The sequence below is a fragment of the Denitrobaculum tricleocarpae genome (assembly GCF_007004665.1).
In the GTDB taxonomy this organism is placed as follows: domain Bacteria; phylum Pseudomonadota; class Alphaproteobacteria; order Kiloniellales; family Kiloniellaceae; genus Denitrobaculum; species Denitrobaculum tricleocarpae.
In genome coordinates this window covers 115344-341568 of the sequence record NZ_ML660053.1, presented here as the reverse complement: position 1 = coordinate 341568, position 226225 = coordinate 115344, and the positions used below count along the sequence as shown (strand labels likewise).

Here is a 226225-nt window from a genome sequence, read left to right as displayed (position 1 = left end):
CAGGGCGCAAGGCAAGGTCTGCGGTTCCATGGGCTCGCCCTTTACCGCCGGGCTCATCGGAACGGCAGCGGAAAAGCTGACGACAGATACAGCAGTCGGCACCCGAGTTTTGCAATGGCAAGGCACACCCAGCGACGACGCGCTCGCGCTGCGCTTTGCGGCAGGGCTGCACTGGCTTGCACTCTGTGGTCTGGATGAAGACCTCGCCGACCTTTACGGCGGCGATGCTGTCGTGGGACAGGCCCCCGCGTCCTGGGATCGGATCGAACAGGCCATGGAACATCACGGACCGGCCCTCATGCGCTTCATCCAGGGCCCGCCGCAGACAAATGAAGTCGGCCGCTCGGGCGTGCTCTTCGCCGGTTTCATGGCCATCGCGGGCCGGACGGGTCAGCCCTTATCACTCCGCGAGATCGGCTCCAGCGCAGGCTTGAATCTCAACTGGCATCGCTACGGCTATGCTCCCTCCGGCATCGACACCAAATGGGGCAACCTTGACGGTCCTGTCCTCTTACGGCCCGATTGGAAAGGGCCCGCGCCAGCTGTCGTCGAGGTCGAGATCGCCGACGCAATAGGCTGCGACTTGAACCCGGCGAACCTGGACGCCATCGGGTCTGAAGTGCCGACTTCGAACGAAGCCAATCGCCTTCTGGCCTACATCTGGCCCGACCAGAAAGAGCGGCTTCAAAGGATGCGAGGCGCCCTGAGCATCGCGGGCGAACATCCGCCGAAGGTCGAACGTGCGAGCGCAGCCAAGTGGCTGCGGCGGATTGTGCCCGAACAAACGACCGGAACAACGCAGGTCCTGTTTCATTCCATCGTCTGGCAATACCTGCCGGAGGAAGAACGCGCCGGGATCAAAGCGGTGATCGACCAGGCTGCCTCCGTCGCGACAAAAGAAAAGCCCTTCGCATGGCTGCGCATGGAGCCCTCGGTTTCGGGCAAGTGCGCCGAACTCAGGCTCTCCCTATCGCCGGATGCGCCAAAACGACATGCGGAACGGCATCTTGCAGATGTCTGCTATCATGGCAAATGGATCCGCTGGTTAGGTTGAGAACTCATATTCTTTGACGGCCTTGACGATAAAATTATGTTTTCTGGCAAGGAGTTAAGAGTGGAGCGATGCCATAGCATCGTGCTTAGCCAGAATTGGACCGATGACACGACGCTGTCCAGAACGTGGTTCCCAGAACTCATAATCTTATCGCCCGGATGGGTCGTATTTTGCCGGGTTTTTAGGTGCGTTGACGCCTCTTACCGGGCCTTCAGGCCCGCTCTCGAGACCTCTCCTGCCTAAAACCCGGCAAAACACGATCAAGACCATCAAAGAATATGAGTCCTCAACCTAGGCGTGGACTGATGCATCAGCGCTTTGCCTCGAGCGTATCGGGATAGATAAACCCGGACACCTTGTAAGCGCGCTTCCCGTATTTTTGTCCCGGCGTGTACCAGACCCGGACCGAAGACCAGTCATTGTTGGGCGAGACATCGACCACGGGCGTGTAGCGATGGATGCGGCCTCGGTTCAACCAGTTGGCCTGATGCACCAGGACCTCACGATCGTTCAGCACCTCGGCAACCACGGCCAGGTGACCATAGCGCAGGCGCTTGGTCTTGCTGAGCACCAGAACCGCACCGACCTCCGGCGTGTGACCGCGCGCGTATCGGCCCTTCGCGCTGCGCCACCAGGTCCAGGCGTCACCGCGGATTCCGATGGACGAGACCTCTCGAGCATAAGGAACGCATTGTAGCGAGCGCTTTCCGGTGTGGATCGCCGGCTTCATACGCGGCTTCGGAATAGCGAAAGATGCGTTCACGATCCTTGGCCGTAAGGCTTCCGGCTTGCGCGCAGGCACATCGCTCTCGGGCGAGAACACCGAAAAATACGGACGTTCAACAGCTTCCGGGTCCTGACCGGCCGTCGAAAGCCAATCGGCATCGTCCATCGGCGCCGCCGAAAACTCTCCTAAAGTGTTTTCCGTCGTTTGTTTCGGCGCGGGCTCACGCCCCGCGCAGGCGGCTAAGGTGAGTCCAAAAAAAGTGATGAGAGCAAACCGCACGGCGTTCATCGCGCACCACCGCACGAAACGCGTTTCGGCCAAGACCGAATAGCCATATTAGTCAAATTCCCCGAACCTCCCGCGTGATACCAAAGCAAGCGCATTCAGCCTGCACGCGGGTCTCAACTTCCCGACCTTAGGCCTCGCAATGCCGAATTCACGAGTATTGAACAGCAACGAAGCCCAAAGGCAAAGACTAGCACCGCAGAGAATCGCGATAAAGCGTGAATATCCATCATTTGTCACAGGAATTACATAGCGTAGATCCCGAATCTCGCCCCATTTCTGTTTGACATTAAAGAACGGCCGCCACTTGAGCGCCGAGATACTGATGCCGAACCAAAGATGGAGAAACCGAATGTACCGTATTCCTTTGCTTGCCGTAGCCCTCCTGCTCTCGGCGTGCGGCAGCACCGACAAAGACCGCGGCCTCAGCGGTGCCGCGATCGGTGCCGGCGCGGGCGCGGTCGTCGGTGCCGTCACGGGCCTGACCGTGGTTCAGGGTGTGGTACTCGGCGCGGGTGCGGGCGGCCTGACCGGCATTCTGACCGACGAAGATGACATCGACCTCGGCAAGCCGCTTTGGGAGTAAGTTGGCGGGACGCGGTATTCCCGGCTACTTATCCTGCTTCTGCTCGACGAAGAGATCCCGGGCGATCTGTCCGATAAGCTTGGAATACTTCTCATCGTCCCGGTTTTTCAACTTCTCGACCCATCCAGAAACGGTGGCGTATCGCGCGTCGTTGCCGCAGAAGCTGGCGGTGACATCGAGGCGGGCATCGTCGCCGCGCGGTGAGCCGCCCTGCGTTTTTCCACCGCATTGGGCCTGACCGCTCAGGCTTTTTCCGCCATTGAATGTCATCAGGACGTAGAGGCTCGGCTGGGGCGCTTGGGCCGGATCGGTCGTGACGGTGATCCGGCGGCGTTGAATGGCACCGGCGATAAGACCGGCGACCTCGTTCTCGAACGCCGCCCGGTCCATATCGAATGCCGCCCCCTGTATCTTCAGGAGCAAAGGCCCCTCCTTGGTGGCTTCGATCAGAAAGTCGAGCGTTCCCGCCGGATGGAGATAACTGCGGTTTGTCGCGGGTTCATCGCAAGCCGACAAAAGAAAAATCAGTGAAAGCGCGGTGCCGCGAAGACAAGTCTTAATCATTACAATCCCTCGAGCAGAATCAGCGCCCTGCTTATACTGCAGTCTTGCTCAAGCGAACACAGTTGTTCAACATGCTGGATAGCATTTGACGCCGGATAGTGACCAAAGACGTACCCAACATGCCGAACAACATTGTTTCCACCCTGATAAAACTAGTCGTCGCATCCCTGATCGTCGGTTTCGTGATGTCGTACCTGAATCTCACGCCGCGGCAGGCGTTCGAATCCATGGGGTCTGCGGCAGTCGAGGTCTTTGAGATGGGCTCCTCGGTGTTCGAATGGGGTTTCACCTACATCCTGCTGGGCGCCGCTGTCGTCATTCCGATCTGGCTGATCGCCATGGGCTGGAAGATGTTGCGGAACAAGTAGCCTTTGCTCCCTGGCGCTCTCTGCGGCATTCTTTGCGCAGGTGTCAGCGGGCCAGATCAGCGCTCCAATCAACCAACACTGCTTGAGGAAATTCCCTTATGATCTTCGATCATCGCACCTATTGTGTTCGCCCCGGCACCCTGCCGAAGCAAATGGCGCTGTACAAAGAGCACGGCTACGCCGCCCAATGCCGCAACCTCGGCAAGCCTGTTCTTTACGCGACAACGGACGTCGGCGACGTGAACAGCTACGTGCACGTCTGGGCTTACAGAGACGCCGCAGACCGCGCGGAAAAACGTGCCGCCATGCAAGCGGATCCTGATTGGCAGAGCTATCTGAAGAAAAGCGCAGAAGCCGGATATCTGGTCAGCCAGGAGAACAAAATTCTCGTCGCCGCCGAGTTTCCTGACTGAGTCTGCGGAGGGGCTATTCAGTCAATTCGTCGGAGCTGATTGCGGTACTCGGGAATTTTCGTGACATAGGATTCCGCCGACATCCGCAACCGCTTTATGTGATCTTCCGACAATTCCCGAGCCACTTTGGCGGGTGCGCCGAAGACCAGGGAATTGTCCGGGATCTCCTTCCCCTCGCCAATGAAGCTGTTCGCACCGACCAGGCAATTTCGCCCGATCTTCGCGCCATTCAGGATGATGGCGCCGATCCCTACCAGCGTCCCGTCGCCGATACTGCAGCCGTGGAGCGTCACACTGTGGCCGATCGTGACACCGTTGCCGATGTGACAGGGGAAGCCAGGATCGACGTGAACCACCGAGTTTTCCTGAATGTTGCTGCCTTCCCCCAAGGTGATGCTGTCGTTATCGCCCCGCATGACCACGCCCCACCAAACGGAGCTCTCGCGCGCCATAGTCACATCGCCAATGACGACCGCCGTAGGCGCGACATAGCTCGTCTCTTCGTCAGCGAATTGGGGCGCCTTATCACCGATCGCGTAGAGCATCCATCTTCTCCGGTTACCAGTCTCGCGCCTGCGTCGGCCTGCTCAAGGCATTGGCACTTCGCCCATCTGCTTGGGCACATGATAGCCGCGCTGGAAAGCCGGCCGCACCGCCAACTCCGTGTACCAGCGCGCCAGATTCGGGAAGTCTTTAAGGTCAATCTGCTGCCATTCGAAGCGCGAGATCCACGGCCAGGTGGCAATATCCGCGATAGAGAGTTCATCGCCTGCAAGATAGGGTGATTCGCCCAGTTGCTTATCCAGAACGCCGTACAGGCGCTTGGCTTCGTTGCTGTAGCGTTCCTCGGCGTAGGGTGCCTTGCCGGGATTGAACTTCACGAAGTGATGGACCTGTCCCAGCATCGGCCCGACACCGCCCATCTGCAGCATCAGCCATTCCATCATGCGCCAATATCCGGCTTCATCACCGGGAACCAGTTTTCCGCCAGCCTTTTTGGAGAGATAGAGCATGATTGCTCCGGACTCCATCAGAGAAGTCCCCGTCTCCGTGTCGACAATCGCCGGAATTTTGTTGTTTGGGCTGATTTTCAGAAAGTCGGGTGCGAATTGATCGTCGTTCGTGATGTTGATTGGAATCGCCTGGTACGGCATTTCCAGCTCTTCAAGCATAATTGAGACCTTGCGGCCATTGGGTGTCGTCCAGGTGTAGAGATCAATCACGGAGCGTTGTCCTTTCGCGGATGAGACCGGGGTGTAACGAGAGATCAAAGGAAATGATCGCCGATCACGATCACAGTTTAGACCCACAGCAGTGGTTTGCAGCAAGTCATTTTAAGCCTCGCTATCAGACTTGCACCATCGGACTTCAAGCCACGGACGTAACTACTTTCGCGCAAGCTGCTCCAATTCCTCGATAAAACCGTGGTCGACGGCGATCCCCTCCTTCCTGGCCTTCTCCCGCATGCTCAGACGCCGCATGCCGGGCAAACGCGTGCCCGGTTGTGCCACGATGGCATTCAGCAGCACCTCGAGACGTTCGGCAAAGGCGCCGCCGGAGAGACGGTTCGGGTCGATGGCGATGAGGCTCTGCCCCACCCCTGGCGGTGGTCCGTCCGCCGTAAAGAAAGACGAGGCCTCGAACCCGAAATTCGCACCGGTCACGGCGGCGGCCAGCACTTCAACCATCAGGACCAGCGCCGCCCCCTTGGCATCACCAATCGGGATCATGGTCCCTTCCAGGGCGGCCTTGGCGTCGGTCGTGGGCTGACCGTCCTTGTCCAGCGCCCAGTCTTCGGGAATGGGCGTGCCGTTCTTGGCGGCAACCATGACCTTACCGCGCGCAACCTTGCTCAAGCTCAGGTCGATCAGCAGAGGTTCGGCCGCACGCCGTGGTGCGGCAAAGGCGATGGGGTTGGTTCCGAATACGCCATCCCGGCCGCCCCAGGGCGCAATGGCCTTTGGGCTGTTGCCCAGGATCAGACCGATCAGCCCCCGTCGGGCGAGGCGTTCGGCATGATACCCAGACTGCCCGAAATGGTGCGAGTGAAAGACGCCCGCCATGGCAATCCCGCATTCCGGCGCCATCCCTGCCAGCTTTTCAATCGCGAGATCCATCGCGGGAAATGCAAAACCCGCCTTCGCATCGATACGAATTGCCGCCGTGCCGGCAGGTTCGGCCAGCGGAACCGCATGGCCCTGAACCTTCCCGGATGCCGCCTGGGCCGAATAGGCTGCCAAGCGGGAGAGACCGTGCCCCTTTTGCCCGTCGACCTCGGCCGCGACCAGGGCGGCGGCGACACTGGCGGCATTCCCCGCAGAGGTGTCGTGGGCCATCAGAACCCGGCAAGCGAGATCCCGGAGATCCCCCGCCGAAAAGAAACCTGTCTCAGTCATCGCCGTTTCTCCAAGACTTTCCGCACGTTATCTGCGGTAACGGCGCTGACCCGCACATTGCCCTCCTCGGTTACGCCGGCAATGTGAGGGGTAAGAAAGAGGTTGGGCACGCCTGCAAATTGACTGCCGGCTTGCGCTGTCAAAGGCTCAACCGCAAAGACGTCGAGCGCCGCTCCACCCAGCGCCCCCATCCTCAAAGCCTCTGCCAGAGCAGGCTCATCGATCACGCCGCCCCGGGCCGTGTTAATCACGACCGCCCCTTTCTTCAATCCGGCAATCGCCTCCGCATCGAGTAGATTTCGCGTCTCATCGTTCAGCGGAACATGCAGGCTGATGACGTCACTGGACGCCAGGAGGTCGTTGAGCTCGCATTTTTGACAATCCCACCAGACCGGATGATCGGGCGGCAGGAAAGGATCGAATGCTGCGGTCCGCATGCCCATGGCACGGGCACGGACTGCGACGTTGCGCGCAATCCCGCCATAACCGATCAGCCCCATCTGCTTGCCCGCGGCCTCCCGCCCGATGGAGGCCTGACGAGGCCACTCGCCTGCAATCACCGCATCGCGCGTCTGAAAAGCGCCGCGCAGCAGAACCATGGTCATCGCAATCACATACTCCGCAACAGAGTCGTCGTTCGCACCACTGGCCGGGCAAACCTCGATGTTGCGGGCTCCACAGGCCTCCAGATCGATGTTATCGAGCCCCACACCCAAACGCCCGACCACCTCCAGGCTGTTTGCCGCCTCAAGCAGACCACCGCGCACCTGTGTCCGGTTCCGGACGATCAGCGCGCGCGCAGCGGCAACAAGCCTGATCAACTCCTCCGGCCGGTCGGCCAAATCAGGATCGTAGTGAACGTCGAAGTCCCTGTTCAGGTCGTCGACGGCAGCCTGGTCCATGAATTCGGAAACAACGATATCGGGCATGATTGCATGACCTGTCGTGACTGGGTTTGATTGCAGCCGAACCTTGGTCCGGATTTCTATGGAACTGGACGCACTCGCGATTGGTTGGGCTTGGACAAAAGCAAGCAGATCGAAAACCGACAACGGGATAGCCGACCGGCCCGCCCTGAGAGTTCCTTCTCAATCGCATGCGCCTTAGCTGCATGCTTATCCGGGCGGCACGGCTCTCACTGCCGCCCGGATTTCGTCGCTCCTTTACCTAGGCACTCCGATAGAGCTTGGTCATGACGAACTCGCGGTGGCCGAGCGCTTCCGCTGCCGTCAAACGGCCGTTGCAGGTTCGGATGGTCATATCGAGCAAGGCGTCACCGGCCTCATCCAGGTTCATCTCCCGGCGCAGAATGCCGGACACGTCCACATCGACATGCTCGCCCATAGTCCGCACGGTCCGCGGGTTTGCGGTCAGCTTGATGACAGGTTCGATCGGGTTTCCGATGATGTTGCCCTGTCCCGTAGGGAAGAGATGGACCACGAAGCCGGCGGCCGCCTGCAGGGTGACGCATTCGGCAGCGGCGGACGAGGTATCCATGAAATAGAGACCCGGTCCACTGGATGGCTGCTCGGCCGGCTGCAAGACATCGACGAAGTTCGTCTTCTTGCCGATCTTCTCGAAGTTGCCGAACGCCTTCTCCTCGATGGTGGTCAAACCGCCCTCGATGTTGCCCTTGGTCGGCTGGCTGTCGGAAAGGTCGCTGGTCTTGTGAGGCTCGATCACATCGTCCATGTAAGCCTGCCAGGTGGCCAGGAACTTCTTGCCGATTTCGGGCGTCACGCCACGCTTGGCACACTCCAACTCCGCGCCGGTCAACTCGGAGGTCTCACCGAAACAGGTGGTCGCGCCCTGGACGTCGACCTTATCGATGAAGTTGCCGACCGTCGGGTTCGAGGCCAGGCCGGAGGTTGTGTCGGACTCTCCGCACTTGGTGGAAACCCAGAGCTCGCCCAGGCCGCATTCCTCACGGGTCTTTTCACTGGCCCACTGAACGAATTCCTTCGCTTTGCGCGAAGCGGCGGCAATGGTGTTGATGTCGCCGTTCTGTTCAATCGCAAAACCCTCCACCGGCTTTCCGGTGGCTGCGATGCCGTCGACAATCCGCTTGGTCCAGACCGGCTCGATACCGATCACGACCACGGCGGCGACGTTGGGGTTGCTGCCGGTGCCGATCAGGGTGCGGAAATGCAGCTCCAGATCCTCGCCGAACTGCAGACGGCCGTAATGATGCGGCAGGGCCATGCAGCCCTGGATATTGTTCGCCACGGCCTCGCAGGCCGCATTGGAGAGATCGTCAAGCGGCAGGATGATGACGTGGTTCCGGACACCGACACGGTTGTTCTCGCGGCGATATCCCCAAAAACTTGAATGCGCCATGCCTACCACCTCTTGGTTTTGACGTTGTGAACGTGGACATGATGTCCCTTGCCGATATCGGCCACCGCCTTGCCGATGTCATGGCTGTACTTGATGATGGTATCGCCGTTCGTGATATCGCCCAGGGCAACCTTGTGCCCCAGCGGAATCGGGTCGAGCGCTTTGATCGAGAGCGTCTCGTCGGTCTCCATCAGCCAACCGGTCAATTCCTGACCGGCTTCGATGCCTTCGACCACGATAACACCAACGGTGTCTTTCGTCTCATGGACGAGAAAGTCGGGTGCTGCCACTTATATCCTCCCATACAGAAATCCGCCCACCGAACATGACTTCACCTGGGGCGGCGTGAAATTTATTCGACGTTATGCCCGCCCGGCTTCTTGGGTCAAGATATTCTTTTAACTCTTATATAAGAGTTGCATGATTTTTCTGAATCGGGATTATAGTGCGGTCAAGACAAAGAGCTGCAAACGCGGTATGTCGGGCACCGGGTTGAATACAGGCGATAACACCTCCGGCAAAGGTGGCAAATACCTTGAATGAAATGAAAACCATTCGCGGCAGTGCGCCGCTTTATAGTCAAGTCAAAGAGCTGATCATCCAGCAGATCTATCAGGGCGCCTGGAGTCCGGGAGATCTATTGCCCAGCGAAACCCGCCTTGGGCAGGACTATGGCGTCAGTCAGGGCACCGTTCGAAAGGCGCTCGACGCCTTGGCGGCAGAAAACCTGGTCATCCGGCACCAGGGCAAAGGCACCTTCGTGGCCGCGCACACACCGGATCGGGCGTTGTTCCACTTTTTTCATATCATCAGCAAAAGCGGTGTCCGCCAGATGCCGTCCAGTCAGGAGAAGGGCATCACGCGCCGTCGGGCGTTACGTGAAGAAAGTCAGAAACTGGGCCTGCAGTCCGCAGCCCGCGTGATTCAGATCGACCGGGTACGTAGTCTTGAAGGAGAACCGGTCATCGCGGAGAGCATCGTGGTTCCGGCCAAGGTCTTCCCCGACCTGGACAAACTGCCCCTGGAAGACCTGCCGAACAATCTCTATCAGCTCTACGAGGAACGCTACTGCGTTACGATCAGCCGAGCGGTCGAACACCTGCGAGCGATCGGGGCATCACCTCAGGACGCTGCGTGGCTCGGCGTCAAAAAGGGCTCACCCCTGCAGTTGATCGAGCGGGTGGCCCACAATCTCAAAGGTGTGCCGGTCGAATTGCGTGTCAGCCGGTGCAATACGGAGAACCACTATTACGAAAGCATTATCGTCTAGGCCTGATCGACAAGCGGTTCGCGTGGGGATCCGTCAGTGTTCAGAGACGACGACTACCTCCACAAAGCGCTTGTCGAACGCGATGCAGTCGGCCAGTTCTGTGACCTCTTCATAGCTTCTCGGATAGGCCCAGGCTGCATTCTCAGCCGTTTTGTCGCCAACCTCTATTGACCAGTAGGACGCATAGCCTTTGAAGGGACAGTGTGTTTCCCGGGACGTCTCGCTGAGGAGTTCGGTCCGGACGTCGCCACGCGGAATGTAGGCGACCGGGTCGTAGCCTGCTTCGTGCAGCATTATCGCATTCCGGGTGTCGGCAATTGTCACACCCTGAAAGTTGACCTGAATGCGCCTGTCATCCCGTTCGAGATGAACGGTATGTTCGGGATACTTTTCGTATCCGGGCCCCGGCCCCATTACCATCACGCCATGCATAAGCACCTCCAGTTGTTCGAATCGCACCCTATTCACGTAGTCGCGACGGAGGAACAAACAAGAGCGGGTTGTTACATTGATCTATAGAGTTATCCCCGCGCGGGCAGGCAAGCTGTGCGGAAAAAATTCAAAAAATCAAACGGTTCAGCTCTTTTTAATGCAACGCTAACGTAAGAGGAGTAGCAAATATCCTCACACAGGCCCACGGCACCACATCGCCCCTTGCGAGAAACCGCGGCGTGTTTGTCCAGCCGCGCCCGAGCATTATGCTTGTTTAGCTGGGGCGCGGCGTATACCAACTATTCCCGGTCGACAGGCTCCAGTTCCGTCGAATGAGGTTCGACGTCAAAAACCCCCAGCTCCCGAGTGGACAGGCAAGAATGGCGCAACAAGGCAAGGCAAAGAACAACGGCAAAGCGGATCGCACACCGCCCGGGCTGCGGCGTCTTTACATCCTTGAAGTCCTGACACAGGCCGGGTTTCCCATGACGCCCACCGACATCAACGAAAGCCTGGGGTTGCCAAAACCGACTTTGCACCGGCTCTGCAACGAGCTGTATCTGGACGGCTATCTGACCAAGGACATCGATGGCCGGCGCTACCTGCCGGGCAATCGCCTGCGCAGTATCGCTGCGGGCGTCTTGAGTTTTGCGCCGCTGGCCCAACTCCGTCACACGATCTTAAAGCAGGTCTCCGAGCAGGTCGGCGAAACCTGCAACATCACCCTGCCTGACAGCAACGGCATGATCTATCTGGACCGGGTTGAGACCCATTGGCCGATCCGGATCGAACTCCCCGTCGGCGGGCATGTGCCTTTTTACTGCACGGCGAGCGGCAAGCTTTACCTCAGCACCTTGCGGCGCTCACAGCAGCGCCGACTGGTCGAAGGCTTAAAGCTGGAGCGACACGCGCCCAACACCATCACCGACAAAGACGAATTACTGGCGGCCCTGGAAGTCACGCGAAAGAATCAGCTGGGGGTCGACAATGAAGAATTTGTCGAAGGCATGGTCGCCATCGCGGTGCCGGTGCAAAATGAAAACGGTGATTTCGTTGCGACGCTTGCGATTCACGCCCCTGCGCAACGCATGAGCCTGGACGCTGCGATGACGCATATCGACCTTCTGCGGAACGCAGCGAAGGAACTTTACCGCGTTGCGCTCGACCCCGCATCCTCACCAGCGCCCTCAGCCGACAACGCGTCGAGTTAACCTCTGCAGCGATAAAGCGAGTGCGGCCATCAAAATCGTGCGAGGCTCTCACCGCCAAAGATGACGTCTGGCTCCAGGTTTTGCTTGACTTGATTCGCATCTTTAATCTTATTGAGACTCAAAGTCTCATTTTTAGAGAATTGGAGTAGCGCGGCACACGAGAAGCCGTGCCAGCGCGGGAGCCCAGCCAATACCGCGTGACAGCTCCAGACGACACGGGCACGCCGAATCACAGCGACAAGATTGTCGGCCCGGCGTGATGGAATAAATCTCGGGAGTCATCGAATGCTCGGAAAAAACCAGGTTGAATGCCCGCAGAGTCTTCTGCGCGCGGCAAGATCTTCAGCGCCGCTGCGCACTGCCATCGTTAATGCGGGTGCCGCTGTGGTCATGGAAAGCGCCTACGACGCGGCCAGCGCGGGGGTCATCGAACCGGTCTTTTTTGGCGACAGCGATGCCATTCAGAAATATGCCTCCGAGCTCAACTGGGATATCTCCGGATACGAGGTGATAGAGTCCGGAGACGAGCAATCGGCCGCGATTGCCGCTGCAAGCGCCGCCAGCGGCGGCGACGTTGCTGCCGTCATGAAGGGGCACATCCACACCGATGTCTTCATGCGCGCCTTGCTCAGCCGAAATGCGAACCTGCGCACGGAGCGGCGTCTGACCCACGTCTTTCACATGACCGTACCCGGCCGGGAAGGACAGCTTCTGCTGACCGACTGCGCTGTCAATATTCACCCTGACGTCGAAACCAAGAAAGCCGTCATTCAGAATGCCGTCGATTTGGCGCACGCATTGGGCATCGAGAAACCAAAAGTCGCCCTTCTCTCTGCAACCGAGGAGCAAATGGAGCAAATGCCCTCCAGCATCGAGGCAAAGCTTCTCACCGACTGGGCGCGGGACAGCGTAAAGAGCGCCGACGTCTTCGGCCCGCTGGCCATGGATCTGGCCTTATCTGCGGATGCGGCGCGCACCAAGGGTGTCGATCATCCGGTCGCCGGACATGCCGACATCATCGTCGTACCGGATATCGTGACCGGTAATGCGCTCTTTAAGATGATGGTGCATTACATGAATGCCTGTGCCGCCGGCATCGGGTTGGGGGCAAAGGTCCCGATCCTGCTCACAAGCCGCGCTGACCCTCCGGCCGCCCGGCTGGCCTCCGCCGCTCTTGCGGCAATCGTGAAGAACCACGGTGACCAAAGCGCTTAAAAGCAAAGATCACTGATGTGAGCCGGTTCGTGTCAGGCCTTTTGCGCCGCCGGCGTCACGGACCTGATGAATGCAAGAGCGTCTTCGGCCAGCATCGACTGCGCGAAGTAGTAACCCTGTCCGAAAGAACAGTTCATTTCGGTCAGCATCCTCGCCTGCTCCGGCTTCTCGATGCCTTCGGCAATGACATCTTTTCCCAGTGCTCCGGCCATTGCACAGATTGACGCCAGAATGGTTTTGCTCTGCTCCGAGCGCGTCATGGCTTTGACGAAGCTGCGGTCGATCTTGAGAATATCGATCGGCAAGCGGGCAAGATAGCTCAAAGAGGAGTAGCCGGTCCCAAAGTCATCCAAAAGGACCCCGATGCCACGGCTGCGCAACTCGGAAAGGATCGCGATTGCCTGCTGGGCATCCCGGATCAGGATCTGTTCGTTTACCTCGACCTTCAGCATCGCCGGATCAACACTGTGCTCTGCGAGGGCGGCGTCGATGTCGCTGATCACGCTGCCGTCGGACAGACGCACCGTCGAGAGATTGAAAGACACATGGATCGGTTCGCAGTCGCGGTGGGACGGGCAAACCTCCTCGCGAACCCGGTTCGCTTCGGAGATAAAGGAGAGGCTTCGAGCGATGATCTCGCGGTCGAGCTGGACGACCGCTTCGAGGTTTTCCGCGACCGGAATAAAGCGCTGGGGGGATACATTCCCCAGATCGGGATGACGCCAGCGCACCAGGGCCTCGAACCCGGCTATATCATCGGTCTCAAGGCTCATAATGGGCTGGAATTCGACAAAAAACTGATCATTTTCCAGGCCGGCGATAAGTTGGCGCTCGAAGCGGAGGATCTGTCTGACATCTTCTGTGCCCGCGCGCGCTGCAAGCAAAGTCCCATCGCCAGGTTCACTCACCGTATTCGGCAGGCTCGGTGCGCCCAAGAGGCTCTGCATAGAGCGCAGACGATTGGTAAGGGTGTCGATAAGCAGGGCAATTGTAGGATCGGCGTTTCGAATTTTCGCGTCAATCTGCAGGCGGTCGATCGAGAGCAGCGTTGTCTCCTCAACGGCCACAACCGTTGCGGATCGCGGCGCGTTGTCGAACAGCGCCATCTCGCCGACGATCTCGCCGTGGCCGAGCCTGGCCAGGGTCACTGAACCTTCGGAGGTCTGCTTAACCACCTCGACGACACCGTTTTCCACCACATAGGCACGCTCGCCCTGCTCGCCTTCACCAAAGAGCAGATCTCCAGGCCGAAGCGTTACCTTATACGGCTGCGGTATATCGTGCGGTACGTCGTTGATTTTAATCGCTCCGTTCAGGCGCAGTCTTGAAATAAAGATGGAACGAAACGTAGCTGTATCGCCTACCCGCCGCCGATTAAGCTATTGCGCCTTAATGCAAGGTAGACTTTCGCCTTATTAGCCTCGTCACAAATAATATTGTACGACCACTTATGACATACAAGCACCAAGCCTGTCACACGGGCGTGAAATCTGAGTGACAATTAAAGGCGATACAGGAAGCATATGTAATCCAACAGTATTACGATCGCGTTATGGCTCAGAGTTTTCCCCGGAAACGCAGCTTTAAGTCTCTGGTGAAAGCCGCCGCCAGCGGGGAAACGCCTGCCCCATAGCATTGAACATAGAAAGCCTGGGAATACAAAACCAGTACCTGATGAAAATCTTGTGATACTATTCGCCTGCGTACAATCAAAAAGAATGGCGGGGAACGATGGCAACGCTGAAACGCGGCATGCGAAATAATGAGGTCAGAGAGCTTCAGGAAAAGCTGAAGCAAGCGGGCTTTAATCCGGGCGCGATAGACGGTCATTTCGGCGGAGCGACGGAGAGGGCTTTACGAGCCTTTCAAACCAGTGAGGGTTTGCTCGTCGACGGCATCGCAGGACCGCAGACGCTGGCCAGCCTCTCCGCGGATATAGAACCCGATCCACCACTGGCCATTGCAAGCGTGACGGTCGAGCGGGTTTCGAAAATGTTCCCCTCAACCCCGCGCGTGAATATCGAAACTAATCTGCCGCCCGTCCTGAGCTCGCTGGTTGCGAGCGAGCTTGCAGACAAAAATATGGTGCTGATGGCGCTGGCGACCATCCGCGCGGAGACCGCCGGGTTCCTGCCGATCTCGGAAGGTAAATCACGCTTCAACACCTCGCCCGGAGGCCATCCCTTCGATCTCTACGACAATCGCCGTGATCTGGGCAACCAGGGCAAGCCCGACGGAGATCTCTTCAAGGGCAGAGGCTACATTCAACTCACCGGGCGCGATAATTATGCGCGGATCGGTGAAAAAATCGGATTGGGAAACGAACTGGTGGAAAACCCGGATCGGGCCAACGAGCCTGAGGTCGCCGCGGATGTTCTCGCAGCCTTCCTGAAGGTCAAAGAACGGCGAATAAAGGAAGCCATTGTGCGCGGTGACTTACGCGCTGCCAGACGGCTGGTCAACGGCGGCAGCCACGGGTTGGAACGCTTTCGCCGCGCCTTCAGAACCGGTGAAACCGTGATCATCTGAGTCAGCACGGCTCAGGCGTTAGCACTTTGATCGTCATTCCGCCGCCTGTTGTTCTACCTGCGGCGGCCGCTGTGCTAACCTAAACAGAAACACGACGTCGGCAACAGACGGGGGGAAGCTGCGTGACGATACCAGTGTCGGTTATCATGTCCGCGATCACGGCGGTGCTTAAGTACCGTGGCCGGGTCGACACGATACTCTCCCTGAATGAAACAACGAAGGGCTTGCCCTTCCGCCTGCCCCCTGCCCCAAAGCGCGAAGACCGGAGTCAGTTTTTGCGTCAAATGTGGGTGTTCTTCGAATCACCAACTGGTCTCGCGATTCTTCATAGCCGCGATCGCGTCACGGATTTCGCAGACGTAAAAGCCGCCGTGACAAATGATCTCAATCCGCCCGCGGCAAAACTGAACAGGTGTTACACGCTCTACTTCGAGGCAGCCGACATTCCGGCCACACTCCTTGCAAGCGAGGGTGCCGGCCCTGGCGACCTGCGCGCGCTGGCGAGTTCCGGGCCAAATACCGAAATGCGGCTGGCCTACTACGTCGTTGAGTCTCAGCGTCTGTCGCGCAATCCCGTATTCGCGCGCCTCGCGCTCGCGACTGTGGACACCGCTCTCGAATTTCTCGGCGAGAATGCCTCGAGCTTTATTGCCAATCCCAAGACACGGGTCCTGGTCGAATCTGTCATTTCCGAATTCGCGGTGAAGCAGGATTTCGACGACTTTTCGATCAGAACGATCTACCAGAGCCTGCTCGGCTCCGCGCTCTTCGCCGCCCTCGACAACCCCGACAGCCTTCCAAACGAAGCAGCGCTCAAGGCCCTCTTCGGCGCGCTCAACGATGTGCGTGCCGCCGGGCGGGCCGAAGCCGGCGACGCCGCGGGCGACAAGGCGCGCGCGGACGAATTCTTCGCACGATTGATCACCGCCGAAGGCTTTAAGGATTTAACCTCCAGCCTCTTTCGGCAGGTCGCCTCGGACCCCTCTTTCCTGTCCTCCGACAAGGCCGCGAAGGACGTTATCACGGCAACTCTCAACGCCTTTGCCGATGGCTTTCCCGAAATACTGGACGGAGACAAAACGGCAATCTTCGGCGTGATTGAAGCGGGCCTCGCAGCTGGCGCTCAAAACGTCGAAGGAGTCCTGAAAGGCAGGATCGGCGATCGGCCTCTGATTACCGCGGTCGCAACCGCGGTTGCAGGCAGCATCGGCGAGCGCGCGGCAGCGAACGAGTTTTTCCGCGAGCTGGGCACCGGCCGGATCTTCGCGGGGATCTATCAGGTCGCGCTTGGCGCTGTCGCTTCCAATCCGCGTGCCCTTGCCAGCACAACGGCGCTCCCGCCCTTCGCCACCGATCTGGTCACGAATTTGGCTCAGGTTCTGTCGGACACACCGCTGAAGGAGAGCTTCGAGCGTGAGACGCTGCGCGACATTGTCTCGCAAAGCCTTGTCGTCCTATCGGATCACCCCGACCTGGTCGCTCGGAACAACCGCTTTGCGGCAACAGTGGTCAGCGCCGCCTTCGAGGCTGCAGGTCAGGCCGTCGGCGACGGACTGCAACGCGACGATGTGATCGCCATCACTGATGCGGCATTGAAATCCGCCACCAACAATCTTGCGCTGGTCGAGATGGATGAGCGTTTCCGCAGCGTTCTCGTGACGGTCGGCGGCGCCTTGGGCGCCGAGGGTGTCAGACCCTTGCTGACACGCGCCGGGCGCAAGGAGGCTCTGACCGCCTCAATACGGGCGGTGGCTGCCAACCCTGCCGTCTGGGCCGGTTTCGACGAAGCCGACATCCTTCAACCGCTCACCGTCGGTATCATTGACGGCCTGATAAGCGATCCGACCAAACTCCTCTCGGGACCGGCCATGGTTGAGGCTTTGAGGAAGAGCCTGACGGCGGTTGCGCGGCGGGGCGGCGTGCTCCTTGCCGGTGACGCAGTCGGGCATGACGAACTCAAGAACCTTTTGACCCTGTCACTCGCCGCCGCTGAGGCTGAGGTCGGCACATCAATTGACGGGGAGAACCTGCCGGACTTCCTCGAGCGGATCATCCTGAGTTATCTGGCGGCCCCTTTCACGCTGGCGGAAGGCGGCAGCGAGACTTTCGACAGCTTCATCCGTGGCGTGATCGCCCAACTCGACCCTGCTGGAGCCGACTTACCCTGAAGAGAGAGAACCGATGCAGATAGTTCGATCCGCCCTGATCGCAGCAACCTGTCTCGCGGTCCTAGCCGCGTGTGAAGCGACGGGCCCCGGAGGCAACCTGCCGAAAGTCCTGCCACAAAAGCAGGCGCTTGAAGATATCCACGATATCTATCGCGCAGAGTTTGCAGAACTCTTTCTCTCTGGTGAGGGCGAGCAACCGGGCTGCCTTTCGAGCTTGCCCGCCGCATCACAGCCCACGTTTTCGCAGACACGCAGCGCCATCCGGGCCTTTCGAGTTCAATTCGGCACGAAAGATGCTGAAGCCGCACATCTCACGGTTCTCGACGCCATGATGCACCTGCAGGTCGGAAACGTCGGCCTCGCCGGCCTGCTGAAGAGCGACGTGGAAGCAGCGAAAGGCAATCTGGTCTCCCAGACCGGACGTTTCACCCGTGATTTCCTTTTCGCGGAGTATTTCGACCCGCTTCTTGCAGGATGGGGCGTGGTCTGCGATCTCACAGCCTCGCCGCCAAAGGCAATCGACCGCGCGGCAGATGAGCTGGAAGCGGCCGCAAGCGAGATCGCCGAGGGACTCACAGCATTCGCTCAATCCGGCCAACTCGCGGATCCGGATGCCGATCAAGGAGCTATCTATCTTGCGGCGACGACGGCGGTCTTCAACGTTTGGGCGGTGAAGGAAAGCGGCCAACGCTGCATCGAACAGGGTGACTGCGGCTGCGACGCGACCGTCAATTCCTGTCCGACACCCGCTGTGATCTCGAACACCTGTGGCGCCGAGACCGATCCCCTGGAAAGACGCGAATGCCAGCAGGATCTGCGCCGCAGCTACTTCAATGAAACAATCAGGCCCGCGCGTTATGCCCAAAGCCGGGATCTGATCGGTCTTTTCCTGGACGACAGTGAAAAGATGCTGGCCCTCTGCTCGGAAAGCGGCGCCATGGCGCGCGCCACCAGTTCATCCCGCCTCAGATACGTGAGCTGGTACAGATTCCTCAGCGACCGCTTGCCCAATTCTGCGGCACAGGAGATCTGCACGCCTTAGACAAACAGAGGCGGCAAACAGGCCAAGTCGGGTTCGCTGCAGAAATGGCGGCATGCCGCCGGTTTTCACTTGGCATGTCTATTGAACTGATACCAATCAGAATTGGTCCCGTCATGCTCACCACAGAGTCAACCGCATCCCATTCGGGCAGAACATTCGAAAAAAAGGCGCTTTTCTGGGCAATTTTTACAGTGAATTACCCTTGAATTCCGGGCGAGTTCCAGGCAGGCAAATAGGCTCAGGACTCAGAATGCCTGATAACTCAGCTTGCAATCGAACCAATTCGAATCAATCATGTGACGTCTTCTGATTGGTTTCCCTATCCCTGGATCAGCTCGTATGCAGTCCGACACGCAAAAAGACGGCAAAAAACCCACACCTGACATGAGCGGGCGCGCGAACGCCGGCCAAAGCACCCTCAGATCAAGCAACTCGAGCCTGGCGCTCGAACGGCTGCGCGAGATGCTCGACCAGGACCTTTCGGCCACGGATCGGCAGTTGCCGACCGAGCGGGAGCTGTCCGAGACTCTGGGAGTCGGGCGCAGAGCGGTCAGGCGTGCGCTCGAGGTTCTGGAATCCGAAGGCCGGATCTGGCGGCGCCAGGGCTCGGGAACCTATGTCGGCCCCGCACCCGACAAAAGCGGTCCCGTGATCGATGGCCTCTCAAGCCGCTCGAATTTTTTCGAGGTCATGGAAGTGCGCCTGCGGATCGAACCCGCCCTGGCGCAGCTGGCCGCGTTGCGCGCGACCGAGGATGATATCAGGCATCTGCGCGACCTGACCCGCAAAATCAGCGAGGCGCAAGACGCGGACAGCCGCGAACTTTGGGATAGCGCCCTGCACCGCTACATCGCGCAAACCGCTGGAAATACGCTGTTTCTGGCTCTCTTCAATATTGTCGACAAGGTCCGTCAGGACCCGGCGTGGCATCACGTGCGCGAAATGGCGCGCAGCCAGGAAAGCCGCGTGCTCTACACTGACCAGCACGACACGATTGTTGCAGCTATCGAACGGCGCGATCCGGCGGGTGCAGAAGCCGCGGCCCGCCAGCACATTCTCTCGCTTCACGAACGCCTTCTGGCCGTAACGGCCGGTGGTCTCAGCCATGCATCCTGAATCCGCTCTCGTGGAGGCCTCGAACTCGCCGGGAAACGCGGCCAACAAGAGATCCGCTCCGCGTGCCGACCCCGTAAAGCCGGTGCTTGCGGTCCAGAATCTCTCGATCGGCTTCAAAGGCATCAACAGCAATCTGGTGGACGGTGTCTCCTTTTCCGTGGCGCCGGGTGAGACACTTTGTCTGGTCGGAGAGTCCGGCTGCGGCAAGAGCATCACGGCCCTTTCGCTCATGGGCCTGTTGCCCAGCCCGCCGGCGGAGATCACATCCGGCAGGGCGGCCTTCGACGGTAAAGACCTGTTATCTCTGCCAAAATCGGAAATCTCGGAGATCCGCGGCGACAGGATCGCCATGGTCTTTCAGGAGCCCATGACCTCCCTCAACCCGGTCTACACGGTGGGCGAACAGATCAGTGAAGCGGTGCGCCGCCACCGGAAAGTTACAAAAGCCGAGGCCTTGGACCGGGCGCTGGAGATGCTGAAACGGGTCCGGATTCCCGCGCCTGAAAAGCGTTTGAAGGAGTATCCCCACCAGCTTTCCGGCGGGATGCGCCAAAGAGTGATGATCGCCATGGCGCTGGCGAACGATCCCAGTCTTTTGATCGCGGATGAGCCGACGACAGCGCTGGACGTCACGATCCAGGCACAAATTCTCAAACTTATCAATAGCTTACAGAAAGAGACCGGCACTGCCCTGATCATGATCACCCATGACCTGGGTGTCGTGGCGGAGGTCGCGGACAAGGTCGCGATCATGTACGCGGGGCGGATCGTCGAGGCCGGACCGGTGGGGGAAATTTTCGAAAATCCCCAGCATCCCTATACGCTTGGCCTGATGAGTTCCATGCCGTCCTTAGCCAAACGCAGCGGGCGTCTGGTCACGGTGGCAGGCATGGTCCCGCCTGCCGATGCCATGCCGAACGGATGCCGTTTTGCGACACGTTGCCCGTTTTATACCCCGGATTGCAGTCGAAATGTCCCACATTTGTCACAGCTGAGTGAGGATCACGCGGTCGCCTGCTTCCGTGTGCCGCTCGAAGAGAATATCGGCGAGGCGGCGTCATGACGAAACAGGTTTCAGACACCCCCGGCACGCCGATCCTTGAAGCCAGAAACGTCACCCGGCATTTCGCCGGACCGGCGCGCCTCTTCGGCAGCTCGGCGCCGGTCCGGGCGGTGGATGGGGTGAGCTTCGACATCCGGCGCGGCGAGACCTTCGCCATTGTCGGAGAGTCCGGCTGCGGCAAGTCGACCCTCGCCCGGCTGCTGATCCGCCTGCTGTCTCTGACCGGCGGTCAGGTCATCTACGACGGGCAGGACATCAGCGGGCTCTCCGACTCAGAGATGAGAAATCTGCGCGGCGAGCTGCAGTTCATTTTCCAGGACCCCTTCTCGTCGCTCAATCCGCGCATGACCGTGGGCGCGATCGTCGAGGAGCCCATGCAGGTCCATGGCGTCGGCGGAACCAGCGCCGAGCGCAAGGAGCGGGTCGCGCAGTTGCTGGGCCGGGTCGGCCTGCGCGCGGAGCATGCCGACCGCTACCCCCATGAATTCTCCGGCGGCCAGCGCCAGCGCATCGGCATCGCCCGGGCGCTCGCCAGCGGCCCCAAGGTCATCATCGGCGACGAGCCGGTTTCGGCACTGGACGTCTCGATCCAGGCACAGGTGGTCAACCTGCTGGAGGACCTGAAGGATGAGTTCGGCCTGACCCTGATCATCATCGCGCATGATCTCGCGGTGATCCGGCATATGAGCGACCGGGTCGGGGTCATGTACCTGGGCGAAATGATCGAGCTGGGGCCGACCGATGCCCTCTACGACAAACCGCTGCACCCTTACACCCAGGCGCTGATGGCGGCGATCCCGGTCCCCTTCCCCAACGCCCGGCCCATGTCGGAAGGCCTGAGCGGCGATGTGCCGAGCCCTTCGGCGCCGCCGCCCGGGTGCCGCTTTCACACCCGTTGCCCCCACGCGCAAGACCGCTGCGCCAGAGACAAACCGGTCCTGGAGCCGGTCCCGGAGCCGGGGGGAGACGGACGCCAGGTGGCCTGCCACTTCTGGCGCGAGATCGAGCGCCCCGACTCGGGTCTGGATGCGGAACCGGCACGCGGCGACCCCGCGGCCCGGCGCTTCGAACTCTACAGAAACTGGAGCGAAACAAACCTGGAAGCGGATGCCTCCTGATAAGACGGAGGCAGGCGCCTCCAGGTCGTGAAAACTGAAACAAAATCCCCCCAAGAACGGGATATAACAATAATTTACAGAGTGACTTTAAACAGAGGAGACAAGGAAATGCGTAAACTGACACTCGCCGCGATGATGGCGGCATTGGCTGCCGGGGTCGCCCCCGGCGCCATCACGGGGGTCTCGGCCGCCGAACTCAGGATCGCCCTGCAGGATGACCCGGACGTGCTCGATCCGGATCAATCGCGGACCTTCGTGGGACGTATCGTCTACGCCGCGGTTTGCGACAAGCTGGTGGACATCACGCCGGATCTGGAAATCATCCCGCAGCTCGCCACGGCCTGGAACTGGTCCGATGATGGGCTGACCCTGACCATGGATCTGCGCGAAGGGGTCACCTTCCACGACGGTACAGCCTTCGATGCGGAAGCCGTCAAGGCGAACATCGAGCGCTCCAAGACCATGCCGGAGTCCCGCCGGAAAAGTGAACTCTCCTCGATCGAGACCACGGAAGTCACCGGCTCCCACCAGGTGAAATTCACCCTGGCCGCGCCGGACGCAACCCTGATCGCTCAGTTCGCCGACCGTGCCGGCATGATGCTCTCGCCGACCGCCGCCGCGGAGAAGGGCGTCGAGCTTGGCCTTCAGCCCATCTGTTCCGGCCCCTTTAAGTTCGTCGAACGGGTTCAGCAGGACCGGATCGTCCTGGAGAAGTTCGCCGACTACTGGAACGCGGACGCCATCCACGTTGACAAGGTGACCTACCTGCCGATCCCCGATACCACGGTGCGCCTCGCCAACCTGCGCGCGGGTGATCTGGATCTGCTCGAGCGTCTGGCCGCCCCCGACGCCGCATCGGTCAAGGCCGATTCCAGCCTGAAATATGCCGAGGCGGTCAGCCTGGGCTATCAGGGCATCACCATCAACGTCGCCAATGGTGAGATGGCGAAGAACCCTCTGGGTGAGGATCCACGGGTCCGGCAGGCGCTGGAACTCTCCATCGACCGTGAAGCCCTGAACCAGGTTGTCTTCGAGGGTGCCTTCAACCCGGGCAACCAGCCCTATCCGGCCAACAGCCCCTGGTACGACAAGAACACGCCCATGCCGGCACGCGATGTCGAGAAGGCCAAGGCCCTCTTGAAGGAAGCCGGTCACGACAAGCTTGAGATCAGCGTTCAGGTTGCCAACAACCCGGTCCAGATGCAGGTCATGCAGGTGGTCCAGGCCATGGCAGCGGAAGCGGGCTTCGACGTGAAGATCAAGGCGACCGAGTTCGCCAGTCTTCTGCAGGCCCAGTCTGCCGGTGATTATCAGGGCAGCCAGGTCGGCTGGTCCGGCCGGGTCGACCCGGACGGCAACATCCATCAGTTCATGACCTGCGAAGGCGGCATCAACGATTCCAAGTACTGCAACCCGGAAGTCGATGCCCTGCTGAACGAAGCCCGTCAGTCGACGGACAACGCCGTGCGGAAAGTCAAGTACGACGAAGCCCGTCAGATCCTGAAGAACGACCTGCCGATCATCTACCTCTACCACCCGACCTGGATCTGGGCCATGTCCAGCAAGGTCGAAGGCTTCACACCTTATCCCGATGGCATGATCCGCCTGGAGAACGTCAAGGTTAACTAGATTAGTGCCAGCCTAGGGGCCCGGGAACACCGGGCCCCCTTTTTTCCCTCTTTTGCAGGCAGCGGCCCAGAGCAAAATGCGTTTCTAGAGCAGATTCACCGATACGACGGATCGCCGAAGGCGATTCCATCTAATCCGGATCTGATCTAGAAACGCACTTCGCGATAGAGCACGCTGAACGATCCCGGAACCATGTACTCCTATATCGGCCGACGCATACTGATCACGATCCCAACCCTGGTGCTGGTGTCGATCTTTATCTTCACCCTGCAAAAACTCCTGCCCGGCGATCCGATCCTGGTGCTCGCCGGCGAGGAACGCGATCCCGAAGTCATCGCCTTTCTGCGTGAAAAGTACCGCCTTAACGAGCCGATCCCGATCCAGTATTTTTACTGGGTCAGCTCGGTGCTGCAGGGTGATTTCGGCATCTCGCTCCGCACCAATCAGCCGGTCCTGGAACTGATCAAGGAAAAGCTGCCGGTCACGATCCAACTCGCCGTCATGGCCATGATCATCGCCATGGTTATCGGCATTCCGGCCGGTATCCTCTCCGCCGTCAAAAAGGGCACCATGATCGACTACGTGGCGAACGTTGTTGCCTTGTCGGGCCTTTCCGTTCCCAACTTCTGGCTCGGCATCATGCTGATCCTGCTGGTTTCGGTGAACCTCGGCTGGCTGCCCGCCTCGGGCTACCAGCCGCTGTTCGAAGACCCCGTCAAATCGATCGAGACCATGATCATGCCCGCCTTCGTCCTGGGCACCGCGCTTGCCGCGACGCTGATGCGTCATACCCGCAGCGCCATGCTCGGCGTGCTGAAAGCGGACTACGTCCGTACTGCCCGGGCCAAGGGCCTGTTCGAGAGCGTCGTGGTCTTAAAACATGCCTTCCGCAATGCCCTGCTGCCCATCGTCACCCTGAGCGCCCTGCTGTTCGGCGAACTGCTGGCGGGCGCGGTGCTGACCGAACAGATCTTCACCATTCCCGGCTTCGGCAAATTGATCGTCGATGCCGTCTTTAACCGCGACTATGCCGTGGTCCAGGGCGTCGTGCTCTGCACCGCCGTGGGCTTTATCCTCATGAACCTGCTGGCCGATATCGCTTATCTCTTCCTCAATCCGCGTCTGCGGGATCAGGTGTGAGGAACCCAATATGACCAGCGCCGTCACCACCATGAAACCGGAAGTCTCTTCCCGCAGCGAGAGTCGCATCTGGAAAAAGCTCAAGGGCAGCAAAAGCGCCGCCCTGGGTCTGATTCTGGTTCTCTTCTTCGTCGGCATCGCGATCCTGGCGCCACTCCTGCCGATTGCCGATCCGGCGGGTACTTCCTGGTCGGCGATCCGCCAGGCGCCTTCCGCCGCTTACTGGCTCGGCACGGACGAACTGGGCCGGGACATCCTTTCGCGTATGATCTGGGGCGCGCAGGCCTCGCTGCTGGCCGGGGTGGTCTCGGTGGCCATCGCCGTTCTCATCGGTGTGCCCTTCGGCCTGATCGCCGGGTACTTCGGTGGCTGGCTCGACGGCATCATCTCGCGCGCGACGGACGCCCTGCTGGCGACCCCCTTCCTGATCCTGGCCATTGCGCTCGCCGCCTTTCTCGGGCCGAGCTTGACCAATGCCATGATCGCGATCGGCCTCTCCTACATGCCGATCTTCGTGCGCCTGACCCGCGGACAGGTGCTCAGCGTGAAGACGGAAGACTATGTGGAGGGTGCACGCGCAATCGGGCTGTCCCATACGCTGATCATCGTGCGGTACATCCTGCCCAACGTCTTCGCGCCGATCCTGGTTCAGGCGACTCTGGCCATTGCGACCGCGATCATTGCGGAAGCCAGCCTCTCCTTCCTGGGCCTCGGACAGCAACCGCCCGCGCCAAGCTGGGGCAGCATGCTGAACGTCGCCAAGAATTTCCTGAGTCAGGCGCCCTGGATGGCCATGTGGCCGGGCGCCGCAATCTTCCTGGTGGTGCTGGGTTTCAATCTGCTGGGCGACGGCTTGCGCGATGCGCTTGATCCCAGGGAAAACTGACGGGACAAAACTGACCATGAAGAACTCACACGTAAAACGGATACAGATTTCCTGATCCCTATTTCAATTTTAAGCAAAAAATTCGGAGCCCCTATGTCAACCTTCACCACCCGTCCGGAAATTCGCGGCAGTTTCGGCGTCGCGACCTCCACCCACTGGATCGCTTCCTCGGTCGGCTTCGGCATTCTGGAAAAGGACGGAAACGCTTTCGACGCCGCCGTGGCCATGGGCTTCGTGCTGCAAATCGTCGAGCCCCATCTTTGCGGTCCGGCGGGCGACGCACAGATGATTTTCCATTCGGCCAAGACCGGAAAAGTCGAGGTGCTCTGTGGCCAGGGCACCGCCCCCGCAGGCGCGACCATCGAAGCCTACCGCGCGCAAGGATTGGATCTCATTCCCGGATCGGGCCTGCTCGCCACCGTCATCCCCGGCGCCTTCGATGCCTGGATGGTGATGTTGCGGGATCACGGCACCATCTCCCTGCGCGCGGCTCTGGAGCCTGCGATTTATTACGCCGAGCAGGGTCATCCCATTTTGGAACGGGCGGTGGATACCATCGCCGGTCTGGGCGACTTCTTTAAGGAAGAATGGCCGACCTCCTACGAGACCTGGCTGCCGGGTGGACAGGTCCCCAAGGCGGGCAAGCTCTTCCGCAATCCGGCGCTGGCCGCGACCTGGAAACGCATCGTCGAGGAAGCGGAAAGCAAATCCGGACGCGAGGCGCAGATCGATGCGGCGCGCGACGCCTTCTACCGTGGTTTCGTCGCCGAGGCCATGGACAGTTACCTGCGGACCGCCGAAGTCATGGACGCCAGCGGCGAGAAGCATGGCGGGGTTCTGACCGGCGCGGACATGGCCGGCTGGCAGGCGAGCTACGACACGCCGCTGACTCTCGACTATCAGGACTGGACCGTGGCCAAGGCGAACGCCTGGACCCAGGGACCGGTTCTGCTGCAGTCCCTTGCTCTGCTGAAAGGCTTCGACATCTCATCCATGGACCCGGTGGGCGCGGACTTCGTGCACCTGGTGGTCGAAGCCATGAAACTCGCCTATGCCGACCGCGAAGCCTATTACGGCGATCCTGACTTCGTGAAGGTGCCCATGGCGCATCTGCTGTCGGACGCCTACAACGACGAGCGGCGCAAGCTGATCGGCGCGCGCGCCTCCACCGAGCAGCGTCCCGGCATCGTGCCCGGCTTCGAGGAACAGGTCCGGCTCGGTCTGGAGACGCAGAGTGCCATCTCGGTCAGTGGCACGGGCGTGGGCGCGGGTGAGCCCACCATGGCCCACCTTTCCGACCGTAAGGGCGACACCGTGCACATCGACGTCATCGACCGCCACGGCAACATGGTCTCGGCCACCCCGTCCGGGGGCTGGCTGCAATCTTCGCCGGTGATCCCCGGTCTGGGTTTCGCCCTGAATTCGCGCGCCCAGATGTTCTGGCTGACCCCCGGCCTGCCCTCTTCGCTGGCGCCGGGCAAGCGGCCACGCACGACGCTCACCCCCTCCCTGGCGTTGCACAAAGGCCAGCCAAGCCTCGCCTTCGGCACCCCGGGTGGCGATCAGCAGGACCAGTGGCAGTTGACCTTCTTCCTGCGCCATGTGCATCACGGTCTCAATCTGCAGGAATGCATCGACGCGCCGCTGTTCCACACCATGCACTTCCCCAGTTCCTTCTATCCTCGGGCGGCGGCCCCAGGTCACATCATGGTCGAAGAGAACATCGGCGCCGAAGTCCTCGCCGATCTGGAGGCGCGCGGCCACACCATCACGGCGGCCCCGGAATGGAGCGTCGGGCGTCTGACCGCGGCCAAGAAAGACGACGACGGCCTGCTGCGCGCCGCGGCGACGCCGCGCCTGATGCAGGCCTATGCCATTGGGCGGTGACCTGCCGACTGAGGATAGGAAGGGGAGCGCGCATGGCATTGAAGGGTGACCAATTGCCGCCCTCGGGATCTGCAACCCCCGTGTTAGCTAGTGGGATGAAGCGGCCGGGAACCTCCGGCCGCCGAACCTCTGGAGGCGCGTATGCCATCGCTCGAACTGCTTTTACCTTTCCTGCTTGCGACCGCCGTCTTTGCCTTCATTCCCGGTCCCGGCATGTTTTACATGTCGATCCAAACCATGGTGCGCGGGCGGCAGGCGGGTTGGCTCTCCGCCGCGGGCTTTCACCTGGCGGGTTATCTGCACATCCTCGCCGCCTCCTTCGGGATCACGATCCTGCTGCAAGCCGTCCCGGTCTTCTTCGAGGCCATGAAGCTGCTTGGCGCCGGCTATCTGATCTGGATGGGCGTAAAGATGATCCGGGATGCCCGGCGAGAGGGCCGGAGCCCGGAACTGCCGCCGCAGCCGCCTGCTTCGCGGGCCTTCAAAGACAGTTTTTTCGTGGAAATTCTGAACCCGAAGACGGCCCTGTTTTTTCTGGCGTTCCTTCCTCAGTTCGCGTCGCCGGACGCTGCCGCGCCTCTGTGGCTGCAGATCGTCATTCTGGGAGCTCTGGCGAACCTGGCGTTTTCGGCGACCGACGTCATCTGCGTTCTTTTCTCGGAAAGACTCGCCGCCTGGGCCTCCCGTTCTCGCGGCATGGCCCGGATCGGTCAAGAAATCGGCGGCGGCCTCTTTGTCGCCATTGGGCTGCACATCGCGTTGCGCAGCGAATAATCAGTGAACCTTCAAGCAAGGGAGAGAGAACATGACCTGGTCCATTGTTGCCCGTGATCCGGAGAGCGGCGATCTGGGTATCGCAGTGGCCAGCCGCTTTTTCGCGGTGGGTTCCCGCGTGCCGCACCTCTGCAGTCATGTGGGCGCGGTTGCGACCCAGGCCTTCGTCAATCCGCATTACGGCATTCACGGACTCGTCATGCTGGCCGAGGGCAAATCGCCGGAAGAGATCGTGGCGTCCCTGACCGCCGCCGACGAGGGCCGGGACAGCCGCCAGCTTCACATGATCGATGCCCGGGGACGCAGCGCCGCCTTTACCGGCAGCGCCTGCGTCGATTGGGCCGGGCACCTGCTCGACGATCAGGTCTCGGTCGCCGGCAATATGCTGGCGGGTCCGGCGGTCATCGAGGAGACCTTGAAGAGCTATCAGGCACATCCGGAGTTGCCGTTGCTGGAACGGCTGCTCGGCGCGATGGAGGCCGGGGAAGCCGCCGGCGGCGACAAGCGCGGCAAGCAATCCGCCGCCGTGCAGGTCTATCGCGGCGAGGCCTATCCCTGGCTCGACCTGCGCGCCGACGATCACGCCGATCCCCTGGCAGAACTGCGCCGTCTCTACGCGGTCGCACAGGAACGTTACCTGCATTTCGCCGAAGCGATCCCGACGGCCGCCAACCCCTCCGGCCTGACCGACCGGACGGAGCTGGATAAAAAGCTGCAGGCGCTGGAAGAGGAACAGCAGAAGAGCGGATACAGGTCGGCGTCCTTCGCCAATCCATAGAGCGTGGTTACTCCTTGACGAATCTGAACGGAAGGCGTTTCAATTTTTTAGAGACTGTAAGCCTTCACAGAGCTTGCCTGAATTACATCAGTGTCTTTATCTGACACAGTTTCGATTTCATCGAACGGATCGAACGAAACGTAGAAGAGGTTTTCATTCGTACGAAACAGTTTAATGCGTTCGACATTGTAAAAAACGTAACTGTCTGAAAAGGTGAAATCATAGCTTTTACAGCGCTCGAAACGGATCTTAATTTTATCTTTTGACGCTGAAGGCCGCATCTTGAGCCACACACTTACCGTGACTTGATCCAAATCGCCGGTTATCTCGATTTTTTCTATTACAGAATCCAACAAGCTGTTGTTTCCTTGTAAGTGTTCTAGTAGCGCGTCGTTCTCAGCAATTAGTTCCATCGCGACTTAAACCTTTAAGTGGCTGACTTAAAAACCTCTTCGAACAATAGTGTCTTTTGAATCGCAGGCAAACAGCTCATGACCGATCCTACGCAACCACCCGCAGGGCTCACCGACGACGGCCTGAGAGCCGCCAACCAGGCCGGATGGAACGAGGCGGCCGAGCATCACCGCGCCCATCCGCAGTTTGCCGAGCTGCTGGCGAACTTCGCCAGGCCCGGCTTCTCCTGCCTGGACGAGGTCGCCACCACACGCCTGAAGATGCTCGGCGTCAGCGGACAATCCGTAGCCCAGCTCTGCTGCAACAACGCACGGGAACTACTTTCGATCAGAAACATGGGTGCGGGCCGTTGCGTCGGTTTCGATTTTTCGCAGGCCTTTCTGGATCAGGGGCGCGAACTGGCCGCCGCGGCCGGACAGGACCTCGAGTTCGTGCAAACGGAGATCACCGCGATCCCGCCGGGGTACGACGAGAACTTCGATCTGGCGGTCATGACCATCGGAGTACTCGGCTGGATGCCGGACCTCAGTGCGTTCTTCGCGACGGTCGCGCGCGTGCTCAAACCCGGCGGGCGGATGTTTCTCTACGAGGATCATCCGATCCTGAACATGTACCCCGACGGCGAACAGTCTATGCCACCACAGCCGGACGAGTCCTATTTCCGCTCCGCCCCCTACCGGGAAGACAGCGGCCTGGATTACTGGAGCGGCAAATCCTACGACGCCCAGCCGGTCTATTGGACCTTTCACAAGATGAGCGACATCATTATGGGCGTGGTCGGCAACGGCTTCCGGATTGAAGACTTCGAGGAGCTGCCGCTGGATATCGGTAATCGCCCGACCTTCGAAAATCAGCCGGAGCAACTGCCGCTCAGCTACATCCTGATCGCCCGGAAAGGCAACTGAGGCCGGCGGCCTGAAAAGCTAGAGCAAGTCACAATTAGGCGGACTCAAAATTCACTGCCTCTCGCTCAGCAAATTGCTGATCTCGAACGCAAATTTTGAGGCGTTACGTTTCCAGGTAAATGTGAAACGCTCTAACCGGCTGTCCAACCGCCGTCGACCATGAGCGCCGTGCCGGTCACCAGCGCAGACGCGCCGGACGCCAGAAAAACCACGGCACCCATGATATCTTCGACCTCACCGACGCGGCCCAGCTTGATCTTCTCCTCGATCCAGCGCACGCGCTCCGGGTCGTCAAAAGTCGCTTCGGTCAGGGCCGTGCGGATAAACGTCGGGCAGAGGCTGTTGACCCGGATGTCGTGCGGACCCAACTCGACCGCCATCGCTTTGGTGAAGCCCTCCACGGCATGCTTCGAGGCGCAGTAGACGGCACGGTCGACACCGCCGACATGCCCCATTTGCGAGGAAATCGTGATGAGGGAACCGCCCCGGCCCGCCGCGATCAGCCCCTTCGCCACCGCCTGGGCCAGGAAGTAGGCCCCGCGCAGGTTCAGCGCCATCACCGCATCGAAATCCGCCGCCGCGGTCTCGGTCACCGGCGAATGGCGGGCGAGTCCCGCACTGTTGATAAGCACGTCGAAGGGGCCGTGCATCTCGACCGCGCCGGCTGTGGCTTCGATGTCCGCCACGTCCAGGCACAGCGCCTCGGCAGACCAGCTCTCGGCCCCGATCTCCGTGACGACGTCCTTCAGGGCCTCGATCCGGCGCGCGGCGCAGACCACATGCGCCCCGGCCTCCGCCAAGGCAACGGCACTGGCGAGGCCGATGCCCGAGGAGGCGCCGGTGACTAGGGCGCGTTTCCCGTCGAGCCGGAAAGAAGGCGTGCGGGGGAGCGTCATTCAGCCGCGGCTCCGTAAGGAATGTTGCGGCCGCCGTAGCGGCGCACCCGGACATTGGCCTGCTCGGCGTGACCGATGAAGCCCTCAAGGACGCAGAGGCGCGAACAGTATTCGCCGATCTCCGCAGCCGCCTCATCCGTGACCACCTTTTGATAGCTGTGGGTTTTCAGAAACTTCCCGACCCACAGCCCGCCGGTGTAGCGGCCCGCCTTCTTGGTCGGCAGGGTGTGATTGGTGCCGATCACCTTGTCGCCGTTTGCAACATTGGTGCGCGGTCCGAGAAAGAGGGCTCCGTAAGACGTCATGTTCTCCAGAAACCAGTCGTCGCGATCGGTCATGACCTGAACATGCTCCGACGCGATGTCGTTGGCAACCGCCAGCATCTCATCGTAACTCCCGCAGAGGATCACCTGGCCGTAATCCTGCCAGCTTCTTGCGGCTGTTTCCGCCGTGGGCAGGATCTGCAACAGCCGCTCGACTTCCGCCAGAGTCGCCTCGGCCAGCTTGCGCGAATTGGTCAGGAGCACCGAGGGCGAATCGTAGCCGTGCTCGGCCTGGCCCAGAAGATCGGTCGCGCAGATTTCCGCATCGACGCTTTCATCGGCGATCACCATGGTCTCGGTCGGACCGGCCAGCAGATCGATCCCCACCCGCCCGAAGAGCTGGCGCTTGGCCTCGGCGACATAGGCATTGCCCGGCCCCACGATCATATCGACCGGCGCGATGCTCTCGGTGCCCAGGGCCATGGCCCCCACCGCCTGAATGCCGCCCAGCACATAGATCTCATGGGCGCCGCCGAGATGCATGGCCGCGATCACCGCCGGGTTGGGCTCGCCGTTGAAGGGCGGCGTGGCGGCGACGATGCGCGGCACACCGGCAACCGACGCCGTCAGCACCGACATATGTGCCGAGGCCACCATGGGAAATTTTCCCGCCGGGACATAACAGCCTACCGACTGGACCGGAATGTTGCGGTGTCCGAGAATGACGCCGGGAATGGTCTCGATCTCCACATCGGTCATGGAGGCCCGCTGGGCTTCGGCGAAGCGCCTGACCTGGGCCTGTGCGAACTTGATATCCTCCAGATCCCGTGCCGGCACACGTGCAATGAGAGCCTCGATTTCAGCGGCCGACAGCCGGAATGACGGCGGAGCGTGCCGGTCGAACTTCTCCGAGAGCGCTCGCACGGCCGCGTCGCCGCGCTGCTTGATATCGTTCAGGGTCGTCTCCACCACCGCGCGGACCTTAGCTTCGTCGGTGGCCAGTTCGGCGTCGGACTTGCCGTGCTTCAGATAGGTAACCATTGCCATTTCCTTTGAGGGTAATACGACCAGGGCCCGGTCGTTTCAGCGATGAACATCCGGGCGCTCATCGCCACGTACTTTTTTGACCTGCGCGGCGGCGCCGGCGGTCATGAAGCCATGTTCGGACCCCATGACGAGAAAGCTCGCGCCAGCGGCCTGCCAGCGTGCGGTCTCCTCACCGGGCGCGCAGTAGAGGCCGGTGCTTGCGCCGGAGACGCCCAGAACTTCTTCAGAGAGATCCGCAATTTCAGGTGCGAAGAAATCGTCTTTTCCGTAAGCGACCGCGAGATCGGCGCGCCCGATGAAAAGCGCATCGACCCCCTCGACCGCGGCGATCGCGGCGGCATTCTCGACGCCTTCCGGGTCTTCGGTCTGACAGATCAGAGACACCTCCTCACCGGCCAGCGCCTTGTGTTCGACCAGCGAGCGCCGGGCATAATCCGCGGCCCGGGTCGTTCCCGCAAACCCGCGCCCGTCCCGTCCGTAATGGAGCGCGGTCGCAAGCGCCTCCGCCTCGTCTGCCGTCTTCACGTGCGGGACGACGACACCCGCCGCGCCGCTGTCCAGCACATTCAGCATCAGGGCCGGATCGCTGGCCGGCACCCGGACCAAAACCGGGCAGGACACGCTCCGCGCGGCGATCATGGCCAGATCGATGCTGCCCCGGTCGAAAGGCGCATGCTCCGCATCCAGGATCACGAAGTCCAGGGCACTGGCCCCCATGATCTCGATCACGACGGGATGGGGCGTCTTGATGAAGCTGCCGACGACCAGCTCGCGGGCGCGGAGCCGGTTCTTGAAAGCCTGGTTTGGGGTCATGACGTAAAGCTCCTTTGGGTCAGCCGGGGCTTGCGGCGGAGAGGGCTTCCTGCCGCCGCAGTTCGGCGCGGGAGACGAACAGCAGCCCGAGCAGGATCACGGCAGCGAGAAGAGTCGGCGTCCAGCCCTCCATCAGGGCAAGGACCGCGGGCAGCAGCCAGATAGCGCTCACGGCGAGGCCGCCGCGCATGGGCGCGCCGCCGAGCAGATGCGCCGCGGAGAGCGTGAACACCGCGCCGGAGAGCACCGCATGGCCGATGGCGACCGGTCCGCCGTCCCCCAGCATTCCCGGGTAAATGAGAAACAGCATCGGCAGCACATAGGCGGTCGCGCCGAGGCGCAGCGTCTGGATCGCCACCTGGAACCAGGAGGTGCGAGCGATGGTCGCGGCCACGAAGACGCCCAGGCACACCGGCGGGGTGATCACCGAGAGGGCGGCGTAGTAGAGCACGAACATATGCACGATCAGGGGCTCGATCCCCTGCTGGATCATCGCCGGGGCGAAGACCGCCGCGACCAGTACATAGGCGGCGGAGGTCGGCAGCCCCATCCCGGCCACCAGGCACACCACCGCCATGAGGATCGCGATCAGCCAGAAATTACCCTGCCCCACCTCCAGCACGGCACCGGTCACGGCGATGCCCAGACCGGTGAGATTGATCATGGCGACGAAGACCTGCGCGCCGACCAGCAGCACGCCGACGATCACGACCCCGCGCCCGCCTTCCTGCAGGGCGCTGACGATGATCCTGATCACTTCCGAGAGGCTCTGTCCGGTCAGCAGGCGGGCAACGGTCACGGTGACGATCATCGCGATCATGCCATAGCAGGCCGTCAGCTCGACGGAGTTACCGTTGAGAATACCGAAACCCAGTCCCGCGACCGCGGCGATGATGGGCGAGACCCGGGCCAGGGTCAGCGCCTCGCGCCAGTCCGGCAGCTCATCGGCGGCCACCGGCTTGAAGTGCTGGCGCTTCGCGATCACGTGGACCGTGGAATAAACGCCGAGATAGAAGAGCACGGCAGGGAGAATACCGGCCAAGGCGATCGACCAGTAGTTCACGCCCACCACCTCGGCCATGACAAATGCCGCCGTGCCCATGATCGGCGGCGCGAGTTGCCCGCCGGTGGAGGCAATCGCCTCGACCCCGCCGGCGTAGGCCGGGGGATAGTTCAGCCGCTTCATGAGCGGAATGGTGAAGTTGCCCGTCGTGGCCACATTGGCGACCGTGGAGCCGTTGATCGCCCCGAAGAAGCCGGAAGCAAGCGTCGCAATCTTCGCCGCACCGCCGGGACGCGCGCCGCCGAGCCGTGCCGCCAGATCGAAAAAGGTCTGGCCTGCCCCGGTGTGCAACAGGATCGCGCCGAACAGCACGAAGGCGGCCAGAGTTGTCGAAGCGACGTTGACCAGCATGCCCCAGAGGCCGCGGTCGGAGAGAAAGATTATCTCGGTCAGATAACCCGCGTCGAAACCGCGGTGGCCGAACTGGCCCGGAATCAGGTAGCCGAAGAAGGCATAGGCGACGGAGAGCGTCACGATCATCGGGAAGACCCAGTTGGAGGTGCGGCGCGCGAGTTCGAGCACAGCCACGAGCGTCGCAAAACCGAGGGCAATATCGACGGGCTGGGCCCAGGGCAGATCGTTCATGATCCGCTCGAAGTTGGAAATCACATAAGCGCTCGACGCGACACAGATCCCGACGATCACAACGTCGATCAAAATGCCCAGGGGCCGCAGCTTCGAGCCGCCGAACAGAGGGTACATCAGGACCGCGAGGGTCGCGATCATCGCCACGAAAACCGAGCGCTGGATCAGCGACTCAAAGGCTCCCGTGAAGGAGGTGTAGAAAACGAACGCCCCGATCGAAACGGCGAGCAGAGCAATCGCCTTCTCCCGGAGTGTCGTCGTACCGGACTCAGTCATCAAAGATCTCGCAACTGTCGAAGCGGTAAAAGCACCCGCGACACGATTCATCCCCGATCTGCGCGGGGGCGCCTGCGGTTTCCGCTTGAGAGGTGAGAAGCGGGACGTCAGCCTCTCCGTAATGATACGAGGCGACGTCCCATATCTCGCTCAGTGATCCGAAGCCTTTACTTCAGATGGTCTGGAACCGTGAGGCCGACTTCCTCGTAATAGCGGATCGCGCCGGGATGCAGCGGACTGGTCGCATACTTCAGGGTCAATTCAGCGAGGTTCGATCCCTTGACCGCCGGGAATGCGGCCTCCTGCTCGGCCATGTTTTCCATCACGGCCTTGGTGATGTCATAGGCGGTCTTCTCGTCCAGGTCCGGCCGCGCGGAAACCCCAATCATGAAGCCCCAGGTCTGGTAGGGACCGGAGTCCTCCATCTCGCCGCCCGGCATGTCGACGAGCGAGAGTTCCGGAAGTTTTTCCGCGATCATGTCCCGCTGTTCAGGTGTAATCCCGATCACACGCACCGGCGTGAAAGCAGCAATATCTGTGGTCAGAGCATCGAAGCTGGTGCCCACGGCGCTCTTCACGAAGCCGATCGAGCGGCTGTCCTTGATGGCGTTTGCCAACTCGGAATTGGTGCCGCGCACCCAGTTGGGCTCGACACCAAGCAGGTTGAAGACATCCTGTGCGGTTGCCTCGGTCGAAGAACCGCGCATGCCCGGTCCCATGTCCTTACCCGCAAGCTCTGCGAGCGACGTGACGTTGGCATCGCGCCGGACCACGACATTCTGTGGCGCGAGGGAATAGGCCCACAGCAGCTTGGACTCGATCGGGTTGCCGTCGAATACCTTCAGGCCGTTGTAAGCATGATAGAGCGACGAGGTGGTAATGAGTCCGATGTCCAGCTGTCCACGGGCCATACGTTTCAGGTTATCGACGGTCGCGCCGGTCTCGACCACCGAAGACTGATAGGCGTCGGGGTAGGCCGTATTCACGATCTTCGAGAGTGAGGCGAAGTAAGCGTAGTGCGAGCTTTGCGCGTTGGTGGCCCCGAACGCGAGGCGGGTTTCGGCAGCAGCCGTATCAGGCATTGCCGTTGTCAGCGCGAGGCCTGCAACGACAAGTGCGGACGTAAACTTCATCAGACTTCCTCCCAAGTATTATGCTTTCAATCCGCCGCATTTGGCGCGGCGGCATGCTCAGGCAACGCACGCGGGCAGGCGGCCTCTGCCGCTTTGCCGCCGTTGCGGGAGCCAGGAACGGAGCCTAAGGAAGCATGGATTATGAGAGACTGCAATATTTTCATATACAAAATGAAAAATTTGTATGCAGCAGTAGAAAAGCTATCCGCTGTCTCGCTCAATGAGATACCCGGGCACCAACCGGGTCGTGCCGGCATGCTCGGGATCGCTCATGATCAGATCGATGAGTTCGATGCATTCCTTGATCATGAGTCTGATCCGCTGACGGACGGTGGTCAGGCGGTACGATTGCCAGGCCGCCATGGGAATGTCGTCAAAGCCGATCACCGCGAGATCCCCGGGAACCTGCATGCCACAGGCCTTTGCCGCATCGATCGCCGCCAGCGCCATGACGTCGTTGCAGCAGAATATCGTCTCCGGCTTGACGCCTTCCCGCAGGAGATCGCTGACGGCCTGGAAGGCTTTGCCATAATCGAAAGCCCCGCTGACCTGGGCAAAAAGCGGTATACCGGCGTGATTGAGCGCCTCGGAAAACCCGCGCCAGCGCTCAATATGGGTTGAGGTGTCTTCCAACCCGCCGACAAAGGCAATCCGCCGGCGTCCGCTCTCCACGATACGCTCGCCGATCGCCCGGCCGCCCGCGAAATTATCGCAGCTCACAGCACTGATTCCCGCCTCCGGCTGCGCGCGGTTAAACAGGACGACGGGCAGTTTCCGCTGGGTGCAGGTCCTGGCCAGAGTCGAGGAAAGGGTCGCCGAGGTGATGATCGCGGCATCCACTTTGTAATCGAGGACCTGCTGCATGACGGCATCAACGTCGCGCCCGGCGGGCGCGACATGAAGGATCAGACGCCGCTCCCGCTTGAAGAGCTCCTGACTGAGCGCCTCGAGGACAGTTGGGTAAAAGGGATTGGCCAGGTCCCCGGCCACCAGGGCAATGGTCCCGAGATTGACCCGCGACGCCACCTGACCGGAGGGTGTGGCATATCCGAGCTCCGTCGCCGCCTCGAGAATACGTTTCCGTTTGTCATCGGAAAGGGCCGAGCCCGGCTTGAATGCCCTGGAGACCGCCGAGACCGATGTGCCCGCACGCAGGGCCACATCCTTTGCTGTCCGCTTCATCACCACCTCAATCTGAAAAGTGGCTTGAAATTATTTCAATCTGGGTAGCAAATCAACCACTGCGGAAGCTCAAAGAAGAATTGGGTTCCTGCACTGTGTCGAGATGGACCGAGGGCTTCGGCGGGCGGGCCTTCCGAACCAATAGATAGCGAAGCCCTGGCAACCGCCCGCAAAGCGGGCTTCTGCGATATGCCCGAACCGCACGGCGATTCAAACGCGGAACGATCCGGTCAAGTTAGAGCGAATTCAGCTTCAGCGTGGCTTCGCTCTCGCGCCGGATACGGACCGCCTCACCGGTCTCGTCGAGCTGCACGTCGGAACTGCGGACCAGTTCGCCCTTGGGCACGTCCCGGGTCAGGGGCACGTTGTGGGCCAGGCCGATGGGAAGCGCGGCCTCGGAAAGACTACGCGCCGCCGGGATCAACTTGCCCCAGACCGTAGTGCCGCCCTCGCCGTCGAGGATTTCGCCGGCCTTGAGGTCGCGTTTCGCCACCGCGACAGCGTCGCCTCTGAACGCCCGGGTCTGACCGGTCGGCTCGCCGCGTAAGGCCGCCGAGAGAACCGAGACGCCGAGCTCCAGACCGATCAGATGAAAGGGCTTGTACATGGAGGCAAAACGGCCGCTGTCGTCAGTCTTCAGGCCATACTGCTCGAAACAGGCCGCGGCGTAGTCGTTGGGGGCTTCGAAGACCACATAGACGCCCCAGCGCAGGTCCCGGTAGACCGGGCGGCCGTCCCGCTCCAGGGAGGACACCACCTCGACCGTGCCGGCGGATTCCAGGACACCGCCTTCAGAGGCCGGGCGCAGGACGTGGGCCAGATCGTCGACGCCGCAGGGCGGAAACAGCAGGCCGTCGTTCGGCACGGCCAGATCGCAGGCATTGGCGATGGCCGCCATCTCGATGGCCGACTTGGTCCCGTCCAGAAAGGAATTGAACATCTGCGGGTTCATGCCCGCGGCCTGGGCTTCCTGTTCCGTCAGACCGTAGTGCGGCCAGGCGGTGCCCGGAGTCATCTGATGGTAATGCGGCAGATACTTCGTGCCCTTGCCCGCTGCCACGACCTTGAAGCCGGTCGCGCGCGCCCAATCGACCATCTCGGACACCAGCGCGGGCTGATCGCCGTAGGCCATGGAGTAGACCACGCCGGCGGCACGGGCGCGCTTTGCCAGCGCCGGACCTGCGAGCACGTCGGCTTCGACATTGACCATGACGATGTGCTTGCCCGCCTCGATGGCGGTCAGGGCATGGCGGATCCCGGCGGCGGGATTGCCGGTGGCCTCGACCACCACCTCGATGTCGTCGCGGCGGCAGAGATCCGCACCGTCGTTCAGGAAGGCTGTCGTCTCCATGGCTTCGACGGACCAGCCCGCCGCGCGGCAGGCGGTCCGCGCCCGCTCCGGATCGAGATCGGCGACGGCCGCCACCTCCAGACCATTGGTGGTCGGGATCTGGTTCAGGAACATGGTGCCGAACTTGCCCGCACCGATCAGACCGACTTTGACCGGCCCGCCTTTTTCCAGGCGATCCTGCAGAAGCGCGTAGAGATTCATTCTGTCTTTCCCTTGTTCTTTTCACCGCCATCGCACGGAGGACGCCGGAGCATGCCCGTTCCGCCACCACCAATTGTTAGACCGACGCTTGTCGAAACCTCTGGCGCGCTCAGGCCACGGCTTTACGGCTCTCCGCATAGACGCTCAGAGTGTCGTCGGCGAGCGGTTCGATCGGCGTGAAGTCGCGGTGCGCGATCCATTCCGGGCGCTGGAACTTGGTGATGTGATTGGAGACCGCGCAGAGCGTCAGATAGACGATGGTGCGGGGATAGGGAGTGATATTGGGCGGGCTGGCGTGCACGAGATTGCCGTGGAACATCAGAACCGATCCCGCCGGACCGGTCGGAGCCACGATGCCGCCCTCTTCCGCCAGTTCGGTCACGGTCTTCTGATCCAGGGTCCAGAGCGGATAGGAGGTGGTTTCCAGATCGTGGGCCGCGTCGATGGTGCCCTTCTTGTGGCTCTTGGGAATGAACATCAGCGGGCCGTTGATCGGCAGGACTTCGTCCAGGAAGACCGCGATATTCATGGCCCGCGCCTCGGGCATGCCGTCGTCGCGCGCCCAGGTGCCGTAGTCCTGATGCCACTGCCAGACATCCCCGGTGAAGGCCGCCTTGGCGTTGACCTTGAACTGATGCATGTAGACCTGTTCGCCGAGCTGCTGCGACACCGGCTCGATCAGGCGCGGATGGGCACCGAGCCGCCGGAAGGCTTCGTTGTAGGTGTGGGCCGCGAAGGCCGTGCGGGGCGCTCCGGATTTCTCGCGCCAGACCTCTTCACGGTCCGAGGCATAGATCTCTGCGGCCTCTTCCCGCAGTGCCGCGATCTCGGTCTCGGAAAAACAGGCCGGCAGAAATACGTAACCCTGCTCGTCGAAGTCCGCGAGCTGTTCTGCTGTCAGCTTCATGCTGTTCTCTCCCTCTGTCTTTTTTTGTCTGGCCTTTTCGTCTGGCTGCTTATATCCGGCCTTTTTTACCTGGTGCCCTTTTCCGCCTGTGACCGGAGTTCCTGCACCCGTTTTTCAGGTCCTTACGTAATGCGCCGCCGCAGGATTTACAGCCTGGCGACGGATCCTTTTCGCGCCGCCACACCCTTGCCCTGGACTTCGAACATGGCGTTCGGAGGTCCTGACGCTCAGAGGCCCTGGCGCGCTCTGAGGCTTCGCGTCACTACCTCGCACGCCCGTGGATGGACGCTTGAAGACTCCCGCGCTGGCGTCGGTCCGCTACTCGGCGCTCCACTGCTCGGGGCTCCACTGGGCGGGGCTCCGTCAGGCCGCCGCCGTCCGCTGGCTCAAGCGGATGAAGGTGGTCTCGCCGGCGTCGGTGGCATGCTGGCGCGCCAATTCTTCCGCGTGACGGGCCTGACTGTTCATGATGGCCTCCGCGATGTCCCGGTGTTCGGCCCAGGCGCGCTGGCGGTAGTCCGGGTCCTCCAGCACGATGCGCATGGAGCGCTGAAAATGCGGCCAGGAGGGCTGCACCATCTCGCCGATCGCGAGGTTGCCCGAAAGCATGTAGACCGCGCGGTGGAAGTTGACGTCGGCCTCGACCAGATCCCGGATGTCGTTGGCCTTCACCGCCGCCTCGCCGATCTTCAGGGCCTGTTCCAGCGGTGCGCGCTCTTCCGCCTTCAGGCCGCCGAAAATGGCCCGGCCGGCAGCGAGACCCGCCGCGAGGCCGTCGATGGCGCCGCGCACCTGATACAGCGCGCGGATGCGCGCGGCGTCGATGGGCGCCACCATCAGGCCGCGCCGCCCGCGCTCGATCACCAGCCCTTCATGCTTCAGAAGCGCAAGGGCATGGCTGACCGGCTGGCGCGACACACCGAGCTTCTCGACCAGGTCGTCCTGAACCATCGCTTCGGACTCCGCGAGATCGCCCATCAGGATCGCGCCCTTGAGCGCCTCGTAGACCTCCTCGACCAGGTCCGGCTTTTGACGAATCTGCTGGATCATAGATTTCGAATTCCATATTCAAAATTTCGCGTTCTGCAACCGAAATTCAGTATTTACGACTCACGGCGGGAAGTCAAAGCGATTTTTGGAAGCCAATATATTTCATATTTAACATTAAATATAGATCGCAACCCATTATTTTGAATAATACTTTAACTCTATATAAGGTGAGTTTAGTCAGAAGTGAAGTAGGGGCAAGCGCTTCACCAGGCCGGCCTCGTTCTGCGCGGATCGTGAAGCCGACGCGTGCCGCTAGCCCCTTAGAGCGCGTCATGTTTTAACGGAAACACTCCGTGTTTTCGCTAAAACATGTGAACCCGCTCTACATCATATAATAAGAGCAGATTCACCGGTACGACGGATCGCCGAAGGCGATTCCATCTAAACCGGATCTGCTCTGGCCCGACCTTCCCCTTCGTTTGCGTCCGGTCATTTGCGCACGGCGATGACCCCGGCGACCACGATCAGCGCGATACCGATCAGGCTCATTCCGTCCGGCACCTCGGCGAAGAAGACAAAGCCCCAGATCACGGCAAAGCCGACATAAGCAAAGTCGAAGGTCGCGACCACGGAGGAGGGTCCGGACTGGTAGGCGACTGCCGTGCCGATGCTGGCCACCAGCACTGCGAGGGTGAGAAGAAGAATGGCGAGGACCTCGCCGCCCGCCATAGGCGCCCAGACCGGGGAGAGAAAGGACGCGGCAGAGGCCGTGCCGCTGAAGCCGCCGGTGATGCCGCCGGTGATGCCGCCCGCCAGGGTCGCGATCCCGCCCACCGCGATAAAGGCGAGATTGAGCGCACCGGAGAGAATCAGCGGATGCTCGTCCCGACACTTGGTCCGGGTCAGGATCATGGCCAGCGCATAGAGCATGGCCGAGAGCAGGGGCAGCAGAGCATAGAGATTGAAGTCGCCCGCCGTCGGCTTGAGCACGAGACCCACGCCGCCGAAGCCCAGCCCGACCGCGAGCCAGCCGAGCGCGCCGACCCGCTCCCCGACGAAGAGCGCCGAGAAGAGCGTGATGAAGATGGGCAGGGTGTAGTAAGACGCGGCGGCGATGGAGAGCTGCAGATGCGGCAGCGACGCATAGTAAGCAACCCACATAAAGACCAGCATCAGACTGCGCGCCGCCGTCCAGCCCAGGGCGCGCGGTCTCAAGGGCGTCCGGCGGAACCGCACGCGCAGGAGGATCAGCAAAAGCGGGACCGCGAAAAGGGAGCGCAGCACGAAGATCTGCCAGAGCACCAGATCCGTGCTGACCCACTTGATCAAGGCGTCATTGAGCGAAAGCGTCAGCACGGTCACCAGAATGACGGAGACGGCGAGCTTCAGATTATCCCGCGGGGCTTGGGTTTGGGTATGCGATGCGGCAGTCATGGGTCCTCAGGCTTTTGCGTAACTTCGCATTAAGCCTATATTTCCGTAAGCCACTGGGTAAATTTACTTCTCATCCGAAATACATTACTGTGAGTTATGAAAAATCTGAGACGCAGCCTGCCGCCTCTCGCCAGCCTCCTGCCCTTCGAGGCCGCGGCGAGACTGGGCAGCATCACCAAAGCCGGGGCCGAGCTGGGCCTGACCCAGGCGGCGATCAGCAAACAGATCCGGGCGCTGGAGGAAGATCTGGGCGTGGCGCTGTTCGAGCGGCGCAACCGGGCGGTCCATCTGACCCAGGAGGGCCGGGAGCTGGGCCGCCGGGTCTCGGAGGCTTTCGAATCCATCGGTGCTTTCGCCGAAGACCTGCGCCAAAGCCACAGGGAGGGCGAAGTGGTCCTGCGCTCCCAGCTCTGCGAGGGCCTCTACTGGCTCCTGCCCCGCCTGTCGGATTTTTATCAGAAACACCCGGAGGTTCCCGTGCGGGTCTCGACCTCGACCAGGCCGATCAGCGAGAGCGAGGAGCGCTTTGACCTGGCCCTGCAGACCAGCGGGCGGAACAGCGGCAACACGAAACTGGCCTTCACCGCCTCCGACGAGATCTTTCCCATCTGCAGTCCGAAATATCTTGAAACGCTGCAGGCGTCTCGGTCCGTCCCTGCCCGGCAGGACTCCTCTCCGTCGGGCCCTTCCGATCGAAACCTCCCTCTCGACATCGCCCTCGTCCCGAAACTGCGCCTGCTGCACCACAAGGTCGAGCCGCAGGACTGGATCGACTGGGATGCCTGGCTGGAAAAGCTCGAGACCGGGATGCACGTGGGCCACAGCGGTATCGTCTACGACAGCTACCCCCTGATGATCCAGGCGGTTCTCGAAGGACACGGCGTCGCGCTGGGCTGGCGCCGGACTATCGAGCCCTACCTCAGGAGCGGCAGCGTCCTTCGCCCTTTCGCGGAGAGCCTCTACCTTCCGGACGGACTCTCGATCTATCGGCCTGCCGGCTGGCAGTCGCGCAAAGGCACGTCGGTTTTGCTGAAGTGGCTGGAAAGCGAGTTATCATAACCCGGCTCTCCCCGTCCACGCCGGCTCATCCCGCCTCGGCCACCTCGTCCATCCCCAGGAAGCCGCCGGACTGACGCTCCCAGAGGCGGGCGTAGAGTCCGCCCTGGCGCAGCAGTTCCTCGTGGCTGCCCTGCTCGACAATACGTCCGTGGTCGAGCACCACCAGCCGGTCCAGGGCTGCGATGGTCGAGAGCCGGTGCGCGATGGCGATCACGGTGCGCCCGGCCATGAGGTTTTCCAGCTGCCCCTGGATCGCGGCTTCGACTTCGGAATCCAGGGCCGAGGTCGCCTCGTCCAGCACCAGGATCGGCGCATCCTTCAGGATCACGCGGGCAATGGCGATCCTTTGCCGCTGTCCACCGGAGAGCTTGACGCCCCGCTCGCCCACATGGGCGTCGTAGCCGCTGCGTCCCTTGCGGTCGACCAGATCCGGAATGAACTTCGCGGCCTCCGCAAGCTCGGCCGCACGACGCATTTCGGCGTCGCTGGCATCGGGGCGGCCGTAGACAATGTTGTCGCGGATCGAGCGGTGCAGCAGCGAGGTGTCCTGGGTGACCATGGCGATGTGACTGCGCAGGCTGGCCTGCGTCACCTGGGAGATGTCCTGGCCGTCGATCAGGATCCGCCCGCCCTCCAGGTCGTAGAAGCGCAGCAGAAGATTGACCAGGGTCGACTTCCCGGCGCCGGAGAGTCCCACCAGCCCGACCTTTTCCCCCGGCCTGATATCGAGCGAGAAGTTCTCGATGACGCCGCTGTCCTTGCCGTAATGGAAGCGCACCCTGTCGAAGCGCAACGCGCCCTGGGGCACTTCCAACTGGGCGGCGTCGGGCCGGTCCAGAACCTCGTTGGGCTGCGAGATGGTCTCGACGCCGTTTTCCACGGTGCCGATGTTCTCGAAAAGATTGGTGACCGTGCGCAGGATCCAGCCGGACATCTGGCTCAGGCGGATGACCAGACCGATGGCGATGGCGATGGCGCCGACCGTGATGCCGCCGTCGAGCCAGAGCAGGATCGACTGTCCCGCCACCGCGGTCAGCAGCAGCGAGTTCAGCAGCATCAGGATGGCGGTCATGCCGAAGATCGAGCGCATCAGCCGGCGGAAGGCATGGGTGTGCCGGCGCATGGTCTCGCCGGTGAATTCGTCCTCCCGCTCCGTATGGGCGAAGAGTTTGACCGACTGGATGTTGGTGTAACTGTCCACGACCCGTCCGGTCAGGGCCGAGTTGGCCTCGGAGAGCGAAGCGGCGCGGTTGCGCACCGGCGGCACCATGAAGATGATCACGGCCACATAGCTCGCCATCCAGAGCAGGATCGGCACCATCAGGCGCCAGTCCAGGCCGGAGAAAAGAAAGAGCGTCCCGGCCAGATAGATCACCAGCAGCCAGACCCCGTCGATCACGTTGATCACAGCCTCGCGCAGGGCATGACCGGTCTGCATGACCTTTTGCGCCACCCGCCCGGCGAAGTCGTTCTGAAAGAAAGACAGGCTCTGGCGCAGCACGTAGCGGTGATTGCGCCAGCGCACCCGGTTGGTCAGCCCCGGCGAGAGCGTGAGGGTGATCAGCCCCCGGGCCACCAGCGTCGCGACCGGCCGCACCACCAGGGCGACAAAGGCCATGAGCCACAGCATGGTACCGTGGGTTTCCATGAAAGATTCAGGCTCGGTCGACGCCATCCAGTCTACGAGAACACCGAGAAAAGCATAGAGCGCCAGATCCGCCATCGCCGCGATCCCCGAGACCAGCAGGGTCAGGGTCAGGAGCCCCTTGATGGGCAGGAGATAGTGTTCGAAAAACGCTTTGACCCGCGACGGCGGCTGCACGATGGCGGCCGGCGCGAGGGGATCGAAAAGGCGTTCGAAAAAGGCGTACATGGATTGGCTTTCTGTTGGTTTCCTGGTGTTGGTTGGTGTTGTCTGTCGGACGAAATTTCACGGTCTTTTACGTACCGCTGAGATGAGTCGCGGTCTCAGCGGAGAAACGGCTGCTCTAGGCAGCAAAGCCCCCGACGCAGGCCGGAGACTGAAAGACAGCCGTCCGGCAAAGGTCTGAAACGAATATAAGATGAAGGCACCGGAAGGGCGAGCCCGGCACTGAAATGACACTACCACAGGCGTTGCGGATTGTCGAACAAATCCGGAACACGCTGCGCTGGGAAAGAGTCCGCGCGATGCTGTTCCTGCCAAAGCGGGCGAGCGGTACCTGAGCCAGCTGGGCGTCGGTGCAGTCAAAAGTCCGGAGTATGTTTTACTTTGAAGCGCTTGATGTCGCGAACCTGAACCAAGGGCGACTTTTCGTATATTACAGGATGTTTCTATGATCTTCCCGAAAAGCCCTGGGGCTGCATCCGAACCGGAGTTTGAAGCTGCGGCTGAAGTGAGCCGCACTCGAAAAACCATGGGCAAACGCAATCTGCGTGAGTGACCCGCGCGCGCTGGCGGGTGCCTGAAGCATCTGCGCCACAGCATCGAGCCGCTTGCGCAGAATGCGGGAGCGGACAGTTTCCGTTTCGTCTCGAAACAGATGGTGAAGATAACTCACGGAAATTCCGACAGAGGCGGCAAGCTCCGGAGGGCCGAAATCGGGATCGGCCAGTCGCGCATCCATGGCACGGTCAATGCGGTCGAGCAGAATCCGCCGCGGCCGTTTGGCTACGTGCCTTTGTGGTTGGGCGAGAAGCGCGACTTCGCCGATAAGCGAGTCTGCCAGTCGGGCAAATGTCGAGTTATCGAGGCTGCCGATCACCTGTTCCAGTGCCAGAACCCTGTCTCTGAGAAGCCTGCCCCAACCTGCTGAGACATTGATCAAACCCGTATTCAGCCTGTCTGACCCACCGAGCGCGCGCAGCCTGGAACGGCTTACAAAAAGTGTGGTTTTGCTGATGGCAGTGTGGGCGCGGAACCGACAGGGGCGTGACGCATCCCAGATCATCATATCTCCCGCACCAAGCGTGACCGCGTCCCCAGAGTGCAAGACCTCCTCGTGACCTGAACGCAGCACTAAAACTCCATAAAACGCATCGTCGTTCTGCCCAATCTCGCGGCTTCCCCGGGTGCCGTGACAGGGGTCACAAGCACAGTTGACGACGGAAAAGTCTGTATCGCTTCGAGATGAAAACTCGGCGTGGTACCTGCCCGAAACCGTGATTTCGGGTGGACCCAAAGACCAACTGAGATGCGATGCATTTAACCCATCGGCCCAGGCGTCATATTGTAAGCCCGTCTTCAAGGTGGCTGTGGTCCAATGGCGCAATGTCGAACCCTCGCATCCCCAGTGTGGTCTCAGGATCAAGTAATAGGGCACGCGCTGTCAAGCATTGGCCCGCAATTCAGAACAAACTGCGGGGCACAGAAATGGGAGGATCACATGAAAACTGACGTGACATTCAAGACCGAAGACGGCACCGAACTTGCCGGGTGGTTTTACCGGGCCGCACCGACGCCGGCACCTTGCGTCATCATGGCGCATGGGTTTTCGGCCACCAAGGAAATGCACCTCGCCGGCTTTGCCGAGACATTCCAGCGCGCCGGGATGAACGTTCTGGTATACGACAACCGCAACTTGGGACAGAGCGGCGGAGAGCCACGCGGGGAAATTGACCCCGACCAGCAGATCGCCGATTACCGCGACGCAATCACATGGGTGCAAGGCATCGAAACGGTGGATGCGGCACGCATCGGGATCTGGGGGTCGAGTTATTCTGGCGGTCACGTTCTGGTGGTGGCCGCAAAGGACAAGCGCGTAAAATGCGTCGTCAGTCAGGTGCCGCTTGTCTACGGGCTGGAAAATGCGCAACGGCTTGTCCGTTCGGACCATTGGGCGGGTTTGCGAAGCGGATTCGCCGCAGATCGTGCAGGCCGTTTGAAGGGGGAGCCGCCGCTGCGGCTTCCTGTCGTTGGTGAAAATGAGGGCGACCCCTGCGCCTTGCCGACCGACGATAGCCGCGCGTTTTTTCAGGGGCTATCAGATGCCAATCGCGGCGCATGGGTCAACGAGATCACCCTGCGCTCGATGGAGCTCTTTACCGAATATGAGCCGGGAAATTGGGTCTCCAAAATTGCACCGACCCCTTTAATGCTGGTTGTCGGTCGCGACGACCACCTGACACCTGCCGATCTGACATTGAGGGCCTATGAAAATGCGATGGAGCCCAAAAAGCTCCTGATACTGGATTGCGCGCATTTCGAAGCCTACACTGACGGTCCCTTCGAGATTTCTGCGCCAGCCCAATGCGCCTGGTTCGCAGAACACCTTGGCGCTCAGTCGTAATATCGAGAAAAGCCAGACCGGGAACATTTGATTTGAGGCGGTCGGTGCGAAGAGTCTCAACGCCGACCGCTTCTCACTTACTGCAAAGAACTTGCTGCGATGGGTCGCAGTGCGAAAATCGAAGTTACGGATCGGACGTGGCTACTCTTGCCGAAAATAGTTTCGTAAAGTCATTCCCATGATCTCATCGCTCAGCGAAGTCCGGATAGCGGCCGGCAACAACGCCGACCTCTGCGCCGCCATCATGGGCGCGCAGGGATTGCGCTTTGCGCGCGACCGATCGACATTCCACAGCCTCGACGCACCGCCGCCTTACTACCCTCAGGTGGTCACGCTGCAACCGAACGTGAGCGCGCAGCACCTGATGAATATTCGTGATTCGTTGGAAGCAGGGCTGCAGATATCCTCAATCAAGGACAGCTTTGCGGACCTGGACTATGCCGCGCTCGGGATGGTGGTTCTCTTCCAGGCCTCATGGATTTGGCACGACGGCGGGTACGAGAAGATACCGGAGGCCTGGCGGCAGATTCGCGAACCTGCCGAACTCGCCGCCTGGTACAGTGCCTGGTGCACCGCCGGATCTCCACCGATCAGGTGATCTTTCCACCCGCCGTTCTTGACGACCCCAACCTCATCTTCCTCGCACGCGGTTCCGGCTCCGCCATCGACGCCGGTTGCGTCGCAAACCTCTCGAACGACGCGACCGGATTGTCGAACGTCTTCTCAGCGGCGCAGGATCACCAAGTCTTTGCCCAAGCCACCCAAGCCGCTTCGGCACTACGGCCAGGCTCCCCTGTCGTGGGCTATGAATCCAGCTCGAGACTTGCGGCGGCAGAGTCCACTGGCTTTCGGAACGTGGGAGACTTGCGCGTTTTGGTGCGACCGAGTTAGCAAAGCCGGAGTCGGCAGACTTGTCCCTTTGACTTCGGATAAGAATGGTGGCAATCGGCCCAGAGCTGCTATTCACAATAGGCTTTGGATGATGCGGCCGCGTTCCCAAAAGCTTTCATTCGCTGCTAGCGCAAAATCGGACATCAGCTTCAGGTCCGCTCCGCGGACTTTGCTGCCGTTGACGATTGACAAGCATGGCTGCAAAGTAGGCGTTTGTGAAATAGCGGACTGTTTTTACTATGGCACCAGAATCGCTTTTTGCATTGCTGGAAGCAACAAAGATCATTCATCCAACTTCGATTCGCGAACTTAGAGTGTCCAATGGTACAGTTGTTATGGAACTTGGTGGATTTCCATGGTGGCTACCCTTCGAAGAAGCCAAGAGCATAGGCAACTCTTCAGCAATCATAGAATTTACTTCTGTTTCCCGAGCAAGACTGACCGAGTCTTGCCTCACTTCTGATCCTTTTAAAGAAGACCTTGAAAACTTCAATATCACCAATTTGGCGCAAGCGGCTTGGAACAAAGGAGGTTCTGCTGAAGTATTTTGTTCGGAGCCGGTTGAAAACCCAATTTCATTGTTAACTTCACTGGACCGCTTCCTAATAGATAACCAGTGCCCCTTTCAACATTCGGAGTTCTTCCACTGCGGTGAGATCATCACAGATTTCATTAATCTCTCCAAGTCGAGCGCGTTCCAAATGGCGAAGGGGCCCAGTGCCGTTTGCGAATTCGTCTCCAAAGAGCTCAGTACGCAAGATGTGAAACACACCATCACAAGGTCACCAATCTCATATGTAAAAGGGTATTTGATCCAATGGTGGGACGGGTTCTTGATATGTGAAGACGCGAAGATTTCATGGAGCGTCAATGAAAGCTGACGTCACCTCCACGCGGACAAAAACAACGGAACCTCCGCGCAGTCTTCCATGGTCAGGGTCCGCCAGCGGTGGGTCGGGCTATAGGTCCGGTCTGCGTCGGGGCCGGCGGTCAGGCAGAGACTGGAGTCTGTTAAACGCAGCTGGTTGTTGGCGGTGCGCTCGAATTTTTGGAACTGATCGGCCTGCAAAAAGCTCTCGTTCGTTCCGCAGGGGCGGAGCATGACGGGGACGCCCGGAAGGACAGACCAAACCCCGAGAGCGGTGACGCAGGCGTCGTAGGCGGGCATGTAGATCCGGCCGTCCCGTTCCTCGGCGATCCGGTCGACACTCCTTCTCTCCGGCAGGCAATTGTGCATCACCAGGGGAAGGTCGGTGCGTGCGGTCTGACCGACGCCGGGCACGTCGATACAGTATCCTTCACCGGGAAAGTCGAGGTCGTCCAGCAGGCGCATCTGCGGGCTGGTCTGATCGGCAAGCGCCGGCAGGCTCGCGGCAAGGAACAGGCTGACGGCGGATTTCATGAGTCTCATCATGGGCTTCTTTTTCCTCGAACCTTTCCCCTGTTCCCGGATTCTTTCGGGTGTCGTTATTCGCAGAGCTGCACAGCCTGTTTTACAGCGAAGTGCGCTTTTTTACCGAATCACAAGATTTCAAAATTTGCGCCCGTGAGAACCAGTCGGCGAGATCAGCAGATTGCTGATCGAGAGGCAGCGAGTTTTGAAGCTGTATAAGCGCACTTTGCTTTGAATGATCACGACACTGCGTGAATCAAGCGGGCAGAGCCGCTATGAGAATTTCTCACAGGGCCTGGTCGATAACTTCGCTTCAGCCGGCCTCGCGCGCGCGATAGCTTGGGGCCGTAGCATGATCGATGCCTGCCCGCGCCAAAGCCTGCGGATAGCAGAGATTCTGGGTTTCCGTCGGCAGAAAAGAAGAGCGCAAAGAAATATGTCAGACATCAAGGTGGCCATCGTGACCGGAAGCGGTCAGGGGATCGGGCGCGGCTGCGCCATCGAGATGGCGAAAGCCGGATACAAAGTCTCCCTCATGTCGCCGTCCGGGCGCAGTGTCGAACTGGCGAAGGAACTGGGCGGGCTGGGGCGCAGCGGCTCGGTGCTCGACGCCGGCGATCTGCGGGCCCTGGTGGAGGAAACACTGCAGGAATACGGACGCATCGATGCGGTGGTCAGCAACATGGGTCATGGCGGCTCGGTTCCGGAGGCCATCAAGACGGTGGGTTTCGATGCAAACTTCGACGGGCCTCTGCTCGAACTGCCCGACGACCTCTGGCACGAAAGCCTGGATATGTATGTGCTGAGCGTCGTTAAGCTCGCGCGGCTGGTCACGCCCGTCATGATCGAACAGGGCGGCGGCGCCTTCGTGAACATCTCCTCCATGAACACTGTCGAACCCCGCGCGCCCTACCCCATGAGCATGCTGCGCGCCGCTCTGCATTCCTTCTCCAAGCTTTACGGAGACCGCTACGCCCGGCACAACATCCGCATGAACAACCTCATGCCCGGCTTTTGTGAAAACGTGAACCTGTCGGACGCCGCATTAAAATCCATCCCGGCGCAGCGCCCCGCGAGCTTCGAGGAGATCGGTCAGGCCTGCGTCTTCCTGGCCTCCGAGAGCGCGCGCTACATCACCGGTCAGGCCCTTCTCGCCGACGGCGGCATGAATCGGGGGGTGCGGTGAGATCGCCTAAGCGAAAAGAGATACGCAGCTTCGGGTGCGGTATAGCATCAGGCAGGTTGCGCGAGACTGTGACCGGCCCACCAGTTCTCCCGGGGGCTCTCGACAATATTCACGAAAACATCCTCTGACCGGATACCGGGATTGTCGGCAAGCAGCTCCGCAAGCTTCTCGAAGAACGCCAGCTTTTTCTCAGCCGCGCGGCCATCGAAGGTAATAATCCGGAAGTAGACCAGATCCGCGCTGCGGGTGACGCCGTAAGCGCTCCCATGCCGGAAATTCGCCGCGTCATGCTCCGTGACCGTCATGAACTGATCGTCTTCGGGCACATTCAGGCTTTCGCGCATCGCCTGGTAAAGGCTGTCGCAGATCGCCCGGCGATAGCTTTCCGGCTTCCCGGCGCGCAGTGAAATTTGACAGAGCGGCATTGCGGATCCTTTCCATAAGTTGATGGTCCAAACTGCAGTGACGTCAATTTAAGTGGCGCGCAGTTATTTGTGTATTATATGATTAAATATTTCAGTTATAACGATATGCAATGATAGAACGTGCACTCGATTTGGACGCTGTCCAGGCTTTCGTCCGCATCGCCGAACTCGGCAGCTTTACCCGCGCGGCCGAGGCCTCGCGGACAACCCAATCGGCGGTCAGCCTGAAGCTGAAGCGGCTGGAGGAGCGGCTCGGCTGCCGTCTGGTTGAACGCACGCCCCGGCGTGTGGAGCTCTCAGCACAGGGTCTTACCTTCCTCGCCCACGCCCGCAAACTTCTGGAGATCCAGGAACACGCCTTCGCCGACTTCACGGCTGTCCGGCAGCGTCTGATCATCGGCATCAGCGACCATGTCGCGGGGCCCGAGCTTCCCGCGCTGATCGCGCGCATGAATGCGCAGGATCCGCAGATGGTGATCGAAATCCGGATCGGAACCACGGGCGATCTGCTGCAAAGCTACGACCGGCGGGAGCTCGACGCGGTCATTGTTCGCTTCGACGCGGGACGGAACGACGGCGAGGTTCTGACGGAAGAAAAAATGGGCTGGTTCGCGGCACCGGACTGGACGCACCCGGCGGGCGAGCCCTTGCCGATTGCCACCATGGCCGAACCCTGCGGTGTGCGGATCATGGCGCTTCAGCTACTCGACGAGGCGGGCGTGCCCTGGCGGGAAAGCTTCGTCGGCGGCGGCGTCACGGCGGTGTCCGCCGCCGTTATGGCCGGGCTCGGCGTCTCCGCCCTGGCGCGGCGCATGCTGCCCTTCGGCGCCGTCGAGGTGGGTCCCAAGCTCGGTCTTCCGGCCTTGCCCCGCCTGCCGGTTCTGCTGCATTCCAGAGTGAAGGATGACCGCTCGCGCGACGCGCTCACAGCTCTCGCGGCCGCCTTCAGGAGCGCGGTGCAGAGCTAAGTCTTCGGTGGCGGCGCAATCTTCTTGCTGTCGTGCAGGCGCCAGACTTCCTGGGCCGGGAAACCGCGAATGTCCCGCTCGCCGAGGCGGTCGATTTCGAAGTCCTCGCGCAGGTTCTTCGCAACTTCGTCCTGGACGGAGATCTGCATGGGTTCGGAGAATTCCTGCAGCCGTGTCGCCAGATTCACCGCCGGACCAAAGATATCGTAGACGTACTTCTGAATGCCCACGACCGAGCCGACGACCGCCCCAGACGCCAGGCCGATCCGGCAATGCCACTGGTGCGGATGGCTCTTGTTGCGCCGCTCCAGATAGCGGATGAAGCGGATCGCGGTGTTCGCCACGGCCTTGGAGTGATCGGGCATCGGATCGGGCAGGCCCGCGACGGTGATGTAGGCATCGCCGATGGTCTTGATCCGCTCGCAGCCGAACTGCTCTCCGATGCGGTCGAAAGCGCTGTAGATATCGTTGAGTTCGGTCACTGTCACGCTGGGGTCGGTGGAGGCGACCATGTCGGTAAAGCCGACGAAATCCAGCATCAGAACCGAAATGGGATCATAGAGCTGCGGTGTGACAACACCGAAAGCCTTGAACTCTTCGTAGACCGAACGCGGCATAATATTGAGCAGCAGCTTCTCGACCTGCTCCTTCTCGCGCTTGATCTCGCGGGTGTTGCGCTCGACCATCATGGAATAGGAATCGATCATCGATTCCAGTTCGCGGATGCGGGTGATGTTCTGGCAGACCAGCACGACAAGCTGCTGTTCGCCCTCACTGGCCGCGGTGAACTCCACCGCGATCACCATGTTGCGGCGCTTTTTCTTATGCCTGATTTCCGCGGTGTAGCGTCCGTCGCCGTTCAGCCCGGCGTTCAGCGCCGCGACGTCCAGTCCCTCGAATACGGCCGGCAGGGGATTGACGCCGACCTGGGCACCGAACCACTCCTCGAAAGTGTCGTTGTGAAAGTGAAAGTTCAAACTGCCGCGGTCAAGCAGTGCGACGCCGACACCGATCGCCCGTAACAGCTGTTCGTTGATGGCCTCAATCGACATGGGGTTGTCCCACGATATAGCTGCGCCGTTGTTCGAATTCCTGAAGCACGGTTTCCACATCGGCGGGTTCAACACCGTGATCGGACAGGGTGTCTTTCAAGACATCCTTCAATTCATCGAAGTGCGCATCGTGAATGTCCAGATGATTGTGCAATTGATGCAGCTGCTTGTCGCTGTAAGATGCCGGACCCCCGAGCAGGGAGGCAACGAATTTGGTCTGGTGATCGACCATCTTCGACATGTCTATATCGTCGAAAAACGGGCCGATTTCGTCGCTATCCAACAAAGTGTCATAAAACGCAAGAACCATCTTACTTACTTTCGAAAACCCGCCATATTTCTCAAAAAGAGTTTGTTGCGCCATTAATATTCCCCTCTTAATTGTCGGGCCTCGACTGGTTATTTACTGCATTCGCAATTTAGAGGATTTGGAATAACTGTAAAAGCAGCTTTCGGGTCTATTGAGGCCCGAGATGCCGCCAGGGTTCCTCGCAGACAGGGCGGAAAGCCCCCGACGATCGCCGGCGTCAGGGGCCGCCGCGGGGTAGAGATTGCTGACCCGGTTTAGCGCCTGGTGCCCCTGGCTTATCGTCTGGTTACAATCACTTCCGCGTACTCGGAGGGGACGATCATGGAACCGTCCGTCGCCTGGTTGAAGCGGTCGACCGCTGCGTAGATGTCATTGTAGAGGGCAATCTGTCCGCCTTTGTCGAGCGCCATAAAGGCCTTGCGCACCGGCCCGTAGAAGACCCGGAAGAACTCGATGAAATGCTCGGGAGAACGATAGCGGAAATTAAAGCTCTTCAGCTTCATTGTGATGTCCAGGGCGTCGGGGGAAAACTGCTCTTCAATCCAGTCCCCCGTCCCCCAGAGGGCGGGCGAAGAGACGCCGGCGGGCGGGGGAACGCGCTTGCCGAGAGTCTTGAAGAGCGTGCCGATAAAGCCCTCGGGCGTCCAGTTCGCCATGGCGATCTTGCCGCCGGAGCGGCAGGTTCGGATCATTTCGGCGGCGGACTGTTTCTGGTTGGGTGTGAACATGACGCCGAAGGTGGAAACGACGTTGTCGAAGGACCCATCGGCAAAGGGCAGGTCTTCGGCGTCGGCCGTCTGGAAAGCCACCTCCAACCGCTCTGCTTCGGCGCGCCTGCGCCCGCCGTCCAGAAGACTTTGCACATAGTCCGTGGAGGTCACATCACACCAGCGCCGGGCGAAAGCCAGCGTGGCATTGCCATTGCCCGCCGCGACATCCAGAACGCGGGATCCCGGCACGGGATTGACCGCTTCGGCCAGCTCCTCGCCGACGATCTGAAGAGTCACGCCGATCTTGGCATAGTCGCCGGAAGACCAGGCCGCATTCTGTTTGGATTTGATGGCCGAAAAATCAGGCGTCCCGGCTTCCAGCGCGGGAGCATCGACTGAAGTGCCGGTCGCAGGCAGGTCAGAGCTCGAGCTGGTCAGAACATTCGTACTCATTTCACTCTCCTTGGGTTTGGTGGAATTTGAAATACCCGCGAGCATGCGGATGGGGTGGGTAAAGCTGCCGATAGACATTGTTGTTTCCTCTTGCCGGACACCCCTGCCCGGGTTTCGGGCAGCTTCCGTTCTTGTGCTTGTCGGTTGATGCGCTTTTCAGGCGGCGTGCGATTGCGGCCAGGCGAAGTGCTCCGCACTGCGCTCAATGCGCGCGATATGCTGCTTGATACGGGGATTGACCCAGTCAGGTGCATGGATTGGCGCCATATGGCCCAGCCCCGGCAGCATCACCAGCTCGGCATCCGGAATCTGGCCGAAGATCAGAGTCGCCGTGCGTTGCGCGATCTCCGGAGACTCCATGCCCATGAGTATCTGCGTCGGCAGTTCCAATCCGCCGAGATCCTCGAGCCGCCAGTCTTCGCTGAAGCAGCTGTCGAAGTCGGCAAGCACAGCGGCGGTTGCCGAGATAAGCCGGTCACGCAGGGTTTCGGGCATCCGGTCCCAGGCGCCGTCACCGTTCCAGAAGTCGATAAAGGGCTTGAGACCGGGGCCGTCGCGTCCATCCGAACCAACGGCGCGCAGGCTTTCCTCGACCTGCTTGAGGCCCGCGAGCAGTCCGGCATCCTCCGCCCCCCTGCCCCTCAGGATGTGAAAGGCGACGGGCTCATAGAGCGTCAGACTCTTGACAAGATCGGGCCGCATCAGAGCGATCTTCAGCGCGACGCCGCCGCCGAAGGAATGACCGACCAGGTGGACGGCCTGCCCGATCTTCAGGATTTCCTGCAGGATCGGTTCGGCAACGGTTGCCATCCCCTTGAAGGCGCGGCAGCGTGTGAAGTCCGGGCCATATCCCGGCAGGTTGAAGGTGAAAACGTCATGCCGGTCGCGAAGGTCCGAAACCAGGCCGCTCCACTGTCTTCGGTCTGATGCCGAAGAGTGCAGAGCGACGATCGGAGCCGGGTCGGTTTGGTGTGTGTTGCAGGTAAAGAGCATCGGGCTTGCCTTGTTGCGTTCGTCGATGACCTCTATTTGCGCCCTGCATGTTTCAGCCGATTGTCACGCCGCCCGATATCGCGTTTCAGTTGTTTCCAGCATCGTAAAAATGAGATAATGATAAAGAATATATTTTTTTCAATAAGTTAGGTCGTTTTCATCAAGGCGCGGCGCCTCATTTCTGAAACAATTGAAACATTGGAACGCTGACAGGAAAACGAACTGAAACATCGGTGAGCTAGGGTTTCAGCATGGAGAGTGGGGCAGATAACAGAAAAGACAGCGAAGACGACATCCGCCGCGCCCGCGATTTGCTGCAGGATGCGATTGAGTCTCTCAGCGAGGGTTTCGCGCTCTACGACGATGACCGGCGGCTGGTCATGTGCAACCAGCGTTACAAGGAGATGAACGCCGCGGTCGCCGACATGCTGGAACCCGGGCTCGACTGGGAGATCCTGATGCGCGAGACGGCGCGCCGGGGGGTGTACTCGGACGCGGTCGGCCGGGAGGATGCCTGGGTACAGGCCCGGCTGCAGACCACGCACGACTATGTCGATGAATACGAACTGACGCATACGGACGGGACCTGCTACCTCGTCTCGACTCACCCGACGAAACTCGGCGGCTTCGTCGTCACCCGGACCGATGTCACGGAACGCAAGAAAGCCGAATTCATCGAGCGCGAGGGCGATCTGCTGGTCCGGACCGTCCTGGACGCGAGCGCCGCGATCGTCATCATGGCGCGCACCGGCGACGGTCAGATTCTCTACCGCTCGCCCGCCGCACTTGAGCTTTTCGGAAACACCAGGTCCGCCAAGGAGCATTACGCGAATATCGATGAACGAGCCGACTTCATCACACAGATGCTTGCCGATGGACAGGTCGACAATTACCGGCTGAATGTCGTTGCAAAGGGCGTGGTCTTTCCCGCCTCCATCTCCGCGCGTTTCGCGGAGTTCCGCGGCGAGGAAGTGATCGTGACCAGCGTTACCGACCTCACCGAGGAGGTCAAATCCCAGGAACTGGTCAAGCAGGTCCTGGAGGCCAGCCCGGTTCCGATCCAGATGACCAAGGCCGAGACCGGAGAGCTGCTTTTCACCAGTCTGGAGACAGCCAAGGAAACGGGAGAGGTTCGCAGTTACCGCTCCTTCTTCACGGATCCGGACGCACGCCCCAGATTTTTACAGGCGCTTCGGGAGAAGGGCTGGCTGAACGACTACCGGACCGAATTCGTCGACCAGAAAGGCAAGGTCTTTCCCGGTGCCGTCTCCGCGCGGCTGATCACCTTTAACGGCGAGGAGGTCATCGTCTCCAGCACCCGCGATCTCACCGATGAGTTGGCGCTTCAGGAAGAAGTCTCCAGACAGCGGGACATGCTGTTCCAGAACGAGAAGATGTCGGCACTGGGCGAACTGCTGGCCGGCGTGGCGCATGAACTCAACAATCCGCTCTCCATCGTAGTGGGGCACTCCCTGATGCTGCGGGAGGAGACCAATGACGCGGATATCCTGCGCCGGATCGACAAGATCAGTAATGCCGCCGAGCGCAGCGCCAAGATCGTGAAGACCTTCCTGGCCATGGCACGGCAGCAGCCGACCAAGATGGAGCCGGTGAACATTTACGCTGTGCTCGCCACCGCGATCGACGTCGCGGGCTTCGGGCAACAACAGGACGGCGTCGAGATCCTCTCGCAGCTGCCGGACGACCTGCCGGAGATCCTCGCCGATGCGGACCAGATCACCCAGGTGGTCATCAACCTGATTATCAATGCGGGACAGGCAATCAGCACATCGGGGATCGGCGACCGTGTCGAGGTTTCTTCGACTGTCGAGAGTTCCGGTAACTTCCTTGAGATCGTAATCGCGGACAACGGACCGGGCATCCCCGAGAACATCAGGGCGCGTATTTTTGAACCCTTCTTTACGACCAAGAGCGTCGGCGACGGCACGGGGATCGGCCTCGCCTTTTGCCATCGCATTATCCACTCCCACGGCGGACAGATCCGGCTCGACCCGCAGGGCGGACAGGGCAGCCGCTTTTCCATCAGGCTGCCGCTCGCGAAGGATCAGGACGACGCAGCGCAGAAAGAAGTCCTCCAGCGGGATGAGACCGCCGCGAAGAGAGTCCTGGTGGTCGACGACGAGGCCGACGTAGCGGAATTTGTCGCGGAGGTTCTGGCAAACGAGGGTTTCGGAGTCACCATTGCCAACTCCGGGCATGAGGCCATTACCTGTTTGAAGCACCGTCGCTACGACGTCCTTCTCAGTGACCTCAACATGCCCGAGATTGACGGACGCGGCCTCTACAATGCACTGGAGACGGATTTCCCCTATTTGCTCAGGCGTTGCGCCTTCATCACAGGGGATACGATGGGAAAGGCGTCTCAAGCGCTTTTAAAGGAACTCGACCGGCCCTTCCTGGAAAAGCCGGTCTCGCCGGACGAGCTGCGCAAACTCGTTTTCGGCATTCTGGGCGATGTGAAAGAAGACAGGTAAATGGACGACAAGACGACACGGATTCTGGTGTGCGACGACGAACAGGACGTTCGCGAAATGCTCCAGGAGTACCTCGGCAAGCGCGGGTTTGCCGTTACGACCGCGGGCGATGCGCAGGAGCTTCGCTCTTTGCTGACCCGCGACGGTATCGACCTGATCATCCTGGACATCAACATGCCAGGCGAAGACGGCCTGGCGGCGCTCAGGTCCCTGCGCGTCGACAGCCAGATTCCGGTGATCATGCTGACCGCCGCAGGAGAAGTCGTCGACCGCATTATCGGCCTGGAGATGGGCGCGGACGACTATCTGGGCAAACCGGTCGATCTGCGCGAACTGGAAGCCCGCATAAAGGCCGTTCTGCGGCGCAGAGGCCAGGGGAGTGTAAAGCAGGAAAGCCCGGCGAAAATCGACACGGCGCAATTCGGAGATTACCTCCTGGATATCGAGGCCGCGAAGATGACCGCGGGCGACGGCAGCGAACTGCCCTTGACGGCCATGGAATTCAATCTGCTGAAAGCCTTCGCCCGGAACAAAGGCCGGGTGCTGAATCGTGACCAGATTTTGGAGCAAGCCCATGACCGGTCATGGGACCCCTTTGACAGAAGCATCGATATCCGGATTTCCCGCCTGCGGCGCAAGATCGAGAAGAACCCGGAAAAGCCAACCATCATCCGCACGGTGCGGGGTCTGGGATATGTATACGATCCGGAACACTCCTAGCCGGATCTGAAGTATCTCAGGCCTGGAGTTTGGCGGGCCTGACGTCTCTCAGGTGCGCCGGCCATCCGGCTTCCGGACAGTGGCGACTGGGATCGATGACACCCAATTCCCACAGGGATGACGCTGAGATGATGCTGAAATGGGGCGGAATTCTGGCTTTCGAATCGCCTCATCCTGATCCGTCCGCAGCAAGCCGTTGCAAGGCACTACGTGTTATTACGAACAGGCAGTGGCGCGGCGTTGAACTATCCTAAGTTTACGATACCGGAGCAGATATTCTTACCTCTGGTGGCATTAGCTCTGAGATTGATTCATCCAGCGCAGGTAACTGAAAAAAAGATCGACAATTTTTGAACCAAAAAGACTCGCTCGACGACACACGAGGAACACGATGAAAAGAACGAACCGCCTGACCCTTGCCGCTGTTCTGATTGCCGGCGCTTTAACCGCTGCCTGCTCACCGGAAGTCGGTAGCGAAGAATGGTGCGCAGACATGAAGGATAAACCCAAGGGCGACTGGACAGCGAACGAGGCAACGGACTTCGCCAAACACTGCATTCTGGGTTGAGCAAGCGCAATAACGCGGACACGGGTCGTCGCGTTCAGTGAGCCAGGACAGAAGAAATCGGCATCAGGATGATCAGAGTAAAAATTCAAATCTTGCGGGGATGACGCGCGGCACACGGCCCCACGGGCGACCTCGGGATAAAAGCAAAACCTATTCACACGGAGACAAGAATTATGATGGGTGAACTCATTGGTTCAATTATTATCGGCGGCATTGCGGGCTTTGCCGCGGAGAAACTCATGAAGTCGGAGATGGGCCTGATCGCCAACATCTTGCTTGGCATTGCAGGCGGTCTGGCCGCAGGCTTCATCCTGCCCCTCCTGGGCGTCGGCATTTTCGGCTTGATTCCCAAGCTCCTGGCCGCGACGGCGGGTGCCTGTCTGCTGATCTTCCTGGCCCGGCTGGTGAAGAGCAAGAAAGCTTCTTCCTAAACCCTCTCCGGGCTCTATACGGCCGGCCTTGCCCCAGCTCGCAAGGCTGGCCGTTTCGCATCAGCCCTTAGAGCGCGTCATGTTTTAACGGAAACACTCTGTGTTTTCGCTAAAACATGTGAACCCGCTCTACATCTTATAATAAGAGCAGATTCACCGGTACGACGGATCGCCGAAGGCGATTCCATCTAAACCGGATCTGATCTAGCGCCCGCCTACCAGACCGCATCGGCAATGATGTAGAGGCCGAGCAACAGCAGCGCGATGAAGAAGACGCGGCGGAAGAGCTTTTCGGAGAGCCGGCGCCGCAAGCGCTGCCCCAGGACCATCCCGATGAGCGCCGGCACGACCGCGACCGCCGAGATACCGCCGAGCTCGGCGGTCAGCAGCCCGTTGCCTTTGAGCGAGATCGCAAGCGCCAGGGTGGAGACGGTGAAGAGCATCCCCATGGACTGGATCAGCATGTCTCGGGACAGACCGATGGCCTGCAGAAAAATCACCCCCGGTACCACAAAGGACCCGGTCATTCCGGTCAGCACACCATTCACACCCCCGAGCAAAGGTCCGGCCCAGGCCTCCTGGCGCCGCGGCATGGAAAAGCGTGCGCCGCTCATGCCCAACACGGCATAGACAACCAGCAGAAGACCCAGCAGCGCCGAGAGCAGCTCCAGATTGACGCGGGTCAGGGCCGCCGCCCCCAGCCAGACCGTCACCGACGCCATCACCAGAAAGAGCCAGATCCGCTTGAGAATGCGCAGGGCATTGCCACCCGTGACGGCCTGCCAGACATTGGTCACGAACGAGGGCACGACTAGCAGAGCCATCGCCTGCGGCAGACCCAGCGACGCCGTCAGCAGCGCCAGCGAAACGGAGGGCAATCCCATTCCGATCACACCTTTCACGGTTCCGGCCAGCAGAAAGGTCAGCGCGATGAAAATGAGGGAAAAGAGATCAGGCATGGCGCATGCTAACGTGAAACGCGACCAGCACCAGAAAAAGCTCACGGAGAGATCAAAAAAAACCGGGAGATTTGCCACCGGCCTCACGAATGATCGACATCAAGGCAGGAGAGCTGAAAACGCGTGATACTCAATCTTGGGGGAGCCTGCCAGCGGGGGGCATGTCAGCCGCGCGCACCAGCGTGTGTGCCGGTAACGCCTTGTCGTCATGTCAGGAGAGTTCGATGTTTGAAAAACCCTCTCTCATTACACGAATCGCCATCGGTAAGACAGTCGGTTTCATTATCGGTCTTGCCGGATTTTTCATGCTCCCAAGTCTCGTACCCGATGGCGCCCCGCTGCTGCGCTGGGGCTTCCTGCTCTGGTACACCACGTTAGGGGCGATTATCGGTATCTTCGGTGTCTTCACCTGGCATCCGATCCTGAAGCTGCCCATGCCCTGGTGGTTCCGTGCACCCTTCATGGGCGCCTGGATGAACTTTGTTCTGACTTTCTTCGCGTACGATACCCTGGCGCAGGTATTTACGGCTGCCTTCGGAGCTGGGAGCCTGTTCACCTCGCCTTTCTGGTTCACCTTGCAAGGCGCCATCGCGGGCCTGATCATCGGTTTCGCCGCTACCCGATTCGGTGGTGAAGGCCGGGATACGGTTCCGGTTTAGGGTAAGGACGGTCTCTGCGGCCCAGACAAGACGGCCATTCTCTTGTGGCACGGTCGTGTGTCGTCTGATCAACCGACCTTCCCGGGTCCGCTCAGCGGGAAGGGCGGCGCGCTTTCGGAATGAACCCGCATTGAAAGCAGGCTTGAAAGTTCCCAACGCCGGTCCAGCGTTCCTTTTAGATTCCGCGCGGAGCTAGTCACGCCAGTAATCGTCACGCGCGCTACCCTGATAGCGGCGGCTCGTAAGGCAGCAGCGCTTGAAATCTCAATCCTGACCCACAGGGGCAAGGATCGTTGCGACCGAGTTTTTCGAGGAGTTCTTTGCCATCGCCGACAGTACGATAGCCGCGTTTGACATGCGTTTCGGAGGGGAATCCCTTCCGGCGCTTGCTCATGGCCTCAAAAGTTGAAGCCTTGCGTTTTATTGAAGCGTGACATGATGCACCTCCTGGCCAGCCAAGGCCCGCATAGACGGCAAAGGCGCACGCCATGGCCACTGCCGTCGTCCCAAACAAAAACATCCCCGACGGGATGCGAAGATACTCAAAAAACACGATTTGAAAACTGTATCCAGAGAGCATCAAGGGCGTAACAGTCTCTGACAGCGCCCACAAGTCATAAGAGCGCAAGCGTCCTTGATTTGGACAGTCGCGCTCTTACAGATTCAGTCGGAAAGACGAGGCTTTATGCGGCGTCGACCATCCCGCGTGCGGGCCGCTCGTTCTTGATATTGAAGATCATGCCGTCCAGGAGCTCCGCAAGTTCCGGGCGCGCCGCGGGACCGTTGGAGATGGCGACGATCTGATTGGTGCCGTCCGGACGAACGCAGAAAATGCCGGGCTCGGCAAAGCGGCGGTCGGTCTCGGATGGCGAAAGCGGGTCGGAGATGTAGAGACCGAGTTCGCCCATCTGCGCTTCGGTCAGGCCGTAACCGACGTCAAAGCTCCAGCCGAATTCCGCTATGTCCGCCTTGGCTTTTTCTTCGGTATCCGCCGAGACCACAACAATTTCAAAGCCAGCGGCCTCCCACTCGCCCTTCATCTTCTCCAGAATGCCGAGGTACTTTTTGCAGCGTCCGCAATGCTTACCGCGATAGACCACGAACAGCGTCCAGGCATCCCGCGGGCCACCAATGCTCAGGCTGCCGCCGCCGACCTTGGGAAATGTGAGGGCGGGAATTGCGCCGCCTGCGATGGGCTTCGTGGATGCCATGTCTGTCGTGCCTTTCAGAAGGGAAATACCGGGTCAGAAGGAAAAATACCGGGCGGCATTAATCTGCAAGCGAAAGTAAATGTCAACGCACGCTCGCGCGAGCGGAGCCCCTGGGCGCGGGCTTGGGGGCGCTATGAGGTGCCGGGTTTCAGCCGTGCGCCAAGACGTTTGATGGCCGGAATCTGGCTCAAAACCAGCGCCACATTCAGCAGTAGGAGGATCGCCGCGCCGGGCCGGGAGACGAAAACCGAGAGGTCGCCGTCGGAAATCAGCAGGGAACGCCGGAAAGTCTCATCGAAGAGACCACCCAGAATGACGCCGATGACCAGCGGCGCGATGGGATAGTGCATCCGGTTCATCGCGTAGGCGACGAAGCCGACCCCGATCATCAGGAAGAGGTCGTTGATGCCGCCGCCGACCGAGAAGGAGCCGATCGTGGTCAGAACCATGACCACAGGCAGGAACACGGTCTGCGGAATCCTGAGCACCATGATAAAGACCCGGGCGGTAAAGAGGCCCATCAGCAGCATGGTCAGGGACGCCAGCACAAGAATAGCCACCACATGCAGGATCAGCGCCGGGTCGATGGTCGGTCCGGGAATGACGTTGTTGATCTTAAGTGCGCCCAACAGCGCCGCAGCAGGCGGCGAGCCGGGAATACCCAGAACCAGAAGCGGGATCAGCGCGCCGCCGATGGCCGCGTTGTTCGCGGCTTCGGCACTGATCAGGCCGTCCTTTGAACCCTGACCGAACTTGTCTCCCTCTTTCGAGGCGGCTTTACCGACGCCGTAGGACACCCAACCGGCGACATCCTCACCGACGCCGGGCAGCGCCCCGACCCCGGTGCCGATCCCGCCGGAGCGCAGAATGCTGGGCATGCGCCGGACCACTTCGCCGATTTCCGGAACGATGCGTCCGATCTTGGGTGTCTTGCCAACCATGACCGCGTGCCGCGCGCCCTCCATGATCTGCGGAATGGCGAAGGCGCCCATCAGAACCGGGACCACCTGAAAACCGGAGAGAAGGTAGGACCATTCAAAGACGTAGCGTTCTTCCGACAGCAAGGGGTCGAGACCGACCATGGCCATAGCCAGTCCGATCAGCCCCGAGATCCAGCCTTTGATGACCAGGTCCTTGGACATCAGGGTGCCGGAAAGAACGATACCGAAGAGCGCGAGCAGCGCTTTCTCCGGGGAGGCAATGTTCTTCGAGACCGCAAGCAGAACCCACACGAAGACGAGCAGGCAAAAGGTGCCGAAGAGCGTGCCGATAAAGGAAGCGGTTGTGGTGAGCCCCAGCGCCTGCCCGCCCTTGCCCTGTTTGGTCAGGGGGTAACCGTCCATCGCCGTTGCGGCAGAAGCCGCCGTGCCGGGAATGTTGAGCAGGATGGAAGGATAGGAACCGCCGTAGATCGCACCCACGTACGCGCCAATCAGGGCAATTAGCGCCTGGTCGAGGGGAAACTTGTTGCCGAAGAAGCCGGTGAGAATAGTGACCGCGAGTGTCGCGGTGAGGCCGGGCAAAGCGCCGAAGACAATCCCCAGAAAAACCGAAGGGATCAGGTAAAAATAGGTGACCGGGTCCAGCACCAGGGCGAAAAGCGAGGTGGAAAAACCCGAGAGTTGCGTGAGGACGAAGTCCATTGTTACTTCCCCTGGAACAACGGCTTCACCGTTACGTAGTAGTGGTACTCAATCTGCTTGAAGACAAGGCCCGTGCGGTTCGGCACGTTCTGCCGGAAGCCGAAGGCCATCGCCAATACCAGGATCAGGGGACAGATGATTGCGACGGCCGGTGTAATGCGCACCACCGTCCTGCCCTCCCGGTCGCGCCGCGCATGCCAGAACATGACGGCGGTCAGGACGACAAAAGCGGCGAGCGTCACCCAGTCGTCATCCAGCGGTTTCGACCACTGATCCCGGCCGAAATGCATGACCGAGGCATAAAGAGCAGGCAGCGCGATCGCGATGCTGCTGATCAGCATGGCGGTCCGCGAACCGCCGTGAAAACCCCAGATCAGGCAGGTGATCATCAGCGCGGAACTGACGATGAAGTCGACCCGCGGGACCAGACCGAAGATGTAGCAAAAGAGAATGACGGCAATGGCCGACAGACGTCTGAGCTCGTCCATGTCGAGGCCGACACCGACAGCACTCAAGGCGCGCGCGGCCCCACCCTCGCGGATGGCAATGGACAGGAGCACCAAGGAGAGCAGGAAGAGCGAACCGAAAATCCCAAAGGGCACCAGCGCCGCCGAGTTATACCACTCGGCTGAGTCGACCCCGGCTGCTTTACTGTTGAGAAAGGGAATATCCGTGGTCCGGATCAGGAAAAAGATGCTGACCGCCAGGAGCACGAGCGCGGTCCAGAAGTCGCGCGCACGGAGAACCGCTTTATCGTCCATTACTCTTGCTTTCGAACGCGATCTGCAGGCCGATACCGGCCTGTGATGCTTCCGGATGGAAGGGGATCACAGACCGGACACCGGCCTGCATTTCTCTATCGAGACGTCGTCGCTAAAGACGGCTTACGGCTTCGGAATACCCAACTTGGCAGGGTCGACTTTCGCCGCTTTCAGGTCCCAAAGTGTCCAGGCAAAGGTGCTCTCCAGCTTGGAGAAGATCGCCGAAGCTTCCGCACCGGACTGACCCGAGACATCGTAGTTGTTGGCCTTGGCCCACTCGGCAACGACGTCAGACGCGATGGCCTTATCGAAAGCCGCCGTCAGCTTGGCCTTCACATCATCCGATGCCGAGGCATGGACGGCAAAGCCAATGGCCTGCTTCAGGGGAAGGTACTTGTCCAATCCGTCGTACATCGAAAAAGCCGACGGAATTTCCTTACCTTCAAAGGTCGCGGCATCCGGCGTCAGCATCGCGAGCGGCTTGAGCTGACCGCCCTTGATCAGCGGCGCCTGCTCGGCGAGCGAGGTCACCACCAGGGCAACTTCACCGGCAATCGCAGCTTCCTGACCCGGTGCGGAGCCTTTGTAAGGCACGAACTTGAACTTGCTGCCCGAGCCGTTTTCGATCGCCAGCAGGTTCAGGTGATGGATAGAGCCGGAGCCCGAAGCCGCGGCAGGGATGGTGCCCGGCGCGGCCTTGGCGGCATCGACCAGTTCCTGAAGCGTGTTGTAAGGAGAATTGGCGGGAACCGAAATCAGGTCCGGAGAACCGCCGACAATAAAGGGATGCCAGAATTCGAATTTCTTGTCCCAGCCGCCCTGTACAGCGGCCGTAACGTTAGATTCAGACAGGCCCACCAGGGTGTAGCCGTCGTCCGGCTGATTCATGACGTAGACCATGCCGTTGGAACCGGCAACGCCGCCGGTCTGGTTGGTCACGCTGATGCCGACCGGCAGATGCTTCTCCATCTCGGCCATAATCATGCGGTTGATGGAATCCGTACCTCCACCGGCACCCCATACAACGGCGGTCGTAATGTCACGGAAGGGGTATTCCTGGGCCTGAACGGCCGAGCCCATGGCCATCAGGACGGCGGCCGCCGTGCCCAGCTTTAAAAATGTGCGTCTCATGTTTTCCTCCGAGTAAGCAGGTATTTTTTGTATAATTTAATGTATGCATTGATGTATTTATTGTCAAACGCGTTAAATCAAGCTACTAAGTGATGCAATGGCACGGAAGTTGCCAACTGAACCTGCAAGGAATGCTTTCAGGGGAGATAGCCTGCGAGAGAGCACCGTGCCATTAACCGTGTGATTAACTGTGCGGTCAGTGGATTAGATCCAAAACCCGGCTCTTCCACAGAACAGATCCTTTTCGTGACCAGCCGCGAAACGGACTGGTTTTCAACAGGCATCATCGGAAATTTCCGCCTTTTTCCGGGCGGGATACCTGCGGAAAAGGACCGGGACGTGCCGCAGTATCGCGGAAAATCTTGCAGACTTTCGCTGGCGGGCGCATCGTTGACGCGCAATCGGCAGAAAAGTGAACCGGCAGTTGCAGAAGTAAGGTTGAAGCCGGAGGGACCGCAGAGGCAACGGCCAAAAGAAGCCGGAAGATTGGGGACGGAATGAGTATCGAAACAGACATTGGGCCCGGTCTGGGACGCGACGCGCGGGGCAAGTCGAGCACCCAGGTCGCCATTGAAATCATCAAGAAACTCATTCTTGAGAACAAACTCCCGGCGGGCTCAAGCCACCTGGAAAGCGAGCTCGCCAAGCGCCTGGGCATGTCGCGCACGCCGATCCGCGAGGCCACTCTGATCCTGGAAGCGCAGGGCCTGCTGGAGGTCAAACCGCGGCGCGGTGTCAAAATTCTCGCCCTCTCCACAGAAGACATGACCGAGATTTATCAGATCCTCACCGAACTCGAGGGGCTGTCCGCCGAACTGGCCGCGAAGAAAGACCTGACGGACGAGGACTTCGCGACCGCGGAGCATGCCATCGCCAATATGGATAAGGCGCTGGAACTGGACGAGCGCGAGGCCTGGGCCATCGCCGACGAAGTCTTTCACAACGAGCTGATCCGCCTGGGCGGAAACTCGCGCATCGCAAGCATCGTCGAGATGTATAACGATCAGGTCCGCCGGGTCCGGTCTCTGACTCTCTATCTCAGGCCCAGCCCGACCAAGTCGAACGACGATCATCGCAACGTGCTGCGGGCGATCCGCGCACGCGACCCGGAGCGCGCCCGATCACTCCACACCGCGCACCGGGTGCAGGCCGGGAAGATCCTGACCGAGCTGTTGCAGAAGTTCGGTTTTCACCACGTCTGAAGTGAAACCGGCATCTTCCTATAGAATCGGCGTTATAGAATTTGGGCCCCGAAGTTCCGGGCCGGATCAGTCTCGGGCGCGAGCTGCCCGAGCGGCGCCGCGAACTCAGAGCTTTCGCGCGCCAGGAACTCCCCGGACCCCGGCTCGACCTGCAGAGTATTCTCGCTGACGACGATGCGCCCCCGGTTGACCACGGTCGTGGGCCAGCCGGTGATCTTCTTGCCTTCATAGGGGGTGTAACCCGCGAGATCGTGCAAGTCCGCATAGCGCACCGTGCGTTCCAGATCCGGATCCCAGATGGCCAGGTCCGCGTCGGCGCCGATGGCAATGGTCCCCTTGCGTGGAAAGAGGCCGTAGAGCCGGGCGACGTTAGTCGAGGTGACCTCCACGAACTTGTGGATATCGATCCGGCCCTTGCGAACACCTTCGGAGAACAGCAGGGGCATGCGCAGCTCGATCCCCGGGACACCGTTGGCGATCTTCGGGAAAGGCGGGTTCGGGCCGGCGCTGAGTTTGCCCTTCTCATCGAAGCTGTAGGGTGAATGGTCGGAGGAGAAAACCTGGAAGGTCCCGTTCTGCAGGCCGCGCCAGACGGCTTCCTGCGCCTGGACATCGCGCGGCGGCGGGCTGCAGCAGAACTTCGCGCCTTCCATGCCCTGCTTGTCCAGATCTTCGACAGTCAGGAAGAGATACTGCGGGCAGGTCTCGCCATAAATCTTGAGGCCCTGGTCCTGTGCCTTGCGGATTTCGGAAGTCGCTTCTTCAGAAGAGACATGCACGATTAGCAGCGGCGTATCGACCAGTTGGGCCAGCGCAATGGCCCGGTGGGTCGCTTCGCTCTCGCCCAGGCGGCTGTGGCTGACCGCGTGATACTTGGGTTCGACGTTATTCCTGTCGACCAGCTTCTCGGTCAGCCAGCGGATCATCTCGTGATTTTCCGCATGCACCATGACCAGCGCCCCTTCCCGCCGGGCAGTGGAAAGCACCTCCAGCATCTGCCGGTCGTCGAGGCGCAGCGCATCGTAGGTCATGTAGACCTTGAAGGAGGTAAAGCCGTCCTTGATCAGCGCGGGCAGTTCCTGCCCGAGCACTTCGGGGGTCGGGTCTGAGACGATCAGGTGGTAGGCGTAGTCGATGACGGATTTGGGCGCGGCGCAGGCGTGGTAGTCCTCCACGGTCTTGCGCAGGGAATCGCCCCGGTGCTGCGCGGCAAAGGGGATCACCGTCGTGTTACCGCCGAAGGCCGCGGAGATGGTCGCGCTCTTGAAGTCATCGGAGGTCATCAGGCCGGAGGAGGATTTTTGCTCGATATGGCAATGCCCCTCTATGCCGCCAGGCAAAACAAGCTTGCCCGCCGCATCGATGTCCCTCGCGGCAGGACCGAGCTGCTTGGCGAGGGCGACGATCTCGCCGTCCTTGATGCCGACATCGCAGGTCATCTTCGAGGCGGCCGTCACCACGGTTCCGCCACGCACGGCCAGATCGAATTCAGTCATTCCCACTTTCTCCGTCTCTTGAAGTCGCTCGTGTCACTAAAAGATAGTATCAGTTCAGGTGCTGCAAACGGGCAGTCTGGCGCGCGATCAGCTTTTCCAGCTCCGCAATGTCCGTAGCGCTCAAACTTGGCCCGGGACGCCGCAGCTTGGACTGGGCGATGATACCACGCTTCGCCAGCGTGTACTTGCGCAACGCCAGGCCGAGACCCGGCTGTTGCTCATAGCGCACCAGGGGCAGGTAAGCGTCGAAAACATCGCGGGCGCGCTCGGTCTCCCCGGCGGCATGCAGGCGGCAGATCTCGACCATCATTTCCGGATAGGCAAAACCGGTCATGGCGCCGTCCGCCCCGCGCGCCAGCTCTTCGGGCAGGAAGAGACCGCCGTTGCCGCAAAGGATCGAGATCCGCCGCGCGCCCTCATCGCTCGCGGATCGCAAGGCCGATACCTTCGTGAGGCCCGGCCAATCCTCATGCTTCAGGCAGACGCAGTTCGGCAGTTCCCCGACGATCTTCAGGATGACCGAAACCGGCACGAAGACGTTGGTGACCAGCGGGAAGTCCTGCAGCACGAAGGGCGTTTGTTCGCCCACCGTCTCTGCGACCATGCTGTAGTAGTTCACAATCTGCTCGTCTGATTTCAGGCTGGAGGGCGGCGCAACCATGACACCGCTGGCGCCGTCGCCCATAACCATCTCACTCAGCGCGCCCATCTGCGCGAAACCGGCGGCGGAGACGCCGACGATGACCGGCACCCTGCCCTGCACCCGCGCCAGGACACGCTGAACGAAGGCTTGCGATTCCTCCAGGGTCAGTTTCGGCGCTTCACCCATCATACCAAGTACGGTCAGGCCGTCGGCCCCCTTCTCCAGGAAGAAGTCGACCATGCGGTCGGTGCTCTCCATATCCAGCACCCCGTTTTCCATGAAGGGCGTGGGCGCGATCACATAGACGCCGCGCGCGGCCTCAGTAAAGGCCGCTTTCGTTAAATCTGGCATTACCTTGCTTCCTCATCTTGTCCGGACCGGTGAGCCCAACCCAATGCAATCTGACCCAGCGCCATGGCGGCTGCGGCCTGAGAGGGTTCGACCACCGGCAGGCCGGTTTCCTTTTCTAATGTGTCCCTATAACGTGCCATGCCCGCGCAACCCATGATCAAAACATCGGCGCCATGGCCATATCGCAGTGTATGGCCAACCTCGACCATCCGGGTCAGGGTGCGCGTTTCGTCCGAGAGTTCAGCGACGCCCAGGCCGAGCGGTAGATCGCCCGCCAGGCGGTTCATGACCCCCATGGCGCCGAAGTACCGCATATGGCGCGGGACCGAAGGCGAGAGGATCGAGATCACGCCGAACCGCTGCCCCAGGCTCATGGCGGTCAGGACCGCAGACTCGGCAATGCCCAGGACCGGTTTGCGGGTAGCGTCCCGCAGGGCATGCAAACCGGGGTCTCCGAAACAGGCGACCACAAAACCGGCAGCGCTGTTTTCCAGAGCCAGGCAATGGGCCAGCAAAGGCGCGATTACGCCGTCCGCGTCCCGCTGACTCTCGATGCCCGGCGGCCCCTCGGCGAGCGTGCGGCAAACGATGGGCAACGATGTGTTTTGGCGCAGAGGCGCCATGGCCGCATCGATGCCCTCGGTGACCTTGGTCGAGGAGTTGGGGTTGATCACGTAGAGTGTCTGTCCCGAAGTTCCGTTACTCATTCTCCATCCCCTCCCCTTGCCGCGCCGGGCCAAAAAAGTCCTCCGGCATGCCCAACAGATCCGCTGCGTCGTTGCGCGCGATCATGCGCTCGCACTCCAGCTGCGCGGTCTCCAAAACAGCGGTTTCATCGATCTTCACGGCCCGCCGGTTTTCCAGAACCACTTCGCCATTGACGATCACGCTATGAACGTCATTGCCGTTGGCGAAGCAGACCGCACGATAGGCCGGCATATTCAGCGGGTAAAGATGCGGACGCGCCAGATCGAGCAGCAGCAGGTCCGCCTTCTTACCCGATTCCAATGAGCCGATTTCCTGCTCCATGCCCAGCGCGCGGGCCGCGTCGATAGTGGCCATCGCCAGGACCTGGCCCGGCGGCAGAATATCCGGATCCCGGAAATGAGTCCGGTGGTAGTGCATGCACTGCTGCATATGTCGGAACATATCCGACGAGCGGTCCGGCGCCGTGGCATCCGATCCCAGCGCAACCGTGACACCGGCGTCCATCAGTTCAGTCGCGGGGCAGCGCCCCATGACCGAGGCGATGGCGCTGGGGTTGTGCGCGATTTTGGTGTCGGTCTCGGCACAGAGAGCGATCTCCGCTTCGCTGATATCGATGCAGTGGCTGAGCAGAGCATCCGGCCCGAGTATGCCCATCTCCTGCGCGCGCTGGATGGAGCCGCGCCAGTGGCCGTCCTGAGTAAAGATCGTGCCGCTGTCGCGCGAGAGCTGCCGGACACGGCGCGTCTGTTCCATGGCTTCTTCCAGCAGCGCCGGGCCGAGTTCGTCCAGGTGCTCGTTGCGCAGCACCGGAGTCAGCAGCGCGACGGAGATACGCTCGCCGTGAGTCTTGTGCCAGTCCTTGACCACCTGCGCGGAGGTGGCGAGCTGGGTTTCAAAATCGATTTGCTTGTCGTGGCGGGTTTCACCCTCCCAGTCCGCATAAGTGCGCGGATGGGGCGGCCGCGTCGGCCCGATGGCGACCACGTCTCTGACACCGACAGCGAGCACGCCCTCGCAATGAGCCGCCGCGTGAACCGGATCATCCGAACGCATGATGGTATCGCCGCCACCCAACAAAGAAACACCACAGGTCACCCCGAAGCGCAGCCGCTCCAGCGCCGCCAGTTCGGCTTCGGCCCGCCAGAATTCGGGGGTGGAGCCGGTCGTATAAACCCGCCCGCAAAGTTCTTCCCAGGCTCCAGGTGTGTTTGCGCCCATGGATTTGATCAGGCCATGACCGGCATGGGCGTGCACGTCGATCAGCCCCGGCAGGACGAGCTTGCGCGCGGCATCGATTCTCCGCGGCGCCTCGTGGGCCGCGAGAATTTCCTCTGTCGGCCCGACAGCGACCACGCGGTCTCCGGTCATCGCGACCGCGCCGTCGTCGATGATTCTGCGGGCCGGGTCCATGGGGATCACAACACCGCCATGGACGATCAGGTCAGCCATCTGCGACTCCTCCGAACTGGGGCAAGGATCGCACGTCCAGCACGCCGTCCCGGCGCATCCGCCAGTCCGGATGCGATCCTCGGAGCGCGACCCTGCGCAGATGATTGTAGACGAAAAGCCACGGCGGATCGTCCCGCAAGAGACGATGGCAGTCCTGGAAGATCTTTTCGCGCGCCAGGTCGTCTCCGGTCACCCGCGCCTTATCGATCAGCGCCTCGACCTCGCGATTGGCATAGCCCAGCCACCAGGAGCCCTGCACCCGGGAATCGATCTTTTCGCATAGCACGCGGAAAGTGCTCAAGGGGCTGGAGTCGAAGACGCACATATCGGCGATCTCGCTGCGCCGGACCCGGTGGGCGTAGGCTTCGCGATCTTCGTGAATGCGGACATTCAGGATCACACCGTAGGGTGCCAGCTGTGTCGCGACGGCTGCCGTCAGAGCCTGAGCTTCGTTGGGCAGGCTGGTGGGGCAATCGACATCCAGCGTCAAGCCCTCTCCCACGCCCGCTTCCCGCAGAAGTTCCCGTACTTCATCAGGGCGCGGCGCTTTTTCGTCTTCAGGCAGATAGCCCATGTGGGCGGGACTGAGAAAGCCCTGCAGCGGCGCGCCCGCACCGCCGAGGACATCCGCAATGAGCGCCTCGCGATCCAACGCCAGGTTCAGTGCCCGGCGGATACGCCCGTCCTGCAATGGACCTTTGGCCGAATTGAAAAGATAGATGATCGTGGTTGGCGAGAGGTAGGTCTGAGCCGTCGCTCCTTCCGGCTTGGCATCAAAGGCCAGGGCGTTGGCGACGTCGGCCTCACCCCTTTCCAGCGCCGCGAGGCGATCCGCCACATCAGCGACCTTACGCCACTCGATACCTTCATGGCGCGGCGGGCCGTCGAAATGATCGGGATTTGCGCGCGCCCCGAGAGAGTCCGCGCCCGCAGACTCGAAAATATAGGGGCCGGTGCCGCAAGGCCGTGCCATCGGGTCATCCAGAACCGAAGGCGCGACGATGTAGCCGTAAACCAGCAGATCGAGCAGGTCGGCCATGGGTTCTGCCAGCCGGATGCGGACGCTGCCTGGCGTCGGTGCTTCGAATTGAGCACCGGTCAGATACTGCGAATAGACACCGGGTGCGCCGAGCGTCACGCCCATATCGGGCCGTGCCATACGCTTTAGAGACGCAATGACCGCCTCTGCATCGAGCGCCGTGCCATCATGAAAACGGACATCGCCGCGCAGATGGAAGAGCCATTCCCGGCAGTCATCCGATGCTTCCCAGGAGGTTGCCAACGCAGGCGCGAAGCCGTCCGTTTCACCCCGCCGCACCAGCGCGTCGTAGAGCGCCTCCAACACCGTCAGCGTATCGTTGACATCGGTGCAGTTGTGCGGGTCATCCATCTGCAGGCGCGCTTGAAGAATTCTGGTGGTGCGCATCAGGTGTCTTCCTCCAGCAGGTGACAGGCGACCTGGTGGCCCGAGGCGGCTTCCTTCAACACCGGGCGTTCACGGCTGCAGCGCTCGAAAGCAAAGGGGCAGCGGGTGCGGAAGCAACAGCCACTCGGCAGGTCAAAGGCGTTGGGCACCTCGCCGGTCAGTTCGATCTCTTCTTCGGCGTCCGGATCCGGATCGATCGCCGGCGCGGCGGACAGCAGTGCACGGGTGTAAGGATGCAGCGGCTCCTCGAAAAGCTTATCGCGCGGCGCGGTCTCGACCATGAAGCCGAGATACATCACACCGATGCGGTCGCTGATGTGGCGCACCACCGAGAGGTCGTGGGTGATGAAGAGATAGGAAAGCCCGAACTCATCACGCAGATCCATCATCAGGTTGAGGATCTGCGCCTGAATCGAAACATCGAGCGCGGAGACCGGCTCGTCGGCGATCACCAGTTGAGGCCCGACGGACAAGGCCCGCGCGATCCCGATGCGTTGCCGCTGACCGCCGGAGAACTGGTGCGGATAGCGGTCGGCGTGTTCCGGCCGCAGCCCGACCCGGGCCAGCAGCTCCATGGCCCGCTTCTCGATGGTCTTGTCGCTCGGTTCCGCATGCTGGATCATGGGTTCCATGACGATGTCCCGGACCCGCTGGCGTGGATTGAGCGAAGCAAAGGGATCCTGGAAGATCATCTGGACCTTGCGCCGCACCGGCAGCATCTTGCGGTAATCGTATTGCGCGACGTCTTCGCCCTCGATCCGGATTGCACCCCCGGTCGGCTGGTAGATGCGGGCGATGGTCTTGGCCACAGTGGACTTGCCGCAGCCGCTCTCGCCGACCAGCCCGAGTACCTCGCCACGCTGAATGGAAAAGCTGACGCCATTGACCGCGTGAACGATCCGCCGCGCCATGGTCGGCACGCCGTTCTCGAAGCGCAAGCGGTCGAGCGGGCCACCGCTGACGTCGAAGCGCTGCTCCAGGTTTTCGACCTCCAGAAACGCGGTCATGGCGCAGCCTCCTGTTCCAGCGGAAAATGACAGGCGACGGAGCGATTTGTACCGACGGCCTGCTGCTCCGGCTCCTCCTCTGCGCAACGGGCCTGCGCGAAAGGACAACGCTCCCGGAAATTACAGCCCTTCGGCAGGTTGCGCACATCGGGCACCGTGCCCGGGATCTGCGTCAGGCGTTCCTGGCGGCCATGGAGTTTCGGGATCGAGCCCAGGAGGCCCTGAGTATAGGGGTGGGCCGGATTGCGGATCAGATCCTGCTTCGGACCCTTCTCGACAATCTTGCCGCAGTAAAGCACGACGATCTCGTTCGCCATCTGCGAGACCACGGCCAGGTCGTGGGTGATGAGGATCATGGAGGCATGGCGCTCCCCCACCTGCCGTTTCATCAGCTTGAGGATCTGCGACTGGATCGTCACGTCGAGGGCAGTGGTCGGCTCGTCGGCGATGATCAGCTGCGGCCCGGCGATCATGGCAATGGCGATCACGACCCGCTGGCGCATACCGCCGGAAAACTGGTGCGGATAGTTGTTCAGGCGTTTTTCCGCTTCCGAGATCCCGACATCGGTCAGCATTTCGATGCAGCGCGCCCGCCGCGCTTTTGCGTCGAGTTCACTGTGCAGGCGGAGCATCTCGTCGATCTGCTGGCCTACGGTCTGCAAAGGATTGAGCGAAGTCATGGGGTCCTGGAACACCATGGCGATGTCCTTGCCCCGGATATCCTGCATCTCTTTCTCCGACTTCTTGCGCAGGTCCACGCCGTCGAAGAGGATTTCCCCATCGTCCACCTTTCCGGGAGGATCGATCAGTCCGAGAATCGAAAAGCCGATCACCGACTTGCCGCCGCCGCTCTCGCCGACCAGGCCCAAAATCTCGCCCCGGCCCACGGTGAAGCTCACCCCGTCCACTGCGTTGACCACACCGGCGAAGGTGTAGAAGCGCGTCTTGAGATTGCGGACCTCCAGCAGGGCCTGGTTTCCGGTGCTCATTTCAACCTCGGATTCAGTTCGTCGCGCAGGAAGTCGCCGAAGAGATTGATCCCGAAGACCAGCATCATGATCGCCATCCCGGGAAAGGCCGAGGTCCACCAGAGACCGCTGAAGAGCACATCAAAGCCATTCTTCACCAAGAGCCCCAGCGACGGCTGGGTGATCGGCACACCAACTCCCAGGAAGCTCAGCGAGGCCTCGATCAGAACGAAGGTGCCGACCTGAATGGTAGCTATGACAATCAGAGGTGTCAGGACGTTGGGCAGAACATGCTTCAGAATAATCTTGCGGTCGGGCAACCCGGCAACGCGCGCCGCCTGGACATATTCCTTTTCGATCTCACTCAGGGTCGAACCGCGCACTGTCCGGGCGTAAACCACCCAGCCCACCGCCGTCAGCGCGATCAGCACCTTGTCGATCCCGGTGCCCACCGCCGACATCAGGAAGAGCGCGATCAGGATCGAAGGGAAAGAGAGCTGAATGTCGGCGATCCGCATGATGAAGGAATCGATTGCGCCGCGATAGAAGCCGGCCAGCAGCCCCAGCGCGGTTCCGATCAGGCAGGAGCAGAGCATGGCCGTGACCCCAATCATCACCGAAATGCGGGCGCCATAAACCACGCTTGCCAGAATATCCCGGCCCTGTCCGTCCGTGCCGAGCAGATAGCGTGGATCGCCGCCCTCCAGCCAGGCCGGCGGTTTGAAGGAGTCCAGCAGTTCAAGGGAAGCAATGTCATGGGGGTTCTGCGCCACCAGCCAGGGACCGAAGGCGACGTAGACCGCGAACACCAACATCAGTGCGCTGCCGATAATCGCCGAGGCGCTGCGCCGGTAGTTGAAGAAGAATTCCGATTTCAAAAAGCCCTGCATGACGTCCCTCATTTCAACGTGATGCGGGGATCGATCAGCGTGTAGAGCAGATCGACCAGAAAGTTGATGACCACGAAGATCAGGGCCACCAGCATCAGATAGACGACGATCACCGGCCGGTCGGCGCGGTAAATGGAATCGATCAGCAGCTTGCCCATGCCCGGCCAGGAAAAGATCGTCTCGGTGATGGTGGCGAAGGCGATCAGATCACCTAACTGCAGGCCGAAGATGGTCACCACCGGGATCAGAGAGTTTTTCAGGCCATGGCGAAAGAGCACGTCACGCGGCGCGACGCCTTTCGCGCGGGCGAACTTCATATAGTCCTGCCGCGCGACCTCCATCATGCCGGCGCGGGTGATGCGCAGGATAATGGCCGTGGTCGCCAGCGAGAGCGTTACCGCCGGCAAAATAATGTGCGTCCAGCCATCGGCCGTCAGCAGGCTGATCCGCATCCCCAGGACTTCGACCGTATCGCCGCGTCCCGAGGAAGGGAACCAGCCCCACTGCACGGCCAGCAGATAGATCAACATCATGCCGACCCAGAAACCCGGCAGGGAAATCCCCAAGAGCGAACCGGCCATAATGGTTTTGCTGATCCGGCTTTCGGGATTGGCGCCGGCGTAGACCCCCAGCGGGATCGAGATCACGAGGGCGATCAACATGGCCACCAGCACCATCTCGACGGTGGCGGGCATACGCTGAAGGATCAGCTCGAGCGCGGGCTGACGAAAGACGTAAGAGCGTCCGAAGTCGCCCTCGAAGATACTGGTGAGAAACTTGACGTATTGAACCAGGAGCGACTGGTCGAGCCCGAGGATCCGGCGCGCCTGCGCGATCTCGGCATCGGTCGCGTCGATGGGCACCACCATGAAAACCGGATCGCCGGTGAAGCTCATCATCATGAAGACGATGACCGAAACGACCCAGAGCACGATCGTCATCTGGATCAGCCGTTTGGTCAGATAACCGAGCATCCGCGCGCCACAATACTAAAATTCAAGAGAACAGTAGAAAATCGGCCCGGCGCTCGACAAAGCACCGGGCCTAGTTGCGGTCATGACGTGATTATTCGACGTCCATCTCGTAAGCCCAGAGGAACTTGTCCACGCGCGGCTCCAGGGTGACGCCCTTGCGCACGGCGTAGATGTCCTGCTCGTAATGAACCGGGACCATCGGGATGTCCTTCATCAGGATCTTGGTCGCTTCCTGAAGATACGCGTCCCGCTCCTCGATCTTTGAGGTGCTGTCCGCCTTGTCGACCAGAGCATCGACTTCCGGGTTCGAGTAGCTGCCGCGGTTGACCTGTCCGTAGCCTTCTTTCTGACCCCGCGTATAGAAGAGCGCGCCGTACATGGAGCCGGCATCGCCCGAGGGTACGTCCCAGCCGCTCATGATGAAGCTGGATTTTTCCGTCGGCACACGGATGTAACCCCAGAAGTTCGACTTCGGCATGATATTGAGCTGAAGGTCGATGTTGACCTTGGCCAGCATCGAGGCCAGGGCCTGCGCAATCTGCGCATCGTTGACGTAGCGGTTGTTGGTGGCATCCAGCGTCATGGTGAAGCCGTCGGCGTAGCCGGCCTCCTTCATCAACTCGAGGCCCTTTTCCACGTCATGGGGATACATTTCGCGGAAGTTCATCCCCTCCACGTAGCCCAGGTGCGATGACGGCACATACTGGGTGCTGGGCGTAGCGAGACCGTTCATGACGATCTTGTTGATGGCGTCCACATCGATCGCCCGCGCGATCGCCTCGCGCACCCGCACATCGGTCATGGGGTTCTTGGCCAGGGAGATGGTCGGGGACTTTTCACGGGTGTCCATCGCGAGCACCACGTTCAGCAGGCTTGGCCGGGTCAGGACTTCGAAGTCTCCTTCCCGCTTCACCCGCTCCACGTCGCGGACCGCGAGATCCTGGATCACGTCCACCTCACCGGTCAGCAGCGCCGCGGTGCGTGTCGCCGGATTGGTCACCGGACGGAAGGTCACCGTCTGGATTCCGGCTTTGCCGGCCCAGTAGTCGTCAAAGGCTTCCAGGACCAGTTTCTCTTCCTTGATCCATTCGGTCAGCTTGTAGGGACCGGTGCCGACGGGCTTCAGATCCATCTGCTCATCGCCGGTGGCGGTGGTGTATTCCCGGTCCAGGATAAGAAGCTCTGCCAGATCCATCGCGAGCACAGCGTAAGGCTGCGGCGTTTTGATTTCGACGGTCAGGTCGTCGACGGCTGTGACTTCAGCAATGTTCGCGACCAGATCGGGCCGGATCGACTTGCGCGCATGCTCGACCGTGAAGACCACATCGTCGGCGGTCAGGGCGTTGCCGTTATGGAAGGTCACGCCTTCGCGCAGTTTGAAGCGCCAGGTGGTGTCGTCCAGAACATCCCAGCTTTCCGCGAGGCCGGGACCGAACGACAGATCGGCGTTGCGTTTCACCAGGGGATCGTAGAGGTGATAATACATGATGTTGGACGAGAGCTCCTCACCCGCCAGCGGATAGAGGTGGCTGGGGTCGGCGGTCAGTCCGATCGTGACCGACTTCCCTTCGGCCAGCGCCGCGCCGGGCAGAAGTGCCGCGACCGTACAGGCTGTGGCCAGAAACCGGCGGGCCTGAAACCGGCGGGCCTGAAACCGGCGGGCCTGAAACCGGCGGGCCTGAAACCGGCGATACGACCGGCCTTTCAACGATACACTCATTTTTGTTCTCCCTCGTTCAATGATGGTTTTCTTGAGCGTGCTCATTTGAGAGCGGATTGAACTTCGATCTGATAGCCTTCCGGGTCTTCCAGGACGAAGGCCCGGATGCCCAGTTGCTCGCTGGAGGAGACCTTGCCGAGACTTTCGATCCCCAGACCGGCCAGATAGGCATGCCAGGCATCGACATCCGGCACGCGGATGCAGAGCTGCACCGGCTTCACGTCGTGCGATCGGTGCATGCCGCGGCTTTCGTCCACCAGGCCGACGTGGGACTGCCCCGTCATGTGATAAATCTTCGACCAACCCTGATCGATGGCGAGCGTGAAGCCCATGACATCTTCGTAAAAGCGCATGGCCTTCGGCAGGTCACGGTAATAAAAAAAGGTGATGGCGAGCTCCAGCCGCCCGCCGTCCGGACGCTGATGATCTGCCGCGTCTTCACTCATTAGCACTTGCCCCCAAAGGATAAGCCAGCGTCACATTCGATGTGATTCTGGTCGAAATCAAACAGTGTATACACGCTGTATGTCAAACGGATTCGTTAATTTATCCTGTAATCACACCGCATGATTGCGAGATCAAGGTGGTGTTTCCCCGAAGGCTGCGTGCAACCGATTGAGGGATTTTCTTCGCTAAATTCCCGATACTACTGCAGAATTCTGCGCGTTGATCTGGCCCAAGGCTCCGTGCAATTATCCCACGCGACCATGGCACCGTCCGCCCCGGCGTTTCAGGCGCGATTCGGATGAGCCTTGGGGAAAGCTTGCGAAAAACTGGCAATCGAGTATACAAGAAATATGCAAAGCGATAACGCGACACTCCGGAAAAACGGGGGAAAGGCGATGAGGGGGAAGGAAGCGCAGGAGAAGCCGCCACGGGCGAACCTGGGCGATACGGCTTATCTGAGACTGCGTCAGATGATTGTCAGCGGCGAACTTCAGGCTGGCGCCCGGGTTCTTGAAAACGACTGCGCGGCACGCCTGGGCATTTCGCGGACACCGGTCCGCGAGGCCATCAGCCGCCTGACCAGCGAGGGGCTTGTACGCCGGCCTGAGGGGGGCACACCGGTCGTCCACCGCATCTCCACCGATGAGATCGTCGAGATCCTGCACGTCCGCCGGCTTTTGGAAGTCGAAGCCGCGCGACAGGCGGCGGGAGCGCCCGGACGGGACGCGCTTCTGCGTTTACGCGTTTTGTTCGAGGGCTTTCTGTCGGGCGAACGCCCCACGGCAGAGGCACACAGCGCCGCAGATGACGAGCTTCATGAACGCATCGCGGTCATGTCCGGATCTCGGTTGCTGGAAAGCCTGATCTCGGACATGCGATTAAAGACCCGGATTTTCGATAAGGGCAGCATCCCGGAGCGCTTTGAACCGGGCTGTCACGAACACATCGCCATCATCGACGGTATCGTGTCCGGGGACCCCGAGCGCGCGCAGGCCGCGATGAAAACCCATATGGACAATGTCCGCGAGGGCATCCTGAACCACCTGACACGCCTTTTCTGACCAGACGACCGGCCCGGTCTCTTTTGTCTGGCTGACGCAAAAGGGCCAGCCAGCTGCCGGAAAACCGGTTGCGATCAGGAAAAACGGGCGGCCGATCTTTGGCGCGCCTTTTCCGCATCAGCTTCGCGACTGCGGACCGGCTGATCCGTCTCCATCGCCGCGATCAGCTCATGGACCGCCGCGGCAACCCGGGTGACCGCCTGCTCGAAGACAACCTCGTTTCGCTTTGAGGGCTTTGTCGAACCGCTGATCTTCCTGACGAACTGAAGAGCCGCGTCGTGGACCTCCTCGTCCGTTGCCGGCGGCTCATAGTTAAAAAGCTTTCGAATATTCCTGCACATCGGTCTTTCCAGAATAGTCAGCGGTGGACGAACAACTACCCAAGAAGCCTGCTCTTCCAGCTGGGCCTAATCAAGGCGCGAATGGCCTCTTGCCCAGCAAAATTGAACCTTTCCGCACATCCAACGACCTATTGGGGAAGCCGCTGCGTTTCTGTGGTGGCACGGCGTTCCACAGGTTTGCTTGTCAAAGCGGCCAGGGGCCCGCGCGACCCGTTTTTGTGAGCCCCCAGTTTTGTGAGCCGTGGAGAGAAATGATGAGCCCCAGACAAATCGAGATTATTCGGCGTACCTGGAAGCAGCTTGCGCCGAACAGCGATGACGCCGCGAAGCTGTTTTACAGGCGGTTGTTTCAGATCGACCCGTCCACTAAGCCGCTCTTTGCATCTGTCGATATGCCCGCACAACGCAAGAAACTGATGCAAACGCTGGGCAGCGCCGTCATCGGATTGCAGGACCTGGACGCCCTGGTGCCGATCATTGAGGACATGGGCCGGCGCCATGCCGACTACGGCGTGACAGATGCACATTATGACTCGGTCGGCGAGGCCTTGCTCTGGACTCTCAAGCAAGGCCTGGGCGAGGACTGGAACGACGACGTACAGGAAGCCTGGACGAGAATCTACCGTTTGATTGCGGATACCATGCGCTCAGCGGCCCGGGAAGCTGCTGCGTAACAAAACCGCCAGCCCCTGTCACTCCCGGGTCTCCTTATCGTGGCCCCGACCCGGGAGTGAAGCGACCGGGAAGCGGGGTCAGGCAACTCGCGCATCCGCACGCGACCCGGTCAAACGCAGCAAGTCTCGTTCAAATCGCTCGAGATAAACTCGGTTCAAAGCGGTGCCAGCCCGCCTCTCGATCATCATCCCACTGATCTGAAATGTAAATTTGAGACAGATACTTTTTTCGATCTCATTGAACCCTTTGGCGGGCCTTTCCGACTGAGAGGAAACGCGCCCGAAAGAGGGTCCCCTTTACACCGCTCGCGCCGCCCGGCGCGGTCACTTATGGAGATCGACATGCCAACACTCGCAAAAGCCACTCTGCTCGCCCTGACCACAAGCCTCGTCCTTAGCGCGGCCGCAGAGGCGCAGCCTTACGGCGGGATCAAGAATTTCTCGTTCGGTATTCAGGACTCATACCTGGGAGATCCACTCACCTTTGTTTTCGTCCCCAGGAAGGGAAAATACGTTTTCGACCGATTGGACGGCAGCCCGGTGAAGTTACGCCTGAAAGGAGAAAAGTACCGGCGCGCGCAGATCACAGGTTACCAGATTTATCTGGGACATCCGCACAGCGGCGGGAAAAAGATCGCCTCGCACGGTCACCAACAGGGAAGCTGGGAAAAGGTCGACAGGCGGGTCGCCTTCAGCGATCGGAACCTATTGAAAGGCTACGAAGCCAGAGCCCTGAAGTACTGCCAGCAGCATGGAGACCCGAACAAGAGAGTGGTGAATGACATGGACCTCATGTTCACCGGCTGGATGCAGTCGAAAGGCAAGAACATCTCTCAATCCGCCAAAAATCCGACCGTCAACAAGGCAACCCGGTACGCCACAGCGAAAATCGTATGCATGCCCGAGCCCTTCAATGTGACGGATGTAAAGCTCTCGATCAAACGTACTGGCTCGATGACCGCCTGCCCGGCGAACATCACGCTGACCGCTCAATTCAAAGCGAATAAAGCCGGCAAATTTACCTTCCGGCTCTTTCGCGGCGACGGCGCTTTCCGGGACGTCAAGATGACCGCCAACAACGCGGGCCGTGCGACTTACACGCGCAAGTACACCTTCAACGAAACGACACATCGTAAGTATTATGCCGCCGTTATGGGCGGAGCTCAGGCCTCGTCGCAGTGGACGCCGATGAGTGTCAATTGCTCTCAACCGGTCGGTGGCGGCGCATTTACCACCGCTCCTCGTCCCACTCTCGACTAACTGAAGATATGTTCTTCGATGGAAAACGCCGGTGCCCAGGGGCGCCGGCGTTTCCTTTTTTTAAATATCTTTGGAGAAGAGTGACATAGTCACTGAAGGCCACCGTTCGTCGCGCTAAAAGAACCGCATCTAAACCTGATCCATCTACCGCGCCTCAGGATCATCACGTTGGATGCATGAAATGAGAAACCTCGCCTTTTACCTGCTCACAACAATGCTGCTCGCTCTGCCGATGTCCGCCAGTGCCGCGCCGGAGCCGCAGGATCCCAAAAAGCAAACGCCCTGGGGTCTTTATCTGGATTCCCGGGAAGCTTACGAAATGAAAATGGCGCAGGACGATCAGGTCCTTTTCGTCGATGTCCGCGAACCCATCGAAATCATGTTCACCGGCTTTACCGATGTGGTCGATGTCAACATTCCCTTTCTGATCGCCAACCGGAGCAAGTGGCACCCCTCAAAGCCGAACTTCGCCATGGAGAAAAATCCGAACTTCGAACCGGCAATTGCCCGGGCACTCCAGGTCAGAGGACTGTCGAAAGAAACGCCGGTGATTCTCATGTGCCGTTCGGGCGGCACCCGCGGCGCCCCCTCGGCACTGGCGCTTGAAGGCAAAGGCTACAGCCGGGTCTATGTGGTGGTCGACGGCTTTGAGGGCGGCAGCATCAAGGAAGGGCCAAGGAAAAACTGGCGCCTGCAGGACGGATGGAAGAACGCCGGACTGCCGTGGAGCTACAAGCTCAATCAGGAAAAGATGTATTTCGTCAAATAGCGGACACTGCACTCCGGGTTAAATAGCGGTCGTTGCACTCCGGGTTAAATAGCGGTCGTTGGACTCAGGCGGGCTCTTGCTGCCTCCCCACGCCCAATGCCTTAGCCGAACTCTCCCTTTCAAAAACCGAAACCAGATAGAGGAACACTCCGAATGAAAAAGCTGCTCGCGATCCTTTTATTGACGTCAGCCGGCGCGCTCGGCCTCGGCCCGGCGGCGGCGTCAAGCGACAAGGCGGACCTTTTTGTCGTCGTCACCTCGCCGGATCCGCAAACCCAGGGCATGGCGATGGTGCTCTCACTCCAGGCCGTGCAGCAAGGCGCGGACGTTCAGATGCTGCTCTGTGGGCCGGGGGGCGATGTCGCATTGAAGGGTGCGCCACAGACGGTCCTGAAACCTCGCGACGTGACGCCTCAAGCTATGCTGACGAAGCTGGTGGGCATGGGCGTGAAGCCGAATGTCTGCGCCCTCTATCTGCCCAACAACGGCAAGTCGCCGGCGGACCTGATCGAGGGTGTCGGGGTTGCAAAACCGCCCGCGATCGCGGCTGCGCTTCTGGCAGAGGACACGAAGCTTTTCACATTCTAGAAGCACCAGGGTTTGACGGCATAAATCAGGGAGGCGGTTCGTTCGATCGAGCCGCCTCCCAAAGCTTTATCAAGCCCAGCATCAGGCCCACCATCAAGCCCGGCATCAAGCAAACAGAGTCCGGCTCTCCCCGCTCGCCTCTTCGACGATCGTGTCGAACAGAGCCTTGCTGGCCTGGTCGCTCTGTTCGATCGGACGGTGCAGATAGTAGGGAATATCCGGCAGAGGCGGAAATCCGTCCCGTTCATCGAGAATCTTTGTTGTGGTGAGAAACGCGCTTTGCGTGCGCGCGGTCACGCCCAAACCCGCCGAGACCGCCAGACGGACCCCCGCCATGGATGGCGAGGTGAAGCGTTCGATGTAGGGCTGGCCGCTGAGATCCAGGGCGGAGAGTGCAATCCGTCTGAACATGCTCGGCTCGTCGGTCAGAATCAGGGGCAAGGGATCGGAGAGATCAAACTCCCAACCGCTCGCGGCGATCCAGAGAACCGGCATCTTGATCAAGAGCACGCTCTCAGTGTTGCTGGAGCGGCGGGTGCTCAACGTGAGATCGAGCCGCCCTTCTTCCAGCATCTCCATCAGATTGGGACTACGGTCGACATGGATGACGACCCGCATGTCCCGCCAGAGCTCCGTGAAGCGAATCAGCGCGCCCGGTAACAGCTCTTCGGCAATTTCGTAGGGTGCGCCGATCTTGATGATGCCGGTTTGCTGACTGCGCCCGGATGCCGTCACTGCATGGTTGCAGAGCGACACGATCTCGCGGCCATAGCGCAACAGGGTCAAACCGGCCTCGGTCAATTCGCGCTGCCGTCCCTTGGCAACGAAAAGAGGGGCATTCACGATCTGTTCGAGATTCTGCATCTGTTGCGTTACAGCGGACTGTGTCCGGCCGACCCGCTGTGCCGCCGCGCCGAAGTTACCCTCCTCGCTGATGGCAATCAGGGTTTTGAGGTGACTGATCTGGATCTCCGGTTTCATGACGCCGCCCGCCTCAATGATTACGTCAACTGAATATATCATTTTTTCTAATGTTTCAGAAAAAATTATTAAATTTATTAAACCGATGGATCTTGCGAAGCTCAGGCTGAACGAGCGCCGCAAAAGCAAAGCCAAAGCAGATAAGAAGACAGGCGCCTGACATTTCGAAACCGAACCAGGGAGTTCAATTAATGCGTAAAGCCGCCACTTTCCTTTTATCCAGTCTCATGGCCGGTGCCCTCGCGGCCTCCGCAGGCGCCGAGGATTTCCCGAGCCGCGACATTGACCTGATTGTCCCCTTCGATCCCGGCGGGGCGGTGGATACGACATCTCGCATCATTGCTGAAACCGCCAACAAGATGCTGACGGGCACGGAAATTTCCGTGGTCAACAAATCCGGTGGTGGCGGTGTCGTCGGCCAGACCTTCGCGTCGAAGGCCGCAGCGGACGGCTATACGGTCCTCGCCATGACCAGCTCCGTGGTGACGAACCCACAGATGAAGGGCGCGGGCTATTCCGTGGACGACTTTACACCGGTCGCACTGTATAGCCTCGACCCGCAGGTGATCGTCGTCCCGGCAGGATCGCCAATCCAGACCGCCGAAGATTTCATGGCGGCGGCAAAGGAAAATACCCTCAACATCGTGGTCGCAGGTGTCGGCACCTCGCACCACATGTCCGGCCTGGCCATCGAACGGGTGACGGACGTCAAGTTCAACTATGTCCCGACCAAGGGTTTCGGCGCACAGGTTCAGGCCGTGGCCGGGGGACATGTGGACGGCGCGCTCTGGCCGCTCGGCGAAGCCACGGCGCAAGCCGAAAACGGGAGCGTGCGAATCTTGACCATCGCATCGGAAAGCCGTCACAGCAGACTTCCCGATGTCCCGACCTTCCAGGAAGCCGGGATCGACATTCCGATCTGGGCCACGTTCCGCGGCTGGTCGGTTCCCAAAGGGACGCCGGAGGACGTGGTTGCCAAACTCTCCGACATCATGCGCGCAACCTATGAAGATGCGGGCTACGTGAAGCGCATGAAGGCGGCCGGCTACGATCCCGTCTTCCGGGATGCCGAGGGCTTCAAAGCGGTTGTCGACAGCTACTCCAAGCTGACGTCGGTGATCATCGACGAGGCTAACCTGGGCAAGTAACGCTGCCTACCACTGTTTGGTTTCCGAATCGGGTCCTATCGCAAGATCGGACCCGGTCCGGATCAAACGGGAAGCCTTCGAAACCGCAAGACGGATTGGCCGCATCATGCCTCAGATCATTTCGGAAAAGCGTCCCGGACAAGGCTCCAGCGATGTCTGGATCGGGCTGGTGCTTCTCGCCGTTGGCGGCGCCGCCGCCTGGATGGCAAGCGGGTTCGATGACGCCTCTCGTCCCTACCCGCTTGCGCTCAGCGTGCTGATGATGCTTCTGGGAGCGGTCCTCGCGGCGAGGGCCGTTCTGGGCGGGGGCGAAGATCAAAGCTTTACGCAACAGGCCCGTATTCTCCTTCCCGCGGCGGTCGTCCTTGCACTCTGGATTCTGGCGCTGTCAAACGGGCTTGGTTATGTCGTTCCGACCTTCGCCATGGAGTTTGCGTTCATGTGGCTCTGCGGTATTCGCGGGACGGGACGGGCCGCGCTCTATGCCGGACTGGTGACCGGGGGGAGCTACACGATCTTCGTCGGTCTCCTGGATGTGCGGCTGCCGGCCTCACACCTGCCCTGGCTGTTCTGAGGCCTGGAACATGGACCTGATCCTTCTCGGCTTTTCCACCCTGACCGACCCGCTGGTGCTGCTGACGCTCGTCATCGGGGTCGTGGCGGGCATGATCGTCGGATCGATTCCGGGGATCAACGACAACATCGCCTTCGCGGTGTTCATTCCCTTCTCCTTCTCCATGCCGCCGGAACAGGCGCTGGCGCTGATGGTCGGCGTCTATTGCGCCGCGGCCACAGGCGGCGCGATCCCCGCTATTATGATCAAGGTGCCGGGGACGGCCTCCTCGCTCCTGACCGCTCTGGACGGGAACGCCATGGCGCGCAAGGGCGCCGCAGGTAAAGCCCTGTCCATCGCACTGACCTCGTCGGTCGTGGGCGGTATCTTAAGTTCCATCGTCCTGCTGCTCTTCGCCCCCTCCCTGGCCCAGGTCGCGCTGCAGTTCGGCTATGTCGAAAACTTTGCCCTGGCCATCCTGGGACTCTCGAGTGTTGTGGGACTGTTGCGCGGCGCTGTCATCAAGGGCGCGATTGCCGCCGTCATCGGTCTGCTGGTCGCCAACGTGGGTTTCAGTCCGGTGACCGGTTTCCCGCGCTATACCTTCGACAGCGTGAACCTGATCGAGGGTATCCCCTTTGTCCCCCTGCTCGTTGGCCTTTTCGGGATCGCCGCGATGCTTGAATTGATGGTCGACATCGTCAAAGAGCGGCATGCGGGAACGAAAGCTTCCGGCCTGCCTGAGATCGGGTCCATGCGGCTTCCCGGAAAACTGATGCGCAGGCTGCTTCCCATCTGGGGCGGAAGCGCGGCCATCGGCAACCTGATTGGCATGCTGCCGGGCGCCGGGATGCTGATGGCGATCTTTCTGGCCTATGACCAGGCTGCGCGCCGCTTCCGGCGCCGCTTCGAGGGAAAGCCCGGTGAGGCGGAATGGGGCGAGGGCGTCCCCGAAGGAATCGCCGCACCGGAAGCCGCCAACAATGCCGTCACGGCCAGTTCGATGGTGCCGCTCTTGTCCCTGGGTATCCCCGGCAACTCCACCTCGGCCCTCTTTATTGGCGCGCTCGCCATACACGGCATGGTGCCCGGTCCCTTGCTCTTTACCCAGCACGGTCATATCGCCTGGATGATCATCGTCGCCTTTCTGGCCGCCAATCTGATCATGTGGCCGATTGCCTATGGCGTGATCAAGACGGTGTCGCAGACGATTTTTGCAATTCCGAAACAGGCCATGGTGGGCGTGATCGCGCTGCTCTGCCTGATGGGGGCTTATTCGGACGGCGCCAATGTCTTTAATATGTGGGTGGCGGTGGTTGCGGGCATCGTGGCTTACTCTATGCGGCTAGCCGGCATTCCGCTGGGTCCGGCCATTCTGGGATTGGTTCTCGGACCGCAGTTGGAGGCCTCCCTCGCCAACTCGCTGAGCATTTCCCAGGGCAACTGGCTGGTCTTTTTCGATCCTGTTTCTCACCCGATCAGCGCCGGAATGATGTCGGTTTCCCTCGCACTCTGGATCGTGCCAATGCTGATGTCACGATTTCAGCGCGCGTCGGACAAATAGAACTTCAGAACCATCAAAGGAAAGGCCCCTCTTCCAATGACACATGCAGAGACGCGCAGCGAAATGGCGCAAGAACTCCTCGCGCAATCCAAATCCATACTGGCGGAGGGTCCGCCCGACCCGACGCGGTTGAACCGGATCAAAGGGGCTCTCTCCAAACTCTCAGAACGCGCGGAGCTCTGGAGCGAGACGGATTTCCCCAATCCTTCACTGGAAGAAAAGCAGAACCGCTTTCAGATCGCCCAGGATGCCGAGTCCGGTCTGACCCTCTATCTGAACGTGATGCGTCCGGGCAAGAAGATCCCGCCTCACAATCACACGACCTGGGCCTGTGTCGCCGCCGTGGAAGGTGTGGAGACCAACAGACTCTATGAGCGGCTCGACGACCGGTCCGTTCCCGGAAAGGCGGAACTGCGCGAGACCGCCGTGGTCGAGCTGAAGCCGGGCAATGCCTTGGGCATGGGACCGGACGACATTCATAGCGTCGTGATCGGTGGCGACTCGGTCATCCGGCACTTGCATTTCTACGGTCAGCCCCTGGAGACCCTGAGCGGCCGGATCAGCTATGACCTCGATGCCGGAACCTGCCGGATCATGGACATCGGCGTGAAGACCAAATCTTGAAGCCAATTCTTGATGAAAGAGAACCGATGAAAGAGATGACGGCTCAGGCGCTCAAGCCCCTGTTGACCGATGGCGCCGAGATCGCCTTTCTCGATGTGCGCGAGCACGGCCAGTATGGTGAGGGGCATCCGTTCTTTTCCGTGCATCTGCCCTACAGCAAGATCGAAGTCCTTGCGCCGAAACTCATGCCCTGCAGGGCCGTGCGCTGCGTTTTGATGGATGACGGCGATGGTGTCGGTGCGCGCGCGGCCGCCGTGCTTGAGGATCTCGGTTACAACAACGTCGCTGTTCTCAGCGGCGGCGCTCCGGCGTGGGCGGCGGCAGGTTACACCCTCTTCAAAGGCGTGAATGTTCCCTCAAAGGCCTTTGGTGAGTTGGTTGAGCATGCCTTCCAAACTCCGGCCATCTCCGCGGAAGAGCTCAACAGCCTGCAGCAGTTGGATAAGGATCTGCTGGTGCTGGACGGGCGAAGCAGTCCCGAGTTCCGGAAGATGTCACTGCCGCGGGCGCTCTCCTGCCCCAACGCCGAACTGGGATACCGGCTGCCCATGCTGAACAGCGATCCGACAACGCCGATCGTGGTCAACTGCGCCGGGCGGACGCGCTCGATCATCGGCGCGCAGACACTCTCCCTGCTGGGGGTTCCCAATCCCGTCTATGCGCTGCGCAACGGGTCACAGGGCTGGCGGCTGGCGGGCTTCGATCTGAGGCATGGTGTAGAGCCGCTGCCACTGCCGCAACCGGATCCGGAAGCCCTGGCCGCGGGCAGCGCCAAAGCGGCGGAGTTGCGGGAAGACTACGGCTTGCCCGTGATCTCCGGGGAACAGGCGCAGTCCTGGCTCTCGGCCCCGGACCAAACGACCTATCTTTTCGACGTGCGCAGCAAGCAGGAGTATGCCGAGGGACATGTTGCCGGCGCGCGCTCGGCACCAGGCGGCCAACTTGTGCAGGCAACCGACGAGCAGCTTGCCGTCCGCAATGCCCGGATCCTTCTTTGCTGCGATAACGGATTGCGCTCGGCCACCACCGCGATCTGGCTGACCGGTATGGGACACCGGGTCTGGCTGCTCGACACAGCCACCGCCAGGACAGAAACCCGGGAAGCCGTGCCCGTCTATCCAGGCCTTGCCGACAGCATTGACCTGGCCGGCCTGAAAACCCTTGTTGACGCCGGTGCGCTTGTCCTGGATGCATCGCGCGGACTCGATTACCGGGCCGGTCATATAGATGGAGCGGTCTGGACCACACGGGCGCGTGTGAATAGTTCGCTGATCGGCGACCCGGATGGAATCGTTCTGACCGGCCGCTGCCCAGTCCTGATGGCAGGTGTGGCGGCAGAAATAAAAAGCCTGACCGGCCAGCCCCCCAAAAACATGATTCAAGGCAACCCGGCAAGCTGGCGCTCCGCTGGTCTGAGAGTTGTCGAGACTCCCCAGTTCCCCAGCGAGGCAGACTGTATCGATTATCTCTTCTTCGTGCATGACCGTCACGATGGCAACCTCGACGCGGCGCGGCGCTATCTGGAATGGGAACTGGGCTTACTCGATCAGCTGGACGAACAGGAGCACGCTGTTCTTAACCCCTTACGACCCAGAGTGGTTTCTGAAAGGTTGGAGAATGCGGCGCGAGACTAAGCTGATGCACTACGGCCGGAACACCGCCGGCCCCGGCCCCGCCAACCCGCCGGTGGTGCGGGCCTCAACAATCCTGCACGACAGTGTCGCCGCCTACCGCGACACCAAACGTAGGCGGGAAAGCGACGACAGCGTCCTCTCCTATGGCCGGCGCGGCACGACCACGGCACATGTCCTGGCCGACGCGGTGCGGGACCTGGAAGGCGGGGACGCCAGTTTCCTTTTCCCGACCGGCGTGGCCGCGCTCGCTGGCGCCATCTCCGCCTTTGCCGGTGCGGGCGATCATCTGCTGATCGTCGATACGGTCTTCCCAGCGACCCGCAGTTTTTGCGAGAGCCAGCTCCGGCGGAATGGCGTGGAGATCGACTACATCCCCTGGGACACGATCGATCTGTCCCCCTGGATCACGGCAAAGACCAAGGCGGTTATGGTTGAGTCTCCGGCATCGCAGACCTTCGAAGTGATGGACCTGCCCGCCCTCTGCCGCAGCGCCACGGCAAAAGGGATCACCGTCATCGCCGATAACACTTACGGTTCGGGCTGGCTGTACCATCCGCTGGAATTGGGATGCGATGTGTCCGTCATTGCCGGCACGAAGTATCTCAGCGGTCATGCCGACGTAATGATGGGCGTTGCCAGTGCCCGGGGCGAAGCCTGCGCGCCGTTACGGGCAGTGGTGCACGCCAGCGGGCAAACCCTTGCACCCGACGAAGCCTACGCCTGCCTGCGCGGAATGCGCACGCTGGGCCTACGGCTCGAGCGGCATCACGAGAGCGGCCTCCTGCTGGCCGACTACTTCGCGAAACGCCCCGAAGTGTCGGAGGTCCTGCATCCGGGTCTGACCGGCCATCCCGGCCACGAAATCTGGCGGCGTGACGCCAGCGGCTGCAATGGGCTTTTGAGCGTTCGATTCCGGCCGGGCTTTGCACTGGAGGCCTTTCTCGACCGTTTGCAGATCTTTTCGATCGGCAGTTCCTGGGGCGGCTTCGAAAGTCTGGCCATGCCGATTGCGCCGGACGAGAGCCGGAGCTTTGTCAAAGAAGAATCGCCGGACCCCATGGCCCGTTTCCACATCGGTTTGGAGCATCCGCAGGATCTGATCGAAGACCTGACCGCCTCCTTCGCGGTCCTTGAGGATTAACCACAGGGTTGGATCGCGACGCGGGCAATCAGTACTCTAAGCGTACGTCGTTGAGGTTCTCGATCACGTAGTCGTAGTTTTCCAGTATCCAGAGCAATGACTCGACCTTGGTCCGGTCGCCGTGCTGGTTCCGGGTGAAGCGTCCGTAAGACTTACCGTCCCTGTCCCGGATCTCCGGAGCCTCGGTGGAATGGCGGTGCCATGGGCTCAGACTGCTGTACTGTGACCCATAGACTCCGGTCTTGCTCCAGATCGTCGCCTCGTCGAATTCGGAGCCGTGGGGGCCGAGCTTGTTCCAGACGGAGGACTTGTCAAACCGGGAACAGTTCAAGCATCCCAGAAACTGAGTCTGGCCCTTTCCGCCGTAGAGAAGAAATTCCGGTTCCTGAGCCTGTAGAGCAGACGTGCCGGCAGTCCCCAGAACCAGCAGACCGGCCGCTCCCACAAGACACCCCAGCGCTGCCCGCTTTCCTTATGCCTCACGCATTTCCCGTAGCCTCTCACGAGTTTCCCGAAACCACACTTGAATGGTCGCAACGGCTATAAGTCGTTCAACTCTTGCGAAGGGTTCAAAAAAGCATTTCAGGAGCGACGGGCTGCATGGGAGTTCGCGCGTAAGTAGATTCCCGAATTGAGCGCTGGCATGTTCTTTGACATATACTCAGCATCGGATCCGCAACCGGCACATTGGCCGCGCGAAGCGGCATCGATTTTTGTTTCAAAAAAAATTCAAAAGCACCCTCAAGCCAGGAGCGTGAATGCCATGGATGTGGAGAGACAAGAAGCTTTGCTGAATCAGTTCGTTGCTACGCAGCTTACGGAACAGCGCGAGCGCTGTGGCATCACACAGAGCAACCTGGCGCGGCTCCTTGGCGTTGACATCAATGTGATCCAAAACGCGGAATCCGGCGTAGAGCGTATTGCAGCACACCAATTATACGAAGCCTGTCAGGTCTTCGGGATTTCGTTGCGCTGCTTCTTCAGGGACTACACCAATGCGTTGCGAGCAGAAGCGCCTGTCGAGACACAACTAAAGGCACCGGTTACACAAGAGGCCGAACAGGCGCCAACCTGAAGGAAATCAAGTGCTGAAATTCGTGCGGTCCCTCTGAACCTGCAAAGAGTGAAGACGGATCGCCAAGAAACAGAGATGACCTTGAGGGAACCATGTCAGAAAAGATGCAGCAGGCTATAAACGAGCACGTATCACGCAGAATTCATGCCCGGCGTGTCGAGCTCGGTATGACACAAAAGAAAGTGGCGGAAGCGCTGGGCGTATCTTTCCAGCAGTTTCAAAAGTACGAGCACGCAAAAAACCGCCTCTCCGCGGGGCGGCTCTACCAGCTTGCGGAAATACTGGATACGCCCATTACGTACTTTTTCGACGACTACCAGAAGCAACCTGCAGAGCGGCCCAAACTGCCTGAGAGCAATATCGATACCCTGGCCTCAGCACGTCTGGTGCGGCAGTTCGATTCCATTTCCTCGCCAGCGCTGAAACAAAGTGTGCTGAACGTGATCCGGGCGCTCGAGCCGGGGCGGTAATCTAACGACAGCGTTACGGATCCTGCGGTCTACTCTCCGTAGGGAATCCAGATATTTTTGAGCTCGGTCGCGCGGTGCAAAAAAAGCTCGCCTTCGCCCGACTTGGGATCGAGCCAATCAATCTGTCGGCCATAGTCGACGAAGGTCCGTTTCAAGTTGCCGACAGAACGTTCCTCAACCTCTTTCGAAAGCTCCGGCGATCCGAACGCCCAGACGGCATCGACATCGTTGTGCGCCGACAGGACCTTGGCCAGTTCAAGAGAGTCTCCCGTTACAATGTTTAACACACCGTCCGGAACGTCCGAGGTTTCAAGTAAGGAATAGAAGTCGGTACCTGACAGCGGATGCGGCTCACTGGGTATTGCAATTACGCGATTGCCGGTCGCCATGAGCGGCGCAATCAGGCTAACCATTCCCAGCAAAGGCGCTTCGGGCGGACAGACCGTCCCGACCACACCCAGCGCCTCGGGAACGGCGAGCGCCGCGCCACGCATGGGCGGCAGGTGTATTTGACCGTCGTATTTGTCGGCCCAGGAGGCGTAGGTGAAGAGCCGCGAGATGGAAGCCTCCACTTCGGCCTGCGCTTTCGCGGCGCTCACGCCCGTCATCTCGCGCAGGCGGTCCGCAAACTCGCGTTCCCGGACAGAGAGATTTTCACCGAGATAGAATAGAATCTGCGCCCGGTTGTGGGCGGTTCTGGTTCCCCAGGATTTAGCGCCGCGCGCGGCCTCGACCGCATTGCGGATGTCTTTGCGGTTGCCCTCTCCGACTTCACCGATGACCCTGCCCTTGGGCGAGAATATCTCACGCGAGTAATTGCCGTCCGGGCGGGCCTGCTTGCCGCCGATGAAGAGCTTCGCCGTGCGGTCCACAGTTTTGATCTCGTAGCCGCTCGCAGCGGTAGGGGAATTCGGGGCAGCCGCCGCGCGCTCGCCCAGCTTCGACCAGACCAGCGGTTTCAGATAGTCGTAACAGCCCTCGCGGCCCCCCTCCCGGCCGAAACCGCTTTCCTTCTTGCCGCCGAAGCCGACGGCGGCATCCAGCACGTTGGTGGTATTGATCCAGACGACACCGGCCTCCAGCTGCACGGCGGCATCGAGCGCCTGATTGATCGACTCGCTCCAGATGCTGCCCGCCAGACCGTAGCGCGTATGGTTGGCCAGTTGGATGGCTTCATCCGGCGTGCGGAAGGTCATGGAAACCACGACGGGTCCGAAGATCTCGTCTGTCGCCACCGCCGCCGTCGGCTGCACGTTGCTCATGAGGGTCGGCGGATAGAAACAGCCGGAGCCGGGCATCTCGATCTCGGGCTGGAAAATTTCGGCCCCCGCCTTGACGCCGGCCTCGACCATGCCTTTGATGCGCTTGAGCTGATCGGGTGCGACGACCGCCCCCATGTCGATGGATTTATCCAGCGGTGCGCCGACCCGCAGCTTGGACATGCGCCTGCGCAGCCGGTCGTGGAAGTCCTCGGCGATGCCTTCCTGGACCAGGATGCGCGAACCGGCGCAGCAGACCTCTCCCTGGTTAAACCAGATGGCATCAACCACGCCCTCGACGGCAGCGTCCAGATCCGCGTCGTCAAAAACGATGAAAGGCGACTTGCCGCCGAGTTCCAGGGTCAGGGATTTACCGCTACCCGCCGTCACCTTGCGGATCTCTTTTCCAACTGCGGTCGAGCCGGTGAAGGCGATCTTATCGACTCCGCTGTGTTCGACCAGCAAAGCACCAGTCGAGCCGTCGCCTGTCACCACGTTCAGAACACCGTCCGGGAGTCCGGCGGCCTTGGCCAGCTCGGCAAAAAGCAGAGCCGTCAGCGGTGTATACTCGGCGGGCTTGAGCACCACCGTATTTCCCAGTGCCAATGCCGGGGCGATTTTCCACGCCAGCATCAGGAAAGGGAAGTTCCAGGGGATGATCTGCCCCACCACACCGACCGGTGCCTGATCCGGAAACTGGCTCTCGCTGAGCTGCGCCCAGCCCGCGTGGTGATAGAAGTGGCGCGCAGCCAGAGGAATATCGATATCGCGGGTTTCACGGATCGGCTTGCCGTTGTCCAGCGCTTCCAGCACGGCGATCAACCGGGCGTGGCGCTGAATCATGCGTGCGAGGGCATAGAGCTTGCGGGCCCGGGCATGGCCGCTCAGGGCGGCCCAGTCCGCCTGTGCCTTCCGGGCGGCGCGCACCGCCGCATCGACGTCCGCCTTCTTGCCGAGAGAGACCTTGGCCAGGAGCTTGCCCGAGGCAGGTTCGGACACATCGAAGCAACTCTTTGCGGCATGTTTGGTGAAGCCGCCGCCGATGAAATGCCCGAACTGCTGTTTGTTGCCAGCCAGCCACTCGCGCGCCTGCGCGTCGCTCTCGCTGCTCGGTCCGTAGGACATGGTGTCGAAATAGCTCGCTACGTTCATGATTTATCCAATCGGGTGCCGCTTGACGGCGCTGTAGGCCCCGTCGACATGATGCTCCAGTTGCCGCTCGATATCGGCCAGCAGGCTCGAGGCGCCGATCCGGAAGAGATTGGGCCGCAGCCAGTCGCGCCCCAGTTCTTCTTTCATAAGGCTCTGATAAACCAGGATGTCCTTGGCCTTGGAAATACCGCCCGCGGGTTTATAGCCGACTTTGAAACCCGTCATCGACTGGTAGAGGCGGATCATGCGAAGCATAACGAGCGTCACCAGCAAGGTCGCGTTCTGCGCTTCCTTGCCGGTGGAGGTCTTGATGAAGTCGGCGCCCGCCATCATACAAACCATACTGGCACGGGCGACGTTTCTAAGCGTCTTGAGATCACCGGTTGCCAGAATGGCCTTTACATGCGCGTCGCCGCAGGCTTCGCGGAAATCCCGCATCTCATCGTAGAGCGCCTGCCAGTCGCCGGTCAGGACATGCTCACGGGTAATGACGATATCGATTTCGCTGGCACCGTCGGCAACAGAGGCTTCGATCTCCTTGAGCTTCAGCTCATGCGGCGTCAGGCCCGCGGGGAAACCAGTCGAAACGGCGGCAACCGGGATGCCGGTTCCTTCAAGCGCCTCGACCGCGCAGGCGACAAAGCGGTGATAAACGCAGACCGCCCCGGTCGTGATTCGCCGGTCGGCCATCCCGAGCGCGGCAAGAATGTCGGGGCGCACGGGCGTGATCGCCTTCGCGCAGAGCCGCTTCACCCGGCCTTGCGTATCATCTCCGTTGAGAGTGGTCAGATCGATACAGGTCACGGCGTTCAGAAGCCAGGCCGCCTGAGCATCCGCCTTGATCGACCTGCGGCCCGGCAGTGACGCAACCCGCCGCTCGGCAGCGGACTTATTCACCCTGACGGCCTGAACCACAGAGAGGTCCAGGGGCATGCCCGGGTTGCGCGCGACTTCATGGGCGGAGGTCACCTCAACCGGCCCCCTTTTCGGGGTTCGACTCTCAGATTTTGCGGTGCTGACCACGTCGCATCGTTCCTCTTGCGAATACATCTCAGTGGAGCTGGATGCCGCCACTCGCCATAGCTTAGATTATTTTGTGATATTTTCAACATTCATATGGTATAATTTTCACAAATTGAGATGAGAATTCACAAGCCCCGGACGCTCCGCTATCTATAGCCGCCACCGTTGGCGCTCTTCGGCGCGATGAGAAATCCCCCGCGGGCTGAGTCTGTTCGGTAAGAAACGGGAGTTGCCATTTTGAGCAAACGAAAAACGGCAAGGCTCATGAAGCTCCATAACGCACTGTCAGATCATGCGCGCCTGCATGTCAAAGACGCCGCCGAGCTGTTGGATGTGTCTGAAATGACTGTGCGGCGGGACATTCAGGAAAACCCCAAAGAGTTCGGTTTCTTCGGCGGTTACATCATGCCCGCAGGCAACCGTTTCTCTCTCACCCCCTACGACCTGCAGAGCGAGGAAGAGAAAAACGCGGCGGAAAAGCGCCAGGCCTGCAAGCACTGTCTGCCACATATCAATCCGGGCGAAACCGTTTTTGTCGACTGCGGCACGACGCTGGTTCACCTGGTGGACATGCTGCCGGCGGACATCGAACTCACTCTGGTCTGCTTCGCACTCAACGTATTGGACCGGGCCATCCGGAAACCCAAGTTAAAGGTCGTTCTGATCGGTGGGGTATATCAGCCGGCCACCGCCTCCTTCGCCGAGTTAAAGGCGGACTCCATGTTCGAGGAACTGGCGATCTCGACGGCTTTCCTGTCCGCGGCCGGTCTCGACCAGAAGATCGGTGCCACCTGCGTCGACTTTCATGAAGCCCACCAGAAGCGCGCGGCCATGGCCAAGTCGAGCAAGCAGATCCTGGTCGTCGACAAGAGCAAACTCGGTCAGGTTCAGCCTGCCCGTTTTGGCAAACTCAGTGAGTTCGATCTGGTGATTTCTGAAGACGGCATTCTAGACTTCGGCACAACTGCGTGACGCTAACACGTCACCGGCCGCAGGCAATCGATGAACGCGTGCGCCTTCCTCTCCAGCTGCCGGGCTTTCTGCGCCGAAGCCGCGAAAAAATCCCAGCGGGCGAAGGCGACACAGCACCGACCGGGCAACTCCAAAAGAGTGCCCGGTCGGCGCGGAACCTTCTCTCTTACAGGCTCTCCGAGCTCCAGGCACCATTGACCAGGCGCTTGAGGCCGAGCGGGTTAGCATCTTTCAGAGCGTCGGGCAGAACTGAATCGGGAGAGTTCTGATAGCAAACGGGCCGCAGAAAGCGGTCGATGGCCAGTGTTCCAACCGATGTCCCCCGGCTGTCGGAAGTCGCCGGGTAAGGTCCGCCGTGCACCATGGCATCACAGACTTCGACGCCGGTCGGGAACTGGTTGAAAATCACCCGTCCGACCCGGGTTTCGAGCGCGGCAATCAGGTCCGCGCAGTTCGGGAGCTCCGCTTGCGTGGCGAAGATACTGCCGGTCAGGTGCCCGTTCATCCCGGCCACGAGCGCCGGCAGTTCAGAAGGATCATCCAGCGCGACGACGATGGTCGAGGGGCCGAAAACTTCATCCTCGAGGGGTTTGCCATCGAGTTTCAATAAGGAGGCGTCCCCCTTGAAAACGCAGGTGTGTGCCCGCCCCTCAGCGGTCTCCCCGCTGCCCAGCGTCTCGATACCATCAAGAGCGGCGACCCGCTCCAGTCCGTCGAGGTAGCTTCGAAGACCGCCGGAATTGAGCATCACCGCAGGCGGCTTTCCGGCAAGCGATGTCGAGAGCTGCGCGGTGAAAGCGTCGAAGTCGGCGCCCTTGAAGCCGATCACGAGACCGGGATTGGTGCAGAATTGACCGGCCCCGAGGGAAACCGAGTCGGCCAGCGCTACTGCGACCGCCTCGCCTTCCGAAGCAATCTTCCCGGGCATCATAAATACCGGATTGATCGATGACATCTCTGCAAAGACGGGAATCGGGTCCGGACGCGCGTTTGCCAGATCGAACAGCGCGCGGCCGCCGTGGAGCGAGCCGGTAAAGCCGACCGCCTTGATCTGCGGCGCCTGCACCAGATTGGCCCCGACGCGTGCACCAAAGATCATGCCAAAGACACCCTTGGGCATCTTGCACTTATCAGCGGCGCGCAGAACCGCCTCACCAACCGCCTCACCCGTCGCCGGATGGCTGGAGTGGGCCTTGACAACCACGGGACAGCCTGCGGCCAATGCCGAGGCGGTGTCCCCACCGGCGGCCGAGAAGGCCAACGGGAAGTTCGACGCCCCGAAGACAGCCACCGGGCCCATTCCGATCCGGTACTGACGGTGATCCGTGCGCGGCAGCGGCGCGCGGTCAGGCAAGGCCTGATCGATACGGGCGCCGATGTAATCGCCACGGCGCACAACGCCGGCAAAAAGCCGGAGCTGACCGGTCGTTCGTCCTCTCTCGCCGCGAATGCGCGCCTCCGGCAAACCGGATTCCGCCATCACCGTCTCAACGAATGCGTCGTCCAATGCGTCGATCTCGTCCGCGATGGCCTCGAGAAAGGCAGCACGGTCCGACGGCGAGGTCTGCCGGTAAAGCGGATAGGCCGCGGCGGCGGCTTCGGCCGCCTGAGCGACTTCCCCGACCGTGGCCTGATGAAAACGTGCGCCGCGCTCGGCGCCCGTCGCCGCCTCGATGCTTGCAAAGGTTTCCTCTGAAGCAGCGACGCGCGCGCCGCCGATAAACTGCATTCCGTTGGTCATGTAATTTTTAGTCCCGTGGAAGAGATGGAAATATGGCGTGGTTCAACCCGGCGTAATCTTACGCCACGATGTCATTTGTCGTCACGGATTGATCTGCGGGGAGCACATAATAAGCCTGAATTGCGGATATGCGACCTCTTTTCAGCGCGCCAGCCAGCCGCCGTCGACCGGAAGGGTAATGCCATGGACATAGCTCGCCGCCTCTGAGGCCAGAAAGACCACCGCCCCCGCGATATCAGCGGGTTGCCCCCAGTTGCCGGCGGGAATCCTATCGCGGATCGCCTTGTTGCGTTCAGCGTCGTTCCGCAGGGCAAGCGTATTGTTGGTTTCGATGTAGCCCGGTGCGACGGCGTTCACGTTGATCCCTTTGGCTGCCCACTCGCACGCCAGAAGTTTCGTCAGGCCCGCAACGCCGCTTTTACTTGCGGTGTAGGAAGGGATCCGAATGCCGCCCTGGAATGACAGAAGCGAGGCAATGTTGATAATCCGGCCCTTTCCCCTTGGCAGCATCTTTTTCGCGACCGCCTGAGAGAGAAAGAAGACGGACTTCAGGTTGACGTCCATGACGTCATCCCAGTCTTCCTCGGTAAAATCAATCGCATCGGCCCGGCGGATGATGCCAGCATTGTTCACCAGGATGTCGATCGCACCGCTCCATTCGGTCACACTCTCGACAATGCGCCCGATGGGTTCCAGCGTCGCCAGGTCCGCCCGCACTTCCAGGCAGGCGTCCGGTGTGCCGGTCATCTCGATGGTCTCGGTCATGTCGGAGCGCCCGACGCAGGCCACTTTCGCCCCTGAATTTGCAAGTCCGACAGCAATAGCCTGCCCGATCCCGGTATTCGCGCCGGTCACGATCGCGGTCTTTCCCGCGAGACTGAACATCGTATCTCCGGCCATCACCTCAGGTCCCCCATGGCGACGAAGTCCATGTCATCGAAGTCCTGATTATCGCCGGCCATCGACCAGATAAAACCGTAGCGTCCCGTCCCGACGCCGCTGTGGATAGACCAGCCGGGAGAAATCACGGCCTGCTCATTGTCCACGAAAAGGTGGCGGGTTTCGTCCGGCTCGCCCATCAAATGCACGACGCGGGTGCCCTGGGCCATATCGAAGTAGAGATAGACCTCTGATCGCCGGTCATGGCTGTGACAGGGCATGGTGTTCCAGACACTGCCGTCCTCGATCATGGTCATGCCCATCACAAGCTGGCAGGACTGGCAAACGTCGGGATGAATGTACTGTCGCAGCACCCGGATGTTGGCGTCCGGTTGTGTTCCCAGATCGATCCGATTGGCATCCTTCGCAGTGATCTTTTTCGCTTTGGTGCGCTGGTGGGCCGGCGTGCTGACGAAATAGAGGCGCGCCGGGTTGCCGGCATCGGCGCTGGCGAAGGTCACCTCGGCCCCGCCCTTGGGCAGGTAGAGGCAGTCCGTGCGGGTCAGGTCGAAGTCTTCGTCGCCAGCGGTGATGGTGGCATCGCCGCCGATGTTGAAGATGCCGATCTCGCGCCGGTCGAGAAACCCGGGCGATCCGATCTGTTTGTTCGAGACCAGCGGCAAGGGCTCAGCCAAGGGGACAGCACCACCAACCACCGTGCGATCGATATGACTGTAGGTCATCTGAATCACACCCTCCTGGAAGAGCCTTTCGAACAAAAAATTCCCGCGCAATTCATCGGTATTGAAGCGCTTGGCTTCCTTCGGGCTGCAAGCCTGTCGTATTTCCATAACTCGAATGGGTCCTGTGTCTTATGTCGTTGTCAGTTTGGTCATCTAGCTCTGAAGCAGGCTGCGGTTCAGGGCCAAGCCACGTGAGAGATGCGTACGCATGGCCTCGCTTGCCGCCGCCTCGTCCTGATCCGCAATCGCATCGCGGATCTTGGCGTGTTCCCTGGTCAGACCGTCCAGATAGTCCTGACGTTCTTTCCCCGTCACGCGGCGCCGGGCCGGACGCGGGATGATGAAGGGACCGAGATAGCGGATGAACTTGGCGATGTAGGTGTTTTGAGTGGCTTCCGCGATCCGCAGATGAAAGGCAAAGTCCTGCTCGGCCGCTTCCTGACCGCGGCTCTGGGCCTCGACCATCCTCTCGAAGGCATCCTCGATCTCGCGCAAATCCTGCAGAGTCCGGCGCTGCGCGGCGAGACCCGCCGACTCGACCTCAAGGCTCAGGCGCAGTTCCATGATCTGCAGAATGTGGTCGTGTTCGTTGAGCTCGCTGTCTCCCAGGCGGAAAGGCTGCCGGGTCAGGTCGTCGGCGACAAACACACCGCGTCCCTGGCGGGAATTCACCAGCCCGTCGGCGCTCAAAGCCGCAATCGCCTCCCGGACGACCGTGCGGCTCACCCCGAACTGCTCGATCATGGCGTTTTCGGTCGGCAGCTGCGCGCCCGGCCTCAGGTTCCCGCCCTGGATCAATTGACGCAATTGACTGGCAACCTCTTCGCTGAGCTTCGGGCGGCCCTTAAAGGAGCGTAGTCCGAGCCCTCCGGCTTTCATCTCGATCAAAAGAAACTCCTCCTGCTGCGGTAAGCACTCGCCCTCCGGCCTCGGGGGCATCCCGAAATGGCAGAAGCCCCCCGCACCCGCTCCGGCAACGCGCTGCCGGCCACACTTCTCAGTCATCATATAACTGTTAAATGAGGAGAACATGAGAGTCCAGAGCAGGATCGAACCCTCTCGCATCCGCTATCAGATCGCATCCGGCTAGGGATCCCATCCGCCCCGGCGGAAATGGGGTGTTTTTTCCTGTTGCGATTGACAGGGAACCAGGTCCGGTGAAGAGACGTTGTCCCTGCGGCAAATCCCGATCGTAATTCTGACTGCCCGCAAATTGTGATAAACGAAAGCGGCGTGGGTCTCATTGGTCCTGCCGAGTAGATTGATCGGTCCGAATTAGACCCCGTCTGCGCTGTAGTCTTCGGCAAAACAAACAGAATCAGCCTACAGGCTCAGAATGAAACACTTTGAATGCCAGAACTGCGGTCAATGGCTGACCTTCGAAAACAGCCATTGCGAACGCTGCGGACACGTTCTGGGATACGACCCCGATTATGAAGATCTGATCGCTCTCGTGCCCGAGCGCGGCGATTTTTGGCAGGCGCTGAAGGATCCGGCGCGCGTTTTCAGGTTTTGCGCAAACTCCGCGTATCAGGCCTGCAATTGGCTGGTTCCGGCGGAAGGTCCCGATGCGCTCTGCCAGGCCTGCCGTCTCAACCGCATTATTCCCAGGCTGGAAGAATCCGACCATATCGTCTTCTGGCGACGGCTGGAAGTGGCCAAGCATCGGATGATTTACGGCCTGAAACGCCTGAACCTGCCGGTTCTGAGTAAGCAGGACGATCCCGATAAGGGCGTCGCCTTTGAGTTCCTCTCGGCGGCGGACATGCCGCAAGACGGTGCCGCGAGCGTGGTGACCGGCCATGCCAACGGCGTGATCACAATCGATTTGTCGGAGGCGGACCATGTTGAACGGGAACGCCAGCGCCGCGACATGTCCGAGCCCTACCGGACGTTGCTTGGGCACTTTCGGCACGAAATCGGACACTACTACTGGGAACGCCTGGTGGCCGATCAGGGACGTCACGAGTCTTTTCGCGTGCTTTTCGGTGACGAACGTCAGGACTACGGCGAAGCCCTGGCAAGGCACTACGAGCAAGGACCGCCAATCGATTGGCCGGAGCGCTACGTCAGCAGCTACGCAACCATGCACGCATGGGAGGACTTTGCCGAGACCTGGGCCCACTACATGCACATCGTCGATACGCTTGAAACCGCCGAAGCCTATGACCTACAGGTGCGCAGAGGACTAAGGCGCCAGCAGGCCGAGGGTACCACCACGATTTCACAAAAGGGAGACAGCGAATCTTTCGATGCCATGATCGAGGCCTGGCTGCCCATGACCTACGCCGTCAACAGCCTGAACCGCAGTATGGGGCAACCGGATCTTTACCCCTTTGTCTTGTCGCAATTCGCGATCGACAAAATCGAGTTCGTTCATGAGCTCATCCAGAACTCTGACCGCTCGTAGACACTCTGTAGCAGCGCTTGCATGCGGGAGCACACGGCACCCATCGACCTTCGAAGATAAGGCCCAAGTATGAATCCCATAACAAATCCGAACACGTCACAGCTTGAGCGCCTGGCGGGTCTGCTGGATTCCCAGTTCGGGATTCCAGGAACAAAGCTGCGCTTCGGATTAGACGCGATTCTGGGTCTGCTCCCGGGTGTCGGGGACAGCGTGGGTGCGCTGTTAAGCCTCTATATCGTGGCACAAGCCTGGGCCAAAGGGGCGCCGTTCACGCTGATACTGCGCATGCTGTGGAATATTCTCGTGGACACGGTCATCGGCGCCGTTCCGCTGGTTGGCGATCTCTTTGACGCGGCTTACAAATCAAACAATAGGAACGTGCGGCTGCTGAAAGATCACTTAGAGACGGTCGCCCGGAGAAACGCCAAGACCTGACAAGCTCTTACATCCCGAAGAAGAGGCTTCGCGCTTCCGGTTTGCGGCGTCAAAAGTAACTACGCGAAAAGGCTTTTGAGCCGCCGCCAGACCGGAGCCAAAGCCAAACTGACGCAGGGGATGAGCGCGAATCCGATGAGAAGACCTGCAACGAATGCCCCGAAGGCAGAGGTCAGCCAGGCCGCGGCACCAGCGAACATCGGTAAAGCACGGCTTGCCATAACTTCCGCTTCGTGAAGAAGGTGCGCAGGCCCGGGAACGCCGAGCGTTTCAAGACCGTGAAGCAGGATACCACCGCCGACCCAGATCATCGCCGCGGTTCCAACGACCGCGAGCAGTGTGAGAAAGCCCGGCATACCGCGGACCAGTCCGCGCCCGAAGGCCTGCGACAGCCGCCCGAGCGCCGTTGTTGCGGGCCGGTTCGCAAGCGCCAGGCCGACGTCGTCCGCTTTCACGATGATGGCAACACCGCCGTAGACCACGAAGGTAATGCCCGTCCCGACCAGCGCAAGCACGATTGCTTGGGTCCAGAAGTCCTCGGACGGAATGACGGAAAGCGTGATGGCCATGATCTCCGCCGAGAGGATGAAATCGGTTTTGATGGCGCTATTCACCTTTTGGTCTTCCAGCTTTTGGGGATCGCTCTCTTTCAGGCCGACCGCCGCCTCGTGCTTGTGCGCCTTTTCTGGAAACAGCTTCTCGTAGATCTTTTCTGCGCCCTCGTAGCAGAGATAGAACCCACCCATCATCAGGATTGGCGTTATCAGTCCCGGTGCAACCAGGCTGAGCAGCAAAGCGCCCGGTAACAGGAAGAGCAGCTTGTTGCGCAGCGAGCCCTTCGTGATCTTTGCTATGATCGGCAGCTCCCGCTCGGCCGCGAAACCCACGACATAGCGCGGTGTCACAGCAGCGTCGTCGATGACAAGGCCCGCGGACTTCATTCCCGCCTGGGCCGCCTGGGTCGTAATATCATCGATTGAAGCCGCGGCGACTTTTGCGATCGCAGCTACATCGTCAAGCAGCGCAATTAGACCGGTGCTCACATTGGCCCCCAGTTTTCAAAGCTAAAATTGGGTCGCACGGCCGCCTTCTTTCGAGACACTAAAAACTCCAGTCTTGATGTTCTGAACCCATGGGCACACTGCTCGGCCCGTTGTGGCCCAGCTGGTTACTGCCCAGCCCGTCATGAGTCGGAAGATCCCTCGTACCACAAACCGGGCGAGATAGCAGCCTCAGGAAGTCGTCGACTCCATCATTGCGATACTGCGCTTCGGGAAATGCCCTCAAGGCCGCCTGAATCCATCTGCCGGGATCAAGAGCAGCACCATACAGAACCGGAACCGCCGGCAATGTCTCTGGTGTTGGCTCCGTTCGATCTGCGTTCGATTACTGATCGGTAACTGGCGTATGCGTGATTCGCCGCTGCGCCCCTTCTCACAAAAATCGAAGGGCAGTGATCCAATCACGGACAAGCGACGTAGCCACCAATGGCAGGGGGTTTATCAAAATGAATGTAACGCCAGACAATCTTCGCACCGCATTACTGGCCGCACGGCTTGGAACAGACGCCGCCCAGGCGGCTCATCAGGATCGCTCGACGGGGGAAAGCAGGCAAATGGACATGGAAGTCCGATCACTAACAAAGCCGCAATTGCGCCTAGAAGAGTATTTCCCCGGCCGCACAAGGGCCTATGGAATTTTTCAGGACCGTTTCGGTAAACTTCGCCGGCGCTTCCTTGTCGAGATCGCCGGAACCCTGAACGGGAGCCTGCTGACGCTGGTGGAAAACTTCTGCTACGACGACGGCGAGAGAGAGCAGCGAACCTGGTCCATTAAATGCCTGGACCACGGACTTTACGAGGGCCATACGGATGGCGTCCTCGGCACCGCACAGGGTGCGGGTCAGGAAAATGTCCTGAACTGGTCTTACAGTTTCGCACTGCCCATCGGTGAGCGACGCTGGAAAGTGCGCTTCAATGACTGGTTTTTTCTGCACGAGGACGACGTCCTTTTCAATCGCGCGGAAATCTCGAAATTCGGGATCCGGCTTGGCGAAGCCACAATGGTCTTCCACAAGCTGGATTGAGTCGGCCGGCCAACCGCAGGGTTGAATTCCGAACTTAGCTCAGACCATACGCCGCAATGTCAGGCACAGGATGCCGGGCACCCATGAGCGTCGGAAATTGACCGACATCATTTCGTTTACATTCAGATCACAGTATTTCACATGGCATTCAAGAATGGCTGCAAAGGCGTTTACACCGACAGTCTATCAATCTGAGGTCGGTAAAGTGCCAACAGAGATCATACCTTGGAGAACGTCATGAGGAAGACATTGGAACCCCACGATCACGCCACTCGCGCCGTTAAGGGTGTCAAAATGGCCTACACCGAGGCAGGTGAAGGCGCGCCGATCTGGCTGCTGCACGGCAATCCAACGTCTTCTTATATCTGGCGCAACATCATTCCGCACATCGAAGACTTGGGTCATTGTATCGCGCCGGATCTGGTCGGCATGGGACATTCGGAGAAACTGCCGGAGTCCGGCCCGGACCGCTACAGCTACAAAGAACACCGCGAATATCTTTTCGGCCTTTTCGATGCTTTAGGCGAGGTCGATGACGTCATTCTGGTCCTCCATGACTGGGGCGCAGTATTTGGTTTCGAATGGGCCCGGACGCACCCTGGCGCGGTTCGCGGGATAGCCTTTATGGAGCCTCTGGTTATGCCCTTGACGTGGGAGCTTTTCCCCGCCGCCGCTTCGGACGCCTTCAAAGCGCTGCGCTCGCCGGCCGGAGAACAGATGTGCCTCACGGAAAATTTTTTCGTCGAACAGGTCATCCCCATGGCGGTCATGCGCGACCTCGAACCCGAAGAGATGGACGCCTATCGTGCGCCCTACCCGGATCCCGGCGAGGGGCGCCGGCCGACACTCACGTTTCCGCGGGAAATCCCCATTGACGGAGACCCCTCCGAACTGGCCGCAATACTGGAGGCGAATTGTGAGTGGCTCGCGTCGAGTGATATCCCGAAACTCTTCATCCGCGCCGATCCGGGCATGATGGTGACGGGCAAGGTGGCGGAGCGCTGCCGCAGCTTCCCCAATCAGAGAGAAGTTGTTGTGAAAGGCGCGCATTACGTCCAGGAAGACTCGCCAGACGAAATCGGCACAGCACTGGCGGACTGGATACGGGAAGAGGTCGAACCTGATCGCTGACCGCAGGCGATCTATCACTCTGCGAGGACGCTTTGGAAACCCTCAAGACACTCATTCGAACTCACGAGGACTGGTTGGTCGACCGCGTGCTGGGATACGCGCATAAGGATGGCTATACGAAGTATAGCTCTACTTTGAGGGAACCCTGGCGTGAATCGATCTGCGTTTTTTCCAAACCGCTTTTCGAACTGCTGGATCAAGCTGGAACCAGCAAGGATTTGCCGGGCTCCATTGGCGAAAATGACGAGCCGATGACCGCCTTTGCGATCGAAGAGGCGCGGCTGCACCGACAGAGAGGCGTCCCGCTGAGTCTGTTTATCGGACTGACGAAATCCTACCGCAAGGCCTACATCGACCTGATCATCGATCAAAACTACCCGAAGGAGACCGAAGAAAAATACTGGCTCTTCATCGAACGCTTCTTTGACTACATCGAAGTCGCGTTCTGCACCCGCTGGACCGAACTGCCTGAAGATGCCGCACTTCAGGAACTGGAAGCAAAGAACCGGGCGCTGACCAATGAAAAGAACAAGTACCTGACGATTTTTGAAAGCCTCAACGATCCGGTGGTCCTGCTGAACGACAATGGCAAGGTGGAAAACCTGAACAACGCGGCAGCGGTCCTGTTCGGCGGCGCCGGCATCCCCGGCGAAGGTTATTACGCGAGAGAAAACTACTCTCTGCTCGACCGCCAGATCGGTGCCCTTATCGGCCAGCCGGAACAACACTACCGGATCGAACGCCGCATGGAGACAATCCACGGGCCGCGCACCTTCGACATAAAGGCGCGGCGCATGCTCGATGTAAGCAAAAAGTTCATCGGCACCGTTCTGATTCTTTCCGACGTCACCGAGTATCAAACCGCGAAGCGCCAGGCCGATGCCGCCAATGCCGCCAAGTCGGCATTTCTGGCCACCATGAGTCATGAAATCCGAACACCGATATCAGGTATTCTCGGGATCAGCCACCTGCTTCGGGACGAGAAACTTACGAGTGATCAGAAGAACTATATCGAAGCTCTCGCGGCATCCGGCCAGGTGCTGATCGATCTCGTCGATGATGTGTTGGACTACTCGAAAATCGAGGCGGACGCCATCGAACTCAACACGGTCGACTTTGATCTGCGAGATACCGTCACGCAGGTCGCCGGGCTCATGACACTCCCGGCGGAGCGGAAAGGACTCCAGCTTACCTGCAGCATCGACACAGCATTGCCCAGTCAGATTATCGGAGATCAGGCGAAGATCAGGCGTGTCCTGCTCAACCTGACAAGCAATGCAGTCAAGTTTACCTCCAGCGGGTCGGTCACCCTCGCGGTCGAAGCGCTTGATGGAGACTTGCTTTTCACTGTGACCGACACCGGCCCGGGTGTTCCCGAAGATATGGGTCAGACGATTTTTCAACCCTTTGTCCAAAACGCGGGACAAATCGGTGGAAGCGGTCTTGGACTTGCCATAAGCAGAAAACTGATCGACATCGTCGGCGGCGATATCGGTTTTGAGAGCCAAGAGGGAAAAGGCAGCAAATTCTGGTTCAAGGTTCCGCTCATCATCGCACCGGATCAATCCCCGCGGCTCGTCGAAAACACCACCACACCATCTATCAGGCCACTGCGCATTCTTCTCGTAGAGGACAACCCGGTAAATCTGATGTTCACGCGCGCCTTCCTTGAACGCGATGGACACAGTCTGCAGCTGGCAACATCCGGGGAAGAAGCGCTCGACATCTTCCACTGCGAACAGATCGACCTGGTTCTCATGGATATCCGAATGGACGGCATGGGCGGGATCGAGGCGATCAGCCTGATGAAGGCCAACGAAGACGCCGATAAGGCCAATACGCCGATCCTGGTCCTCACGGCAGACCTTGCACGGACGGAGGAGGCAATCTGTATTGAAAGCGGTGCCGACGCCGTGCTGGGCAAACCCTTCACGCCGTCGATGCTCCAGCAGGCAATCGCGCAGTGTATTTCCAGCAATTCGAGGATCACCTGCGCCGCAGATCGAACCAGGGCGCTCCAGAATGCCGTCTTCGACGAAACACTGGTGCGCCAGCACAAGGCGATGCTTGGTGCCGATGATACGAGAAAAATCATCGAGACATTCGAGGCCTTCGCTCTTTCGACGATTGCCGCCATACAGACAGCGGTAGAGCTGCACGACAATGCCCGCGTTTCTCATCTCGCACACTCGCTGAAGAGCAGTGCGGGAAGCATCGGGCTTATGCGTTTGAAGAACGCGGCGGAATCGCTGCAAAAACTGGCGGAACGCGCCGATCAGGAGAAACTGCCGGCCGGCCTCGCCGGATTACTCTCGGCGCGCGACCGCGCATTCGCTGCATTGCGAGGCTCGGATCTTGTCCGCTCGCTCTCGAGCGCGCCCCCTCAAGAGGTCTGATTGTTCCGGTCGAGATGACTGCCCGTGAAGACATAGCCAATGCCATGAACGGTGATCAATCGCTTCGGGTGCTTGGGATCGCTTTCAATCTTCCGCCGCAGGCGACCGACCAGAACATCGATCGTCCTGTCATAGGGTTCCCAATCACGATTGCTGACATGATCGAGAAGGTTGTCACGAGTCAAAACCCGCCCCGCATTTGAGATCAAGGTGGACAGCAGCTCGTATTCACCGCGTGTGAGAGGAACATCTTCACCCGACGGCGAGGTTAACCGCCGGCTGGCCGTGCTGAAACTCCAGCCGTCGAAGAAATAGGTTGTCTCGCTGCTGCGCACCTGACGTGCCGCCCGGGTGAGTTTGATCAGGTTTTTTGCCCGGGCAAGCAATTCCCTCGGATTGAAAGGCTTTGTGACGTAATCGTTGGCGCCAAGCTCCAGCCCCACGATGCGATCCACGTCTTCGGTCTTACCTGTCACCAGGATGACGGCAGGATCACATGATTGCGGCAGCCGGCGCAGAAGCGACAATCCGTCCTCTCCGGGGAGCATAATGTCCAGTAGGATCAGATCGACCACTGCGGAGTCCATCGCCCGCCAAAGGCCGGCTCCATCTTCCGCTTCGCTGACGCGATAGCCCACTTTTCGGAAATAGCTGGCAACCGTTTGCCGTGTGACCGGTTCGTCCTCAACAATAACGACATGGGGCGTATTCATCGGCCATCTTTCGTCTTTGAATTGAGTTTAACGGAATCAACTATGCAAATGCACATTCCGGCTTAAGAGGTTACGTACCGGCGGACTAAAAACTAACCTCTAAAACCATATCACAAAACTAATTGTTTAGTTTGTTCACATCACATTTACATTTTTTACACGCGGTTAAACAATCCCCGGAATCAAGTTTACAGCCGTTCGCTAGGCTTACCCCACGTCTCGGACCGATAGGACCACAAGGAGAAGGAACGTGGGCTTCATACGACGATTATGGGATTTATTCTGGAAACCAAGCGGCAAAATCGGCCTTGGTGTTCTCCTTGTTTTCGGAGGTTTTGGCGGAGTCATCTTCTGGGGCGGTTTCAACACCGCAATGGAAGCCACCAACACCATGGGGTTCTGCATTTCCTGCCATGAGATGGAGAGCACGGTTTACCAGGAATACAAGGAGACCATTCACTACAAAAACGCCTCCGGTGTGCAGGCAACCTGCTCTGACTGTCACGTCCCCAGAGCCTGGACCGCGAAGCTCGTCCGAAAAATTGAGGCCACGGGCGAACTCTATCATCACTTTGTCGGCACGATCGATACGAAGGAAAAATTCGAGGCGCATCGTGCAACCATGGCGAAGCGTGTCTGGGCGACCATGGAGGCCAATGACTCCCAGGAATGCAGGAACTGCCACACCTTCGAGGCGATGGATTTTCACGCCCAGCGCCCGGCATCAGCCGAGGCCATGCAGGGAGCCCAGGAAAAAGGCGAGACCTGCATTTCATGTCATAAAGGGATCGCCCATAAGATGCCCGATCTGTCGAGCGGCTATCTGGCCATGTTCGACGAACTGCGTGCCCTGTCGCAGGAGGAAGGCGCCCGCGCCGACAAGCTCTATACGATCGCGACCAAGGATATCTTCGCCGAAGCATCGACCGACGGCAAACCGACAGGCCGGTTGTTAGCCGCGACTGAGCTGGACGTCATTGAGCGCAAAGGCGACCTGCTCAAGGTTCGGCTCGACGGATGGCAGCAGGATGGCGTGGAGCGGGTGGTCTATGCCTTGAGGGGACAACGGATTTTCTCCGCGACTCTCTCGAAAGCGGCGATTGAGAGCGTTCAGCGTCATCAGACCGAAATTGACGAGAACACCGAATTGACCTGGCACCGTGTCAGTGTTGAGGCCTGGACGCCGAAAGCCGATCTGATTTCCGACGTAAACGTACTCTGGGAGTACGGCGCTGAGATGTACAACGCCAGTTGCTCGACCTGTCACACCCTCTCCAGCCCGGATCACCTCCTGGCCAACCAATGGATCGGGAACCTGAAGGCCATGAGCCGTTTTATCTCGCTCGATAAGGAGCAGTACCGGTTCCTGCAGAAATACCTGCAATTCCACGCCAGCGACACCGGCGGGAAAGGACATTGATCATGGAACAGTTAGTCGATACGCGCCCAAGTACGCTTACCGCTCCTGAAAGGGCCGCCGTTTATGATTGGCTCGCGGGCATCTTTGCCCGCGAGATGAGCCCCCAGGCCATCGAAACCTACCGCGGCAACGACGGCAGAACCTTTCTGAACCAAATGGCAAGCCATCCGCCGCTGGTGCCGCTGACCGATCACATTCACCGGATCACGGCAGGCAGAGAAAGCCCGGAGTCCCTCTCCATGGAACTCTCTGTCCGCTTTGCCTCGCTTTTCCTGGGGGCCGGAGGGAAACGAAGCGCTCCCCCCTACGAATCTGTGTATAGCAACGACTCAAATCTCCTCTATCAGAAGCAGACCGCACAGACACAGGCCGCCTTGAGCGCTTTCGGCCTCTCGGTCAGCGATCTCTTTCCCGAACCGCCCGACCACATCTCCGTTCAGCTTGCCTTCATGGCGCATCTCGCGCGCCGCGCCGGGCAGGCGGCATCCTCCCGTCACCTACAGGAGGAGTACGAGGTTCAAAGAGTCTTTCTGGCAACGCGGCTGCTGTCGTGGATCGAAAAGTTTCTGGATCACTGCGTCAACGCGGACCCCGACGGTTTCTACACGACTGCGGCGGTCAGCATGGTGACTTTCGTGAAAGACGATGCCGCGCACCTCTGACAGGAAAACCGAAGCATGGCCCGGACGCGCTGCCCCGGCAGCCGGCCGTTTACAAGCTGATTACACACATTCACAGACCGTTGAAATCCGTCCGACACGGCGTTTACAGCAGGCTGTTACACCAGATCCGGATACGGAATCACACTCACGCAGGTGCGGCGCGTCCGATCCGGGATTCAAGCATTACCCGCACAGATAATGGAGATTAAGCATGCCAAAAGGTAGTACGCGATTTGCGCAAAATGATGTATCCCGCCGGACGTTCCTGAGCAGCACGGCAGCCGCCGGCGTCCTCGCTACACTGGCACCATCGCTCCTGACCGCCAGTGCGGCCCGCGCCGCGGTCGCGGATGGGGAAGTCTTCAGTGCTTCACACTGGGGCGCTTTCACCGCAACCGTTCAGGACGGGCAATGGACCAAGATAACGCCGTGGGAAAAAGACCCACACCCCAGCCACCAGCTGGAAGGTGTGCTGGACTCGGTCTATTCCCCGACACGGATCAAGTATCCGATGGTCCGACGCGCCTATCTCGAGAATGGGCCGGGTTCGAGCAATGAAACCCGCGGTCAAGACGATTTCGTCCGCGTCTCCTGGGATGAGGCTCTCGAGCTTGTGGTCAAGGAACTCAAGCGCGTGGAGGAAACCTACGGCCCCACCGGCACCTATGCCGGCTCCTATGGCTGGAAAAGCCCGGGCAAGCTGCATAACTGCCAAAATCTGCTGCGGCGGATGATGAACATCAAAGGCAACTTCGTGAACAGTGCCGGCGATTACTCGACCGGAGCATCGCAGGTCATCATGCCCCATGTCATGGGAACGCTGGAAGTTTACGAGCAGCAAACCGTATGGCCTGTCATTGCGGAACATACGGAACTCTTTGTCATCTGGGGCGCGGACCCCATGGTTACGAACCAGATCGGCTGGATTATTCCCGATCATGGCGCCTATCCCGGAATGCAGGCCTTTAAGGACACAGGCAAGCCGGTTATCTGCATCGATCCTGTCCGCACGGAAAGCTGTGATTTCTTCGACGCCGAGTGGATCGCGCCCAAGCCGCAGACGGACGTCGCCATGATGCTCGGTATCGCGCATACGCTTTATGAAGAGAAGCTGCACGATGCCGACTTCCTCGACGAATACACCTTCGGCTTCGACAAATTCCTGCCCTACTTGACAGGAGAATCCGATGGGGTGCCGAAAACCGCGGAATGGGCAGCGGAGATTTGCAGCGTGCCGGCAGACAAGATCAAGGAGCTGGCCAGGCTCTTTGCTTCCAAACGCACGATGCTCTCGAGCGGTTGGTCGCTGCAGCGCCAGCACCACGGCGAACAACGCCACTGGATGCTGGTGACGCTGGCCTGCATGCTGGGTCAGATCGGCCTGCCCGGCGGCGGTTTCGGATTGAGCTATCACTACTCCAGCGGCGGATCGCCGGGTGCTTCGGGTCCGGTTCTATCCGGCATCACCGACGGCGGTAAGGCCGTCGACGGCGCGGCCTGGCTGACCGAGAGCGGCGCCGCGACCATTCCGCTCGCCCGCGTTGTCGATATGCTGGAAGGTCCGGGCAGCGACTTCAATTTCAATGGCAAGACCCAGAAATATCCTGATGTGAAGATGGTGTACTGGGTTGGCGGCAATCCCTTCGCGCACCATCAGGACCGCAACCGGATGGTCAAGGCCTGGCAAAAGCTGGAAACCGTCGTCGTTCACGATTTCCAGTGGACGGCAACCGCCCGCTTCGCCGATATCGTCTTGCCGGCCACGACTTCATACGAGCGCAACGACATCGAACAGTACGGCGACTACTCGCTCAAAGCGATCATCGGCATGAAAAAGATCGTCGATCCGCTGTTCGAGGCCCGCAGCGATTTCGATATCTTCACGGACATCAGCGCACGTCTGGGCAACGAAAGGGCATTCACTGAAGGCAAGACGGAACTGGATTGGATCAAGGGCTTCTATGAAGGGGCTGAAAAACAGGCCTCCGCCAAGAATACCGAGATGCCCGATTTCGATGCCTTCTGGGACAAGGGCTATGTCGAGTTCCCGGTCACCGAGGAAGGGCGCAATTACGTCCGCTACGCCGACTTCCGCGAGGACCCGCTGCTCGAGCCTCTCGGAACCCCGAGCGGGCTGATCGAGATCTATTCCAACAATATCGAGAAAATGGGCTATGACGATTGCCCGCCGCATCCGACCTGGATGGAACCGGTCGAACGTCTTGACGGACCCAATGCAAAGTTCCCGCTCCACGTCACGACAAGCCATCCAAGGGGACGCCTCCATTCGCAGCTAAACGGCACGGTTCTTCGGAAAACCTATACGGTTGCAGACCGCGAACCCTGCCTGATCAACACGGAAGATGCAGCCGCCCGGGGGATTGCCGACGGCGATATCGTGCGGATCTTTAACGACCGGGGGCAACTCCTGGCAGGCGCTACGGTCACCGACGCCATTCGTCCCGGTGTCATTCGCGTCTGTGAAGGCGGCTGGTACGATCCGGTCGAACCAGGCACCGACGGCAGCCTCGATGCTTACGGCGACGTCAATAATGTGACGGTCGATATCGGGACTTCGTCCCTGGCCCAGGCCAACTGCGGGCATACGGCCATTGCCGACGTCGAGAAATTCACCGGCGAGGTTCCGGCAGTCAAGGTCTTCAGCACACCTGCGAACGCATAATATGACGACTGTCCTGCCGGAACCATATCGTGGTCTCGGCAGGACATGCCGGCTCTCTCACGCGCAAATTCGCTGCGCTGGCCGGCAGGGGCCGTGAAGCGCGCTCAAACGTCGAGCGCGTTTTGCCGCTCCCATTCGGAAAAGTGGTGCATGTAGTCGTTCCACTCGGCGAACTTCAGTTTCGCATAGGCACCGCAGAACTCCTGACCCAGCATTTCGGACAGGACCTTGCTCTTCTCGAAGTAGCGGATGGCATCCAGCATGTTCAGCGGCAGGCGCGGGGCGTTCTTGATCTTGTAACCCTCTTCGTACATGTCGATGTCCAGCCGCTTGCCCGGATCGAATTTGTTGTCGATGCCGTGCAGTCCGGCCGCGACCAGCCCGGCCTGCAGCAAATAAGGGTTGGCGGCCCCGTCGGCCAAGCGCACCTCGATACGGTCTTCATCTGGAATGCGGATCATGTGGGAGCGGTTGTTCCCCCCGTAAGTGACGGTATTGGGCGCCCAGGTCGCGCCGGAGGTCGTGCGCGGCGCATTGATCCGCTTATAGCTGTTCACCACAGGATTGGTGATCAGGGTCATGGCTTCGGCGTTCTTCAGCAGACCGGCAATGAAGTTGTAAGCCAGCTTCGACAGACCCAGTTCCCCCTTTGAATCCTTCATCAGGTTCTTCTTGCCCGTCCGGTCCCAAACCGAGATGTGGGCGTGGCAGCCGTTGCCGGTCAGATGTGCCATGGGTTTGGGCATAAAGGTCGCCCGGAGCCCGTGTTTTTCGGCCAGCGTCTTGACCATGAACTTGAAGAAGCTGTGCCGGTCCGCGGTGGTCAGCGCATCGCTGTAGTGCCAGTTCATCTCGAACTGACCATTGGCGTCCTCGTGGTCGTTCTGATACGCGCCCCAGCCCAGCGCCAGCATATTGTTGCAGATCTCGGTGATCAGATCGTAGCGCCGCATCAGGGCCTGCTGATCGTAACAGGGCTTGGCCAGAGTGTCGTGTGGGTCCGCCAGGCTCTGGCCGTCCGGGGTCAGAAGGAAGTACTCGCACTCCACGCCTGATTTGATTGTGAACTTGCGATCCTTGGCTTTTGCGAGAACCTGCTTCAGGACGGTTCTGGGCCCGTGTTCGACGGCCTTGCCTCCGAGATAAACGTCGCTGGGCAACCAGGCCACTTCGGGCTTCCAGGGCAGCTGGATCATGTGATCCGCATCGGGCATGCCGAACATATCCGCGTCCGCGGGCGTCATGTCCAGATAGGCCGCGAAGCCGGCGAAACCGGCGCCCTCCTTCTGCATGTCCCCGATTGCCTGCGCCGGCACCAGCTTCGAACGCACGACCCCGAAAAGGTCGGTGAAGCTGATCAGAAAATATTTGATCCCCTTGGTCTTAGCCACTTTTGCCAGATCCTGTGCCACCTTGGCCTCACTTTCCTGTTCTTGTTATTGCCCCCAAAATCCCTGATTGGGTCCTTGTTTAACCGGACCCTGTCGTTTCCTGTTGCGTAAAGAGCCGCACCGCGCTCAGATTTTTTGCCCGCCCGAACCTTGTCTTTAACTCTGGCCCGGAATCCAACTGGTTCCGGCCAACGGCACTCCAGCCATGGCGGCCGCCTCTACACTGAGCGCCGCGAGATCTTCAGGCTCCATGTTGTGCACATGACTCTTGCCGTTTGCACGGGCGAGAGTCTGGGTTTCCAGTGTCAGGACGCGCAGATAGTTGGCCAGACGGCGCCCCGCTTTCACCGGATCAAGCCGCTTGGCCAGCTCAGGGTTCTGCGTCGTAATGCCCGCCGGATCGCTGCCGTCCTGATAGTCTTCCCAGAAGCCGGCGCGGGTCCCAAGCTTCTTGTAATCTTCCTCGAAGGCCGGATCGTTGTCGCCCAATGCAATCAGCGCCGCCGTACCGATCGAAACCGCGTCCGCACCCAGAGCCAGGGCCTTGGCGACATCGGCGCCCGAACGGATGCCGCCGCCGACGATCAGCTGCACCTTGCGGTGCATGTCGAGATCCTTCAGCGCCTGCACCGCCAGCGGAATGGCGGCAAGCGTCGGCAGGCCGACGTGTTCGATGAAGACATCCTGGGTCGCGGCTGTACCACCCTGCATGCCGTCCATCACGACCACATCGGCCCCCGCCTTCACCGCAAGCGCCGTATCGTAGTAAGGCCGCGCCGCACCGCACTTGATATAGATCGGCTTTTCCCACTTCGTGATTTCACGCAACTCAAGAATCTTGATGGCGAGATCGTCGGGACCGGTCCAGTCCGGGTGACGGCAGGCCGAGCGCTGATCGATGCCCTCCGGCAGCGTCCGCATCTCCGCCACACGCTCGGTGATTTTCTGCCCCAGCAGCATGCCGCCGCCGCCGGGCTTCGCGCCCTGCCCCACCACGATCTCGATGGCATCGGCCTTGCGAACGTCGTCCGGGTTCATGCCGTAGCGCGAGGGCAGATACTGATAAACGAGCTGAGTCGAATGGCCCCGCTCCTCCGGCGTCATGCCGCCGTCACCCGTGGTCGTTGAAGTGCCGACCTCGGAAGCGCCCCGTCCCAGAGCTTCCTTGGCATTGGCGGAAAGCGAGCCAAAAGACATGCCGGCGATGGTGATCGGTATCTTCAACTGGATCGGCTTACTGGCGTAGCGGGCGCCCAGCGTAACGCTGGTATCGCACTTCTCCCGATATCCCTCCAAAGGATAGCGGGACATGGAGGCGCCGAGAAAGACAAGATCGTCGAGCGTCGGAATTTGCCGCTTCGCCCCGAAGCCGCGGATCCGGTAGAGGCCGGTTTGGGCGGCGCGGCGAATCTCGGCGATAGTGTTGCGGTCGAAGGAATGGGATTCCCGCAGACTCCAGTTCATGTCGCTCATAATTCGAGATTCCTAGTAGGCGTCGACGTTGTCGGGCTTAAAGTTGTAGAGCGCGCGCGCCGATCCGAAGCGTTTGAATTCGGACACATCGACGTCGGAGCAACCGGCCTTGCCCAGAAGGTCGCGAAGCTTCTCGCGATGCTCTTCACGCAATTCTTTCTCGACGCAGTCGGCACCCAGGTTGTCGGCGCTGCCCCGGACATAGATCTGCGCTTCGTAGAGCGAGTCTCCCAGCGCATCGCCAGCATCGCCCAGCACTACCAGTGTACCGGCCTGCGCCATGAACATACTCATATGCCCGACGTTGCCCTTCACCACGATATCCCCGCCCTTGAGCGAGATCCCGCAGCGCGCGGCCGCATTGCCCTCGACCACCAATAAACCGCCATGGGCCGTCGCCCCGGCGGACTGGCTGACGTCGCCCGTCACGCGAACCTCGCCGGACATCATGTTTTCCGCCACCCCTTGTCCGGCATTCCCCTTGATCACCACGCGCGCCAGCTTGTTCATACCTGCGCAGTAATAGCCGGTGTGCCCCTCGACCTCGACCTCGATCTCGGAGTCCAGCCCGCAGGCCAGCGCATGCGCGCCACGGGGATTGATCACCTTGAAAAAGGCGCCTGCGGATTTGGCATCGCCCTGGAGCCGCGCATTCGCGTCGCGCAGTGGCATCAGTGAAAGGTCCAGCACCTCGATATTCTGCCCACCGGAATTTTGTCCACCTGGCATCAGGCCCGCCCTCCCCAGCTGTAGACCACCGCCGGTTCCGGCTCCCAGACTTTCGCCGTCTCGATACCGGGCAGATCGACCAGCGCCCGGTACTCGGAAGCAAAAGCGACGTAGTCGTCGGTCTCCGCCAGAACCGCGGGCTTGCAGGCGATGGGGTCGCGCAGGACCGCGAAGCCGTCGCGCGTGCCGACGACGAAGGTGTAGAAACCATCCAGGTCTTTAATGGAGTCTTCCAGGGCTTCATGCAGGCTGCGGCCCGCGTTCATCTTGTCCGACACATAGGCAGCGGCGACCTCGGTGTCGTTCTCGGTCTTGAATTCGATCCCCCGGTGGGTGGCGAGGTGCTCGCGCAGACGGTTGTGGTTCGACAGCGAGCCATTGTGCACGAGGCAGAGATCCAGACCGGTCGAAAAGGGATGAGACCCCGCCGTGGTGACCGCGCTTTCAGTCGCCATGCGGGTATGGCCGACAGCGTGGCTGCCCTTCATGTCTTTCAGGCCGAACTTCTCCGCCACCTCTTCCGGCAGGCCGGTTTCCTTATAGATTTCGATCGTGGTTCCGGCGCTCATCACCTGCAGAAGCGGATCGTAATCCTCAATAGCATCCTCCAGGGCTTCCGCTTCGCCGCCGGAGATCAAGACATGATGCGTGTCGTTCGCATGGTGCTCGATGGTCACACCCAGATCGGACGAAACCGCTTCGGCAAGTGCCGCCCAGTCGAAGCCCGGATCCGGATGGAACGCGGTGATCTTGACCTGCCCCTCGGACGCCGGGGCGTGATAAACCGCGACACCTGCGCTGTCCGGCCCGCGGTCGGTCATCTCGATCAGCATCGGCGTGAACATCGCACCGAGCCGGTCCTTGAGACTGCTCGTTTTCAGGTACAAACCGACGATACCGCACATAGCAGCGACCTTTCCGGGTTCCGCGGGTGAAAAATCCTTAAAAGAAAATTATTTTCACCAGAGGAAAACGTCAAGGAGATTAGCGGCTGGCCTGCGGTTTTTCCTCGGAAAATGCCATTTCATAGTGTTCCTGCTGCAGACGTGCCGCCGTGACGGCATTCCGCAGCAGGGTGGCGACGGTGACGGGCCCGACGCCGCCGGGCACGGGTGTGATCCAGCCGGCGACCTCGGCACAGCTGTCGAAATCCGCGTCGCCGACCACCTTCGGCCCGTCGGGCGTGTCGATCTGGTTGATGCCGATATCGATCACGGCGGCACCGGGTTTGATCATGTCGCCGGTCACCAGACCGGCCTTTCCGACCGCCACGAAAACCGCATCGGCCTGACGGGAGTGCACCGCGACATTCCGGGTCATGTGATGGCAGACATTGACCGTCGCGCCTTCAGCCATTAGCAGGAATGCAATCGGCTTTCCGACGATGGCCGAATGTCCGATGACCGTCACTTCCAGGCCCTCAAGCTGCAAGGGCGTTTGCTTGAGCATCTCGACCGCGGCAACCGCCGTACAGGGCCCCATGCGCAAATCGTTGTAGACGATATCGCCGATGTTCGAGGGGTGCATGCCCTCCAGATCCTTCAGAGGATGGACCGCGCGCTGGATGTCGCGGACCTGAATGTGATCCGGCATGGGGCGCTGAATGATGACACCGGTGATCCGTGGATCGACGTTCAACCCGTGAACAATTCCCAGCAGCTCCTCCGCGCCAATATCGGCAGGATAGGTTCTGGGCTCAAATGCCATACCGACCTTCTCCGCAGCCCGGCGCTGGTTGCGGACGTAGATATGCGCCGCGTCCTCGTCGCCGACACAGATCGAGACCAGCTTGGGCGCCCAGCCGCCGTCCTTCAGCTTTTCGACATCGGTGGCGATGGTCTCGCGCATCTGCGCGGCGATTCCGCGTCCATCCAGGAGTTTATGAGCAATGGCGTCAGACATGATGTTTTTCCAAAAGTGTCGGGTCGCGGAAACGCGTTAAGCCGGAGGCGATGCTTTCTCGACCGGCAGGTTATGCAGAGAGTCTTTGAAATTTGATAAAAGGACCGTCTTCGAAAAACGCCTCAGTTTTTATTGGCGTAGCTGATGATCGCCAGAAACCGCGCCGGCAGTTCGATAAGCTCTTCCGGGCCGTGCGGCGCATTGGGGTCGAAGAAGAGGCTGTCGCCGGGTTTGAGGTGATAGAGCTGATCGCCATGCCGGTATCCGACCTCCCCCTCCAGCATATGGATGAACTCGATGCCGACATGCTGAAAAAGCGGGAAGACATCTGCTTTTTCTGACAGTGTGATCAGATAGGGTTCAACGGTGATTTCACCGCGCACGCCATGGCCCAGCAGTTGATACTGATGCCCCGCCCTGCTGCCGCGCCGCTCGATTGTGAGGCCCTTTCCGGAGGGGACATAGCTCGCGGTTCTGTGCTCCTCGAATTGCCGGAACAAAGCCGTGACGGGTACGTTCAAAGCCACCGACAGGCTCTGCAAGGTGCTCAAGGAGGGCGAGGTCTGCCCGTTCTCGATCTTCGAGATCATGGCCAGGGAAACCCCCGACACGGCAGAAAGCTCGGACACCGTCAGATTATTCGACTTCCGGAATTCCCGAAGCTGGCGGCCCAGTGCCTGCTCGAGCGCCATGGCACGCTTTTCATCCGTGAGTTCGTGCGGGTCCTGCATCTCCACCTCATAACCGCCAGCCTGATCATCCCCGGGGCCTTCCGGCCGCCCCGAGTCCCCAGAGCAACACGCACCCCAGACTATCCCCTCCGCTTCCCTCAAATCCAGGCGGATGTAAAGAGGCATCTCGGCTTCTGCCCGACCGGACAAAAAAAACGCCGGCGAAATGCCGGCGCGTTGTCTAGAGCAGATCCGGTTTAGATGGAATCGCCTTGGGCGATCCGTCGTACCGGTGAATCTGCTCTACCTATAAGATGTAGAGCGGGTTCAAATGTTTTAGCGAAAACACAGAGTGTTTCCGTTAAAACATGACGCGCTCTAGGGATCCTGAACGCGTGGTGGCCAGAGGTTTACAGAATGCGCTATTCGGCCGCAGATTTCGGCTCTTCCCGTCCGGTACGGCGAAAAGTGATCGCTCGATCATGTTCCAGCGCAGGGATCTTGCCGCGCGCCCGGACCACTGCCTCGGGGTCGATTTCAGCCACGATGACACCCGGACCGTTACCGCCATCTGCCAGCACGTTCCCCCAGGGGTCGACAATCAGGGAGTGGCCGAAGCATTCGCTGCCACCTGAAAGTGTGCCGTACTGGCAGGGCGCAATCACGAAGCAGCCGTGCTCGATGGCGCGGGCCCGGTTCAGGACATGCCAATGTGCTTCGCCGGTCACCTTCGTAAAGGCCGCCGGCACCGCCAACATGGTTGCGCCGGCTTTCGCCAGCGTCCGATAGAGCGGCGCGAACCGCAGATCGTAACAGACGGTAAGCCCTAACCCGCCCCAGGGCGTTTGCGCGAGCACGGCTTCGGAACCGGGCGCCACAGTGGCGGATTCCCGATAGATCTCCCCTGCGCCAAGGTTCACGTCGAACATATGGATCTTGTCGTAACGCGCCACGATCGCGCCCGATGCATCCAGGAGATAGGAGCGATTGAAGATGCGGCCGTCATCGGACTTTACGCCGAGGGATCCAAGCAGAATCCAGACGCCAAGTTTCCGCGCCTCTTCGCTAAAAGCCGGAAGAACCGGATGATCCTGCTCGGGGAAAGCCGCCGGGTGCAGCAGGCCATCAATGCCTTCCAGGCCCGAAAAGTATTCAGGCAGGGCGATCAACGATGCGCCTTGAGCAGCCGCCTCCCGCATGAGTTCAAGCGTGGCAGCCGTATTATGCGCGACATCCGCGGTGGCGCAGTTCTGGACACAGGCCGCTTTGAAGGTTTTGGACATGACCTTAGTCTAGAAGATACCGGGCCCTTAAAGGAAGCCCCATTGAATCTGGCACGTCGTCCCGGAGCTTTAAGAGTTATGCTTCCTCGGGGATTTTCCGCCTTCTGTTCGCCAGAACGAGGATAAGGATCGACGCTGCGATGAAGACGACAGCAAGAGGCGATTTGAGCAGGAAGAGACCGTCGCCACCGGATGCGGAATAGCCGCCCCGGATATACTCCTCGAGCCTCGGCGACAACAAAAAGCCGATCACGAACGGCAGGATCGATACGTCGAGCCTTTTCAGCGCATAGCCGATCAGACCGAAGATCAACAGAACCCAGACCCCGATGAATCCACCGTCCTGGGCATAGACGGCGGTAAGTGTGATCAGCAGCACAACCGGCAGCATAACCGATTTGGGGACTTTCACGAGGACGCCGAGCGAGCGCAGGAACGCACCGCCGACCGTCCAGTTCATGATGTTGGCGAGCATCATCAAAGTGAACATCGCAAAGGCGATAACAAGATCGTCGTTGATGATCGTGCCGTAGTCCTCGATGAACTTGATTTCGGTAAATCTGAAAACGTGCGGGCCGAGTGTGAACTCACCGACCGACTCAACGGCCAGGATAATAAAGACGGCGGCAAAATTACCTGGAATGCCAAGACTCATGACCGGGATCAGGTTCGCACCGGAAACCGCGGAGTTTGCAGCCTCGGTTGCAGCCACGCCCTCGGGAAGTCCCGTGCCGAACTTTTCGGGCGTCTTGGAGAAGCGTCTCGCAACGTCGTATCCAAGCGTCGCGGCGAGCGTCGTGCCGATCCCGGGCAGCGCGCCGATCGCGGTTCCGATCAAGGCCGAAACGCCGATCCTTGGCAGCAGTTTGCGCCGCTCCGGCCAACCGAATGTGTTGTCCCCCAGCGCCGTATCGAGCGTGGACCGGACTTTCCGCACCTTTTTGCGGATCTCCTCTTCCAGTCCGATGAAAACCTCACCGATGATCAGGACGCCCAAAATCGCGGCCGTCAACGGCAATCCGTTGCCGAGCTCGACGATCCCGAAAGTCATGCGCGGACCGTTCCCGGAGAGCGTGGAGCCGACCAGCGCCAGCAACATGCCCAACACGCCGACGATGAAGCCCTTCATCGGCGACGATCCGGCCACGGCGGCCATGAAGGAGAGCGAGAGGATGATTAGCGCACCCTTTTCCGGAAGGTCGAGAATGCTCTCGATCAGGACCGCGAGAACCGGGGCCGCCACGAACAACACCAGGTCGCTGACCGTGTCGCCGCAGACCGAGCTGAAATGCGCGACCTTCAATGCCTTTGGCCCCTGGCCATTCTTGGTCATGGGGTGGCCGTCGAGCGTGGTCAAATAGGCGTCCGGCGTACCCGGCGTGTTGAAGAGAACCGCCGGCACCGCGCCCCCCACGGTCGCGCCCTTCATGATGCCGATCAGAAATCCCAGAATCGGCAACAGGGCTTCATCGTTAACGCCGAATATCCAGATCAGGATCGGGAGTGAGAGAGCCATGGCGAACGGCCCGTTGAGGCCCGGGGTTGCGCCGATCGCAATGCCGGTCATCAGGCCGCCGAACACCATGGCAATCGGCAGCCAGTCGAACGCGCCCTCCGCCGTGAAGAAGACTTCCATGACGCCGCGCAGGATGTATTCGAATACGATCTCCATAGCGAACGTCTCAGAAGTCCGCGTTCGGCGGCAAAAGCACGTTTCTCAATGCGACGTCGAACAGCAGTATTGCAACGACAAGCACTGCGATAACGATCATCACAGCCACGGGTCGAACCCGGCCTTCGGCCCAGACGATGAGCGCCAGCGTCATCACAGAACCGCCGGCGACGTAGCCGAGATACTTGTAAGGCACCGTGTCGGAGAAATTTCGATAGGTCCCATCCAAAAGCCCCGCGGCATTCAGAACAGCGACAGTGACAGGGCCAAGCCAGTACATGAGGCCGAGCCCGACCCCGACCACAGTCAGGAAGAGCGCCAGAAACTTAAGGTTCGATAGTGTGATACCGCCGGTCACACCGGCTTCGTCACCGGACCGCCGGTTACGCCAGGACAGGATCATCTGAATGAGACTGAGCCCGGCGAGGAGGGACGCGAGGATAATGGGAAAGAAAGCGTCTCCCGGCTCCTCCCGGCCGACCGAGTTGATGAAAAAGAATCCCGTCGGAATGTCGGCCGGAAACCAGAAGAACAATGCCCAGAGGGCAAAAACAAGCAGAGCGGCGCCGAACCCGATATCCCACGGGTTCAGCGCCTCCCGCTTTTCTTTACCCCCTAGCCGCATTGCTATTTGACCAGTTCGATCATCTCTTGATTGGCGACCAGGTTGGCCCTGAGCTGCTCTAAGAGCGCGTCACCGGACGTGAACAGCGGACCCGGTGGGTACTGCTTTGTGACGAACTTGGCGGTCTTTGAATCCTTGTTCTTCAGAACCGTATGCACCGCTTCGGTGATCGCTTTGGCGGCTTCAGGATCCATGTCTTTCGGTCCAACCAGCAGAAACTGGAATCCGAGTCCTGTCCCCATGACCCCGCGCTCGATCAGCGTGGGTGTGTCGGGTGCCTGCACCAGCCGGGACGGTTCAGCAGCGGCCAGGATCACAAGCTCGCCCGCCGCGACCAGCGGACGTTGGACGCCGCCACCCCAACCGACGTTGGCGTCCTGAGCCACCAGAGCGTTGACAGCCGACTTGCCGCCTTTGCCGCGAAGGTGATTGACGTTGATGCCGTAGTGCCGGGCAACCAGCTCTGCGCCGGCCTGCACCTGATCACCCCAGTTGGCCCAGACGATATTCGTGCCGGATTTCGCCGCCGCGACCATGTCGTCGAGGTTTTTCCAGCCGCTGTCTGCACGCGCCAGGATCGCCATTTGCGAACCTGCTGTCATAGTCAGAAACGTGAAGTCATCGATGTTGATGTTTTTGCCGGCCGGAAAATCGAACGTCGAGTTGATCGCGAGCCCGATGGTCTGTCCGTCTTTCGGCGCATCTTTCAGCTGTGCCGCCATGACACGGCCGCCGCTTCCGGCCTTGTTTTCCGGAATGATCCGCCAGCCTTTGAGCGCCTCCAGTTCTTCGGCGAGCGCTCGTGCTTGCGTATCCGTGCCGCCGCCGGCCCCGAAGCCAATCCAGAAATTGATCGGTCCTTTCGGCGCCCATTCAGCGAGGGCGGGAGACGCCGTCAATGCGATGACGGCGGCGCACGCCAGTGTGGTTAGTCTTTTCATCAGGTCTTACTCCTCTGTCTTTGGCAGTTTATTGTTATCGCGCCGGTTCTCTTCAGTTTGGTCTGTTCTGACTGAGTCTGCCGGCTTTCCTTATCGAACCGTCGAAGGTCAATGGTTATGGCTCTCCGCGATCTCCACGGGCGGATGATCCGGCGAGAGCTGGTAACGCTGAAAAAGGAACGGCGTGTCACCGAACGTGAAATCGGTAATGTCCCACACGGTCCCGTAAGATCCGGGCTTCAGCATCAAAGCATCGCAGGCCTGGTTGCTCAGAATCCGGCACCCGAACTTATGTTCCATTCGGATGGACGGAAGGTTGAAGGTTTCGATCAGGCTCCGGTGAAGAGATCTGCCATGCAGGGTTTCCAGAGGCATGCCCAGGAATTGTTCGCCGTGTTCAGGCTTGAAGTAGATGCTCGAAAAGGCGGGCGGTTGCTGGTCGAACCAAACCAGACGGTCGATCCGCACTGTGCGCGCGACTGACAGAACCTCCGACCACGCCCCTTGCTGTTCGTCCCGTTCAACCGCCAGCGTGCGGACGAAGGGCAGCATGATCTGCCCCGACACCGGATCCTTGAAGCGGTAAACGAACACTTCGTTCACCTGGGACAGACGGTCGTTGATGAAGGTGCCGGTTTTGCGGTTACGGACGACGAAGCCATCCGCCGCCAGTTTCGACATCGCCTTTTGCACCGTGCCCATGCTGACCGGAAGTGTCCGCGTCAACTCGGCCTCCGTCGGGACCCGTTGCCCCGGCGAAAACCTGCCCGAAACCACGCATTCGATAAAGGCGTCGGCGAGACGGAGATACTTCGGCCGGTCCCTGCCTTCGGCTTGGGCGGTGATCGAGTCGACCAGGGCATCGGTGGCTATCTGTTCCATCACGCGCACACTTTACATAATAGTTTTAGAATTTATACTATATAGTATATTGAAGCTTCAGCAGGTCAAGGACGAACATTCCCAATGGACGCAATGCCATGAAGATCACGTTGCTCGGCACCGGCACACCGGCCCCGTCGCTGACGCGGCAGAGTTCGGGCTATCTGATCGAGATCGGGAACGACGTGATCGTGATGGACCATGGGCCGGGGGCACAGCATCGCCTGCTCGAAGCGGGAAGCCACCCGACGAAGGTCTCTCATCTCTTCATCAGTCATATGCACTATGACCACATGCTCGATTACCCGCGCCTTCTGCTGCAGCGGTGGGATATGGGCGCGGGAAAAATTCCTGAACTGAAAGTCTATGGTCCGCAACCTTTGGTTCGAATAACGGACCGGATTATCGGTGAGGACAGCGTCTTCGGTCTCGACATAGAATCCCGGGTCAGCCACCAGGCGAGCAAAGACGTTTATGTCTCTCGCGGCGGAGTCCTGCCCCGCAAGAAACCGGCACCCGTCCTGCGAGAGGTCGTGCCGGGCGATGTGATCGAAGGCGACGCCTGGCGGGTGACCGTCGGCGAGGCAAATCATTTTCAGCCAATTCTGGACTGCCTGGGATTCCGGATGGAGACGGATGCGGGCGTTCTTGTCTATTCCGGCGACAGCGGCGGTGTACCGGCGGGCATGGTAGAGCTTTGCGAGAATGCGGATATGCTGATTCACATGTGCCATTTCGCGTCCGGCATGGAGCCGACAGACGCCTACCGGCAAGCGTCAGGCAACCACATGGACATCGCCGAGATCGCCAAGCGCGCCAACGTCAGGACGGTCGTGCTCTCACATATGATCCATCTGCTCGATCAACCGGCGGTGATGGAACAGCTGGTGACCGAAATGAAAAGCGTTTACGACGGCAACATCATCATCGGACGGGACTTGATGAAGCTCTCGCTCAATGTGGACTATCCACATCGGGTCGACTGAGCCGAGGACTTTTATGATCGAAAAACGTACCCACGTCGACGCGGAAACCCACGCCATCGCCGCCGGACACGATCTCGCGACGCAGGCGGGCCTGGCGGTTTTGGAGGATGGGGGCAATGCCGTCGATGCGGGCGTTGCGGCGGGTATCGCGCTCGGTGTCCTGCATAGCGATCTCGTAAACTTCGCGGGCGTCGCACCAATCATGATCCGGATTGCGGAGACCGGCGAGGTCGTCACCATCGATGGTCTTGGTGTTTGGCCGCGCACCGCATCGGTCGAGTTCTTCGAACGCGAGTTTGGCGGCGCGATTCCCACCGGCATTCTTCGCACCGTGGTCCCTGCCGCCCCGGCGGCCTGGATCAAGGCGCTTTCAACCTTCGGCACGATGACCCTCGGCGACGTCGCCTCCTTTGCCGTCCGCTACGCGCGCGAGGGCTTCCCCGTCTACCCGCTTTTCGCAGACTTCATCCGAACGAACCAGGACGCCTACCGGCGACACGCCGCATCGGCCGAGATTTACCTGCCGAACGGCCATCCCCCGGAAGTCGGCCAGCTCTTCAGGCAGTCGGACCTGGCCGGCACAGTCCAATACATGATCGATCAGGAAACGGCCGCGGGCGGTGACCGGAGAGCCGGCCTGAAAGCTGCCCGCGACGCTTTTTACAAAGGCGATATTGCAAGAACCATCGCGGCCTATCACACCCGGAATCACGGGTTTCTTGCATACGAAGACCTGGCGTCTTTCGATGTCAGATTCGAGACGCCGCTGACCGTGCCTTTCGGAGAGATCGATATTTATACCTGTGGTGCGTGGTGCCAGGGCATTTCCTTCGCTGAAACAATGGGCATGTTAAACCGGCTCGACATCGGGGCACTCGAACAGAATTCCAGCAGATACATCCATACCTTAACCGAAGCTTTCAAGCTGGTGTTCGCGGACCGCGAAGCCTTTGTCGCGGACCCTTCATTTGTCGAGGTTCCGGTCGACGGCCTTCTCGAGCCCGCGTATCTGGCGGAGCGATGCCGAGCGATCGATCCTGATAAGGCAAGCCCTGAAATGCCGAAAGCCGGCGCGCCGTCCGGGGTTACTGCTGAAGTCGGGAACGCAAACCAGGCCGTCGCCACGGCTCTGGAACAATCCGATGGCGATCCTCACGACACAGGCTGGAAAGATGAGGGGACGCTGACCGACCCCGCCTCCGCTGACACCTCTTACGTTGCGGTCATTGATCGTGACGGGAACATGTTTTCCGCGACGCCGAGCGACACCTCCGCGGACACGGTCGTCATTCCAGGCACCGGCCTCTGCCCATCGTCGCGTGGGTCGCAATCCAGGGGTAACAGCCGTTCAATCAATTCGCTCGCCCCTGGCAAACGCCCCCGGCTCACACCCAACCCGGCGCTGGCTATACAGAACGGAAAACCCCTGCTGGCGTTCGGCACGCCGGGCGGCGACGTCCAGATCCAGGCCATGGCGCAGGTCTTTCTCAACATCTTCGTACACGGCATGAATGTTCAGGACGCCGTACAGGCGCCTCGCTTCGCCACTTACAGCTTCCCGTCATCCTTTGCCCCCAATGCCTATCATGCGAACCTCCTGACGGTCGAAGACTCGATTCCGGACGAGACAGCCGCTGAATTGCTCGCGCTTGGCCACAAGGTGGAACGCTGGCCGGATGGAACCTGGAAAGCGGGCGGTGTGCTCGCCGTCCATCGGCACCCTGAAACCGGGCGTATCCTCGCCGGCGCCGACCCCAGGCGTGCCGGCACCGCGCGGGGTCGGTGACGTCATGACGGCAGACAAGACCGCGCACGTTCTCGATAACTTCGCCGAGACCCTATCCAACGCGCCGGATTTGCACGGCGTCTTCACTGCCGCGGAGGCGGTCGCGCAGACCTTGATAGGACATCGCCTCTTCACGATCATGCGGTTCGACGCGGCGCGAATGGTGGTGGAGCGCGTACACTCGAGCAATCCGGAAGCCTATCCCATCGGCGGTCGTAAGCCGAAGCGCGATAGCGAATGGAGGCGGCATGTCCTGGAGGAGGGCAAGGTCTTCATCGGTCACAACAGCGATGATATTCGATGGGTGTTCGATGACAGCGAACTGATCCTAGGTCTGGGCCTTCACGCCGTCCTCAATGTGCCGATCAAGTCCGCCGGCCGTATCGTCGGCACGATGAACCTGCTTGACCGGACGGCCCACTATCGTGCCCGAGATGCCGAAATCGGTGCGGTCATCGCCGCTCAGCTGGCAGATGTGCTCGATGTAAGCGCGTCTGCTTCCGACTAACGCAGAGCCGATGAGATTGCGATAAGTGCGTCTTGTTGCGGATTGAAACCGGAGCAGCGAAACCACAGGGGTTGAAACTTACCCCGCTTGTACGACTTTCTTCTGACCGGCTTCAGCACAGCCATCTGCGGCGCACGCCTCAGCGGCACAGAGCGACTGCTACGGCACTGAAATACAAGCGTTATTGGATTAGAATAGCGTAGCGCTAAGTTGGCATCCCCAAGGGGAGTCGAACCCCTGTTTCCGCCGTGAGAGGGCGGCGTCCTAGGCCACTAGACGATGGGGACCCGCTGGACAGGCGCATGACATAACCAAAGCCGCGCGCGGGAGCAAGCATTTGTTTTGGATTGGGGCCAAAAAGGCCCTATTCGGCGGCTTTCCGGGCCAGATCTGCGGCCAAGGCAACAAAGGCCCGGACATCCTCCCCGGTGCCGTTAAACGCAGTCACCAGGCGGATTTCGCGCATTCCCGCAGCCGTCGCAGGCGTTGTCCAGTCGTAGAACATGAAGCCACCCGCCTTCAGACCTGCGATCACAGATTCCGGCAGCGACAAAAACAGCATATTGGCTTCAACGGGGTGATGAAGAGTCACGCCGGGCAAGCCGGCGAGCCCCTGCGCCAACTGCGTGGCCAGCGAATTGGCGTGCAGGGCATGGCGTAGCCACAGACCGTCTTCGAGATAGCCCTCGAGCTGGGCCGAGAGAAAGCGGCCCTTGGAAAAGAGATGTCCGCCCCGCTTGCGCCGAAAACCGAATTCCGCAGCCAGTTCAGGCTTGAAGATCACCACAGCCTCGGCGGCCATGGCCCCGTTCTTCGTCGCACCAAACGCCAGCACATCGACCCCGGCTTTCCAGGTCATTTCGGCCGGACTGCAGCCTAGCGCCGCGATAGCATTGGCGAAGCGCGCACCGTCCATGTGCAGGCCGATTTGATGCGCGCGCGCAACTTTGGCGATCGCGGCGACGTCATCCGGCCGATAGAGCGTCCCGACCTCGGTCGCCTGGGTCAGGCTGATAGCGGCGGGCTGCACGTGATGAACAACCCCGGCACCAGTGATGGCATCGGAAACCACACCTGCTGTCAGCTTGCCATCCGCCCCCTCCAAAGTGACGAGCTTCGCTCCTCCGGTGTAAAACTCCGGAGCACCGCACTCATCCACCACGATGTGCGCGTCACGATGGCAGTATACCGCACCGTACGGCGGCGTCAGAAGCGACAGGCCCAAAACATTCGCCGCCGTCCCTGTGGCCACAGGGAAGACAAGTGTCTCGGTCTCAAAGAGGTCATTGAAGCGCGCCCGCACCCGCGCGGTCACAGGATCCTCGCCGTAAGGCATTGCCGGGCCTTCGTTCGCGTCTGCGATAGCCGCCAGAATCTCCGGTGCCATTGCGGTCACGTTGTCCGATGCGAAGTTGGTCATAAAACTATCCTGAATCGTATTTTTCGAGCGAACCGGCCGCTCCCGATACGTCTGCCATATCTATTCGACCGGCCGTAGTGTAACTCTGCCGAGTGTCTCTCCGCTCAAGGCGTCCATGACAATGACTTGCTTGCAACGCTGGTCGTCGAGACCATCGAGCGTGATCAGCAGCCGATTGCCCTCCAATTGGACAGACTCCAGATCACAGCCGACAGGAACCGGCAGATCTACCTCGCCAAAGCTGGTCGCTATGTCTTCCTGGCTGGAACCGGCTGAAGAAGGCGGCAGGACCGGTTCTCCGGACATCATCCGTGCGGCGATGGTGTAGATCACGAAGCCAAAACCGGCGACGATCAGAACTGACATCAAAATAACGGCGGTCTTAACGGCTTTCATCGCTTTAGGCTTTCAAGGTTCATGCGGGAAGGCTATCTCTCTGGAGAGTTTTTGACTTAACAATCGAAGCACAAGGCTTTGCCCGACACAGACGCACCACCCGGCCCCGCAGACCCGGACCGCCCTGATTCCGCCCACGCTTCCCCGGCGGATCTCAAGGCATCCGGCGATCCGGACGTGTCTGAACGCCACGCAATCCTTGTGGACCCCGCCGACAAACGCGAACGTGTCGATCGCCTCCTGGTCAAGAATTTGCCTACGCTGTCCCGGAGCAGGCTGCAAGGCCTGATCACCACCGGTCAGCTCAGCGTTGACGGCAAGACGATAGACAACCCCGCATTTCGGGTCAAACCCGGTCAGAAGCTCCTTCTCGAGGTTCCGCCAGCCGTCGCGGCGGAACCCGAGGCACAGCAGATCGATCTCGATATCGTCTTCGAGGACCCCTACCTGATCGTGATCGACAAACCGGCGGGTATGGTTGTTCACCCCGCCCCCGGAAATCTGGACGGCACGCTGGTCAATGCCCTGATCGGACACTGTGGCGAATCACTCAAAGGCATCGGCGGCGTGCGGCGCCCCGGCATCGTGCACCGGCTGGATAAGGATACCAGCGGTCTGATCGTAGCCGCCAAGACTGAGGCCGTGCATCAGGCCCTCACCGAACTCTTCGCCGCCCGCGATATAGAACGAGCCTATCAAGCCGTAATCTGGGGTGCGCCCAGCCCCGCAAAAGGCGAGATCGAAGGCAATATCGGCCGCAGCCCCCGAAACCGCAAAAAAATGGCGGTCGTCCGCCGCGGCGGCAAAAGCGCCCTGACCCGATACCAAACGTTGAAAAGCTATGCGCAGGGCGCTGTCAGCCTGATCGAATGCCGCCTGATGACCGGCAGAACCCATCAAATTCGCGTGCATCTGACGGAAAAGGGTCATCCCCTGGTCGGCGACCCGGTCTACGGACGTGTGAGTGACGCCAAACTACAGCGTTTGCCACCGGATGCCCGCCTTGCGTTCAGAGACTTCAGGCGCCAGGCGCTGCACGCACGGATTCTGGGCTTCAAACACCCGATTACCGGGAAAACCCTCAAATTTGAAAGTAAATTACCGCCAGATATAAAGGAGTTGATTTCGTCTTTAGAACCAGTTTAAAATTACTCCCCATGGGTGAATTTCGAGACGATTGCTTGTGGATCGCAAGCTGCGTACCTACATAATACATACGGTTTTGTGAATTGAAGCCGTTTCCAGGGGGATTACCTGGCAGTATTGTAGAACATGAAACCGTGGCGAAGGTTTCGCGCCTTCCGCGGGGGTTTACCTGAAGCCGGAACATTAGGCGTACCCGGGGTTCCGGCGGGGTATTAGGAGGATTTTGATATGGCTTCACCGAGAGTTCCGGCCCTGAGTTCAGAGGGTAATCTCTCCAGCTACCTGCAGGAAATTCGCAAGTTTCCAATGCTGGAGCAGGAGCAGGAGTACACCCTTGCAAAAGACTGGCGCGAGAGCGGTGATGTGGAATCCGCGCATCAGCTTGTGACCAGCCATTTGCGGCTGGTCGCCAAGATCGCGATGGGATACCGCGGCTACGGCCTGCCGGTCTCCGAACTGATCTCCGAGGGTAATGTCGGCATGATGCAGGCGGTAAAGCGCTTCGATCCGGAACGCGGCTTCCGTTTGGCCACCTACGCCATGTGGTGGATCCGGGCCGCCATTCAGGAGTATATCCTGCACTCCTGGTCGCTGGTCAAAATGGGCACGACCGCGGCTCAGAAGAAGTTGTTCTTTAACCTGCGGAAGCTCAAAGGCCAGATGCAGGCGATCGAAGAGGGCGACCTGCATCCGGAACAGGTAACCCATATCGCAACGCAGTTGAACGTGCCTGAAGCGGACGTGGTGAGTATGAACCGGCGGCTGGCGGCCCCGGACAACTCGCTGAATGCACCGCTGAGGATCGACGGCGACGGCGAATGGCAAGACTGGCTGGTCGATGACACCATGGACCAGGAAACCTCGCTCGCCGAAGACGAAGAGCTTAGCAAGCGCAGAGCTTTACTGGTGGCAGCCATGAAGTCACTGAACGAGCGGGAGCGTCACATCCTTGAAGAACGGCGTTTGAAGGACAATCCCACGACACTTGAAGAGCTGTCGCAGGAGTATGGAATCAGCCGCGAACGGGTGCGCCAGATCGAGGTCCGCGCATTCGAGAAGCTGCAGAAGGCAATTCGCAACGCCGCCATCGAACAGCGTCTCGCAACCGCTTAAGCAGGAACCTAACCCATAGTGAAAGGCCGGCCTCAGTCCAGGGGCCGGCCTTTTTTTATAAAATCGAAACTCGCGGTTTGATCTCGCCCCGGCGTTTCGCCTACTCTCCGCAACATCCCATTTCGATAACAAGGCCGGCCGCTGCCAACGCAGATGCCAGGTCGCCAAAAGCGAGCTTTTTTGATGACTTCCCACGAGTCGCATGCCCCTTCGATACCTCAATCTGATGCGGATCACCTGCCACGTTGGGTCTGGCTTTGGCTCCCGCTTGCGGTCGCGGTGATACTGCTGGTCCTCGCTCATGCGGCGCCGGAATTCTACGCCGTCTGGATGGGGAGCGAGGAGCGCGGCCTCCTGGAGCTTTCACATGCCCTGATACCCCTGGCCGGCTTCATTCTTGGTGTGCGTATGCTTTTCATGCCCCAGGTGCGCCGCCACAAGTGGATCTCCATCTGGGTCCTGCTGGCGGCCCTGGGGTGTCTCTACATCAGCGGTGAAGAGGCCAGTTGGGGTCAGCACTATCTGAAGTGGGATACGCCGGAAGCCTGGCAGGCCGTGAACGACCAGGAGGAAACCAACCTCCACAATGTAAGTTCCTGGTTCGATCAGAAACCGCGCGCGGTCCTGGAACTCGGCGTTGTCCTCGGCGGCATACTGATCCCGCTTGCCGCGCTGAAACGTCCCGAGATCAGACAGTCGCGTTTCGCGATTGTGCTGCCGCCGCTGATCACATTGCCGACTGCAGTTCTGGCAGAGTTCTCCAAAAACTCTGAGCGCTTGCTCTCGGCAATCGACTACGATGGAATTCTCTTTAGCCGCGCCAGCGAAGTGCAGGAGACCTATTTCTTTTACTTCATCCTGCTGAATCTGATTATTTTGCGCCGGCGCCTCATTGCGGGCCAAACCTGAGCATCAGTATTCAGCTTTCCGGTTCCGGCGCTTCTTCCGCCGGTTCATCGCCTTGCCGGTAGGGCTCGGCAACAACGGCCGCGACCTCATCCCCCCAGGCGGCGATCAGTTTTTTTTGCTTCGCGCGCAGAGAAAGAACCTGCGCGCGCGAGGCGATCCCCTGATAATTCGCAATGATCGGCGGCATGACCCAGTAGATCAGCCAACCAACGCCCGATGCCATAAGTGCACCCGCCCAGGCAAACACATTCGACATGCCCTCGAACGAGGCCTGAAAGGTCTGTCCATGCCCCCAAAGGTCGACAACAGCCGGAACGGTCCCCGCCAGATTCATCATACCGACGGTGATCACAAACTTTCGACCGGGTGTGCCGTCCACGATAAAGGCAACCATCGTCGGCAACATCAGGACGAGCAAAAGCAGGCAGGTCGGCAGCAGAACCGCACTGACCGGGATCGCCAGCAGGATCCATGTCATTTTGTTGCTTTTCTCGGTTTCAGTGGCCAAAAGTCTTCTCCATCAGGTCACGTAAATGAACGACATCACAGCGATCGAAACGCTTGCGAGCACCGCGGACACCACAGCCGACGCCCGCTGGCTGATCGCGGCGACATGTGCATCGGACGTCAGCGCGCCATCCTCATGCCAGGTGATCTGACCTGCAATGCTCGCAAACTCATTCTGCGCCTGCGCAAAGCCAACCTCGTCCTGCTGACGTAGATTTTCGTTATCCACCAGCCAAAGCAACTCAGCCAGGTCACCGCTTTGAGTCGCCCCCTCGATGCCCTTGGAAAGCTGCTGCCGGAAACTGCGGAAATGATAGGTCTCTGTTATCGGTCCGAGGAGCTTCGCGAACCAGCGCGCTGTGTTCGGGAGAGCTTCAGGGCCGGTCGCGCGCTGAATTTCCGAGAACAAGCGCAGGACCGAGACGTTGTATTGCAGCTTGTCTGCTGGTTCCGCCAACTGGATGAAAAGGCGCTCAGACAGGTTTTTCACCCGGGTCGCGGAAAAGGCGGCAATGTGGCGGTCCATAGGCACGTAATCCGGAATACCATCCTGTGCCAGGCGCTCCAGAGCAGGCAGGAGCTCCGCGCCCTCGTTGACGAAATCGTTCTTCAGCAATGGGGAAAGACACGGCCAGCTGGAGTTACACTCGTAAAGCGCCCGCTCCGGGCCGAAGCCAATGCGTGAACGATTGACAAAGCTCTCGATGATGTCCGCCTGACGAATCCAGGGAACGTATTCAGGCTTCATAGAGGGTTGGACTTCAATCCACGACTTATGCAGCTTCGAACGCACGACCTCGGAGATCATTTGCGGCACATGGTCTTTGTCGAAATCAATCGCCAGGGCCTGCGCCAAACCGTCCAAACGAGCGGAAATCGACTTATAGCGAATAGGAGCCAAGTGATCGAGCGCCGTCAGCACGCCAGCAACGGCCTTGTCCTGGCCTCCGCCCCCCTCGCCGCCCATGCGCGACATGCGGCTCGCTTTAAGGATCGCGGACGCGCATTTTTCATCGGATAAACTCCGGCGCACCCAACCTTCCAGCGCATCGTCCCGCAGCGTTTCCTGTGCCAGGGACCAGTTATGCCCCATCGCAAACGATAGTCCCCGTGCGGTATTGTACTCCTCGCCATCAAACTCAAAGGCACGGGCAGCCTTGGCCGACAGAGTGGCCTGCTTCGGGCTTAAGTGACGGCCGTTCGCCCAAAGGTCCAGATCCATGATGTTCCAGCGTTCAGCCGGGTCGTCGCAGAGCAGCCCGCGCAGCGCCTCCATCAGCTTGAGGGAAACCCGCGCCTGTCCGACCAAGGTCGCGTAGGAACCGACAGCAATCTTTGAAGCAACCACTTCCTGATCAGAGAGCTGAGGAACCGGATTTCCACCATGACTCAAAACTGCGATGAGTACGCCAAGGGCGTAAAAATCATCGCTGATGTAACCGGGTCCACGGCCACTTGGGGTCGACATGCCCGCATCAATCGGCTCATAGATCACCGGCTGGAAGTATCCCGCCGGCGAACTGACGCACTCACCCAGAATGATCTCCTGGTTGCTGCCGCCACTGGTGAAGATGTTGTCTGCGCGGATCGCCCGATGCGCCAGGATTCTGCCGCCGAGTTCCCGCAGATTCGTAACCATCGGTGTTATGACACCGCGGATCAGATCGTCCTCGGAGAGAGGTTGGAAGCTGGCACTAGGTTCTGACTGCACCCGCTCACCGCGCGGTTGCTCGAAGATGATGACAAACTTGCGCTTTTGATCACTTGCCTGCGTGATGATTCCAGAGGCGCGCGGCGTCAGAAAAGCACTTGATTCAACATGAGAGAGAGACCTGACGGCATCCACGCGCGGCGCAAGTTCGCGAGAACAGATCAACGCAAAGAGCGCGAGACTCGGATTCCGTTTGTCCAGCGCCGCAACGGCATCGCAGCCCGGCGAGTTGAGAAACGGTAAAGGTTGGTCAGGATAAACCTCATAGCGATCGGAAAGTTCGATCCCCTTTTCTGCCCCCCGCTTTCCGGCCCGACCTGCCGAAGTTCCGCTCATATCCTCTCCGCCCGTTCGCCCGGCCACCCGCGGCTTTCCGGAGCAACCGCGATCGCGATGTCTCAAAACTGTCTCTCTGCGCCTGTGGGCTGCAAGCTCCACCGCGCAGGCCACAAGCCGGTCAGCAGCGGCGATCCACGCACGCGGCAATCCCGTCAGAGTCAAAAGTTAACCCAGAGATAACAAAAAGATAGTTAACGGCGCGGTAATCGCACACAAACAACAGCCGAACTCAATCACGGCCGTCCGGGCTCGTTGCCACCCAAAATTCTGGGGTGCGGCAGCATTTGCGCCGCCAGGAGAACCCTGGCGGCGCTTGGATCTCGGGCCCTAAATCTTGCAAGCCTGCTCGGGAGACGAGATCAGCCCTTGAAGGGGTCGCGGACAAGAATGGTGTCGTCCCGTTCCGGGCTGGTGGAGAGGAGCGCGACCGGAACTTCGATCAGCTCCTCGACACGCCGGATATACTTCACCGCTGTCGCAGGTAGTTCGGCCCAGGATCTCGCACCCTGGGTACTCTCGCTCCAGCCTTCGAGATGTTCGTAGATGGGTTCCACCTTGGCCTGACGGGACGCCAGAGCAGGGAGATAATCCAGTTCCTCGCCGTCAACCCGGTAGCCGGTGCAGACTTTAAGCGTCTCGAGGCCATCAAGCACGTCGAGTTTGGTTAAGGCAATCCCGTCAATCCCGCCGGTTTTGGCGGCCTGACGGACCATCACCGCGTCGAACCAACCGCAGCGCCGGCGGCGGCCTGTTACCGTCCCGAATTCATGCCCGCGCTCACCCAGACGCTGACCGATTTCATCCTCGAGTTCTGTCGGAAAAGGCCCGGAGCCCACACGCGTGGTATAGGCCTTCGTAATACCCAGAACGTAATTCATAGCCTTCGGCCCGATGCCGGAACCCGCGGCGGCCTGACCTGCCACGGTGTTGGAGGAGGTCACAAAGGGATAGGTGCCATGATCGACATCGAGCATCGCACCCTGCGCGCCCTCGAAGAGGATCCGCTGTTCTCGGCGGTCCGCCTGATCCAGCACATCCCAGACTCGCCCGGCAAACGGCAGAATCTTGGGCGCAATCTCCAGGAGGGCTGCAATCAGTTCCTCGCCATCTGCCTCGGGCTGACTCAGGCCGCGCAGCAGGGCGTTATGGTGCAGCAGCAAAGCCTCGACGCGTTCACGAATGGCGGATTCCTCAGCCAGGTCACAAAGCCTGACCGCGCGGCGGGCGACCTTGTCCTCGTAAGCCGGACCAATTCCCCGGCCGGTCGTGCCGATCTTAGCGTCTCCGCGGTCAGCCTCACGGGCCCGGTCGACCATCCCATGCAACGGCAGGATCAAGGTCACGTTCTCAGCAACGGTCAGCGAATCCGGCGTGACCGCGACACCCTGTGCGGAGATGCGCTCGATTTCCTCCAAAAGCGCCCAAGGATCCACCACGACCCCGTTGCCGATGACAGATTGCTTGCCGGGACGCACGATGCCTGACGGCAGCAGAGACAGTTTGTAGACCACGCCGTCGATCACCAAAGTATGCCCGGCATTGTGGCCGCCCTGGAAACGCACGACCACGTCGGCGCGCTCGGAGAGCCAGTCGACAATCTTGCCTTTTCCTTCGTCGCCCCATTGGGAGCCGACGACTACGACGTTAGCCATGGTTACTCTTCCTCTGTTTCAAGACTTGCGTCCACGGGTTCGATCGAGTCATCAATCAACACGTGGCTGCAGTGCAGGTGTTTTGCCTCGGTGCGGGCATCGGCCCCATCCTCGAGTGCCCCCACAATACGCCAGCCCTCCGCCTGCAGCGCCTTTACACGGGCAACCGGAGTTCCGACGGGAGCAAAGAGACGGCGCGCGACATCGGGCTTTGGCAAGGACCGCAGGACCGTATCCATATAGAGCGTGAACCCCGTACAGGATTCGCTGGAACCGTCAGCGATTTCTGCGTCGTAGCGGCCGCCCCGGCCCAGTTCACCTCTGACGTTCCGGGCAAAAACCACGAAGCTGATTCCGGTCTGATACTCAAAGCCGCGGTGCTCCACGGGATCGAGCGTGAGCGACACTTCCGGCGCTTCGGCTCTGATCAGGCCCACAACCCGTTTCAGGCGATCGAGTTCCACATCCGCGGCAGAGGGCAAACGCAGGCTTTCAAGCTCGACCAGTGCCTCGTCAGCGGGTCCGGCGGCGCGCAGAAGCGCCAAAAAGGGTTCCGCCCTATCGCCCGCGAGTTGGGACACCGTTGCGGCATCTTTCCGGTCCAGGGCCTCGCGTAGCGCAGCCGATTGCAGAGCGTCAAACCCCAGGTCCTTGGCGAGCGCGCCGACCAGTGGCGGCAGGTTGAGATCGATGGACAGCCCCTGGACACCAACGGCCTCCAGGGCGCGGGCGGCCAGGAGAACCACCTCGGCATCCGCGCGCTCCTGCGAGGCCCCGATCAACTCAGCCCCCACCTGTCCGAATTGCCGCTCGGGCCGCAGCTGGCTGCCCTTGACCTGCAGCACCTGCCCGCCATAGCAAAGGCGCAGCGGACGCGGCGCATTGCGTAAGCGTGTGCCGGCGATGCGCACCACCTGCGGGGTCATATCCGCCCGCAGGCCGAGCATCCTGTGGCTAACGGGATCCATCAGGCGGAAGGTTTGCTGAGCAACGGCCTGGCCCGGCCCGGAGAGCAACGCTTCCTCGAACTCAAGAAGCGGCGGTTTTACTCGTTCATAGCCCCAGCCTGCGAAAGCAGCGATCAGGCGCTCGACAATGCCGGCCTCGTGGGCCGCCGCGGGTGGAAGAATATCTTGCAGGCCCGCGGGCAGCAGTGCTTTATCGCCAAGAGTGTTCATACGATTGCCATGGAGATTGGTGCAATTCTTGCGAAAAACCGCCCCTGCGGCCTGCCGCAAGCTTTCCTGCGTCCTCTGTTGACAGCGGGGAAGTGACTACTAGTTTTACCGGCCAACGGCAATTGGAAATCCTCATGATCGTCGAGATGAATCAGAATCCCCCCCGGTGCGAGCCGGGCTTGATGCGCAGACACCCCTATGCCCGCTGAATCCGACCCTAACAGCAGCCCGGAAAACGATGGAACAGCGTCGGACCAAGGCACCGGACTGGCCGACCGTCTCCTGGGACTGCTCCTTTTGGTCTCTGCCGCATTGTTGGTCGCGGGCTGGTTTATGCCGGTCATGACCGTCCAGACACTCTTTGTCTTTTACAACGAAGTTTCGATCATCGAGGGCGCATTCAGCATGCTTGAGAGCGGCGATTACCTGCTGGTGGCCATTATCGTGGTTTTCACCATCATTTTTCCCGTCTGCAAGCTCGTCCTCGCTTTTCTGGTATGGCGTCGGCTGGATGCGCCGTACAGCGGGATGGGTCTGGCGCTGCGGAGGGTCGAACTCTTCAGCAAATGGTCGATGCTGGATGTCTTCGTCGTGGCCCTGGTCGTCGTTATCGCCAAGATGTCACTGGTATCCGACGTCACGGTCCACGCGGGTCTCTACGTCTTCTGCAGTGCTGTCATGCTCTCCATGTTCGCGGTCTGGCGCATCAGCCACCTCGCGCATCGCGGATTGGCCGACAAAGAAGCCTGAGGCCCTCTTAAAAGCTCAGCTGCTGAACCTGCCGGATACCCGGAAGAGCCTTCAGCGTTTCGATCACCGCTGCATCCAGGGCTGCATCGAGTTCGAGGAGAGCAATCGCCGCGCCGCCGCGCTCGGCCCGCCCCAGATGGAACGTTGCGATGTTCACCCCCGCCGAACCGAGCGCCATGCCCAGGGCACCGATAAAGCCCGGCTTGTCTTCGTTGGAAATATAGAGCATGTGCGGCGCCAGCTCGGCCTCGATCTCGATGCCCTTGATCTCGACCAGGCGAGGCCGATGGCCGCCAAAGAGAGTGCCGGCCACGGCGCGGTCGCCCCGTTCGGTGGTTACAGTGACCCGAATCAGCGTTTGGAAGTCACAGTCCCGTTCGTGCTTGACTTCCGAGACATCGATGTTGCGCTCGCGGGCAACAACCGGCGCATTGACCATATTCACGGATTCCAGCATCGGCCGCAGCAAGCCGGTCAGGATCGCCTGGGTCAGTGGGCGGCAGTTCAGGCCTGCAACCTGACCCTCATATTCGATGGTGACCGCCTTCAGGCCGGTGCGGGTCAACTGACCGGCGAAGCTGCCCAGGCCATCGGACAGCAGCATATAAGGCCGCAACCGCGAGGCTTCCTCGGCGGTCAGAGACGGCATATTGAGAGCGTTTGTAACCGCACCGGTCAGCAGGTAATCCGACATCTGATCGGCGACCTGCAGAGCAACCTTTTCCTGCGCCTCGACCGTGGCCGCGCCCAGGTGCGGCGTGGCCACGACATTGTCCATACCGAACAGGGCGTTTTCACGCGCCGGTTCTTCGGCAAATACGTCGAGCGCGGCGCCCGCGACATGTCCCGATTCGAGCGCGGCTTTCAGGTCTTCCTCGACCACAAGACCGCCACGGGCACAGTTGATGATCCTGGCGCCGGGCTTCATCTTCGCCATGGCCGCGGCATCGATGATGCCTTTTGTCTGCTCGGTCATCGGCACGTGCAGGGTCACAAAATCTGACCGGGCGAGCAATTCGTCCAGTTCAAGCTTTTCAACCCCCAGATCCTCGGCACGCTCGGGCGAAAGGAAGGGATCATAGGCCACGACCTTCATACGCAGGCCCTGGCCCCGGTTGGCAACAATCGCGCCGATATTGCCGCAGCCGATCACGCCAAGGGTCTTGGCGGTGAGCTCGACGCCCATGAAGCGGGATTTTTCCCACTTTCCGCTCTGGGTCGAACGGTCGGCCTCGGGAATCTGCCGTGCGAGCGCGAACATCATGGCAATCGCATGCTCTGCCGTGGTGATGGAATTCCCATGGGGCGTGTTCATCACGACGATGCCGCGCTGGGTCGCCGCCGCGATGTCGACATTGTCGACACCGATGCCGGCCCGTCCCACGACCTTGAGATTGTCCGCCGCTGCAATGACATCAGCGACCACCTTGGTCGCCGAGCGGATCGCCAACCCGTCATAATCACCGATCTTGGCGGTCAGCTCTTCTGGGCTCATGCCGACGAGAACATCGACCTCGATACCGCGGTCACGGAAAATATCCGCGGCGCGTGGGCTTAACTTGTCTGAAATCAGAACTCTAGGCATTTAGAATGACCTCAATGGGTGCCGCGCAGAGGAGTGACTCAATCCTAAAGTCACTTCTCCTCGCGTGAAAGATGTGGGGTACGGAGGCTGGACTCCCGATCCGGCTCTAAGCCGCTGCTTTCTGGGACTTCACCTGTTCGAAGGCCCAGTCCAGCCAGGGCAAAAGCGCTTGCATGTCGGCAAGCTCGACCGTGGAACCGCCCCAGAGGCGCAGGCCCGGCGGCGCGTCCCGGTAACCCCCGAGATCGTATCCGGCATCGGCATCCTCGACCTGCTTGGCAACCGCCTTCGCAATCGCTGCCTGCTCGTCCGTGCTGAGAGACTGAAACCAGGGATCGACGAACTTAAGGCAGATAGACGTCGCGGAACGGATCGCCGGGTCACTGACCAGGAAATCAACCCAATCGCTGTCACCGACCCATTCGGATACGGCCTCCAGGTTGGCTTCCGAACGTGCCATCAGTCCTGTCAGTCCACCGACCGATTCCGCCCAGCGCAAGGAGTCCAGAGCGTCCTCGACACAGAGCATGGAAGGCGTATTGATGGTCTCGCCCTTGAACACTCCTTCGATCAGCTTACCGCCTTTGGTCAGGCGGAAGATCTTAGGCAGAGGCCAGGAAGGAGTGTAACTCTCGAGCCTCTCGACGGCACGCGGGCTCAGCACGATCATGCCATGCGCTCCCTCGCCGCCCAGTACTTTTTGCCAGGACCAGGTGATGACATCCAGCTTCTTGAAAGGCAGATCCATCGCGAAAACAGCCGAGGTCGCGTCGCAGATAGTCAGGCCGGCCCGGTCCGCGGGGATCCAATCGCCGTTCGGCACCCGTGCTCCGGAAGTGGTTCCGTTCCAGGTAAAGACAACATCGCGATCACAATCGACCTGCGCGAGATCGACGATCTCGCCGTAATCGGCTTCAAGGCAGCGTACATCTTCCAGCTTGAGCTGCTTCGCGACATCGGTGATCCAGCCTTTGCCGAAGCTTTCCCAGGCCAGCATGTCGACGCCACGGGCCCCCAAAAGCGACCACATCGCCATCTCGACCGCACCCGTGTCCGACGCGGGCACGATCCCGATGCGATAGTCCGAGGGAATGCCCAGAATGCTGCGGGAGCGTTCGATGACTTCACCCAGCTTGGCTTTCCCATCTTTGGAACGATGAGATCGGCCCAGGCTCGCGCCAGAAAGTGCGTCGAGCGACCAGCCGGGACGCTTCGCACAAGGACCGGAGGAAAACCTTGGATTACTGGGCCGGACGGCCGGCGTCATCAACGCCATTTGAGTCATCTCCTCGTTCTGAGCAGTGGAGAAAAGGCATCGCTTCTGTCGCAAACGCCCCGTAAAGTGTCGCGGATACTAGAGATCATGTTGCAGTGCGTCAATGCAGGCGCCACTTTGCCAAAGACTGGCGGCGCGGGGAAAAAGCAGGCTAAAGTTCCCACTCTCTATAAGTGATAAAAAGTCAGATAAACGACCAAATTCGCGAGTCTCGAAAATGCCGGAACCGAATTCACACAAGGCCAGCCAAGGAGAGCGCGCAGTCAATCCATGACTATGGAGCAGTACTTCCTTTTCGCTATCGTTGCCGCAGGCCTCGTGATGTTTGCGTGGGGCCGGCTGCGCTATGATGTTGTCGCAGTCCTTCTGCTTCTTGCCTCCGTTGCCTCCGGAGTCGTCGCCACGGACCATGCCTTCAGCGGCTTTGGCCACCCGGCAGTCGTCACTGTGGCGGCCATTCTGGTGCTTTCGCGGGCCCTCCGGAAATCCCAGATCGTCGAAACCATTTCCAGGTTCCTTGAACCGGCGACCAAGAGCACGTCGCTTCACGTCCTGGCCATGAGCGGGACCGCCGCCGCCTGCTCGGCCTTCATGAATAACGTCGGCGCCCTCGCCCTGATGCTGCCGGTCGCGATCCGCAGTGCGAAGGAAACAAGACGTCCGGTCAGTCGATTCCTTATGCCTTTGAGCTTCGGATCGCTGCTGGGCGGTCTGATCACATTGATCGGAACCCCACCCAATATCATCATTGCCAGTGTCCGGGCAGAGGCCACCGGCACCACCTTCGCCATGTTCGACTTTGCGCCGGTCGGATTGGGCGTCGCTGTCGTCGGCGTTGTTTTTATCGCGCTGATCGGCTGGCGCCTCTTGCCAAGGCGTGGCGATGTGACCGACCCGCAAGCCCGCTTCATGCTGGAGGACTACATGACCGAGTTGCGGGTCCACAATGGATCGCGCTTCGTCGGACGCCGTCTCGTCGATCTGGAGGCCCTGGGCCAGGGCGATTTGGTGGTGGTGGCTCTGATCCGGCGCGACGACCGAATGCTCGCGCCCTCCGGTTTCCTCCGGCTTCAGGCCGAGGACATTTTGGTGGTCGAAGCCGATACAGCCACGCTGGAACGCATCGCGGAAAAGGCGGAGCTGGAAGTCGAGGGCAGCGCCGAGGTGGAGACGGAGCACCTGCGCTCCGAACGGGTCGGGCTGATGGAGGCGGTCATCGTGCCCGGCTCGCGTCTTGAAGCCAGAACCGCACAGGGGATGCGCCTGCACACGCGCTATGGCGTAAATCTGCTCGGAGTCGCCCGCCAGGGCCGGGCCGTCGGTGAGAGGCTGGGCCAGGTCCGCTTCCGCGCCGGCGACGTTTTGCTTCTGCAGGGCGAACGTGCGTCGATGCAGGATGCTCTGACCAATCTTGGCTGCCTGCCGCTTGCGCAGCGCGAAATAGGTCTTGGCCGCCCAAAGGGTTCGCCGGTTCCCGCCTTGATTTTCGGCTCGGCAATTGCCCTCGTCGTCTCGGGCACTGTCCCTGCCCAGATCGCCTTCGTCGCCGCGGCAGTGGCTCTGGTAATTCTTCAGCAGGTGAGTTTGCGAGAACTCTACGAGTCGATCGACTGGTCGGTCATCGTACTGCTGGGCGCCATGATTCCCATCGGAAGCGCGCTGGAATCCACCGGCGGCACGATGGTGATCGCCGGCCCTATCCTGACACTGGCGCATCAGGTGCCACTTTGGGCCGTGCTCGCCCTGCTGATGATTGTCACCATGCTGATATCCGACATCATGAACAATGCGGCCACCGCCGTTCTCATGGCTCCGATCGGCATCGCGATCGGTCATGGACTCGATGTCAGCATCGACCCTTTCCTTATGGCCGTCGCGGTCGGCGCCTCGTCGACCTACCTCACCCCGATCGGACATCAGTCGAACCTGCTGGTGATGGGGCCCGGCGGTTACAAATTCGGCGATTACTGGCGCATGGGCCTGCCGCTCGACATCCTGATCGTGTCGGTCGCCGTGCCGCTCATCCTGGTGGTCTGGCCATTCTAGCGGGTTATCACACAGTGATCGTGCCGATCATGTAAGGCGCGGCGCGGCCCGAAATCAAAACACGGTCGCCTTTCAATTCGACGATCAACTCCCCGCCCCGGGCTGAGAGCTGCCGTGCCGTCATCTTCGTCTTGCCAAGCTTCTCAGCCCACAGCGGTGCCAGCAGGCAATGAGCCGAACCGGTTACGGGATCTTCCGGAACACCTTGTTTGGGCGCGAAGAAGCGCGAGACGAAATCGCAGTCATCGCCCCGTGCCGTGACAATCAGGCCGCGGGTGTCAAGCTCCGCGATCCTGCCGATATCCGGTTTCAGATCCCGCACCGCCGCCGCATCCCTGACGAGCGCAATCATGTCCATCCCATCCAGAGTCCCGACAACTTCGATCTTCAACGCGTCGCGCAGCAACTGAGGGCATTCCACCACCTCGCTCTTCAGGACCGGAAAATCGAGTGTGTAGAGATCGCCATTCCGCGTCACCTCAAGACGGCCGCTTTTGGACTGAAATCCGATCAAATCACGCCCCGGTTCCAAATAGGTCGAAATCACGTAACTTGTGGCCAAGGTCGCGTGACCACAAAGGTCCACTTCGGCGCCGGGCGTAAACCAGCGCAGATGGAAGTCGTCGCCGTCACGGACGAAAAATGCGGTTTCCGACAGATTGTTCTCGGCCGCAATCGATTGCAGAAGCGCGTCGTCAAGCCAGGCCTCCAGAGGACAGATGGCCGCCGGGTTGCCGCCGAACACCTCGCTGGTGAAGGCATCAACCTGATAAAGAGAAATTTCCTGAGCCATTCCGGCGCTCCTCAACATGATCTGTTCAACATCAGCAGATAGAACGTTTGTTACACACAATCAGTCTGCGACCGCAGCCAGACAGACTTCGGCTTGCATCCGAACCAAGAACGCCTGGTGTTACAATCTCAAGGATTGTATCTGATAGAGGGTACAATCCTATTACTTGCGCCAGAAGGGCTTCACGGCTTCCCGGTGCGCTTCGGCCCGCGAAACCCCGATATCCTCCAACTGGCTGTCATCGAGCTCGCGCAACTGGCGCCGCTGCACCGCCCGCTGAATCAAGGTTTCAAGCAGGCCACTGCGAGAGTGATTAATAACCCGAAAGGACCCGCCAAACAGCATCCTTGGCAAAGACGACAAGGACAGCTGCCCGTCACGCGATAATATTGTACTCATGTCTCTCTCCGATAAATCGATACAATTTGACCCCCGATTTACAAATTGTATTTAATTGTTGCGTTTATATTCGGTCAATGCAATTATTGTCACCATGACAAATTGGGAACCAGATATCGAAAATCGCAGCGGCCCCCGCTACCTGGCGTTGGCCGACGCGTTATCAGATGACATGGCCGCGGGACGTCTGAAGGCCGGCGACCGGCTCCCGACCCACAGGGACCTGGCCTGGCGGCTTGGCGTGACGGTGGGCACCGTCAGTCGTGCTTATGCCGAGGCGGAGCGGCGCGGACTGACATCGGGTGAAGTCGGCCGCGGGACCTATGTTCGCAGCATGGCCAATGCAGCGATCAACCACGTCCTCTCCAACAAAGAGCAGGAGGACGAAGATACGGTTCACATGAACTTTGCATTCCCGCCCCCGGGCCGGGAGGAGAATTATATCCCCGAGATCCTGACGAATCTGGCGCAGGATCCGCAGACCGCATCGAACTTCGGTTATCAGCCGCAGGGCGGGTCCTGGCGTCATCGGATTGCCGGCGCGCGCTGGATCGAACAAAGCGGCCTGACATCGGTAGATCCCGAACACGTGGTTCTGACCGCCGGCGCCCACCACGGAATGACGGTCGCGCTGTCAGCCATCACCCGGCCGGGTGACCGCATCGTGACCGAGGCCCTCACCTATCCGGGCATTCAGGCGATATCGCGTGTTCTGGGTCTGCGGATCGAAGGTCTGGCCATGGATGCGGAAGGGATCATCCCCGACGCCTTCGAAGCCGCCTGCCGCAGCAATGACATCAAGGCGCTCTACTGCGTCCCGACCTGCCAAAATCCAACGACAAAGACGATGTCGACGGCGCGGCGCGAGGCAATTGCAGAGGTCGCCCAGAGATACAACGTCGCGGTCGTGGAAGACGATGTTTTCGGCCGCTTTGTCGAGGCCCCGCCCGCGCCGATTTCATCGTACCTGCCGGACCTCGGGTATTATGTCACCAGCCTGACCAAGGCAGTCGCACCCGGACTGCGGGTCGGATATGTCGCAGGTCCCCGCGCGGCAACGGACCGTCTGACCACCGCCATCCGGGCGACCTGCTGGATGGCCTCCCCGCTCACAGCCGAAATAGCCGCGCGCTGGATCGAGAGCGGCACTTCGGAGGAAATTCTGGCCAACCGGCGGCGGGAGGGACGTGCGCGCCGGGCCATCGCGATGGAGGTTCTCTCGGCCTGGGACAAAGACTGCGCAGACGACAGCACTTTTATGTGGCTGCATCTGCCGGATCCCTGGCGCACGGGTGACTTCGCAGCGGCAGCGGCAAAACAGGGTGTGTCGGTCACCTCAGCCGAAGCCTTTACCGTCGGGCGGCTTGAAACGCCGCATGCGGTCAGGGTCTGCTTTGGGCAGCCCACAAACCGGCACAGCCTCAGGAGCGGTCTGGAAACCCTGAACAAAATCCTGCGCGGCGAAGCGGCGGACTACTACCTGGCCGTGGTGTGACGAGAACGGATTCGACAATCCAATAGATCGCCTTCAGCAACTCTATCTAAACCTGATCTGATTTAGGGCGCGTCGAAACTACCAACCGTGTGACCATGGTTGAGCGGTCCCTGCCCGCCACCCAGGCCCGGATTTGTCCGGATCGCTTCATACAGATAGGCGCGCGCCCGCAACACAGATGCCCGCACGCTCATACCTTGGGCAAGACTGGTCGCAATCGCCGAAGCCAGCGTGCAACCGGTTCCGTGAACGTGCGGCGTTTCGATCCTCGGACTCTCGAAGGTTTCAATGCCTTCTTCACTCGCAAGAATGTCGGTGACACTCGATCCACCCTGCATGTGACCGCCTTTAAGCAATACGGCTTTCGGGCCAATCGTATGCAGCATGGCTGCGGCCTGCAGCATGCCGTCGATATCCCGGATAGTCATCCCGGTCAGCTTTTCCGCCTCAGGAATGTTCGGGGTCATAACGGTTGCCCGCAGCGACAGACGCCGGGTCAGGGTCTGAACGGAGTTGGGGTCCAAAAGGCTGCTCCCGGATTGGGAGACCATGACAGGATCAACGACGATCGGGATCGATGGATCAAGCTCGTCAATAATGTCGGAGACCGCATCGATGACCTCGGCATTGTGGAGCATCCCGGTCTTGATGACATCGATACCGATATCGTCAATCACGGCACGCATCTGCTGTTGAATGAAGGCAGGTTCGACGCCAACGACCCCCGACACGCCAAGCGTGTTTTGCGCGGTCAGGGCTGTGATAGCCGTCGCCGCGTAACCACCGAGCGCGGTCACGGTCTTTGTATCAGCCTGGATTCCAGCCCCTCCACTTGAGTCGGATCCGGCTACGATTAAAATGCGTGCCGTCACAACACGTCCCCTCTCACATCATAATTCTATTTCTATGCCGCGGCTTCCTGAATGGTCGAGACGATATCGCCGACAACTCTGTCGATCAGCGTCTCGTCTTCCCCCTCGGCCATTACACGAATAAGCGGCTCAGTTCCGGATTTTCGGATCAACAGGCGACCACTCTCGCCAAGCGTCCGCTCACCGTTTTGAATAGCGTGCTGGACCATGTCCAGCGACAGCACCTGATCAAGGCTGCTTGAAACCTGCAGACGCACATTGCGCAGCAACTGCGGCAGCGGCTCGAAAACCTGGAGCACTTCGCTGGCCGGGCGCCCATCCTGCACCAGTGCAGCCAGCACCTGCAGGCCGGCGATCAAACCGTCGCCGGTCGTCGTATAGCGGCTCAGAACGATGTGGCCCGACTGCTCGCCACCGACATTGTAACCGTCGCTGCGCATCCGCTCGACGACGGAGCGGTCGCCGACGGGCGTGCGGATCAGCTCGATCCCGATGCTGTCGAGATAGCGCTCCAGCCCGAGGTTGGACATTACCGTCGCCACGACCCCGTTTTTGTCGAGCAGGCCCGACTGGTTCCAGGAGCGGGCCACCAGGGCCATGACCTGATCACCGTCAACCACGCGTCCCTGCTCGTCCGCCAGGATCACCCGGTCGGCGTCACCGTCGAGCGCCATACCGAGATGCGCGCCATGGGCAACCACGGCTTCCTGCATATTACTGGGAACGGTCGCGCCGCAGTTTCGGTTGATGTTGAAGCCATCCGGCGAGACCGCAATCGGGATGACCTCCGCGCCGAGTTCATAGAGCACCTTGGGGGCCACGCGATAGGCGGCACCATTGGCGCAATCCACGACGATCTTGAGACCATCCAAACGCAGGGGCCGCGGGAAGGTGTTCTTGACGAATTCGATGTAGCGGCCAAGCGCATCTTCCATACGCTGGGTGCGGCCAAGCTTGTCCGGCGGGGCGAGCGGAGCCGCCGTACCGCCCTCGGCGATACGGGCTTCGATCGCACGCTCAACCTCGTCGGAGAGCTTGAAACCGTCAGGGCCAAAGAGCTTTATGCCATTGTCCTGGTATGGGTTATGCGAGGCCGAGATCATCACGCCGAGATCCGCGCGCATCGAACGTGTCAGCATGCCCACAGCAGGTGTCGGCAGCGGGCCCAGCAACACAACTTCCATACCCATGGAAGTGAAGCCGGCCGTCAGCGCGAACTCCAGCATATAGCCTGACAGGCGCGTGTCCTTACCGATCACGACCACATGGCGATGATCGCCGCGCCTGAACTGTGCAGCGGCAGCCTTCGCGACTGCCAGAACCGTCTCCGCGGTAATCGGTTCAACATTCGCAGTCCCGCGAATTCCATCCGTACCAAACAAGCTGCGAGTCATACTCTATTCCATTTGCACACTAATCTTAACCAATGTGCCATTCCTACCTCAACGGTCGCAAAGCAGGAAGCAATCGTTCGGACTATCATCGACACACTGGGCAAAAAACAGCTCTCAGGCGAGTGTTCGAATTAGTATTTCTTTCTATAGATGCTCAAAAATCACCGGGAATACAATCCAGTTGTCTGTATTTCGTTTTATGCCGCGTACGACTAAAATTCAGTTTAATTTACGACGATTCTTCGATTGCCTGCCAAACGGCAATCATCTGCAGGGTTTCCGCGACGTCGTGAACCCGGAAGATTTGGACTCCGCGCGCCAGTCCTGCCGCGACTCCGGCGAGTGATCCGGCGAGCCGCTCCTTGGGTGCCTCGCCATTTGAGAGCTTTGCAATAAAACTCTTGCGGCTCAGGCCGAGCAACAGCGGCGTACCAATTGAATGAAACATTGCAAGAGCATCGAGCAATCTGAGATTGTGTTCGAGAGTTTTGCCGAAGCCAATCCCCACGTCGACGGCGATCGCGTCACGGGCAATGCCGGCATCAAGGCAAATTTCAACGCGCCGTTTCAGATAGTCGAAAACATCGAATACAACGTCGGCGTAGTCCGGATTCTTTTGCATCGTGCGCGGATCACCCTGCATGTGCATCAGAACAACAGGCATGCCCGATTCGGCGACAACGCCGAGGCTCTCGGGATCGCTCTCCAGCGCGGTGACATCGTTCACGATCTGAGCCCCAGCATCGATCGCTGCGCGCATAACGGCTGCATGGCGTGTGTCAACAGAAACGCGCGCGCCGGCATCGCTCAGCCCGCGAATCACGGGAACAACGCGCTCAATCTCCGCAGCCTCGGACACGGGTTCGGCGCCGGGCCGGGTTGATTCGCCGCCGACATCCAGAATGCTCGCACCGGCCTCCCACATGGCAAGACCGTCATCGATGGCCTTCCCGGCATCGAGGCGGTCACCGCCATCTGAGAAGCTGTCCGGCGTGACGTTTACGATCCCCATCACTTGCGGCCGGTCCATCGGTAAATCTGCGAAGGGTTTTCGGGGACTTGTCAGACCTGTGAGCGCGAGTTCCATCTGCGCTGAAAGCCCGCCACTGTCGGCAGATTGTGCCGCGAGCCAGCCTGCGAGTTCATCGAGGGGAAGGACTTTCGTAAAAGACTGCTCATCACCGCTGCGCAGGTTCACCTCACACTGCGCAAAGAAACGCCCGGAACCGGCGAGGCTCTTTTGCGATCCGCCGGTATCGGATGACGCAACTGGCGCGAGGGGACAGAGATAAAGTCTTCGGGGCATCGTCTCGGCATCATGGAACGAGAGGGTGATTTGGGAGCTCAGCGCTCCACCGAGATGGGCCAAGCACCAGACTCAACAAACCCCGCCGTTTTGGCAGGGCTTGTCTCAATACGCAATGACAGAAACCAACATCGAGCCTTTGTATGCCTGGCTCCTTGACGTCAGCTTCCTGGCTTTAACTCCCAGGCTGCGGCTCAGGCTCGAAGCCGCCGCCCGCGGTGTCACCGGAGTCGCTCGCTGGCTTGCCGCTTGTCGGCACCGACGAACGACCTCCCGTTGTCGGACCGCTGCTGTCAGCCTCATCGCCACGATCGATCGACTCTCCGCGCAGGATCGCCTCGACTTCCTGTCCACTCAGGGTCTCGTAATCCAACAGACCCTTTGTTACAGCGTGCAACCCATCCAGGTTGTTGCTCAGGATTTCACGGGCTTTGGTCTCCGCGTCCTCAATGAGACGGCGGATTTCCTCGTCGATCAGCTTTGCGGTGTCATTCGAAATCGTCTGACTGCGGGATACCGAATGGCCGAGGAAAACCTCTTCCTGGTTATCGACGTAGCGCAAGCGGCCGAGCTTATCGCTCATGCCCCACTCGGTCACCATTGCGCGGGCAAGATTTGTTGCCTGCTGGATGTCGTTACTTGCACCGGACGAAACGTTTTCGATCCCGTAGATCAACTCTTCCGCCATGCGTCCGCCAAAGAGGAGTGCAAGCTTAGCTTTCATTTCCACGAACTTGAAGCTCAAGCGGTCGCGCTCGGGAAGGTTCATGGTCACACCCAACGCACGGCCGCGCGGGATAATCGTGACTTTGTGCAGAGGGTCGTTACCAGGCACGTTCAGACCGACAATCGCATGACCGGCCTCGTGATAGGCAGTCATCTTCTTCTCGTCCTCGGTCATTACCATGGAGCGGCGCTCGGCGCCCATCATGACTTTATCGCGCGCCTTCTCGAAGTCCTCCATCGTCACCACACGCTTTCCCGCACGTGCGGCCAGCAATGCAGCCTCATTGATCAGGTTGGCAAGATCTGCGCCGGAGAAGCCCGGCGTGCCACGAGCGATGGTCCGGGGCTCTACGTCTGGTGCCAGCGGCACTTTACGCATATGCACCTTCAAAATCTTCTCGCGGCCCATGATATCCGGGTTCGGCACGACGATCTGACGGTCGAAACGGCCAGGACGCAGCAGCGCAGGGTCCAGAACGTCCGGACGGTTTGTCGCAGCGATCAGGATCACGCCCTCGTTGGCTTCAAAACCATCCATCTCGACCAGCAACTGGTTGAGGGTCTGCTCGCGTTCATCATTGCCGCCGCCGAGGCCTGCGCCACGATGCCGGCCAACAGCGTCGATTTCATCGATGAAGATAATGCAGGGTGCGTTCTTTTTACCCTGCTCGAACATGTCGCGAACGCGGCTCGCACCCACGCCAACGAACATCTCGACAAAGTCGGAGCCGGAGATGGTGAAGAAAGGCACGTTCGCCTCGCCTGCAATCGCACGAGCCAAAAGCGTCTTACCCGTTCCCGGCGGTCCGACGAGCAAACACCCCTTGGGAATCTTGCCGCCGAGCCGCTGGAATTTCTGCGGGTCACGCAGGAAGTCGACAACTTCTTCCAGTTCAACCTTGGCTTCGTCAATGCCGGCAACATCGTCGAAAGTGACGCGCCCCTGCTTTTCAGTCAGCAGACGCGCTTTGCTCTTGCCGAAGCCCATCGCCTTTCCGCTGCCACCCTGCATCTGGCGCATGAAGAAAATCCACACACCGATCAGGAGAAGCATCGGGAACCACGAAATAAGAATTTGCAGCAGTGGATTGGATTCATCCACTGGCGCCGCATCTATTCGCACACCGGCTGTCTGCAAACGCTCCACGAGATTGGGATCATCGGGCGCATAGGTTTCGAAGGCACCGCCTTGCCTGCTCTGTCCGGTGATGTGCTGCCCTTGAATCTTAACTTCGACCACGTCGCCTGATTCAACCAGGTCGACGAACTCGGAAAATACGAGGGTTTCCTGCGGGCCTCTCGTCGAAGAGCCCTGAAAAACGTTGAACAGGATGATCAAGAGCAGAACGATGACGATCCAAAGCGCTGCATTGCGGCTGAAATTCACTGTGTGTGCCTTCCACTCGGTCGAATTCTTTGCACGTACCGGGGGGTTCCGGTGGCATATCTTAGGTAAAAGATAATAGGCTTCCCCGCCTAAGCAACCGTAAAGGCGACTCCGGCAAGGGAATTTCCTGGCCGGAACCGGCATTTTACAATCATTTCGGGAGATACCTCCTTTTTCAAGTATCCTAAATGGGGTACCATCAAGATCTCTCCGGCGTTCCTGATAGCGATGGCTGCCTCGCCTGCAAGTGGCGGAAACCCTGACGCTATCGGATCGATCTCCTTGCGGATTTGAGCCCAACCCTCCGGCCCGAGTGCACCGATCGTAAATTGCCCGGCAGGCATTTTTAAATTCTGCGCCAGCAGCACGTCAAAACGGTCATCCCAGCGAGTCAGACGACCGGCGACGAGTGGGATTTGGGGAAGAGGCCTGTTCTCGCGGCAAATCACCAAAACCCGCCGCCAGGGCACCAAACGGCACCCGGACAAGGTTGCACCCGAGATCAGGCCTCCCAGGATCTTCTCGAGAAGGCTCTCAAGGCGCTCCATCCTTGGCCCGTAATCGCTGCCAGAGACTGTCAAGAGTGTTCTGGCAAGACAGCGCAAGGCAACGTCGCTCGGCAAGGTCCCGAGCATCTGGGGCTCCAGAAACGCAATACCGCTTCGGTGGAGCGAGACCGCCCGGGCGAGCGCCGATGCAACCGCCGCTTCGGTGGTACTGCGGGCACACCCCAAACGGCGGGACGTCTCGACCAGCCTGGATGCGGACAGCCCCTCAGCGGCAAGCAAGGTCAGCAGGTCGCGAAAGCGGGTCCGGGCATACTTGCGGTTCTCGTTTGACGGGTCGTCCACCCCTTCAGCGCCGCGCGCCTTGACCGTCTCGAGCAGGCGGCCCTTGGGAAGCGTCAGTAGGGGACGGAGGATCCTGCAATCGGCCTGCTCCTTTACAGCTGACATGGCTGCCAGACCGTAGAGTCCGCTGCCCCGTGACAAGCGCATCATAAAGGTCTCGGCCTGATCGTCGCGGTGGTGCCCCAAGACCAGATGCAGAATGCCGTGTTGCGCGCAATAATCCGAGAGAAGCTGATAACGGGCCTGCCGCGCTTCCGCCTGAACATTGGCGTTTGGCTTTTCGCCGCGCCATTGAAGGACGAGAGACTTGATACCCAGCGTGGACAGGCGCTGCGCTACAAGGGCCGCTTCGTCAGCTGACTCGTCGCGAAGACCATGATCCACGACGAGGCCGATGGTACAGCCACCGCGACGGCGCGCCCATTCATGAACCAGCAGGGCCGCCGCCATCGAATCGGTGCCGCCCGAGACCGCGACCGCAACCTCGGGATTCGATTCAAATGGGCCGAGCCGCTCCATGAGAGCCGCGAATTCAATTTGGGTAACGGGTCTCGCATCTGAGCTGGACATCTTCGCCCCGCAACTCGCTGGTCAAAGGAAAACCTGAACCGAGGACCGCTTCAAGAACACGGTCCCGACAACCCGACGACCGGGCTATGAAACCGCCTGGAAGTCATCACCTCCGGCAGCGCACAGACTTCAATCTGCAGACGTTAGAAACGAACCGCCCTCCGGCATCGTCTCGAAAACGTGCAACTCAAGAGCAGGAATAGCGCTCCTGCTCCTGCTGGGTCCGGCGCTGAACCGTCGCAGGTGCCTGGGGGTAGCGTTTGAGCAGCTCGGCAAAGGTTCCGCAGGCATCTGCCGTGTTGCCAAGAGCCCCTAGAGACATGCCCAGCTTCAGCAGGTTGTCCGGTGCCTTCGTATTGTTCGGATACTGCTGGTAGGCCTCGGCAAAGATCACCGCGGACTGCTGATAGTCGCCACGCACATAATAGGTTTCGCCAAGCCAGTACTTGGCATTTCCTGCCAGCGGGTCTTCGGGATTCTGTTCGACGAAGACACGCAACGCCTGCTCCGCCTCATTGTATTGGGCCTGTCGCAGAAGGCTGAAAGCGTAACTGTATTGCTCTTGTGGCGTGCCGCCAGGCAGAGCTCCCGCGGCCGCGGTTTGTGCGGCGCCGCCGGCAGCTCCGGCCTGCGCGGTGCCACCGGAACCCTGGTTATTCTGAAACTGCTGCAGGTCGCCCTGATTGATCACGCCGAGTGTTCCGGGCGCGCCACCGGTCTGCGATGCCGGTGCTCCGCCAGCGGACGCCGCGCCCGTGCCAGCACCCACCGCGCCGGAATTATCGGAAACAGCCGCGCCGCCATCGACGCGCTGCTCAAGATTCTGAAGTCTGAGGTCGACGTCAGCGACGAGACTGTCGAGCCGCTTGCCCACCTGATTGATCTTAAATCCGAACTGCTCTACCTGCCCCGTCAAAGACCGCAGCTCGGATTCGAACTGTGACAAGCGCAACTCGATTCGCGCCGCCTGCGTCCCCGACAAATCGCCCCCCGTCGCGGCAGCGGCCGCACCCGCAGGGGGCGCTTCGCCGCGATACACCTGCCGCTGCAACGCCGTCAGCTCCCGCTGCAGGCGTTCGACCTGCGCATTCAAAGAGTCCTGCGCGGCAAGGGGTGTGATCCCCGGGGCCATTGATGCAACCGCAACACCGCCCATCAGGGCTGCTGCAACGGCGACACGCCGCAGGGATTGACTCAGAGAACTCTGACTGCCTGATTTCGAAAAACGATCGTTGAAGAGTTTCATGTTTCTCATCCGTCCTGATCAGAAGACTTCCGAATGGCAGGACTCAGTGTATGTGAGACAGGTTTTCTTGCGACGGGATCAACTGACGAGCCTGTCGCCAACAGCTCGGCCTGTTTGCGGTATCACGTCTTCGCACAAAAGAGCTGTGCCGATCATAAAGGCCTGCGGTCACATTTCTGACAGCTCGCATTGGCCAAAAGTCCCGGGTCAACCCGCTGACGGCTGTTGCATCCCACGCTTACGCAGTCCCGGAACAGCATCCCGAAGCGATCACCACTTAGAGCCAAATTTCTTGTCAGAAATATGGCGCTTCGTCATCCACGCTTAAACGCGTCCGCAGAAATAGCAACGCCCGCCCCCGGATTTAGAATTCGGAGGCGGGCGAAACCAATCGGACAGACCCGAAGCTCAGTTGACCTTGAACACGCCGCGGCGGTTCTGGGCCCAGGCTTCTTCGTTCGAACCAAGAACAGCAGGCTGCTCTTTACCGAAGCTGACGGTCTGCAGCCGGTTCGGGTTCACACCCAGCGCAGCAAGGTAATCGCTTACCGAGTTCGCCCGGCGCTCACCGAGGGCCAAGTTGTATTCACGTGTCCCGCGCTCATCGGCGTGACCTTCGATAGTGACGGTTGCGACTGGATAGCTGTTCATCCAGACAGCGACCTTCTCGAGCACTTCACGGCTGTCTGCCGTCAGGTCACTCTTGTCGGTATCAAAGAAAACACGGTCACCGACATTCACAGTCAGATGCTCCTGGGTACCAGGAGTCGGACCCTGAATAGCGGATTCCTGAGTAGCTCCAGCAGAGCTACTCGTCGTCGGTGCAGCAGCTCCGCTACCTTGACCACCACTTGTTTCTTCAGTGTCGCTTGCACAAGCACCCAGCAGCGATGCTGCCGCGATGAGAGTGAGGAACTTTAAACGCATATTGTGCCCTCTCGAGACATCCCCGGAATCCTATGAACAAGGTCAGGCCTGCTACCGGTCTTCATTGAGGCCCCCTTAGAAAGAATACATCCCCCATCACCGGTTAACTACCGGTAAAGTTCCACGTAATATACCGGCCACAACCTATTGAATCAAGGGGGACCACGCTGGGTCGGAACCGTCAATCGGTGTCGCAACTTCGCGCTCGTTGAAACCGGTAAGATCGATCGTAAAGAGTTTGGTAACCTGTTTTCCCCGCGCGTCCGCTGGCATCTGGCGATAGAACGACAACACACGACCGTTTGGCGCCCAGGTTGGACCCTCAACCAGGAAGCCCTCGGCAAGCATTCGTTCACCACTGCCGTCAGGCCGCATAACACCTATATAAAAAGTGCCGCCGCTCATTCGTGTGAAGGCAATCAGATCGCCGCGCGGCGACCAGACCGGAGTCGCATAGCGTCCTTGGTTGAAGGAAATTCTCTGCACACCGGAGCCATCAGCGTTCATTACATAAAGCTGTTGTGAGCCGCCACGGTCGGAATTGAAAACAATTTGCCGCGAATCGGGCGAATAAGACGGCGACGTGTCGATCGCAGGGTGCCGTGTTAAACGTGTGACCTGTCGGGTCCTGAGATCCATTCGATAGATTTCGGTGTTGCCCTGCTGCGCGAGGCTCATCACCACGGCATTGCCGTCAGGTGAGAAGCGCGGAGCAAAGGTCATGCCCGGGAAGTCACCCAGAACTTCCTGCTGTCCGGTATTCAGATTGAGAAGATAGACGCGCGGCACACGATTGACGTAGGCCAGATAAGTTATCTCCTGCAGCGACGGCGAGAAACGCGGCGTCAGGACGAGGTTGCTCCCGTCGGTCAGGAATTGATGATTGAAACCGTCCTGATCCATGATGGCCAGTCGCTTCTGACGCCGATTCTGTGGACCGCTCTCCGCAATGTAAACGATCCGCGAATCGAAGTAGCCTTCTTCACCGGTCAGCCGCTTGTAGACATTGTCGGCAATGATGTGCGCGACACGGCGCCAGATTGATGGCGGCACCGTGTAAGCGAAGGCCGTCAACTGTCCCTCTCCAAAGACGTCCCAGAGCCGGAACTCGACCCGCAGGCGGCCGTCCTCCTGCAGCTCTGCCGTCCCGCTGACCAGCGCCTGCGCGTTGATCACACGCCAGTCACCGAACCGCGGCACATTTCTCAAGGCCGCAGGATCCTGAATGAACGCACCTTTATCGATCGGCCGGAACAAACCCGAACGCTCCAGATCCGCAGCCACCACTTCGGCCACATCGTGACCGATCAGCTGTTCTTCGGGCGTCGCGCCGTAGAAATCTGAGACGGCGATCGGCAAGGGCTCCACGAAGCCTTGCGTGATGTCTACGTTGAGCTGCGCCCGTGCGGGTTGCCCCTGCGCCAACATCACGGCCGTGATGGTGGAGAAGATCGCCAGCGCGGCGAACAGGCGGGTCGAGGAAAGTCGGTTCTTCATCATGTGCCAAACATCTCTCTTGGATCGAACTTCAGATTGATCACACGCCAAACTTCATACTCGCTCACAGGCAACTTGTAAGGGCTGCAAGCTTGTATAGCACGCCGCGCGTTTTCCGCAGCGCTTCGAAAGTACGCATCGCCAAACATTCTCGTGAGGTTGACGACGTCGGCTGAAACCAGAGTGCCGTCGCGCCGAAGCGTAATCCGGATCTCGACAACGAGATCCTCCGCCTGCTGCGCGCCCGGGTCCAGGCGCCAGCAACGTTGAATCTGCTGGCGGATAGCACGGGCAATTCCCTCTTGCGCTATCCGGCTGACCTGTTGCTGCGGCCGGGCCTGCTCGGCAACCTCGGGCGCCGTCGCGGTCTGCGCCTTTTGCGCCGGTTGCTTTTTCAGCTTCTCGACGTTGCGCAAGATAGACGTCAGAGCATCCGCGGGCGGCTCTTCAGGCTTCTCTTCCTTTGGCGGCTCGTTTTGAGCGAGGTTGATCTTTGGCTTTGACCGAGGTTTCGGCGGCACCGGCTTTGACTGAACTTCGGGCTCGGGCTCGGGCTCAGGCTCTGGTTTCGGCTCTGGCTCTGGTTCCGGCTCGGGCTCCGGTTCAGGCTCGGGCTCCGGTTCGGGTTCTGGTTCGGGTTCTGGTTCTGGTTCCGGCTCTGGTTCACGAACGGGCTCAGGCTCCGGAACTGGTGCGGGCGTGGGTTTGGGATCCGGCGGCGGCGGCGTCTCTTGCTTCTCCGGCTCAGGCTCTGGCGCTTCCTCTTCAGCAACCGGCTCCGGCTCCGGGTCAGGCTGCTTCTCGCTTGCAGCTTCCAACTCAGCAAGCGTGACCAGCTCAACCGGCACATTTGTAATGGGCGGCAAAGGCGACACAAACGTCGGTAGACCAACAGCCAGCGCGGTAATCACAACCGCGTGGAAGAGGATCGAAAAGATGGTCCCGTTGCGCATACCCGCTCGTAATGCTCCTAGCGGCTTTCCGTGTCGTCGGGGGAGTCTGCCGCCGGTTCAGCCGGCGAAGTCCCGCTCGGCAATTCCGCAATCAGCGCGACACGTGTGAAGCCCGCCGAGTTCACGGTCGACATGACTTCCATCACCCGGCCGTAGTCGATGCTGCGGTCGCCCCGCACGAAGATCCGGGTATCGGGCTTGTTCTCTGTGATTGCGACCAGACGCGGCACCAGATTACCGATCTCGACCTCCGTGTCCTGGACGAACAGAGCCCCTTGCGCGTTGACCGATACGACCAGAGGCTCATCAGGATCCGAAAGAGTCTGAGCCTTCGCCTTTGGCAAATCGACCGGCACGCCTACGGTCAATAGCGGCGCCGTGACCATGAAGACGATCAGCAGCACGAGCATTACATCGACGAAGGGCGTCACATTAATGTCGCTCAAAGGCTGATACCGGCGCGATCTCCAGCCCCGGCCGCCCTGGCCCGGGCCCTGCATCTGACCTGCCATGGCTAGGGTTTCTCCTCGAGTTGCCGCGAGAGGATAGCGCCAAACTCACCGGCGAAAGCTTCGAGGCGGCCACCGTAACGACCAAGATCCGTCGAGATCTTGTTGTAGGCGATGACCGCGGGAATCGCGGCCACCAAACCCAGGGCTGTCGCGAAGAGCGCTTCCGCAATACCGGGGGCAACCACGGCCAGACTTGTATTCTTGGAGGCAGCAATCGACGTGAAGGCATTCATGATGCCCCAGACGGTCCCGAACAGTCCGATGAAAGGCGCGGACGCACCGACGGACGCGAGGAAGATCATGTGCCGCTCAAGCCGTTCCATCTCGCGCCCCAGCGAGATATCCATGACACGCTCAATGCGCTGCTGGAGACTGAGGCGGGTCTGATCACTCACGCCAAGCCCTTTGGAGCTGGAGCGGCGCCACTCGCGCATGGCGGAAACGAAAAGCGAAGACATCGGGTCCGGTGGGCGCTTATCGATTCGGTCGTAGAGATCGTCCAGGGATCCACCAGACCAGAAAGCCTCCTCGAACTGCTCCGCAAGGCTGCGCAGCCGGCGCATCTTCAGCGTCTTTTCGAAGATGATCGCCCAGGACCAGACCGAGGCGACAAGGAGCATGACCATCACGATCTTCACGACGATGTCGGCCTGCAAGAACAAGCCCCATACCGTCAGGTCATGTGCAACGGATCCGGCCAGTCCGACCGCTTCTACCGTTTCGTTTTCCATCAACTTCCCCCAACCGAGGTTGTCATATTTCCACTCTCAAATCGTTTCAGGGCAACCTGCACCGGCTCCGGAATGCGTCCGGGACGCATTCCGGAGCCGCCCGGGCCTTCGCCACGCAGGCAGGCGATCCTGATTTTCAACTTGGCGAGGCAGAGGTCGTCTCGCCAGACATCCTGCAGGATTTCAACGGACGCTCCGCCCATGCGCACGACGCGGGAGCGCACTTCGAGACTGTCGTCCAGCGTTGCCGGTCTTAAATACTCGATCGCGCAACTCCGTACGGCGAACACAAGGTCATAGTCATTACGGATGTCTGTTTGGTTAACGCCGGCGATCCGAAGCATTTCCGTACGTGCACGCTCGGCAAACTTCAGGTAGTTCGCGTGGTAGACAATCCCACCCGCGTCCGTGTCCTCATAGTAGACACGCATCGGCAGGCGGAATTCGGCACCTGCGATGTATCCGCCGGACGGACTCGACTGGCCCGTTTCAATTGAGGGAAGAGTCTCCGGCAGCGCGGTCACGGCAGCTCCTCCGTATCCCCGGGGCTCCCGTTTCCGGCCAGAAGATCGAACTGCGAACTAAGCGTCGCCGGCACCTCGAGCCCAAGATAGCTGTAGCCCGCTGAAGCCAAAACCCGTCCCCGTGGCGTGCGCTGCAGGAGTCCTTGCTGAATAAGGTAGGGCTCGATCACATCTTCCAGGACATCGCGCTGTTCCGAAAGCGCCGCCGCCATGGTCTCCACGCCGACGGGACCGCCGCTATAATTCTCCGCGATGTTGCGCAGATACCGGCGGTCCATGGAATCCAAACCGCGCTCGTCGATATCCAGCCGGCGCAGGGCCGCGTCAGCCGCTTTCGCGTCAATCGTGGCCGCGCCGTCAACCGCGGCAAAATCGCGAACCCGGCGCAGGAGGCGTCCCGCGACGCGCGGCGTCCCGCGCGAACGCCGGGCAATCTCCAGCGCTCCGTCGCTCGACATGTCGATGCCCAGAATACCGGCGCCGCGCGAGACGATCCGTTCCAGCTCGTCAGGTTCGTAGAACTGCAGACGCAGGGGAATCCCGAAGCGTTCGCGTAAGGGTGTCGTGATCAGGCCTGAGCGTGTCGTCGCGCCAACCAGTGTAAAGGGCGGCAGGTCGATACGGACCGAACGGGCGGCCGGACCTTCGCCGATAATCAGGTCGAGTTGAAAGTCCTCCATCGCAGGATAGAGAATTTCCTCAACGGCGGGCGAGAGGCGATGGATCTCATCAATAAAGAGGACGTCGTGCGGCTGCAGATTGGTCAGAATGGCGGCCAGATCGCCAGCCTTGGCAATGACCGGACCGGAGGTTGCGCGAAAGCCGACCCCCATCTCACGGGCCACCACTTGCGAGAGTGTGGTTTTACCCAGCCCTGGAGGACCGAAAAACAGGACGTGGTCCAGTGCATCGCCCCGGCCGCGCGCCGCCTCGATGAAGACGCTGAGGTTTGACCTCAGTTTCTTTTGCCCGACAAAGTCTGCCAGCGATAAGGGGCGCAAGCTTTGCTCGGGCGTATCGCCCTGCGAAAAGTCAGGAGCTATAATCCGCTCGTCGGTCATGACGACAGCTCCCTGAGGCCAATCCGGATTAAGGACTCAACCGGCGCATCCTTGCCCAGTTCGTGCATAGCTTTGCCGACAGCCCCAAAAGCGTCGGCGCGGCGGTAGCCGAGATTGACCAAGGCTGAAATCGCGTCCTCCGACAAACCGCCGGCAGCGGCAACCGCCGACGGCGCGTTTGTTCCGGCCAGATCCGCGGCCATGTTCCCCAGGGCAATGCCTCCGGCCTTCTCTTTGAGTTCAGAGGCAATGCGCCCCGCGATCTTTGGACCGACGCCACTGGCCCGTGTCAGCGAAGTTTTGTCCTGCGCGGCGATGGCCTGCAGCAGTTCTTCCGGCCCAAGTGTAGAGAGGATGGACAGCGCCATTTTCGCGCCGACACCCTGCACCGTGCTCAGAAGGCGGTACCAATCCCGTTCCCCCTGGTCGATGAAGCCATAAAGGTGGATGTGGTCTTCCCGTACATGAGTCTCGATCAGAACACTCGCGGTCTCACCCGCGAGCGGAAGCCGGGAAAGCGTGCGCCCGGAACAGAATACGACGTAGCCCACACCGCCGACATCGATCATGGCCCAGTCGTCGCCACTGCTATCGAGTTTACCTGTCAACTTGCCGATCATCGCGCGCGCCCAATCACGTCGGCCCGTCCTATCACGTCAGATTTGCGGCCGATCTTAGCCGCAGGCTTCGGACCTGAAGACCGGCCGCCGGAAAGCGGGTCTTCTTGGCCAGCGGTCCATTTCCGCCGCGTCGCAATCTGGTGCGCGTGACAGATAGCAACCGCAAGCGCATCCGCAGAGTCCGCGGACGCGATTTCACAGCCCGGCAGCAACCGGCCAATCATCATACCGACCTGGTCCTTGGTCGCATGACCGGTTCCGACCACGGCCTTTTTGACGATCATGGGCAGATACTCTCCGACCGGCAAACCGGCCAGCGCGGGCGTCACCAATGCGATGCCGCGCGCCATCCCCAGTTTCAGGGTCGATGACGGGTTCTTATTGGCCAGCGTAACCTCAACCGCCGCTTCCTGCGGTTCGAAGTCGGTCAAAATCTGACTCAGCCCATCGTGCAGCTCCACCAGGCGCTGCGCCAGGTCTTTCGACTGGGTCGATTTGATGACGCCATTGGCGATATGACGGAGGCTGTGGCCTTCCGCCTCGATAATGCCCCAGCCCATGTGGCGCAATCCGGGATCCAGTCCGACGACTCGCATAAACTCGTTCAGACCTCCCTTTGCCGCCGCATCATGCAGTCAGACGCGCAAGAACGTCATCGGCCACTTCGAAGTTGGCGGAGACCCGCTGCACGTCGTCGCTGTCGTCCAAAGCATCGAGCAGCTTCAGCATGGTCTGGGCCTTGTCCTCATCCAGCGGCGTCATGGTCTGAGGCTTCCAAGCCAGATAGGCCTCCTCCGGATCACCGTAGGACTCCATCAGGCTGTCGCGCACACTCGAGAAATCATCCGGGTCGCAGGTCACCTCGTGCCCTTCGTCAGAAGATTCAACATTGCTTGCGCCGGCTTCGACCGCGGTTTCGAACATTTCGTCTGCCGATGCCGTGCCGGCGGCATATTGAAGCAGCCCGACATGGTCGAACATGAAAGACACCGAGTTGGTCTCACCGAGACTGCCGCCGTACTTGTTGAAAGCAGCCCGGACTTCGGAGGCTGTGCGGTTCCGGTTGTCGGTCATGGCCTCTACGATCAGGGCGACACCGCCCGGGCCGTAGCCCTCATAGCGCACTTCTTCGTAGCTCGAATCGTCTTCGCCCAGCGCGACGCGCTTGATCGCGCGATCGACATTGTCCTTGGGCATATTGGCTGCACGGGCGGCAATCACCGCGGAACGCAGCCGGGGGTTTTTGTCCGGTTCTGGCAGCCCCGACTTCGCGGCGACCGTGATTTCACGGATTAAACGCGCGAACACTTTCGCGCGCTTTTTGTCCTGTGCACCCTTACGGTGCATGATGTTCTTAAACTTGGAATGGCCCGCCATGACCACGAATCCTAAATGATGATGCAAACAACGAAGATGCCGACCGTATCGTGTGGAAGTGCGGGGTAACAGCCGCAAGAAATATTCCCGCAATATGGCGACAATAGGGCGCCTTCTAGCAGGTATTCGCCGCAATCTGAAGCCCTCTGAAGGGCAATCGGGACCATCGGGCAACAAAAGCGGGGATTTTGCTTCAAAAGCCTCTGAAATGCCCTCTTTGCTATCCCGTTTTTTACACAGAGTCGTGCACTAAACAGATAGGATTCGCGCGTCGAAGCGCGCGGAGCAAAGCCGTCTGGCCGGAGTGCCGGGATTAACCGCAGCTTAACGCTTTTCCGACAGACTGACGCGAAAGTTTTCGGGTGCGTTTCACTGTGAAGTGCACCTCGAGATCCAACCGCACCTCAGGTCACCTCCGGGGCGGGTCGGAAAAAAGGGTCGAGCAATGGCGTTGTCGATTAACATTCCAGAGCTGAGCGTCGTCACCGACGGCGGGACGGACAAGGCGAATTTCGCCCGGCGCAGCGTGAAAGCCGCCGAGATGGTCCATGATTTCGTTCAGCAGTCCAGTCTCTCGGCGTTCGACGCCATGCTGGATGCCGCAGAGGAAAGCAGTCTTAAAGCTGCGGTCGGTGCGGCGGATATCGCCGAAGAGGCGACCGAGCAGACCGAAATGGTCGAAGAGGAAATCACGCGCTTCCTGGCCCAAGCGCCAAAGTCCTGAGCCTCCAAAGTCCTGAACTCCGGATCAGCAAAACCCTCTAAGCGGCCCCGAGAACCGGGAGCGCCTCCGGCAAACGTCCGCCCAGGCGCACGGGTTCAATCCGTTTGGCCAGGCCTGTCGCATCGTCGGTCTCCACCAGCACGGCACTTAAAGACCCCTCCCCTGTCGCAACGGACAAGCGCTCTGTGGGAAGCTTCCGCGTGAAGCGCGCGAGCGGCACCGCCTTATCCATTCCGATGACCGAGTCGTAAGCACCGCACATACCCGCGTCGGTCTGATAGGCGGTCCCGCCGGGCAGGATCATCGCATCTGCCGTCGGGACATGCGTATGGGTGCCGACGCAAAGACTTACCTTTCCGTCGACAAAGTGCCCCATTGCCATCTTCTCACTGGTGGCTTCACCATGGAAATCCAGAAGAATGGCGTGCACCGTGGCGCCGAGACGATGACGTTCCAGCTCGCGCTGGACCGTCGCAAAGGGATCGTCGAGCGGGTCCATGAAGAGACGGGCCATCACGTTCAGGACCAGAACCTTGCGGCCGCGCGTGGCCTCGAAAACGGCGGCGCCGCGCCCGGGCGTGCCCGCGGGAAAGTTCTGCGGGCGCAGCAGACGCGTCTCGCGATTGATGTGGGTCAGCATCTCCCGCTGGTCCCAGGAGTGGTTGCCGCCCGTAATGACGTCAACGCCCATTTCGAAAAGGCTGTTGCAGATCTTTTCCGTAATCCCGAAGCCGCTCGCCGCGTTCTCGCCGTTCACGACAATGAAATCCGGCTCCAGTTCGCGACGCACGCGCGGCAGATGCTCCGCCAGAGCATCCCGCCCCGGCCTGCCGACAATATCGCCGCAAAAAAGTAGTCTCATGGCCTCATCTTTCGAATTCCAAAACTTCGCGCTCGGTCACGATCCAGTCGAGTGGCTGATCGTTGGCATCGCGGGGCACAGCCTCGACCTCCAGGGCGGAAAACGCAACTCCCACTGCCATAACGGCCTGAGCGGCGCGCAGGTCGGCCAGAGAGCGATCGTAGAATCCGCCCCCATATCCCAGGCGATAACCCTGACGGTCGAATGCCAGCAAAGGCACCAGCAGCACGTCCGGCGGCCGGGCCTTCTGTGAACCGGCCGGCTCCAACGTACCAAAACCTGCCGGCACCAGAGTGTCGCCCGGTGTCCAGTCGCGAAATACCAATGGCCTGTCTCTGCCCGTCATGGCGGGCAGGACGACCCGGCATCCGCGCTCGTGAAACGCCTCGAGTGACGGCCGCAAGTCAAGCTCGTCCGCAAGCGGCCAATAGCCTGAAATCACCATGCCGGCAGTGAAATCAAAACTGGAGAGCAAGCGGTCGCGTATGGCGGTCGGCGCAGCTGTCTGAGACGAAAAGGCAAGAGAACGCCGCGTCTTGGCGTCCTTCCGCAGCGCCTGCTTGCGCGTATCAAGCGAGACGGTATCAGCATCGATCATTGTGTCTCGCGCCTTTGTCCGGGGAGTCCCGACATTAGAGAGTGGTGCCGCGATGGCCGTTGGCAACGATCATCCTCTGTGGCCTGCCAAGCAGGTGGGCGCCATATACCGGAACCACGGCTCCGGCAGGGACAGCTCCCTAGAGGTTCGGTATTGGCCCCAGGGATCGGGTGGCCTGACGCACCTCGCAGCACCAACTACATAAGTCTAAAAAGGAGCTATTTAAGCCCCTTCAAGGCGGGTCGCAATAGATTCCAGCCGGGAAGCACAGGCTTCCAGGGCATTCGCGGCCTTTTCCTCAAGCGGATTCGGGCCTGTCGCCGTGCCTTCATGGTCCGAAGGCTTGGGGCTTGCGGCGCCCTCCTGGACTTCCTCGAGCTGAATCAGGGCTTCATCAAGCTCATCCGCAATCATCAGAGACGCCATCATCATGAGATGCGATTCGCTGAGGCTGCCAACGCTCTGCTTTAAAACGGCGACTCTGTCATCGACGAATGCCGCCAGTTTCATCAGGTGTTCTTCCTGACCATCGTCGCAGGCAACGTCATAGTGACGGCCGTTTATCGTAACATTTACCTGTGCCAAGGCCTAAACTTCCATCACCGATTTGAGACGTGCAATCGTAGAATCCAACCGGCTGGAAACCTCGCCGGCAAGGTTCTGCAGGTTCTCGTTTTCCTCTCGCGCCGCCGCCAGCGCCGCGCGCAACTCGGCGTCGTCCGACGCACCCTCACCGTTGGAACGCGCCTTCGCCCGGCTTTCAACCGCCTGGTCGAGGCGATCGAGAGCGGACTTAAGTCTCTCAGTAGCTTCATTTAATCGTGTCATTGGCGTATCACTGGAAAATCATGAGAGTTTGCGCGCCCGAGTCTTGCTGAGAGATCAGATTCATTAACAATGCCCGGCAGCATATGCGCGCGATGCTGTCATGGTCAACCGCCACTGGGCATGAAGACACTGCAATATCACAAAACGGCAAATTGGATTTTTACGGGATTCCCGAGACTTGGGGGCTTTCCTTCATATTTCGCAGCGCGATGTCGGGTATCCATCCCCATACTCCTCCAACAGCTGAATCACGCCGCGGGATGACATGCTGGTTGACCTTGCCGGGGCGCGGCGGCATGTTGCGCGCAAATTTGGTCAGGAGCCCAGCGTCCAGTGCGTTTCCGGCGGCTGGAGAATGGCTCTCCCCCATGACGGTGGATACATTAATGAACACATTGCAGTCGGGTTCTTCGGGCTCGAAAGGTGACCTTGCAGCCAATCACAAAGATATGGCCAATGCGCTCCGCGCCCTCTCCATGGACGCCGTGCAGCAGGCCAATTCCGGTCACCCGGGCATGCCGATGGGCATGGCCGACGTCGCGACCGTTCTCTACAGCCAGTTTCTGAAATTCGACCCAGCGCGGCCGGACTGGGCCGACCGGGACCGTTTCGTATTGTCTGCCGGTCACGGTTCCATGCTGCTCTATTCATTGCTGCATCTGACCGACTACCCGGAAATGACGCTCGATCAGCTGAAGAACTTCCGCCAGCTCGGCAGTCTGACCGCCGGCCACCCCGAGGTCGGTCATGCCCCCGGCATCGAAACCACCACCGGCCCCTTGGGTCAGGGCCTCGCCAATGCGGTTGGTATGGCGCTGGCCGAACGCCTGCTGAATGCGCGCTTCGGCGACGCGGCGGTCGACCATCATACTTACGTGATTGCCGGCGACGGTTGCCTGATGGAGGGCATCAGTCACGAAGCGATCTCGCTGGCCGGGCATCTGGGTCTCAGCAAACTGATCGTGCTCTTCGACGACAACGGTATTTCGATCGACGGTCCGACTTCACTCTCGGTCTCAGACGATCAGGCCAAACGATTCGAAGCCAGCGGCTGGGACTGCTTTACAGCCGACGGGCATGATCCGGAGGCCATCGCCGCAGCGATCGCAGCGGCAAAAGCCAGTAGCAGACCCGCCATGATCGCCTGCAAGACTGCGATCGGTTTTGGTTCGCCGAACAAAGCAGGCAAAAACTCCGCCCACGGCGCCCCCTTGGGCGTGGATGAGATCACGGCAACGCGCGAAGCCCTCGGATGGCCGCACGCCGCCTTTGAAATTCCCGATGACGTGCGCGCCGCCTGGCAAGCCACCGGCGCCGCGGGTGCGGAAGCCTCGGCAGCCTGGGACCAGCGGATGGCCGGCCTCGACGCGGCGGATCGTGCAGAGCTCGAGCGGCGCATGGCCGGAGACCTGCCTGCGGACTGGCAGGACAGCTTTCGGGCCTATAAAGAGAAACTGGCCGAGGAGCAGCCGAAACTGGCAACCCGGGTTTCTTCCCAGAAGGCTCTGGATGTGCTCGCGGAGGCCATTCCAGAATTGATCGGCGGCTCCGCCGATCTGACCGGATCTAACAATACAAAAGCTGCGAGCCAGAAGCCGGTCACCCGCGACAACTTCTCCGGCGATTACATTTACTACGGCGTCCGGGAACACGGCATGGCCGCGGCCATGAACGGCATGGCGCTGCACGGCGGTGTTCTGCCCTACGGCGGCACCTTCCTGGTCTTTACGGATTACTGCCGGCCCTCGATCCGTCTTTCGGCGCTGATGCAGCAGCGGGTCGTCTATGTCATGACCCACGACTCCATCGGTCTGGGCGAAGACGGTCCGACCCACCAGCCCGTCGAACACCTGGCCGCCTTGCGCGCCATTCCCGGCCTTCAGGTTTTCCGGCCTGCCGATGCGATCGAAACGGCTGAGTGCTGGGAGCTGGCACTCCAAAGCAGCGATGCGCCCTCGGTGATCGCCCTGACCCGACAGGGCCTGCCCAGCGTCCGCAAAGACGTGAGCGAAAACCTCTCAGGCCATGGTGCCTACATTCTTTCCCCCGCCGAAGGCGAGCGTCAGGCCACCCTGATCGCCTCGGGCTCTGAAGTCGAGCTGGCGCTCAAGGCTCAAGAAATGCTGGCGGCCGACGGGATTTCGGCGGCGGTCGTCTCCATTCCCTGCTGGGAACTTTTCGCAGCGCAAAGCCAGGGTTACCGGGACGAAGTCCTTGGCCCGGACAGTCTCCGGATCGCCATCGAGGCTGCCCTCCCCTTCGGCTGGGAACGCTGGATCGGATCGGACGGCGGCTTTGTCGGCATGCAGGGCTTCGGCGCTTCGGCGCCGGCAGGCGATCTCTTCGCGCACTTCAAGATCACACCGGAAGCCGTGGTTGAGAACGTAAAGGCGCGACTCTAAAGCCACTCGCGGGCAAGCCTGTCGACAAGACAAAGCGGCCATAGCGCCATGCGCTCCCGATGGCCGGAAATTACGGTTTACCAGCGACGCCGGATCAGACCGATCGTAGGCGTCGAACGTTGAATGAAAGGGAAGTCTACGATGGCATTGAAGGTAGCAATTAACGGATTTGGACGGATCGGCCGCCTGGTGTTTCGCGCCGCCATGGAATCAAAGCGCAGCGACCTGGAGTTCGTTGCAATCAACGACCTGGGCTCCCCTGCCGATAACGCACATCTGCTGAAGTACGATTCCGTTCACGGTATCTATCCCGGCGAAGTCAGCGCCACCGAAGACAGCATTATCGTGGACGGCAAGTCCATCAAAGTCCTGTCCGAGCGTGATCCTGCCGCCCTGCCCTGGGGTGATATGGATGTTGATATCGTTATGGAGTGCACGGGTATCTTCGCCACCCGGGACGCAGCCGCGAAACACCTGGATGCAGGTGCAAAGCGCGTGCTGGTCTCCGCCCCCTGCACCAACGCCGATCTGACCGTGGTCTACGGCGTTAACAGCGACCAGCTGACCGCAGAGCACACCGTGGTCTCGAACGCATCCTGCACCACCAACTGTCTCGCCCCCGTCGCCTACGTGCTGAATGAGACGGTCGGGATCGAGCGTGGCTTCATGACCACGATCCACTCTTTTACCGGCGATCAGCGCACCGTCGACACCCTGCATAAGGATCTCGCCCGTGCCCGTGCGGCTTCAGTCTCCATGATCCCGACTTCTACCGGTGCCGCCCGCGCCGTCGGGCTGGTTCTGCCGGAACTCAAAGGCAAGTTGGACGGCACCTCGGTCCGTGTCCCGACACCGAACGTCAGCCTGATCGATCTGACCTTCACCCCCAAGAAGGAGACCTCGATCGATGAAGTCAACGCCGCCATCTCCTCGGCAGCGGCCGGAAAGCTGGCGGGTGTCCTGACGGTCAACGATAAGCCGCTGGTCTCCACAGACTTCAACCATAACCCGGCCAGCTCCACCTTCGACCTTGCCGAAACTCAGGTCGTCGACGGCAAGTTCGTCCGTGTCATGGCCTGGTACGACAACGAGTGGGGCTTCTCGAACCGCATGAGCGACACCGCGATTGCCATGGGTAAACTGCTTTAGCGCACGCGGACATTCGTCCAGGCAAAAGAAAAGCGGGGTGCCGGGCGCCCCGCTTTTTCTTTGATCCCACGATTGCGCTAGAATTACGCCATGCAGCGTCCCGTCATCATTATCCACTCTTTCGAACAGGCCTGCGCAGCGCTGACCAGCGCAGCCGATCTGTCAAAGGACCTCACGTTGCTTTCTGCACCCGACGCGGGCATGCAGAGCGGGCCGGCGTGGTTCCTCTCTGTGGTAGAGCAAGCGCGGGAAGCAGTGCCGGGCGCCAAGACCATAGAGATCACCGCAGTGTTGGATTGCGGCGATGCACCCGGGATTGTCCTCGCGGCTCTACGCCATGGCCTGACCGACGTTTGTTTCACGGGCCCGCCGGAGACCCTCAGCAAACTGACGGATATCGCAGACAAGCAAGGGGCCGTGATCGTCACGGAGCGCCCGGAAGGCCTCGACCTTTTAGGCGTTACCGATCCTACTGCGCGCTGCCGCGAATGGCTGGCGAACGGAAGCGATTGAATTCACTGCGAAGCTCCTCTATGAGCAGCATATGACCTGCCGCCTTTATCTCGTTGCTCCGGCCGATCTCGGATCGCCCGCACGCCCCGCCAGCGCCTTTGCCAAGGTCCTGACCGATGTTCTCGAAACTGGTGCCGTCGACTGCCTGCTGCTGCCTTGCGGCACTGCGGACAACGTCACCCAGCGCCAAAGCATCGATCTTTTGCGTCCCATTGCGCAGGATCTCGGGGTTGCCGTGGTTCTGGAGGGCGATGCAGGCCTCGCGAGAGAAACCGGCTGCGATGGCGTGCATTTGCTCAACCCCAAAGCCTATCGCGGTGCGCGGAAACTCCTCGGCAATGATGCCATTGTCGGAGTCGACTGCGGCATGTCGCGCCATCTGGCCATGGAAGCCGCCGAGCAAGGTGCCGATTACGTCGCCTTCAGACGCCAGAGCCTGGAAAAGATCGACAATGGTGATCACGATGCCGCGGATGAGGCCGCGCCAACGCTCGAAGCTGTGTTGGAGTGGTGGCAGCTCATGATCGAAACGCCTTGCGTGGCCATGGATGCAATTGATGCGGACGATGCTATCAAACTGGCTACGTCCGGCGCGGATTTTGTCGCTCTGGGCACTGGCGCCTGGTCTGACGAGGATCAGGCGGTCGCAACACTTAAAAGCCTTGCTAAGACGCTGGCCTGACTCTCCGCTCAATGCGTGTTCCGTCAGGTATTGGCTTCCACTCGCTTGGCCAGATCACCGATCTGATCCTGGCTGAACACCTCAATGCCGTTCTGTCTCAGAAGCGCCGTCACGACGCCGATGCCATCGCGCCTGACACCAGTGAAGCTGCCGTCATAGATAAAGCTCGAACCGCATGACGGGCTGCCATCGGTCAGAAGCGCATATCGGCAAGCATGTCTCTGCGCGGTGACGAGGGCCCTGCGGGCCCCGGCAACAAAGGCATCGCTGATGTCTCTCCCGTTGTCTTCGACGACCTGCGCTCTGCCCGCCAGAACCGCGTCGGCAGAGCCACCGCGTTCAATTTCAGCTGGCGGCCGGGGCACAGGCAGGCCCGCCTCGACCTCCGGGCAAAGCCCGATCACGCGGCCCTGGGCCTGCCAGACGGCCAGAATTTCGCTCGCGACGGCTTTATCGCCGCCGTCATAACGAACGGGCTTGCCCAGAAGGCAAGCGCTGACCAGTATCTTCTCCATAGTGCCCAACCTAGCTGATCCGCATCTAGCCCACCAGATCATCCTAGTGCGCCGATGCCGCCCTCATGAACCCGATATCAGCGGCTGGAAACCCAGCTAAAGAGCCCTTTTGCCGGTAATCGCGAGCATCCCATTGCTTGAGCGAGGGCGAACTGCTAGCTTCCGCCCGCTTTTCGCCCCATACCTGCGTTTCCGTCCTGGATTGTCCTCAGGCGTTGGGGATGTTCGACCCCGGCTCTTGCGCGCTGGATTCAACGCGGTAAGGCGCAGACAGATCTCAAAACGTGGCTGGAAACGGCCAAAAACTGGATAGACGATCATGAAGATTAATGGCAATGCCATCCGCCCCGGAAACGTCATTGAACACAAGAACCGTCTCTGGCGCGCGACCAAGATTCAGCATACGCAGCCCGGCAAAGGCGGCGCTTACCTGCAGGTCGAGTTGAAGGATATCCGTGACGGCACCAAACTGAATGAGCGTTTCCGCGCCAGTGAGGATGTCGATCGGGTCCGCCTCGACCAGAAGGAGTATCAGTTCCTCTTCGCAGATGGCGAGATGCTGACCTTCATGGACAACGAAACCTACGAACAGGTGATGCTGCATAGCGACCTGGTCGGCGAGCCCGTGATCTTTCTTCAGGACGGCATGACGGTGACGATCGAATCCTATGAAGAAGAGCCGATTTCAGTCATGCTGCCTGACACCATCGTCGCGGAGATCGCCGAGGCGGATCCGGTGGTCAAGGGACAGACGGCCTCGTCATCCTACAAACCGGCGACACTGGAGAACGGGGTCAAGATCATGGTGCCGCCGCACATCGAATCCGGCACGCGTGTGGTCGTGAATACGGCCGATTCCAGCTACGTGGAGCGCGCAAAGGGTTGATGCGCCAATGCATCTGCCAAAGTTTAGTCCAACGCCCGACGTAGTATCCGGAATCCCAATCATGGCCTCTCGCTCCCCACTCATCACCGTCATGACCCGCGCGGCCATCAAGGCCTCACGGGGCCTTAAGCGCGATTTCGGCGAAGTCGAAAACCTGCAGGTGTCGAGAAAGGGCCCGGCGGACTTCGTCTCGACCGCCGACCTGAAGGCGGATAAGACGCTGCGCGAGGAGCTGGGAAACGCACGGCCAGAATACGGCTTTCTCACGGAAGAAGGCGCGGAGGTCAAAGGCACGGATGAGCATGGGCGCCGCTGGATCGTCGACCCGCTCGACGGCACCACCAACTTCCTGCATGGCCTGCCTCACTTTGCGGTCTCCATCGCCCTTGAAGAGCGTGGCGAGCTTGTTGCCGCGGTTGTCTACGATCCCATCAAGGACGAGATGTTCACGGCAGAAAAAGGCGCTGGCGCCTTTTTGAATGACCGCCGCATCAGGGTCTCCGGACGCTCGGCTTTGAACAGCGCACTCATCGGCACCGGGGCCCCCTTCCTGGGTCATGGCGACCGTCCCATATTCCTCAAGGAAGTTGACGCCATCACGGCCAGCACGGCAGGCATTCGCCGCATGGGCTCCGCAGCGCTCGATCTGGCTTACGTTGCCGCAGGCCGCTTTGACGGTTTTTGGGAGCGTGAACTCTCCCCATGGGATATCGCCGCAGGTGTCCTGCTGGTTCGCGAATCCGGCGGACAGGTCACGACGATCAAAGGCACGGCCTTCAAACTGGATGGCGACAGCATTCTCGCCGCCAATCTGGAACTGCATCCCTCCCTGGTTAAAGCGCTGCGGGCCGCGAGAGACAGCTGACGCTGCACGACATATCCCGGCCAAGGCACGGCATAGTGAGTGGACGATGTGACACCCAGGCGCTGGACAGGGTTAACAGGATGTTATCATCTCTTGTTTAGAGAGTAAGTTCGCACCTGTTGACTGCCGCCAAAACCGCAATTCCTAAAGCAGTTGTCGGCACGCCTGCAGGAGCTTAAGCTAGCGCCCGGATTCACATAGGGAATCTCTCGGTGGGGAACGAATGACAGGACAAACGTACCGAACCGGAATTGTGACGACACCGTCTTCTTCAGAGGCGCGCGGCGCACTTTCCGATTCGAAAGTCTCGCAAGCGAAGAACCGGCATGGGATCGCGCCGTACATCTGTGGCCTCTGCATGGCAGCCCTCTTGTCATCGGCAAGCGTACCCGCGCTGGCTCAGTCGGCACTGCTGGGTGCTGACTCAGGCGTATTTGTCAACGAGGCACTTCTGGATGGTATGAGTCAGCAGGGTGTGCCGGTCCTGCCTTATGGGTCTCAAGGCGGATACCAGGGCGGCGGCTTTCCGGCGCAACCCGGCTATGGCGCAGGCGGCTATAACCAGGGCGGCTATGCCTCGGGTGGCACCGTCATTATCGGAGGCTCCGGCAGCAGCACCCAGCAAGCCGGGCAATATGTCACTCGCCCTAGCACCCTTCTGTTTCCGCCACCCAGCTTCCCGAGAAGCCGTGTAACAATCATCGATTCCGGAACCGGCTCGGGCAGCGGAACCGCCCTCTCGTCCAATGGAACGGCACCGGCCCGCAATGTCGCGGGCGCGGCCACGCAAACCACGTCAAGTCAGGTTTCCTCAACTGCAAGCGCTGGCGCAAAGGCCGAATCTCGCCTCCTGGTTCCCTTACCGCCAGATATCTCGCAACAGGCGCCAGCCGCACCGGCTCAAACGAAAACCACCGCCAGCAGACCTGCGGTTCCAAAGACCCCCGCGGCGAAACCAGTTCCGCTGCCGCCACAGACAATCGCGCAGGCCAAGGCGCCTGAAGCGGAGCAAAAAGCGGCTCCGGCCACCGCTGCGCCTAAACCGGCGGCTCCCGTAAAACAGGCAAACGTGGCCCCGCCTCCGCCTCCAAAGACGGTGCCCTCCACACCTGCGATTGCCGCTGCACCGCCCCCACCGAAGTTGGCGCCCAAAGCCGCACCTGAGCCTGCAGCGCCAAAAACGGCGTCTGTGGCAAAGGCACCTGCGCTTGAGGATACCACCTCAGCCCTGACGCCCCCTCCACCGCCCCCCGTCACACCTTCGGCCATTGCCCAGGCGCCGGCGGCGTCAACTGTGACAGCTCCGGCACCGGCAGCAGCAACGCCGGCACCGCAGCCTGCAGCACCACAATTGCAAGCAAACGACGCGGCGCCCGCGACGCCTTCCACCCAAACCGCATCGCGCGGTGATACCGGGACACAGGTCAGCGAGGTTCAGGTTCTCTTTAATTCCACCGAAGCCGGGTTGAGCGGACCGGCACAATCGGCTCTGGAATCCGTCGCGCAAGCCATGCTTGAAGACGAATCAAGCGAAGTTCAGCTCTTTGCTTACGCCGGACAGGCCGACATCGACGCAACCCAGGCCCGCCGCCTCTCGCTTTCGCGCGCCATGGCCGTCAGAGCTTTTCTGATCGGTAAGGGTGTGCGCCCCGCACGCATGCAAGTCCGGGCGCTGGGCAACAAAACAACCAGCGGATCTCCCGATCGCGTGGACGTCGTTCCCGCCAAACGCTAGTGTGGTGGAACTGAAGTTCGTGTGATTTATGACGTCTTTGCAAGTTACGCGGTTAGGCGCGAGGTCTGCAGTGATGTGGAGCATCACAAGGTCCTCGCAACGACATCCGCGGGACTTGCAAAGGCGCCAGAAAGGTCGCTTTTGCGGTTAAGGGCGTCACCGCCGCTCGCCGATGCTTTGGCATCGCCAGCGCGACGCTTCCTGCTCAGAAAACCGCAAAAGCGATCATAAATGATACAAACTTCAGTTCCACCACACTAGGACCTGTGACGTTGACTGAACCTCTCGGTTGGGCTAAACGCGGAGGGGTTTTATCGCAGTCGCGTCGGGCTGCAGACATTGAGTCTAGGGTCTGATCGCTCTCCACTGTATCCGCGGAGACGGTGAATCAGCCTCTAAAACATAAAGTTAGAGGGCGTTTCATGGTCTTGACCGCTTTAGTCGAGAACAACCGCACTCTGAGCCGCGGGGCAGTGTAGCTTACCATGAACCGGCCGAAGCGTTATTTGATCCATATGAGCATCTTTCTGGTGCTTGTCGGACTGGCAGTCTTTGCCCTCTCAGACAAAGTCATCGATGCTTTTCAGGCAAATGAGCTCTTCAACGGCCTGATCCTGTTTGTGCTTGCTCTGGGCATCGTCTACATCTTCCTGCAGGTTTGGCGCTTAAACCCCGAGATCGCCTGGTTGGACAACCTGCGGCGGGAAAGCAAGGGCGGCCTGGTTTTCCCGGGCACGCTTTCCGAGGAGCGTCCGCCGCGTCTATTGGGCCCCATGGCGAATATGCTGGGCGACCGGGCGGGACGGCTGTCCCTCTCAACAATATCCATGCGCACCCTTCTGGACGGCATCCACAGCCGCATCGAGGAATCGCATGAACTCTCGCGCTATCTGATCGGTCTGCTGATCTTCCTCGGCCTGCTCGGCACCTTTTGGGGATTGCTAGAGACCGTGACAGCCGTCGGGGACACGATCGGGGGCCTGAACGGTGCAATCGACGATCCGGCCTCGCTCTTCGAAGAGCTTAAAAGCGGCCTGGCAACGCCTCTGGCGGGTATGGGCACCGCCTTTAGTTCATCGCTCTTCGGCCTCGCGGGTTCCCTGGTTCTCGGCTTCCTGGAACTGCAGGCAGGCCAGGCTCACAACCGTTTTCTCAATGAACTGGAAGAGTGGCTTTCCGGCGTAACCAAGCTGTCAAGCGGCAGCGTCAGCGGCGACGGCGACCAGTCGGTTCCGGCCTACATTCAGGCATTGCTCGAAAAGACGGCGGACAGCCTCGACCAACTGCAAAGAACAATTTCACGCGGAGAGGAAGACCGCGCCTCCATGACACAGGGACTGTCGGGCCTCACCGACCGTCTCTCGACTCTGACGGATCAGATGCGGACCGAACAGGGCGTGCTGATGAAAATGGCGGAGAATCAGGCCCAGCTCAAGCAGGTCATGACCAAGCTCGTAGAGGGCGACGCCATGGCCGCGCCTGCCGGACTGGATGACGCCTCCAAGACGCACCTGCGCAATGTCGATCTGCGCCTCGAGCGCATCGCCGCCGACCTTTCCAGCGGTCGCGAGAATGCCATTCAAGAGATTCGCGGAGAAATCCGGCTCCTGACCCGCACCATCGCTGCGATCGCCGAGGAAAGCGAGTAAGGACGCGATAGATGTATTCCATTGGCCGAGGCGGCGCACGACGATCGGTGAATATCTGGCCCGGTTTCGTCGACGGCCTGGCCAGCCTGCTGCTGGTCGTCATCTTCGTGCTGATGGTTTTCATGGTCGCACAGTTCTTCCTGAGCGTGGCGCTCAGCGGGCGGGACGCGGCTCTGGTAAAGCTGGAACGGGAAGTGACACAGCTGGCCGAACTGCTCTCGCTTGAGCGGCAGGAAAATACGGATCTCAGAACCCAGTCTTCGGATCTTTCGGCGCAATTGAGCTCCTCCCTGGCCGCCCGCGATACGCTCCAGAACCAACTGGCCGTTTTGAACGACGAACGCGATGGCTTGACGTCACAGCTCGAAGATTCCGTCGCGCGGCGCGACAGCCTGGAAAACCAGCTCGCCGACCTCACCCGCGAATACGACGAAGCCCAGGTCCAGCAAGAGAGCTTAAGCAATCAGCTCGCATCGATCATCGAAGAGCGTGACAGCCTGACAACGGCCCTCTCCGAGCGCGAGACCGAACAAGCGGCTCTGCAGGAAGAAAAGGACGACCTGGCAACCCGCCTCGGCTTGAGCGAAGCGGAAATCGCCAAAAACGCCGAGGATCTGAAAACCGCTTACAGCACGATCGAAGCGGACAAGGAAAAGATCGAAGCTCAGCTCGCGGAACTGGCAGCCCTCCAGAAGCTCCGGGAGGAGGAGCAGGTTAAGGCAGCGGCGGCGCTCGCGGACAAAGAAACGGAGCTCGCAGAGGCCTTTAAGTCGATCGAGGCGGACAAGGAAACCATCGAAGCGCAATTGGCCGAGCTGGCTCTCTTGAAACGCCTGCGCGAGGAAGAAACCGCCCTGGCCAAGACCCAGCTGGAAGAGGCTTACACAACCATCGAGGCCGATCGCGAGACGATCGAGACCCAGCTCGCGGAACTTGCGTTGCTGCAGCAGATGCGCGACGAACTGACCGCCGGACTGGCAACCGCCGATGAAGCGGCAGCCGCTCAGGAAGAACTCACGGCACAGGCACAGGCGGAAGTCATCCTGTTGAACCGCCAGATCGCAGCCCTCCGCCAGCAACTGGCCCGGATCGCCGTGACTCTGGAAGCGACGGAAGCCAAGAACCTGGAGCAGGAAGTCCAGATCGCAGATCTGGGCAGCCGCCTTAACGTCGCGCTGGCCAGCAAGGTTCAGGAACTGGCCCGCTATCGCTCTGAGTTCTTTGGCCGTCTGCGCGAAGTTCTGGGCAACCGCCGCGACGTCCGCGTGGTGGGTGACCGATTCGTCTTCCAGTCCGAAGTTCTCTTCGCCAGTGGTGCGGCCGAACTGGAAGACGCCGGCAAAGGGCAGCTTGCCAGCCTGGCCACGACCCTGCGCGAAATCTCGCGCAACATTCCCCCGGAGGTCGATTGGGTGCTGCGGGTCGACGGTCATACGGACCGGGCACCGATCAACACCTTCGCCTTCCCCTCGAACTGGGAGCTCTCGACCGCGCGCGCCATTTCCGTGGTTAAATTCCTGAACGCACAGGGTATTCCGGCGAACCGCCTGGCCGCTACCGGCTTTGGTGAATTCCAGCCCATCGATGAGGGCAACGACGAGATTGCCTACCGCCGCAACCGCCGTATCGAGCTCAAGCTCACACAGCGCTAGGCAACGCCAGGCCAATGAGCCATGACGGGTGGCTCTAAGTTCCGGCTGATTTCTGCAAACCGTTGAACATCTCGGCTTCACCGAACTGCAGCTCCGCCAGACGGGCGTAAAGCCCGCCCTGACGGATCAGGTCCTCATGGGTGCCGCTGGCCACGACCCGCCCCTCGTCCAGAACCAGGATCCGGTCCGCCTTCAACACCGTCGCCAAACGGTGGGCAATCACCAAGGTGGTCCGGTCGGACATTAAGCGCTCGACAGCCTGCTGAACGGCTCGTTCACTCTCGGCGTCGAGGGCGCTGGTCGCTTCATCCAACAGCAGCACGGCAGGATCGCGCAAAATCGCCCGGGCGATGGCCAGACGCTGGCGCTGACCGCCGGAAAGGCGAACACCGCGCTCGCCCAGGAAAGTATCGAAGCCGTCCGGAAGCTGGTCGAGAAAATCCTTGGCGGCCGCCGCCTCTGCCGCCTGAAGCACTTCCTCGTCGCTGGCGTCAGGCCGCCCATAGCGGATATTCTCCCAGGCGTTCGCCGAGAAGATGACCGGTTCCTGAGGCACCAGCCCGATCCGGCTGCGCAGTTCCAGCGGATCCGCTTTGGTGAGCGCAACGCCATCAAGATGGATTGCACCTGCTTGCGGATCGTAAAAACGCATCAAGAGCTGAAAGATCGTGGTCTTGCCCGCGCCCGACGGGCCGACGATCGCAATCTTCTCCCCCGCCTTAACGGTCAGATCAAGCCCGTGCAAAGCCGCGTCGTCAGGACGGGCGGGGTAGTGGAACAACACCTTGTCGAAGGAGATGTCGCCCCGCGCCGGCGAAGGCAGGGTTTGGGCGACGACCGGTGCCGCGATGTCGGTCTTTGTCGCAAGAAGATCGAACAGCCGTTCCGTCGCTCCGGCCGCCCGCTGAAGATCACCGATCACCTCGCTGATGGCACCAACGGACCCCGCGACCACGATCGCATAAAATACAAAAGACGAGAGCTCACCGGGTGTAATCCGGCCATCGATCACGTCGCGGCCGCCGATCCACAGGATCGCACTGACCGCTCCGAAGACCAGCAGGATCACCACCGCCGTCAACATCGCGCGGGCCCGGATCCTTGAAACCGCCGTCACGAAGGCATCCTCGGCTCGGCCGCCAAAGCGTGTGCGGTCGACAGACTCATGACTGAAAGCCTGAACCGTGCGGATCGCCCCCAGGGCTTCGTCCGCATAGGAGCCCAAATCGGCAACCCGGTCCTGGCTGTCGCGGCTCAGGCGCCGCACTTTACGCCCGTAGATGATGATCGGCAGAATTACGATCGGGACGACGAGGAACACCATACCGGTGAGCTTAGCACTGGTGACGATCAGCAGAACCGAACCGCCGACGAAGAGCAAGAAATTGCGGAGCGCGACAGAGACTGATGAGCCAACGACCATCTGCAGCAGAGTAGTATCGGTCGTCAAACGTGAGAGCACCTCGCCGGTGCGCGTGATTTCAAAATACGCCGGTGACAGCGTGATCAGATGATTGAAAACCGCCTTGCGGATATCCGCCACAACGCGCTCACCGATCCAGGATACGAGATAAAAGCGCGAGTAACTGGCCGCCGCCAGAAGCACCACGACTCCTAAAAGAACCATGACCGCCTGATCGAGCAGCGCCGCATTCTCCTGCGCGAAACCGTCATCGACCAGCGTGCGCAAGCCGAAACCAAGGCCAAGCACGGTGGAGGCAGCAATGATCAAGGCAATCATGGCGCCACCGACCTGGAGCTTATAGGGGCTCACAAATTTCCAGAGCCGGACCAGGTGCGAGAGTTCTTTGCTCGACGGACGGTCAATAGACTTGGGGTCGCCGGAATTTGACCCGACTTGATTTGATCCGGCCGGATTTTTGCCCGCTTCAGATGGAAGGCTGGTACTGCTTTGCTCTGACGGGCGCGATCGCATCATCGGCGGAATACTTCTTTCACAAAAAAACGGATTTGGCGGAAACCAACACTTCTGACGGAAACAGCGCCAGCAGGCTTTCTCCTTATCGCGTGGCTATCCCTTGTGCAATTGCAAGGGTTAAGTCAAGCGCCTTCGACGCGACATGGTGTCCTGCAACAGCGGGTATCGAGCGGGCTCCAAGTCCGTGATCACGGCTCAGTGCTTGGGCGACAGGCATTGGCTGTGCGCGAGATCAGCCAGCGTATCGATCACCCGGCAATCCCCAACCTTCCCGCCCTGACAGGCATGAACCATCCGCTCCAGTTCGGCTTTCAACGACTCTAGCCGCTCAATTCTGCGGTTCACCTCATCGAGGTGTCTTTGCGCGATCGCGTTGACTTCGGCGCAGGGCTGTTCCGGGTGATCGGCCAGGTTCAGCAGTTGCCGGATCTCGGCCTGCGAAAAACCCAGCTCACGGCTGTGCCGGATAAAGGCCAGGCGCGACAGATGCTGCTGTCCATAGACGCGCTGGTTGCCCGCCGAGCGTCCCGGTTCCGGCAATAAACCGATCTGTTCGTAGTAGCGAATCGTAGGGATTTTGCAGCCGGTTTCGCGCGAAAGCCGGCCGATGGTAAAGCTCTGCGGACTTTTTCCAGGCACTGTTTTTTTCTCTTGAAGCTATAGCTACTAGAGACATTAGGTTGTCATGCAAGTGGAAATCAAGGAAAGCTGCGAAGCAATAGGAGTTTGTTGGTGGCGGGTTGCTGTGGGAACGACACGAAATTCGACGGTGCCTCCTTGGCCTTCAAGCGAACTCTGATCGCCGTGATTGCAATCAACGGCACCATGTTCATCACCGAGATCATCGCGGGTATTGCCGCCGGGTCCCAGGCCCTTCTGGCAGACGCACTCGACTTCCTGGGCGATACCGCAACTTACGGCCTAAGCCTGGCCGTCATCGGAATGCCGCTCATCGTCCGGGCGCGGGCCGCGCTCATCAAAGGCATCTCCCTCGCGGTCATGGGCCTATGGGTCTTCGGCTCCACCCTCTATCATGCCCTTTCGACCTCGACCCCACAGGCTGAAATCATGGGCGCCGTCGGCTTCCTCGCCCTGGTTGCAAACCTGGCTTCGGTCCTGCTGCTCCTGAAATACCGCGACGGCGACGCAAACGTACGCTCCGTCTGGCTCTGCAGCCGGAATGACGCCATCGGCAATGTCGCCGTCATCCTGGCAGCCAGCGGTGTCTGGGCGAGCCAGACAGCCTGGCCGGATCTTGTCGTTGCAGGCCTGATGGCAAGCCTCTTCCTCTGGTCTTCGCTGCAAATCATCCGGCAGGCCCGCGCCGAAACACTGCAAGCCCAGCCCGCATAACCTGACTCGCATGACTGGAGTCAAGTAAGGCATCCGGCTGGCGCGTATCAGCAATGCGGAGCTCCACATTGCGGTCAGGCCTGCTCCTGTGACAGAGTCCCAAAGGAAAAAATCGGGTGCCCTGCCTGGGCAAAAGACGGGAAGAAGACAGCGGATATGGAATATCGGAACCTGGGCCACAGTGGCCTGAAAGTGACCAAACTCTGCCTTGGCACCATGATGTTCGGCGGTCGAAGCGACGAAGCCGCCTCGAAGGAAATCATCGCTCATGGCCGTGACCAGGGCATCAATTTCATCGACACGGCAGACGTCTACAACGCTGGAGAATCAGAACGTATCGTTGGACGCGCCCTGACCGGCGATAGGGACTGGTGGGTGCTGGCGACCAAGGCCGCCAACGTCATGGGCGAAGGCCCGAACCGGCGCGGGCTCAGCCGTCGCTGGCTGATCCAGGCGCTGGAAGACAGTCTGACCCGGCTCGGCACCGATTACGTCGACATTCTTTATCTTCATAAAGAGGACCTCACGACGCCTCTGGAAGAGACCGTGCGGGCGGTCGGCGATCTCATCACGCAGGGGAAGACCCGCTATTTCGGCGTCAGCAACTACCGCAGCTGGCGTATCGCCGAGATCAGCCGCCTCTGCGACAGCTATGGCATTCCGCGACCGGTGGTCAGCCAACCCCTCTACAACGCCCTGAACCGGACGGTGGAGACCGAGCATCTGCCCGCCTGCAATCACTATGGCCTTGGTGTGTTTCCCTACAGTCCGCTGGCCCGAGGCATCCTGACCGGCAAATACGACCCGGACGAAGCCCCCTCCAGCACGTCGCGCGCGGGACAGAAGGACAAACGGATCATGGAAACCGAGTGGCGGCGCGAGTCGCTGGTCCTGGCCCGGACGATCAAGGAACATGCCCAAGCACGGGGGATCACAGCCGGCCAGTTCGCCTTGGCATGGCTCTTCAACAACCGGATGATTACCGGCGCCGTCGCAGGCCCCAGAACCCTGGACCAGTGGAAGGAAAACCTGGGGGCTCTGGATTACAGCTTCACGGCGGAGGACGAGGCCCTCATCAATGATCTGGTTGTGACCGGACACGCTTCGACCCCAGGCTATAACGATCCCGCCTACCCCATTGAGGGCCGTGTGCCCTTGAGCTGACCTCTTCGAAGAGCAGCTTGGGCGAGCAGCGTTGGCGGGCAGCGTTGGCGGGCAGCGCGGATTTCTTAACCATAACGCGGATAAAGTGCGGGAATCGGCCGCTACAGGTCCGATTGTGCCGGGTTCGCACCGCGCAGAGACCCCTTGATTTCCGTGGATGCGTGCCGCCGGAAAGAGCCTGCGCGGAAAAGTACCTGATGAAGGCGCAGGAGGGCTTGCGTCGGCGCTATAGCTCGGTTATATACGCGGCCTTCAAGAGGATCAGGACGATGAAACAAGACATCCACCCCGAATACCACGAGATCACGGTTCAGATGACCGATGGCAGCGAGTTCAAGACGCGCTCGACCTACGGTAAAGCAGGTGACACCCTGCGCCTGGATATCGACCCCAAAACGCACCCGGCATGGACCGGCGAGCATCGCCTGGTCGACTCCGGTGGTCAGGTTGCCAAGTTCAACAAGCGCTTTGCCGGTCTCGGCATCAAGTAAGACCCCGCTCTTACCGGTGCTTTGCGCGGTGTACTGAGAAACGAGCGATCAATTCTCAAAACAGCCGCCAACCCAATGGGCTCCTCTCGGGGCCCATTTGCGTTTGTGATTTCAGCGAAAGCAATTTGCGTTTAAACAGACACAAAATCTGCTGCCTCTCGATCAGCAAATTGCTGATCTCGAACGCAGATTTTGAGATGCACTGATTCAAGAAAAACGTAATTTGCTATAGAAGCCAGCTTTAAAAGCGTCAGGCCACACTGTCGAGCATCGAGTCCAGGCGGGCCACGCGTTGGTAGAGCCGATGACTGCGGTCGAGCAGTTCGACCAGTTTCGGCTGCAACACCACTTCGTCCAGACAACCGTTAGTGTCACAGACCTCCTGGCCTGACAGCCGGTGCTCAGCAGAAGCCGCATCAGCGCGGGAAATCTCACCGGCATGAACCGCCTTTTGGATCAGGAGCCACGCCATAATCTGGGTGAGGCGCGCCGTCAGCCTCATGGTTTCGCTGCTCGCCCATAGTTGCGCCTCGGGCGTCATCTTGGCGCGCTCCGCCCTATCGTGATGGGTCAGATAGTCCCTCGCCTCACGCATCAAGGTCATCGCCTCGTCGTAGGTCGAATCAAAAAACGCTACAGGTGTGGACGAACTGCTCAAAATCAGACTTACCCAGATTCCGGCCTCAAAAAGTGATGACAGGCAACCGCGATGCAGCCGCCGACCGGGGCGGAAAGTCTATCAAGATCCGCCTTAACAATTGGTTGGTTCCGGCGTTTACCAGATTCATACAAGATATCATGATTTTCAATGACTTAATAACAAGCATCGCTCGATCTAAAAAAATAATACCCCCCTCTTGAAGCCGATTTCCCGCCCGACTATATCCAGAATGTCACCAGGCAATGCCTCAGAGAGGGTTGCAAAAGGTGACAAACACAGGGTCGGACCATGGTGGTAGGCCCGAATAATTAACCATGTTGCTCATAGGAGGATATGGCAATGCGTAGTTACGATCTTTCCCCCCTTTACCGTGCGACCGTCGGTTTTGACCGGATGATGAATCTGTTGGATTCCGCAGCCCGGGTCGATGAGTCCGCACCGAGCTACCCGCCTTACAACATTGAGAAAATCAGCGATGATGCCTATCGGATTTCCATGGCTGTCGCAGGTTTCGCGGAAGACGAGCTCGATATCACCGTAACCCAGAATTCGCTGGTCGTTTCCGGCAAAAAGGACAAAGTTGCCGACAAGGACGCGAAGTTCCTGCATCAGGGCATCGCGAACCGCAGTTTTCAGCGCAGCTTTGAGCTCGCCGACCATATCAGGATCGCAGGCGCCGCTCTCCAAAACGGTCTCCTACACATCGAACTGGTCCGCGAGGTGCCCGAAGCTATGAAACCCCGCAGCATCAAAATCGAAGCCACGGCGCCAAAGGCCGCCAAGGTGATCGAAGACAAAGCTGCGTAACCTCGCATATCCCCGCAAGTCTTAAGACTTGCAAGTAAGCGAAAAAGAAAAGCCGGGCGGAAGAGATTCCGTCCGGCTTAAGTCGACAGGGGAGGATATTTGCATAGGTAAAAGGCCCGGTTCCTTCGCGCGTTCGCGTGAAAGAGCTTCACGGCTTTCTGCGCGGAAATCCACAGCGATCACTACGTGCGATCTTGCCGATTTCGAATGGACCTCTCTGGTACCCGTGTGATCTTGTGTCTGGTAACACGTTTTGTCTGAACAGAGCATCAATTCATATGTAAACATATATAATTGTAATATCGTTTGTAAACATATATTTTTAACCACAACACACAGTCATCGAAGATTTCGGCTAAGTTATTGATTAAACTATTTTTTTTGAGAATTTTTTTTGAAAAAATTCCCCGAGAAACGCCGAAGCTTCAAGTTTCCAGAGCTTCCAGCGCACTCCTTAGAGGGCCAGGGATCTCGACGGGTTTCATACTGGCACGGTCGACAAAAACGTGAACGAAGCGGCCCTCGGCCGAGGCTTCTTCCTCAGGCCTGGCATCGGGCGTGTTTTTGAAAAGACCGATCTCGTAGGTGACGCTCCGCCCGCCCAACCTGGAGACCCGCAGCCCCGCCTCGATGACGTCGGGAAAGGTAAAGGAAGCCCGATAGCTGCAGGAGGATTCCGCACACACACCTATGACGTTCCCCCGATGAATATCGAGCCCGCCCCGTTCGATCAGATAGGTGTTTATCACCGTATCGAAGTAGGCGTAGTAGACGACATTGTTCACATGACCGTAAATGTCGTTATCCATCCAGCGTGTGGGGATCCTCAGGAAATGCGGATAGCCGGCACGGATCTCCCCGGGAGGACGCGGCATTACAAGAAGACCTTTAGCGCCGCCAGAGTATCATCGGGTTTTTCCAGCATCATCATGTGTCCGGATCCCTCGATCGCCGCGATCCGCGCACCGGCAATCTTCGACGCCAGCGCCGATCCGGCCTTAAAAGGCGTCATCTTATCGGCCCGCCCCAGGATCAGCAGGGTATCACAGGTCACCTTGTCGGCAGCCGCCTCCCCGCCTTTATAGGCACTGCAGGCGGCGAGATCGTTGTGCAGCACACCCGGCGCCGCGCGCTCCAGCAAGCGCACGCCACCGCCCAGCATCCAGAGGCCAGGGGTGGTATTTCCACCGACATGACCTGTATCACCGTGCGCCCAGGAGGTGACGAGATCCACGGCGAGATGATCATTGGCCTTGGCGGCATCCAGAAGCGCCGGATGAACCGGCATGCTCGCCGCCACCCCGAGCAGGGCGATCGCTCTGGCCCGTCCGGGGTGCCGCGCGGCGAATTCAAGCGCCGAGATTGCCCCCATGGAGTGACCGACCACCGCCGCCGTTTCGACTGCAGCCGCATCAAGCAACTGAGGCAGCCAGTCGGCGATCGCTTCTATCGACGCCAGGGCTGTTCCGCCGGAAAGCCCATGCCCGGGAAGATCGACCGCAAGAACCGACCGGCCGTGATGAGCAAAGTACCGTGACTGCAGCGACCAGACCGTCCGATCCATCCCGGCCCCATGGAGAAAAACGATCGTTGGCAGGCTAGGATCGAAGTCCTTTCCCCCTGTCGCCACGAAGATGCTGTTGCCACCGACTGTCAGTTTCATAAGGACGCCCCGCTTATCCCGGCTAGAAGAACGGCTGAATTGTTTTCAGGCTCGACAGATCAAACTTTCTGAGATGCCCGGAGAGCCTGATTGAGATCATCGACAATGTCATCTGCATCTTCCAGACCGACAGACAGACGCACCATGTCCTCACCCACGCCTGCTGCCTCAAGCTGTTGCCGCGTCATCTGTTGATGCGTCGTCGAAGCCGGATGAATGACCAGCGTCTTCGCATCGCCCACATTGGCAAGATGGGATGCCAGCGAACAGCTCTCGATAAAGCGCGCGCCAGCGGACCGGCCCCCCTTGATGCCGAAGCTGATGATCGAGCCGGCACCTTTGGGCAGCCGCTCTTTGGCCAATGCAAAATCCGGATGACTCTCGAGACTCGGGTGGATGACCCAGCTCACGGCTTCATGCCCTTCCAGGAACTGCGCAAGCTTTTCGGTGTTCGAGACATGGCGCTCCATGCGCAGCGGCAGGGTTTCGATTCCCTGCAGGATGTAAAAAGCGTTTTGCGGCGACAGCACCGCCCCGAAATCCCGTAAGCCTTCTGCGCGGGCGCGCATGGAAAAGGCCGCCGGGCCGTATTCCTCGGCGAAGTTGATCCCGTGATATCCGGCGTAGGGTTCACTGAGAGTGGGAAACTTTCCGCTCGCTGCCCAATCGAAACGGCCGCCATCGACGACGATGCCGCCGAGCGCCAGACCGTGCCCTCCAAGCCATTTGGTCAGGGAGTGCATCACAATGTCAGCGCCATACTCAATCGGGCGGCAAAGATAGGGCGACGCGAAGGTATTATCGACCATCAACGGCAGGCCCACGTCATGCGCCACGCTGGCCACCGCCTCAATGTCCAGAACCTCCAGGCCCGGATTGCCCAAGGTTTCCGCATAGACCAGTCGGGTATCCTCGGTGATCGCGGCGCGCATCGCATCGACGTCGCGCGGATTGACGAAACTGGCCGTGATTCCGAACCGCGGCAAGCTGTGCACGAACATATTGACTGAACCGCCGTAAAGCGACGACGACGCCACGATGTGTCCGCCCTGGCCCATCAGGGTAATGATGCCGAGATGAAGCGCCGCTTGCCCGGACGCCGTCGCCACTGCACCAACACCGCCTTCCAGAGCGGCAACCCGCTCTTCCAGAACCGAGACGGTCGGATTCGAAATCCGGCTGTAGATATGCCCGGGGCGTTCCAGGTTGAACAAAGACGCCGCGTGCTCGGTATCCTGGAATACAAACGAAGATGTCTGATAGATCGGAACCGCCCGCGCGCCCGTCGCCGCGTCAGGCCTCTGCCCAGCGTGCAACGATAGCGTGTCGAACTTCAGGAACTTTGCATCAACCATCGTATGCCCCGCAAAAGTGCAACCAAGCCCATGAATACACAACGATCCCACAATTCCTGGAGATCCTTGTGTAACAGGGCCATCTCTAAACGGAGACTACACGAGATTTCAATGTGTTCTCAACGGCCATCAATCCAATATGGTAGGAAAATTCGGTGGCGGGAGAAACAATCAGAGGTCCGGAAAAAAGAGAGGGCCTTCGACCCTTATCTTGGATCGTGGCCCTCATCTTATTATACCATACCCTGTCAACTTGCCTTGGCAGGGACCTTAAGCAGGCCGAATGAGCCGGTCAAGCGCGGATTTATTAACGTCAGAAGTGATGGATGAGAAAGGGATTGTAACACTATGTTAACAATAGTGTTCAACTAATCCGTGCTGCAAAAGAAAACCGCCGGACAAGCCGGCGGCAAGTTTACAGGGAGGCATTACAAGGAACGGAAAACTTCCGAACAACGGTGAAAGGACAAAAGATCCTCTCCAACCGTTATGTAGAGAATACCGCGCCTCTACTAAGAAATGGTTAACACGCTTACGAATTTCAATTCCGACGCAGTTTCTTATTGCCGGGATTTGCGTTCGACTTCGAATCCGAATTATCGAGACTGATCCGGAGCAAAAACCGCGTTAGGAACAATTCCAGATATTTTTACGCGAAATACGCGAGTAAAATCGACACGGTGACAAGGGAAAGGCCGGTTGAAATCAAAATGGCAGACGCTGCCCGTGCGGTGTAAATTCCGTAGTGTTCGGCCATGATGAAGACGTTCACGCCAACCGGGAGAGCAGCCGTCACGACGGCAACCGCGGCCCAGACCGGATCCAGATCGAAGACGAAAAAAACCAGCACAGCGGTCACGATCGGATGGATGACGAGCTTGAAAACAACAAGCGCCGCGCACTGCCGCAAATCGCCGCCCAGTTGGTAGCCGACGAGCGAAGCCCCCAGAGCGAAGAGCGCACAAGGCGCGGCCGCACCACTCAGCAGCTCAACAAAGCGGTCGACCGAGACGGGCAGCGCGAGGCCGCTTGCCCCATAGAGCTGCCCCGCGAGAAGCGCGACGATGATCGGGTTCTTGAAAATCGCGAAGAAGATCAGCTTGAGTTTTTGAGCCGGTGATGCCGCCGTCCCTCGCCCCAATTCCACGGCCAGAGATACCAGCGGCATGATAATGGGGGAATGAAAAGCGATGATCAGTGTAAGAGCCAGCAACCCCTCTTCGCCAAAGACTCCGAAAATCAGCGGCAGGCCGAGCAGCACGGTGTTGGAGAATATCGCGCCCATTCCCATGATCGCGCCCTCCTCGATGCTGGCGCCAAAGGCCTGGCGCGAGAAGAGCCAGGCCATGGCAAAATTGATCGCCAGCGCAGAGAAGTAGGCAAAGACAATGGAGAAATCGAAGCCGGATTCCGGCCCCCCATTCGCCATGGTCCGGAACAACAGAGCGGGAATTGCAAGATAGAAGACAAAAGTAGTCAGTCCCTTGACCGCCTCTTGCGGCATGAAACGGCTGCGCCCGGCCAGGTAGCCGCAGAGCACCAGGCCGAAGACCGGCAGAACGGTGTTGATCGCCGTTTCCATTTTTTCGTTACGGTTCCTAAGAGCGCGCTTCAGGTCCTAAGGGCGCGCAGGGAGGGGGAGAAAACGATATCTTCTGTCGTGCGGACATGGCATTCGGAAGGACGCAGGAGACTCAGGGCAACTAGCTCTTAAACAGGGAGTCGACCTCCGAGCGATGGCTTTTCTTGGTCGCAACTTCAGCGTCGATCCGTGCGATCTCCGCCTCCAAAGACTTGCGATACTCGGCAAGTTCATCAAGGCCCATGACGCTCAGATCCTTTAACTTGGGTTGCTTTTTCCTCGGCTCTAAATCTTCCAGTTCCATTGAGACGCCTCCCGCTGTTCACTTGCCTTTGGTTACAGGCTGCGACTAAATTGCGGCGCAGTCCAGAGTCCAATCTCTTACTTTAATGGCTACATTCCTGTTAGGGAACGCTGCCCGTCGCGCGCTTGGGACATATCGGATGTGCGAATTGTACGTAGGAACAACATCCTAGATCAGAACGTCGAATGTCTGATTTAGGAAACGACTCCAACCCCTTGAACGAGGCCTCGAATGACCGGTTCCCTCCCATCGACAATGACGGCAATTGAAATCAAAGAACCTGGTGCACCGGATGTTCTGGTTCCTTGCGAACGTCCAATGCCCGAGCCCGGCGCGGGCGACGTCCTGATTAAGGTCGCGGCAGCAGGCGTCAACCGGCCGGATGTGCTGCAGCGGACCGGCGGGTACCCGCCGCCGCCCGGCGCCTCGGACATCCCGGGCCTGGAGATAAGCGGCGAGGTCGTCAGCCTCGGTGAGGATGTCACGAACCTCAAGCTGGGAGATCAGGTCACAGCCCTGGTGGCAGGCGGTGGCTACGCGGAATACTGCGTTGCACCTGCCCCACAGTGTTTGCCCGTGCCCACAGGATTCAGCGCGATACAGGCCGCCGCCCTGCCTGAGACCTTTTTTACGGTCTGGACCAACGTTTTTGACCGTGGTGCCCTGAAAGCCGGCGAAGCACTTCTCATCCACGGAGGGTCCTCGGGGATTGGAACAACCGCCATCCAGTTGGCTGCGGCCATGGGCGCGCGGGTCTTAGCAACGGCGGGTTCCGCTGAAAAGTGCAAGGCCTGTGAGGATTTGGGCGCGGAGCGGGCTATCAACTACCGGGAAGAAGACTTCGTCGAAGTCGCCAAGAACCTGACCGGCGGCAAGGGCGTAAACGTGGTGCTCGACATGGTTGGCGGCAGCTACGTCCAGCGCAATATTTCGGCCCTCGCCCCGGATGGACGCCTTTGTTACATCGCCTTTCTTGGCGGACCCAAGGCTGAGGTCAATCTCGCGCCGGTCATGATGAAGCGGATCACGATCTCCGGCTCGACACTGCGGGCCCGCAGTGTCGAATTCAAGGCGGAAATCGCGCAGAATCTGAAGAAAACAGTCTGGCCTCTGCTGGAATCAGGTAAGATAGCGCCGGTGATTCACCAGACATTTCCACTGCGCGAAGCAAACAAAGCCCACGAAATGATGGAATCGAGCGCTCACATTGGAAAAATCGTGCTCACGGTCTGACATCCGACAGAGCTTTAGCTGTAATTTTGTGCAATAGCCGGGTCATTAAGTCTTTTTCCCGCTTGGCTGGAGCCTATATTCAGGGTATCCCACAGTTTCCGATCCGCGCGCAGCCGCATTTGTGGCGCGACGGCGGACGACCCAAACACGCGCAGCCCTGGTTGACGGTTCAGGAGAGCCACGATCCGGGCAGACGAGGAGAGAAAATGTCTCAGCCACTTATGCCAAAAGCGACCGCCGTCTGGTTGGTCGAAAACACCTCTCTCGAATTCGAGCAGATTGCCGAATTCTGCGGTTTGCATCGCCTGGAAGTTCAGGGCATCGCAGACGATGAGGTTGCCGTTGGCATCCAGGGCATCGACCCGATTGCCAACAGCCAGTTGACCCAGGCTGAAATCGACCGCTGCCAGGCCGATCCGACCGCCCGGCTGAAGCTCCTGAAACTCGACCTGCCTCAGCCCTCCAAACGCACCAAGGGCCCGCGCTATACGCCGGTTGCCAAGCGTCACGATAAGCCCGATGGGATCGCCTGGGTTCTGCGCCATCATCCGGAACTCAAGGATTCCCAGATTTCCAAGCTGATCGGCACCACCAAGACAACTATTCAGTCCATCCGCGACCGTTCACACTGGAACATGGCCAACATCCGTCCCCGGGATCCTGTGTTGCTCGGACTCTGCAGTCAGGTAGATCTGAATGCCGCGGTCGAAAAAGCTCGCAAAGCCGCAGAAAAGGCCGGCATCGCCATTCCCGCGCCGCAGTTCGAGGAAGAGGCACCCTCTCCGCTGGCAGGCTTTGGTCTTAGCAACGACTGATCCGCTCTAAGGTTTCTGCTGACCAGCGACAAAACAGCGGAGCTATAAGAAAAACACTCCGGACAGAGTCTTGGCCGGGGTGTTTTTTATGCCCGCGCAATTTTATAAAGCGGTAATTGAAGCCGGCTCGTCCCGAGAGCGGAACCTTGCATTGCAGGGCTGCACGCGGCGCAGTTGCTCCAGGCTCAAAAAAACCCTATGCCTGAAGCGATGACTTCCCGCAGAGACAGGTCCCGGCAGTTTTCATGAAACCAGTCAAAACGGTCTGCCACCGCGGTGCCAATAAAGTGGCGCCCGAGAACACCTTCGCAGCGGCTCAGGCGGCGCTCGCGCTGGGTGGCGACATTATCGAGCTGGATGTCCGGCAAAGTGCCGATGGCGTGCTTTACGTCATGCACGACAAACTGGTCGACCGAACCACGGACGCCTTTGGCCCGATCGCCGACATGACGTCATTTGAAGTCGACAACCTCGACGCCGGGATCGGCTTTGATCTTGTCTTTGCCGGCGAAGAGGTTCCGCGCCTCGAGCATTACCTCAATGCCTTCAAAAAGCGTGCCGGGTTTTACGTCGAGATAAAACACGCTGATTGCGAAGCTGTGGCGGCCCTTCTGAAGCGCCTGGACGTCACCGAGCAGTGTTTCACCTTTTCTTTCGATCCGGAGATGCGGGCTGCTATCCAAGATGCTGCGCCGGAACTCCGGAAAATGGTGAACTGGTCGGTGACCGACGACCCGGCGGAAGCACAGCGCAACCACCACGCATCGATCTACGAAACTCAAATGGATGCCCTGTCGCGGGATCTGGTTGACCGCACCCACGACCTGGGTATGGAGATCATGGTCTACTACGAAGGCGATTCCTGCGCCGACTTCCAGCGGATGATCGAACTCGGCATCGACTACATCAACCTGGACGAACTGGAGCTCTTTCAATCCGTCCAGGCGGAAATGCTGGGCCGCGACCGCTCCTGGTAGAAGCCGCGCGCCGCCACGCCTCTTATTCCGGAGCCGGCATGGTGTAGTTCAGTGCCAGGCGTCCGCCATCGGCGTAGATCGTTTGACCGGTGACGTAGCTTGAATCATCGCTGGCGAGGAAAACAGCGACCTTGGCGATCTCCTCCGGCTCGCCGACCCGTCCCAGGGGCGTCCGCATCATGATCTTGCTCATGGCTTCCTTGTTGTCGGCGACCGCTTTTAAGACATCGGTCATGATGGAACCGGGACCGATGCCGTTCACCCGGATACCTTTGTCCGCAAGTGAGATCGACATGGTCTTGGTCAGTTGGTTCACGCCGCCTTTGGCAACCACGTAGGGCGTGATGCTCGGAATCGCCATGACGGCATTCACCGACGACATATTGATAATGGTGCCCCCGCCCCCTTGGGCCACCATCTGGCGCGCGGCGGCTTGCCCGGTCAGGAAAACGCCTTTGAGGTTCACCCGCAGAACCCGGTCGAAGTCTTCTTCCTCCAGCTCCAGGAAGTCACAGGCGTGTACGATGCCGGCGTTAGCGACGACGCAATCCAGGCGACCGAAAGCAGCGACGCTACCTGCAATCAAGGCCTCTACCTGAGCCTTGTCGCCAACGTCGCAGGCGATAAAGATGGCATCGGCGCCGGTCTCCTGGAGCGCCTCAGCGGCCTGTTCGCCTTTTTCAACGGAGACATCGGACAACACCACCTTGGCCCCTTCGGATGCAAGGCGCTGGGCACAGGCGAGGCCAATTCCGGCAGCGGCACCGGTGACGATGGCCACCTTGTCTTTTAAACGCATAGTTCCAACCCTTCGGATAACCGAGCCGTTTCGGCGGCCCGGAAAATTCATCAGCGACGGCAAGAGCGTCAATGGTCGCAAAGGCCAAGTCAGCCTTGTCACTCACGCTCAAAAACGTGATCCGGCCTAGCTTTTACAGTCAGTTCAGATACGCGAGGACGATTCATCGCCTGCGGCGATTCCATCTAAATTTGATCTGAGCTCTCGAACAGAATGCGCAGTATCTTTCCAGGATGACGCTTGGGCAAGCCCTGTGGCGTCGCCAAGGCGACCAGGGCCGTGACGGCGGTCTGAGCAATTCACCGGCTGTAAAGCGGTCGCGCTTGCGCGCGCAGCCTTGAATTTCTGCCGGGCGCAATCAACCAGATATGAAAAAGACGGCAGGCTGTGCAACAGCTATAGAGAAACGCCCTTTGGCGTGCTCTCCAAAAAAACCTGCGTTTTGAACCATAGCGGAAGGCCGGGGCTAAAGTCGCTGAACCCGACGCGACGCAATCAACTTGTTCCGAATCCGGCGTCAGTGCGGATGCGTCATCATATCGTTGATTTCGTCCTTGATCCTGAGCTTTTCGCGTTTAAGTTCGTGAAGGCGGGTATCGTCGGGGTGAGGCCTTTGGTTTTCTTCGACAATTTCCCGATCCAGAGAAGCATGCTTACCTTGAAGAGATACAATCCGTTCAGACGCTGGCATACGTAATCTCCTAATTTACGATGTACAGCTATGCTAAACCTCCCTGAGCCAGAATGCAAAGCCGCAAGGGTAAATCCGGCATGAGAAACAAGAAGAATCGAGAGACCAAATGACGCATCCGGACCGCCTCATTATCGGGATCAGCGGCGCCAGTGGCGTGATCTACGGCATACGCCTTTTGGAATGCCTGAAGTCTCTCCCGATCGAGACCCATCTCGTGATGAGCAAGTCGGCTGAAATCACGCTGGCCTACGAAACGGATTTGAAGGTCGCGCAGGTTCAAGCCCTCGCGGATGTCTTCCACCCGGTCGCGGATATCGGTGCATCCATCTCAAGCGGCTCCTTCAAAACCTTAGGGATGGTGATCGCGCCCTGCTCGATCCGTTCCATGTCGGAAATCGCGAGCGGGGTCACCTCCACCCTCTTGACCCGGGCCGCGGACGTGGCGCTCAAGGAGCGGCGGCGCCTGGTGTTGATGCTGCGCGAAACGCCGCTCCACACCGGACATCTCAGGAACCTCGTGGCGCTCTCCGAAATGGGCGCTGTTGTTGCCCCACCGGTCCCGGCTTTCTACACCAATCCGCAAAGCGTTGATGACATCGTCGAGCATTCCGTCGGGCGGGTGTTGGACCTCTTCAACATCGACAGCGGAAAGATCAAACGCTGGGGCGAAGATGCCCCGGACGGCACCGCCGCAATTCGGGCGCCGAAACGCCGAAAACGCAGTTAGACTATTCCGTCAGACCAGGGTCCAGACGGCTTCCAGGGGCGCGAGAGAAGGAAAAGCGCCCCGCAGGACCGCCGCGAGATCGGCTGTGACGGCTGAGTCGCAATCCACACTGAGCAGTTTGACATAAGTCTTGAGATTTTCGGCGGCGATCTTCACTGACGCTTCACCGGGTTCCAACGGCAGGCATTCATGAAGCATGCGCTGCTGTACGGCCTCGGACTCCAGCTCCGCCGATTTGAGCTGATTGAGCAGGGTGTCACTGGCTCCTTCGAATGCACCATGCATCCCGAGCATCCGCCTCAGGCTGCGCAGGGGCTCGATGATCTCCGTCCGCCAGGGTTTCACCGCTGCAATCAAGTCTTCCAGTTCAGCCGGTTTGAGTGGACGGCCGGCTGCACCTGCCCAACAGCAGAACAGCAGCAGATTAACATCCAGGCCTTTCGAATCCTGAAGCGCCAGACAGGCAGGCGCGGTGCCGTCTCGTCCGTAAACCGCAAGAGAAAAGACCCAGAAGGGGTTCTCTTCGGCGCGTCCTGCGCGCTTGCCGTCACCGCTCTCGGTTTCCCGCGGCTCAACAACCGTCTGAGCCGCCTCTCTTTTTGACTTAGGTGTCGCCAAAGCAGATCCCCACCCCCCTGGCGGTCTTCACCAGGCTGCCCTGCGGATCGACCGCGTTGTATCCCGCTATTGCCTCGGAGATGGGAATGGCGGTCACCTCACGCTCGGACCAGGCCACCATGTGGTCGAATTTACCTTCTTCGATCAGATCGACAGCATGTACGCCGAAAGCCGTTCCCATGAGCCGGTCGGTAGCCGTTGGCGAACCGCCGCGTTGAACGTGCCCCAGGACCGTCACCCGGGTTTCGGCACCCGTCGCCTCCGCGATCCGCCCGGCAATGTAGTGGCCGACTCCGCCATAGTTTTTAGCGCCGCCGGGTTGGTACTGCGTCACCGCCTCGCCGCTTTCAGTGGTGACCGCTTCTGCAACGACCACGAGCGCAAAATTGCGTCCGGCAACTCTCAGTGCTGCGATCTTGCGCGCGACGCTCTCGATCTGATAGCCGATCTCGGGAATGAGGATGACGTCCGCGCCACCGGCAATTCCGGCGCTCAAGGCAATGTGGCCGGCATCCCGTCCCATTACCTCCAAGATCATGACTCTGGAGTGGCTGGCGGCAGTCGGCTGCAGATTATCAAGGGCATCGGTCGCCACCCGCACAGCGGTATCGTAGCCGACCGAAACCTCTGTATGACCCAGGTCGTTATCGATCGTCTTTGGGATTCCGACCAGGTTTAATCCGCCTTGTTGGGCCAGACGTCGCAGGATGGCCATGCTGCCATCACCACCAATTCCGATCAGGGCATCCAGTTCGAGCTCGCGATACGCCGCGATAATCTCCTCAGACCGGTCGATTCGGCCACCATCTTGCGTCGGATAATCGAAGGGATTTCCACTGTTCGTGGTGCCCAGGAAAGTTCCCCCGCGCCGGAGCAAATCACCCTCGAAACGGCTGATTTCCAGCTTTTCCGCATCGATGGGCCGCGCGAGGAGACCTGCGGTTCCTTGCCGGATTCCGAAGACTTCCCAACCGTATCCTGCAACCGCCCGCTGGGTCACAGCCCGCACAACCGCATTGAGACCCGCACAGTCTCCTCCGCTGGTTAGAACAGCAATTCGCTTCATTTCAACCGATGACTCTGGCTATTTCAAAGGCTTAGCTATCCGATTCTCGCGTAAAATCATCACTAACGCAAACGGCACGGCAAAAATCCACCGGGAAAGCGCGAAGTCTGATGCAAATTTGGACAATTCCTGTGCTAAACTCTGTCCGTAAGGCCCAATGTCGGGTTATTATTTTTGGGCGTTTTACCACTCGTGACACTCATGGAAGACACTAATCGAGAGAAAATGAGGCAGCAGCTTTCACAGCTTCTGGAAGAGCATCGCGACCTCGACGATGTCATCGCAAGAATCCACGAACAGGCGCCCTTTGATCAGCTCCAGCTCCAGCGCATGAAAAAGCGCAAGCTGATGCTGAAGGATTTGATCCTGAAACTCGAGAGTGAACTGCTTCCCGATATCATCGCCTGATCTTCGGCCCGGTCCCCTTCAGCGCCTCTCCCCTTGTGAACAGAATCGGCCAGAGGCCGCATGTGGATTGACGACTGTACGGGGCGGCCGGACGAAAAATTCAAGTATCGGAAAAGACGACCAGCATCTTCCTGCAGCAACAGCTTTAACCCTGCTGTCCCGCGGTGCTGCGCTTTTGCTCGTACATAGCTCTGTCCGCGGCGTTCAGCGCGTCGTCTATCTGTTCCTCGCCCGCGAAGGTGTGCACGCCGTAGGAAACCGAGATATCCAGCTCGATGCCTTCCCAGATCACGGGCTCATCCTGAACATCCTTTGCCAGATGGGCCGCCTTCTCCATGGCAATTTCCGTCGTGGCCTGGGCCAGGACCACGCCGAACTCGTCGCCACCCAAGCGGCCGACGATGTCCGAGGATCTGACGTTTTCCAGAAGACTGGATGCAATGTGCTTCAATGCGGCATCGCCGGCGCCGTGACCATGGCTGTCGTTAACCTGTTTCATGCCGTTCACGTCGAAAAACAGAACGCTGCCGGGAGATCCATAGCGCTCGGCGAAGGACATCATCCGGCCAAGCTCGCGAACAAAAGCCCGCCGATTGAGCACTGGCGCCAGGCTATCCTGGTCCGCCAGTTCTTCCAGATAACCGATCCGCTTTTGCGCCCGCTCAAGCTCCTGGCGCATGTTCACGACTTCCGTCAGAAGCTTCTCAAACGCAGCTTTAACCTTTGGCGTCAGTTCCGATTCCGGAATGCCCATGATCGTCGTCACGTCGATCGGTTGATCTGCCGCCCGGCGTGTCTGCGCCATCGCCTCGGTCTTTACGGCCGGAGACGCGCCCGAAATAGCGGACGCACCAGGCACGTAAGAGGAGGACGTGTTGTTTCTGACTTTCATAGTCGCCTTTTACTTTGAACGGCCGGATCTTTGTTCCGGTCCTCTCAATACACAATTAATCTATCACGAAAGTTAATATCGAGTGGTAAAGCCGCCGAAAAAACTGAAAATTCCGCGCGTTGCGCTATCGATTTCCTTTAACCCTTAAGCCTCAACAGAACCTCGGCTCAGTGACGTTTACGCCGTAATCTCACCGCGCTTGCGTCACTGCGACCTTGTAACAATAATGCGGCCTCTTTTAGGCAAAAATAATTGGCAAACAAATGAATTCGGACACACAACCGCACGTCGGCATCATTATGGGAAGCCAATCTGATTGGCCGACGATGGCCCATGCCGCAAAGGTTCTCGAGGTCCTCGAGATTCCTTTTGAAAAGCGGATCGTATCGGCTCACCGGACACCGGAGCGCATGATCGATTACGCCCGCACGGCGCGCGAACGCGGTTTGAAGGTAATTATCGCAGGTGCAGGCGGCGCCGCACACCTTCCCGGAATGGTTGCTTCCATGACAGCGCTGCCGGTCCTGGGTGTTCCCGTCGAGAGCAAAGCCCTCAGCGGCCAGGACAGCCTGCTCTCGATCGTCCAGATGCCGGGCGGCATTCCGGTCGGTACCCTGGCAATCGGTAAAGCCGGTGCCACGAACGCAGGCTTGCTCGCAGCATCGATCCTTGCACTGAATGCCCCTGATATTGCCGCCGCGCTCGACGCCTGGCGGCAACAGCAAAGCGACGCCGTCGCAGAGAGCCCGCGCGACGAAGGCTGACGCACAAAGGCTTTATTCGCGTGATCGATCATCTGATCACACTTGTTATCGATACAACAACCAGCGACCAATGCTCTGCCGTGCGGCAAGCCCCTGAGGTAAGATTATGAGTGACAGTCCAAACCTCCCCCTGCCGCCGGGCGCAACGATTGGGATGCTTGGCGGCGGTCAGCTTGGCCGGATGGTGGCGCTCTCGGCCGCCGCGCTGGGCTATAAAGTTCACGTTTTCAGCCCTGAAACATACGGCCCTGCGTCACAGGTGACCTCTTTGAACACAGTGGCGGACTACGACGACTGGTCCGCGCTCGAGGATTTTGCGGCTTCCGTCGAGGTCGTGACCTACGAATTTGAAAACGTCCCCTCTGAAACCGCTGAATTCCTTGCCAAGCGTTGTCCGGTCCGGCCTGGTCCGAATGTGCTGCACATCTGTCAGAACCGCCTGCGGGAAAAGGAGTTCTGCAATTCCATCGACGTACCCACGACCCGCTACGCTCCGGTGCAGAATGCTGAGACACTGTCTCAAGTGATCGGCGAATTTGGTCTCCCCGCGATCCTGAAAACGGCGGAATTCGGATACGACGGCAAGGGTCAGGTCTTTATCTCCCCAGGCGATGATATCGCCGCCGCCTGGGAAAGTATGTCCGGGGGAAAGCAAACGCTGGCCGCGGTCCTGGAGGCCGTCGTCGACTTCCGGATGGAAATCTCGGTCATCATCGCCCGCGGCGGGGATCAGTCCTGCGAATGCTATGTTCCTGTCGAGAACCGCCACAAGAACCACATTCTCGATGAAACCCATGCGCCGGCCGGAATCACCAGCGAGCTTGCTGAGAGAGCCGAAACCATCGCGCGCCGCCTGGCGGACGCCATGGATCTTCAGGGTATGCTGGCCATCGAGATGTTTGTCACCAGCGACGACCAGATCCTGGTGAACGAGATGGCACCCCGGCCACACAACTCAGGTCATTGGACCATGGACGCCTGCGTGACCTCTCAGTTCGAGCAATTCATGCGCGCCGTCGCGGGTTTGCCGCTTGGCTCGCCCGAGCGCCACTCCAACGCCGTCATGAAAAACCTGATTGGAGACGACGCAGCGGACTGGAAGGCGATCCTGTCGGATCCCGGCGCCAAACTTCACCTCTACGGCAAGGCCGAAGCCCGCCCCGGCCGCAAGATGGGCCATGTGAACAGGCTGTTGCCGAAAGCCTAGTGTGATGTTTCTGAAGTTCGCCGCATAATATGCGGTGAATTTTAGAGACTGAATCACACTAGATTCAATGAGGTAGTGTCCCGTTCAATCTGAAATTCAATGAAGTGAATTTCAGATTCGGGATACTAGCCTCCGGAAAACTTTTGCGGTCTCCCCGTGCCTGAACTGGATGTCCAGGCTCACGACGGGAGCCCAATGAAAGCAATCAACTGCCTGGCCGCGCGCCGCCACCCATGCGCCGGGCACCGAATCCGCGCGCCCTCAATCCACCGCCCTGGCCGAGCCGTTTTCCACGGTCCAACAGCTTTTCGGGCAGGCTTAGAGCCCCGCTCATCACCTTACCGAAGCGTCCTCCGACCTTCAGCACCTCACTGATCCGCCGCTCGAGGAAAGCCCAGGTGTCGCTGTAACCCTCGGAACGGTCGTTCAGCCAGAACAAGAGCGTTGAGGAGTAGACGCCCGCCAACAGGAGCCGCTTGCTGTAGAAATTATAGTCTGTGGCACGGTCGCCCGCTGCGAACCACATGGCATCGACAGTCCGGTAGAGACATGTCAGACCGAGCTGGGCATTTTGGGGCATGGCGAGATAGGTCAGACCACGCCGGATTCCCTCACGATGCGGCTCCAGGAGTTCCAGGCGCAAGCGAACGGCGCTCGCGATCCGTTCACGAACCTTCATCTCAGGGAGATCCCTCGCCTCGAGGCCAACCATCATTTGTTGGTCTATGTGCGCGCTAAAGGCTTCAATGAGGTCGGCAACGCCGCCAGGAAAGAGATTTTGAACATCAAAGGGTTCAAGCCCGAGATCTCGCGCGCCGGCCTGGATCGACTTGAGGCTCCAACCGTCAAACGCGATATGCGGCAGTGTCGCTTCCAGCAGCTCAATGCGGGCTTTATCCGTGGTCATTACTAAAATCCTTCTTCCTTGGCCTTTTCGCTCAGCATTTCATCTGCCGGCTTCCAATTACCCTAATCGGCGCTTCCGCCATCCCCGGAGGCCTCGGCCGCAGCCCCGATTTCGCTGGTGAAGGTCAGGCTCGAGAGGTCTGTCATGCGCTGAGGATAGAGAACCCCATCCAGATGATCGCATTCATGCTGTACGACCCGGGCATGAAAACCCTTCGCGACTCGTTCGAAAGGCTGACCCTCGAGGTCGAGAGCGCTGTACCGCAGCGCCGTGTAACGCGGGACCTGCCCGGCCAGGCCCGGAACGGAAAGACAGCCCTCCCAGCCCAGGGACTGCTCTTCCGTTAAAAACTCCAACTCGGGGTTGATAAGAACCGTGAGCGGCACACCACCGCTTCCCGAGTCTGCCTCAATATCGTCGGAACCCTGGTCATCGCCCGTGTTTTCCCGTGCATTTTCCCTGGCTGCCCGCCCTTCGTTCACAAAGAACACCACCACCCTGAGCGGCATATGGACCTGCGGCGCCGCAAGGCCGGTGCCATTGGCATCCCGCATGGTCTCAATCATATCGGCCACTAAACGGCGGATTTCCGGGGCTGTCGGGTCTTCGACCTCGGCCGCGCGCTGCTTCAAGACGGGATGCCCCATGCGGGCGATTTTCAGCAAAGTCATGGGACCAATATGGCTTCGCGCACTTCGGGGGTAAAGCCGCCCAGAAGGCTTCGCGGCCTTTTTTTGGCTTACTGCGGCAAAAAGCGCCAGATTCTTGCAAATCGTCCTTCACATGGCCTTTTCCGTATGATACCACCCTCCACACCACGCTACGGTATCGCCATAGCGAGTGGGATTGTTTGTTCTTAACCCTGACATGACCGTTAGGATGAGCCGATGGATCAAAGCGATCCGTCGCAGTGAAAGGAGCATGGTCGCCCGTGCAAGTACACGTCCGCGATAATAACGTTGATCAGGCCCTCCGCGCGCTGAAGAAGAAGCTGCAGCGCGAGGGTGTTTTCCGTGAGATGAAGTTGCGCCGCCACTTCGAGAAACCTTCCGCACGCAAAAAGCGGGAGCGCGCTGAGGCGGTTCGCCGCCACCGGAAGCTTCTCCGCAAGCGGATCGAACGCGAAGGCTTCTAGCCTGGACTTGGAGTTCCGCAAGCGCGCTCGGGCAACGGAGCGGACTGCGGAACATCAGGGGCGACGAGAAACGAGGGCCGTAGGCAAATGCCTTTTCAGCGGCCCTTTTCTTGTGCCCGGGTTTCGGGAAAGATGAGGTATGCAAACCCCTCGTCTTTATCACTCTGACCCGCGCCAATTCCGCCAGATTTGTTTCCCTCCACATGCACGGCGTCAGCCTTGCGCAGACGGCGCAAGAGCATGATGCAGCCGGTTTTGCGCATCGATGGCACGGAAGCCTGCGCGCTCAAGGGTCGAGTGGTTTTGGACCGGGCAAAGGTCCTTTGGACCGGCGGAATGCTCTCCATCGGTCTCATCCTGGGCCCTTTCCTCTTCTCCTGGGACGCCTTTCTGGTGTTTCTTCTGCTGACCTACACGACGATGCTCATCGGTCACAGCGTCGGCATGCACCGCATGATGATCCACAGAAGCTTTGCCTGCCCAAAATGGCTGGAACGGAGCCTCATATATGCCGGGCTGCTGGTGGGAGTGGCCGGGCCTTGCGGCATTATCAAAATTCACGACCTGCGCGACTGGGCCCAGCGCCAAAAGGGCTGTCACGACTTCTTTTCGCACCGGCGCGGGTTTTGCCGTGATCTGACATGGCAGCTCTTCTACCGCTTCGAGTTCGAGCTGCCGCCAAAGGTGACGATAGAACCGGGTCTTGCCGACGACCCCTGGATCCGCTTCATGGAGCGGACATGGCGACTGCATCAACTCCTGCTCGCCTTGCCACTCTACTATGCAGGAGGGCTCTCCTGGGTCGTTTGGGGCATCTGCATCCGCGTCGCCGTCAGTACCGTTGGCCATTGGACAATCACCTATTTCTGCCACAATCCGGGCCCGGGACGCTGGCAGGTCGAGGGCGCCGCCGTGCAGGCGTCCAACCTCCCACTGCTGGGCGTCCTGTCTCACGGTGAATGCTGGCACAACAACCACCATGCCTTTCCTGAGTCGGCGCGGATTGGTCTTGAAAAAGGCCAGACCGATGCCGCCTGGCGTGTGATCCAAGGGCTTCAAAGACTGGGACTTGCGAGGAAGGTTGGCATCCCAAGACCAAACGATCAGCGAGACGATCTCATTGATGTTTCGGAGGTAGCCTGAGCCGGCCAATGAGCCTTGAACAAAAAAGCGGCGGAGCCTGAGCTCCGCCGCTTTGCGTTTTGAGACAGTCAAAGTCTCAGACGTACAGCGCTACTCCATCGCTTTGACGATATCCTCGCACATCTTCTTCGCATCGCCGAACAGCATCAGCGTGTTGTCGCGGAAGAAGAGCTCGTTCTGGACACCGGCGTAACCGGTTGCCATGGAGCGCTTGATGAAGAGCACGGTTTTGGCCTGATCGACTTCCAGGATCGGCATACCGTAGATCGGCGACGCAGGATCCGTTTTGGCCGCCGGGTTGGTGATGTCGTTGGCGCCGATGACGAAAACCACGTCCGTCGACTTGAAATCGCGGTTGATCTCTTCCATCTCCAGCACCTCGTCATAAGGCACGTTGGCTTCAGCCAGCAGGACGTTCATGTGGCCGGGCATACGGCCCGCCACCGGGTGGATCGCATAACGAACATCCACACCGCCGCCTTTAAGAATGTCAGCCATTTCCCGCAGGGCGTGCTGTGCCTGGGCGACAGCCATACCGTAGCCCGGGACGATGATGACGGAACCGGAGTTCTGCATCATGAAGGCCGCATCGTCGGCGGAACCGGACTTGGCCACACGGTCGTCGTCACCGCCTGCCCCGCCCGTCGGCGCGCTGCCGTCGGTACCGAAACCGCCCAGGATCACGTTAAAGATCGAGCGGTTCATGCCTTTACACATGATGTAACTCAGGATCGCACCGGAAGAGCCCACCAATGCACCGGTCACAATCAGAAGATTGTTGCCCAGCGTAAATCCGATGCCGCAGGCCGCCCAACCGGAGTAGGAGTTGAGCATGGAGATGACCACCGGCATATCCGCCCCGCCGATCGGCAGGATCAGCAGGAAGCCCACTAGCAGCGCCAGGATGATAATCAGCCAGAAAACCGCGCTGGACTGTCCCACGCAAAGCATCACGATCAAAACGACGATCGCGATACCGATCGCCGCGTTCAGGTGATGCTGGAACGGAAAGACCAGGGGCTTACCGCTGATCAGCGCCTGCAGCTTGCCGAAGGCGACCAGCGAGCCGGTGAAGGTGATGGCGCCGATCGCCACACCGAGCGACATTTCGATCAGGCTAGCGACATGGATATTTCCGGGTGTTCCGATACCGTAGGCTTGGGGCTTATAGAAAGCCGCGACGGCAACGAAGACTGCGGCGAGACCCACCAGACTATGGAAAGCCGCCACAAGCTGCGGCAGCGCCGTCATGTTGATCTTGAGCGCAATCACGGTACCGATGGCACCGCCGACGACGATACCGGTAATGATCAGGCCATAGCTGACGACGCCCGGCATCGCCAGGGTGGTGATGATGGCAATGGCCATACCGACCATGCCGAAGAGATTGCCTGACCGGCTGGTTTCAGGATGCGACAAGCCGCGCAGAGCCATGATGAAACAGATGGAGGCGACGAGATACAGCAGTGCTGCGAGATCTGGATGCATTTACCGGCGCCCCTTATTTCTTCTTCTTGAACATCTGCAGCATGCGCTGCGTGACGATGAAGCCGCCGAAGATGTTCACCGACGCCAGGGTCACGGCCAAAAAGCCCATGACTTCGCTAAACCCGAAGCCGGCGGGGCCGGCAGCAATGAGGGCGCCAACGATGATGACGGAGGAAATCGCGTTGGTGACGCCCATAAGGGGCGAATGGAGAGCCGGGGTCACCCGCCAGACCACGTAATAACCGACGAAGACCGCAAGAACCAAAACCGTCAGGCCGATCACCGTTGGGGACGCTCCCGCGGCGCCTGAAGATTCTGCGCTCAGTCTGCTGGCTTCGCCCGCGAGGCCGATCAGTTCATTCGACAGTTCGCGGGCCTGATTGGCCGCTTCCGTCGCTTTCTCAACAAAAGATTCGCTAGACATCTGACTCTTACCCCTCCCCCTTATCGGGTGAACCGGACTCACCTTCTTGCCCAGACTCGGTATTAGAAGACTTGCCTTCCGCCGTATCATCGCCGGCGTCTGGAACTGCTGCTTCCTCCTTCGGTGGCGTGTCTTCCTTGGGCGCCAAGCCCGGATGGACGATCTTACCGTCCCGCGTGATGCAGGTGCCCTTGACGATCTCGTCTTCCCAGTCGATCGCCAAGGCCTTGGTCTCGCCATCGACAAGCAACTGCAACAGATTGAAAAGATTGCGGGCGTAAAGCGCACTGGCATCTGCCGCCACGCGGCTCGGTACATTGTAATGACCGACAATCTTGACGCCGTGCTTGGTCACGACCTTGCCGGCCTGCGCAAGTTCGCAGTTCCCGCCATTCTCGACGGCCAGATCGACGATCACCGACCCGGGTTTCATGGATTTCACCATGTCGGCGGAAACCAGCATCGGCGCCGGGCGGCCCGGAATCAGGGCGGTCGTGATGACGATGTCCTGCTTCTTGATCGTCTCGGCAATGAGTTCCGCCTGCTTCTTTTTGTAGTCGTCACTCATTTCCTTGGCGTAACCGCCGGCGGTCTCGGCCTGCTTGAACTCCTCGTCCTCGACGGCCACAAAGGTGCCGCCCAGGCTTTCCACTTGTTCTTTGGCAGCCGGGCGGACGTCCGTCGCCGAAACCACTGCGCCAAGGCGTTTCGCAGTCGCGATCGCCTGCAGGCCTGCAACACCGGCGCCCATCACCAGAACCTTCGCCGGAGCCACGGTTCCGGCTGCCGTCATCATCATGGGGAAAGCGCTGGCGTATTCCGCCGAGGCATCAAGCACCGCCTTGTAACCGGCCAGGTTCGATTGGCTGGAGAGCACGTCCATCGACTGGGCGCGGGTAATCCGCGGCACCAGGTCCATGGCGAAAACCGTCGCACCGGATTTGGCCATCGCCGAGACATCATCGCCCGCTCTGTACGGGTCGCAAATCGCCATCACGACGGCACCCGACTTGTAGGACGTCAGTTCCGCATCCTTGCCGCTGACGATCGGGCGTTGCACCTTCAGAACAACATCGGCATCCGCGGTGACGTCCGTGCCAACAGTGGCCCCGGCGGTCTTGTAGGCATCATCCGTAAAGTTTGATCCGGTACCGGCGCCTTTTTCAACGGCGACCTCGGCACCAAGACCGATCATTTTCTTGACTGTTTCAGGGGAAGCGGCGACACGAGATTCGTGTGCGCGCCGCTCTTTTGGAATGGCGATTTTCATGTAATTCCTGCTCTGCTTTCCCTAGAGGCCCGAGAGACGGCCGAAGACTGAGACCAGACGCTGGTTGAGGCTTTGTACAGGCGGACGCCAGCTTATAGTTCCCCTCTTTAATGAACGTACAGCCGGGTTCGTTCAAGGTTTTTTGGCGGAAACCCGACGGTTCACAGTGTTTTTCTGACGTACGCACAAAAATACTTGGCGCTGTCATCAAGGATTTTTTGTGAAAGCTGATGCGCCGCCGAACAGTGCAAGGACAGGGACTGGCGCAGCCATGCTGGGGCGCAATAGGACGCAGAAGGCGCGCGCTAAGGGCGTATGCCCCGCAGCGGACCTAACTCCGCGCTCAATCAAGTCAAGACATCAGTTTTTTCAGGGAAGAGAAAGCCCGACGGCTTTGAGCGACTCCGTCTGACGCCGTTCGAGATCAGCGACATCGAAACCCTCGATCATATCATGGAACAGACGGTGCCAATTGATCTCCGCCTTCAGGTGAATGAAAACGGAACCTAACCCGACAGCCGCCCGGTCCATCAGCACGAATTCCCGGGGCGGCTTGACACCGCCGAGCCGCTTCAGTTCAGCATGCACCTTGTTGGCGACGCGGGCGCCATACATGCCGCCCTCGCCTTCCATGATCTGCTGCGGCTTATCTTCCAGCAGCGGCGCATAAAGGAACTTCGCCCAGATGTTCAGAGCATCCAGCAGTTCCTTGGTCATCTTGGTGAAGCCCCAGGATTCGTACGCATGAACCGCAAGCGCTTCGTCATCCCGCTCCAACGCGTAATAGAGATCGATGACCCCTTTCACGAACGGTGGATTAAATACCCGGATGCAGCCGAAATCGAGCAGGTTTACAGTGCCGTCGTCGCGCAACGTATAGTTTCCGAGATGCGGATCACCGTGGATCACGCCATAGTAGTAGAAAGGCACGTACCAGGCCCGGAACATATTCATGGCGACCTGGTTGCGTTGCTCGACGTCATCGGTTTTGGCCAGGAAGTCCATGAGCGGCGCACCTTCGAGCCAGTTCATGGTCAGCAGGCGCTCGCCGGACAGATCGCCGATCGTCTCGGGCACTTCAACGCCGTCTTCCTCCGCAAGCATGATGCGGTAAAGCTCCATTTGCCGCGCCTCGCGGTGATAATCAAGTTCTTCACGCAGCCTGTCGGAAAGCTCGGCAAAGATATTCGATGGGTCGATAGCCCGGTCGTAGCGGCGGTAAATCCCAAAAAGAATCTTGAGTTGTTGCAGATCGGCTTCCACCGCTGACTGCATGTCCGGATACTGCAGCTTGCAGGCCAGCCGCTGGCCGTCGAGCCCGAAGGCTTCGTGCACCTGCCCGAGAGAGGCAGCGGCGGCGGCTTCATGCCCGAAAGACTTGAATTTTTTCTGCCAGCCCGGCCCGAGTTCAGCCCGCATGCGACGCTTGACGAAGGGCCAACCCATGGCCGGGGCGTTGGACTGCAGTTGCCGCAGTTCCTCGGCGTACTCCGGCGGCAAGGCGTCCGGGATCGTGGCCAGAATCTGTGCGGCCTTCATGAGCGGGCCCTTTAGGCCACCCAATGCCTGTTTCAATTCGTTGGAATGCTGGCCTCTGTCGAGGTTCAAGCCCAGATAGCGCGAGCCGACGACCTGCGCCGCCAGCCCCCCAACAGAGGTCCCAACCTTGGCATAGCGCCGGATCCGGCCGCCGAACCGAGATTCTTCTCTTCCAAAATCCTCATCACTCATGCTGGGAACATGGTCCCGACGTTTCGGCTTGTCCACCCATCTCGGCGCTTTCGCCTCGCGCAGCCTCCTGAGTCGGGAATCAGTCTATCTGCTCCAGTTCGTCGATGAAGCGGCCGATCAGGCTCAAGCCCTGCCCCCAGAAGTCGGGATCAGAGGCGTCCAACCCGAAGGGCGCCAGAAGCTCTTTGTGACGTTTCGTGCCGCCCGCGCTCAGCATTTCGAGGTATTTCTCAGCGAATCCCTCAGATGCCTGCTCGTAGACCGCATAGAGTGAATTCACGAGACAATCGCCGAAGGCATAGGCGTAAACATAGAAAGGCACGTGGATGAAGTGGGGGATGTAAGCCCAATAGTGCTTATAATCCGCATCGAATTTCAAAGCCGGTCCAAGGCTCTCGCGCTGGGTTTCAAGCCAGATCTCGCCCAGACGCTCGGGCAGCAGTTCACCTGAGCGGCGCTCATCGTGCACACGGGTCTCAAACTGATGCATGGCGATCTGGCGCACAACCGTGTTCAGCATGTCCTCGACCTTGGACGCCAACATCACCTTGCGCCGGGTCGGGTCGCTTTCAGCGCGCAAAAGAGACTGGAAGGTCAGCATCTCACCGAAGACTGACGCGGTCTCGGCAAGCGTCAGCGGGGTATCCGCCATCAGGTGCCCCTGGGGCGCGGCAAAGACCTGATGGCAGCCGTGCCCGAGCTCATGGGCCAGGGTCATGACATCGCGCGTCCGGCCTTGGTAGTTCAACAGAAGGTAAGGATGAGCCGAGGGCACGGTCGGATGCGCGAAGGCGCCCGGAGCTTTTCCGGGCCGCACCGGCGCATCGATCCAGGGTTTCTCGAAGAAACGGCTGCCCACCTCCGCCAGCTTCGGCGAGAAGGAGGCGTAGGCATCGAGCACGGTGCTGCGTGCGTCATCCCAGGAGATAATCTTATCGTTATCGTCCGGCAAAGGCGCATTGCGGTCCCAGTAGGGCAGCTGTTCGACGCCGAACCACTTGGCTTTGAGCTTGTAATAGCGATGCGACATCGAAGGATAGGCATCGGAGACCGAGGTCACCAGTGCATCGACCACCTCGTCCTCGACCACATTGGCCAGATTCCTCGATGAGATCGGACGCGCGAATTTGCGCCAGCTGTCCTCGGTCTGTTTATCCTTGGCCAGGGTATTGGTGATCAGCGCAAAGGTCCGCTGGTTCTCGCCCAGGACCTTGCCCAGCGACTTCGCGGCTTCCTTACGCACCTCGGGGCTCCGGTCACCCAGCTTGTTGAGAATTTCCGCATTGCCCAGCTCGCCACCCGCGAAGGGAAAGCGCAAGGCCGCCATGGTCTCATCGAAGAGCCGTGTCCACGCCGCCCGGCCACTGACGGACTTCTCGTGCAGCAGTCGCTCGATTTCCTCGTCGAGCTGGTGCGGCCGATAGGAGCGCAGATCGCGCAGCCAGGGGCCGTAGTGCGCCAACTCGGGGGACGAGAGCTTGGACTGGAGCAGGTCATCTTCCAGACCGTTGAGTTCCAGAGTGAAGAAGAGCATGGCCGTGGAGATCGCGGTCGTGCGTTCCTGCATCGCCTGATAGAACTGCGTGACTGCGGGGTCACTCATGTTGCCGGAATAGACCAGCTGGGCATAACTCATCACCCGCCCAAGGGTCTCCTGCAAGGCCTGATAGGCATCTATCGCCCCCGCGAGGGCGGCGCCGTCCAGATCACCAAGGCCTCCCTCGTAGCGCTTGTGGAAGTCCTTTGCCGCCGTTTCACAGCGCTCCAGATCCTGCTTCAACTCAGGTGAATCCGTGCCCGGGTAAAGGTCACTCAAATCCCAGGCAGGCAGGGTGCCCAGCTTGTCATCAATCACGGATTTCGGCTTCGCAGCGTTCGACACGGACGTTCCTCCTCGGCACACACACCTTGACCGCTAGCGATATAGGCTCCAAATACGTGATCGCCAAGGACAAACCTGCGTGATCAAAGCGGGCAGCCATACACCGGCCCACCGGTGTGAGAAGGGGGAACCATGAATTTTTCGGCCTGGAACAGCTTAACCGAGATGTTTTTCGAGCAGGCGGAAAAGCATGCGAACACAAATTTCCTCTGGGCAAAACGCGATGGCGCCTATCAACCTCTGACGTGGCGCGAAGTCGAATCACAGGTCAAGGATCTGGCGCGCGGTCTGCGCGGCCTGGGTCTGGAACGGGGTGAGAGAGTCGTTCTTGTGTCGGAAAACCGCCCGGAATGGCTGATTTCAGATGTGGCGATCATGGCAGCGGGCGGCATTACGGTGCCCGCCTACACAACCAACACCATCAGCGATCACCTGCATATCCTCACCAACTCGCGGGCGCGCGGGGTCATCGTCTCCACACGGGCGCTGGCGCGGAAACTCATGCCGGCGGCCCTGGATTCCCCAAACTGCAAATGGGTCATCTCCATCGAGGACCTGGAACAGGGCCAGTCCGTGCCGATGGACCTCTACCGCTGGGACGAGGTCTTGCACGAAGGCTCGTTGCAGCCAGATGACGTCAAGGAATACGCGGGTTTCGCGCAGCGGCACGAAACCGCTTGCTTCATTTACACCTCGGGCACCGGCGGCGTGCCAAAGGCGGTGATGCTCAGCCATGGCGCAATCATGTGCAACTGCATGGGCGCGCATGACCTGCTTGAAGAACTGGGCTTGGAGCGGGAAGTCTTCCTCTGTTTCCTGCCGCTCACCCATTCCTACGAACACACCGCCGGCCAGTTTTTCCCGATGTCGATCGGCGCCGAGATTTACTACGCGGAAAGCATCGAAAAGCTGCTCAACAATCTCGGCGAGGTGAAGCCGACGATCATGACTGCGGTGCCACGTCTCTACGAAAGCATGCTGCAGCGGATCCGGCGCGGTGTCGAAACGCAGAGCCCGTTTAAACAGCGGCTGTTCAATCTGGCTGAAACCCTCGGCCGTAAGCGCTATGTCGATCCTACGAGCTTGACCGTGAAAGAACGCCTGCTCGATTTCGTCGTCGAAATCCTGGTGCGCGGCAAGATCCGCAAGCGCTTTGGCGGCCGTCTGAAGGCCATGGTTTCCGGCGGCGCGGCGCTCAATCCGGACATCGGTGTTTTCTTCGTCGCATTGGGCCTCCCCGTCTTGCAGGGATATGGCCAGACGGAATCCTCGCCGGTGATTTCCTGCAACCGGCCGGGCCGCGTGAAGATGCACACGGTCGGCCCGCCCCTGAAGGGCGTTGAGGTCAAGATTGCCGATGACGGTGAAATCCTGGTGCGCGGCGAGCTGGTGATGAACGGTTACTGGGACGACGAAGAAGCCACCGCCAATGTGATCAAAGACGGATGGTTACACACCGGTGACGTCGGACGGCTCGACGAGCATAACTACATTCAGATCACCGACCGGAAAAAGGACATCATCGTCTTCTCGGGTGGTGATAACGTCTCACCGGCCCGCATCGAGGGCTTCCTGACCCTGCAGCCCGAAGTTCATCAGGCCATGGCCTATGGCGACAAGCGCCCGAATTTGGTCGCTCTGCTGGTGCCCGACGAAGAGTTCCTGAGAAGCTGGTCGAAAGAGAACGGCAAAAAGCCCGATCTCAAAATCCTGAGCGCCGACCCGGATCTGCGCAAACATCTGGCGGGCGTTGTCGATCAGGTGAATAAACTGCTGTCGCCGATGGAGAAGGTGCGGCGCTTCATCATCGCACCCGAGGCCTTTACAACCGACAACGCCATGATGACCCCGACCCTTAAGATTCGCCGCCACAAAATCAGAGAGGAATACGGCAAGGTTCTCGACGAACTTTACGAAAAGAAGAAGAAAGCCTGAGCGGCCACGACACGGTTGGCATCGTGCAGTGCAAAGTCGTGCAGTGCAGAGTCGCGCGGCGCGGAGGTATGCGCGGATGGAGTTACGCGAGGACAAACGGAGCGTCAGACGTCCGCAAACCAAAACTCACGTTCCGCAAAATTACCCCGGAGGCCGACAAGTTGGTACTTTCGTTAAGCTAATCCAATATAGTGGGCACGAAGGTTGCTTTTTTGCCGGATTCGACCCTCGCAAATTGCCATTTAGGTCAGCATTGATTACCTTTTAGAGTATAAAACGATATAACCCTGCTCGGGAGAGGAAACGATGGCTCTTAATGCGGTAACTCTCGACGACAAGTACGCGCTCGAATCCGGACGGGTATACCTGACCGGCACGCAGGCCCTGGTTCGCCTGCCGATGATGCAGCGTCAGCGCGACGTTGCTGCAGGCCTTAACACCGGTTGTTTTATCTCTGGCTATCGTGGCTCGCCTCTTGGCGGAGTCGATCAGCAGCTCTGGTCCGCCCGCCAGTTTCTTGCCAAAAACCACATTCATTTTCAGCCCGGCGTAAATGAAGACCTCGCCGCGACCGCTGTCTGGGGCAGCCAGCAAGGCCATCTCTTCGGGGACAGTAACTACGACGGCGTCTATTCCATGTGGTATGGCAAGGGCCCCGGAGTCGACCGCAGTGGCGATGTCTTCCGCCATGGCAACCTGGCAGGCTCCGCCCCGCACGGCGGTGTACTTCTGCTGGCCGGCGATGACCACACCGCAAAGTCTTCCACGACCGCGCACCAGTGCGAATACGCCTTCATGGATGCCATGATCCCGGTGCTCAACCCGGCCGGCGTCCAGGAGTTCCTGGACCTGGGCTTGCTCGGATGGGCCATGAGCCGTTACTCGGGCTGCTGGGTCGGCTTCAAAACCATCGGCGAAACGGTCGATTCCTCCGCCAGTGTCTATGTTGATCCGCACCGGATCGACATAGAGATGCCGCAGGATTTCAACATGCCCGCAGAGGGCCTGAACATCCGCTGGCCGGACGGCGTGCTGGAGCAGGAAGAACGGCTGCAGGCTCACAAGATATACGCCGCCCTCGCCTTCGCCCGGGCCAACAAGCTCGATAAAACAGTCATCGATTCGCCTCAGAAGCGGCGCCTGGGCATCGTCACCGCCGGCAAGTCCTACCTCGATGTGCGGCAGGCTCTGGATGACCTCGGCATCGACGAAGAGATGGCGGCCGACATCGGCCTCAGCCTGTACAAGGTCGGCATGACCTGGCCGCTGGAGCGCGAGGGAATGCGGCGCTTTGCCGAGGGCCTTGAAGAGATCGTCGTCGTCGAAGAAAAACGAGCGGTCATCGAGAACCAGCTCAAAGAGCAGCTCTACAACTGGCGCCCCGATGTGCGCCCCCGGGTGATCGGCAAGTACGACGAAGACGGCGAGTGGATCCTGCCATCAATCGACGAGATCACACCGGCGCGTATCGCCCGCGTCCTGGCGCAGCGCATCAGCCGCTTTTACAGCAGCGAGCATATCGATCAGCGCCTGGCTTTCCTGGAGCAAAAGGAAAAAGCACTGAACAGCGAGGCGGCTCCGATTGCCCGCATCCCCTATTTCTGCTCCGGTTGTCCGCACAACACCTCGACCAAGGTGCCGGAAGGCAGCCGTGCCATGGCCGGTATCGGTTGCCACTACATGGCGATCTGGATGGACCGGGATACGGAAACCTTCACCCAGATGGGCGGCGAAGGTGTGCCCTGGGTCGGACAGGCGCCTTTCAGCAAAACCAAGCATGTCTTCGCAAACCTGGGCGATGGGACCTATTTCCACTCAGGCATCATGGCGGTGCGGGCCGCCGTCGCGGCCAAGGTCAACATCACCTACAAAGTTCTTTACAACGACGCTGTCGCCATGACCGGCGGCCAGCCCCACGACGGCCCCTTGGATCCGGCCATGATCACCCGGCAACTCGAGGCCGAGGGCGTCAAGCGCATCGTCGTGGTCACGGACGAGCCGGACAAATACCCCCTGGGTACCGATTGGGCACACGGCATCACCATCGAACACCGGGACGAGCTGGACCGGGTTCAACGGGACATGCGCGAGATCGAAGGGGTGTCGGTCATTCTCTATGACCAGACCTGCGCGGCGGAAAAACGCCGACGGCGGAAGCGTGGGCTCTTCCCCGATCCGCCCAAGCGGGTCTTCATCAACGACGCCGTCTGTGAAGGCTGCGGAGATTGCTCGGTTCAGTCGAACTGTGTCTCCGTCGCCCCCCTGGAGACCGAGTTCGGGCGCAAGCGCGTCATCGACCAGTCATCCTGCAACAAGGATTTCTCCTGCGTTAAGGGGTTCTGTCCCAGCTTTGTGACCGTACATGGCGGTGCCCTGCGCAAGAAAAAGCCGATCACAAAAGCCATCAACGGCGAGAACGCGGATCAACAGGCGTCTCAGTGGGACGAGCTTTCCGATCCCACCCTGCCCTCGCTGAACGAGCCCTACAGCATCGTCATTACGGGTGTCGGCGGTACCGGCGTCGTGACCATCGGCGCGTTGATCGGCATGGCCGCACATATCGAAGGCAAAGGCTGCTCGGTGCTGGACATGGCGGGCCTGGCGCAGAAAGGCGGCGCCGTGGTCAGCCACGTGCGCATCTCGAGCAAGCCCGAAGATATCCATGCGGTGCGGGTCTCGGCAGGCGGCGCAAAGCTTTTGCTCGGGTGCGATCTCGTGGTCGCCGCGGGCGCGGACGCCTTGTCAAAAATCGAACATGGCCGTGGCCGCGCCGTTATCAACAGTCACGAGGCGGTCACCGGTGAATTCACCCGCAACCCGGACCTTCTCTTCCCCTCCCAGCGTCTTCAGGAACGCATCGAGGAAGAAGTCGGCGCAGATCACGCCGATTTCCTGGACGCCACGCAGATGGCCACAGCCATCCTGGGCGATTCGATCGCGACCAACCTCTTTATGCTGGGCTACGCCTGGCAAAAAGGCCTCATCCCGCTCAGCCTCGACGCAATTGATCAAGCCATTGTGCTGAACGGGGTCGCTGTCGAAGCCAACACGCGCGCCTTCCGCTGGGGCCGGCGCGCCGCCCACGATCTGAATGCCGTAAAGGAATTTGCGGCACCACCAAAAGAGCCGGTGAGCCATCATTTCTCGGAGAGCCTGGACGAGCTTGTCGAGCGCAGAGTCGCCTTTCTGACGGACTATCAGGACGCGGCCTATGCCGCGCGCTACCGGTCTCTTGTGGACAGGGTCCAAAAAGCGGAAGCGTCCAAGCTGTCAGGCTCGACAGAGCTCACAGAAGCGGTCGCACGCTACTACTTCAAACTGCTCGCCATTAAGGATGAGTACGAGGTTGCGCGGCTTTATTCCACAGAGGAGTTTACGCAGAAACTGCATCAACAGTTCGAGGGCGATTTCAAACTGAGTGTCCATCTTGCCCCGCCTATTATGGCGGCGCGGGACCCGGAAAGCGGCCACCTCAAGAAACGGGAATTCGGCCCCTGGATTTTGCAGGCCTTCAAGTTGCTTTCAAAATTCAAAGGCCTGCGCGGCAGCAGGTTCGACATCTTCGGACACACGGACGAACGCAAGATGGAGCGGCAGCTCATCGCCGATTACGAATCAATGCTTGATGAGCTTATTGCGGGCCTGTCTCATGATACGCACGCCGTTGCGGTCGATCTGGCATCGGTGCCCGAACACATCCGGGGCTATGGCCATGTGAAGGAACGCCACATCACCGAGGCCAAGGCGCGTGAGGCAGCTCTCTTGCAGTCTTTCCGTAACCCGGAGCCTTCGCGCAACGCCGCAGAGTAGTCAGACTCCGGCAAGGGCCTCCTTCGTCCTTGTGCCGTGGCGAAGCTCCGTCAGAATGGGTGACCCAAGAGCAAGGATTTCTTGGCGCAACCAGACAGTGGAGACTTGACGACCTATGCCAGCTTACATGATCGCACGTGTGAAGGTTCACGATCCGGAGGGCTACGAAGCCTACAAAACGAAGGCCTCAGCAGCGATCGAAGCGCACGGCGGACGCTATCTGGCGCGTGGCGGCGCCCTGGAGGTGCTCGAGGGCGAAGACAGCGGCGCACGGCTGGTGATCGTCGAATTCGCGGATGTGGAGACCGCCAGGGCCTTCTACAATTCCGACGCCTATCAGGAAGCGGTCAAAATCCGCCAGCCTGTATCTGAAGGCAATTTTATTGTTGTCGAGGGACTCTGAGCAACCTCTAACCGGCTGCCGGCGTCAGGCCGTCGACCTGAAACGGCTGCGGTAGGCACCGGGCGTCAATCCAAGATGTTTGGCAAAGGCCCTGCGGAGGGTTTGCGCATCCCTGAGGCCTGATAAGGCCGCCACCTGGTCGAAAGACGCCGCTGTTTGCTCGAGGGCACTGCGGGCAAAGTCCACGCGCAGGCCCTCGACGAAGCGCGAGGGACTCTCGCCGAACTCCTTGATAAAGAGCCGGTGCAGGCTGCGTTCCGTCAGATTGGCGAAGGCGCTCATGCGCGTCACCCGCCAATCCGCCGCAGGCTCCGCCGCGATGGCTTCGCACAACCTGCGGAGACCTGGCGCACTTGCACTCTGTGCCCGCAACGGCCGCGAATACTGGCTCTGACCGCCGGAGCGGCGCATGTAAACCACCAGTTCCCGCGCCACCTCAAGTGCGATATCGCTGCCCAGATCCTCCTCCACCATGGCCAACGCCAAGTCGATACCTGCGGTGACGCCGGCCGAGGTGAAAACCTTGCCATCCCGGGTATAGATTTCATCGGGCAGCCATCGCACCGCCGGATAACGCCGCCAAAGGTCAGGCGTCCGACTCCAGTGACAGGTCGCTTGCCGGTTATCCAGCAAACCCGCCTCCGCGAGTAAAAGACTGCCCGAGCAAACCGACGCGACCCGGCGCTGCTGGGGAGCCGCCTGCCGCAGGAAATCGATCAGAACCGGGTTCCGGCACTGTCGGTCGACTCCGGGTCCGCCGGGTGTAAAAAGATCACCGGAAGGAAGATCGGCGTCGAAGCCGGCATCGGCCAGAAGCGCCAGGCCGGATTCCCCTTCAACGGGAGCGCCGTCCTCACTGATGGTGCGAACCCGGTAAAAGGGCTGCTCAAGAAAACGGTTAGCCGTGCTGAAGACCTGAAGCGGACCGACAACGTCGAGCATCATCACATCCGGGAAAAGAATCATCGTGACTGGAACTTCGCCGGACGTCGGTTCTGTCTGATTTTGACTGCATATTGTCATATCGGTCAAAACAAAGCCGCATTATGCTCTCTAAGTCAAACAAATACACATGTTAAATTTCGAATTCAGAACACTGAATTAACAAGAGAGAGTCGCTATGCAGATTGGAATCCTACTTTTTGATCGGGTCGAGGAACTCGATTTTGTTGGTCCCTACGAGATCCTGGCCGCCGCCGAAGATCGCCGTCCCGAGGACATCCAGGTCAAGACCTACGCACTGGACCAACTTGAGGTCACATGTAACAAGCGCATGAAGGTCGTGGCCCATGCGCTTTGTGCCGATGCACCTCAGCTTGACGTAATGCTGGTTCCGGGCGGCAACGGCAGCAGACTGGCCGCTGAAAACGGCGAGATGATCGCCTGGATCCAGAAACAGGCGGCGGGCGCGAAATGGGTCACGTCGGTGTGCACGGGCGCCCGTATTCTGCAGGCTGCCGGATTGATCGACGGCAAACGGATCACGACCTTTCACGATGCGATACCAGAATTGCGGGCCGCAGGCCGCGCGGCGGACGTACTGGATGACGTCCGCTATGTGCAGGATGGAAACCTGGTCACATCGGCGGGCGTCTCGGCGGGGATCGATATGACACTTTGGCTCCTGGGCCAGTTGACCTCCCCCGCCTTCGCACGCGAAGTCCAGGCTTACGTCGAGTACTTCCCGTCACCCCCCTACAGCGCCGACGTCAACCAGGCGGCCTGATGAAAAGCGGAGCGTTCAAAGCCATGCCGGCATCAGAACCGGTTCGAAGAGAATTGTCGTCGCGCGCCCCGCTGCCCCCGATCCCCGGCGCGAACGACCGTATCCCACTTAGCAGGATTGCGAAGGGCGGAGCCCGCCGGTCGTGATCCTGCTTTTGTGCAGTGTTATACAAGTCTCAGACGGAGTGACCGTTTGTCTTGCCCCGCTCGCCCCTTCTCAAACCCGGCTTGGGTCGAATTTGCGCGGACTCCCGGTCACCCGGGCTGCTCTGATCCCGACAGCACAAAAGAACGACAAGCGCCACAGGCTTGAGTGCATTTATTCGAAATCACTCGTCCAGCACGGGCAAGGCAAACATAATTCAATAATCACTTGTTAAATAACAGACGTTATAGAAAATGTCGGGATAGATCTGCGTTTCGAAGTAAGGCGAGCTGAAGATCGGCTTTACGAAATAATGCGCCAAGGCAATCTGAGAGTTTTGAATTGATGGATTCTGTTCAGCATCCTGGCGCGCGGATATCGGACGATTGGAGTCCGCTGCAATACGATCCCGATCTGAACTTCGAACACGACCTTCTCAAAGACGCTTACTCACTGTGGCAAAAGCTCCGCGGAGAGCGTGAGCTGCCTTCCCGCGGCGATCTGGATCCGGTTCAAGTTCCAGCGGCGATGCTGCCGCACATGCAGCTTCTCGACATTGAGCCAGGACCACCGATACGCTACCGCTGGCGACTGATCGGGACCCACATCACCAGTGCGCTTGGACGTGATTCGACCGGCAAGTATTGGGACCAGCTTTATGTAGACAGCACGCTCCAGTCCTTCAAACGGGGCGTCGAACTGATCCAGACTTACAGACGGCCAATCCGCTGTTACGGAAAATCCGACTTTGCTCAAAAGCACTTCCAGTCTTTCGAAGCCATAGAGATGCCCCTGTCGGAGGATCAGAACGACATCCGGACTATCTGGATCGTGGCAGTCTACAGCTGAAATTCGTCTAGTGGTGAGGCTGCAGCTTCAGACAAGCCTTGCGGAAGCCTTCGATGTCGCGCGGCGACCGAAGGTGGATGATATCCCGATCAGCGCGATATGCATCCATTGCCGCGATCAGTTTCGGACGGACCTTACGATGCAGCCACCACATCATCCGATAGAGCTTAAAGGTCACCTGCCACATCGGACAGCCTTCTGGACCATCGGTTCTGCCCAAAAACACTGACCGGATTTGCCGTTTCGTCGCCCAAAGCAGGTGCCGCCAGAGAGGCAGGTCGATAAAGACGATCGTATCGGCGGCATCGAAGCGACGCTCGATATCCTGCCAGGGCCCGAAGCCGTCAATGATCCAGCGCTCCCCAGCAATCAGGCTTTCATGTCTGATGTGAAACTCAGCTTCAGGCATCATCTCCCAACCGGGCAGCCACTGGATCTTGTCGATGGAATGGTACGGCAGGCCCAACGCATCGCTTATCGCCCGGCAAAGCGTAGACTTGCCGCCACCCGCATTTCCGATTACTGCCACTCTGGTCATTTCACGACGACTCCGGTTTTGTCTAAGGCTACCTGAGAAACAACGCGATAAGCAAACAGCTCAGATGGGCTTGCGGCTCAATCCCGGAAGTACTGCCCCGGCGTGACGCCAAAGGCTTCGCGAAAGGCTTCGATGAACGCGCTCAACCCGTCATATCCGACATCGTAGGCTACCGAGGTAACCGGTTCCTTCGCGGCCAGGCGTTCCAGAGCCACCAGCAACCGGGCCTGCCGCCGCCATTGGCGAAAGGTCATGCCGGTCTCGGCTTGAAACCGCCGGATCAAGGTGCGCGGCGAAAGGTTCAATTCAGCCGCCCAATCCTCCAGAGTGCGATCGTCAGCCGGTGCTGAGAACAGTGTGCTCGTGATGACCTTGATCTTCGGATCCGCAGGTTCGGGAAGATAAAGCGGCAAGGCATCCATCACCTTAATCTCGGCCAGGAGCAAAGCAAGAAGATGCTCGTCCAGGCGCTCGTCATGTTCGGATGCAATGCGCAGGATCACCTCCCGCATCAGGGCGGATAAGCGCCAGACAACGCAGTTTTCAGGCAGCGTCCCCGGTAGCGTCAAAGGGACCGCCGCAGAAGCACGCGCATAGCCTGATGGCGTGGCGTTAGGTGTGGGCGCCAGATAGACGGTGCGCATCTCGACCGCATCACGGCACAGGATTTCGTGTGTACAGCCCGCCGGCACCCAAAGGGCGCGGCCAGGGGGCAAAACCCAACTGCCGTCGGACGTCGTCACCCGCATCACGCCCGAACGGGCATGTACGATCTGATGACCGACATGCCGGTGCGGCTCGATCCTGGTTCCCTTATCGTAGCTGCTGGCGAGACCTGAAAACTGCAAAAGACAACTCGTTTTGTCATTTAAGCGATAAATATTGGCATACCATGGATAGAATGCTTTTTCATCTCTGCTTATTCTCAAGCCTGCAGACAATCGCGTGTACAGATGGAAAGCCGTATGAGTCCCAAGACCACCCTTAATTTTCTCAACCTGGGACACTTTTTCGATCACTTCTTTTTGCTGATCTTTCCGACAGCCGTGATCGCGATCGAGCGCGACTGGCAGCTCGATTACGGCGCGGCGCTTGCGCTCGGCACACCGATCTACGTGGCCTTCGCACTTGGGACTCTGCCCGCCGGCTGGCTCGGCGACCGCTGGCGCCGGGAATGGCTGGTCGCGATGCTCTTCATCGGCTGTGGTGCCTCGAGCGTGCTGGCTGCCCTCTCGAATGGCCCCCTGCTTCTGATGATCAGCTTTGCCGCGATGGGCCTCTTTGCTTCGATCTATCACCCGGTCGGCCTCTCCATGGTGACCCAGATGTCGGACAGGCCCGGCAGGGCGCTCGCGGTCAATGGCGTATACGGCAACATGGGGCTCGCGGGCGCCACGCTTTTGACCGGGTTTCTGGCCGAAGCTTTCGGCTGGCGCAGCGCATTCCTTTTGCCCGGTCTGATCTCCATCGGGGTTGGCGTCGCCTATTTGTCCATGACCCGCCGGGCTGCCGCGGGCGGACAAAAGAACCCGGAGAAAGTCACCCAGCCGGTGGTTCCGGCAACGCGCAACACACAAATCAGAGTCTTCGCGGTCATTCTGGTCGCCGCGCTGTTCGGCGGCGCCGTCTTTAACGGCGTCAGCATTTCATTGCCGAAACTCTTCGAGGAACGTCTGGCCGACATCACAAGCGACCTCTCCGTCATCGGCAGCTACACGGCCCTGGTCTTCGCAGTCGCGGCCTTTGCCCAATTGCCCGTCGGCGATCTGCTCGACCGTTTTGGCGCGAAACCCATCCTGCTATCGCTTCTCGTCTTTCAGGTTGCCGCCCTGACGCTTGTCTCGACGACCTCGGGCTTACTGGTCGTGCCTGCCGCGCTATTCCTGGTATTGTTGATGTTCGCCGAGTTGCCGGTCACAGGTTGGCTGATGGGGCGCTATGTTCCGCAAGCCTGGCGCTCGCGCGCCTTTGCCGTGCAATACGTCTTCTCGCTTGGCATGAGTTCGGCCATCGTTCCTTTGATCGCCGGCCTGCACAGCCTGGGATACGGATTCGACAGTCAGTACCTCTTCCTTGCGGTCTCCGCCGCGATCGTCCTGGTGAGCGCCGCGATGCTGCCGTCATGGCGGCGCACGTCGCCTGAAACCGCAGCAGCCGCCGAATAGATCAAAGGCTAATCCACCGGTTTGAAACGCTCCGGGGGGATAACCGCAATGGGCGCCAGCTCGACCAGAAAGTCAGGATGCCCCAGCCCGGCCACCATCACCGACGTGCTTGCAGGTGCTGTTTGCGGATCGAAATAAGCCGTCCGGACTTCCTGAATCTCCGGCAATTGTGACCGGTCGGTGAAGTAGGTGGTCACGGAGACGATATCCTCCAGACGACCGCCGACCGCTCCCAACACCGCTTCGATATTCCGGAAGCACTGCCGGGTCTGTTCCGCCACATCACCGAGACCGACGATCTCTTCAGCCTCGTTCCAGGCCACCTGTCCGGTGAAGTGAATGAAATGGCCAGGATGCTGGACCACGCCCATGCTGAAACCACGCTCCCGTGGCTGCCAGGTTCCCGGCGGGTTGAATCCCTGCGCCATATCACTCCCTCCTCTTAGTTGCATTCTTGGCCGGGTCCGCAGTGAAGAAAGCGGATGACAGCGCCTCGGTCCTGATGCCGAGCAGTTTGCGCAGAGCCGCCTGCCCGTCCTTGGTCACATGAATCTCCCGGCTACCCGTTTTCTTGCGCAACCATTTTCGCTTTATCAGGCTTTCGGTAAAGGCTTGGCCCAGCGCACCGCCGAGATGAGGCTTCCGTTCACTCCAATCCAGGCACTGTCTGGCAAAGAGCCGCCGGCCTGCGTGGAGACCATCGAGGTCTATTTCGAGTTTCTTGAAAAAGCGTTCGCCCTTTCGGGTTAGAAGAAAATCTTCCTCGCCGCACGCTTCGATCAAGCCCTTAGCCTGTAGCGCTTCCGCGACGGCAAGGCCCAGCACCCCGGCGAGATGGCCGTAGCAGGTGCGCGCGAAACAGACTTGCGTTTTGCGCCGGGCCGCCGGCTCTGCTTTTCCGCTGGGCGCAAGTCTCAGCAGCGCCTGTATGGCAGCCCCCACTTCAGGTGAGGCCACCCGGTAAAAGTGATGACGTCCCTGGCTCAGGACCATCAGCAACCCGGCATCAACGAGCTTGGCCAGATGAAAGCTCGCGGTGGAAGCCGAGATACCGGCCCCATGCGCGAGCTCCCGCGCCGTCAGGGACCGTCCGTCTATCAGAGACGAGATCATCTCGACCCTTGAGGAATCTCCGAGGAGTTTGCCGATCTTGGAGACGTCAAAGTGTGTAGCTGTTGCGGGCTTTGCAGGCATTGTTCGACCTTGACCGAATAGTACTCTCTTGCCAAGACAGATGCCTTGGTGCAGTTACACGCTCATGTATATCGAACAATGCCTGTTGACTCAATACATTGATCAACTATCATCGAACTATGAACGTAAAAGGGAGTCTGTGATGCTGTCTCAAGCGGAAAAGATCGCCAGGTTTCGTGCCCTTCACGAGGAGGACGGCATCTTCGTCATCCCCAATCCCTGGGATGCAGGAACGGCGCGCGTGCTGGCATCGCTCGGCTTCAAGGCCCTGGCCACGACCAGTGCCGGGATGGCCTTCTCGCTCGGTCTTCCCGAAGGCCGCATCAACCTGGAGAACGTCCTCGCACACTGCAGAAGCATCGTCTCGGCAACGGACCTGCCGGTCTCTGCTGACATGGAGAACGGCTTCGCCGACGCTCCGGCTGGTGTCGCCAAGGCCATTCCGCAGGCTGCGGCGACCGGGCTGGCCGGTTGCTCCATCGAAGACTTCAGCGGCGACAGCGACAAGCCGATCTACGATTTCGGCCTGACCGTGGAACGGGTCACGGCCGCCGTCGAAGCCGCCCGCGCCCTGCCCGGCGATTTTATCCTGACCGCCCGCGCCGAGAACTTTCTGCATGGCCGCCGTGATCTGGACGACACGATCAAGCGCTTGCAGGCTTTCGAAGAAGCCGGTGCGGACGTGCTTTATGCACCAGGTCTCAACAAACTCGACGACATCAGGTCGCTCTGTTCCTCCGTCGGCAAGCCCGTCAACGTGGTCATGGGTTTACCCGGCGCGACCTTCGGGATAGAAGACCTTGCTATGGCTGGCGTGAGACGGATCAGCGTCGGTTCGGCTTTTTCCCGCCTTGCCTTCGGTGCGGTCATCGCAGCCGTGCGCGAGATCCTGGACCAGGGCACCTTCACCTTTACCAAAGACGCCGCAGGCTTCGCTCAGTTGGAAGACATCTTCCGCGGATACGAGCAATAGCCAACCTGCCAAGTCCACACTGTTTTTACAGGTAGCGCAGAACCCGCCACTGTCCCTGACCGGTCTGATCGACAGGCGTCTGCGCCTGTGCATCGCGCGAAGCGGCAGTTTCCCGCTGCATCGCCGCGCGCTCCGCCGGTTTGGCGTCCCGCAGGACCGCAAGATCCAAACCCGAAGAGGGAAGAATGCGGTCATCGATGGTCAAACT

The 226225-nt window shown here is 59.9% G+C and carries 218 protein-coding genes, 1 tRNA gene, 1 other RNA gene and 1 pseudogene (2 of these 221 only partly in view); 94 read left to right on the top strand and 127 right to left on the bottom strand.

Going from position 1 to position 226225, the window contains the following annotated elements:
* Positions 1-1054, top strand: partial view of a DUF2332 domain-containing protein gene (locus tag FKG95_RS06455; RefSeq protein ID WP_142895508.1) — the 3' portion only. 71 nt of this gene lie to the left of the window's left edge; only the last 1054 of its 1125 coding nucleotides appear in the window; its start codon lies beyond the left edge, outside the window; it ends in the stop codon at positions 1052-1054.
* Between the two features lie 310 nt (positions 1055-1364).
* Here FKG95_RS06455 and FKG95_RS06450 read toward each other — a convergent pair whose 3' ends face one another.
* Positions 1365-1946 carry a CHAP domain-containing protein gene (locus FKG95_RS06450; RefSeq protein ID WP_246116704.1) on the bottom strand — a complete coding sequence of 194 codons (582 nt, stop codon included), beginning with the start codon at positions 1944-1946 and terminating at the stop codon, positions 1365-1367.
* A gap of 472 nt (positions 1947-2418) precedes the next feature.
* Between FKG95_RS06450 and FKG95_RS06445 the strand changes: the two genes are divergently transcribed.
* Positions 2419-2652: a YMGG-like glycine zipper-containing protein gene (locus FKG95_RS06445; protein ID WP_142895507.1), complete on the top strand. Its 234-nt coding sequence runs from the start codon at positions 2419-2421 to the stop codon at positions 2650-2652.
* Positions 2653-2676: 24 nt separating this feature from the next.
* On the opposite strand, the gene FKG95_RS06440 is transcribed toward FKG95_RS06445, so the two are convergent.
* Positions 2677-3216 (bottom strand): hypothetical protein, encoded by a 540-nt coding sequence (locus FKG95_RS06440; RefSeq protein ID WP_142895506.1) that lies wholly within the window; start codon positions 3214-3216, stop codon positions 2677-2679.
* A gap of 119 nt (positions 3217-3335) precedes the next feature.
* On the opposite strand from FKG95_RS06440, the gene FKG95_RS06435 reads away from it, so the two are divergent.
* Both FKG95_RS06435 and FKG95_RS06430 read left to right on the top strand, forming a co-directional pair.
* Entirely contained in the window at positions 3336-3584 is a 249-nt protein-coding gene (locus tag FKG95_RS06435; RefSeq protein ID WP_179953952.1) for a DUF6460 domain-containing protein, read from the top strand.
* A gap of 98 nt (positions 3585-3682) precedes the next feature.
* Positions 3683-3997 carry an NIPSNAP family protein gene (locus FKG95_RS06430; RefSeq protein WP_142895504.1) on the top strand — a complete coding sequence of 105 codons (315 nt, stop codon included), beginning with the start codon at positions 3683-3685 and terminating at the stop codon, positions 3995-3997.
* Between the two features lie 17 nt (positions 3998-4014).
* On the opposite strand, the gene FKG95_RS06425 is transcribed toward FKG95_RS06430, so the two are convergent.
* From FKG95_RS06425 to FKG95_RS06400, 6 genes are all read right to left on the bottom strand, one after another.
* On the bottom strand, positions 4015-4542 hold the full coding sequence (locus FKG95_RS06425) for a gamma carbonic anhydrase family protein (RefSeq protein WP_142895503.1): 528 nt from the start codon (positions 4540-4542) through the stop codon (positions 4015-4017).
* A gap of 42 nt (positions 4543-4584) precedes the next feature.
* Positions 4585-5220 (bottom strand): glutathione S-transferase family protein, encoded by a 636-nt coding sequence (locus tag FKG95_RS06420; RefSeq protein WP_142895502.1) that lies wholly within the window; start codon positions 5218-5220, stop codon positions 4585-4587.
* A 162-nt stretch (positions 5221-5382) separates the two neighbouring features.
* Positions 5383-6393 carry an Ldh family oxidoreductase gene (locus FKG95_RS06415; protein ID WP_142895501.1) on the bottom strand — a complete coding sequence of 337 codons (1011 nt, stop codon included), beginning with the start codon at positions 6391-6393 and terminating at the stop codon, positions 5383-5385.
* Positions 6390-7322: a hydroxyacid dehydrogenase gene (locus FKG95_RS06410; protein ID WP_142895500.1), complete on the bottom strand. Its 933-nt coding sequence runs from the start codon at positions 7320-7322 to the stop codon at positions 6390-6392. Before FKG95_RS06410 ends, FKG95_RS06415 begins: the two co-directional genes overlap by 4 nt.
* Positions 7323-7560: 238 nt before the next feature.
* Entirely contained in the window at positions 7561-8730 is a 1170-nt protein-coding gene (locus tag FKG95_RS06405; RefSeq protein WP_142895499.1) for a UxaA family hydrolase, read from the bottom strand.
* A gap of 2 nt (positions 8731-8732) precedes the next feature.
* On the bottom strand, positions 8733-9020 hold the full coding sequence (locus FKG95_RS06400) for a UxaA family hydrolase (RefSeq protein ID WP_142895498.1): 288 nt from the start codon (positions 9018-9020) through the stop codon (positions 8733-8735).
* 254 nt (positions 9021-9274) lie between these two features.
* Here FKG95_RS06400 and FKG95_RS06395 point away from each other — a divergent pair, with 254 nt between their 5' ends.
* Positions 9275-10000 (top strand): GntR family transcriptional regulator, encoded by a 726-nt coding sequence (locus FKG95_RS06395; protein WP_246116727.1) that lies wholly within the window; start codon positions 9275-9277, stop codon positions 9998-10000.
* Positions 10001-10033: 33 nt separating this feature from the next.
* Here FKG95_RS06395 and FKG95_RS06390 read toward each other — a convergent pair whose 3' ends face one another.
* The gene (locus tag FKG95_RS06390; RefSeq protein WP_142895496.1) at positions 10034-10432 is read right to left on the bottom strand and encodes a DUF427 domain-containing protein; all 399 of its coding nucleotides are present in this window, start codon (positions 10430-10432) and stop codon (positions 10034-10036) included.
* 380 nt (positions 10433-10812) lie between these two features.
* Here FKG95_RS06390 and FKG95_RS06385 point away from each other — a divergent pair, with 380 nt between their 5' ends.
* Together FKG95_RS06385 and FKG95_RS06380 are read left to right on the top strand one after the other, a co-directional pair.
* Positions 10813-11643 carry an IclR family transcriptional regulator gene (locus FKG95_RS06385; protein ID WP_142895495.1) on the top strand — a complete coding sequence of 277 codons (831 nt, stop codon included), beginning with the start codon at positions 10813-10815 and terminating at the stop codon, positions 11641-11643.
* A gap of 285 nt (positions 11644-11928) precedes the next feature.
* Positions 11929-12858 (top strand): bifunctional enoyl-CoA hydratase/phosphate acetyltransferase, encoded by a 930-nt coding sequence (locus FKG95_RS06380; RefSeq protein WP_142895494.1) that lies wholly within the window; start codon positions 11929-11931, stop codon positions 12856-12858.
* Positions 12859-12890: 32 nt separating this feature from the next.
* On the opposite strand, the gene FKG95_RS06375 is transcribed toward FKG95_RS06380, so the two are convergent.
* Positions 12891-14135 carry an EAL domain-containing protein gene (locus tag FKG95_RS06375; protein ID WP_281281435.1) on the bottom strand — a complete coding sequence of 415 codons (1245 nt, stop codon included), beginning with the start codon at positions 14133-14135 and terminating at the stop codon, positions 12891-12893.
* Positions 14136-14610: 475 nt separating this feature from the next.
* On the opposite strand from FKG95_RS06375, the gene FKG95_RS06370 reads away from it, so the two are divergent.
* From FKG95_RS06370 to FKG95_RS06315, 12 genes are all read left to right on the top strand, one after another.
* Positions 14611-15387 carry a peptidoglycan-binding protein gene (locus FKG95_RS06370; RefSeq protein WP_218940091.1) on the top strand — a complete coding sequence of 259 codons (777 nt, stop codon included), beginning with the start codon at positions 14611-14613 and terminating at the stop codon, positions 15385-15387.
* 122 nt (positions 15388-15509) lie between these two features.
* Positions 15510-17555, top strand: coding sequence for a hypothetical protein (locus FKG95_RS06365; RefSeq protein ID WP_142895491.1), 2046 nt, complete (start codon positions 15510-15512; stop codon positions 17553-17555).
* 13 nt (positions 17556-17568) lie between these two features.
* Complete coding sequence (locus tag FKG95_RS06360) at positions 17569-18597, top strand: hypothetical protein (RefSeq protein ID WP_142895490.1); 1029 nt, start codon at positions 17569-17571, stop codon at positions 18595-18597.
* A 339-nt stretch (positions 18598-18936) separates the two neighbouring features.
* On the top strand, positions 18937-19713 hold the full coding sequence (locus FKG95_RS06355; RefSeq protein WP_218940090.1) for a FadR/GntR family transcriptional regulator: 777 nt from the start codon (positions 18937-18939) through the stop codon (positions 19711-19713).
* Entirely contained in the window at positions 19703-20776 is a 1074-nt protein-coding gene (locus FKG95_RS06350; RefSeq protein WP_142895489.1) for an ABC transporter ATP-binding protein, read from the top strand. The genes FKG95_RS06355 and FKG95_RS06350 overlap by 11 nt, the downstream gene beginning before the upstream one ends.
* Positions 20773-21894 (top strand): ABC transporter ATP-binding protein, encoded by a 1122-nt coding sequence (locus FKG95_RS06345; protein ID WP_142895488.1) that lies wholly within the window; start codon positions 20773-20775, stop codon positions 21892-21894. Before FKG95_RS06350 ends, FKG95_RS06345 begins: the two co-directional genes overlap by 4 nt.
* 108 nt (positions 21895-22002) lie before the next feature.
* Positions 22003-23523 (top strand): ABC transporter substrate-binding protein, encoded by a 1521-nt coding sequence (locus FKG95_RS06340; protein WP_142895487.1) that lies wholly within the window; start codon positions 22003-22005, stop codon positions 23521-23523.
* Between the two features lie 192 nt (positions 23524-23715).
* Positions 23716-24663, top strand: a complete 948-nt coding sequence (locus FKG95_RS06335) for an ABC transporter permease (RefSeq protein WP_142895486.1) — start codon at positions 23716-23718, stop codon at positions 24661-24663.
* Positions 24664-24673: 10 nt separating this feature from the next.
* Positions 24674-25549 carry an ABC transporter permease gene (locus tag FKG95_RS06330; RefSeq protein ID WP_142895485.1) on the top strand — a complete coding sequence of 292 codons (876 nt, stop codon included), beginning with the start codon at positions 24674-24676 and terminating at the stop codon, positions 25547-25549.
* A gap of 93 nt (positions 25550-25642) precedes the next feature.
* Positions 25643-27436: a gamma-glutamyltransferase family protein gene (locus FKG95_RS06325; protein ID WP_142895484.1), complete on the top strand. Its 1794-nt coding sequence runs from the start codon at positions 25643-25645 to the stop codon at positions 27434-27436.
* Between the two features lie 141 nt (positions 27437-27577).
* Complete coding sequence (locus tag FKG95_RS06320; protein WP_142895483.1) at positions 27578-28210, top strand: LysE family translocator; 633 nt, start codon at positions 27578-27580, stop codon at positions 28208-28210.
* 31 nt (positions 28211-28241) lie between these two features.
* Positions 28242-28988: a DUF1028 domain-containing protein gene (locus FKG95_RS06315; RefSeq protein ID WP_142895482.1), complete on the top strand. Its 747-nt coding sequence runs from the start codon at positions 28242-28244 to the stop codon at positions 28986-28988.
* A 47-nt stretch (positions 28989-29035) separates the two neighbouring features.
* Here FKG95_RS06315 and FKG95_RS29540 read toward each other — a convergent pair whose 3' ends face one another.
* Positions 29036-29401 (bottom strand): hypothetical protein, encoded by a 366-nt coding sequence (locus FKG95_RS29540; protein WP_179953951.1) that lies wholly within the window; start codon positions 29399-29401, stop codon positions 29036-29038.
* A 78-nt stretch (positions 29402-29479) separates the two neighbouring features.
* On the opposite strand from FKG95_RS29540, the gene FKG95_RS06310 reads away from it, so the two are divergent.
* Positions 29480-30307: a class I SAM-dependent methyltransferase gene (locus FKG95_RS06310; protein ID WP_142895481.1), complete on the top strand. Its 828-nt coding sequence runs from the start codon at positions 29480-29482 to the stop codon at positions 30305-30307.
* A gap of 131 nt (positions 30308-30438) precedes the next feature.
* Here the strand turns inward: FKG95_RS06310 and FKG95_RS06305 are convergent, their stop codons facing one another.
* The 10 genes from FKG95_RS06305 to FKG95_RS06260 form a co-directional block, all read right to left on the bottom strand.
* Entirely contained in the window at positions 30439-31203 is a 765-nt protein-coding gene (locus FKG95_RS06305; RefSeq protein WP_142895480.1) for an SDR family NAD(P)-dependent oxidoreductase, read from the bottom strand.
* Positions 31200-32507 carry a histidinol dehydrogenase gene (hisD, locus tag FKG95_RS06300; protein WP_142895479.1) on the bottom strand — a complete coding sequence of 436 codons (1308 nt, stop codon included), beginning with the start codon at positions 32505-32507 and terminating at the stop codon, positions 31200-31202. The genes FKG95_RS06305 and hisD overlap by 4 nt, the downstream gene beginning before the upstream one ends.
* 42 nt (positions 32508-32549) lie before the next feature.
* Complete coding sequence (locus FKG95_RS06295; protein WP_142895478.1) at positions 32550-33326, bottom strand: HpcH/HpaI aldolase family protein; 777 nt, start codon at positions 33324-33326, stop codon at positions 32550-32552.
* Positions 33327-33345: 19 nt separating this feature from the next.
* Positions 33346-35250, bottom strand: a complete 1905-nt coding sequence (locus tag FKG95_RS06290; protein WP_142895477.1) for a TRAP transporter permease — start codon at positions 35248-35250, stop codon at positions 33346-33348.
* A gap of 167 nt (positions 35251-35417) precedes the next feature.
* Positions 35418-36383: a TAXI family TRAP transporter solute-binding subunit gene (locus FKG95_RS06285; protein WP_142895476.1), complete on the bottom strand. Its 966-nt coding sequence runs from the start codon at positions 36381-36383 to the stop codon at positions 35418-35420.
* A gap of 201 nt (positions 36384-36584) precedes the next feature.
* A complete protein-coding gene (locus tag FKG95_RS06280; RefSeq protein WP_218940089.1) occupies positions 36585-37565 on the bottom strand; it encodes a LacI family DNA-binding transcriptional regulator in 981 nt (326 codons plus the stop codon).
* Between the two features lie 235 nt (positions 37566-37800).
* Positions 37801-39117, bottom strand: coding sequence for an NAD(P)H-dependent oxidoreductase (locus FKG95_RS06275; RefSeq protein ID WP_142895474.1), 1317 nt, complete (start codon positions 39115-39117; stop codon positions 37801-37803).
* Between the two features lie 109 nt (positions 39118-39226).
* Positions 39227-40024, bottom strand: a complete 798-nt coding sequence (locus FKG95_RS06270; protein ID WP_142895473.1) for a phytanoyl-CoA dioxygenase family protein — start codon at positions 40022-40024, stop codon at positions 39227-39229.
* A 363-nt stretch (positions 40025-40387) separates the two neighbouring features.
* A complete protein-coding gene (locus tag FKG95_RS06265) occupies positions 40388-41074 on the bottom strand; it encodes a GntR family transcriptional regulator (RefSeq protein WP_142895472.1) in 687 nt (228 codons plus the stop codon).
* Positions 41075-41503: 429 nt separating this feature from the next.
* Positions 41504-42448: a DMT family transporter gene (locus FKG95_RS06260; protein WP_142895471.1), complete on the bottom strand. Its 945-nt coding sequence runs from the start codon at positions 42446-42448 to the stop codon at positions 41504-41506.
* Positions 42449-42544: 96 nt separating this feature from the next.
* On the opposite strand from FKG95_RS06260, the gene FKG95_RS06255 reads away from it, so the two are divergent.
* The gene (locus FKG95_RS06255) at positions 42545-43507 is read left to right on the top strand and encodes a LysR family transcriptional regulator (RefSeq protein WP_142895470.1); all 963 of its coding nucleotides are present in this window, start codon (positions 42545-42547) and stop codon (positions 43505-43507) included.
* A gap of 25 nt (positions 43508-43532) precedes the next feature.
* On the opposite strand, the gene FKG95_RS06250 is transcribed toward FKG95_RS06255, so the two are convergent.
* Complete coding sequence (locus FKG95_RS06250; RefSeq protein ID WP_142895469.1) at positions 43533-45380, bottom strand: ABC transporter ATP-binding protein; 1848 nt, start codon at positions 45378-45380, stop codon at positions 43533-43535.
* A gap of 427 nt (positions 45381-45807) precedes the next feature.
* Positions 45808-46758 carry a helix-turn-helix domain-containing protein gene (locus tag FKG95_RS06245; protein ID WP_179953949.1) on the bottom strand — a complete coding sequence of 317 codons (951 nt, stop codon included), beginning with the start codon at positions 46756-46758 and terminating at the stop codon, positions 45808-45810.
* Between the two features lie 114 nt (positions 46759-46872).
* On the opposite strand from FKG95_RS06245, the gene FKG95_RS06240 reads away from it, so the two are divergent.
* The 3 genes from FKG95_RS06240 (at position 46873) to FKG95_RS06225 (ending at position 49547) form a co-directional block, all read left to right on the top strand.
* On the top strand, positions 46873-47775 hold the full coding sequence (locus FKG95_RS06240) for an alpha/beta hydrolase (protein ID WP_142895467.1): 903 nt from the start codon (positions 46873-46875) through the stop codon (positions 47773-47775).
* 178 nt (positions 47776-47953) lie between these two features.
* Positions 47954-48373 carry a hypothetical protein gene (locus FKG95_RS06235; protein ID WP_142895466.1) on the top strand — a complete coding sequence of 140 codons (420 nt, stop codon included), beginning with the start codon at positions 47954-47956 and terminating at the stop codon, positions 48371-48373.
* A 532-nt stretch (positions 48374-48905) separates the two neighbouring features.
* Positions 48906-49547, top strand: a complete 642-nt coding sequence (locus FKG95_RS06225; protein WP_142895464.1) for a hypothetical protein — start codon at positions 48906-48908, stop codon at positions 49545-49547.
* Positions 49548-49549: 2 nt separating this feature from the next.
* Here the strand turns inward: FKG95_RS06225 and FKG95_RS06220 are convergent, their stop codons facing one another.
* Positions 49550-50080, bottom strand: a complete 531-nt coding sequence (locus FKG95_RS06220) for an RICIN domain-containing protein (RefSeq protein WP_142895463.1) — start codon at positions 50078-50080, stop codon at positions 49550-49552.
* Between the two features lie 415 nt (positions 50081-50495).
* Here FKG95_RS06220 and FKG95_RS06215 point away from each other — a divergent pair, with 415 nt between their 5' ends.
* Positions 50496-51245, top strand: coding sequence for an SDR family oxidoreductase (locus FKG95_RS06215; protein WP_142895462.1), 750 nt, complete (start codon positions 50496-50498; stop codon positions 51243-51245).
* A 47-nt stretch (positions 51246-51292) separates the two neighbouring features.
* On the opposite strand, the gene FKG95_RS06210 is transcribed toward FKG95_RS06215, so the two are convergent.
* Positions 51293-51670 carry a tautomerase family protein gene (locus FKG95_RS06210; RefSeq protein WP_142895461.1) on the bottom strand — a complete coding sequence of 126 codons (378 nt, stop codon included), beginning with the start codon at positions 51668-51670 and terminating at the stop codon, positions 51293-51295.
* A gap of 110 nt (positions 51671-51780) precedes the next feature.
* Here FKG95_RS06210 and FKG95_RS06205 point away from each other — a divergent pair, with 110 nt between their 5' ends.
* A complete protein-coding gene (locus tag FKG95_RS06205) occupies positions 51781-52638 on the top strand; it encodes a LysR family transcriptional regulator (protein WP_142895460.1) in 858 nt (285 codons plus the stop codon).
* Here FKG95_RS06205 and FKG95_RS06200 read toward each other — a convergent pair.
* The 4 genes from FKG95_RS06200 to FKG95_RS06185 form a co-directional block, all read right to left on the bottom strand.
* Positions 52635-53690, bottom strand: coding sequence for an adenylate/guanylate cyclase domain-containing protein (locus tag FKG95_RS06200; RefSeq protein WP_142895459.1), 1056 nt, complete (start codon positions 53688-53690; stop codon positions 52635-52637). The two genes, FKG95_RS06205 and FKG95_RS06200, sit on opposite strands and share 4 nt — an antisense overlap.
* Entirely contained in the window at positions 53680-54054 is a 375-nt protein-coding gene (locus FKG95_RS06195; RefSeq protein WP_142895458.1) for a group I truncated hemoglobin, read from the bottom strand. Before FKG95_RS06195 ends, FKG95_RS06200 begins: the two co-directional genes overlap by 11 nt.
* Positions 54055-54275: 221 nt before the next feature.
* On the bottom strand, positions 54276-55241 hold the full coding sequence (locus FKG95_RS06190) for a class I SAM-dependent methyltransferase (RefSeq protein ID WP_246116703.1): 966 nt from the start codon (positions 55239-55241) through the stop codon (positions 54276-54278).
* 78 nt (positions 55242-55319) lie between these two features.
* Positions 55320-56156 (bottom strand): alpha/beta hydrolase, encoded by an 837-nt coding sequence (locus tag FKG95_RS06185; RefSeq protein ID WP_142895457.1) that lies wholly within the window; start codon positions 56154-56156, stop codon positions 55320-55322.
* 251 nt (positions 56157-56407) lie between these two features.
* Between FKG95_RS06185 and FKG95_RS06180 the strand changes: the two genes are divergently transcribed.
* The 4 genes from FKG95_RS06180 (at position 56408) to FKG95_RS06165 (ending at position 60370) form a co-directional block, all read left to right on the top strand.
* Complete coding sequence (locus tag FKG95_RS06180; protein WP_142895456.1) at positions 56408-58651, top strand: ATP-binding protein; 2244 nt, start codon at positions 56408-56410, stop codon at positions 58649-58651.
* Positions 58652-59371: a response regulator gene (locus tag FKG95_RS06175; RefSeq protein WP_142895455.1), complete on the top strand. Its 720-nt coding sequence runs from the start codon at positions 58652-58654 to the stop codon at positions 59369-59371.
* 391 nt (positions 59372-59762) lie between these two features.
* On the top strand, positions 59763-59939 hold the full coding sequence (locus FKG95_RS06170; RefSeq protein WP_142895454.1) for a DUF3012 domain-containing protein: 177 nt from the start codon (positions 59763-59765) through the stop codon (positions 59937-59939).
* A gap of 173 nt (positions 59940-60112) precedes the next feature.
* A complete protein-coding gene (locus FKG95_RS06165; protein WP_218940088.1) occupies positions 60113-60370 on the top strand; it encodes a GlsB/YeaQ/YmgE family stress response membrane protein in 258 nt (85 codons plus the stop codon).
* Positions 60371-60585: 215 nt separating this feature from the next.
* Here the strand turns inward: FKG95_RS06165 and FKG95_RS06160 are convergent, their stop codons facing one another.
* Positions 60586-61329 (bottom strand): sulfite exporter TauE/SafE family protein, encoded by a 744-nt coding sequence (locus FKG95_RS06160; RefSeq protein WP_142895453.1) that lies wholly within the window; start codon positions 61327-61329, stop codon positions 60586-60588.
* A 224-nt stretch (positions 61330-61553) separates the two neighbouring features.
* On the opposite strand from FKG95_RS06160, the gene FKG95_RS06155 reads away from it, so the two are divergent.
* The gene (locus FKG95_RS06155; RefSeq protein WP_142895452.1) at positions 61554-61988 is read left to right on the top strand and encodes a hypothetical protein; all 435 of its coding nucleotides are present in this window, start codon (positions 61554-61556) and stop codon (positions 61986-61988) included.
* 220 nt (positions 61989-62208) lie between these two features.
* Here the strand turns inward: FKG95_RS06155 and FKG95_RS29890 are convergent, their stop codons facing one another.
* From FKG95_RS29890 to FKG95_RS06130, 5 genes are all read right to left on the bottom strand, one after another.
* Complete coding sequence (locus FKG95_RS29890; RefSeq protein ID WP_246116726.1) at positions 62209-62568, bottom strand: SEC-C metal-binding domain-containing protein; 360 nt, start codon at positions 62566-62568, stop codon at positions 62209-62211.
* A gap of 103 nt (positions 62569-62671) precedes the next feature.
* Positions 62672-63199, bottom strand: a complete 528-nt coding sequence (locus FKG95_RS06145) for a redoxin domain-containing protein (protein ID WP_142895451.1) — start codon at positions 63197-63199, stop codon at positions 62672-62674.
* Between the two features lie 131 nt (positions 63200-63330).
* Positions 63331-64842, bottom strand: a complete 1512-nt coding sequence (locus tag FKG95_RS06140; protein ID WP_142895450.1) for a tripartite tricarboxylate transporter permease — start codon at positions 64840-64842, stop codon at positions 63331-63333.
* 2 nt (positions 64843-64844) lie between these two features.
* Positions 64845-65603 (bottom strand): hypothetical protein, encoded by a 759-nt coding sequence (locus FKG95_RS06135; protein WP_142895449.1) that lies wholly within the window; start codon positions 65601-65603, stop codon positions 64845-64847.
* Positions 65604-65726: 123 nt separating this feature from the next.
* The gene (locus FKG95_RS06130; protein WP_142895448.1) at positions 65727-66734 is read right to left on the bottom strand and encodes a Bug family tripartite tricarboxylate transporter substrate binding protein; all 1008 of its coding nucleotides are present in this window, start codon (positions 66732-66734) and stop codon (positions 65727-65729) included.
* A 497-nt stretch (positions 66735-67231) separates the two neighbouring features.
* On the opposite strand from FKG95_RS06130, the gene FKG95_RS06125 reads away from it, so the two are divergent.
* Positions 67232-67936: a GntR family transcriptional regulator gene (locus FKG95_RS06125; RefSeq protein ID WP_142895447.1), complete on the top strand. Its 705-nt coding sequence runs from the start codon at positions 67232-67234 to the stop codon at positions 67934-67936.
* A 32-nt stretch (positions 67937-67968) separates the two neighbouring features.
* Here FKG95_RS06125 and hydA read toward each other — a convergent pair whose 3' ends face one another.
* The 11 genes from hydA to FKG95_RS06070 all read right to left on the bottom strand — a co-directional run bounded on the left by hydA (position 67969) and on the right by FKG95_RS06070 (position 80014).
* Positions 67969-69432 carry a dihydropyrimidinase gene (gene hydA, locus FKG95_RS06120; protein WP_142895446.1) on the bottom strand — a complete coding sequence of 488 codons (1464 nt, stop codon included), beginning with the start codon at positions 69430-69432 and terminating at the stop codon, positions 67969-67971.
* Positions 69433-69481: 49 nt separating this feature from the next.
* Complete coding sequence (locus FKG95_RS06115; RefSeq protein WP_142895445.1) at positions 69482-70426, bottom strand: dihydrodipicolinate synthase family protein; 945 nt, start codon at positions 70424-70426, stop codon at positions 69482-69484.
* Positions 70426-71133 (bottom strand): aspartate/glutamate racemase family protein, encoded by a 708-nt coding sequence (locus FKG95_RS06110; protein WP_142895444.1) that lies wholly within the window; start codon positions 71131-71133, stop codon positions 70426-70428. Before FKG95_RS06110 ends, FKG95_RS06115 begins: the two co-directional genes overlap by 1 nt.
* Positions 71126-72583 (bottom strand): amidohydrolase family protein, encoded by a 1458-nt coding sequence (locus FKG95_RS06105; protein ID WP_142895443.1) that lies wholly within the window; start codon positions 72581-72583, stop codon positions 71126-71128. The genes FKG95_RS06110 and FKG95_RS06105 overlap by 8 nt, the downstream gene beginning before the upstream one ends.
* Positions 72576-74009: an ABC transporter substrate-binding protein gene (locus FKG95_RS06100; RefSeq protein ID WP_142895442.1), complete on the bottom strand. Its 1434-nt coding sequence runs from the start codon at positions 74007-74009 to the stop codon at positions 72576-72578. The genes FKG95_RS06105 and FKG95_RS06100 overlap by 8 nt, the downstream gene beginning before the upstream one ends.
* On the bottom strand, positions 74009-75016 hold the full coding sequence (locus tag FKG95_RS06095; RefSeq protein ID WP_142895441.1) for an ABC transporter ATP-binding protein: 1008 nt from the start codon (positions 75014-75016) through the stop codon (positions 74009-74011). The genes FKG95_RS06100 and FKG95_RS06095 overlap by 1 nt, the downstream gene beginning before the upstream one ends.
* Positions 75013-76005 (bottom strand): ABC transporter ATP-binding protein, encoded by a 993-nt coding sequence (locus FKG95_RS06090; RefSeq protein WP_142895440.1) that lies wholly within the window; start codon positions 76003-76005, stop codon positions 75013-75015. The genes FKG95_RS06095 and FKG95_RS06090 overlap by 4 nt, the downstream gene beginning before the upstream one ends.
* On the bottom strand, positions 76002-76874 hold the full coding sequence (locus tag FKG95_RS06085; protein WP_142895439.1) for an ABC transporter permease: 873 nt from the start codon (positions 76872-76874) through the stop codon (positions 76002-76004). The genes FKG95_RS06090 and FKG95_RS06085 overlap by 4 nt, the downstream gene beginning before the upstream one ends.
* 8 nt (positions 76875-76882) lie before the next feature.
* On the bottom strand, positions 76883-77848 hold the full coding sequence (locus FKG95_RS06080; RefSeq protein ID WP_142895438.1) for an ABC transporter permease: 966 nt from the start codon (positions 77846-77848) through the stop codon (positions 76883-76885).
* A 91-nt stretch (positions 77849-77939) separates the two neighbouring features.
* Positions 77940-79568: an ABC transporter substrate-binding protein gene (locus FKG95_RS06075; protein ID WP_142895437.1), complete on the bottom strand. Its 1629-nt coding sequence runs from the start codon at positions 79566-79568 to the stop codon at positions 77940-77942.
* Between the two features lie 41 nt (positions 79569-79609).
* Positions 79610-80014, bottom strand: coding sequence for a VOC family protein (locus FKG95_RS06070; RefSeq protein WP_142895436.1), 405 nt, complete (start codon positions 80012-80014; stop codon positions 79610-79612).
* A gap of 396 nt (positions 80015-80410) precedes the next feature.
* On the opposite strand from FKG95_RS06070, the gene FKG95_RS06065 reads away from it, so the two are divergent.
* Positions 80411-81076, top strand: a complete 666-nt coding sequence (locus FKG95_RS06065) for a GntR family transcriptional regulator (RefSeq protein ID WP_142895435.1) — start codon at positions 80411-80413, stop codon at positions 81074-81076.
* 74 nt (positions 81077-81150) lie between these two features.
* Here FKG95_RS06065 and FKG95_RS06060 read toward each other — a convergent pair whose 3' ends face one another.
* Positions 81151-81417, bottom strand: a complete 267-nt coding sequence (locus tag FKG95_RS06060; RefSeq protein ID WP_142895434.1) for a DUF2277 domain-containing protein — start codon at positions 81415-81417, stop codon at positions 81151-81153.
* 254 nt (positions 81418-81671) lie between these two features.
* Between FKG95_RS06060 and FKG95_RS06055 the strand changes: the two genes are divergently transcribed.
* The 4 genes from FKG95_RS06055 to FKG95_RS06040 all read left to right on the top strand — a co-directional run bounded on the left by FKG95_RS06055 (position 81672) and on the right by FKG95_RS06040 (position 84708).
* Positions 81672-82091: a globin family protein gene (locus tag FKG95_RS06055; protein WP_142895433.1), complete on the top strand. Its 420-nt coding sequence runs from the start codon at positions 81672-81674 to the stop codon at positions 82089-82091.
* Between the two features lie 342 nt (positions 82092-82433).
* On the top strand, positions 82434-83351 hold the full coding sequence (locus FKG95_RS06050) for a hypothetical protein (RefSeq protein ID WP_142895432.1): 918 nt from the start codon (positions 82434-82436) through the stop codon (positions 83349-83351).
* A 181-nt stretch (positions 83352-83532) separates the two neighbouring features.
* On the top strand, positions 83533-84120 hold the full coding sequence (locus FKG95_RS06045; RefSeq protein ID WP_218940085.1) for a rhodanese-like domain-containing protein: 588 nt from the start codon (positions 83533-83535) through the stop codon (positions 84118-84120).
* Positions 84121-84273: 153 nt separating this feature from the next.
* A complete protein-coding gene (locus tag FKG95_RS06040) occupies positions 84274-84708 on the top strand; it encodes a DsrE family protein (RefSeq protein ID WP_142895431.1) in 435 nt (144 codons plus the stop codon).
* A gap of 105 nt (positions 84709-84813) precedes the next feature.
* Here the strand turns inward: FKG95_RS06040 and FKG95_RS06035 are convergent, their stop codons facing one another.
* On the bottom strand, positions 84814-85689 hold the full coding sequence (locus FKG95_RS06035) for a LysR substrate-binding domain-containing protein (protein ID WP_142895430.1): 876 nt from the start codon (positions 85687-85689) through the stop codon (positions 84814-84816).
* Between FKG95_RS06035 and FKG95_RS29535 the strand changes: the two genes are divergently transcribed.
* From FKG95_RS29535 to metC, 7 genes are all read left to right on the top strand, one after another.
* A complete protein-coding gene (locus FKG95_RS29535) occupies positions 85688-85849 on the top strand; it encodes a hypothetical protein (RefSeq protein ID WP_179953948.1) in 162 nt (53 codons plus the stop codon). The genes FKG95_RS06035 and FKG95_RS29535 overlap by 2 nt on opposite strands.
* Positions 85850-85880: 31 nt before the next feature.
* Positions 85881-86837, top strand: coding sequence for a tripartite tricarboxylate transporter substrate binding protein (locus FKG95_RS06030; RefSeq protein ID WP_142895429.1), 957 nt, complete (start codon positions 85881-85883; stop codon positions 86835-86837).
* A 106-nt stretch (positions 86838-86943) separates the two neighbouring features.
* Positions 86944-87411, top strand: coding sequence for a tripartite tricarboxylate transporter TctB family protein (locus FKG95_RS06025; RefSeq protein ID WP_142895428.1), 468 nt, complete (start codon positions 86944-86946; stop codon positions 87409-87411).
* Between the two features lie 10 nt (positions 87412-87421).
* Positions 87422-88954, top strand: a complete 1533-nt coding sequence (locus FKG95_RS06020) for a tripartite tricarboxylate transporter permease (protein ID WP_142895427.1) — start codon at positions 87422-87424, stop codon at positions 88952-88954.
* 36 nt (positions 88955-88990) lie between these two features.
* A complete protein-coding gene (locus FKG95_RS06015; RefSeq protein ID WP_142895426.1) occupies positions 88991-89578 on the top strand; it encodes a cysteine dioxygenase family protein in 588 nt (195 codons plus the stop codon).
* 26 nt (positions 89579-89604) lie between these two features.
* A complete protein-coding gene (locus FKG95_RS06010) occupies positions 89605-91212 on the top strand; it encodes a rhodanese-like domain-containing protein (RefSeq protein ID WP_142895425.1) in 1608 nt (535 codons plus the stop codon).
* The gene (gene metC, locus FKG95_RS06005; RefSeq protein WP_142895424.1) at positions 91196-92353 is read left to right on the top strand and encodes a cystathionine beta-lyase; all 1158 of its coding nucleotides are present in this window, start codon (positions 91196-91198) and stop codon (positions 92351-92353) included. Before FKG95_RS06010 ends, metC begins: the two co-directional genes overlap by 17 nt.
* Positions 92354-92381: 28 nt before the next feature.
* Here the strand turns inward: metC and FKG95_RS06000 are convergent, their stop codons facing one another.
* A complete protein-coding gene (locus FKG95_RS06000) occupies positions 92382-92798 on the bottom strand; it encodes a hypothetical protein (protein ID WP_142895423.1) in 417 nt (138 codons plus the stop codon).
* A gap of 198 nt (positions 92799-92996) precedes the next feature.
* On the opposite strand from FKG95_RS06000, the gene FKG95_RS05995 reads away from it, so the two are divergent.
* Positions 92997-93428: a helix-turn-helix domain-containing protein gene (locus FKG95_RS05995; RefSeq protein ID WP_142895422.1), complete on the top strand. Its 432-nt coding sequence runs from the start codon at positions 92997-92999 to the stop codon at positions 93426-93428.
* 92 nt (positions 93429-93520) lie between these two features.
* Positions 93521-93898 (top strand): helix-turn-helix domain-containing protein, encoded by a 378-nt coding sequence (locus FKG95_RS05990; protein ID WP_142895421.1) that lies wholly within the window; start codon positions 93521-93523, stop codon positions 93896-93898.
* 29 nt (positions 93899-93927) lie between these two features.
* Here the strand turns inward: FKG95_RS05990 and FKG95_RS05985 are convergent, their stop codons facing one another.
* The gene (locus FKG95_RS05985) at positions 93928-96309 is read right to left on the bottom strand and encodes an aldehyde dehydrogenase family protein (protein WP_142895420.1); all 2382 of its coding nucleotides are present in this window, start codon (positions 96307-96309) and stop codon (positions 93928-93930) included.
* A 3-nt stretch (positions 96310-96312) separates the two neighbouring features.
* Positions 96313-97278 carry a deoxyribose-phosphate aldolase gene (gene deoC, locus FKG95_RS05980; RefSeq protein ID WP_218940084.1) on the bottom strand — a complete coding sequence of 322 codons (966 nt, stop codon included), beginning with the start codon at positions 97276-97278 and terminating at the stop codon, positions 96313-96315.
* 291 nt (positions 97279-97569) lie between these two features.
* On the opposite strand from deoC, the gene FKG95_RS05975 reads away from it, so the two are divergent.
* Positions 97570-98304 (top strand): DeoR/GlpR family DNA-binding transcription regulator, encoded by a 735-nt coding sequence (locus FKG95_RS05975; RefSeq protein ID WP_142895419.1) that lies wholly within the window; start codon positions 97570-97572, stop codon positions 98302-98304.
* 166 nt (positions 98305-98470) lie between these two features.
* On the opposite strand, the gene FKG95_RS05970 is transcribed toward FKG95_RS05975, so the two are convergent.
* From FKG95_RS05970 to FKG95_RS05955, 4 genes are all read right to left on the bottom strand, one after another.
* Positions 98471-100045: an aldehyde dehydrogenase (NADP(+)) gene (locus FKG95_RS05970; protein WP_142895418.1), complete on the bottom strand. Its 1575-nt coding sequence runs from the start codon at positions 100043-100045 to the stop codon at positions 98471-98473.
* A 141-nt stretch (positions 100046-100186) separates the two neighbouring features.
* Positions 100187-100945: a 2-dehydro-3-deoxy-D-gluconate 5-dehydrogenase KduD gene (gene kduD / locus FKG95_RS05965; protein WP_142895417.1), complete on the bottom strand. Its 759-nt coding sequence runs from the start codon at positions 100943-100945 to the stop codon at positions 100187-100189.
* Positions 100945-101775, bottom strand: coding sequence for a 5-dehydro-4-deoxy-D-glucuronate isomerase (kduI, locus tag FKG95_RS05960; RefSeq protein ID WP_142895416.1), 831 nt, complete (start codon positions 101773-101775; stop codon positions 100945-100947). Before kduI ends, kduD begins: the two co-directional genes overlap by 1 nt.
* A gap of 45 nt (positions 101776-101820) precedes the next feature.
* Complete coding sequence (locus FKG95_RS05955; RefSeq protein WP_246116724.1) at positions 101821-102546, bottom strand: FadR/GntR family transcriptional regulator; 726 nt, start codon at positions 102544-102546, stop codon at positions 101821-101823.
* A gap of 457 nt (positions 102547-103003) precedes the next feature.
* Between FKG95_RS05955 and FKG95_RS05950 the strand changes: the two genes are divergently transcribed.
* Together FKG95_RS05950 and FKG95_RS05945 are read left to right on the top strand one after the other, a co-directional pair.
* Positions 103004-104077, top strand: coding sequence for a zinc-binding metallopeptidase family protein (locus FKG95_RS05950; protein ID WP_142895414.1), 1074 nt, complete (start codon positions 103004-103006; stop codon positions 104075-104077).
* A gap of 69 nt (positions 104078-104146) precedes the next feature.
* A complete protein-coding gene (locus FKG95_RS05945; protein ID WP_142895413.1) occupies positions 104147-104512 on the top strand; it encodes a DUF4112 domain-containing protein in 366 nt (121 codons plus the stop codon).
* Positions 104513-104571: 59 nt separating this feature from the next.
* On the opposite strand, the gene FKG95_RS05940 is transcribed toward FKG95_RS05945, so the two are convergent.
* Complete coding sequence (locus FKG95_RS05940) at positions 104572-105555, bottom strand: DUF808 domain-containing protein (RefSeq protein ID WP_142895412.1); 984 nt, start codon at positions 105553-105555, stop codon at positions 104572-104574.
* A 464-nt stretch (positions 105556-106019) separates the two neighbouring features.
* Here FKG95_RS05940 and FKG95_RS05935 point away from each other — a divergent pair, with 464 nt between their 5' ends.
* From FKG95_RS05935 to FKG95_RS05925, 3 genes are all read left to right on the top strand, one after another.
* Positions 106020-106598 carry a DUF3833 family protein gene (locus FKG95_RS05935; protein WP_218940083.1) on the top strand — a complete coding sequence of 193 codons (579 nt, stop codon included), beginning with the start codon at positions 106020-106022 and terminating at the stop codon, positions 106596-106598.
* 237 nt (positions 106599-106835) lie between these two features.
* Positions 106836-107729: a haloalkane dehalogenase gene (locus FKG95_RS05930; protein WP_142895411.1), complete on the top strand. Its 894-nt coding sequence runs from the start codon at positions 106836-106838 to the stop codon at positions 107727-107729.
* A 32-nt stretch (positions 107730-107761) separates the two neighbouring features.
* Complete coding sequence (locus tag FKG95_RS05925) at positions 107762-110125, top strand: ATP-binding protein (protein ID WP_142895410.1); 2364 nt, start codon at positions 107762-107764, stop codon at positions 110123-110125.
* On the opposite strand, the gene FKG95_RS05920 is transcribed toward FKG95_RS05925, so the two are convergent.
* A complete protein-coding gene (locus FKG95_RS05920) occupies positions 110113-110838 on the bottom strand; it encodes a response regulator (RefSeq protein ID WP_142895409.1) in 726 nt (241 codons plus the stop codon). The two genes, FKG95_RS05925 and FKG95_RS05920, sit on opposite strands and share 13 nt — an antisense overlap.
* A 250-nt stretch (positions 110839-111088) precedes the next feature.
* Here FKG95_RS05920 and torC point away from each other — a divergent pair, with 250 nt between their 5' ends.
* From torC to torA, 3 genes are all read left to right on the top strand, one after another.
* Positions 111089-112258: a pentaheme c-type cytochrome TorC gene (torC, locus tag FKG95_RS05915; RefSeq protein WP_218940082.1), complete on the top strand. Its 1170-nt coding sequence runs from the start codon at positions 111089-111091 to the stop codon at positions 112256-112258.
* Positions 112259-112260: 2 nt separating this feature from the next.
* Positions 112261-112920 (top strand): molecular chaperone TorD, encoded by a 660-nt coding sequence (torD, locus tag FKG95_RS05910; protein WP_142895408.1) that lies wholly within the window; start codon positions 112261-112263, stop codon positions 112918-112920.
* A 211-nt stretch (positions 112921-113131) separates the two neighbouring features.
* Entirely contained in the window at positions 113132-115603 is a 2472-nt protein-coding gene (gene torA, locus FKG95_RS05905; RefSeq protein WP_142895407.1) for a trimethylamine-N-oxide reductase TorA, read from the top strand.
* Between the two features lie 104 nt (positions 115604-115707).
* Here the strand turns inward: torA and glnT are convergent, their stop codons facing one another.
* From glnT to FKG95_RS05850, 11 genes are all read right to left on the bottom strand, one after another.
* Complete coding sequence (glnT, locus tag FKG95_RS05900) at positions 115708-117015, bottom strand: type III glutamate--ammonia ligase (protein WP_142895406.1); 1308 nt, start codon at positions 117013-117015, stop codon at positions 115708-115710.
* 135 nt (positions 117016-117150) lie between these two features.
* On the bottom strand, positions 117151-118467 hold the full coding sequence (locus FKG95_RS05895; RefSeq protein ID WP_142895405.1) for an FMN-binding glutamate synthase family protein: 1317 nt from the start codon (positions 118465-118467) through the stop codon (positions 117151-117153).
* Positions 118468-118479: 12 nt separating this feature from the next.
* Positions 118480-119196, bottom strand: coding sequence for a GltB/FmdC/FwdC-like GXGXG domain-containing protein (locus FKG95_RS05890; RefSeq protein WP_218940081.1), 717 nt, complete (start codon positions 119194-119196; stop codon positions 118480-118482).
* Entirely contained in the window at positions 119196-120101 is a 906-nt protein-coding gene (locus tag FKG95_RS05885; RefSeq protein WP_142895404.1) for a class II glutamine amidotransferase, read from the bottom strand. The genes FKG95_RS05890 and FKG95_RS05885 overlap by 1 nt, the downstream gene beginning before the upstream one ends.
* Positions 120102-120180: 79 nt before the next feature.
* Positions 120181-121098: a bifunctional 5,10-methylenetetrahydrofolate dehydrogenase/5,10-methenyltetrahydrofolate cyclohydrolase gene (locus FKG95_RS05880; protein ID WP_142895403.1), complete on the bottom strand. Its 918-nt coding sequence runs from the start codon at positions 121096-121098 to the stop codon at positions 120181-120183.
* 122 nt (positions 121099-121220) lie between these two features.
* Positions 121221-121955 carry a helix-turn-helix domain-containing protein gene (locus tag FKG95_RS05875; protein ID WP_142895402.1) on the bottom strand — a complete coding sequence of 245 codons (735 nt, stop codon included), beginning with the start codon at positions 121953-121955 and terminating at the stop codon, positions 121221-121223.
* 236 nt (positions 121956-122191) lie between these two features.
* A complete protein-coding gene (locus FKG95_RS05870; protein WP_142895401.1) occupies positions 122192-123052 on the bottom strand; it encodes a carbon-nitrogen hydrolase family protein in 861 nt (286 codons plus the stop codon).
* A 76-nt stretch (positions 123053-123128) separates the two neighbouring features.
* On the bottom strand, positions 123129-124724 hold the full coding sequence (locus FKG95_RS05865; RefSeq protein WP_142895400.1) for a tripartite tricarboxylate transporter permease: 1596 nt from the start codon (positions 124722-124724) through the stop codon (positions 123129-123131).
* Positions 124725-124734: 10 nt separating this feature from the next.
* The gene (locus FKG95_RS05860) at positions 124735-125349 is read right to left on the bottom strand and encodes a hypothetical protein (RefSeq protein ID WP_142895399.1); all 615 of its coding nucleotides are present in this window, start codon (positions 125347-125349) and stop codon (positions 124735-124737) included.
* 2 nt (positions 125350-125351) lie between these two features.
* Positions 125352-126290 carry a tripartite tricarboxylate transporter substrate binding protein gene (locus FKG95_RS05855; RefSeq protein ID WP_142895398.1) on the bottom strand — a complete coding sequence of 313 codons (939 nt, stop codon included), beginning with the start codon at positions 126288-126290 and terminating at the stop codon, positions 125352-125354.
* 108 nt (positions 126291-126398) lie between these two features.
* Positions 126399-127172 (bottom strand): GntR family transcriptional regulator, encoded by a 774-nt coding sequence (locus FKG95_RS05850; RefSeq protein ID WP_142895397.1) that lies wholly within the window; start codon positions 127170-127172, stop codon positions 126399-126401.
* 98 nt (positions 127173-127270) lie between these two features.
* Between FKG95_RS05850 and FKG95_RS05845 the strand changes: the two genes are divergently transcribed.
* Genes FKG95_RS05845 through FKG95_RS05835 form a run of 3 tightly spaced genes read left to right on the top strand, consistent with a single transcriptional unit; the run spans position 127271 to position 130452 of the window.
* Complete coding sequence (locus FKG95_RS05845) at positions 127271-128158, top strand: MBL fold metallo-hydrolase (RefSeq protein ID WP_142895396.1); 888 nt, start codon at positions 127271-127273, stop codon at positions 128156-128158.
* 13 nt (positions 128159-128171) lie between these two features.
* On the top strand, positions 128172-129944 hold the full coding sequence (locus FKG95_RS05840; RefSeq protein WP_142895395.1) for a gamma-glutamyltransferase family protein: 1773 nt from the start codon (positions 128172-128174) through the stop codon (positions 129942-129944).
* A gap of 4 nt (positions 129945-129948) precedes the next feature.
* Positions 129949-130452 carry a GAF domain-containing protein gene (locus tag FKG95_RS05835; RefSeq protein ID WP_179953945.1) on the top strand — a complete coding sequence of 168 codons (504 nt, stop codon included), beginning with the start codon at positions 129949-129951 and terminating at the stop codon, positions 130450-130452.
* 211 nt (positions 130453-130663) lie between these two features.
* Here the strand turns inward: FKG95_RS05835 and FKG95_RS05830 are convergent.
* The 3 genes from FKG95_RS05830 to FKG95_RS05820 all read right to left on the bottom strand — a co-directional run bounded on the left by FKG95_RS05830 (position 130664) and on the right by FKG95_RS05820 (position 132268).
* Positions 130664-130739: transfer RNA gene (locus FKG95_RS05830), tRNA-Glu, on the bottom strand.
* Between the two features lie 77 nt (positions 130740-130816).
* Entirely contained in the window at positions 130817-131872 is a 1056-nt protein-coding gene (locus FKG95_RS05825) for a threonine aldolase family protein (RefSeq protein ID WP_142895393.1), read from the bottom strand.
* Between the two features lie 60 nt (positions 131873-131932).
* Positions 131933-132268, bottom strand: coding sequence for a hypothetical protein (locus FKG95_RS05820; protein ID WP_142895392.1), 336 nt, complete (start codon positions 132266-132268; stop codon positions 131933-131935).
* Between the two features lie 78 nt (positions 132269-132346).
* Here FKG95_RS05820 and FKG95_RS05815 point away from each other — a divergent pair, with 78 nt between their 5' ends.
* The 3 genes from FKG95_RS05815 (at position 132347) to FKG95_RS05805 (ending at position 135436) form a co-directional block, all read left to right on the top strand.
* Positions 132347-133414: an RluA family pseudouridine synthase gene (locus tag FKG95_RS05815; RefSeq protein WP_246116702.1), complete on the top strand. Its 1068-nt coding sequence runs from the start codon at positions 132347-132349 to the stop codon at positions 133412-133414.
* A 228-nt stretch (positions 133415-133642) separates the two neighbouring features.
* Positions 133643-134527, top strand: coding sequence for an RNA polymerase sigma factor RpoH (gene rpoH / locus FKG95_RS05810; RefSeq protein ID WP_142895391.1), 885 nt, complete (start codon positions 133643-133645; stop codon positions 134525-134527).
* Between the two features lie 183 nt (positions 134528-134710).
* Entirely contained in the window at positions 134711-135436 is a 726-nt protein-coding gene (locus FKG95_RS05805) for a hypothetical protein (RefSeq protein ID WP_142895390.1), read from the top strand.
* A gap of 10 nt (positions 135437-135446) precedes the next feature.
* Here FKG95_RS05805 and FKG95_RS05800 read toward each other — a convergent pair whose 3' ends face one another.
* From FKG95_RS05800 to FKG95_RS05785, 4 genes are all read right to left on the bottom strand, one after another.
* Positions 135447-135914, bottom strand: a complete 468-nt coding sequence (locus FKG95_RS05800; RefSeq protein ID WP_142895389.1) for a hypothetical protein — start codon at positions 135912-135914, stop codon at positions 135447-135449.
* A 42-nt stretch (positions 135915-135956) separates the two neighbouring features.
* Complete coding sequence (locus FKG95_RS05795) at positions 135957-137990, bottom strand: serine/threonine-protein kinase (RefSeq protein ID WP_142895388.1); 2034 nt, start codon at positions 137988-137990, stop codon at positions 135957-135959.
* A 362-nt stretch (positions 137991-138352) separates the two neighbouring features.
* Positions 138353-139645: an adenylosuccinate synthase gene (locus FKG95_RS05790; protein ID WP_142895387.1), complete on the bottom strand. Its 1293-nt coding sequence runs from the start codon at positions 139643-139645 to the stop codon at positions 138353-138355.
* A 2-nt stretch (positions 139646-139647) separates the two neighbouring features.
* Positions 139648-140823, bottom strand: a complete 1176-nt coding sequence (locus tag FKG95_RS05785) for an ATP phosphoribosyltransferase regulatory subunit (protein WP_142895386.1) — start codon at positions 140821-140823, stop codon at positions 139648-139650.
* 198 nt (positions 140824-141021) lie between these two features.
* Here FKG95_RS05785 and FKG95_RS05780 point away from each other — a divergent pair, with 198 nt between their 5' ends.
* Positions 141022-141573: a paraquat-inducible protein A gene (locus FKG95_RS05780; RefSeq protein WP_142895385.1), complete on the top strand. Its 552-nt coding sequence runs from the start codon at positions 141022-141024 to the stop codon at positions 141571-141573.
* Between the two features lie 7 nt (positions 141574-141580).
* Here the strand turns inward: FKG95_RS05780 and serA are convergent, their stop codons facing one another.
* Both serA and FKG95_RS05770 read right to left on the bottom strand, forming a co-directional pair.
* On the bottom strand, positions 141581-143158 hold the full coding sequence (serA, locus tag FKG95_RS05775) for a phosphoglycerate dehydrogenase (RefSeq protein ID WP_142895384.1): 1578 nt from the start codon (positions 143156-143158) through the stop codon (positions 141581-141583).
* Between the two features lie 106 nt (positions 143159-143264).
* Complete coding sequence (locus FKG95_RS05770) at positions 143265-144425, bottom strand: phosphoserine transaminase (RefSeq protein ID WP_142895972.1); 1161 nt, start codon at positions 144423-144425, stop codon at positions 143265-143267.
* A 279-nt stretch (positions 144426-144704) separates the two neighbouring features.
* Between FKG95_RS05770 and FKG95_RS05765 the strand changes: the two genes are divergently transcribed.
* On the top strand, positions 144705-146480 hold the full coding sequence (locus FKG95_RS05765) for an SLC13 family permease (RefSeq protein ID WP_142895383.1): 1776 nt from the start codon (positions 144705-144707) through the stop codon (positions 146478-146480).
* A gap of 7 nt (positions 146481-146487) precedes the next feature.
* On the opposite strand, the gene FKG95_RS05760 is transcribed toward FKG95_RS05765, so the two are convergent.
* Together FKG95_RS05760 and FKG95_RS05755 are read right to left on the bottom strand one after the other, a co-directional pair.
* A complete protein-coding gene (locus tag FKG95_RS05760; protein ID WP_142895382.1) occupies positions 146488-147273 on the bottom strand; it encodes a PhzF family phenazine biosynthesis protein in 786 nt (261 codons plus the stop codon).
* Positions 147274-147435: 162 nt separating this feature from the next.
* Positions 147436-147672 carry a DUF1127 domain-containing protein gene (locus FKG95_RS05755; protein WP_246116701.1) on the bottom strand — a complete coding sequence of 79 codons (237 nt, stop codon included), beginning with the start codon at positions 147670-147672 and terminating at the stop codon, positions 147436-147438.
* A 94-nt stretch (positions 147673-147766) separates the two neighbouring features.
* Between FKG95_RS05755 and ehuR the strand changes: the two genes are divergently transcribed.
* Positions 147767-149167, top strand: a complete 1401-nt coding sequence (gene ehuR / locus FKG95_RS05750) for a MocR-like ectoine utilization transcription factor EhuR (protein ID WP_142895381.1) — start codon at positions 147767-147769, stop codon at positions 149165-149167.
* Positions 149168-149229: 62 nt separating this feature from the next.
* Here the strand turns inward: ehuR and thiD are convergent, their stop codons facing one another.
* The 16 genes from thiD to FKG95_RS05670 all read right to left on the bottom strand — a co-directional run bounded on the left by thiD (position 149230) and on the right by FKG95_RS05670 (position 165721).
* Entirely contained in the window at positions 149230-150039 is an 810-nt protein-coding gene (thiD, locus tag FKG95_RS05745) for a bifunctional hydroxymethylpyrimidine kinase/phosphomethylpyrimidine kinase (protein WP_142895380.1), read from the bottom strand.
* Positions 150040-150071: 32 nt separating this feature from the next.
* Positions 150072-151433, bottom strand: coding sequence for a phosphoglucosamine mutase (gene glmM / locus FKG95_RS05740; protein ID WP_142895379.1), 1362 nt, complete (start codon positions 151431-151433; stop codon positions 150072-150074).
* A gap of 229 nt (positions 151434-151662) precedes the next feature.
* On the bottom strand, positions 151663-152739 hold the full coding sequence (gene folP / locus FKG95_RS05735; RefSeq protein ID WP_142895378.1) for a dihydropteroate synthase: 1077 nt from the start codon (positions 152737-152739) through the stop codon (positions 151663-151665).
* Positions 152740-152914: 175 nt separating this feature from the next.
* Positions 152915-154852, bottom strand: coding sequence for an ATP-dependent zinc metalloprotease FtsH (gene ftsH / locus FKG95_RS05730; RefSeq protein WP_218940080.1), 1938 nt, complete (start codon positions 154850-154852; stop codon positions 152915-152917).
* Positions 154853-154941: 89 nt separating this feature from the next.
* Entirely contained in the window at positions 154942-156273 is a 1332-nt protein-coding gene (tilS, locus tag FKG95_RS05725; RefSeq protein WP_142895376.1) for a tRNA lysidine(34) synthetase TilS, read from the bottom strand.
* Between the two features lie 187 nt (positions 156274-156460).
* On the bottom strand, positions 156461-157519 hold the full coding sequence (gene ybgF, locus FKG95_RS05720) for a tol-pal system protein YbgF (protein ID WP_179953944.1): 1059 nt from the start codon (positions 157517-157519) through the stop codon (positions 156461-156463).
* Positions 157520-157927: 408 nt separating this feature from the next.
* Positions 157928-158446 (bottom strand): peptidoglycan-associated lipoprotein Pal, encoded by a 519-nt coding sequence (gene pal / locus FKG95_RS05715; RefSeq protein ID WP_142895374.1) that lies wholly within the window; start codon positions 158444-158446, stop codon positions 157928-157930.
* Positions 158447-158590: 144 nt separating this feature from the next.
* Positions 158591-159946, bottom strand: a complete 1356-nt coding sequence (gene tolB / locus FKG95_RS05710) for a Tol-Pal system beta propeller repeat protein TolB (protein WP_246116700.1) — start codon at positions 159944-159946, stop codon at positions 158591-158593.
* Positions 159943-160896, bottom strand: a complete 954-nt coding sequence (locus tag FKG95_RS05705; protein WP_142895373.1) for a cell envelope integrity TolA family protein — start codon at positions 160894-160896, stop codon at positions 159943-159945. The genes tolB and FKG95_RS05705 overlap by 4 nt, the downstream gene beginning before the upstream one ends.
* A 17-nt stretch (positions 160897-160913) precedes the next feature.
* Positions 160914-161408 (bottom strand): protein TolR, encoded by a 495-nt coding sequence (gene tolR / locus FKG95_RS05700; protein WP_142895372.1) that lies wholly within the window; start codon positions 161406-161408, stop codon positions 160914-160916.
* A gap of 2 nt (positions 161409-161410) precedes the next feature.
* Positions 161411-162139 carry a protein TolQ gene (gene tolQ, locus FKG95_RS05695; RefSeq protein ID WP_142895371.1) on the bottom strand — a complete coding sequence of 243 codons (729 nt, stop codon included), beginning with the start codon at positions 162137-162139 and terminating at the stop codon, positions 161411-161413.
* On the bottom strand, positions 162139-162663 hold the full coding sequence (gene ybgC / locus FKG95_RS05690) for a tol-pal system-associated acyl-CoA thioesterase (protein ID WP_246116699.1): 525 nt from the start codon (positions 162661-162663) through the stop codon (positions 162139-162141). The genes tolQ and ybgC overlap by 1 nt, the downstream gene beginning before the upstream one ends.
* Positions 162660-163724: a Holliday junction branch migration DNA helicase RuvB gene (gene ruvB / locus FKG95_RS05685; RefSeq protein WP_142895370.1), complete on the bottom strand. Its 1065-nt coding sequence runs from the start codon at positions 163722-163724 to the stop codon at positions 162660-162662. The genes ybgC and ruvB overlap by 4 nt, the downstream gene beginning before the upstream one ends.
* Positions 163721-164344, bottom strand: a complete 624-nt coding sequence (ruvA, locus tag FKG95_RS05680; protein ID WP_142895369.1) for a Holliday junction branch migration protein RuvA — start codon at positions 164342-164344, stop codon at positions 163721-163723. The genes ruvB and ruvA overlap by 4 nt, the downstream gene beginning before the upstream one ends.
* Positions 164341-164940, bottom strand: coding sequence for a crossover junction endodeoxyribonuclease RuvC (gene ruvC / locus FKG95_RS05675; RefSeq protein ID WP_142895368.1), 600 nt, complete (start codon positions 164938-164940; stop codon positions 164341-164343). The genes ruvA and ruvC overlap by 4 nt, the downstream gene beginning before the upstream one ends.
* A gap of 31 nt (positions 164941-164971) precedes the next feature.
* Positions 164972-165721 (bottom strand): YebC/PmpR family DNA-binding transcriptional regulator, encoded by a 750-nt coding sequence (locus FKG95_RS05670; RefSeq protein ID WP_142895367.1) that lies wholly within the window; start codon positions 165719-165721, stop codon positions 164972-164974.
* 445 nt (positions 165722-166166) lie between these two features.
* Between FKG95_RS05670 and FKG95_RS05665 the strand changes: the two genes are divergently transcribed.
* Positions 166167-166445 carry a hypothetical protein gene (locus FKG95_RS05665; RefSeq protein WP_142895366.1) on the top strand — a complete coding sequence of 93 codons (279 nt, stop codon included), beginning with the start codon at positions 166167-166169 and terminating at the stop codon, positions 166443-166445.
* Positions 166446-166482: 37 nt separating this feature from the next.
* Here the strand turns inward: FKG95_RS05665 and FKG95_RS05660 are convergent, their stop codons facing one another.
* The 5 genes from FKG95_RS05660 to FKG95_RS05640 all read right to left on the bottom strand — a co-directional run bounded on the left by FKG95_RS05660 (position 166483) and on the right by FKG95_RS05640 (position 168733).
* On the bottom strand, positions 166483-167307 hold the full coding sequence (locus tag FKG95_RS05660; protein ID WP_142895365.1) for a TIGR00282 family metallophosphoesterase: 825 nt from the start codon (positions 167305-167307) through the stop codon (positions 166483-166485).
* Between the two features lie 4 nt (positions 167308-167311).
* Positions 167312-167905: a 5-formyltetrahydrofolate cyclo-ligase gene (locus FKG95_RS05655; protein WP_142895364.1), complete on the bottom strand. Its 594-nt coding sequence runs from the start codon at positions 167903-167905 to the stop codon at positions 167312-167314.
* 40 nt (positions 167906-167945) lie between these two features.
* Positions 167946-168102: non-coding RNA, 6S RNA (gene ssrS, locus FKG95_RS05650), on the bottom strand.
* A gap of 25 nt (positions 168103-168127) precedes the next feature.
* Entirely contained in the window at positions 168128-168490 is a 363-nt protein-coding gene (locus tag FKG95_RS05645) for a cell division protein ZapA (protein WP_142895363.1), read from the bottom strand.
* Between the two features lie 3 nt (positions 168491-168493).
* On the bottom strand, positions 168494-168733 hold the full coding sequence (locus FKG95_RS05640; RefSeq protein WP_142895362.1) for a DUF4164 family protein: 240 nt from the start codon (positions 168731-168733) through the stop codon (positions 168494-168496).
* Positions 168734-169119: 386 nt separating this feature from the next.
* Between FKG95_RS05640 and tkt the strand changes: the two genes are divergently transcribed.
* The 4 genes from tkt to FKG95_RS05620 all read left to right on the top strand — a co-directional run bounded on the left by tkt (position 169120) and on the right by FKG95_RS05620 (position 173479).
* The gene (tkt, locus tag FKG95_RS05635) at positions 169120-171135 is read left to right on the top strand and encodes a transketolase (RefSeq protein WP_218940079.1); all 2016 of its coding nucleotides are present in this window, start codon (positions 169120-169122) and stop codon (positions 171133-171135) included.
* 141 nt (positions 171136-171276) lie between these two features.
* Complete coding sequence (gene gap / locus FKG95_RS05630) at positions 171277-172284, top strand: type I glyceraldehyde-3-phosphate dehydrogenase (protein ID WP_142895360.1); 1008 nt, start codon at positions 171277-171279, stop codon at positions 172282-172284.
* 90 nt (positions 172285-172374) lie between these two features.
* Positions 172375-172797, top strand: a complete 423-nt coding sequence (locus tag FKG95_RS05625; RefSeq protein WP_142895359.1) for a hypothetical protein — start codon at positions 172375-172377, stop codon at positions 172795-172797.
* A gap of 31 nt (positions 172798-172828) precedes the next feature.
* On the top strand, positions 172829-173479 hold the full coding sequence (locus FKG95_RS05620) for a thiamine phosphate synthase (protein WP_142895358.1): 651 nt from the start codon (positions 172829-172831) through the stop codon (positions 173477-173479).
* A gap of 23 nt (positions 173480-173502) precedes the next feature.
* Here FKG95_RS05620 and FKG95_RS05615 read toward each other — a convergent pair whose 3' ends face one another.
* Entirely contained in the window at positions 173503-173994 is a 492-nt protein-coding gene (locus FKG95_RS05615) for a 2-thiouracil desulfurase family protein (protein WP_142895357.1), read from the bottom strand.
* 319 nt (positions 173995-174313) lie between these two features.
* On the opposite strand from FKG95_RS05615, the gene efp reads away from it, so the two are divergent.
* The 5 genes from efp to FKG95_RS05590 all read left to right on the top strand — a co-directional run bounded on the left by efp (position 174314) and on the right by FKG95_RS05590 (position 180781).
* A complete protein-coding gene (efp, locus tag FKG95_RS05610) occupies positions 174314-174880 on the top strand; it encodes an elongation factor P (RefSeq protein WP_142895356.1) in 567 nt (188 codons plus the stop codon).
* A gap of 61 nt (positions 174881-174941) precedes the next feature.
* Complete coding sequence (locus tag FKG95_RS05605; RefSeq protein WP_142895355.1) at positions 174942-175745, top strand: inositol monophosphatase family protein; 804 nt, start codon at positions 174942-174944, stop codon at positions 175743-175745.
* A gap of 223 nt (positions 175746-175968) precedes the next feature.
* Entirely contained in the window at positions 175969-177480 is a 1512-nt protein-coding gene (locus tag FKG95_RS05600; protein WP_142895354.1) for an OmpA family protein, read from the top strand.
* A gap of 485 nt (positions 177481-177965) precedes the next feature.
* Complete coding sequence (locus FKG95_RS05595; protein WP_142895353.1) at positions 177966-179129, top strand: flagellar motor protein MotA; 1164 nt, start codon at positions 177966-177968, stop codon at positions 179127-179129.
* An 11-nt stretch (positions 179130-179140) separates the two neighbouring features.
* Positions 179141-180781 (top strand): peptidoglycan -binding protein, encoded by a 1641-nt coding sequence (locus FKG95_RS05590; RefSeq protein ID WP_142895352.1) that lies wholly within the window; start codon positions 179141-179143, stop codon positions 180779-180781.
* A gap of 34 nt (positions 180782-180815) precedes the next feature.
* Here FKG95_RS05590 and FKG95_RS05585 read toward each other — a convergent pair whose 3' ends face one another.
* On the bottom strand, positions 180816-182720 hold the full coding sequence (locus FKG95_RS05585) for an ABC transporter transmembrane domain-containing protein (protein ID WP_142895351.1): 1905 nt from the start codon (positions 182718-182720) through the stop codon (positions 180816-180818).
* Between the two features lie 195 nt (positions 182721-182915).
* Complete coding sequence (locus FKG95_RS05580; protein ID WP_142895350.1) at positions 182916-183359, bottom strand: MerR family transcriptional regulator; 444 nt, start codon at positions 183357-183359, stop codon at positions 182916-182918.
* Between the two features lie 93 nt (positions 183360-183452).
* Here FKG95_RS05580 and FKG95_RS05575 point away from each other — a divergent pair, with 93 nt between their 5' ends.
* From FKG95_RS05575 to rpmE, 3 genes are all read left to right on the top strand, one after another.
* Entirely contained in the window at positions 183453-184073 is a 621-nt protein-coding gene (locus tag FKG95_RS05575) for a cation efflux transmembrane domain-containing protein (RefSeq protein WP_179953943.1), read from the top strand.
* 156 nt (positions 184074-184229) lie between these two features.
* Entirely contained in the window at positions 184230-185237 is a 1008-nt protein-coding gene (locus FKG95_RS05570) for an aldo/keto reductase (RefSeq protein ID WP_142895348.1), read from the top strand.
* A 269-nt stretch (positions 185238-185506) separates the two neighbouring features.
* Positions 185507-185728 carry a 50S ribosomal protein L31 gene (rpmE, locus tag FKG95_RS05565; RefSeq protein WP_142895347.1) on the top strand — a complete coding sequence of 74 codons (222 nt, stop codon included), beginning with the start codon at positions 185507-185509 and terminating at the stop codon, positions 185726-185728.
* 250 nt (positions 185729-185978) lie between these two features.
* Here the strand turns inward: rpmE and FKG95_RS05560 are convergent, their stop codons facing one another.
* The gene (locus FKG95_RS05560; protein WP_246116698.1) at positions 185979-186386 is read right to left on the bottom strand and encodes a DUF1465 family protein; all 408 of its coding nucleotides are present in this window, start codon (positions 186384-186386) and stop codon (positions 185979-185981) included.
* A 342-nt stretch (positions 186387-186728) separates the two neighbouring features.
* Here FKG95_RS05560 and FKG95_RS05555 point away from each other — a divergent pair, with 342 nt between their 5' ends.
* Positions 186729-187196, top strand: coding sequence for an Hsp20 family protein (locus tag FKG95_RS05555; RefSeq protein ID WP_142895346.1), 468 nt, complete (start codon positions 186729-186731; stop codon positions 187194-187196).
* A gap of 425 nt (positions 187197-187621) precedes the next feature.
* On the opposite strand, the gene FKG95_RS05550 is transcribed toward FKG95_RS05555, so the two are convergent.
* The 5 genes from FKG95_RS05550 to FKG95_RS05530 all read right to left on the bottom strand — a co-directional run bounded on the left by FKG95_RS05550 (position 187622) and on the right by FKG95_RS05530 (position 192100).
* The gene (locus tag FKG95_RS05550) at positions 187622-188071 is read right to left on the bottom strand and encodes an acyl-CoA thioesterase (RefSeq protein ID WP_142895345.1); all 450 of its coding nucleotides are present in this window, start codon (positions 188069-188071) and stop codon (positions 187622-187624) included.
* Entirely contained in the window at positions 188071-188859 is a 789-nt protein-coding gene (locus FKG95_RS05545; RefSeq protein ID WP_142895344.1) for an alpha/beta fold hydrolase, read from the bottom strand. Before FKG95_RS05545 ends, FKG95_RS05550 begins: the two co-directional genes overlap by 1 nt.
* Before the next feature lie 59 nt (positions 188860-188918).
* The gene (locus FKG95_RS05540; RefSeq protein ID WP_142895343.1) at positions 188919-190214 is read right to left on the bottom strand and encodes an O-acetylhomoserine aminocarboxypropyltransferase; all 1296 of its coding nucleotides are present in this window, start codon (positions 190212-190214) and stop codon (positions 188919-188921) included.
* 649 nt (positions 190215-190863) lie between these two features.
* A complete protein-coding gene (locus FKG95_RS05535) occupies positions 190864-191796 on the bottom strand; it encodes an AEC family transporter (RefSeq protein WP_142895342.1) in 933 nt (310 codons plus the stop codon).
* 121 nt (positions 191797-191917) lie between these two features.
* Complete coding sequence (locus FKG95_RS05530) at positions 191918-192100, bottom strand: DUF1192 domain-containing protein (RefSeq protein ID WP_142895341.1); 183 nt, start codon at positions 192098-192100, stop codon at positions 191918-191920.
* Between the two features lie 231 nt (positions 192101-192331).
* Here FKG95_RS05530 and FKG95_RS05525 point away from each other — a divergent pair, with 231 nt between their 5' ends.
* The 3 genes from FKG95_RS05525 (at position 192332) to FKG95_RS05515 (ending at position 195125) form a co-directional block, all read left to right on the top strand.
* Positions 192332-193333, top strand: coding sequence for an NAD(P)H-quinone oxidoreductase (locus FKG95_RS05525; protein ID WP_218940078.1), 1002 nt, complete (start codon positions 192332-192334; stop codon positions 193331-193333).
* A 206-nt stretch (positions 193334-193539) separates the two neighbouring features.
* A complete protein-coding gene (locus FKG95_RS05520; protein ID WP_142895340.1) occupies positions 193540-194148 on the top strand; it encodes a DUF1013 domain-containing protein in 609 nt (202 codons plus the stop codon).
* A 245-nt stretch (positions 194149-194393) separates the two neighbouring features.
* Positions 194394-195125, top strand: a complete 732-nt coding sequence (locus tag FKG95_RS05515; protein ID WP_142895339.1) for a glycerophosphodiester phosphodiesterase — start codon at positions 194394-194396, stop codon at positions 195123-195125.
* 22 nt (positions 195126-195147) lie between these two features.
* Here FKG95_RS05515 and FKG95_RS05510 read toward each other — a convergent pair whose 3' ends face one another.
* Together FKG95_RS05510 and FKG95_RS05505 are read right to left on the bottom strand one after the other, a co-directional pair.
* A complete protein-coding gene (locus FKG95_RS05510) occupies positions 195148-195924 on the bottom strand; it encodes an SDR family NAD(P)-dependent oxidoreductase (protein ID WP_142895338.1) in 777 nt (258 codons plus the stop codon).
* 517 nt (positions 195925-196441) lie between these two features.
* Positions 196442-196615 (bottom strand): YdcH family protein, encoded by a 174-nt coding sequence (locus tag FKG95_RS05505; RefSeq protein WP_142895337.1) that lies wholly within the window; start codon positions 196613-196615, stop codon positions 196442-196444.
* Positions 196616-196724: 109 nt separating this feature from the next.
* Here FKG95_RS05505 and FKG95_RS05500 point away from each other — a divergent pair, with 109 nt between their 5' ends.
* Complete coding sequence (locus FKG95_RS05500; RefSeq protein WP_142895336.1) at positions 196725-197345, top strand: UbiX family flavin prenyltransferase; 621 nt, start codon at positions 196725-196727, stop codon at positions 197343-197345.
* A gap of 9 nt (positions 197346-197354) precedes the next feature.
* On the opposite strand, the gene FKG95_RS05495 is transcribed toward FKG95_RS05500, so the two are convergent.
* Positions 197355-197963 (bottom strand): TIGR02444 family protein, encoded by a 609-nt coding sequence (locus FKG95_RS05495; RefSeq protein ID WP_142895335.1) that lies wholly within the window; start codon positions 197961-197963, stop codon positions 197355-197357.
* Entirely contained in the window at positions 197950-199029 is a 1080-nt protein-coding gene (locus tag FKG95_RS05490) for an ATP-dependent 6-phosphofructokinase (protein ID WP_142895334.1), read from the bottom strand. The genes FKG95_RS05495 and FKG95_RS05490 overlap by 14 nt, the downstream gene beginning before the upstream one ends.
* 225 nt (positions 199030-199254) lie before the next feature.
* On the opposite strand from FKG95_RS05490, the gene FKG95_RS05485 reads away from it, so the two are divergent.
* Positions 199255-199437: a YdcH family protein gene (locus tag FKG95_RS05485; protein WP_246116697.1), complete on the top strand. Its 183-nt coding sequence runs from the start codon at positions 199255-199257 to the stop codon at positions 199435-199437.
* A gap of 145 nt (positions 199438-199582) precedes the next feature.
* On the opposite strand, the gene FKG95_RS05480 is transcribed toward FKG95_RS05485, so the two are convergent.
* Positions 199583-200329: a GGDEF domain-containing protein gene (locus FKG95_RS05480; protein WP_142895332.1), complete on the bottom strand. Its 747-nt coding sequence runs from the start codon at positions 200327-200329 to the stop codon at positions 199583-199585.
* A 263-nt stretch (positions 200330-200592) separates the two neighbouring features.
* On the opposite strand from FKG95_RS05480, the gene purE reads away from it, so the two are divergent.
* Positions 200593-201093 carry a 5-(carboxyamino)imidazole ribonucleotide mutase gene (purE, locus tag FKG95_RS05475; protein WP_142895331.1) on the top strand — a complete coding sequence of 167 codons (501 nt, stop codon included), beginning with the start codon at positions 200593-200595 and terminating at the stop codon, positions 201091-201093.
* 106 nt (positions 201094-201199) lie between these two features.
* Complete coding sequence (locus FKG95_RS05470; RefSeq protein WP_142895330.1) at positions 201200-202300, top strand: 5-(carboxyamino)imidazole ribonucleotide synthase; 1101 nt, start codon at positions 201200-201202, stop codon at positions 202298-202300.
* A 205-nt stretch (positions 202301-202505) separates the two neighbouring features.
* Here FKG95_RS05470 and FKG95_RS05465 read toward each other — a convergent pair whose 3' ends face one another.
* Both FKG95_RS05465 and FKG95_RS05460 read right to left on the bottom strand, forming a co-directional pair.
* Entirely contained in the window at positions 202506-203207 is a 702-nt protein-coding gene (locus tag FKG95_RS05465) for a COQ9 family protein (RefSeq protein ID WP_142895329.1), read from the bottom strand.
* Between the two features lie 62 nt (positions 203208-203269).
* Positions 203270-203878, bottom strand: a complete 609-nt coding sequence (locus FKG95_RS05460; protein ID WP_142895328.1) for a peptide deformylase — start codon at positions 203876-203878, stop codon at positions 203270-203272.
* 260 nt (positions 203879-204138) lie between these two features.
* Between FKG95_RS05460 and rpsU the strand changes: the two genes are divergently transcribed.
* Positions 204139-204342 (top strand): 30S ribosomal protein S21, encoded by a 204-nt coding sequence (gene rpsU / locus FKG95_RS05455; RefSeq protein WP_142895327.1) that lies wholly within the window; start codon positions 204139-204141, stop codon positions 204340-204342.
* A gap of 240 nt (positions 204343-204582) precedes the next feature.
* A complete protein-coding gene (locus FKG95_RS05450; RefSeq protein WP_142895326.1) occupies positions 204583-205485 on the top strand; it encodes an acyl-CoA desaturase in 903 nt (300 codons plus the stop codon).
* Between the two features lie 90 nt (positions 205486-205575).
* Here the strand turns inward: FKG95_RS05450 and FKG95_RS05445 are convergent, their stop codons facing one another.
* The 5 genes from FKG95_RS05445 to FKG95_RS05425 all read right to left on the bottom strand — a co-directional run bounded on the left by FKG95_RS05445 (position 205576) and on the right by FKG95_RS05425 (position 212280).
* A complete protein-coding gene (locus FKG95_RS05445) occupies positions 205576-206973 on the bottom strand; it encodes an NAD(P)(+) transhydrogenase (Re/Si-specific) subunit beta (protein WP_142895325.1) in 1398 nt (465 codons plus the stop codon).
* A 13-nt stretch (positions 206974-206986) separates the two neighbouring features.
* Positions 206987-207397 carry an NAD(P) transhydrogenase subunit alpha part 2 gene (locus FKG95_RS05440; RefSeq protein ID WP_142895324.1) on the bottom strand — a complete coding sequence of 137 codons (411 nt, stop codon included), beginning with the start codon at positions 207395-207397 and terminating at the stop codon, positions 206987-206989.
* A gap of 7 nt (positions 207398-207404) precedes the next feature.
* The gene (locus FKG95_RS05435; RefSeq protein WP_142895323.1) at positions 207405-208667 is read right to left on the bottom strand and encodes a Re/Si-specific NAD(P)(+) transhydrogenase subunit alpha; all 1263 of its coding nucleotides are present in this window, start codon (positions 208665-208667) and stop codon (positions 207405-207407) included.
* 369 nt (positions 208668-209036) lie between these two features.
* Positions 209037-210398 (bottom strand): ABC1 kinase family protein, encoded by a 1362-nt coding sequence (locus FKG95_RS05430; RefSeq protein ID WP_142895322.1) that lies wholly within the window; start codon positions 210396-210398, stop codon positions 209037-209039.
* 79 nt (positions 210399-210477) lie between these two features.
* On the bottom strand, positions 210478-212280 hold the full coding sequence (locus FKG95_RS05425) for a M3 family oligoendopeptidase (RefSeq protein ID WP_142895321.1): 1803 nt from the start codon (positions 212278-212280) through the stop codon (positions 210478-210480).
* Between the two features lie 132 nt (positions 212281-212412).
* Between FKG95_RS05425 and FKG95_RS05420 the strand changes: the two genes are divergently transcribed.
* The 3 genes and pseudogenes from FKG95_RS05420 to FKG95_RS05410 all read left to right on the top strand — a co-directional run bounded on the left by FKG95_RS05420 (position 212413) and on the right by FKG95_RS05410 (position 218428).
* Entirely contained in the window at positions 212413-214215 is a 1803-nt protein-coding gene (locus FKG95_RS05420) for an AMP-dependent synthetase/ligase (RefSeq protein WP_142895320.1), read from the top strand.
* 303 nt (positions 214216-214518) lie between these two features.
* Positions 214519-218025, top strand: a pseudogene (locus tag FKG95_RS05415) (indolepyruvate ferredoxin oxidoreductase family protein); the annotation flags it as partial.
* Between the two features lie 115 nt (positions 218026-218140).
* Positions 218141-218428 (top strand): DUF1330 domain-containing protein, encoded by a 288-nt coding sequence (locus FKG95_RS05410; protein WP_142895318.1) that lies wholly within the window; start codon positions 218141-218143, stop codon positions 218426-218428.
* A gap of 24 nt (positions 218429-218452) precedes the next feature.
* Here the strand turns inward: FKG95_RS05410 and FKG95_RS05405 are convergent, their stop codons facing one another.
* On the bottom strand, positions 218453-219394 hold the full coding sequence (locus FKG95_RS05405; protein ID WP_142895317.1) for a GlxA family transcriptional regulator: 942 nt from the start codon (positions 219392-219394) through the stop codon (positions 218453-218455).
* Between the two features lie 154 nt (positions 219395-219548).
* On the opposite strand from FKG95_RS05405, the gene FKG95_RS05400 reads away from it, so the two are divergent.
* Together FKG95_RS05400 and FKG95_RS05395 are read left to right on the top strand one after the other, a co-directional pair.
* Entirely contained in the window at positions 219549-220154 is a 606-nt protein-coding gene (locus FKG95_RS05400; RefSeq protein WP_142895316.1) for a DJ-1/PfpI family protein, read from the top strand.
* A gap of 489 nt (positions 220155-220643) precedes the next feature.
* Positions 220644-221147, top strand: a complete 504-nt coding sequence (locus FKG95_RS05395) for a PAS domain-containing protein (protein ID WP_142895315.1) — start codon at positions 220644-220646, stop codon at positions 221145-221147.
* A gap of 7 nt (positions 221148-221154) precedes the next feature.
* On the opposite strand, the gene FKG95_RS05390 is transcribed toward FKG95_RS05395, so the two are convergent.
* Together FKG95_RS05390 and FKG95_RS05385 are read right to left on the bottom strand one after the other, a co-directional pair.
* The gene (locus FKG95_RS05390) at positions 221155-221685 is read right to left on the bottom strand and encodes a P-loop NTPase family protein (protein ID WP_142895314.1); all 531 of its coding nucleotides are present in this window, start codon (positions 221683-221685) and stop codon (positions 221155-221157) included.
* A 77-nt stretch (positions 221686-221762) separates the two neighbouring features.
* Entirely contained in the window at positions 221763-222533 is a 771-nt protein-coding gene (locus FKG95_RS05385; RefSeq protein WP_246116696.1) for an AraC family transcriptional regulator, read from the bottom strand.
* A 117-nt stretch (positions 222534-222650) separates the two neighbouring features.
* Between FKG95_RS05385 and FKG95_RS05380 the strand changes: the two genes are divergently transcribed.
* Positions 222651-223850, top strand: a complete 1200-nt coding sequence (locus FKG95_RS05380; protein WP_179953942.1) for an MFS transporter — start codon at positions 222651-222653, stop codon at positions 223848-223850.
* An 8-nt stretch (positions 223851-223858) separates the two neighbouring features.
* Here FKG95_RS05380 and FKG95_RS05375 read toward each other — a convergent pair whose 3' ends face one another.
* On the bottom strand, positions 223859-224278 hold the full coding sequence (locus FKG95_RS05375; protein WP_142895312.1) for a RidA family protein: 420 nt from the start codon (positions 224276-224278) through the stop codon (positions 223859-223861).
* Between the two features lies 1 nt (position 224279).
* Positions 224280-225044 carry an ArsR/SmtB family transcription factor gene (locus tag FKG95_RS05370; protein ID WP_142895311.1) on the bottom strand — a complete coding sequence of 255 codons (765 nt, stop codon included), beginning with the start codon at positions 225042-225044 and terminating at the stop codon, positions 224280-224282.
* Between the two features lie 142 nt (positions 225045-225186).
* On the opposite strand from FKG95_RS05370, the gene FKG95_RS05365 reads away from it, so the two are divergent.
* Positions 225187-226017, top strand: coding sequence for an isocitrate lyase/PEP mutase family protein (locus FKG95_RS05365; RefSeq protein WP_142895310.1), 831 nt, complete (start codon positions 225187-225189; stop codon positions 226015-226017).
* 25 nt (positions 226018-226042) lie between these two features.
* Here the strand turns inward: FKG95_RS05365 and FKG95_RS05360 are convergent, their stop codons facing one another.
* Positions 226043-226225 carry the 3' portion of a hypothetical protein gene (locus FKG95_RS05360; protein WP_142895309.1) on the bottom strand. The gene runs 6 nt beyond the window's last position, so only the last 183 of its 189 coding nucleotides appear in the window; its start codon lies off the right edge, out of view; its stop codon occupies positions 226043-226045.

What these genes read in the sequence shown, in the direction of transcription:
- ehuR (WP_142895381.1), top strand. Translation starts at nt 147,767, where the DNA reads ATGACAAATTGGGAACCAGATATCGAAAATCGCAGCGGCCCCCGCTAC.
- FKG95_RS05470 (WP_142895330.1), top strand. Translation starts at nt 201,200, where the DNA reads ATGAGTGACAGTCCAAACCTCCCCCTGCCGCCGGGCGCAACGATTGGG.
- FKG95_RS06380 (WP_142895494.1), top strand. Translation starts at nt 11,929, where the DNA reads ATGCTCGGAAAAAACCAGGTTGAATGCCCGCAGAGTCTTCTGCGCGCG.
- FKG95_RS06210 (WP_142895461.1), bottom strand. Translation starts at nt 51,670, where the DNA reads ATGCCGCTCTGTCAAATTTCACTGCGCGCCGGGAAGCCGGAAAGCTAT.
- FKG95_RS06025 (WP_142895428.1), top strand. Translation starts at nt 86,944, where the DNA reads ATGCCTCAGATCATTTCGGAAAAGCGTCCCGGACAAGGCTCCAGCGAT.
- FKG95_RS05655 (WP_142895364.1), bottom strand. Translation starts at nt 167,905, where the DNA reads ATGATCGATGCTGATACCGTCTCGCTTGATACGCGCAAGCAGGCGCTG.
- FKG95_RS05835 (WP_179953945.1), top strand. Translation starts at nt 129,949, where the DNA reads ATGACGGCAGACAAGACCGCGCACGTTCTCGATAACTTCGCCGAGACC.
- FKG95_RS05805 (WP_142895390.1), top strand. Translation starts at nt 134,711, where the DNA reads ATGACTTCCCACGAGTCGCATGCCCCTTCGATACCTCAATCTGATGCG.
- folP (WP_142895378.1), bottom strand. Translation starts at nt 152,739, where the DNA reads ATGCCCCGAAGACTTTATCTCTGTCCCCTCGCGCCAGTTGCGTCATCC.
- FKG95_RS06065 (WP_142895435.1), top strand. Translation starts at nt 80,411, where the DNA reads ATGAGGGGGAAGGAAGCGCAGGAGAAGCCGCCACGGGCGAACCTGGGC.
- FKG95_RS06170 (WP_142895454.1), top strand. Translation starts at nt 59,763, where the DNA reads ATGAAAAGAACGAACCGCCTGACCCTTGCCGCTGTTCTGATTGCCGGC.
- FKG95_RS05600 (WP_142895354.1), top strand. Translation starts at nt 175,969, where the DNA reads ATGACAGGACAAACGTACCGAACCGGAATTGTGACGACACCGTCTTCT.
- FKG95_RS06350 (WP_142895489.1), top strand. Translation starts at nt 19,703, where the DNA reads ATGCATCCTGAATCCGCTCTCGTGGAGGCCTCGAACTCGCCGGGAAAC.
- FKG95_RS06295 (WP_142895478.1), bottom strand. Translation starts at nt 33,326, where the DNA reads ATGACCCCAAACCAGGCTTTCAAGAACCGGCTCCGCGCCCGCGAGCTG.
- FKG95_RS05555 (WP_142895346.1), top strand. Translation starts at nt 186,729, where the DNA reads ATGCGTAGTTACGATCTTTCCCCCCTTTACCGTGCGACCGTCGGTTTT.
- FKG95_RS06430 (WP_142895504.1), top strand. Translation starts at nt 3,683, where the DNA reads ATGATCTTCGATCATCGCACCTATTGTGTTCGCCCCGGCACCCTGCCG.
- FKG95_RS05795 (WP_142895388.1), bottom strand. Translation starts at nt 137,990, where the DNA reads ATGAGCGGAACTTCGGCAGGTCGGGCCGGAAAGCGGGGGGCAGAAAAG.
- FKG95_RS05990 (WP_142895421.1), top strand. Translation starts at nt 93,521, where the DNA reads ATGTCAGAAAAGATGCAGCAGGCTATAAACGAGCACGTATCACGCAGA.
- ruvC (WP_142895368.1), bottom strand. Translation starts at nt 164,940, where the DNA reads ATGCGAGTCGTCGGACTGGATCCCGGATTGCGCCACATGGGCTGGGGC.
- FKG95_RS05840 (WP_142895395.1), top strand. Translation starts at nt 128,172, where the DNA reads ATGATCGAAAAACGTACCCACGTCGACGCGGAAACCCACGCCATCGCC.
- FKG95_RS06055 (WP_142895433.1), top strand. Translation starts at nt 81,672, where the DNA reads ATGAGCCCCAGACAAATCGAGATTATTCGGCGTACCTGGAAGCAGCTT.
- FKG95_RS05485 (WP_246116697.1), top strand. Translation starts at nt 199,255, where the DNA reads ATGAGGCAGCAGCTTTCACAGCTTCTGGAAGAGCATCGCGACCTCGAC.
- FKG95_RS06165 (WP_218940088.1), top strand. Translation starts at nt 60,113, where the DNA reads ATGATGGGTGAACTCATTGGTTCAATTATTATCGGCGGCATTGCGGGC.
- FKG95_RS05800 (WP_142895389.1), bottom strand. Translation starts at nt 135,914, where the DNA reads ATGACATGGATCCTGCTGGCGATCCCGGTCAGTGCGGTTCTGCTGCCG.
- kduI (WP_142895416.1), bottom strand. Translation starts at nt 101,775, where the DNA reads ATGGAAATACGACAGGCTTGCAGCCCGAAGGAAGCCAAGCGCTTCAAT.
- serA (WP_142895384.1), bottom strand. Translation starts at nt 143,158, where the DNA reads ATGCCTAGAGTTCTGATTTCAGACAAGTTAAGCCCACGCGCCGCGGAT.
- FKG95_RS05365 (WP_142895310.1), top strand. Translation starts at nt 225,187, where the DNA reads ATGCTGTCTCAAGCGGAAAAGATCGCCAGGTTTCGTGCCCTTCACGAG.
- FKG95_RS06115 (WP_142895445.1), bottom strand. Translation starts at nt 70,426, where the DNA reads ATGCCAGATTTAACGAAAGCGGCCTTTACTGAGGCCGCGCGCGGCGTC.
- FKG95_RS05445 (WP_142895325.1), bottom strand. Translation starts at nt 206,973, where the DNA reads ATGCATCCAGATCTCGCAGCACTGCTGTATCTCGTCGCCTCCATCTGT.
- FKG95_RS05950 (WP_142895414.1), top strand. Translation starts at nt 103,004, where the DNA reads ATGAAACACTTTGAATGCCAGAACTGCGGTCAATGGCTGACCTTCGAA.
- FKG95_RS06440 (WP_142895506.1), bottom strand. Translation starts at nt 3,216, where the DNA reads ATGATTAAGACTTGTCTTCGCGGCACCGCGCTTTCACTGATTTTTCTT.
- FKG95_RS06060 (WP_142895434.1), bottom strand. Translation starts at nt 81,417, where the DNA reads ATGTGCAGGAATATTCGAAAGCTTTTTAACTATGAGCCGCCGGCAACG.
- metC (WP_142895424.1), top strand. Translation starts at nt 91,196, where the DNA reads ATGCGGCGCGAGACTAAGCTGATGCACTACGGCCGGAACACCGCCGGC.
- FKG95_RS06155 (WP_142895452.1), top strand. Translation starts at nt 61,554, where the DNA reads ATGTTTGAAAAACCCTCTCTCATTACACGAATCGCCATCGGTAAGACA.
- FKG95_RS06290 (WP_142895477.1), bottom strand. Translation starts at nt 35,250, where the DNA reads ATGACTGAGTCCGGTACGACGACACTCCGGGAGAAGGCGATTGCTCTG.
- glmM (WP_142895379.1), bottom strand. Translation starts at nt 151,433, where the DNA reads ATGACTCGCAGCTTGTTTGGTACGGATGGAATTCGCGGGACTGCGAAT.
- tolR (WP_142895372.1), bottom strand. Translation starts at nt 161,408, where the DNA reads ATGGCAGGTCAGATGCAGGGCCCGGGCCAGGGCGGCCGGGGCTGGAGA.
- FKG95_RS05505 (WP_142895337.1), bottom strand. Translation starts at nt 196,615, where the DNA reads ATGCCAGCGTCTGAACGGATTGTATCTCTTCAAGGTAAGCATGCTTCT.
- FKG95_RS05765 (WP_142895383.1), top strand. Translation starts at nt 144,705, where the DNA reads ATGACTATGGAGCAGTACTTCCTTTTCGCTATCGTTGCCGCAGGCCTC.
- FKG95_RS06195 (WP_142895458.1), bottom strand. Translation starts at nt 54,054, where the DNA reads ATGGCGCAACAAACTCTTTTTGAGAAATATGGCGGGTTTTCGAAAGTA.
- FKG95_RS29535 (WP_179953948.1), top strand. Translation starts at nt 85,688, where the DNA reads ATGACGCCGCCCGCCTCAATGATTACGTCAACTGAATATATCATTTTT.
- purE (WP_142895331.1), top strand. Translation starts at nt 200,593, where the DNA reads ATGAATTCGGACACACAACCGCACGTCGGCATCATTATGGGAAGCCAA.
- FKG95_RS06240 (WP_142895467.1), top strand. Translation starts at nt 46,873, where the DNA reads ATGAAAACTGACGTGACATTCAAGACCGAAGACGGCACCGAACTTGCC.
- FKG95_RS05880 (WP_142895403.1), bottom strand. Translation starts at nt 121,098, where the DNA reads ATGTCTGACGCCATTGCTCATAAACTCCTGGATGGACGCGGAATCGCC.
- FKG95_RS05525 (WP_218940078.1), top strand. Translation starts at nt 192,332, where the DNA reads ATGACCGGTTCCCTCCCATCGACAATGACGGCAATTGAAATCAAAGAA.
- FKG95_RS06285 (WP_142895476.1), bottom strand. Translation starts at nt 36,383, where the DNA reads ATGAAGTTTACGTCCGCACTTGTCGTTGCAGGCCTCGCGCTGACAACG.
- FKG95_RS05515 (WP_142895339.1), top strand. Translation starts at nt 194,394, where the DNA reads ATGAAACCAGTCAAAACGGTCTGCCACCGCGGTGCCAATAAAGTGGCG.
- FKG95_RS05790 (WP_142895387.1), bottom strand. Translation starts at nt 139,645, where the DNA reads ATGGCTAACGTCGTAGTCGTCGGCTCCCAATGGGGCGACGAAGGAAAA.
- torD (WP_142895408.1), top strand. Translation starts at nt 112,261, where the DNA reads ATGGAACAGTTAGTCGATACGCGCCCAAGTACGCTTACCGCTCCTGAA.
- FKG95_RS06090 (WP_142895440.1), bottom strand. Translation starts at nt 76,005, where the DNA reads ATGAGCACCGGAAACCAGGCCCTGCTGGAGGTCCGCAATCTCAAGACG.
- FKG95_RS06140 (WP_142895450.1), bottom strand. Translation starts at nt 64,842, where the DNA reads ATGGACTTCGTCCTCACGCAACTCTCGGGTTTTTCCACCTCGCTTTTC.
- gap (WP_142895360.1), top strand. Translation starts at nt 171,277, where the DNA reads ATGGCATTGAAGGTAGCAATTAACGGATTTGGACGGATCGGCCGCCTG.
- FKG95_RS05755 (WP_246116701.1), bottom strand. Translation starts at nt 147,672, where the DNA reads ATGAGTACAATATTATCGCGTGACGGGCAGCTGTCCTTGTCGTCTTTG.
- FKG95_RS05590 (WP_142895352.1), top strand. Translation starts at nt 179,141, where the DNA reads ATGTATTCCATTGGCCGAGGCGGCGCACGACGATCGGTGAATATCTGG.
- FKG95_RS06215 (WP_142895462.1), top strand. Translation starts at nt 50,496, where the DNA reads ATGTCAGACATCAAGGTGGCCATCGTGACCGGAAGCGGTCAGGGGATC.
- FKG95_RS06450 (WP_246116704.1), bottom strand. Translation starts at nt 1,946, where the DNA reads ATGGACGATGCCGATTGGCTTTCGACGGCCGGTCAGGACCCGGAAGCT.
- FKG95_RS05605 (WP_142895355.1), top strand. Translation starts at nt 174,942, where the DNA reads ATGGCCTCTCGCTCCCCACTCATCACCGTCATGACCCGCGCGGCCATC.
- tkt (WP_218940079.1), top strand. Translation starts at nt 169,120, where the DNA reads ATGAACACATTGCAGTCGGGTTCTTCGGGCTCGAAAGGTGACCTTGCA.
- FKG95_RS05870 (WP_142895401.1), bottom strand. Translation starts at nt 123,052, where the DNA reads ATGTCCAAAACCTTCAAAGCGGCCTGTGTCCAGAACTGCGCCACCGCG.
- FKG95_RS06020 (WP_142895427.1), top strand. Translation starts at nt 87,422, where the DNA reads ATGGACCTGATCCTTCTCGGCTTTTCCACCCTGACCGACCCGCTGGTG.
- FKG95_RS06265 (WP_142895472.1), bottom strand. Translation starts at nt 41,074, where the DNA reads ATGATCCAGCAGATTCGTCAAAAGCCGGACCTGGTCGAGGAGGTCTAC.
- FKG95_RS06445 (WP_142895507.1), top strand. Translation starts at nt 2,419, where the DNA reads ATGTACCGTATTCCTTTGCTTGCCGTAGCCCTCCTGCTCTCGGCGTGC.
- FKG95_RS05875 (WP_142895402.1), bottom strand. Translation starts at nt 121,955, where the DNA reads ATGCCTCTTTACATCCGCCTGGATTTGAGGGAAGCGGAGGGGATAGTC.
- FKG95_RS05670 (WP_142895367.1), bottom strand. Translation starts at nt 165,721, where the DNA reads ATGGCGGGCCATTCCAAGTTTAAGAACATCATGCACCGTAAGGGTGCA.
- torA (WP_142895407.1), top strand. Translation starts at nt 113,132, where the DNA reads ATGCCAAAAGGTAGTACGCGATTTGCGCAAAATGATGTATCCCGCCGG.
- FKG95_RS05920 (WP_142895409.1), bottom strand. Translation starts at nt 110,838, where the DNA reads ATGAATACGCCCCATGTCGTTATTGTTGAGGACGAACCGGTCACACGG.
- FKG95_RS06250 (WP_142895469.1), bottom strand. Translation starts at nt 45,380, where the DNA reads ATGTACGCCTTTTTCGAACGCCTTTTCGATCCCCTCGCGCCGGCCGCC.
- FKG95_RS05845 (WP_142895396.1), top strand. Translation starts at nt 127,271, where the DNA reads ATGAAGATCACGTTGCTCGGCACCGGCACACCGGCCCCGTCGCTGACG.
- FKG95_RS06205 (WP_142895460.1), top strand. Translation starts at nt 51,781, where the DNA reads ATGATAGAACGTGCACTCGATTTGGACGCTGTCCAGGCTTTCGTCCGC.
- FKG95_RS05970 (WP_142895418.1), bottom strand. Translation starts at nt 100,045, where the DNA reads ATGACCAACGGAATGCAGTTTATCGGCGGCGCGCGCGTCGCTGCTTCA.
- FKG95_RS05480 (WP_142895332.1), bottom strand. Translation starts at nt 200,329, where the DNA reads ATGAAAGTCAGAAACAACACGTCCTCCTCTTACGTGCCTGGTGCGTCC.
- FKG95_RS05770 (WP_142895972.1), bottom strand. Translation starts at nt 144,425, where the DNA reads ATGACGCCGGCCGTCCGGCCCAGTAATCCAAGGTTTTCCTCCGGTCCT.
- FKG95_RS05375 (WP_142895312.1), bottom strand. Translation starts at nt 224,278, where the DNA reads ATGGCGCAGGGATTCAACCCGCCGGGAACCTGGCAGCCACGGGAGCGT.
- FKG95_RS06075 (WP_142895437.1), bottom strand. Translation starts at nt 79,568, where the DNA reads ATGAGTGTATCGTTGAAAGGCCGGTCGTATCGCCGGTTTCAGGCCCGC.
- FKG95_RS05780 (WP_142895385.1), top strand. Translation starts at nt 141,022, where the DNA reads ATGCCCGCTGAATCCGACCCTAACAGCAGCCCGGAAAACGATGGAACA.
- FKG95_RS05820 (WP_142895392.1), bottom strand. Translation starts at nt 132,268, where the DNA reads ATGAAAGCCGTTAAGACCGCCGTTATTTTGATGTCAGTTCTGATCGTC.
- FKG95_RS06070 (WP_142895436.1), bottom strand. Translation starts at nt 80,014, where the DNA reads ATGAGTGAAGACGCGGCAGATCATCAGCGTCCGGACGGCGGGCGGCTG.
- FKG95_RS06190 (WP_246116703.1), bottom strand. Translation starts at nt 55,241, where the DNA reads ATGTCTATCGGCAGCTTTACCCACCCCATCCGCATGCTCGCGGGTATT.
- FKG95_RS06135 (WP_142895449.1), bottom strand. Translation starts at nt 65,603, where the DNA reads ATGGACGATAAAGCGGTTCTCCGTGCGCGCGACTTCTGGACCGCGCTC.
- FKG95_RS05570 (WP_142895348.1), top strand. Translation starts at nt 184,230, where the DNA reads ATGGAATATCGGAACCTGGGCCACAGTGGCCTGAAAGTGACCAAACTC.
- FKG95_RS05550 (WP_142895345.1), bottom strand. Translation starts at nt 188,071, where the DNA reads ATGCCGCGTCCTCCCGGGGAGATCCGTGCCGGCTATCCGCATTTCCTG.
- FKG95_RS05860 (WP_142895399.1), bottom strand. Translation starts at nt 125,349, where the DNA reads ATGCGGCTAGGGGGTAAAGAAAAGCGGGAGGCGCTGAACCCGTGGGAT.
- FKG95_RS06330 (WP_142895485.1), top strand. Translation starts at nt 24,674, where the DNA reads ATGACCAGCGCCGTCACCACCATGAAACCGGAAGTCTCTTCCCGCAGC.
- FKG95_RS06395 (WP_246116727.1), top strand. Translation starts at nt 9,275, where the DNA reads ATGAAAACCATTCGCGGCAGTGCGCCGCTTTATAGTCAAGTCAAAGAG.
- FKG95_RS05640 (WP_142895362.1), bottom strand. Translation starts at nt 168,733, where the DNA reads ATGACACGATTAAATGAAGCTACTGAGAGACTTAAGTCCGCTCTCGAT.
- ybgF (WP_179953944.1), bottom strand. Translation starts at nt 157,519, where the DNA reads ATGAAACTCTTCAACGATCGTTTTTCGAAATCAGGCAGTCAGAGTTCT.
- FKG95_RS06270 (WP_142895473.1), bottom strand. Translation starts at nt 40,024, where the DNA reads ATGAAGCTGACAGCAGAACAGCTCGCGGACTTCGACGAGCAGGGTTAC.
- FKG95_RS05995 (WP_142895422.1), top strand. Translation starts at nt 92,997, where the DNA reads ATGTTCTTTGACATATACTCAGCATCGGATCCGCAACCGGCACATTGG.
- FKG95_RS06095 (WP_142895441.1), bottom strand. Translation starts at nt 75,016, where the DNA reads ATGACCGCGTTTCTGGAGGTCGAAAACCTGGAGCAGCGCTTCGACGTC.
- ruvA (WP_142895369.1), bottom strand. Translation starts at nt 164,344, where the DNA reads ATGATCGGCAAGTTGACAGGTAAACTCGATAGCAGTGGCGACGACTGG.
- tilS (WP_142895376.1), bottom strand. Translation starts at nt 156,273, where the DNA reads ATGTCCAGCTCAGATGCGAGACCCGTTACCCAAATTGAATTCGCGGCT.
- kduD (WP_142895417.1), bottom strand. Translation starts at nt 100,945, where the DNA reads ATGGCCGGAGATACGATGTTCAGTCTCGCGGGAAAGACCGCGATCGTG.
- FKG95_RS05825 (WP_142895393.1), bottom strand. Translation starts at nt 131,872, where the DNA reads ATGACCAACTTCGCATCGGACAACGTGACCGCAATGGCACCGGAGATT.
- FKG95_RS05370 (WP_142895311.1), bottom strand. Translation starts at nt 225,044, where the DNA reads ATGCCTGCAAAGCCCGCAACAGCTACACACTTTGACGTCTCCAAGATC.
- FKG95_RS05435 (WP_142895323.1), bottom strand. Translation starts at nt 208,667, where the DNA reads ATGAAAATCGCCATTCCAAAAGAGCGGCGCGCACACGAATCTCGTGTC.
- FKG95_RS06345 (WP_142895488.1), top strand. Translation starts at nt 20,773, where the DNA reads ATGACGAAACAGGTTTCAGACACCCCCGGCACGCCGATCCTTGAAGCC.
- FKG95_RS05585 (WP_142895351.1), bottom strand. Translation starts at nt 182,720, where the DNA reads ATGATGCGATCGCGCCCGTCAGAGCAAAGCAGTACCAGCCTTCCATCT.
- FKG95_RS06085 (WP_142895439.1), bottom strand. Translation starts at nt 76,874, where the DNA reads ATGCAGGGCTTTTTGAAATCGGAATTCTTCTTCAACTACCGGCGCAGC.
- FKG95_RS05535 (WP_142895342.1), bottom strand. Translation starts at nt 191,796, where the DNA reads ATGGAAACGGCGATCAACACCGTTCTGCCGGTCTTCGGCCTGGTGCTC.
- FKG95_RS06405 (WP_142895499.1), bottom strand. Translation starts at nt 8,730, where the DNA reads ATGGCGCATTCAAGTTTTTGGGGATATCGCCGCGAGAACAACCGTGTC.
- FKG95_RS05595 (WP_142895353.1), top strand. Translation starts at nt 177,966, where the DNA reads ATGAACCGGCCGAAGCGTTATTTGATCCATATGAGCATCTTTCTGGTG.
- FKG95_RS06160 (WP_142895453.1), bottom strand. Translation starts at nt 61,329, where the DNA reads ATGCCTGATCTCTTTTCCCTCATTTTCATCGCGCTGACCTTTCTGCTG.
- FKG95_RS06220 (WP_142895463.1), bottom strand. Translation starts at nt 50,080, where the DNA reads ATGATGAGACTCATGAAATCCGCCGTCAGCCTGTTCCTTGCCGCGAGC.
- FKG95_RS05955 (WP_246116724.1), bottom strand. Translation starts at nt 102,546, where the DNA reads ATGAAAGCCGGAGGGCTCGGACTACGCTCCTTTAAGGGCCGCCCGAAG.
- FKG95_RS05935 (WP_218940083.1), top strand. Translation starts at nt 106,020, where the DNA reads ATGAATGTAACGCCAGACAATCTTCGCACCGCATTACTGGCCGCACGG.
- FKG95_RS05490 (WP_142895334.1), bottom strand. Translation starts at nt 199,029, where the DNA reads ATGAAGCGAATTGCTGTTCTAACCAGCGGAGGAGACTGTGCGGGTCTC.
- FKG95_RS06355 (WP_218940090.1), top strand. Translation starts at nt 18,937, where the DNA reads ATGCAGTCCGACACGCAAAAAGACGGCAAAAAACCCACACCTGACATG.
- FKG95_RS29540 (WP_179953951.1), bottom strand. Translation starts at nt 29,401, where the DNA reads ATGGAACTAATTGCTGAGAACGACGCGCTACTAGAACACTTACAAGGA.
- FKG95_RS06360 (WP_142895490.1), top strand. Translation starts at nt 17,569, where the DNA reads ATGCAGATAGTTCGATCCGCCCTGATCGCAGCAACCTGTCTCGCGGTC.
- FKG95_RS06370 (WP_218940091.1), top strand. Translation starts at nt 14,611, where the DNA reads ATGCGAAATAATGAGGTCAGAGAGCTTCAGGAAAAGCTGAAGCAAGCG.
- FKG95_RS05410 (WP_142895318.1), top strand. Translation starts at nt 218,141, where the DNA reads ATGCCAGCTTACATGATCGCACGTGTGAAGGTTCACGATCCGGAGGGC.
- FKG95_RS05665 (WP_142895366.1), top strand. Translation starts at nt 166,167, where the DNA reads ATGGCGTTGTCGATTAACATTCCAGAGCTGAGCGTCGTCACCGACGGC.
- FKG95_RS05705 (WP_142895373.1), bottom strand. Translation starts at nt 160,896, where the DNA reads ATGCGCAACGGGACCATCTTTTCGATCCTCTTCCACGCGGTTGTGATT.
- FKG95_RS05785 (WP_142895386.1), bottom strand. Translation starts at nt 140,823, where the DNA reads ATGAACACTCTTGGCGATAAAGCACTGCTGCCCGCGGGCCTGCAAGAT.
- FKG95_RS06385 (WP_142895495.1), top strand. Translation starts at nt 10,813, where the DNA reads ATGGCGCAACAAGGCAAGGCAAAGAACAACGGCAAAGCGGATCGCACA.
- tolB (WP_246116700.1), bottom strand. Translation starts at nt 159,946, where the DNA reads ATGATGAAGAACCGACTTTCCTCGACCCGCCTGTTCGCCGCGCTGGCG.
- hisD (WP_142895479.1), bottom strand. Translation starts at nt 32,507, where the DNA reads ATGGTTACCTATCTGAAGCACGGCAAGTCCGACGCCGAACTGGCCACC.
- FKG95_RS06125 (WP_142895447.1), top strand. Translation starts at nt 67,232, where the DNA reads ATGAGTATCGAAACAGACATTGGGCCCGGTCTGGGACGCGACGCGCGG.
- FKG95_RS05510 (WP_142895338.1), bottom strand. Translation starts at nt 195,924, where the DNA reads ATGCGTTTAAAAGACAAGGTGGCCATCGTCACCGGTGCCGCTGCCGGA.
- FKG95_RS06175 (WP_142895455.1), top strand. Translation starts at nt 58,652, where the DNA reads ATGGACGACAAGACGACACGGATTCTGGTGTGCGACGACGAACAGGAC.
- FKG95_RS05985 (WP_142895420.1), bottom strand. Translation starts at nt 96,309, where the DNA reads ATGAACGTAGCGAGCTATTTCGACACCATGTCCTACGGACCGAGCAGC.
- FKG95_RS06105 (WP_142895443.1), bottom strand. Translation starts at nt 72,583, where the DNA reads ATGGCTGACCTGATCGTCCATGGCGGTGTTGTGATCCCCATGGACCCG.
- FKG95_RS05895 (WP_142895405.1), bottom strand. Translation starts at nt 118,467, where the DNA reads ATGAGCGACATGAACTGGAGTCTGCGGGAATCCCATTCCTTCGACCGC.
- FKG95_RS06235 (WP_142895466.1), top strand. Translation starts at nt 47,954, where the DNA reads ATGATCTCATCGCTCAGCGAAGTCCGGATAGCGGCCGGCAACAACGCC.
- rpmE (WP_142895347.1), top strand. Translation starts at nt 185,507, where the DNA reads ATGAAACAAGACATCCACCCCGAATACCACGAGATCACGGTTCAGATG.
- FKG95_RS06410 (WP_142895500.1), bottom strand. Translation starts at nt 7,322, where the DNA reads ATGCCCGATATCGTTGTTTCCGAATTCATGGACCAGGCTGCCGTCGAC.
- FKG95_RS06100 (WP_142895442.1), bottom strand. Translation starts at nt 74,009, where the DNA reads ATGCGCACCACCAGAATTCTTCAAGCGCGCCTGCAGATGGATGACCCG.
- FKG95_RS05520 (WP_142895340.1), top strand. Translation starts at nt 193,540, where the DNA reads ATGTCTCAGCCACTTATGCCAAAAGCGACCGCCGTCTGGTTGGTCGAA.
- FKG95_RS05380 (WP_179953942.1), top strand. Translation starts at nt 222,651, where the DNA reads ATGAGTCCCAAGACCACCCTTAATTTTCTCAACCTGGGACACTTTTTC.
- FKG95_RS06275 (WP_142895474.1), bottom strand. Translation starts at nt 39,117, where the DNA reads ATGAATCTCTACGCGCTTCTGCAGGATCGCCTGGAAAAAGGCGGGCCG.
- FKG95_RS06200 (WP_142895459.1), bottom strand. Translation starts at nt 53,690, where the DNA reads ATGTCGATTGAGGCCATCAACGAACAGCTGTTACGGGCGATCGGTGTC.
- FKG95_RS06435 (WP_179953952.1), top strand. Translation starts at nt 3,336, where the DNA reads ATGCCGAACAACATTGTTTCCACCCTGATAAAACTAGTCGTCGCATCC.
- FKG95_RS05500 (WP_142895336.1), top strand. Translation starts at nt 196,725, where the DNA reads ATGACGCATCCGGACCGCCTCATTATCGGGATCAGCGGCGCCAGTGGC.
- FKG95_RS06050 (WP_142895432.1), top strand. Translation starts at nt 82,434, where the DNA reads ATGCCAACACTCGCAAAAGCCACTCTGCTCGCCCTGACCACAAGCCTC.
- FKG95_RS06415 (WP_142895501.1), bottom strand. Translation starts at nt 6,393, where the DNA reads ATGACTGAGACAGGTTTCTTTTCGGCGGGGGATCTCCGGGATCTCGCT.
- FKG95_RS06035 (WP_142895430.1), bottom strand. Translation starts at nt 85,689, where the DNA reads ATGAAACCGGAGATCCAGATCAGTCACCTCAAAACCCTGATTGCCATC.
- FKG95_RS06320 (WP_142895483.1), top strand. Translation starts at nt 27,578, where the DNA reads ATGCCATCGCTCGAACTGCTTTTACCTTTCCTGCTTGCGACCGCCGTC.
- FKG95_RS06260 (WP_142895471.1), bottom strand. Translation starts at nt 42,448, where the DNA reads ATGACTGCCGCATCGCATACCCAAACCCAAGCCCCGCGGGATAATCTG.
- FKG95_RS05440 (WP_142895324.1), bottom strand. Translation starts at nt 207,397, where the DNA reads ATGTCTAGCGAATCTTTTGTTGAGAAAGCGACGGAAGCGGCCAATCAG.
- FKG95_RS05400 (WP_142895316.1), top strand. Translation starts at nt 219,549, where the DNA reads ATGCAGATTGGAATCCTACTTTTTGATCGGGTCGAGGAACTCGATTTT.
- FKG95_RS06145 (WP_142895451.1), bottom strand. Translation starts at nt 63,199, where the DNA reads ATGGCATCCACGAAGCCCATCGCAGGCGGCGCAATTCCCGCCCTCACA.
- FKG95_RS06310 (WP_142895481.1), top strand. Translation starts at nt 29,480, where the DNA reads ATGACCGATCCTACGCAACCACCCGCAGGGCTCACCGACGACGGCCTG.
- hydA (WP_142895446.1), bottom strand. Translation starts at nt 69,432, where the DNA reads ATGACTGAATTCGATCTGGCCGTGCGTGGCGGAACCGTGGTGACGGCC.
- FKG95_RS06010 (WP_142895425.1), top strand. Translation starts at nt 89,605, where the DNA reads ATGAAAGAGATGACGGCTCAGGCGCTCAAGCCCCTGTTGACCGATGGC.
- FKG95_RS05405 (WP_142895317.1), bottom strand. Translation starts at nt 219,394, where the DNA reads ATGATTCTTTTCCCGGATGTGATGATGCTCGACGTTGTCGGTCCGCTT.
- FKG95_RS05890 (WP_218940081.1), bottom strand. Translation starts at nt 119,196, where the DNA reads ATGCCAGGTGGACAAAATTCCGGTGGGCAGAATATCGAGGTGCTGGAC.
- FKG95_RS05625 (WP_142895359.1), top strand. Translation starts at nt 172,375, where the DNA reads ATGCAGCGTCCCGTCATCATTATCCACTCTTTCGAACAGGCCTGCGCA.
- FKG95_RS05420 (WP_142895320.1), top strand. Translation starts at nt 212,413, where the DNA reads ATGAATTTTTCGGCCTGGAACAGCTTAACCGAGATGTTTTTCGAGCAG.
- FKG95_RS06325 (WP_142895484.1), top strand. Translation starts at nt 25,643, where the DNA reads ATGTCAACCTTCACCACCCGTCCGGAAATTCGCGGCAGTTTCGGCGTC.
- FKG95_RS05450 (WP_142895326.1), top strand. Translation starts at nt 204,583, where the DNA reads ATGATGCAGCCGGTTTTGCGCATCGATGGCACGGAAGCCTGCGCGCTC.
- FKG95_RS06225 (WP_142895464.1), top strand. Translation starts at nt 48,906, where the DNA reads ATGGCACCAGAATCGCTTTTTGCATTGCTGGAAGCAACAAAGATCATT.
- FKG95_RS06130 (WP_142895448.1), bottom strand. Translation starts at nt 66,734, where the DNA reads ATGAGACGCACATTTTTAAAGCTGGGCACGGCGGCCGCCGTCCTGATG.
- pal (WP_142895374.1), bottom strand. Translation starts at nt 158,446, where the DNA reads ATGCGTTTAAAGTTCCTCACTCTCATCGCGGCAGCATCGCTGCTGGGT.
- FKG95_RS06045 (WP_218940085.1), top strand. Translation starts at nt 83,533, where the DNA reads ATGAGAAACCTCGCCTTTTACCTGCTCACAACAATGCTGCTCGCTCTG.
- FKG95_RS05850 (WP_142895397.1), bottom strand. Translation starts at nt 127,172, where the DNA reads ATGGAACAGATAGCCACCGATGCCCTGGTCGACTCGATCACCGCCCAA.
- FKG95_RS06390 (WP_142895496.1), bottom strand. Translation starts at nt 10,432, where the DNA reads ATGCATGGCGTGATGGTAATGGGGCCGGGGCCCGGATACGAAAAGTAT.
- efp (WP_142895356.1), top strand. Translation starts at nt 174,314, where the DNA reads ATGAAGATTAATGGCAATGCCATCCGCCCCGGAAACGTCATTGAACAC.
- FKG95_RS05530 (WP_142895341.1), bottom strand. Translation starts at nt 192,100, where the DNA reads ATGGAACTGGAAGATTTAGAGCCGAGGAAAAAGCAACCCAAGTTAAAG.
- FKG95_RS06335 (WP_142895486.1), top strand. Translation starts at nt 23,716, where the DNA reads ATGTACTCCTATATCGGCCGACGCATACTGATCACGATCCCAACCCTG.
- tolQ (WP_142895371.1), bottom strand. Translation starts at nt 162,139, where the DNA reads ATGGAAAACGAAACGGTAGAAGCGGTCGGACTGGCCGGATCCGTTGCA.
- FKG95_RS06305 (WP_142895480.1), bottom strand. Translation starts at nt 31,203, where the DNA reads ATGACGCTCCCCCGCACGCCTTCTTTCCGGCTCGACGGGAAACGCGCC.
- FKG95_RS06255 (WP_142895470.1), top strand. Translation starts at nt 42,545, where the DNA reads ATGAAAAATCTGAGACGCAGCCTGCCGCCTCTCGCCAGCCTCCTGCCC.
- FKG95_RS06040 (WP_142895431.1), top strand. Translation starts at nt 84,274, where the DNA reads ATGAAAAAGCTGCTCGCGATCCTTTTATTGACGTCAGCCGGCGCGCTC.
- FKG95_RS06180 (WP_142895456.1), top strand. Translation starts at nt 56,408, where the DNA reads ATGGAGAGTGGGGCAGATAACAGAAAAGACAGCGAAGACGACATCCGC.
- FKG95_RS06425 (WP_142895503.1), bottom strand. Translation starts at nt 4,542, where the DNA reads ATGCTCTACGCGATCGGTGATAAGGCGCCCCAATTCGCTGACGAAGAG.
- FKG95_RS06080 (WP_142895438.1), bottom strand. Translation starts at nt 77,848, where the DNA reads ATGCTCGGTTATCTGACCAAACGGCTGATCCAGATGACGATCGTGCTC.
- FKG95_RS05465 (WP_142895329.1), bottom strand. Translation starts at nt 203,207, where the DNA reads ATGACCACGGATAAAGCCCGCATTGAGCTGCTGGAAGCGACACTGCCG.
- ruvB (WP_142895370.1), bottom strand. Translation starts at nt 163,724, where the DNA reads ATGACCGACGAGCGGATTATAGCTCCTGACTTTTCGCAGGGCGATACG.
- FKG95_RS06315 (WP_142895482.1), top strand. Translation starts at nt 28,242, where the DNA reads ATGACCTGGTCCATTGTTGCCCGTGATCCGGAGAGCGGCGATCTGGGT.
- FKG95_RS05545 (WP_142895344.1), bottom strand. Translation starts at nt 188,859, where the DNA reads ATGAAACTGACAGTCGGTGGCAACAGCATCTTCGTGGCGACAGGGGGA.
- FKG95_RS29890 (WP_246116726.1), bottom strand. Translation starts at nt 62,568, where the DNA reads ATGCTCTCTGGATACAGTTTTCAAATCGTGTTTTTTGAGTATCTTCGC.
- FKG95_RS05855 (WP_142895398.1), bottom strand. Translation starts at nt 126,290, where the DNA reads ATGAAAAGACTAACCACACTGGCGTGCGCCGCCGTCATCGCATTGACG.
- FKG95_RS05930 (WP_142895411.1), top strand. Translation starts at nt 106,836, where the DNA reads ATGAGGAAGACATTGGAACCCCACGATCACGCCACTCGCGCCGTTAAG.
- FKG95_RS06280 (WP_218940089.1), bottom strand. Translation starts at nt 37,565, where the DNA reads ATGAAGCGGACAGCAAAGGATGTGGCCCTGCGTGCGGGCACATCGGTC.
- FKG95_RS06015 (WP_142895426.1), top strand. Translation starts at nt 88,991, where the DNA reads ATGACACATGCAGAGACGCGCAGCGAAATGGCGCAAGAACTCCTCGCG.
- FKG95_RS06185 (WP_142895457.1), bottom strand. Translation starts at nt 56,156, where the DNA reads ATGCTCTTTACCTGCAACACACACCAAACCGACCCGGCTCCGATCGTC.
- FKG95_RS05885 (WP_142895404.1), bottom strand. Translation starts at nt 120,101, where the DNA reads ATGTGCGGTATCGTCGGTTTGTACCTGAAAACGAGCAGTCTCAAGGAC.
- FKG95_RS06030 (WP_142895429.1), top strand. Translation starts at nt 85,881, where the DNA reads ATGCGTAAAGCCGCCACTTTCCTTTTATCCAGTCTCATGGCCGGTGCC.
- FKG95_RS05865 (WP_142895400.1), bottom strand. Translation starts at nt 124,724, where the DNA reads ATGGAGATCGTATTCGAATACATCCTGCGCGGCGTCATGGAAGTCTTC.
- FKG95_RS06110 (WP_142895444.1), bottom strand. Translation starts at nt 71,133, where the DNA reads ATGAGTAACGGAACTTCGGGACAGACACTCTACGTGATCAACCCCAAC.
- FKG95_RS05430 (WP_142895322.1), bottom strand. Translation starts at nt 210,398, where the DNA reads ATGAGTGATGAGGATTTTGGAAGAGAAGAATCTCGGTTCGGCGGCCGG.
- FKG95_RS05760 (WP_142895382.1), bottom strand. Translation starts at nt 147,273, where the DNA reads ATGGCTCAGGAAATTTCTCTTTATCAGGTTGATGCCTTCACCAGCGAG.
- FKG95_RS05540 (WP_142895343.1), bottom strand. Translation starts at nt 190,214, where the DNA reads ATGGTTGATGCAAAGTTCCTGAAGTTCGACACGCTATCGTTGCACGCT.
- FKG95_RS05660 (WP_142895365.1), bottom strand. Translation starts at nt 167,307, where the DNA reads ATGAGACTACTTTTTTGCGGCGATATTGTCGGCAGGCCGGGGCGGGAT.
- FKG95_RS05390 (WP_142895314.1), bottom strand. Translation starts at nt 221,685, where the DNA reads ATGACCAGAGTGGCAGTAATCGGAAATGCGGGTGGCGGCAAGTCTACG.
- FKG95_RS05945 (WP_142895413.1), top strand. Translation starts at nt 104,147, where the DNA reads ATGAATCCCATAACAAATCCGAACACGTCACAGCTTGAGCGCCTGGCG.
- FKG95_RS05460 (WP_142895328.1), bottom strand. Translation starts at nt 203,878, where the DNA reads ATGACTTTGCTGAAAATCGCCCGCATGGGGCATCCCGTCTTGAAGCAG.
- FKG95_RS05395 (WP_142895315.1), top strand. Translation starts at nt 220,644, where the DNA reads ATGGATTCTGTTCAGCATCCTGGCGCGCGGATATCGGACGATTGGAGT.
- FKG95_RS05620 (WP_142895358.1), top strand. Translation starts at nt 172,829, where the DNA reads ATGACCTGCCGCCTTTATCTCGTTGCTCCGGCCGATCTCGGATCGCCC.
- FKG95_RS05615 (WP_142895357.1), bottom strand. Translation starts at nt 173,994, where the DNA reads ATGGAGAAGATACTGGTCAGCGCTTGCCTTCTGGGCAAGCCCGTTCGT.
- rpoH (WP_142895391.1), top strand. Translation starts at nt 133,643, where the DNA reads ATGGCTTCACCGAGAGTTCCGGCCCTGAGTTCAGAGGGTAATCTCTCC.
- FKG95_RS06340 (WP_142895487.1), top strand. Translation starts at nt 22,003, where the DNA reads ATGCGTAAACTGACACTCGCCGCGATGATGGCGGCATTGGCTGCCGGG.